Origin of the sequence: Marinilactibacillus sp. XAAS-LB27 (assembly GCF_036039175.1) — a bacterium.
Lineage (GTDB): Bacteria > Bacillota > Bacilli > Lactobacillales > Carnobacteriaceae_A > Marinilactibacillus.
In genome coordinates this window covers 57,672-288,357 of sequence record NZ_JAYXKP010000001.1, presented here as the reverse complement: position 1 = coordinate 288,357, position 230,686 = coordinate 57,672, and the positions used below count along the sequence as shown (strand labels likewise).

General features: G+C 36.3%; 207 protein-coding genes (2 of these 207 only partly in view). 15 read left to right on the top strand and 192 right to left on the bottom strand.

Annotated elements, in window-relative coordinates; all coding sequences use genetic code 11:
* Positions 1-175 carry the start of a methyltransferase domain-containing protein gene (locus VXN63_RS01300; protein ID WP_327756166.1) on the bottom strand. The gene continues 653 nt to the left of window position 1, outside the view, so 175 of the gene's 828 nt are visible here — the first part of the coding sequence; the start codon lies at positions 173-175; its stop codon lies off the left edge, out of view.
* Between the two features lie 115 nt (positions 176-290).
* Here VXN63_RS01300 and VXN63_RS01295 point away from each other — a divergent pair, with 115 nt between their 5' ends.
* A complete protein-coding gene (locus tag VXN63_RS01295) occupies positions 291-722 on the top strand; it encodes a DUF2188 domain-containing protein (protein ID WP_327756165.1) in 432 nt (143 codons plus the stop codon).
* 61 nt (positions 723-783) lie between these two features.
* Here the strand turns inward: VXN63_RS01295 and arcA are convergent, their stop codons facing one another.
* The 77 genes from arcA to VXN63_RS00910 all read right to left on the bottom strand — a co-directional run bounded on the left by arcA (position 784) and on the right by VXN63_RS00910 (position 75,552).
* Positions 784-2,013: an arginine deiminase gene (gene arcA, locus VXN63_RS01290; RefSeq protein ID WP_327756164.1), complete on the bottom strand. Its 1,230-nt coding sequence runs from the start codon at positions 2,011-2,013 to the stop codon at positions 784-786.
* Between the two features lie 230 nt (positions 2,014-2,243).
* Positions 2,244-2,564: a YtxH domain-containing protein gene (locus VXN63_RS01285; protein ID WP_327756163.1), complete on the bottom strand. Its 321-nt coding sequence runs from the start codon at positions 2,562-2,564 to the stop codon at positions 2,244-2,246.
* A 4-nt stretch (positions 2,565-2,568) separates the two neighbouring features.
* Positions 2,569-3,840, bottom strand: a complete 1,272-nt coding sequence (locus VXN63_RS01280; protein ID WP_327756162.1) for an aminotransferase class I/II-fold pyridoxal phosphate-dependent enzyme — start codon at positions 3,838-3,840, stop codon at positions 2,569-2,571.
* Between the two features lie 145 nt (positions 3,841-3,985).
* Complete coding sequence (gene nth / locus VXN63_RS01275; RefSeq protein ID WP_327756161.1) at positions 3,986-4,627, bottom strand: endonuclease III; 642 nt, start codon at positions 4,625-4,627, stop codon at positions 3,986-3,988.
* Between the two features lie 21 nt (positions 4,628-4,648).
* A complete protein-coding gene (locus VXN63_RS01270; protein ID WP_327756160.1) occupies positions 4,649-5,362 on the bottom strand; it encodes a DnaD domain-containing protein in 714 nt (237 codons plus the stop codon).
* Positions 5,363-5,385: 23 nt separating this feature from the next.
* Positions 5,386-6,681, bottom strand: coding sequence for an asparagine--tRNA ligase (gene asnS, locus VXN63_RS01265; RefSeq protein ID WP_327756159.1), 1,296 nt, complete (start codon positions 6,679-6,681; stop codon positions 5,386-5,388).
* A gap of 35 nt (positions 6,682-6,716) precedes the next feature.
* Entirely contained in the window at positions 6,717-7,190 is a 474-nt protein-coding gene (locus tag VXN63_RS01260) for a cell wall elongation regulator TseB-like domain-containing protein (protein ID WP_327756158.1), read from the bottom strand.
* 95 nt (positions 7,191-7,285) lie between these two features.
* Complete coding sequence (locus tag VXN63_RS01255) at positions 7,286-10,084, bottom strand: helicase C-terminal domain-containing protein (RefSeq protein ID WP_327756157.1); 2,799 nt, start codon at positions 10,082-10,084, stop codon at positions 7,286-7,288.
* Positions 10,085-10,123: 39 nt separating this feature from the next.
* The gene (locus VXN63_RS01250; protein WP_442915291.1) at positions 10,124-11,344 is read right to left on the bottom strand and encodes a CCA tRNA nucleotidyltransferase; all 1,221 of its coding nucleotides are present in this window, start codon (positions 11,342-11,344) and stop codon (positions 10,124-10,126) included.
* A gap of 62 nt (positions 11,345-11,406) precedes the next feature.
* Positions 11,407-11,736 carry a nucleotide pyrophosphohydrolase gene (locus VXN63_RS01245; protein ID WP_327756618.1) on the bottom strand — a complete coding sequence of 110 codons (330 nt, stop codon included), beginning with the start codon at positions 11,734-11,736 and terminating at the stop codon, positions 11,407-11,409.
* Positions 11,737-11,847: 111 nt separating this feature from the next.
* Complete coding sequence (locus VXN63_RS01240) at positions 11,848-12,414, bottom strand: ReoY family proteolytic degradation factor (protein ID WP_327756155.1); 567 nt, start codon at positions 12,412-12,414, stop codon at positions 11,848-11,850.
* Positions 12,415-12,485: 71 nt separating this feature from the next.
* Positions 12,486-13,751, bottom strand: a complete 1,266-nt coding sequence (locus tag VXN63_RS01235) for a tetratricopeptide repeat protein (protein ID WP_327756154.1) — start codon at positions 13,749-13,751, stop codon at positions 12,486-12,488.
* 157 nt (positions 13,752-13,908) lie between these two features.
* On the bottom strand, positions 13,909-14,457 hold the full coding sequence (locus tag VXN63_RS01230; protein ID WP_327756153.1) for a hypothetical protein: 549 nt from the start codon (positions 14,455-14,457) through the stop codon (positions 13,909-13,911).
* On the bottom strand, positions 14,438-14,995 hold the full coding sequence (locus tag VXN63_RS01225; RefSeq protein WP_327756152.1) for a PilN domain-containing protein: 558 nt from the start codon (positions 14,993-14,995) through the stop codon (positions 14,438-14,440). The genes VXN63_RS01230 and VXN63_RS01225 overlap by 20 nt, the downstream gene beginning before the upstream one ends.
* Positions 14,992-16,035, bottom strand: coding sequence for a type IV pilus biogenesis protein PilM (gene pilM, locus VXN63_RS01220; RefSeq protein WP_327756151.1), 1,044 nt, complete (start codon positions 16,033-16,035; stop codon positions 14,992-14,994). Before pilM ends, VXN63_RS01225 begins: the two co-directional genes overlap by 4 nt.
* Positions 16,036-16,080: 45 nt before the next feature.
* Positions 16,081-16,833 carry a prepilin peptidase gene (locus tag VXN63_RS01215; protein ID WP_327756150.1) on the bottom strand — a complete coding sequence of 251 codons (753 nt, stop codon included), beginning with the start codon at positions 16,831-16,833 and terminating at the stop codon, positions 16,081-16,083.
* Between the two features lie 55 nt (positions 16,834-16,888).
* Complete coding sequence (locus tag VXN63_RS01210) at positions 16,889-17,233, bottom strand: type II secretion system protein (RefSeq protein ID WP_327756149.1); 345 nt, start codon at positions 17,231-17,233, stop codon at positions 16,889-16,891.
* Between the two features lie 112 nt (positions 17,234-17,345).
* Positions 17,346-18,560 carry a type II secretion system F family protein gene (locus VXN63_RS01205; protein WP_327756148.1) on the bottom strand — a complete coding sequence of 405 codons (1,215 nt, stop codon included), beginning with the start codon at positions 18,558-18,560 and terminating at the stop codon, positions 17,346-17,348.
* 12 nt (positions 18,561-18,572) lie between these two features.
* Positions 18,573-19,604: a type IV pilus twitching motility protein PilT gene (locus VXN63_RS01200; RefSeq protein ID WP_327756147.1), complete on the bottom strand. Its 1,032-nt coding sequence runs from the start codon at positions 19,602-19,604 to the stop codon at positions 18,573-18,575.
* Between the two features lie 9 nt (positions 19,605-19,613).
* On the bottom strand, positions 19,614-21,233 hold the full coding sequence (locus VXN63_RS01195) for a GspE/PulE family protein (RefSeq protein WP_327756146.1): 1,620 nt from the start codon (positions 21,231-21,233) through the stop codon (positions 19,614-19,616).
* Positions 21,234-21,259: 26 nt separating this feature from the next.
* A complete protein-coding gene (locus tag VXN63_RS01190; RefSeq protein ID WP_327756145.1) occupies positions 21,260-22,774 on the bottom strand; it encodes a DUF7305 domain-containing protein in 1,515 nt (504 codons plus the stop codon).
* 4 nt (positions 22,775-22,778) lie between these two features.
* Entirely contained in the window at positions 22,779-23,210 is a 432-nt protein-coding gene (locus VXN63_RS01185) for a prepilin-type N-terminal cleavage/methylation domain-containing protein (protein WP_327756144.1), read from the bottom strand.
* Positions 23,203-23,676 (bottom strand): hypothetical protein, encoded by a 474-nt coding sequence (locus tag VXN63_RS01180; RefSeq protein WP_327756143.1) that lies wholly within the window; start codon positions 23,674-23,676, stop codon positions 23,203-23,205. Before VXN63_RS01180 ends, VXN63_RS01185 begins: the two co-directional genes overlap by 8 nt.
* Complete coding sequence (locus tag VXN63_RS01175; RefSeq protein WP_327756142.1) at positions 23,636-25,198, bottom strand: GGDEF domain-containing protein; 1,563 nt, start codon at positions 25,196-25,198, stop codon at positions 23,636-23,638. The genes VXN63_RS01180 and VXN63_RS01175 overlap by 41 nt, the downstream gene beginning before the upstream one ends.
* Positions 25,199-25,715: 517 nt before the next feature.
* Complete coding sequence (locus VXN63_RS01170) at positions 25,716-27,518, bottom strand: sensor domain-containing protein (protein ID WP_327756141.1); 1,803 nt, start codon at positions 27,516-27,518, stop codon at positions 25,716-25,718.
* A gap of 545 nt (positions 27,519-28,063) precedes the next feature.
* Positions 28,064-28,780, bottom strand: a complete 717-nt coding sequence (gene ftsE / locus VXN63_RS01165; protein ID WP_327756140.1) for a cell division ATP-binding protein FtsE — start codon at positions 28,778-28,780, stop codon at positions 28,064-28,066.
* A 36-nt stretch (positions 28,781-28,816) separates the two neighbouring features.
* On the bottom strand, positions 28,817-29,602 hold the full coding sequence (locus VXN63_RS01160) for a flagellar hook-basal body protein (protein WP_327756139.1): 786 nt from the start codon (positions 29,600-29,602) through the stop codon (positions 28,817-28,819).
* Between the two features lie 10 nt (positions 29,603-29,612).
* Positions 29,613-30,380, bottom strand: a complete 768-nt coding sequence (locus tag VXN63_RS01155) for a flagellar hook-basal body complex protein (RefSeq protein WP_327756138.1) — start codon at positions 30,378-30,380, stop codon at positions 29,613-29,615.
* A complete protein-coding gene (locus tag VXN63_RS01150) occupies positions 30,373-31,089 on the bottom strand; it encodes a sigma-70 family RNA polymerase sigma factor (protein ID WP_327756137.1) in 717 nt (238 codons plus the stop codon). Before VXN63_RS01150 ends, VXN63_RS01155 begins: the two co-directional genes overlap by 8 nt.
* A gap of 27 nt (positions 31,090-31,116) precedes the next feature.
* Positions 31,117-33,201 (bottom strand): flagellar biosynthesis protein FlhA, encoded by a 2,085-nt coding sequence (flhA, locus tag VXN63_RS01145; protein WP_327756136.1) that lies wholly within the window; start codon positions 33,199-33,201, stop codon positions 31,117-31,119.
* A gap of 23 nt (positions 33,202-33,224) precedes the next feature.
* Positions 33,225-34,292, bottom strand: coding sequence for a flagellar biosynthesis protein FlhB (gene flhB, locus VXN63_RS01140; protein WP_327756135.1), 1,068 nt, complete (start codon positions 34,290-34,292; stop codon positions 33,225-33,227).
* A 34-nt stretch (positions 34,293-34,326) separates the two neighbouring features.
* On the bottom strand, positions 34,327-35,085 hold the full coding sequence (gene fliR, locus VXN63_RS01135) for a flagellar biosynthetic protein FliR (protein WP_327756134.1): 759 nt from the start codon (positions 35,083-35,085) through the stop codon (positions 34,327-34,329).
* Positions 35,086-35,091: 6 nt separating this feature from the next.
* Positions 35,092-35,355, bottom strand: a complete 264-nt coding sequence (gene fliQ, locus VXN63_RS01130; protein ID WP_225743907.1) for a flagellar biosynthesis protein FliQ — start codon at positions 35,353-35,355, stop codon at positions 35,092-35,094.
* Between the two features lie 27 nt (positions 35,356-35,382).
* Positions 35,383-36,048: a flagellar type III secretion system pore protein FliP gene (gene fliP, locus VXN63_RS01125; RefSeq protein WP_327756133.1), complete on the bottom strand. Its 666-nt coding sequence runs from the start codon at positions 36,046-36,048 to the stop codon at positions 35,383-35,385.
* Between the two features lie 15 nt (positions 36,049-36,063).
* A complete protein-coding gene (locus VXN63_RS01120; protein ID WP_327756132.1) occupies positions 36,064-36,450 on the bottom strand; it encodes a FliO/MopB family protein in 387 nt (128 codons plus the stop codon).
* A 33-nt stretch (positions 36,451-36,483) separates the two neighbouring features.
* Complete coding sequence (locus VXN63_RS01115) at positions 36,484-36,975, bottom strand: flagellar basal body-associated FliL family protein (protein ID WP_327756131.1); 492 nt, start codon at positions 36,973-36,975, stop codon at positions 36,484-36,486.
* The gene (locus VXN63_RS01110; protein ID WP_327756130.1) at positions 36,941-37,753 is read right to left on the bottom strand and encodes an OmpA/MotB family protein; all 813 of its coding nucleotides are present in this window, start codon (positions 37,751-37,753) and stop codon (positions 36,941-36,943) included. Before VXN63_RS01110 ends, VXN63_RS01115 begins: the two co-directional genes overlap by 35 nt.
* A gap of 21 nt (positions 37,754-37,774) precedes the next feature.
* Entirely contained in the window at positions 37,775-38,575 is an 801-nt protein-coding gene (locus VXN63_RS01105; protein ID WP_327756129.1) for a motility protein A, read from the bottom strand.
* The gene (locus VXN63_RS01100) at positions 38,572-38,775 is read right to left on the bottom strand and encodes a flagellar FlbD family protein (protein ID WP_225743901.1); all 204 of its coding nucleotides are present in this window, start codon (positions 38,773-38,775) and stop codon (positions 38,572-38,574) included. The genes VXN63_RS01105 and VXN63_RS01100 overlap by 4 nt, the downstream gene beginning before the upstream one ends.
* 46 nt (positions 38,776-38,821) lie before the next feature.
* Positions 38,822-39,706 carry a flagellar hook-basal body complex protein gene (locus tag VXN63_RS01095; RefSeq protein ID WP_327756128.1) on the bottom strand — a complete coding sequence of 295 codons (885 nt, stop codon included), beginning with the start codon at positions 39,704-39,706 and terminating at the stop codon, positions 38,822-38,824.
* A gap of 117 nt (positions 39,707-39,823) precedes the next feature.
* Positions 39,824-40,216, bottom strand: coding sequence for a flagellar biosynthesis protein (locus VXN63_RS01090; RefSeq protein ID WP_327756127.1), 393 nt, complete (start codon positions 40,214-40,216; stop codon positions 39,824-39,826).
* Between the two features lies 1 nt (position 40,217).
* Positions 40,218-40,646, bottom strand: a complete 429-nt coding sequence (locus tag VXN63_RS01085; RefSeq protein WP_327756126.1) for an FLgD tudor-like domain-containing protein — start codon at positions 40,644-40,646, stop codon at positions 40,218-40,220.
* Between the two features lie 22 nt (positions 40,647-40,668).
* Entirely contained in the window at positions 40,669-42,177 is a 1,509-nt protein-coding gene (locus tag VXN63_RS01080) for a flagellar hook-length control protein FliK (protein ID WP_327756125.1), read from the bottom strand.
* Between the two features lie 48 nt (positions 42,178-42,225).
* Complete coding sequence (fliJ, locus tag VXN63_RS01075) at positions 42,226-42,681, bottom strand: flagellar export protein FliJ (protein ID WP_327756124.1); 456 nt, start codon at positions 42,679-42,681, stop codon at positions 42,226-42,228.
* Positions 42,682-42,692: 11 nt separating this feature from the next.
* Entirely contained in the window at positions 42,693-44,021 is a 1,329-nt protein-coding gene (fliI, locus tag VXN63_RS01070) for a flagellar protein export ATPase FliI (RefSeq protein WP_442915284.1), read from the bottom strand.
* On the bottom strand, positions 44,018-44,782 hold the full coding sequence (locus VXN63_RS01065; protein WP_327756123.1) for a FliH/SctL family protein: 765 nt from the start codon (positions 44,780-44,782) through the stop codon (positions 44,018-44,020). Before VXN63_RS01065 ends, fliI begins: the two co-directional genes overlap by 4 nt.
* A complete protein-coding gene (gene fliG / locus VXN63_RS01060) occupies positions 44,766-45,797 on the bottom strand; it encodes a flagellar motor switch protein FliG (RefSeq protein WP_327756122.1) in 1,032 nt (343 codons plus the stop codon). Before fliG ends, VXN63_RS01065 begins: the two co-directional genes overlap by 17 nt.
* Before the next feature lie 10 nt (positions 45,798-45,807).
* The gene (fliF, locus tag VXN63_RS01055; RefSeq protein ID WP_327756121.1) at positions 45,808-47,433 is read right to left on the bottom strand and encodes a flagellar basal-body MS-ring/collar protein FliF; all 1,626 of its coding nucleotides are present in this window, start codon (positions 47,431-47,433) and stop codon (positions 45,808-45,810) included.
* Positions 47,434-47,469: 36 nt separating this feature from the next.
* Positions 47,470-47,793, bottom strand: coding sequence for a flagellar hook-basal body complex protein FliE (gene fliE, locus VXN63_RS01050; protein WP_327756120.1), 324 nt, complete (start codon positions 47,791-47,793; stop codon positions 47,470-47,472).
* Between the two features lie 31 nt (positions 47,794-47,824).
* Positions 47,825-48,259 carry a flagellar basal body rod protein FlgC gene (gene flgC, locus VXN63_RS01045; RefSeq protein WP_327756119.1) on the bottom strand — a complete coding sequence of 145 codons (435 nt, stop codon included), beginning with the start codon at positions 48,257-48,259 and terminating at the stop codon, positions 47,825-47,827.
* A 21-nt stretch (positions 48,260-48,280) separates the two neighbouring features.
* A complete protein-coding gene (gene flgB / locus VXN63_RS01040; RefSeq protein WP_327756118.1) occupies positions 48,281-48,658 on the bottom strand; it encodes a flagellar basal body rod protein FlgB in 378 nt (125 codons plus the stop codon).
* Between the two features lie 538 nt (positions 48,659-49,196).
* Entirely contained in the window at positions 49,197-49,562 is a 366-nt protein-coding gene (fliS, locus tag VXN63_RS01035) for a flagellar export chaperone FliS (protein WP_327756117.1), read from the bottom strand.
* 21 nt (positions 49,563-49,583) lie between these two features.
* Complete coding sequence (locus VXN63_RS01030; protein WP_327756116.1) at positions 49,584-49,946, bottom strand: hypothetical protein; 363 nt, start codon at positions 49,944-49,946, stop codon at positions 49,584-49,586.
* A 20-nt stretch (positions 49,947-49,966) separates the two neighbouring features.
* Positions 49,967-51,421 (bottom strand): flagellar filament capping protein FliD, encoded by a 1,455-nt coding sequence (gene fliD / locus VXN63_RS01025; protein WP_327756115.1) that lies wholly within the window; start codon positions 51,419-51,421, stop codon positions 49,967-49,969.
* 4 nt (positions 51,422-51,425) lie between these two features.
* Positions 51,426-51,818: a flagellar protein FlaG gene (locus VXN63_RS01020; RefSeq protein WP_327756114.1), complete on the bottom strand. Its 393-nt coding sequence runs from the start codon at positions 51,816-51,818 to the stop codon at positions 51,426-51,428.
* 141 nt (positions 51,819-51,959) lie between these two features.
* A complete protein-coding gene (locus VXN63_RS01015) occupies positions 51,960-52,775 on the bottom strand; it encodes a flagellin N-terminal helical domain-containing protein (protein ID WP_327756113.1) in 816 nt (271 codons plus the stop codon).
* Between the two features lie 150 nt (positions 52,776-52,925).
* On the bottom strand, positions 52,926-53,840 hold the full coding sequence (gene flgL / locus VXN63_RS01010; RefSeq protein ID WP_327756112.1) for a flagellar hook-associated protein FlgL: 915 nt from the start codon (positions 53,838-53,840) through the stop codon (positions 52,926-52,928).
* A gap of 3 nt (positions 53,841-53,843) precedes the next feature.
* The gene (flgK, locus tag VXN63_RS01005) at positions 53,844-55,331 is read right to left on the bottom strand and encodes a flagellar hook-associated protein FlgK (RefSeq protein WP_327756111.1); all 1,488 of its coding nucleotides are present in this window, start codon (positions 55,329-55,331) and stop codon (positions 53,844-53,846) included.
* Positions 55,332-55,344: 13 nt separating this feature from the next.
* Positions 55,345-55,710 (bottom strand): hypothetical protein, encoded by a 366-nt coding sequence (locus VXN63_RS01000; RefSeq protein ID WP_327756110.1) that lies wholly within the window; start codon positions 55,708-55,710, stop codon positions 55,345-55,347.
* Positions 55,711-55,713: 3 nt separating this feature from the next.
* The gene (gene flgM / locus VXN63_RS00995; RefSeq protein WP_327756109.1) at positions 55,714-56,001 is read right to left on the bottom strand and encodes a flagellar biosynthesis anti-sigma factor FlgM; all 288 of its coding nucleotides are present in this window, start codon (positions 55,999-56,001) and stop codon (positions 55,714-55,716) included.
* A gap of 214 nt (positions 56,002-56,215) precedes the next feature.
* Entirely contained in the window at positions 56,216-57,331 is a 1,116-nt protein-coding gene (gene fliY / locus VXN63_RS00990) for a flagellar motor switch phosphatase FliY (RefSeq protein ID WP_327756108.1), read from the bottom strand.
* Positions 57,324-58,328: a flagellar motor switch protein FliM gene (gene fliM / locus VXN63_RS00985; protein WP_327756107.1), complete on the bottom strand. Its 1,005-nt coding sequence runs from the start codon at positions 58,326-58,328 to the stop codon at positions 57,324-57,326. The genes fliY and fliM overlap by 8 nt, the downstream gene beginning before the upstream one ends.
* Positions 58,328-58,741 (bottom strand): chemotaxis protein CheW, encoded by a 414-nt coding sequence (locus VXN63_RS00980; protein ID WP_225743875.1) that lies wholly within the window; start codon positions 58,739-58,741, stop codon positions 58,328-58,330. The genes fliM and VXN63_RS00980 overlap by 1 nt, the downstream gene beginning before the upstream one ends.
* Before the next feature lie 94 nt (positions 58,742-58,835).
* Complete coding sequence (locus tag VXN63_RS00975) at positions 58,836-59,198, bottom strand: response regulator (RefSeq protein ID WP_225743874.1); 363 nt, start codon at positions 59,196-59,198, stop codon at positions 58,836-58,838.
* Between the two features lie 22 nt (positions 59,199-59,220).
* Entirely contained in the window at positions 59,221-59,823 is a 603-nt protein-coding gene (locus tag VXN63_RS00970; protein ID WP_327756106.1) for a chemotaxis protein CheC, read from the bottom strand.
* On the bottom strand, positions 59,823-61,823 hold the full coding sequence (locus VXN63_RS00965) for a chemotaxis protein CheA (protein WP_327756105.1): 2,001 nt from the start codon (positions 61,821-61,823) through the stop codon (positions 59,823-59,825). Before VXN63_RS00965 ends, VXN63_RS00970 begins: the two co-directional genes overlap by 1 nt.
* Before the next feature lie 25 nt (positions 61,824-61,848).
* The gene (locus tag VXN63_RS00960; protein ID WP_327756104.1) at positions 61,849-62,628 is read right to left on the bottom strand and encodes a CheR family methyltransferase; all 780 of its coding nucleotides are present in this window, start codon (positions 62,626-62,628) and stop codon (positions 61,849-61,851) included.
* 9 nt (positions 62,629-62,637) lie between these two features.
* Positions 62,638-63,648, bottom strand: a complete 1,011-nt coding sequence (cheB, locus tag VXN63_RS00955; protein ID WP_327756103.1) for a chemotaxis-specific protein-glutamate methyltransferase CheB — start codon at positions 63,646-63,648, stop codon at positions 62,638-62,640.
* A 44-nt stretch (positions 63,649-63,692) separates the two neighbouring features.
* A complete protein-coding gene (locus VXN63_RS00950; protein ID WP_327756102.1) occupies positions 63,693-64,175 on the bottom strand; it encodes a chemotaxis protein CheD in 483 nt (160 codons plus the stop codon).
* Between the two features lie 35 nt (positions 64,176-64,210).
* Entirely contained in the window at positions 64,211-64,687 is a 477-nt protein-coding gene (locus tag VXN63_RS00945) for a chemotaxis protein CheW (protein WP_327756101.1), read from the bottom strand.
* A 27-nt stretch (positions 64,688-64,714) separates the two neighbouring features.
* The gene (locus VXN63_RS00940) at positions 64,715-66,961 is read right to left on the bottom strand and encodes a methyl-accepting chemotaxis protein (protein ID WP_327756100.1); all 2,247 of its coding nucleotides are present in this window, start codon (positions 66,959-66,961) and stop codon (positions 64,715-64,717) included.
* Between the two features lie 208 nt (positions 66,962-67,169).
* On the bottom strand, positions 67,170-67,928 hold the full coding sequence (locus VXN63_RS00935; RefSeq protein ID WP_327756099.1) for a methyl-accepting chemotaxis protein: 759 nt from the start codon (positions 67,926-67,928) through the stop codon (positions 67,170-67,172).
* 120 nt (positions 67,929-68,048) lie between these two features.
* Entirely contained in the window at positions 68,049-69,281 is a 1,233-nt protein-coding gene (locus tag VXN63_RS00930) for a cache domain-containing protein (protein WP_327756098.1), read from the bottom strand.
* A gap of 238 nt (positions 69,282-69,519) precedes the next feature.
* Positions 69,520-70,755: a GTPase HflX gene (gene hflX, locus VXN63_RS00925; protein WP_327756097.1), complete on the bottom strand. Its 1,236-nt coding sequence runs from the start codon at positions 70,753-70,755 to the stop codon at positions 69,520-69,522.
* A gap of 4 nt (positions 70,756-70,759) precedes the next feature.
* On the bottom strand, positions 70,760-71,698 hold the full coding sequence (gene miaA, locus VXN63_RS00920) for a tRNA (adenosine(37)-N6)-dimethylallyltransferase MiaA (protein ID WP_327756616.1): 939 nt from the start codon (positions 71,696-71,698) through the stop codon (positions 70,760-70,762).
* Positions 71,699-71,812: 114 nt separating this feature from the next.
* A complete protein-coding gene (locus tag VXN63_RS00915; RefSeq protein ID WP_327756096.1) occupies positions 71,813-72,160 on the bottom strand; it encodes a GRAM domain-containing protein in 348 nt (115 codons plus the stop codon).
* A 107-nt stretch (positions 72,161-72,267) separates the two neighbouring features.
* Positions 72,268-75,552, bottom strand: coding sequence for a DEAD/DEAH box helicase (locus tag VXN63_RS00910; protein ID WP_327756095.1), 3,285 nt, complete (start codon positions 75,550-75,552; stop codon positions 72,268-72,270).
* A gap of 166 nt (positions 75,553-75,718) precedes the next feature.
* Here VXN63_RS00910 and VXN63_RS00905 point away from each other — a divergent pair, with 166 nt between their 5' ends.
* Positions 75,719-76,357 carry a pentapeptide repeat-containing protein gene (locus tag VXN63_RS00905; protein WP_327756094.1) on the top strand — a complete coding sequence of 213 codons (639 nt, stop codon included), beginning with the start codon at positions 75,719-75,721 and terminating at the stop codon, positions 76,355-76,357.
* A gap of 77 nt (positions 76,358-76,434) precedes the next feature.
* Here the strand turns inward: VXN63_RS00905 and VXN63_RS00900 are convergent, their stop codons facing one another.
* From VXN63_RS00900 to xylB, 23 genes are all read right to left on the bottom strand, one after another.
* Complete coding sequence (locus tag VXN63_RS00900) at positions 76,435-77,715, bottom strand: glycoside hydrolase family 27 protein (protein WP_327756093.1); 1,281 nt, start codon at positions 77,713-77,715, stop codon at positions 76,435-76,437.
* A gap of 36 nt (positions 77,716-77,751) precedes the next feature.
* Entirely contained in the window at positions 77,752-79,701 is a 1,950-nt protein-coding gene (locus VXN63_RS00895; RefSeq protein ID WP_327756092.1) for a glycoside hydrolase family 127 protein, read from the bottom strand.
* A 246-nt stretch (positions 79,702-79,947) separates the two neighbouring features.
* Positions 79,948-80,178: a hypothetical protein gene (locus VXN63_RS00890; RefSeq protein ID WP_327756091.1), complete on the bottom strand. Its 231-nt coding sequence runs from the start codon at positions 80,176-80,178 to the stop codon at positions 79,948-79,950.
* Between the two features lie 15 nt (positions 80,179-80,193).
* A complete protein-coding gene (locus tag VXN63_RS00885) occupies positions 80,194-81,798 on the bottom strand; it encodes a xylulokinase (protein WP_327756090.1) in 1,605 nt (534 codons plus the stop codon).
* Between the two features lie 76 nt (positions 81,799-81,874).
* A complete protein-coding gene (araA, locus tag VXN63_RS00880; protein ID WP_327756089.1) occupies positions 81,875-83,299 on the bottom strand; it encodes an L-arabinose isomerase in 1,425 nt (474 codons plus the stop codon).
* 26 nt (positions 83,300-83,325) lie between these two features.
* A complete protein-coding gene (locus VXN63_RS00875; RefSeq protein WP_327756088.1) occupies positions 83,326-84,021 on the bottom strand; it encodes an L-ribulose-5-phosphate 4-epimerase in 696 nt (231 codons plus the stop codon).
* 175 nt (positions 84,022-84,196) lie between these two features.
* Positions 84,197-85,312, bottom strand: coding sequence for a GntR family transcriptional regulator (locus tag VXN63_RS00870; protein ID WP_327756087.1), 1,116 nt, complete (start codon positions 85,310-85,312; stop codon positions 84,197-84,199).
* A 174-nt stretch (positions 85,313-85,486) separates the two neighbouring features.
* Positions 85,487-85,723, bottom strand: coding sequence for a DUF6171 family protein (locus VXN63_RS00865; RefSeq protein ID WP_327756086.1), 237 nt, complete (start codon positions 85,721-85,723; stop codon positions 85,487-85,489).
* Between the two features lies 1 nt (position 85,724).
* Entirely contained in the window at positions 85,725-87,173 is a 1,449-nt protein-coding gene (locus VXN63_RS00860; protein WP_327756085.1) for an alpha-N-arabinofuranosidase, read from the bottom strand.
* 24 nt (positions 87,174-87,197) lie between these two features.
* Positions 87,198-88,826 carry a glycoside hydrolase family 43 protein gene (locus VXN63_RS00855; protein ID WP_327756084.1) on the bottom strand — a complete coding sequence of 543 codons (1,629 nt, stop codon included), beginning with the start codon at positions 88,824-88,826 and terminating at the stop codon, positions 87,198-87,200.
* A gap of 34 nt (positions 88,827-88,860) precedes the next feature.
* Positions 88,861-89,817, bottom strand: coding sequence for a glycoside hydrolase family 43 protein (locus VXN63_RS00850; protein WP_327756083.1), 957 nt, complete (start codon positions 89,815-89,817; stop codon positions 88,861-88,863).
* Entirely contained in the window at positions 89,814-90,260 is a 447-nt protein-coding gene (locus VXN63_RS00845) for a hypothetical protein (protein ID WP_327756082.1), read from the bottom strand. Before VXN63_RS00845 ends, VXN63_RS00850 begins: the two co-directional genes overlap by 4 nt.
* Before the next feature lie 21 nt (positions 90,261-90,281).
* Positions 90,282-91,133 (bottom strand): carbohydrate ABC transporter permease, encoded by an 852-nt coding sequence (locus VXN63_RS00840; protein WP_327756081.1) that lies wholly within the window; start codon positions 91,131-91,133, stop codon positions 90,282-90,284.
* A 15-nt stretch (positions 91,134-91,148) separates the two neighbouring features.
* Positions 91,149-92,066: a carbohydrate ABC transporter permease gene (locus tag VXN63_RS00835; protein WP_327756080.1), complete on the bottom strand. Its 918-nt coding sequence runs from the start codon at positions 92,064-92,066 to the stop codon at positions 91,149-91,151.
* An 86-nt stretch (positions 92,067-92,152) separates the two neighbouring features.
* Positions 92,153-93,409 (bottom strand): extracellular solute-binding protein, encoded by a 1,257-nt coding sequence (locus VXN63_RS00830; protein ID WP_327756079.1) that lies wholly within the window; start codon positions 93,407-93,409, stop codon positions 92,153-92,155.
* A 300-nt stretch (positions 93,410-93,709) separates the two neighbouring features.
* Entirely contained in the window at positions 93,710-94,330 is a 621-nt protein-coding gene (locus tag VXN63_RS00825; protein WP_327756078.1) for a YesL family protein, read from the bottom strand.
* Positions 94,331-95,143: a carbohydrate ABC transporter permease gene (locus VXN63_RS00820; protein WP_327756077.1), complete on the bottom strand. Its 813-nt coding sequence runs from the start codon at positions 95,141-95,143 to the stop codon at positions 94,331-94,333.
* Positions 95,144-95,160: 17 nt separating this feature from the next.
* Entirely contained in the window at positions 95,161-96,096 is a 936-nt protein-coding gene (locus tag VXN63_RS00815; protein WP_327756076.1) for a carbohydrate ABC transporter permease, read from the bottom strand.
* Between the two features lie 33 nt (positions 96,097-96,129).
* On the bottom strand, positions 96,130-97,467 hold the full coding sequence (locus VXN63_RS00810) for an ABC transporter substrate-binding protein (protein WP_327756075.1): 1,338 nt from the start codon (positions 97,465-97,467) through the stop codon (positions 96,130-96,132).
* Between the two features lie 299 nt (positions 97,468-97,766).
* The gene (gene arfA / locus VXN63_RS00805; RefSeq protein ID WP_327756074.1) at positions 97,767-99,263 is read right to left on the bottom strand and encodes an arabinosylfuranosidase ArfA; all 1,497 of its coding nucleotides are present in this window, start codon (positions 99,261-99,263) and stop codon (positions 97,767-97,769) included.
* Between the two features lie 88 nt (positions 99,264-99,351).
* Positions 99,352-100,581 (bottom strand): MFS transporter, encoded by a 1,230-nt coding sequence (locus tag VXN63_RS00800; RefSeq protein WP_327756073.1) that lies wholly within the window; start codon positions 100,579-100,581, stop codon positions 99,352-99,354.
* Positions 100,582-100,747: 166 nt separating this feature from the next.
* Positions 100,748-102,073 (bottom strand): xylose isomerase, encoded by a 1,326-nt coding sequence (gene xylA, locus VXN63_RS00795; RefSeq protein WP_327756072.1) that lies wholly within the window; start codon positions 102,071-102,073, stop codon positions 100,748-100,750.
* Positions 102,074-102,169: 96 nt separating this feature from the next.
* Entirely contained in the window at positions 102,170-103,669 is a 1,500-nt protein-coding gene (gene xylB, locus VXN63_RS00790; RefSeq protein ID WP_327756071.1) for a xylulokinase, read from the bottom strand.
* 177 nt (positions 103,670-103,846) lie between these two features.
* On the opposite strand from xylB, the gene VXN63_RS00785 reads away from it, so the two are divergent.
* The gene (locus VXN63_RS00785) at positions 103,847-105,034 is read left to right on the top strand and encodes an ROK family protein (RefSeq protein ID WP_327756070.1); all 1,188 of its coding nucleotides are present in this window, start codon (positions 103,847-103,849) and stop codon (positions 105,032-105,034) included.
* Positions 105,035-105,103: 69 nt separating this feature from the next.
* Here VXN63_RS00785 and VXN63_RS00780 read toward each other — a convergent pair whose 3' ends face one another.
* The gene (locus VXN63_RS00780) at positions 105,104-106,075 is read right to left on the bottom strand and encodes an aldo/keto reductase family protein (RefSeq protein WP_327756069.1); all 972 of its coding nucleotides are present in this window, start codon (positions 106,073-106,075) and stop codon (positions 105,104-105,106) included.
* A 188-nt stretch (positions 106,076-106,263) separates the two neighbouring features.
* Here VXN63_RS00780 and VXN63_RS00775 point away from each other — a divergent pair, with 188 nt between their 5' ends.
* Complete coding sequence (locus VXN63_RS00775) at positions 106,264-107,865, top strand: PTS transporter subunit EIIC (RefSeq protein WP_327756068.1); 1,602 nt, start codon at positions 106,264-106,266, stop codon at positions 107,863-107,865.
* Positions 107,855-109,183 (top strand): 6-phospho-alpha-glucosidase, encoded by a 1,329-nt coding sequence (locus tag VXN63_RS00770; RefSeq protein ID WP_327756067.1) that lies wholly within the window; start codon positions 107,855-107,857, stop codon positions 109,181-109,183. Before VXN63_RS00775 ends, VXN63_RS00770 begins: the two co-directional genes overlap by 11 nt.
* 57 nt (positions 109,184-109,240) lie before the next feature.
* On the opposite strand, the gene VXN63_RS00765 is transcribed toward VXN63_RS00770, so the two are convergent.
* Positions 109,241-109,981, bottom strand: a complete 741-nt coding sequence (locus VXN63_RS00765; protein ID WP_327756066.1) for a MurR/RpiR family transcriptional regulator — start codon at positions 109,979-109,981, stop codon at positions 109,241-109,243.
* Between the two features lie 153 nt (positions 109,982-110,134).
* Between VXN63_RS00765 and VXN63_RS00760 the strand changes: the two genes are divergently transcribed.
* The gene (locus tag VXN63_RS00760) at positions 110,135-110,977 is read left to right on the top strand and encodes a DUF72 domain-containing protein (protein WP_327756065.1); all 843 of its coding nucleotides are present in this window, start codon (positions 110,135-110,137) and stop codon (positions 110,975-110,977) included.
* A gap of 39 nt (positions 110,978-111,016) precedes the next feature.
* On the opposite strand, the gene VXN63_RS00755 is transcribed toward VXN63_RS00760, so the two are convergent.
* Positions 111,017-111,691 (bottom strand): VanZ family protein, encoded by a 675-nt coding sequence (locus VXN63_RS00755; protein ID WP_327756064.1) that lies wholly within the window; start codon positions 111,689-111,691, stop codon positions 111,017-111,019.
* Positions 111,692-111,769: 78 nt separating this feature from the next.
* Positions 111,770-112,711: an aminopeptidase gene (locus VXN63_RS00750; RefSeq protein WP_327756063.1), complete on the bottom strand. Its 942-nt coding sequence runs from the start codon at positions 112,709-112,711 to the stop codon at positions 111,770-111,772.
* 112 nt (positions 112,712-112,823) lie between these two features.
* On the opposite strand from VXN63_RS00750, the gene VXN63_RS00745 reads away from it, so the two are divergent.
* Positions 112,824-113,846: a zinc-binding alcohol dehydrogenase family protein gene (locus tag VXN63_RS00745; RefSeq protein ID WP_327756062.1), complete on the top strand. Its 1,023-nt coding sequence runs from the start codon at positions 112,824-112,826 to the stop codon at positions 113,844-113,846.
* 39 nt (positions 113,847-113,885) lie between these two features.
* Here the strand turns inward: VXN63_RS00745 and VXN63_RS00740 are convergent, their stop codons facing one another.
* The 18 genes from VXN63_RS00740 to VXN63_RS00655 form a co-directional block, all read right to left on the bottom strand.
* Positions 113,886-114,791 carry a sensor histidine kinase gene (locus VXN63_RS00740; protein ID WP_327756061.1) on the bottom strand — a complete coding sequence of 302 codons (906 nt, stop codon included), beginning with the start codon at positions 114,789-114,791 and terminating at the stop codon, positions 113,886-113,888.
* 37 nt (positions 114,792-114,828) lie between these two features.
* The gene (locus tag VXN63_RS00735) at positions 114,829-115,623 is read right to left on the bottom strand and encodes a hypothetical protein (protein ID WP_327756060.1); all 795 of its coding nucleotides are present in this window, start codon (positions 115,621-115,623) and stop codon (positions 114,829-114,831) included.
* A complete protein-coding gene (locus tag VXN63_RS00730; protein ID WP_327756059.1) occupies positions 115,616-116,536 on the bottom strand; it encodes an ABC transporter ATP-binding protein in 921 nt (306 codons plus the stop codon). Before VXN63_RS00730 ends, VXN63_RS00735 begins: the two co-directional genes overlap by 8 nt.
* A 94-nt stretch (positions 116,537-116,630) precedes the next feature.
* The gene (locus VXN63_RS00725) at positions 116,631-117,308 is read right to left on the bottom strand and encodes a response regulator transcription factor (protein WP_327756058.1); all 678 of its coding nucleotides are present in this window, start codon (positions 117,306-117,308) and stop codon (positions 116,631-116,633) included.
* Positions 117,309-117,467: 159 nt separating this feature from the next.
* Positions 117,468-118,091, bottom strand: coding sequence for a YesL family protein (locus tag VXN63_RS00720; protein WP_327756057.1), 624 nt, complete (start codon positions 118,089-118,091; stop codon positions 117,468-117,470).
* 3 nt (positions 118,092-118,094) lie between these two features.
* A complete protein-coding gene (locus VXN63_RS00715) occupies positions 118,095-118,841 on the bottom strand; it encodes a carbohydrate ABC transporter permease (RefSeq protein WP_370632565.1) in 747 nt (248 codons plus the stop codon).
* A gap of 210 nt (positions 118,842-119,051) precedes the next feature.
* A complete protein-coding gene (locus VXN63_RS00710; RefSeq protein WP_327756615.1) occupies positions 119,052-119,978 on the bottom strand; it encodes a carbohydrate ABC transporter permease in 927 nt (308 codons plus the stop codon).
* A 105-nt stretch (positions 119,979-120,083) separates the two neighbouring features.
* Positions 120,084-121,415, bottom strand: a complete 1,332-nt coding sequence (locus tag VXN63_RS00705) for an ABC transporter substrate-binding protein (protein ID WP_327756056.1) — start codon at positions 121,413-121,415, stop codon at positions 120,084-120,086.
* Positions 121,416-121,769: 354 nt separating this feature from the next.
* On the bottom strand, positions 121,770-122,741 hold the full coding sequence (locus VXN63_RS00700; protein ID WP_327756055.1) for a permease prefix domain 1-containing protein: 972 nt from the start codon (positions 122,739-122,741) through the stop codon (positions 121,770-121,772).
* The gene (locus VXN63_RS00695; protein WP_327756054.1) at positions 122,741-123,070 is read right to left on the bottom strand and encodes a PadR family transcriptional regulator; all 330 of its coding nucleotides are present in this window, start codon (positions 123,068-123,070) and stop codon (positions 122,741-122,743) included. The genes VXN63_RS00700 and VXN63_RS00695 overlap by 1 nt, the downstream gene beginning before the upstream one ends.
* A 152-nt stretch (positions 123,071-123,222) precedes the next feature.
* Positions 123,223-124,818: an ABC transporter permease gene (locus VXN63_RS00690; protein ID WP_327756053.1), complete on the bottom strand. Its 1,596-nt coding sequence runs from the start codon at positions 124,816-124,818 to the stop codon at positions 123,223-123,225.
* Positions 124,815-125,717: an ABC transporter ATP-binding protein gene (locus VXN63_RS00685; protein ID WP_327756052.1), complete on the bottom strand. Its 903-nt coding sequence runs from the start codon at positions 125,715-125,717 to the stop codon at positions 124,815-124,817. Before VXN63_RS00685 ends, VXN63_RS00690 begins: the two co-directional genes overlap by 4 nt.
* Before the next feature lie 16 nt (positions 125,718-125,733).
* On the bottom strand, positions 125,734-126,375 hold the full coding sequence (locus VXN63_RS00680) for a TetR/AcrR family transcriptional regulator (RefSeq protein ID WP_327756051.1): 642 nt from the start codon (positions 126,373-126,375) through the stop codon (positions 125,734-125,736).
* Between the two features lie 102 nt (positions 126,376-126,477).
* On the bottom strand, positions 126,478-127,560 hold the full coding sequence (locus tag VXN63_RS00675; RefSeq protein ID WP_327756050.1) for an ABC transporter permease: 1,083 nt from the start codon (positions 127,558-127,560) through the stop codon (positions 126,478-126,480).
* The gene (locus VXN63_RS00670) at positions 127,561-128,829 is read right to left on the bottom strand and encodes an ABC transporter permease (RefSeq protein ID WP_327756049.1); all 1,269 of its coding nucleotides are present in this window, start codon (positions 128,827-128,829) and stop codon (positions 127,561-127,563) included.
* A gap of 12 nt (positions 128,830-128,841) precedes the next feature.
* Positions 128,842-129,774: an ABC transporter ATP-binding protein gene (locus tag VXN63_RS00665; protein ID WP_327756048.1), complete on the bottom strand. Its 933-nt coding sequence runs from the start codon at positions 129,772-129,774 to the stop codon at positions 128,842-128,844.
* 99 nt (positions 129,775-129,873) lie between these two features.
* Positions 129,874-130,512, bottom strand: a complete 639-nt coding sequence (locus tag VXN63_RS00660; RefSeq protein WP_327756047.1) for a response regulator transcription factor — start codon at positions 130,510-130,512, stop codon at positions 129,874-129,876.
* The gene (locus VXN63_RS00655) at positions 130,505-131,617 is read right to left on the bottom strand and encodes a sensor histidine kinase (protein ID WP_327756046.1); all 1,113 of its coding nucleotides are present in this window, start codon (positions 131,615-131,617) and stop codon (positions 130,505-130,507) included. The genes VXN63_RS00660 and VXN63_RS00655 overlap by 8 nt, the downstream gene beginning before the upstream one ends.
* Before the next feature lie 283 nt (positions 131,618-131,900).
* Here VXN63_RS00655 and VXN63_RS00650 point away from each other — a divergent pair, with 283 nt between their 5' ends.
* Positions 131,901-132,428, top strand: coding sequence for a hypothetical protein (locus tag VXN63_RS00650; protein ID WP_327756045.1), 528 nt, complete (start codon positions 131,901-131,903; stop codon positions 132,426-132,428).
* Positions 132,429-132,476: 48 nt separating this feature from the next.
* Here the strand turns inward: VXN63_RS00650 and VXN63_RS00645 are convergent, their stop codons facing one another.
* From VXN63_RS00645 to VXN63_RS00575, 15 genes are all read right to left on the bottom strand, one after another.
* On the bottom strand, positions 132,477-133,889 hold the full coding sequence (locus VXN63_RS00645) for a glycoside hydrolase family 1 protein (RefSeq protein ID WP_327756044.1): 1,413 nt from the start codon (positions 133,887-133,889) through the stop codon (positions 132,477-132,479).
* 11 nt (positions 133,890-133,900) lie between these two features.
* Complete coding sequence (locus VXN63_RS00640) at positions 133,901-135,796, bottom strand: beta-glucoside-specific PTS transporter subunit IIABC (protein WP_327756043.1); 1,896 nt, start codon at positions 135,794-135,796, stop codon at positions 133,901-133,903.
* A gap of 113 nt (positions 135,797-135,909) precedes the next feature.
* The gene (gene licT, locus VXN63_RS00635) at positions 135,910-136,767 is read right to left on the bottom strand and encodes a BglG family transcription antiterminator LicT (protein ID WP_327756042.1); all 858 of its coding nucleotides are present in this window, start codon (positions 136,765-136,767) and stop codon (positions 135,910-135,912) included.
* Between the two features lie 220 nt (positions 136,768-136,987).
* Positions 136,988-138,091 (bottom strand): NADH-dependent flavin oxidoreductase, encoded by a 1,104-nt coding sequence (locus VXN63_RS00630; protein WP_327756041.1) that lies wholly within the window; start codon positions 138,089-138,091, stop codon positions 136,988-136,990.
* A 149-nt stretch (positions 138,092-138,240) separates the two neighbouring features.
* A complete protein-coding gene (locus VXN63_RS00625) occupies positions 138,241-138,717 on the bottom strand; it encodes a hypothetical protein (protein ID WP_327756040.1) in 477 nt (158 codons plus the stop codon).
* A gap of 176 nt (positions 138,718-138,893) precedes the next feature.
* Positions 138,894-139,631: an SDR family NAD(P)-dependent oxidoreductase gene (locus tag VXN63_RS00620; protein WP_327756039.1), complete on the bottom strand. Its 738-nt coding sequence runs from the start codon at positions 139,629-139,631 to the stop codon at positions 138,894-138,896.
* A 113-nt stretch (positions 139,632-139,744) separates the two neighbouring features.
* Positions 139,745-140,593, bottom strand: coding sequence for a PRD domain-containing protein (locus VXN63_RS00615; RefSeq protein ID WP_327756038.1), 849 nt, complete (start codon positions 140,591-140,593; stop codon positions 139,745-139,747).
* A 35-nt stretch (positions 140,594-140,628) separates the two neighbouring features.
* Positions 140,629-142,083: a glycoside hydrolase family 1 protein gene (locus tag VXN63_RS00610; RefSeq protein WP_442915283.1), complete on the bottom strand. Its 1,455-nt coding sequence runs from the start codon at positions 142,081-142,083 to the stop codon at positions 140,629-140,631.
* Positions 142,084-142,088: 5 nt separating this feature from the next.
* Positions 142,089-143,939 carry a beta-glucoside-specific PTS transporter subunit IIABC gene (locus VXN63_RS00605; protein ID WP_327756036.1) on the bottom strand — a complete coding sequence of 617 codons (1,851 nt, stop codon included), beginning with the start codon at positions 143,937-143,939 and terminating at the stop codon, positions 142,089-142,091.
* A gap of 233 nt (positions 143,940-144,172) precedes the next feature.
* Positions 144,173-145,261 carry a glycerol dehydrogenase gene (locus tag VXN63_RS00600; protein ID WP_327756035.1) on the bottom strand — a complete coding sequence of 363 codons (1,089 nt, stop codon included), beginning with the start codon at positions 145,259-145,261 and terminating at the stop codon, positions 144,173-144,175.
* Positions 145,262-145,425: 164 nt separating this feature from the next.
* On the bottom strand, positions 145,426-147,618 hold the full coding sequence (locus VXN63_RS00595; protein WP_327756034.1) for an alpha-galactosidase: 2,193 nt from the start codon (positions 147,616-147,618) through the stop codon (positions 145,426-145,428).
* Positions 147,619-147,634: 16 nt separating this feature from the next.
* A complete protein-coding gene (locus VXN63_RS00590; RefSeq protein WP_442915282.1) occupies positions 147,635-148,468 on the bottom strand; it encodes a carbohydrate ABC transporter permease in 834 nt (277 codons plus the stop codon).
* Positions 148,465-149,373 (bottom strand): carbohydrate ABC transporter permease, encoded by a 909-nt coding sequence (locus VXN63_RS00585; RefSeq protein ID WP_442915281.1) that lies wholly within the window; start codon positions 149,371-149,373, stop codon positions 148,465-148,467. The genes VXN63_RS00590 and VXN63_RS00585 overlap by 4 nt, the downstream gene beginning before the upstream one ends.
* A gap of 79 nt (positions 149,374-149,452) precedes the next feature.
* Positions 149,453-150,754, bottom strand: coding sequence for an ABC transporter substrate-binding protein (locus tag VXN63_RS00580; RefSeq protein WP_327756033.1), 1,302 nt, complete (start codon positions 150,752-150,754; stop codon positions 149,453-149,455).
* A 25-nt stretch (positions 150,755-150,779) separates the two neighbouring features.
* Positions 150,780-153,842: a glycoside hydrolase family 2 TIM barrel-domain containing protein gene (locus VXN63_RS00575; RefSeq protein ID WP_327756032.1), complete on the bottom strand. Its 3,063-nt coding sequence runs from the start codon at positions 153,840-153,842 to the stop codon at positions 150,780-150,782.
* A 273-nt stretch (positions 153,843-154,115) separates the two neighbouring features.
* Between VXN63_RS00575 and VXN63_RS00570 the strand changes: the two genes are divergently transcribed.
* On the top strand, positions 154,116-155,918 hold the full coding sequence (locus tag VXN63_RS00570; protein WP_327756031.1) for a DUF4153 domain-containing protein: 1,803 nt from the start codon (positions 154,116-154,118) through the stop codon (positions 155,916-155,918).
* 49 nt (positions 155,919-155,967) lie between these two features.
* On the opposite strand, the gene VXN63_RS00565 is transcribed toward VXN63_RS00570, so the two are convergent.
* Genes VXN63_RS00565 through VXN63_RS00555 form a run of 3 tightly spaced genes read right to left on the bottom strand, consistent with a single transcriptional unit; the run spans position 155,968 to position 159,868 of the window.
* A complete protein-coding gene (locus VXN63_RS00565; RefSeq protein WP_327756030.1) occupies positions 155,968-156,960 on the bottom strand; it encodes a DUF916 and DUF3324 domain-containing protein in 993 nt (330 codons plus the stop codon).
* A 49-nt stretch (positions 156,961-157,009) separates the two neighbouring features.
* Positions 157,010-157,609 (bottom strand): WxL domain-containing protein, encoded by a 600-nt coding sequence (locus VXN63_RS00560; RefSeq protein WP_327756029.1) that lies wholly within the window; start codon positions 157,607-157,609, stop codon positions 157,010-157,012.
* Positions 157,610-157,657: 48 nt separating this feature from the next.
* Positions 157,658-159,868 carry an Ig-like domain-containing protein gene (locus VXN63_RS00555; protein WP_327756028.1) on the bottom strand — a complete coding sequence of 737 codons (2,211 nt, stop codon included), beginning with the start codon at positions 159,866-159,868 and terminating at the stop codon, positions 157,658-157,660.
* 543 nt (positions 159,869-160,411) lie between these two features.
* On the opposite strand from VXN63_RS00555, the gene VXN63_RS00550 reads away from it, so the two are divergent.
* On the top strand, positions 160,412-161,302 hold the full coding sequence (locus tag VXN63_RS00550; RefSeq protein ID WP_327756027.1) for an SDR family oxidoreductase: 891 nt from the start codon (positions 160,412-160,414) through the stop codon (positions 161,300-161,302).
* 85 nt (positions 161,303-161,387) lie between these two features.
* Here VXN63_RS00550 and VXN63_RS00545 read toward each other — a convergent pair whose 3' ends face one another.
* A complete protein-coding gene (locus tag VXN63_RS00545; RefSeq protein ID WP_327756026.1) occupies positions 161,388-161,732 on the bottom strand; it encodes a hypothetical protein in 345 nt (114 codons plus the stop codon).
* Between the two features lie 119 nt (positions 161,733-161,851).
* Between VXN63_RS00545 and VXN63_RS00540 the strand changes: the two genes are divergently transcribed.
* Positions 161,852-162,664 carry an aldo/keto reductase gene (locus tag VXN63_RS00540; protein WP_327756025.1) on the top strand — a complete coding sequence of 271 codons (813 nt, stop codon included), beginning with the start codon at positions 161,852-161,854 and terminating at the stop codon, positions 162,662-162,664.
* A 128-nt stretch (positions 162,665-162,792) separates the two neighbouring features.
* The gene (locus tag VXN63_RS00535) at positions 162,793-163,923 is read left to right on the top strand and encodes a bifunctional glycosyltransferase family 2/GtrA family protein (protein ID WP_327756024.1); all 1,131 of its coding nucleotides are present in this window, start codon (positions 162,793-162,795) and stop codon (positions 163,921-163,923) included.
* Between the two features lie 262 nt (positions 163,924-164,185).
* Here the strand turns inward: VXN63_RS00535 and VXN63_RS00530 are convergent, their stop codons facing one another.
* The 16 genes from VXN63_RS00530 to VXN63_RS00455 form a co-directional block, all read right to left on the bottom strand.
* Positions 164,186-165,592 carry a glycoside hydrolase family 1 protein gene (locus tag VXN63_RS00530; RefSeq protein WP_327756023.1) on the bottom strand — a complete coding sequence of 469 codons (1,407 nt, stop codon included), beginning with the start codon at positions 165,590-165,592 and terminating at the stop codon, positions 164,186-164,188.
* Positions 165,585-167,507, bottom strand: coding sequence for a beta-glucoside-specific PTS transporter subunit IIABC (locus tag VXN63_RS00525; RefSeq protein WP_327756022.1), 1,923 nt, complete (start codon positions 167,505-167,507; stop codon positions 165,585-165,587). Before VXN63_RS00525 ends, VXN63_RS00530 begins: the two co-directional genes overlap by 8 nt.
* 234 nt (positions 167,508-167,741) lie before the next feature.
* Positions 167,742-168,590, bottom strand: a complete 849-nt coding sequence (locus VXN63_RS00520; protein WP_327756021.1) for an aldo/keto reductase — start codon at positions 168,588-168,590, stop codon at positions 167,742-167,744.
* A gap of 204 nt (positions 168,591-168,794) precedes the next feature.
* Positions 168,795-169,580 carry a glucose-1-dehydrogenase gene (locus VXN63_RS00515; RefSeq protein WP_327756612.1) on the bottom strand — a complete coding sequence of 262 codons (786 nt, stop codon included), beginning with the start codon at positions 169,578-169,580 and terminating at the stop codon, positions 168,795-168,797.
* A 148-nt stretch (positions 169,581-169,728) separates the two neighbouring features.
* Positions 169,729-170,415, bottom strand: coding sequence for an N-acetylmannosamine-6-phosphate 2-epimerase (locus VXN63_RS00510; RefSeq protein WP_327756020.1), 687 nt, complete (start codon positions 170,413-170,415; stop codon positions 169,729-169,731).
* A gap of 29 nt (positions 170,416-170,444) precedes the next feature.
* The gene (locus tag VXN63_RS00505) at positions 170,445-171,839 is read right to left on the bottom strand and encodes a M24 family metallopeptidase (protein WP_327756019.1); all 1,395 of its coding nucleotides are present in this window, start codon (positions 171,837-171,839) and stop codon (positions 170,445-170,447) included.
* Between the two features lie 134 nt (positions 171,840-171,973).
* Positions 171,974-173,104 (bottom strand): glycoside hydrolase family 88 protein, encoded by a 1,131-nt coding sequence (locus VXN63_RS00500; protein WP_327756018.1) that lies wholly within the window; start codon positions 173,102-173,104, stop codon positions 171,974-171,976.
* 11 nt (positions 173,105-173,115) lie between these two features.
* A complete protein-coding gene (locus VXN63_RS00495) occupies positions 173,116-174,936 on the bottom strand; it encodes a DUF2264 domain-containing protein (protein ID WP_327756017.1) in 1,821 nt (606 codons plus the stop codon).
* Positions 174,929-176,665, bottom strand: a complete 1,737-nt coding sequence (locus tag VXN63_RS00490; RefSeq protein WP_327756016.1) for a heparinase II/III domain-containing protein — start codon at positions 176,663-176,665, stop codon at positions 174,929-174,931. The genes VXN63_RS00495 and VXN63_RS00490 overlap by 8 nt, the downstream gene beginning before the upstream one ends.
* A gap of 95 nt (positions 176,666-176,760) precedes the next feature.
* Positions 176,761-177,603 carry a hypothetical protein gene (locus VXN63_RS00485; RefSeq protein ID WP_327756015.1) on the bottom strand — a complete coding sequence of 281 codons (843 nt, stop codon included), beginning with the start codon at positions 177,601-177,603 and terminating at the stop codon, positions 176,761-176,763.
* 77 nt (positions 177,604-177,680) lie between these two features.
* Positions 177,681-177,905: a hypothetical protein gene (locus VXN63_RS00480; RefSeq protein ID WP_327756014.1), complete on the bottom strand. Its 225-nt coding sequence runs from the start codon at positions 177,903-177,905 to the stop codon at positions 177,681-177,683.
* Between the two features lie 12 nt (positions 177,906-177,917).
* Positions 177,918-179,126 carry a glycoside hydrolase family 88 protein gene (locus VXN63_RS00475; protein WP_327756013.1) on the bottom strand — a complete coding sequence of 403 codons (1,209 nt, stop codon included), beginning with the start codon at positions 179,124-179,126 and terminating at the stop codon, positions 177,918-177,920.
* A 12-nt stretch (positions 179,127-179,138) separates the two neighbouring features.
* Complete coding sequence (locus VXN63_RS00470; RefSeq protein ID WP_327756012.1) at positions 179,139-179,765, bottom strand: DUF624 domain-containing protein; 627 nt, start codon at positions 179,763-179,765, stop codon at positions 179,139-179,141.
* Between the two features lie 16 nt (positions 179,766-179,781).
* A complete protein-coding gene (locus tag VXN63_RS00465) occupies positions 179,782-180,687 on the bottom strand; it encodes a carbohydrate ABC transporter permease (protein WP_327756011.1) in 906 nt (301 codons plus the stop codon).
* A gap of 22 nt (positions 180,688-180,709) precedes the next feature.
* Positions 180,710-181,672, bottom strand: coding sequence for an ABC transporter permease (locus VXN63_RS00460; RefSeq protein WP_327756010.1), 963 nt, complete (start codon positions 181,670-181,672; stop codon positions 180,710-180,712).
* A gap of 88 nt (positions 181,673-181,760) precedes the next feature.
* Positions 181,761-183,335, bottom strand: a complete 1,575-nt coding sequence (locus VXN63_RS00455; protein ID WP_327756009.1) for a hypothetical protein — start codon at positions 183,333-183,335, stop codon at positions 181,761-181,763.
* Positions 183,336-183,483: 148 nt separating this feature from the next.
* Here VXN63_RS00455 and VXN63_RS00450 point away from each other — a divergent pair, with 148 nt between their 5' ends.
* The gene (locus VXN63_RS00450; RefSeq protein WP_327756008.1) at positions 183,484-184,293 is read left to right on the top strand and encodes an AraC family transcriptional regulator; all 810 of its coding nucleotides are present in this window, start codon (positions 183,484-183,486) and stop codon (positions 184,291-184,293) included.
* Positions 184,294-184,317: 24 nt separating this feature from the next.
* Here the strand turns inward: VXN63_RS00450 and aldA are convergent, their stop codons facing one another.
* Genes aldA through VXN63_RS00410 form a run of 8 tightly spaced genes read right to left on the bottom strand, consistent with a single transcriptional unit; the run spans position 184,318 to position 192,503 of the window.
* Positions 184,318-185,772 carry an aldehyde dehydrogenase gene (gene aldA / locus VXN63_RS00445; RefSeq protein ID WP_327756007.1) on the bottom strand — a complete coding sequence of 485 codons (1,455 nt, stop codon included), beginning with the start codon at positions 185,770-185,772 and terminating at the stop codon, positions 184,318-184,320.
* A gap of 35 nt (positions 185,773-185,807) precedes the next feature.
* Entirely contained in the window at positions 185,808-186,119 is a 312-nt protein-coding gene (rhaM, locus tag VXN63_RS00440) for an L-rhamnose mutarotase (protein WP_327756006.1), read from the bottom strand.
* Positions 186,120-186,147: 28 nt separating this feature from the next.
* Positions 186,148-186,969 (bottom strand): rhamnulose-1-phosphate aldolase, encoded by an 822-nt coding sequence (rhaD, locus tag VXN63_RS00435; RefSeq protein ID WP_327756005.1) that lies wholly within the window; start codon positions 186,967-186,969, stop codon positions 186,148-186,150.
* A gap of 28 nt (positions 186,970-186,997) precedes the next feature.
* Entirely contained in the window at positions 186,998-188,257 is a 1,260-nt protein-coding gene (gene rhaA, locus VXN63_RS00430) for an L-rhamnose isomerase (protein WP_327756004.1), read from the bottom strand.
* 2 nt (positions 188,258-188,259) lie between these two features.
* Positions 188,260-189,675 (bottom strand): rhamnulokinase, encoded by a 1,416-nt coding sequence (gene rhaB, locus VXN63_RS00425; protein ID WP_327756003.1) that lies wholly within the window; start codon positions 189,673-189,675, stop codon positions 188,260-188,262.
* 45 nt (positions 189,676-189,720) lie between these two features.
* Positions 189,721-191,010, bottom strand: a complete 1,290-nt coding sequence (locus VXN63_RS00420) for a TRAP transporter large permease (RefSeq protein ID WP_327756002.1) — start codon at positions 191,008-191,010, stop codon at positions 189,721-189,723.
* A complete protein-coding gene (locus VXN63_RS00415) occupies positions 191,000-191,527 on the bottom strand; it encodes a TRAP transporter small permease (protein ID WP_327756001.1) in 528 nt (175 codons plus the stop codon). The genes VXN63_RS00420 and VXN63_RS00415 overlap by 11 nt, the downstream gene beginning before the upstream one ends.
* Before the next feature lie 16 nt (positions 191,528-191,543).
* A complete protein-coding gene (locus tag VXN63_RS00410) occupies positions 191,544-192,503 on the bottom strand; it encodes a TRAP transporter substrate-binding protein (protein ID WP_327756611.1) in 960 nt (319 codons plus the stop codon).
* Between the two features lie 298 nt (positions 192,504-192,801).
* Between VXN63_RS00410 and VXN63_RS00405 the strand changes: the two genes are divergently transcribed.
* On the top strand, positions 192,802-193,788 hold the full coding sequence (locus tag VXN63_RS00405) for an AraC family transcriptional regulator (RefSeq protein WP_327756000.1): 987 nt from the start codon (positions 192,802-192,804) through the stop codon (positions 193,786-193,788).
* 99 nt (positions 193,789-193,887) lie between these two features.
* On the opposite strand, the gene VXN63_RS00400 is transcribed toward VXN63_RS00405, so the two are convergent.
* From VXN63_RS00400 to VXN63_RS00345, 12 genes are all read right to left on the bottom strand, one after another.
* Positions 193,888-194,781: a carbohydrate ABC transporter permease gene (locus VXN63_RS00400; RefSeq protein ID WP_327755999.1), complete on the bottom strand. Its 894-nt coding sequence runs from the start codon at positions 194,779-194,781 to the stop codon at positions 193,888-193,890.
* 17 nt (positions 194,782-194,798) lie between these two features.
* Positions 194,799-195,767 carry an ABC transporter permease gene (locus tag VXN63_RS00395; RefSeq protein WP_327755998.1) on the bottom strand — a complete coding sequence of 323 codons (969 nt, stop codon included), beginning with the start codon at positions 195,765-195,767 and terminating at the stop codon, positions 194,799-194,801.
* Between the two features lie 70 nt (positions 195,768-195,837).
* The gene (locus VXN63_RS00390) at positions 195,838-197,346 is read right to left on the bottom strand and encodes an extracellular solute-binding protein (protein ID WP_327755997.1); all 1,509 of its coding nucleotides are present in this window, start codon (positions 197,344-197,346) and stop codon (positions 195,838-195,840) included.
* Between the two features lie 290 nt (positions 197,347-197,636).
* Entirely contained in the window at positions 197,637-200,153 is a 2,517-nt protein-coding gene (locus VXN63_RS00385) for an exo-rhamnogalacturonan lyase family protein (RefSeq protein ID WP_327755996.1), read from the bottom strand.
* Complete coding sequence (locus VXN63_RS00380) at positions 200,150-200,836, bottom strand: YesL family protein (RefSeq protein WP_327755995.1); 687 nt, start codon at positions 200,834-200,836, stop codon at positions 200,150-200,152. The genes VXN63_RS00385 and VXN63_RS00380 overlap by 4 nt, the downstream gene beginning before the upstream one ends.
* Positions 200,829-201,542, bottom strand: a complete 714-nt coding sequence (locus VXN63_RS00375; protein WP_327755994.1) for a DUF1961 family protein — start codon at positions 201,540-201,542, stop codon at positions 200,829-200,831. The genes VXN63_RS00380 and VXN63_RS00375 overlap by 8 nt, the downstream gene beginning before the upstream one ends.
* Before the next feature lie 18 nt (positions 201,543-201,560).
* A complete protein-coding gene (locus VXN63_RS00370; RefSeq protein ID WP_327755993.1) occupies positions 201,561-203,849 on the bottom strand; it encodes a helix-turn-helix domain-containing protein in 2,289 nt (762 codons plus the stop codon).
* 177 nt (positions 203,850-204,026) lie between these two features.
* Positions 204,027-205,871, bottom strand: a complete 1,845-nt coding sequence (locus VXN63_RS00365; RefSeq protein ID WP_327756610.1) for a rhamnogalacturonan lyase — start codon at positions 205,869-205,871, stop codon at positions 204,027-204,029.
* Between the two features lie 29 nt (positions 205,872-205,900).
* Complete coding sequence (locus VXN63_RS00360) at positions 205,901-207,688, bottom strand: glycoside hydrolase family 35 protein (RefSeq protein WP_327755992.1); 1,788 nt, start codon at positions 207,686-207,688, stop codon at positions 205,901-205,903.
* A 45-nt stretch (positions 207,689-207,733) separates the two neighbouring features.
* On the bottom strand, positions 207,734-208,366 hold the full coding sequence (locus tag VXN63_RS00355) for a YesL family protein (protein ID WP_327755991.1): 633 nt from the start codon (positions 208,364-208,366) through the stop codon (positions 207,734-207,736).
* Between the two features lie 115 nt (positions 208,367-208,481).
* On the bottom strand, positions 208,482-209,588 hold the full coding sequence (bglB, locus tag VXN63_RS00350; RefSeq protein WP_327755990.1) for a beta-galactosidase BglB: 1,107 nt from the start codon (positions 209,586-209,588) through the stop codon (positions 208,482-208,484).
* 18 nt (positions 209,589-209,606) lie between these two features.
* Positions 209,607-210,452: a sugar phosphate isomerase/epimerase family protein gene (locus VXN63_RS00345; RefSeq protein ID WP_327755989.1), complete on the bottom strand. Its 846-nt coding sequence runs from the start codon at positions 210,450-210,452 to the stop codon at positions 209,607-209,609.
* A gap of 241 nt (positions 210,453-210,693) precedes the next feature.
* On the opposite strand from VXN63_RS00345, the gene VXN63_RS00340 reads away from it, so the two are divergent.
* Entirely contained in the window at positions 210,694-211,452 is a 759-nt protein-coding gene (locus VXN63_RS00340; protein ID WP_327755988.1) for an IclR family transcriptional regulator, read from the top strand.
* Positions 211,453-211,505: 53 nt separating this feature from the next.
* Here the strand turns inward: VXN63_RS00340 and kduD are convergent, their stop codons facing one another.
* From kduD to VXN63_RS00270, 14 genes are all read right to left on the bottom strand, one after another.
* Positions 211,506-212,288, bottom strand: coding sequence for a 2-dehydro-3-deoxy-D-gluconate 5-dehydrogenase KduD (kduD, locus tag VXN63_RS00335; RefSeq protein WP_327755987.1), 783 nt, complete (start codon positions 212,286-212,288; stop codon positions 211,506-211,508).
* Between the two features lie 25 nt (positions 212,289-212,313).
* Positions 212,314-213,144, bottom strand: coding sequence for a 5-dehydro-4-deoxy-D-glucuronate isomerase (kduI, locus tag VXN63_RS00330; protein WP_327755986.1), 831 nt, complete (start codon positions 213,142-213,144; stop codon positions 212,314-212,316).
* A gap of 211 nt (positions 213,145-213,355) precedes the next feature.
* Positions 213,356-214,234 carry an ROK family protein gene (locus VXN63_RS00325; RefSeq protein ID WP_327755985.1) on the bottom strand — a complete coding sequence of 293 codons (879 nt, stop codon included), beginning with the start codon at positions 214,232-214,234 and terminating at the stop codon, positions 213,356-213,358.
* A 63-nt stretch (positions 214,235-214,297) separates the two neighbouring features.
* Positions 214,298-216,037 (bottom strand): glycoside hydrolase family 35 protein, encoded by a 1,740-nt coding sequence (locus VXN63_RS00320; protein WP_327755984.1) that lies wholly within the window; start codon positions 216,035-216,037, stop codon positions 214,298-214,300.
* Positions 216,038-216,087: 50 nt separating this feature from the next.
* Entirely contained in the window at positions 216,088-218,286 is a 2,199-nt protein-coding gene (locus VXN63_RS00315; RefSeq protein ID WP_327755983.1) for a GH92 family glycosyl hydrolase, read from the bottom strand.
* 4 nt (positions 218,287-218,290) lie between these two features.
* On the bottom strand, positions 218,291-220,981 hold the full coding sequence (locus VXN63_RS00310) for an alpha-mannosidase (RefSeq protein ID WP_327755982.1): 2,691 nt from the start codon (positions 220,979-220,981) through the stop codon (positions 218,291-218,293).
* A 1-nt stretch (position 220,982) separates the two neighbouring features.
* Positions 220,983-222,392 (bottom strand): glycoside hydrolase family 1 protein, encoded by a 1,410-nt coding sequence (locus tag VXN63_RS00305; RefSeq protein WP_327755981.1) that lies wholly within the window; start codon positions 222,390-222,392, stop codon positions 220,983-220,985.
* Positions 222,392-223,687, bottom strand: a complete 1,296-nt coding sequence (locus VXN63_RS00300) for a glycoside hydrolase family 125 protein (protein ID WP_327755980.1) — start codon at positions 223,685-223,687, stop codon at positions 222,392-222,394. Before VXN63_RS00300 ends, VXN63_RS00305 begins: the two co-directional genes overlap by 1 nt.
* A 106-nt stretch (positions 223,688-223,793) precedes the next feature.
* Complete coding sequence (locus VXN63_RS00295; protein ID WP_327755979.1) at positions 223,794-225,404, bottom strand: extracellular solute-binding protein; 1,611 nt, start codon at positions 225,402-225,404, stop codon at positions 223,794-223,796.
* Positions 225,405-225,434: 30 nt separating this feature from the next.
* Complete coding sequence (locus VXN63_RS00290; protein ID WP_327755978.1) at positions 225,435-226,376, bottom strand: carbohydrate ABC transporter permease; 942 nt, start codon at positions 226,374-226,376, stop codon at positions 225,435-225,437.
* Between the two features lie 23 nt (positions 226,377-226,399).
* On the bottom strand, positions 226,400-227,371 hold the full coding sequence (locus tag VXN63_RS00285; RefSeq protein WP_442915290.1) for an ABC transporter permease: 972 nt from the start codon (positions 227,369-227,371) through the stop codon (positions 226,400-226,402).
* A gap of 257 nt (positions 227,372-227,628) precedes the next feature.
* Positions 227,629-229,008 (bottom strand): alpha-L-fucosidase, encoded by a 1,380-nt coding sequence (locus VXN63_RS00280; RefSeq protein ID WP_327755977.1) that lies wholly within the window; start codon positions 229,006-229,008, stop codon positions 227,629-227,631.
* A 1-nt stretch (position 229,009) separates the two neighbouring features.
* The gene (locus VXN63_RS00275) at positions 229,010-230,347 is read right to left on the bottom strand and encodes an alpha-L-fucosidase (protein WP_327755976.1); all 1,338 of its coding nucleotides are present in this window, start codon (positions 230,345-230,347) and stop codon (positions 229,010-229,012) included.
* A gap of 18 nt (positions 230,348-230,365) precedes the next feature.
* On the bottom strand, positions 230,366-230,686 hold the 3' end of the coding sequence (locus VXN63_RS00270; RefSeq protein WP_327755975.1) for a glycoside hydrolase family 3 N-terminal domain-containing protein. It continues 1,983 nt past the right edge of the window; only the last 321 of its 2,304 coding nucleotides appear in the window; its start codon lies off the right edge, out of view; it ends in the stop codon at positions 230,366-230,368.

The following is a 230,686-nucleotide window of genomic DNA, read 5'->3' as shown; positions in this document are numbered from 1 at the left end:
GAGGCTGTTTCAAAAGGAAATGAACCGTTCCTTTTTTGGAAAGGTTGAATGAATGGCCTTGAACGCAAATCATTTGATGGCTATTCACTTCTAGGAAATCATTCTGACATACCGGACATTGGAATAACGCACTATTTTCTCTTAGGAAATGAGCTGATTTTTCTATCTTTTTCATAGTAACCTCTTTTACTTATTTTCCTTCATATTACTCTAAACATGAAGTCTAAATATTCGTCTTAATTCTATATTCATGATATAACGAAAACAGAAAATATGAAAGGATGATTTGTATGCCATGGGATACTAAAGACTATCCAGATGCTATGAAGAATTTGAAAAAAGTCGTACGCAAAAAGGCAATTGACATTGCTAATGCCTTATTGGACAATGATTATCCAGAAGATCGTGCCATACCAATCGCTATAAGCCAAGCAGAAGACTGGTTTGAGAAGTCAGATCATGATGAAATACAAGCTTTTGATTCAAAACCGAAACCGAGAAAAAATGACGACCATGAACATGCTGGTAACGCCGATTTGCTAGACAATGATGTACTGATATACTTCGAAGATGATAAATGGAAAGTTCAGACAAAAGAAGCACAAAGACCAGATTCCACGTTTGACACAAAAAAGGATGCTACAGACCGCGCCAAAGAAATTGCGGATAACAAAGAATCTAATGTTATTTCATACACTAAAGACGGAAAAAAACAATCTTAAAATTGCAAAAGAAAACCATCTTGGCATTACCATACAAGGTAATCTAAGATGGTTTTTTTAATTAGTCTCTATTCAAAGGCATACTCATACATCTGGGTCCGCCACGACCTCTTGATAGCTCACTTGAAGGGATTTCCAATACTTTAACACCGTGTTCTCTCATAAGATCATTTGATACGTAATTACGATTGTATGTGACGACTACACCAGGTTCAATGGCTAAAGTGTTTGATCCATCGTTCCATTGTTCTCGAGGCGCAGCGATAGCATCGCCACCCCCACAAGGAATCAAAGCAATCTCAGATAGGTTTAACACTTGTTTAAGCACTTCAGTCAAATCTGAATGCAGAGTTAAGTGGATCTCACTGTCTGACTTGCCGGGTTCTAAGATATAAACAGACATTTTACCATCAAGTCCCTGAATTCCTGGATGAATTGTAAATTTATCTTTATCAATCATTGTAAAGACCGTGTCCAGATGCATCATTGCACGAACTCTGGGGATTTCAATCGCAACAACTTTTGAGAAGGTCGCATGCTTTTCGAATAAGGTTCGCGCCAGTTCTTCAATGGCAAGACCCGAAGTTCTCTGGGAAATACCAATTGCTAATACATCGTCACTCAATACGAGTACATCTCCTCCTTCAATCGAAGTAGAAACGGTTCTGTCTCTCCAGACTTCCAAGTTAGACTGCTTAAATTCAGGATGATATTTAACAATAATATCTATGAATAAAGATTCACGTTTTCTGGCCTTATATGTCATATTATTAATAGAAATTCCATTATCCAGTATATTTGCCGGATCCCTCGTATAATACAAATTAGGCATTGGTTGCATTAAAAATAAAGAACTCTTCTCATGATCAGCTATCCAAGATAATGAGTTCGAATCAATATCAATTTCATCATTACGTACGCCACCCATAATTTTATCAACTAGGTCTTGCGTAGAAAATGTCATCAGATAATTTTTTAATTCCTTTGTTATATCTGACTCGTAAACTCCAGACTCAGTCATGAATTTATCAATGACCATTTCTCTAATTCCAGCAGCGTCAATTGCTTCTGCGACAAGATTTTCAAGATACAAAACTTCTGAACCATTGTCTCTTAAAAGCTGTGCAAAGGCATCATGTTCTTGTTGTATAATTGGTAAATAGGGAATATCATCAAACAAAAGATCATGCATTGTATTAGGGGTCAGATTCTCTACTTCTTTACCAGGTCGTTTTAATAAAACAGAATTTAATTTAGTAATTTCAGATTTCACGTTGAAGATCATACTCATTTTTGTCCTCCTGTAGCAAGTAGTTATAATTATTATAATAAAGACTTTTACTTGGAAAAACAATCAAAAGGAACAAATGGTAAAAGATTCACTCTGAAGCTATTTATTTGAATTTTTATACATAACGATGGAAATTTAAACAAAAAAAGAACCTTGATTTAGTATCTTCGAGCTAAAATATGTCGAAAATACGTTCATCAAAGTTCTATATTTTATCTAAACCAAAATATTTATAGTTTAACGTCGGGTACAACGATAGGATCGTCTACTAGTGCTGTGTTTTCTGGAGGTGCAGCGACCGTCTCTGGTGTAACCTCATATTGAACAGGTGGATTGTAAGAGTCCGTATCTGTCAATTTTTCAGATAAGGTAATTTCTGCTTCATCTAACATTTCATCTAGCTTGATCACCATCTTATTTTTGGAATCATTTGCTTTATCTTTGATATCTTCTTGAAGAGCCTCTCCAGACTTCTGAGCTAATAAGTAAGCTGAAGCTACCCCTATCGTACTTCCTAAAATAACGCCTAATCCAAAACTTCCTTTTGACATATTGTTATTCGCCTCCTATAAAATTTTCTCCATATTTCTCAAGTGTCACGAGCTCAACGCAAGTACACAAAGCCTCTAAAGCAACTTCCAGTTTATCTAATCCGATATAACTTGGTGCCAGTCTGATACTATTATCAAGAGGATTGATACCGTATGGATAAGTTGCATTCGCTGGAGTTAATTGTATTCCAATTTGCTTCATTTTGTCCACTATTTCGGTTGCACAACCATTTGCAGTTGTAAGGTGAACAAAGTATCCACCTTTGGGTTCTGTCCATTTCAGAAATTGACTTCTCTCTCCTCCGAAGTATGCTTCGAAAATCGCTTGTATCCATTCAAATTTAGGGCGCAAGATGTCTGCATGTTTCTCCATCAACGCTGCTATCGTTTCTTGACCTTTCAAAAAGTCCACGTGTCTCTTCTGATTCAGCTTATCAAAACTAATAATTTGTTTGCTAAGCTCTTCAGCGAATCTTAGGATATTTGTCTCTGAAGCGCCTACTGCAGCAACACCAGCACCTGGAAAAGTCATTTTAGAAGTGGACACGAACATAAAGGGACGATCGGGCACGCCAGCTTCTTTGCAGGCTTCTAATATGTTGATTGCTTGTTCTTTTTCATCAAACAAATGGTGAACAGTATAAGCATTATCCCACATGATCAGAAAGTCATCCGCTGCCGTGTGCATATCCGCTAAGCGTTCAACGACTTCATCAGAATACGTTTCGCCAGTAGGATTGCTATACGTAGGAACACAGAAAATACCCTTAATGGAAGAATCTTGTGAAACGATTTTTTCTACTACTTCCATATCAGGTCCTGAACCAGTCAGTTCTACTGGGATCATCTCAATGCCTAACCTTTCGAGCATAGAAAAATGTCTATCGTATCCAGGACTTGGACAAAGGAACTTGACTTTTTCTTCATTACTCCATTTTGACTTGCCAGTGAACATTTGCATGACGAGCACACTATACATTAATTGAAGACTGGAATTTCCTGCTACAATGGTTTCTTCAATCGACGTACCTAATAAATCACCAAAAAGTGATCTAGCTTCCTTGATTCCCATCAATCCACCGTAGTTACGAATATCTTGTTCATCTTCACTAAGCCAATCGGAACCTTCCATTTTTTCTAACAAAGGTTTTGCTAACTCTAATTGCTTAGTAGATGGAATACCCCTTGCTATCGTAATTTCAAATGGTTTATTTTGATAAGCCTTGTATTGTTCTTGAACTTGCTCTAATCTCGAAGTCTGTTGATGATTATCCATACGGATCCCCCTTTAATGATCTTAATAAGTAAAATGATGGAAAGATTTATGCTATTAGTATAACGTATTTGAAAGAATTAGAGAAATTCTTCAGTTGAGTTTCATTCTAAAAAAAAGACAGAGTACATCATACTCTGCCTTTTGGTTATAAATTTTCTTTGATTCGCTGAATACATTGATTATGATCATGCGTTCTTGCAGGACATTGATAGCGCCCGAAAAAGATCATACGATGATGGGCAATACTCCACAAATCTTCTGGTATTTTTTCCATTAAGCTATCTTCTACTTGTCGAACGGTTGCCTGCTGCGAACAAATATTGAATTTTTTACTAATTCTTTCTACATGTGTATCAACAGCAATAGCTGGTTTATCGAAAGCAACACTCATCACTACATTAGCTGTTTTTCGTCCAACGCCTGGCAAACTTTCCAACTCTTTATGGGTAGACGGTACAATCCCATCAAAGCGTTCGATCAATTCACGAGAACAGTTTTTAACGAATTTTGCCTTATTACGGTAAAGTCCAATGGTTTTGATCTTATTCATGATGTCATCTAGTGGAGCCTCCATCATCAATTCAGGGGTAGGATAAGCTTCGAAGAGTGCTGGCGTCACTTTGTTTACAGCGATATCTGTTGTCTGCGCACTCATTATGACAGAGATAAGCAGTTCAAAGGAATTCTTGTGGTTCAACTCAGCTTTAGCATTCGGAAATAACTTTCCCATAGCTTCAATTAACTTAGTCGTCTCTGTACTAGTCAGTAAAACGTCACTTTCAGACATGAAAAGCTCCTTTTCAACTCTTTAATCTTTGTATTCTTTGAGCCAGTCATACATGGGAACAGGCTTAGAAGAGGCTTGTTCTTGACCAGAATCATTTGTTTTATTTTGATTATTTCTGTGATTTTGAGATTCTTTAAGCACCTGATCTTTATTCTTAATATTTTTCTTTTCCCAGCTCAGTAAGATACGATCAATATATTTAAGACTATAAACTTGACTCAATACCGCTTCTCTCAAAGCCATTTGAATCAGTTCAGGATCGTAATGGTCTTCATCGATCCACATATTTAACGTTTGGATTTCAATTGGAGATAATGGTCTGCCGAATTCTTGCTCAAATAAATTATATAAATCCTTTGAAGTCAGCCCAGATGTTTCTTGTGCCTGACGCTCCTGATCCTGTTTCATAAGCAAGATCAGTTTTTCCCAAAGGAGATCAAATGAAAGCTCATCTTGACTCTTACCATCTTGTCCAGTTTTAGTATCAATTGATAAGACACTCTTATTGATCAAGTTGTGAATTTCCTTGAATGCAGCTTCTCGTGTCAGCTCCATCCGTTCTGCAATTAAAGAGACGTCAGGAAACCCTTCTCCTTGATCAACGAAAGATTTTAATTGTATCAGGAAAACGAGCTGGTCATTAGTTAATCCAATTTTTTTGTAATTTTCAAGTAAAAGGGTAGAAATCGAAACGTTTTTAGACTTTAACCACTTTTTCATTAATGCTTCGTTCAACGTTTTCACCCTTCCAAGTCACTTTACGGGTAGATTCTATTCAATAAACGTGGGAATGGAATCGATTCTCTAATGTGCTCTGTTCCTGATAACCAAGTAATCACACGTTCAAGACCTAATCCGAATCCTGAATGCGGTACACTACCGTATTTACGCAAATCAAGGTACCATTCGTAATCTTTAATGGCTAAATTATGCTTCTCAAGTTCTTTTTCTAATGCCTCATAGTTATCTTCACGTTGACTACCACCAATGATTTCTCCGTAACCTTCTGGAGCAATCATATCCGCACAAAGAACGATATCTTCGCGATCTGGATGTGGTTTCATATAAAAAGGTTTAATTGCTTTTGGATAATTTAAAATGAATACGGGTTGATCGTACTGGTTTGCAATGAACGTTTCTTCTGGTGATCCAAAATCTTCACCCCAAGTCGTATTAAAATCATTTTTCTGAAGTAATTCAACGGCTTCATCATATGAAATACGAGGATAAGGTAAACGAGTATATTTTTTCAATAAGTCTTTATCGCGGTCTAATACGTCAAGTGCCATATCACAGTTATCTAGAACACTTTGTACTAGGTAAGCAACATATTGTTCTTGAATTTCTAAAGACTGATCTTGATCCATAAAAGCCATCTCAGGTTCAATCATCCAAAATTCAATTAAATGGCGTCTCGTTTTAGACTTTTCAGCTCTGAACGTTGGTCCAAATGAAAATACTTTTCCTAATGCCATCGCAGCTGCTTCCATGTAAAGTTGACCACTTTGTGACAAGTAAGCATCATATTCAAAATATTTCGTATGGAATAACTCAGTCGTATCTTCTGCTGCATTACCCGTTAAGATAGGCGGATCAACTTTTAAGAAACCTTCTTTGTTGAAGAATTCGTAAGTAGCACGAATCACTTCATTACGAATTTGCATGATCGCATGCTGTTTAGAAGAACGTAACCATAAGTGACGATGATCCATTAAGAATTCTGTTCCATGTTCTTTTGGTGTAATAGGATAGTCTTTAGATTCACTAATGACTTCAATACCCTCGACATGAATTTCATAACCAAATTTAGAACGTGTATCTTCTTGAATCGTACCTGTGATCCAAACCGAAGTTTCTTGTGTTAAGTTTTTAGCCTGTTCAAAAACCGTTTCTTCTACATCACTTTTGATGACAACACCTTGAAAATAAGCAGATCCATCTCTTAATTGCAGGAAGGCAATTTTCCCACTTGATCTTTTATTTGCGATCCAAGCTCCTATGGTTACTTTTTCACCGATATGCTTAGATGCTTCTATGATTCTGATTTTTTTCAATGTTCAATCTCCTTATCCTAATTCAATTTTTAAATTTAAATATTATCGATTGTGCGGATCCATTCGCCATCTTGCAGCGAAAGGATATAATAGCCTAATCGTCCATTTTGATTACGGTAACTAATTTCCCATACGGGCCTTTGATTATCTATACCCATTCGAGCGTTTAGTATTTTTTTAGGCTGTCTAGCTTCACGAGTCAATTGGACGGCTTGCTGTTTAGGAATTGTATCTGAGATATTCAGAGTTGTTGTTTCCTGAGTTTCCTGGTTTGTAAAAACGACAAGAGACTCGCCTTCTTCCGTTTCACCTACGACAGTAAAGGTAGTTTCTGTATCGTTATACCAGTAAAAGTCTGTTGCTGAAACGATTTCAGAGTTAGCTATGGCGTATTCAATAGCTTGTTCTTCGGTATCGTTGTATAGCGCAACGGATCGTCTGTATATAACAACTGAACCAATGATTAGTACAATTAGAAAAACAGAAAGTCCTATAAAGAATTTTTTCACAGTAATTTCCTCGCAGTCCAAATTTTCAACTATCTAAGTATAGCAAAATAATGAATGGAAATAAATATCCGGTAACACATTCTGTTTCACATTCACTATTTCCCTAAAAAGTCTTCTACTTTCTCGGCCATCTGAGATAAGTCTATTTTTTCGACCTCAACTTCTTTTGGTAACGCTTGTCTTAAGACATTCGCATAACTTGAATGAAGAAAGCGGTAGTCCAAGACAATCAATACTCCTTTATCACTCTCAGATCGAATGAGACGTCCAAAACCTTGTTTTAACCTCATAACAGCTCGAGGTAACATGTCTTGAACAAAAGCATTTTGGTTCTGATCCGTTAATTTTTTCAGCCTTAATTTAACAGATGGTTGGTCTGGTGAATCAAAAGGAAGCTTTGTAACAATTACAATTTTTAAAGTTTCACCAGGAAGATCAACACCTTCCCAGAACGTATCTGCACCAAGTAAAATGGCGTTTTTACTTTTCTTGAATTGCTTGATTAGCTTTGACTTCGTTCCAGATAAATTTTGAGCTAATATCAATTTCTTTTCGAGAGATTTTTTGCTTTGTAATCCTCTATAAACCTGTTGCAAAGAATCATTTGATTTAAAAAGGATTAAAGCATTCTCTGAAGTTCGTTTAACAGATTGATCGATCGAATCGATCAGATACTTTAAAAAGTCTTCTTTTGTATAATCAGAAAAGGATTTCGCCTGTTCTGGTACGTAGACTCTGACCTGTTCGTCATAATGATACGGAGAAGAAAGTTCGATAAATTCTAAATTTTCTGAAGCAATTTGTTTTCTAAAGAAATCAATGGAACCATCATAAGACAGCGAACTACTTGTATAGATTGCATGGGTGTAACGCTCCAATTGGTTTTGGAGTTCTTCTTCTACTTCAAAACTCGCTCGATGAAATCTCAATGTTTTTTCCGGATGTTTAGAGTAATAGGAAATCCAAGAATAATCTGCATGATCATTCTGGTTGAATACTGTTTTTAAACGATGAGCATCCTCAGAAATTGTATCAAGAATCTCTTTAAAAATACCTAAATTAAATTTTTCAGTAGCGGTTAGACTCTTAGCCTCTAATTCACTGCTTTGATAAATATGATTTCCTACATAAACGATTTCGTATATCAGTCTCGTCAGTTCTTTTAGTTGGCGCTTCAAAGAAATCGTTAAGTTCGATAGCTGAATAGATTGTTCTTTCCATTTAACGATAGATTGTGCCGGTTCAATCGGTATTGATAACTGACTGATCCACTGATCAATAAAGTCATTCCATTCAGATTCAAATAACTGTCGATTAGATTCAATCGCCCGTACTTGATAATCTTTAATCACATCTCTAGCCGCTAAATTATACAGCATAGCTATAATCGTTTGCTCTCTATCTTGACTACCCAATTTCTTTAAATGCGTAGCGAAGGATCCAGCTGATATGGAGGTATTAGCAGCGTCTTGAATAATGTCTGGAAAGAAATGCGCTTCATCTATAATCAGCTTTTTGACATTAGAAAATAACTGCTGCTCTTTTTTCCAGTCCTGAACGAGAAAAGCATGATTCGTAACGATAATAGAAGCTTGTTTGAGTCTTTTTTCTGCACGCAAGAAAAAGTCATAAGCTGCCCATTTCTCCATTCGATCTTTTGAAAGTTCAGATCTACCTATACGGACCTCAGACCAAAAATCATGGCTACTATGTCCACCTGCACCGATTTCGTCGATATCTCCAGTGACTGTTTCAGTCAACCAGACCAGAACACGCATACTGAAAAGCGTTTCAATATCCTCTTTATTAATTACACTCAATTTATAATCAAAATTGGCTAAGGAAAGATAATTGTATTTTCCTTTTACTGAAGCAATGGCTAGTTCAAAAGGTACGAGTCTTTCTAGGTAAGCAAGACTCTCTTCAATCATTTGACGCTGTAACACTGTTGTTTTAGTACTAATCAAAATTGGTTCTTCTGGACTCGCTTCAAAGCTAGCCGGTAATAGGTATCCAAGAGATTTTCCTGTACCCGGAGGGGCTTCAATCGCCAGGCCAGATTTTGGAGAAGAATCTTTTAAATAATGGTAAACACTATCCATCATTTCTTCTTGAACGTCTCTTTTAGAATACTGCTCATCCAATAAATTGATTTTGTCTAGTGAGGAAGCCGGATACTGTTTATCTATTCTATAGTTATACGCATTAATTGAAATTGAAGGATCTTGAATCGCAATACCTTCAACAACAATCAATCGCTGATTTAAATCTGTCGGTTGTGACTTCATTTCTTCTAGAGCCTCTTCAAAAAACAAACGCGTTTCTGCAATACAGTATACGGAAAGTTCTGCTAATTTCTCCACCGTTGTCAGAGGGAGCGTTCGAAGTTTTGAGTCTATCTGGTTCAACAAGAACCCTGTTGCTTCTGCATCAAAAAGCGCATTGTGCGGACGATCCAGATCATATCCAAGCCACTCAACAATTTCTTGAAGTGCGTAACTATTTGATGTCGGAAAAACGACTTGGGAAAGTTGCACCGTATCTATAGCAGGAATCGTTAGTTCAGGCACACCGACTCTTTTAAATTCTTCATTTAAAAATTGAAAGTCAAACCCTACATTATGTGCAACAAATATTGTTTCTTCCAACATATTACGTAATAAAAAGGCGATATCTTCAAAATAAGGCGCTGTTTTCAACTCTCTAGGATGAATGCCTGTCAATTCCTGAATACGCTTAGGGACACTTTTAAGAGGATTTACGAAGGTATCAAAAGTTTCAATGATTTCTCCATTTTTCATCAGTACACAAGCAAATTGAATCATCCGATCTTTACCAATACTTCCACCAGTTGATTCAATATCTACAATTGCATAAATTTGATCTTTCTTCATATTCCCCTCCTTCCCAATAACCTCAAAGTTATTCTCAGTTTAGTTGTTGTCTGTTTCTGGAATCAGCGCTTGCTGTTTTGTCCAAGTAATAATCTCTTGTTTCGAATTATTGAGTTTTCCAAGTACGACCGCTTCTTCGATATGTTTCAAAGCATCTCCTAGCCATTTACCAGCTTTTGAATTCGTTAGCTTAAGTAGATCCTTTCCTGTTACTGCCAGATCCTGCTTAGAGTGAATCGGTAAAGTCTCATAGATAAAGAGGACAGCTTCTGGATCAGATGGATACTGCAAGTAGTGAAGTATGTTCTCAGTTTCAAGGGCTAATTCTTTTCCCAGACGATAGATATAGAGCAAGTCTGCAGAAGACTCTATTCTATAGTTTACCGATTGGAACAAAGACGCTACTTGCTGGATAAGTTTGTTCGACAATTTCCATGATTTCATAAAAGCATTAATTTGATTCGGAACATATTCGTCTAGCAATAGATACGTAGCCCAGATTTGTCTCTCGTTATCTAAAGAATGCTCAATTGCAGAAAATTTCTTTAAAGCTTCTTTATTAAGACCAGGACAAAATTCATACAAGTCTGACTTAACAAAATATGTCAGTCCTTTATATTTGAATTGGCCAAGGCACATTTTAATAAATTCTATTTGGATCCGTTCTATAGCAATATGTTCAAGTAAAGAAGTATTTTTTTTCAATGCTAGAACGGTCTCTTCTTCAATATCAAATCCAAGTTGAGCCGAGAATCTTGTAGCTCTCATCATTCTCAGCGCATCTTCACCGAAACGTTCATCAGGTACGCCTACTGCTCGAATGACTTGATGATTCAAGTCATCAATGCCATCAAACAAATCAGTTATACATCCGTCTTTATCCATTGCCAAAGCGTTAATGGTAAAATCTCTTCTTTTCAAGTCTTCTGCTAATGAACGCACAAAAGTAACCGAATCTGGACGTCTAAAGTCTTGGTAAGTCGATTCGGTTCTAAATGTCGTGATTTCATAAGTCTCTTTTTCCCATAGTACCATGACCGTACCGTGCTCTATCCCAACATCTATTGTTTTTTTGAATAAAGCTTGGATTTCGTTAGGAAATGCACTTGTAGCAATGTCGACATCGTTGACGTCTTTACCGAGCATAGCATCTCGCACACTACCGCCAACAAAATAAGCTTCAAATCCAGCTTGCTCGAGAACTTCCAAAACGGGTAATGCATTTGTGAAAACTTCTGTTAAAACTAGTTTATTTTGCATGATAGTACGGTTGTATCTAGAACATGGACTAGCGCACAACCATTCTCTCCTTTTTAAACACACTAAATTGATTCGTCATCGATTCGTTCAAAACGATCACGATCTCGGGTGTTGAATTTATTCATCGTTAGCTCGAAAGCTTTTGAAAGATCAATCTCAAGAGAATTTGCCAGGGTGATGATGACAAACAAAACATCACCGAGTTCTTCTTCCAGCTTTTTCTCTGTCTCTTCTGGCTTTTTCTGCTTTTCTCCATAGTTATGACTGATCTCTCTAGCTAATTCTCCTACTTCCTCTGTAAGTCTTGCTAGCTGTCCAAGCGGTGAAAAGTATCCCGTCTTGAATTGATTTATGTAATCATCTACTTCTTTTTGCATGTCTCTTGTATCCATCACACATCATACCACCTTTCAATTTGAAAGAATAGAAAAGTCAAAGAGTACAATCATTTGAAAATGGTTGATGAATGTACTCTATTGAATTTTCTTAAACCAACAAATTTATCAATACGGTAATTCATTGCTTAATTTCTCTTCAATTTCTTTAAGTTCTCGTGTTAAATTCAAGAATCGTTCTTTTTCATCGTTTTCAAGTGCGATATCAATCTGATGAACGAGATCATTTCGCTTCTCACTTAACTGAAAATGATCGATTGCTTCGTTAACTTCAAGACTAAGATCGTTTGAAATGGAATCATTCCAGCTAGAAAAAGGATTGTCTTCTAATACCGCTAGATACTCAGCAGACATCCATGCATCTGAAAACAACAATTCGATATAAAGGTCTGTATGCCAGTTCAATCTCACCTCGTGAAACGCTTGTTCTGGGTTATCAAATGAATGACCGTCTTTATAGAATTTAAAAGCTTCGTTTTCTGATCCAACAGCAGCCATTTTTATGCCACGCGGTGTCTTTTCAGCACGTTCGACAAACTTAGCTTTGTTCAATACGATATCATGATTCAGTAAATAGTTTAATATCCACATAGATTCTCTGCGCTTCATTTGGTATCTCTGTAAGAACCATTTTAGAAATTGTTTTTTATCATTTAACTGTACTCGATTATTCAATTTGACTTCCCTCCTTTTAGATTAGACACATTAAATATTCAAGCATTTCTTCTATTATAGTATAACAAAAATCACTCAGTATCTGTCTGTTCATTGTTTAAGATTTCTTGAATTTCTAGATCGTCACTTTGGAGTTCAAGATACTTTCTACCTACGTTGCGGGATTCTGCTAACCGTCCTTCTTCTCTTAAAAAGAAGAAATACTGCTTCATAAATTCAGCATTTGTATCGAAATAAGGATACGCTTTTTCAAACGCTCTTCCAGCAGCTTCAAATTCTTCTAGTGCATCTTGAGCCGTTGCTAGATTCCAATAGAATTGAGGATCCGCATCTAATTCTGTTAAGGCTTGTTGAATCCACTCAACCGTTTCATCATATCTTTCCTGATGATTCAAGAAATTCGTATATTGTAAAGAAATAGCTTCATTTTCTGGATCTAATTCCATCGCTAGTTTATAGTATTCTTCAGCTTTATCACTATTGTTTCGCTTGATCTCGATATCAGCACCAATTAGATACAGTTGGTAGTTGGTTTTATCTTGAAGTAATCCTTCGCTCACAACATCAGCCGCTTTTTCGATTTGATTCTCTTCATCCAATCCTTTAGCAAGGTATGGATAAACCGACGTATAAGAATGATCCATTTCTTTCACTTTATGGAATGTTTCATTGGAACGCTGAAATTCTTTGATCTGGAAATAGGTGAATCCTAATTGAAACAACGTATCAATTTGATCATCGACTTCAACAGCTTCCTCAAGATATCCAATCGCGTTTTCCCAGTCACCTAACGCACTGTAGGCACTCCCTAGTCGTGTTACTAGATGCACACCAGCAAAGGTGTCTTCACCATCTGTCAGTAATTGCTCGTATTCTCTAATTGCTTGTGCATGTTTCCCCATTGTGAAATGCAGTTCTGCTAAAGCAAATAGAATAACGGGTTCGTTTTCTAGAATAGACTGAGCTTCTAATAATTTTTGCTCAGAAACTTCTGGCAAATCGAGTACTTGATAGTAATCAGCAGATACAAGTAAAGCTTGAGGATAAACATCGCTTGTTTTCTCTACAGCCTGCAACCATTCAATCGCTTCAAGTTCCTTGCCTTCCTCGATTGCAATTTCTGCTAGATTCACTTTGATTTCATCATCATTTGACTGATCAAGTAGAAAATGTAAGACTCTTTTTGTTTCTTCTAAGAAGCCTAATTGATAAAGAGAATCTGCCAGTTGATAAAGATCATCAATCGAGTCACTCTTAAGTGCTTGTTCAAGGTGTTGATTCGCTTTCTCTAGTTGTTCACTCTGTAAAGCATCAACCATTTTTTGAGAGTAAGACATGCTTTCTCCTCCTGAAAATACAAATTTATGTTCAATAGTATAAAGTCTGTTCTTTAAAAATACTCTTCCTATCTTATCATATCCAGTACTAAACGTCATGCACTCTTCGCTTATGGGTAAAACAAAAACGCCTAAGATAATAGACGTTTGTTAGAAACTATTCCAGATTACTAGATTGCGTGTATGTTGTTAAAAATATCGAAGCTTTTTTACCTTCTTCTTGTTCATAACTGATTGCAGTGATGTCTGTCTTTTGAGTCAGTTGATAGATTGCGTCAATAAACGACGATAATTGACCTAAATTTTCGTAACCAACAGTAAGCTGATAGGGAGTCGCCTCAATCATTTCATTTGGCTCTTCTACTTCACTTTCTAAAGAACCTTCCATACTATTTAAAGACTCAACCATTAATTGATTGTTGTCTGCGGCAATTTTAATGCTTTCCATCCATCGGCTAGGATCAGCACTACTTGGGATAACCGCATTAAGTGACTCAAGTTGTTCCAGTAAAGTGTCTTCAGAAACTTCTATTTCATTCACATCATTTAATAGCACTTGCTGATCACTTAAAATTCTATTTGAACTTTCATAAGATTGTTTAGCTGCTTCAATAACGGATTGATTTCCATAATAGAACAGTAATCCTAAAACGATTGTCAATAAACCGATCAAGAAAAAACTTTGTTTATTCCAACTCACTTTCATCCGTACCTTCCTCTCTCAGTAGCGTCTGTTCCAGAGAAATGCTGATTTCAGAGTCGAATAAAGCTGTATTCGATTCGTCCACTGTCAGAGTTAGCAGTTCTGCTGTATTTATATAATCACCTGTATTCAAATTTTCAATCAAATTTGTGACTTCTTCGTAATCCATTCCGTTTAATGCGATCACCAATGTGAAATTTTCCAAAAGTGTGAAAGATGTAATACGAGACTCATCTTCAGGCAGGTACGTGTTTAAATCTTCAAACAAATAAGGTATTTTATATTGATTACCCTCTATAGTGCTGATTGTTTCTTCTAATTGAACAGTTTGTAAATTTAATTGCTCGATTATTCGAGCTTGCTGAACTTCACTTACTTGATTTTCAATCGTTCTCATATTTTGTTTATCTTGCAAAGTATAATAACGATTCATAATAAATAAGTAGAGAAACAAGATTGATAACAAAGTAAGAAATACTGTAATGATGATATATGGTAGACGATTAATTTGTTTTTTCTCAAATAGGTTGATATTAATCATCCTGCATCAACCTCCTCTACCGTTTTCTTAAATGGTCTCTTCAAGAAGCTATTTTCTCGTACTAGTTTTCGCTTTTTCTTATGCTGTACTAATGGTTTCTTGCTAATCAACCCTAATAGTGGCGCAAATTCTCTTGAATATTCTGAGGGTAAATTTAATCTAGAAAGTGGTATATCGATTCGACTCGTAATCTTCTCAAAAAGATATTCAAAGTCTGGAAAGTCTCCAGTAAGCAATATGCTCGTAATCATCTTTTCTCCATTCATGATGGAGTACTTATAGAAGTCTAAATATCTTTCAATCGAGTTGATCTGATCTTCAATAACAATATCCAATTCTTCAGACGAACCTATCCAATCCCAACTTCCATTGGCTTTTTGTTCCCAATTTTGAACGACTCTTTGAAAGTTCGTTTGTCGATTAAATTGAGGAATATCCTTGTGGAAAACTGTTAGAGAACTATCAAATGGATGCCACTGAATGAGTAGCAAATGATCTTCCTCTGAAATGTCAGCAGTATTAAACTGTTTGAAAGCACGATAGACAGAGAGATATGAAAAGTCAGCGACTTCAGGATAAAGTTGTACGGATTCAAATAATTTTTGAAAAGACTGAACCAGATCATCAGGATACGCAACCAAAAATATTTCTTGTGAATCATTTAATTGATTGATTACCTGGAAATCGATTTTTGGCTTATCAATAGGTAGTCGTATTTTACTGTTCAAGTGTAAATACACATAATCTTTAATTTCAGATTCTTCTAATTGAATAGGCACTTCTTCTTTTCGAATAATTGTAAATTGATCTGGAAGAATAAGATGAACTTTAGTATTTCTCAGTTTTTTCTCGCGTACAAATAATTCTAATCTTTTTTGTACTAAGGATTCATTCGTTAATTTCCCTTCTATTAAGACGGGTACATCCATTAATAGAAAATCGTGCTCTATGATATCTTTTTTTTGAGCATCCACAATCATGTATTGAATACTTTTATCCTTAAATAGTAGGAAAAGAGTGGTTTTTTTCTTGAATAACATATTGTTCCTCCATAAGTGTTCTTATCTACATACAGGTCTTGTTTTCTATAGTAAGGATAAATATAAATCGAGTAATTGATTCCCAAAAAATAGTACGGTTAGTGCGGCTGCACCAATATAAGGTCCGAAAGGCACTTTTGTTTTTCTCGTTACTTTGTTTGTGGCTAGTAATACACCGTTGACTAAAGCGCCATAGATTGTTGATAGTAAAAAGAGTAACAAGAATAATTTCCATCCAAAAATAAAACCAAATAACGTGAAATACTTCAAGTCTCCCATACCCATCCCACCTTTTGAGAGGATGATAATAGCTAATAATAGAGTGAAAGCCATTATTGTTCCGATTAACGCAGACTGGAATGTTACAACTGGTAAAAATATTTGAATTAATATAAAAATAGGTAAGAAAAAAAGTAAAATCTTATTGGGAATCTTTTGATAAGCTACGTCGGATACAGTTACGATTACAATCATTGATACCATAATTAAACTAACCATCGTCATTAAAGTCCATCCAAAAAGGATATAGGATAAAGCAAATAATAAACCTGTGATGAACTCGATGATCGGATATATTGGAGAGATAGGATTTCCACACCCTTTGCATTTACCCTTTTGAAACAGATAAGAGAGCACAGGAATTAATTCTGACCATCCTAGTGTTCGTTTACACGTATAACAGTAGGAATGCTTTTCTTTGAAGAACGTTCCTTCTGGAATTCTTAGTCCTACAACATTGTAAAAAGAACCTAAAACAAGACCGTATATGAAAAATAGTGTGATTATGAAGATATTCATTATGTTTCTCCTATGTAGAGAGAAAGAATCTTACTTATCTTTCTCTAGTTACTTTCTATTTAATTGAATAAGTTTTTTCTTTCTCTTTTGTAGTTACCACAACGGTAACCGAATCTGCTATAGATTCACCATCTTTAGTATCAAGATAGCCAGATTTTCTCAGTTCAGCCACACTGACACCCTCTGAACTAATGTCGTTTTCGATGTCGTACAGTCTTGCAGCATCAATAACTAATGCTTGTTCTGCCTCAGCAGCTTTAGTTTCAGCATTATCTACTACATTCCCAATTGCTGGAATAGCGATTGCTACAATAATTCCTAAAATGACTAATACTGCAAGTAATTCTACTAGCGTAAAGCCATTTTCTTTTTTGATCATTTTCTTGATTTGGTTTCTCATTCTTGTTCTTCCTCCTTATAATCTTATATCTTATTCAATCTCAGTATATATACTGCCCGTATCTAGCAAGCAACTAATGACTTATAGTCATTCCCCCTCTCAATAATAGTCATTAAAATGTCTCAAATAATGAAAACATTGGAATAATAATCGAAAGAACGATTGCTCCAACGATTGCAGATAAGAAAACGATTAGTATTGGTTCTATGAGTGACTGCAACTTGTCAGATGCCTCTTCCAATTCTCGATCATAAACTTCTGCTACTTTATGCAGCATCTCATCTAATGCCCCACTTGATTCGCCCACCGTAATCATCTGTGTGATCAAGTTTGGAAACATCCAATGTTGTTTCATGGGTATTGACAATGATTCTCCTCTTTCAAGAGACTGTTTACTTTCCAGTAATACCTTTTTCACTACTCGATTACTCATAACATTTGAAGTAATGTCGACAGCTTCTAAAATCGGAACCGAGCTATTCAAGAGAGAACTTAATGTTTGTGTCATCCTAGCCAGAATCGATTTCTGAACAAACATTCCAACAACTGGGACTTTGAGCAAAATACCATCAATAATAAAAGCAGTTGATTCTCGCTTAGTCAATTCTTTAAAGATATAAACGACTAAGATTCCTGACAAGATAATGATCCACCAGTAACGTTGCGTAGTTTCACTAAGATTCAAAACAAATTGAGTGTAGGCAGGTAATTCTTCTCCAAAACTCAAAAATAAGTCAGCGAAAATTGGAACGATAAATACAAGCAAGAATATTGTAATCATAATAGCCATCGCACCAACAACCGCTGGATATGTTAAAGCTGTTGATACTTTCTGTTTTAATCTATGTTGTTTCTCATAGTAATCAGCCATTCTTTTCAGTACATCATCCAAACGGCCACTAGCTTCTCCAGACTGGATCATATTTACAAGCAAGTTAGGAAATAATTTGGGATATTTTCTCATGGCTTCAGATAAAGAAATGCCTTCTTTAATTTGAAGAGCAATTTGTTCAAGAGCTTCACGAAGGGGTTTGTTATCAATTTGCTTTGATAAGATTTCTAAAGCATCCAGTAAAAGAATACCTGAATCGATCAACGTAGAAAACTGTCTAAGAAATAAGACAAAATCTTTTGATTTGATTGGTTTACCTATATAAATATCTTTATAGAGTGCAGAATTTAGCTCTTTGATACTATAGACAATTAAATTAAGCTGTTCGAGTTCAATTAAAGCCTCTTTTTTATCTTGAGACTCTAACTTTCCTTTGACAAGTGTCCCGTCATTTCTTTTCGCCTTGTAAGCATACATTGTCATAAAATAATTCACCCATAATCTTTCTTAAACGTTCGAATAAGGAAGGAGTTCAACTGAATTGATTAGCCCTTCTTGCGACTTTAATTTCATATCCATTTCCATTGTATGCATCCCTTGATCTCTTGAGGTCTGCAAGGTGTTTGGTATTTGATGCATCTTTTCGCTTCTAATCAAATTCTTGATTGCTGCGTTGTTAATTAGCATTTCTGTGCAAGCAATCCTACCGGTGCTTCTCGCTTTAGGAAATAATCTTTGTGATAAAATACCGACTAGTATATTGGCTAGTAACGTACGCACCTGGTCTCTTTGATGTGCTGGAAAAACGTCAATCATGCGGTCGATCGTACTGGAAGCGTCTTGCGTGTGTAATGTACCTAAAACTAAATGGCCCGTTTCAGCTGCCGTAATGGCTGTTGAAATGGTCTCTAAATCTCTGAGTTCCCCAACAAGAATAACATCCGGATCTTGTCTTAGACTGGCTCTCAACCCATCTTTGAACGATAAAGCATCAAACCCGATTTCTCGTTGAACAATGATGGACTGATTATGAGAATGCAAATATTCAATCGGGTCTTCTAAGGTAATAATATGCCGATTCATATTTTGATTCATGTAGTCAATCATAGCCGCGAGGGAAGTACTTTTTCCACTCCCAGTTGGACCCGTTACCAATATAAGTCCGTGAGGTTTTTTTGCTAGTTCTTTCAATATATTTGGTAGTCCTAAATCGTCCAGTGATGGAATCTCTTTAGATATGATTCTAAAGGCTATAGAGAGCGCATTTCTTTGGTAAAAGACATTCACCCGAAATCTTGAGATGCCATTAATTCCATAAGAAAGATCTACTTCTCTATTTCTCTGGAGATCTTCCCATAATTTTTCAGTGAGCATTTCTTTGACAATCACTTCTAAATCATCTGGCATTAATTTTTTTTCTGTTTTCTGCGGAATCAATCTACCGTCTATACGATAAACCGGCTCAGAACCTGCGGTTAAGTGAATATCTGAGGCTTCTTTGTAATAAGCTGCTGTCAGTAGTTGATGTAAATATTCCATTGTATCCCTCTAATCTAATGTTGCGACTCTTAACACTTCTTCAATCGTTGTAAATCCTTTTTGAACTTTATCTAATCCATCATCAATTAAAAATGGAATTTGTTTGTTTTCTACATATTGCTTAATTTTTTGAAGAGATGCATGATTCATCATCATTTCTTTCATATGGTCGTCGATAATGATCAATTCGTGAATAGCCATTCGGCCTCTATAACCAGTAAACCTGCATCGATTGCATCCTTTACCTAAGCAAATTTCTTCAATTTCACTACCTCTTTTTTGAAAAATTTCTTTCTCTATTTGAGTAGCCGCTCTTTTGTACTGACAATCTTTACAAACCTTCTTGACCAATCGTTGCGCCATGATTCCAGATAGCGAAGAAACAACCAGATAAGGTTCTACACCCATATCAAAAAGTCTTGGAATAGCTTCAATTGCACTATTCGTGTGTAACGTACTGAATACAAGGTGACCTGTCAGAGAAGCGCGAATACTAATATCTGCCGTTTCTCTATCTCGTATTTCACCGACCATGATGATATTCGGATCTTGTCTCAAAATAGACCTGAGTCCGGTCGCAAAATTCAGCCCAATACTTGAGTTCACTTGTACTTGATTAATGCCATCGAGTTGATACTCGACTGGATCTTCAATCGTCAAGATATTGACATGAGCGTTGTTCAATTCATTGATTGATCCGTAAAGTGTGGTCGACTTTCCAGAACCGGTAGGACCGGTAATCAGTACTAAACCAGAAGGTTCTTGAATGATTTTTCTATATTCTTCGAGCGTACCATCAGTCAAATCCAAATCATTCAATTTCTTGAGGACATTTGTTAAATCAAGGATTCGGATCACAATTTTCTCACCATATACCGTAGGCAATGTAGAAATCCGTAAGTTGATTGATTTCTCCATAATCGTCAAGCTGATTCGACCATCTTGAGGCAGTCTACTCTCTGTAATGTTCAAACCAGCAAGTATCTTGATTCGAGCTATTAAAGATTTTATAGCAGACTTTGGTAAAGTTCTTTCGTTTCTTAATACTCCATCTACTCGGTATCGTACGTTGACTAAGGTTTCGGTCTGGTCGAGGTGAATATCAGAAGCATGCATCGTTACACCAGCTTCAAGAATCTGATCAAATATATTAACTGCAGAAGCGTTAAATTCGTCTTCTATCAATTCAGAGCTTTCATCGTAATCATATAAATGATTGACAGTTTGTAAAATATCATCTTTAGTCGCAATAACAGGCTGTACACTGAATCCAGTTGAAAGTTCTAGATCTTCAATCGCATAGAAATCTAGCGGATCATGCATTGCTACAATCAAGCGATGTGCTTCTTGTTTAATTGGGAGTAAAACATTTTCTCGAGCAAACTCTTTAGAAATCAAATCAATCAGACTAGTGTCAATTGGATACTGGTAAAGAGAAATACTTTCTAGCTTTAGCTGAATTTCTAAAACATCCAGCAACTCTTTTTCAGTGATATACTCTTGTTCTACTAGTGCATCTCCAAGCTTTTGATTCTTTTTCTTCAATTCAAGAACTTTGACGATATCTTCCTCGGTGATTAAATTTGCTTCTTTTAAAAGATCGCCAAGTTTTTTTCTTTGAGTAGCCATATAGTATCTTCCTCTACTTATTAATTCTATTTTTCTATTGGAGCATTACCTTTAATAAGATCGCTTTTTATATTATCGGACTGTTTATTAGAACCATTATCAAAAATATTTAAATCGACAATTGGTCTCCCATACTTTATTTCTCCTGCTCCAGATAATACAACCCGATTACCAATGACAGTTCCTTCTATACTTCCACTTCCCGAAAAATCAAAGTCAGCTAAGGGAGCAATTACAGTAGCTTTTGTAGATGTACCGCCATTATGAATCACCTTTGGTCCACCGCTTATCAGTAAACCATTAATTCCATTAGCGGAGTTAACGTTTACGACCGCACTTTTTACAAATATGGAGCCATTTACAATGCCCCCGTTCATTAGAAACTCATCTGTACCTGCATATAAAATTTTGAGTTGCTCAGTTTTGCCGTTTTTATTAAGATTGCTATCACCACTAGAATTTAGATTAAACTTATTCTTTACATAAAAAGTAATTGAGCCTCCACCGGTTATCTCTAAACTTCCTCTATTGAGATTCAAATAATCTACTACAATCGTAATATCTTTCCCCATAGTATTTATCTTAAGTGGCACATCGCTATCAACTTTGAACTCTTTAAAAGAACTATTTCTAGCTACTTCAAAGATATAATTCTTATTGTTAAAAATCCAACTATTATAATAGAAAGAACCTTGATTTATAAACTGATGTTGATTACTTCCATCGGAAGATGATATTATTTCGTTCGGCAATGATTCATATGATGGGACATTGGGAAATGTTTTAGCAAACTCATAGTACGATTTCCATGGTATATCAATGTTATTTTGCTTCAAAAAGGGACCGTTTTTTTCTTGAAATCCAGTATTTTTGTGAGGAATGTCTAATAGCTTATTTTCTTTTTCAATATTTTTTACGAACGTGAATCCTTTGTTTATAGAAGAGCCGCCGTTCATTACAATCGATTTAGCTTCTAAAGAATCAAAATATACATCTCCTATGATCTTCCCGCTACCAGTCAATTCAATTTTGTTCTTCACTATCGCTGCTGCATTCTCAGGTAATGCCGGCAATCCGCCGCCTTGATTCTTTTCTGTATAACCAACGGTAAAATCTTTAGCAACTGTTCTTTTAGAATTTCCAATCTCCCCTTCTGAAGTCAATGTGTATGTTCTCGGGTTTCCTGAAGACACTTTTTGAATAGAGACTTTTGAAGAAGGGGTTTCTCCAAACTGAGTAGCATACCCATTTGAATTTTGACCTTCTAATTCTTTAAAAGACTGTTCAATTAAAGCATAAAAAGTGTCTTGATTTGTATTCAAGTCATATGTAGTTTTGACAACAGACTCAACACCTTCATATTTTTCATTTAAATCAGCTTCTGCAATATAATATGCTGAGACTGAATCTCTATTATTAGCGGTCAATCGATAACTCCCAAGGGTGACAGTGGCCAGTGCTGCTGCTAAAACAGCTAGTACCATTAAGACCATCAATGTCAAAACTAAACCTGATCCTTGTTCATCTTTTAATTTAGACACTGAGTCACCTCCTGAAATAGATTGTAGTAGAGATTTCTTCAATTGGACGATTTTTTTCTGAAAGGCTTTCTATTTTTAGTTCAATACTCTCTTCTGTTAAAGAAACATCGAAACTGGCAATTTGATCACTAATCATTCCACCGTTTTTTCTCAAAGTAGTTCCTTCTATTGAATAAGTATTTTTACCAATTCGTAACTGATCGCCATAAGATATTTCAGAAGGAACTGTTTGACGAACATCTTTTTCAATAGATGAAAGTGCAAATCGGATATCACTAATTTGAGATATTTGGTCCGTTTGGTCAGAAAATTGCTTCTGACCAAACAAATGAATTGATCCCGCAAGTACAATCACCAAAGACAATAGTGCGAGCGTTGCGAGTAATTCAACTAAAGTAAACCCCTCTTGAGAACATACTTTTTTTAGTTTATTCATCTAGCTGACCTACTTTAAAAGGTATTTTATTTTCAAGCTGGATGACTGTTTTACCATCTTTTGATCCCTCTAAGAAAAAGTTTATTATATTCGGTTGTTTTGAAGTTTTTGAATCAGGAAGCGTTATATTTAATACATAAGAAATTCCATCTTCTTGATAAGTATAGGATCTTTTCAAGCCTTTACTAGTTGAAGATTGAGCTCTGCTTTCTAATTCTAGAATAGTTTTCTCGATGGTCAAAGTCTCGGATAGATGATAGAGATATTCCATTTGATTCTGTCCAGAGTAAGTCGCTGCAGTGACCTGTTCAGAAGATTGAGTCGCTTTCGCAGACTGAATAAAGAACGTTAAAAAAGAGGTGACGACTAAAGCTAGAATAGCGATTGAGGCTATTAATTCAACTAAAGTAGCACCTGTTTGATCTTTATAAAACCATTTCAGGCTCCAGTATTTTCTCAGGATCATCTTGTACTCCTCTAAATAATGATGCGACTCTGTTTCTACCTCTTTGTTTTGAACCGACATACATTGCTCTATCTGCAAGTGTAACCAAGTCCTTCACCCTACTGCATTGATCCGGATAAGTAGCTAAGCCGATGCTGGCAGTAATGTTTACAGTAACCAGTTCTCTTTTAGATAAATAGTTATGCGTATTAAAGTTCGATTCTTCAATCTTTTCTCTAATTTTTTCAGCGAGGACAAGCGTTTCAGCAACTGTCTTATCTGGTATGAAGAAAATAAATTCTTCTCCACCGTATCGAGCTAGTCGTTCATCTTCATACACAAAAGTACTTAATAAAATAGAAACTTGCTTGAGCAATTCATTACCTGCCTGGTGGCCATAAGTATCATTTACTTTCTTAAAATGATCCAAATCAATTATGATAATTGAAAATCGGCGCTCTGTATTGATTGTCGTAAACTGCTTCAATTCATTCTCAAAAGCTCTGAGATTTGTCAGTCCAGTCAAATGATCTGTTCGACTATTAAATTGCAGTTTTTCAAAGTTAAAGGCGTTCTCTAAAGCAATATTTAAGTAACTATGAAGGACTCTAATCGATGAAACGACATCTGAATCTTTGTAGGCGTCTCTTTTAGGATCAACCATCATTAAAAAACCGACAATTTTTTCTGCTCTTGTCACAGGTAAAACTAGAACACTTTCAGGCTTATAGCTTAAAGGGAAATCCATGGCCCATTCATCTGAAGAATTAAAGACCATCATTCTGTTACTTGACCAGGATGCTTTGATGATATCTGGACAAATTAAATATTCAGAATGTACTTGATGGATCTCTTTCGTGTCCACTTCATAATCGTAAATTTTAGTAATCTTCATGTTTTCTGATGCTTCAAAATAGCTTATTTTCTGTGCAGTAAAAATAACTGCCCAAGACTTGATGTAGTTACTTATTATTTCTTTTTGAGAATATTTTCCGGTTAACTCCAATGCCAAGTTATTGATTTCAGACAAGTGTTTGTTTTTTGCTTTAATATTAAAATAAAATTTAAATATTAAAGCAAGTGTAATCAACGGTAAAGAGGCTAAATAAATTCCAACGTAAGCATATAATTCTTCCAAATAAACTAACATAATAGCAATCGGTATAACATAAAAAATCGATAGTAACGAAAATTTTAATTCACTATCGATAATAGTAATTTCCTCTTTACAATACCAATATTTTTCCAGGAAATAGATCAATATTCTATTCATAAGTATATAAAATACTAGATAAATCGTTAAAGATAATAAGTTGAACCTTAAATTAAGGACTGAAGGTAATACTGGGTCTACAATGTAATAAACTATTCCAGAGGAGACCGATACGATCTGAAATAGTAAAAGATTCAAAGGGATTTTAAAAATATTTTGTTTATTGAGCCCGATTTTTGCTAGTACAACCATTAAAGCACTTGATGTCAATAACATTTCAGCTAAAATTCCGTAAGAGAGAAACATGGCCATTCCTACTGTATTGATCATAAAACTTGTTGTCCCTTTAATATTCATAGGAAATAATGAGATAATGATACCTAATAATAAGTATAAATAAAACGAACTTTCTGAAAATTCATTAATATTAGTTAGATTATAAGTAATGACAAATAGAGTCGGATATAGAATAAACCATATCATCCATGTGAATATTTGTTTTTTTTCCGACAACATTTCATTACCTCGTTTCTATGTTAGGAATTTATTAGCAGTATCTTTTTCTTAATAATCTTATCTTTATTAAATTATCATGTCAATAAGATAAATTTGAGTTTAAATTCACATTTAGTAAGTTTACAGTGACGGGGAATGCAAGTGTGGTGTTAATATACTAACATTGCGATATATTACGCTCGAACAGTTAATGTAGTGCTAAAATAGTTCTATCACATGATTGAGTCTATTTTGTGAATTTCCCACTATTTATTGTCATAAAAATTTATAGTCAAAAAAACTCTTCCGTAATTCCAAGATTAAAAATCTGTGGTATTACGGAGGAGCTCATTTAAGCAATATTAGCTGGTACTTCTTCAGGGTGTAATGGTTTGCTGAACAAATATCCTTGTCCATAAGAGCAATCATTTTCTTTCAAAAATTCGGCTTGATCTTCTGATTCAATGCCTTCTGCTACGATATGAAATTTGAGACTTTTACCCATTTGAATCATTGTTTTTACAAGTGAGGCAGTACTTACTGTCGTCATAATACCGTCAATAAATGATTTATCGATCTTGACGATGTCTATAAATACATTATTTAGAACACTCAAGGATGAGTAACCTGTTCCAAAATCATCAATGGCAACTTTCACACCTAAATCATGTAGTTCTTTGATGACTTTGTTTGAATGTTCTACATCTTGCATGACACTCTCTGTAATCTCAACGACCAAGTAATTAGGATCTAAATCATGGTGTAGTAAGGTCTGCCTTACCCTTTCCACAAAGAATGGATCTTCGTATTGTAGTGCAGAAACATTGACAGCTACTTCTATAAAAATACCTTTGTTATGCCAAATTTTATTTTGTCTAATCGCTTCAAAAACTACCCAGTAACCAATTTCATTGATGATACCCGACTCTTCAGCGATTGGAATGAACTCACTGGGTGGGACATTACCCAATAGCGGATGTTTCCAGCGAATCAAAGCTTCTGTACCATAGGTCTCACCGGTACTTAAACTAACCTTAGGCTGATAGACTAGATAGAGTTCATTACGAGCCAGTGCCTCTTTTAAACCAAATTCAATTCTTCTTTTTCTTTCAATTAATGCTGCATCATCCGTCATAAATACATGATAGTTATTTTTTCCATTATCTTTCACTTTATACATCGCAATCTCTGCTTGTTGGTATAACGCGAGCACATCTTGTGCAGTTTCTGGATAGCGGCTGATACCCATACTGATGGAAATATAGAACAATTGATCTTGTATAACGATTGGTTTTTTAAGCATATTAATAATTTTTTCTGCTACAAGTTTTGTTTTCTTCTCGCTAGCTTCTTCCAGTAAAAGAATGAATTCATCTTCGCTCTCTCTCGCGATAAATGTGCCTTCACCCAGTAATTCTCGCAACTTTTCTGCTATAACTACGAGTACTTGATCTCCGAGTTCTCGACCATGGAGTTCGTTAATGATTTTGAACCGATCAATATCGAGTAACATTACCGACATTTCGTTCTCAGATGATTGAAGGTTCGCTTTTTCATTAAAAGTTTTATAAAACATTTTTCTATTAGGAAGTTCAGTCAAACGATCATAATAACTTGTTTCGCGTAACCGTTCTTCTTCTAGTTTTCTTTCCGTTACATTTATTGCCGTTCCGATAAATTTCTTTATTTCACCTGAATCATCGTAAACGACATTCACAAATGTCTCAAGCCACATGATATTTTCTTCGCCATTATAAATACGGAAAACATGGGGCTTTCCTTTTTTCTCTTCCAAATGACTAATATAATTTAGGAACTCTGGAAGATCTTCTTTGTGTATTCTTTCTTTCCAGGTTTTCAACAACCTTGGATAGTCTGTTTCACTAAAATTGATGACTTTACAAACGATTCTAGAAGCCTGCAAATTTTGTTTGTTTTTATCAATTTCCCAAACGAACGCAACATCATTATTGAATACTTCTTCAAAATCTGTTTTTTCTTTTGTTAGATCAACAATTTCTTGTTTCTTTTCATTCAGTTTTTCTCTGAAATGCCATAATATGCTCAATGATAGTATCCCTAAAATGATGAGCACACTATAATAGGCTGCCCCGCCAGAGAAGAAATCTGCGAAACCCATGAATAATATATACATTATACTTCATACTCCCCTACAACTTTCTAACTGTTCAAAAAGCATATTCACTCATCTTACAATCATGAGCTCTAAGATTAACTAATTAATCGTTAAAAGTATTAAGATATTTGATTCCATTAATAATTATAAAGAATCGTGTAGTCATCGTTATTTTAGTTTAGCCATTTAATTCAGGAAGATGACTCTTAAATTAAATGGCAACAAAATTAAGGCAATTAAGCCACTATGTATACGATAAACTAGGTTTACCTATAAATGATGGTTGATACTAAAGATTACACTTATAAACGATCTTTTAGTGGACTGTTTTACTGTCTTTGACATATCACCCTCCTATAGTCTATTACACCTTATACTATCGGTCATATCATCATAAATATTAATAGAATAGTTTTATAATTATCCGCTTAACCTTCTTAAAATTTCCACTCAAGAAAGAAAGTATAACATTTTTAGGTTGAAAGAAAATACAGTTATCATACAAAATTGTGTCTGTTATATGCAAAAAGAGCGTAAAGATTAAAGCATCTTTACGCTCTTCATCAAATCACATATTGTTCACCCATACGGCTACTGAGTAATAACATCGTATGGTTTTTACTTCTATCCTTTGATACAAACCCATTATCTAATTCAACAATTCTAGAAGGTATCTTATCAAGAAACGATTGATCATGGGTTGCCATTATGACAGTAGTCCCACTCTGATTGACTTTATGTAGCAATTTAAGTATCCCGTATGCAGTGTATGGATCTAAATTACCGGTTGGTTCATCTGCTAGTAAAATTATAGGATTATGAACGATTGCTCTTGCTATGGCAATTCTTTGTTGTTCTCCACCTGAGCAGTCGCTAGGATAGTCAAATACTTTATGTTTCAACCCAACTGTTTCGAGCGCCTCAACCACTCTATCTTTTATTTCATCAACTGGATGGTCGGTGACTTCAAGGACATAAGCAATATTTTCGTAGACGGTTTTGTATTGAAGTAATTGATAATCCTGAAAGACAAATCCCATTTTCCGTCTTAGTTCATGCATTCGATTATTTTTCAGCAAAGTGACATTATAATTAGAAACAGCGACTCGCCCTTTGCTAACTTTCTCTTGTCCAAAAAGAATCTTAAGTAACGTACTTTTACCTGAACCACTCTTACCTTTCAGATAAATAAACTCTCCCGTTTCCACTTCTAAGGAAACGTTTTGTAGAGCTTTAGTACCGTCCTTATACTGTTTTGAAATATTATCCAATAAAATCATTCTCTCACCATGACCTTTATCTCATCCATAACGACATCAACTGAACTGGTTAATCAACGAAAACATTTCGTCTGTACTTCTGGTGACTTGAGCATTTAATGAATAGGCTCTTTGAGTCATCATCATATCTGTAAAAGATTGCGCTAAATCTACATTTGATCCCTCAATGAATCCGGATTGAATTGATCCAAACGCTGCCGGATTTTCTATCGAATTAAACACAGAGCCTTCTAAATCAGGCGCAATTGTAAAGCCATTACCACCATCTGGTATCAAAGCTTGAGGATTGTCTACGTTATATAGTGGAATTGCTCCGACAGATGTTAGTCCTTCATTGCCATCTTGTATCAGGATTTCGCCCGTACTACTAATTTGAAAAGTTCCTTCTGGCCAAGCTTCTGGAGGAACCGTTAAGTTAACTTCGACAATTTGACCTCTACTATTCACAATTGCTTTATTTTCATCTAATGTGAATTGTCCATCTCTAGTTAAAATTCTTTCTCCGTTTTCTCCTTCAACACTAAAGAAGCCGTCTCCATTGATTGACATAGATAAGTTACTCCCTGTTTCAACTAAAGAACCTCTAGTGAAATCTGTTCCAGTAGCGGAACTTTGTACGCCTCTATTCAAACCCATGTTCTGAACATTTCCAGAAGTGGGGACATCTACGGCTGTAATATCGTTGACGAGCAATTCTCTGAAGCTAACGGTCTTTTGTTTATATCCGACTGTATCTGAGTTCGCTATATTATGGGCAACTGTATCTAATTTAGTTTGCTGAGCTTTAAGCCCGCTTTTACTAATGCTATACGGAATATTCATACTTTCCTCCTTATGCTTTTCCGACTTCTTGAGTCGCTCGTCTAAGTGTTTCATCCATTGTTCTCAAGATTTTCTGATTTGCTTCAAATTCTCTTGAAATTTGCATCATATCACTCATTACATCAACCATATCAACATTTGACTGTTCAACATATCCTTGCATGGTCGTGAATCCAGTTCCCATAGGGACTCCGTTTTCTCCCTGGAATAAGGTATCTCCTACAGTCGTAAGATCCGACTGGTCCTGAAAATTCGTAATATAAAGAAATTGAGGTGCATTTTGTCCAGAAATTACAAACCCATCTTGGTCGATAGTAAAGTTTTCATCATTAACCGTGATTGGTTCTGTTCCGCCACCATTTTGAATGCCTAATACAGCGTACCCTTCCTGTGTAACCAGTTGGTTCTGATCATTCACAGAAAAATTACCATTTCGAGTATAGAACGTCTCTCCACCAGGACCTTGAACAGTGAAATAGCCGTCTCCAGACAAAGCAACGTCCGTTTGATTGTTTGTACCTTGAAGCGCGCCACTATCCAAATTGCGGTAAGCTTCATCTAATTGGTTACCAAAAACGATTTGTCCTGTTTCTCTTCTTAGGTTTAATTCAGGTCCTCTAGTATAATTATGTACATCAACAGCTTCAGTTGTACTTGTCACAAGGTTTTGAGACTTAAAGCCAGGTGTTGTTACATTCGCTGTATTTGTTGCAAGATTTTTTTGTTTTTCTGATAACACGTTAAAATTCTTTGATAAAGTATCAATGCCTCTAATCATTAGCGTAATCACTCTCCAGATTTTCTCTTAACTTAAGTAACGTCTTACCGTGAATCTGAGATACTCTTGGTATACTAATATCGAAAATATAAGCAACTTCTTTCATAGACAACCGTTCTACATAAATCATTTGTAACATTTGCTTTTCTCGTTCAGTTAACCGCTCTACGGCTTTAGTTAGATAAACAGACTGCTCTTTTTTCAGAATGGATTCATCTAATGAAGGGGCGCTGTGATCATCTAGTGCATCTAAAATAGTCACTTCGTTATCTGAATCTACGTTAATGACTTCATCTAATGATACATAAGCTAGCTGATGTACCGTGTCATGAATGCCTTCAAGTTCTTTCTTTGTCAAACCTAGTTTCTCACAGACCTCTATTTCAGTCGCATTTCTTTTCAGTTCCAATTCAAGTTCATCTTTAGCCTTATAATACGTATTTAATTTAGACATCCTTGAACGAGGAACTCTAGAAGTTTTTCTAATCTCATCAATTATAGCACCTTTGATTCGAATATATGCATAATTTTCAAAAGGAACTTTCTGGGTTTCATCGTAGCGATCCAGAGCATCCATTAGGCCAATTACGCCAATGTTGACCATATCTTCATGATCATAATCTCGATTTTTAATATTGATGGTATGAACGACCTTATGAACAAGTGGCATATACTGGATAACTGTCTGATTACGATCTTCTACTTTCAACTGACTTCTTCCTTTCGTCTTCATGCTTTAATTTTGAATCTCAACCATTCCAACGGTTTCTAATGCACAGTCATTTGGAACTTCGTTCAATGAAATGACAGATAATTCCGGGAAATTAAATGCGATCAGGTTCTTTATAGCTGGTCTGATTTTAGGTGCAGTCAGCAGAACGTGTGGAACGCCTTGAGCATTCAAAACGGTATGTTGTTGGTTGATACTATCGAATAGCTTGGTCACCATCTGCGGTTGAAGAACAGGTATTGAACCCGCAGATGACTTTTGAACGCTTGTACTTAAGATTTCTTCCGTTTCAGGATGAACTGTTAAAATATTTAATGTTCCTTGTTCATCAAGATGAGGTTTGATAACTGTTCTTCTTAGGGACTGTCTGACGTATTCTGTTAACGTTTCATGATCTTTAGTTGTCTGACCGTAGTCCGCTAAGGTTTCTAATATCGTTACTAGGTCGGTAATCGCGACGTCTTCTTGAAGAAGATTTTGCAAGACTTTCTGTACATCTCCTAGCTGGAGGATATCAGGTATCAATTCGTCAATAACAACATTGTATTGATCTTTGATCCCTTCAAGTAACTCTTTAACTTCTTGTCTACCGAGTAACTCATGTGCATTCTTTTTAATGACTTCTTTTAAATGCGTAATTAGAACTGTTAATGGATCTACAACGGTGAAGTCATGAAGTTCTGCCAGTTCTTTGTTTTTATCTGTTACCCAGAGCGCATCCAAACCAAATGCTGGTTCAATCGCTGGAATACCTTCAAAATCGAACGTTTCATCAGCACCACCTGGTTCTACAACTAGGAATCGATCTGTATATAATTCACCTGAAGCAATCTCGTTTCCTTTAATTTTAATGACATATTCGTTTTGACCCATTTGTAGGTTGTCACGGATTCTTATAGGATTCAGTAAGATTCCTTTTTCAAAAGATAATTGTTTCCGAACAGCTGCAATTTGATTCGTCAGATTTGATTCTTGATCTTCATTCGCTAAAGGAATCAAGCCATATCCGATTTCAATTGAAATTCTATCCACCTGGAAACTCGATACGGAGTCTTCCTCACGGATTACTGGCTGTTCGCTCTCTGTCATCTGCTGCTGCTTATCAAGATCTTCTGCATCATGTTTCTGTCCTTCATTAACTAAGTATCCTGTTACACCCAAGGCTACTGAAAGCACAAGAAATGGGAATACTGGAAATCCAGGAATAATCGCAAATGCCACCATTAATGCCGAAACAATAAACATAACTTGAGGGACATTGAAAAGCTCTCTACCAATTGTATCTCCGAAACCCTTTTGGTTGGACGTTCTGGTCACAAGAATACCGGAAGCGACGGAGATTAATAAAGAGGGGATCTGACTGACTAAACCATCACCGATCGTTAACTTACCAAACTGTTCTATCGCTTCAATAATTGTATAATTCCCTTGCATGGAGTGGATTAAAATCCCACCGATCAAGTTAATGATTGTAATGACGATACCTGCAATGGCATCCCCTTTAACAAATTTACTCGCACCGTCCATTGCACCATAGAAATTTGCTTCTCTTTCTAAATTCGTTCTTCTTGTCTTTGCTTGACCCTCATCAATAAGTCCGGAGTTTAAATCGGCGTCAATCGCCATTTGCTTACCCGGCATAGCATCTAAAGTAAATCGTGCAGATACTTCAGCCACTCGACTTGCACCATTAGTCACGACTAAGACTTGCACAAGAACAATAATAATGAAAAGTACTGCTCCAACAATATAGTTGTTACCCGCAACGAAATTGGCAAAGGTATCAATGACTTGTCCTGCATCCCCTTCACTTAAGATCAGTCGAGTTGAACTAATATTAAGCCCAAGCCTGAACATAGTTGTAACTAACAACAACGTTGGGAAACTCAAGAAATCTAAGACTGAATGGGTGAACAAGGTCAAAACGAGTATGGTAATTGCCAACGAAATATTCACTACTAATAGCAGATCCAATATAAAGGTTGGCATAGGAATCATGATGATCCCTATGATAGAAACAACAACGAATGCTATAAAGATATTCAAATAATTGCCTATACCATTCTTTCTCGTTGTTGACGCTTGATTCATCACAATTCTCCTATTCTTTACGGTTAAATTTTATTTTTTTTAAGTTTTTCTGCTTGGAATATTAAAGCAAGTATTTCTGCTATTGCCTGATATAACTCCATTGGAACGGGATCTCCCGGCTCAACATCTTTGTATAATGCTCGAGCAAGAGGTCTGTTTTCAATCATAGGTACATCATGTTCTTTAGCCCGTTCCTTCATACGTTGAGCCATAATGTCTTGCCCTTTCGCTAATACAACAGGTACGTCATCTTTTGTTTGATCATAACGAATAGCAATGGCAAAGTGAGTCGGGTTTGTGATTACAACAGTTGCTTCGTCAACATCACTAATTTTTCCACTCAACAGTTCACGATACCTCGCCTTACGTTGAGCTTTGACCTGCGGATCGCCTTCCATATCTTTGAATTCATCTTTGATTTCCTGCATAGACATCATCAATTCTTTTTTATGCGTGTACCTCTGGAAAAGATAATCTCCCACACCTAATACGGCCAAAAATATAGCGAGTACAAAGGCCAGTCTAGAAACTGTACTGATCATAAACATAAAAATTCTTGGCGTGCCTATTCTACCAGCATTCATGATCATATTTGCTGAGTCCTGAAGCGTTAATAAAGTGAATCCAATGACGATAAACAATTTGAGTAAGTTTTTGATCAATCCAAAAGCTGCTTTTTTTCCAAAGATATTTTTGAATCCAGAAATAGGGTTCAATTTCTTAAGACTGGGCTTCATAGGTTCAGCTGTAAACATAAACCCTACTTGGACTAGATTACCAATTACCGCGGTAAGAAAGGCAATAATTAGAAAGGGTGCTGACAGTACTAGAAAATAAAGCATGGCTTGTAATCCAATATTCCCTAATTCATTCTGAATGTTATCTACGTTGAATCCAATATGAAGCATATTATGTAAAAATACAAAAGAACGTTGAAATACGTAGGTAGATAAAGCTGTAAAAGCTAATGCAAAACTACCAAAGGATAAAGCTGAGGACAAATCCTGACTTTTAGGTACTTGACCTTTTTTTTTAGCGTCTCTCAGCTTCTTTGCGGTGGGTTTTTCTGTTTTACCATCTTTTTCTGACACAGCACTTCACCTCTTTTGTATGTTGGATCGGTTATTAATTTGATAAAGATTGCATAAATTCATTCATGTATTGAATCATTTCGGGAAATACGCCAGAGATATTCTCCATTAGCATAGGTAAGAAGAAAAACATAAACACCAGGCTCAAAAGAATTTTCATAGGTATACCTAAAACCAGTACGTTGACTTGAGGAACCGTTCTTGAAATCAGAGCAAGGGTTAACTCAGATAGTAGTGCCACAATGACGAACGGAATGGCTAAATTGATTGCCACTTCAAAGACGTGGCCAAATATTTTAACCATTCCTTCTACTCCAAACTGAGTAAAGGAAGTCTGATCAAGCGGTACATAGTCAAATGATTGTACAAGACTTCTTATTACATAGTGATGGATGTTTGAGATAAAGAATATCCCAATTGAGATCCAGTAATAGATTCTTCCAAAGTTTGATGCACTCACACCTAGTGAAGGATCATAGAGTTGCCCCATCGAAAACCCGACTTGAAAATCTACAAGCGTTCCAGCGATATCGACAGCTGTGAAAAATAAGATGGTTATATATCCTAAAGCCATTCCAATAAAGAGTTCTTTTATACCAATGAGTAAAAACATCCCTAATGTAAAAGGCACTGTAATAGGATCAATGATACTCATTACTGTAAAGGTTAAGGCAAAAGATAGTCCTAACTTTGAAACGTTCGGGAAAGCTGAATTTGAGAATCCTGGGCTCAAGGTCATAAAAGTAGATATTCGTATTAGAATTAGTAGAAAATGCTGAACTTCTTCTATCATGATCGATCACAATCCTGCAATGATATCAAACATACGCTCAGTAAAAGCCATCAATGTATTTAGCATAAATGTTCCTAAAAGAACTAAAGTCAATAAAATAGCGAATAATTTGGGAACAAAACTTAAAGTCTGTTCCTGAATTTGAGTCGTAGCCTGAAGTATACTGACAACCAGACCGATAACAAGTGCAATCATCAATACTGGTGCGCCCACTCGCAGCATGACCAGAAAAGCATCCTGCAATACATCCAAAACATTTTGTGTTGTCATTTAATCGGTCCTTTCCTTGCCAGATATCTAATAGAAACTGCTTATCAATGATTCAACCACTAGATACCATCCATCTACCATCACAAATAGTAACAATTTAAATGGCAGTGATATCATTACCGGAGAAAGCATGAACATCCCCATCGACATTAAAATACTCGCTACAACGACATCAATCACTAGAAACGGAATGAATATTAGAAATCCAATCGTGAAAGCTGTTCTTAATTCACTAATGGAAAACGCAGGGATAACCGTTGTTAATGGAAGATCTTGGGGTGTATCTGGATATTCATCACCCGACAATTCTACAAACAATTCCAGATCGCTGGTTCTAGTCTGATCAAGCATAAAGTTTTTAATTGGAATCTCAGCCTCATAAAAAGCTTCTTCCCTACTTAGCTCGCCTTCCATCATAGGAGTTAAAGCAACTTCGTTAACTTCTTGATAAACGGGTCTCATTACGAACAAGGACAAAAACAAGGCTAATCCGACTAAGACTTGGTTCGGTGGAGTTTGTTGTGTCCCTAATGCATTTCTTGTAAAAGATAAGACAATGATCATTCTCGTAAAACTCGTCGTTAGGACTAAAAAGGAAGGAATTAATGCTACGATTACTAGAAGCAGGTACAAATCGATGACTTCTGAAGAATCACCCGTACTTGAAACTACATCTACTAAATTATCAATCATCTATTCAATCCTTCCTTAATCCTTGTTAAAAGAATCATTATACTTTGATTTAAGCTGTTGTAATAATTCTTTCAAATTTCCAGAAACTTTTTTTGTGTCAGATACTTGTGTAATGGCAGTACTTTGTTGGAAAAGTCTTTGCTGTATATCTTCTTTTTCTTCTTGCGTAAATTCTTTAATGACTTCGCTACTTTGATCACTGAAACTCATTAAGAAATATTGAGAACCAACTTGAACGATACAGAGTGAGGAATTCTTTGACACAGGCACACGTTCAATAATCTTAATTGCCTTACTATTACCCTGATTGATTCTATTCAGTTTTTTCAGCAAGTAATTTGCAAGTACAATGATAAAAATTAAAGCGGCAACCATTTGTAAAAACTGACTAGCTTCTGGCATCTCATTCCCCTTCTCTGTTTCTCAGAACTCTTCTTAATTTTGAGTCAATATATTAGTGATGTAAACGTCATCGATTAAGTCAGTACCAAACGACTGATTGATCCGGTCTTTGATATCTCTTTTTAAAACAAACGATTCATCTTCTCTTTCTAAAAGAGAATCAATATTTTCGTTTGAAACGACGTGGATAACTGCATCACGTACTTTAGCGATATCTTGATTAATGAGTACTTCCGCATCATCCGCGTAACTACTAACAGATACTTCTAGTTTAACCATAGCCGTATTTCGACCACTATCATCCCCGACATTAATCAAGAACTCTTCAAGTGGTACCTGTACCTCTACTGGTTCAGGCTCTTTCGTCAAGTTACTGATGATCGGAATATTTTCTGAATCTTTCAATAATATGAAGCCTACTACTCCTACTAATGCTAAAACAACAGTGACCAGCAAAATTATGATAAGTTTACTTTTACCACCTTTATTTTTACTGTTCGTTTGTGTCGCTTGATTCTCTGCCACTGTCTACTTCCTTCCTGTCTTGATGCATAATTGTAATATTAACTCTTCGATTTAGCGCTCTATTTTCAGCTGAGTCATTTGGAACTAAGGGTGAATACTCACCGTAGCCTTTAGCTGAAAGACGTTCTGGTGATAATCCACTTTCTTCACTTAAGTATCTCAATACGGAGATGGCTCTTCCAGTTGATAATTCCCAGTTACTCGGAAACTGAGCGCTATTCATTGGAACATCATCTGTAAATCCTTCAACTATCATACTATTGTCAAAAAGGTCGAATAGTCCTGACAATTTACCAAGTGTTTCTTCACCAGAATTTGTAATATCAGCACTACCTGATGTAAATAAAATGGATTCTTGAATATCTATATACACACCATCTGCATCTCTTGAGATGGTTAATTCTGAGTCTATTCCTTTTTCTAACATATATTCATTAGCTGTCTCATAAAGTTCCTGAACTTCTTGCGGTATTGCACCAGAATCAGGTAGGGGTTCAACATCAGGTATATGCAAATCAGCTGCTGTAGCCTGATCGATATCTACCGCATTTAAATCTGCAATCGAACTACCATCACTTGTAAGAAGAGAATCATTTGCCCCTCCGTCCAAGGCCATCCTCAATGAATCTGCTACGTTACGAAATTTCTCTTCGCTAACTGCAGACATTGAGAACAGGATTACAAAAAAGGTCAGTAACAAAGACATTAAATCAGAATAAGTTGTCATCCAAGCAGGAGCGCCTCCTCCTCCACTTGGTTTTTTTGATTTTCTAGCCATTTGATCCCTCTTTTAAACTCATTATCTTTCTGGAACTACTACAGGTGCTTCAACCTCTTCAACTTTTTTAAGGTCTTTCATTGAGATAAAGCTTTGTAGTTTTTGTTCGATGACCCTAGGGTTTTCACCTTTTTGAAGAGACATAATACCCTCAAGAATCATCTCATTTGTTTTAAGCTCAATGTCCGTCTGCATCTGCAAGTTCTTAGCTATAGGTAAGAAGACAATGTTGGCTAAGAAACTACCGTAAAATGTGGTTAATAAGGCAGTAGCCATTCCGGCACCGATCATTGAAGGATCCTGAAGATCTCCAAGCATCGCAATTAATCCAACTAAGGTTCCGATCATTCCAAAAGCGGGTGCATATTCTCCCCACTTAAGAAAAACCTCGTGACCGACTGAATGTCTTTCTTCAGTTTGTTCCAGTTGAACCGTTAACAGTTCTTTGATCGTTTCTTCGTCAGAACCATCTACAACCATTTCTAATCCGTACTTAAGAAGTGGGTATTGAATTTCTTTGATATCTGCTTCAATTGCTAAAATACCTTCTACTCGAGATTTTTTTGTGATTTCAATGATTTTATCAATTAAAGCTACTCGATCGTTATCGGGTGTCATTAGTAACTTTTTCATTAATCCTGGAACTTTCTTCATTGTGTCGATTGGAAAGCTGATCAATAATGCACAGAAAGATCCAAAAAATGTAATAATTAACGAAGGAACATCGAAAAATCTCATTAAAGATCCGCTAGAAGACATGGCGTATAAGATCAATCCTATACCTACGATCATTCCTAAAATTGGTACTAAACTTCTTTTCATTCTTGTACCTCCAGTGATTGAATATAAATCTGTCTTTTGTACTCAACAATTTTATTCTTAACTAGCTCTGGAGTTTCTTGAACCCATAAGGTTTTTTGATCTGTTAATGTAATGAGTGTGTCGTATTCGCGTTCAATCTTGTATATCAGATCAGGATTAAGATAAAACTCTTTGCCGATCAAAGACTTCAATAAAATCATAAAGCACCTTCTTTCTACAGGCTTAGTTAAGTGTTACGAATTAAAATTAACGTTTAAGGTTGATTAACTCTTGAAGCATTTCATCAGAAGTTGTAATACTACGAGAGTTAGCTTGATAAGCTCTACTAGTAACAATCATTTCTGTGAATTCACTTGCTAAATCAACGTTAGACATTTCATTGAATCCTGAACGGACAAGACCGTATCCGTCTTCTCCTGGAGCACCTGCCGTAGCTGGTCCGGAGTTACTTGTAGCGTTATACATATTATTTCCTGTCTTTTCAAGACCATCTGGGTTAGTGAAATTTGTTAAGGCTAGTCTTCCTAATACATAGGTATTACCATCGCTGTATGTAGCTTTGATTGTTCCTGTGTTATCGATATTATAGTCTTGTAACGTCAACCCGTTCATTGTCTGATTAATTGTAATAGGACTTTTAGCAGCATCCTCAAAGTTCCCGATTTGGTTATAATTTTCTTCAGTTGTATTGGCTGGTGCAACATACCCCATTACTTTGTAACCATTAGCTGTCGTTAAGTTTCCACCATTATCTAAATAGAAGTTCCCATCACGTGTGTAACTTACATTTTCTTCTCCACCGTTTTCACTAACCATAAAGAATGAATTGTCTCCATTTTGAATCGCAAAGTCTAAGCTTCGTCCTGAATACTGTAATGAACCACCTTGCATTAACATTCCTGTTGAAGCAACTTGTGTACCTAAACCAACTTGTTGCGCATTGATACCACCACGACCGTTAGCATTTGGACCTTGTGCAGACGCGTTTGTTTGTGAAATCATATCTTGGAAAGTAACTTTCTGTGATTTGAATCCCATAGTATTTACGTTAGCAATGTTATTAGAGATAACATCCATTTTAGTTTGTTGCCCTTTCATTCCTGTAATACCTGAATACAATGACTTTAACATTTGAATTCCTCCTGTTGTTTCGTATGTTGTTACTTTGATTATATGTCCGTTAGAAGTCTCCATATCAATCGGTCAATGGAGCGCAGCCTCTTTTCAGTCCAGCTACTATATCTTCTTTTAAGAATCTTTCTTAACTTGAATAGCACTATCTATGTTTGTGACCTCATGCATTTCATTCGACTTTAGTGCTGTGATGACTTTACGATTTTGAATACTTGCAATGAGAGCCATATCATCATATAAAATTAATGACTGTTTGGAACCTTTATCAGCTAAAGTTTGAACGGCTTCATCCAGCCTAGTCATATCTTGTTCGTTCAAAGTGAAACCATGTTGATCTAGTCTTTTTTGCGCATGATTGGAAAAGGTTACTCGTGTATTTTCATCTGCTTTTTTTAGCGCATCATCGATGAAAGAACCAAATTTTCGATCGACTACCTGATTTTTGTGGTTCACATTCTTCTCTGATAAATTACTTTGAATAGAATGATTTGGTATTTTCCCAACCACCTTATGCACCTACTTCAATGATGCTATTAAGTGAATACTGTGCGCCGTCGACTTGAATCGTTGCATAACCATTGTCGAATCGAACCTTTTCTACTGCTCCAGATACAAGCTGATCTGCATCCGTTTTTAACGTTACCTGTTTTCCAACCATACTTAAAGCTTGTTGCTGCTGGGTCATTAACATCGTTGTTTGCATTGTTTCAGTAAGTTCTTGCATCTGATTCAACATACCGAATTGAACCATTTGTCCGATATAGTCTGTTTCGTTACCACCACCGCTACCACTGCCACCATCAAGTGAAGGCATACTCATTGCTTTAGAGATAATCATCAAAAATTGTTCCATATCTAAATCTGAGTTCTGTTTTGTATCGGCTTCTGGTGTAATCTGGTTCAATGAACCAATCGTCATTTGAGGAGGGACAATCATGTTTTTCGCTCCTTTCTATATGTTAGGCCATTACGTTTAGTCGACCTGAAACATTTCGTTCTAAATCCAAAGATTCTGTTCCTTCTAGTTCCTGTTCTTCTTTAGCTGTATACCCTTTTTTATTTTTCATAGGCTGCGCAAAATGAGAGCTTTGTTGCTGATCTGAGAAGTTGAAAGCTGCATCAAATGCATTTTGGACAGGCATTACAGATACTTCTATTTTATCTAGTTGTAGAGCTTGACTAGGTTGGTTCAGCGTTTGAGATTTCAATTGCTGTTCAACTAATACTTTTGCTTCACTAGTAGCTACGATTAGTCGACCGACCAACTTGTTATTGACCAAATCGATTTCAACCATGACTTTTCCAAGTGTTTCCGGAGTTAGTTTGATCGTTGATCTGAGTGTTTCAGGTTTACCAGGATTTTGAATTTTTTCCGTTATCATACTTTTAATAACGTCCAGATCTTTCTTTTCGATCACCTGATTAGTTGTGGTCGTCTCATCAAATTGTTCGGCTGTTAAACGTGAATAAGAAATAAAATGCTTTGATGTATCGACTATCGTCGTCTTCACTTCAGTCGATGTTTCAATTTCATCTGTACGTTCCGAAAGCATATTAGAAGATAAACTTGAACTAGTTATATTTTTCTCTACCCTATCTGTGACTAAAGTGTTTATTTCAATCGATTGGTCACTTTCATTTAAGCGCTCAATTGGTTGACTAATCTGTGATAGTGATTTTTCTTTTGCCACTATTTCAGGGATGCGCTTTGGAAGCATCTTTTCTAAAGATGAAGTCATAGAATCACTCAGGATTGATTGAGTTTTATCCAACTTAACTTTAGGCACCTCATTAGATAATTCAACTGGTATTTCTGTTCTAAGCAACTTAGAATTCTCAACCAATTGCTTAGAATCTTTAAAGGTATTTCTATTTAGTTGGTTTAAATATCTCTCTAAATCTCTAGGTTCTTGCTCTGGCTCAATCTGTTCTAAAAGCACTTCTGGATTTACAAGTTTGTTCTCTAAAACTTGTTTCTGATAGAAAACAGGATTTTGAAGCTTTAAGTCACTATCCCTATTGGGTCTAGAGGTTAAAGTTTGAGCTTGTTCATCAGTATCTTGAGCTTTGAAGTGGTCGATTAACTTATCTATCACTTTCTGCTCTTTTGGAGACAAATCTTTGCTTTCGTTAAGTACTTTGTTCATTGTGGCGTCTAACTCTTCAGTCGATAGACCAAGTTGTGTAGCAATTTCTGTTTCTTGGCTAATCATTTCTATAAGAAATGGTCCTAGATTAATAGGGGGTTCTTCAACTTTATCTTTATCAGTAGACTGTTTAATTTCTGAATAAGTTGAATCCTTTTTATCTGTTTTCTGTTTATCAGAAACTTCTTCAGCATTCTGTTGGCTATCAGGTTGTTGCTGATTCAACATAGATTCAAATAACTGACTATCGACTTCAACTTTTTGAGTGGATTGAGTCAATTCACTACTTTGAATCGGTTGAACTTGAATTTGACCGTTCATGTGTTCACCTCCTCTCAATAAGTAATCTTAAATCCAATTTTTCCAAATTTAAATGCTTAGATTCGGATTAAGAGCAAGGTTTCGACCAAATTGTAAGGTGGAAATTTCGTCCAATTGTTTCTGTTCTTCTTTTTTCTCGGCTTCTGTATGTACGAGACGTTCTTTTTCTTCCAGTTTGATCATCATTCTTTTATCTTTGTTTGCTGATTTCAATTTCTCTCTGACCGCTTCAAGTTCTATTTCAACTTGATGAATTCTATTTTTTTGTTGTATGATTTTATCATCCAACAAATCTTTATATAAACTATGTCTTTTAACAGAATCAATATCAGATTTGAAAAGATTATCACTTTTAATCTTACGACTATCTTTTAGTAAAAATTCAAGCTGTTGTTGTTCTCTCATCAATTTTAATTCGATAGTCTTGACTTCTTTTTGTGCTACCTCTTCTAGATCTTCACGCCAGTCTAAAATCTTACTCATTGAAAATTGGTACGCTTGCATCTTCATTCTCCTTATCGTATCGAGTGAGCTGAGAATACTGAGCTAAGCTCAGATAATGTTTCATCAAATGTATAAGACTCTTTTGTTTTCTGTTTTAAAAATTCTTTGATCGGTCTATTCAAACGAACGGCTTGATCGACTAAAGGATTTGAGCCTTTTTGATAAGCTCCAACATCGATTAAATCTTTGGTGTCAGTATATCGAGTCAAATTCTCTCGTAACTTACCTGCTAGTTCGTCTTGTTCTGGACTGACAAGTTCTTTCATTAAACGGCTTAAACTATTGGGAATATCAATTGCTGGATAATGATTTTCAGAAGCAATTTTTCTTGAGAGAATAATATGACCGTCAAGAATACCTCGTACGGAATCGGCAATAGGCTCGTTCATATCGTCTCCTTCAACTAAAACTGTATAGAAAGCTGTTATCGAACCGTTTTGAGAAGTTCCGCTACGTTCGAGAAGTTTTGGTAATGTTGTAAATACAGAAGGAGTATACCCCTTGCTCGTAGGCGGTTCACCAGTTGCTAACCCAATCTCTCGTTGTGCCATAGCTACACGCGTAACGGAGTCCATCATCAAGACGACTTTCTTACCTTGATCTCTGAAGTATTCAGCAATTGCAGTAGCCACGTAAGCGCCTTTTAGCCTAACAAGTGGGGGCATATCAGAAGTGGCACAAACAACAACAGACTTAGCATATCCTTCTTCACCAAGTTCATTTTCAATAAATTCCATTACCTCACGGCCACGCTCACCAATCAGACCAATAACAATGACATCGGCATCAGAATACTTTGCCATCATTCCGAGCAGGGTTGATTTACCAACACCGGATCCTGCAAAGATACCCATACGCTGGCCTTCGCCAACTGTTAATAATCCATCGATTGCTTTAACACCAGTCGTCATAATATTTTTGATTTTCTTCCGTTTAAAAGGATCTGGAGAAGACCGATTAACTTGATACATTTTACCTTCTGTTAAACGTGCTTCTGTTAGCGGGCGTCCCAAACCATCTAAGGTAGTTCCCAGCATATCATCAGACACCTCTACTTTAAGTGTCTTTCTAGTAGGCCGGACAAGACATCCAGGTCCAATACCTTCTAGTTCATCAAGCGGCATTAGTAGAACCGTTTCATCAACGAATCCAACCACTTCACTTAAAACAATTTTGTCAGTAGATTTGATATTGATTTCGCAGACTTCACCGATAAAAGCATCTAGTCCATCTACTTTGATAATCAAACCAATAACTTGACTCACTTTACCTTGCTTTAAGGTGTGCAAATTCTTATCGATAGACTCATGATACTGTTTGAAAGGAATATCGATCATCAAACATTACGCTCCGTTTCTTTCATTTCTTTAAGCATAGATTCTAATTGAGCCGTTACTTGCAGGTCGATTACTTTGTGTGCACTCTCGACAATACAACCCATTGGTTCAATACTACTGTCTTGCAAAACGGCAAAACGCACGCCCGTATACTGATTCTTCAAACTCGATAAATTTGCTTGAATTCGATTTCTCGCAGCCGGATTGACTGTGATAGAAATAAAGTCTTCTTCACGGTCTAGCTGATGTAGTATGGGGTGAATTAAGGACAAAATGCCTTCATCATTTTGATTGATCTGTTCATAAACGATTTTCTCTGCCATATGAACGGATAGTGCCAGTAAATCTTCTTTTTTGTCTTGACTGTATTGCTCGACTTCAAGTTGCGCTTGAACAATCAACTCTCGACCTTCTTGCTTCAACGCTTCACTTTCTTGCTTTCCTTGTTCAAAGCCCTCTTTCATTCCTAAGGTGTAGCCTTCTTGATACCCTGCTTCTTGACCTTGCTGGAATGCTGTTTGGTAGGCTTGTTGCTTAATGGCTTCCGCTTCTTGCTTCGCTTGTTCAAGCAATTCTTCTTTTTTTGAGTAGGCATGATTTAAAATTCGTTTCTTTTCTAAAAGCGCTTCTTGTGTCTCTTCTGAGCCATCTGTTTCTTCGTCCGTATACTCATCAGTATCGGTTAAAACTGTATCAATGACCCAGGCGTCTTCCGCTTGTTGTATATTATGTTTAGATTTAATGATTCTACTCGACGATAGCATCTTGTTCGCCCCTCATGATGTAAACTTCTCCTTGTTCGTCTAAGCGACGAATAACGGTAACGATTTTCTGCTGAGCTTCCTCAACTGCAGACAATCTTGCGGGTCCAAGGAACTGCATATCTTCTTTGAGTGTATCCACTGCTCTAGCGGATAGATTATCAAAGATAAAGTCACGCAACTCGTCCGAAACACCTTTGAGTGCAAGAATAAGATCGTCTTGATTGACTTCTCGTAATACTTTTTGAACATCGCTCTTTTGAAGTGAAACAATATCTTCGAACGTGAATAGGCTGGCTTTGACTTCCTCGGCCAAAGAAGGTTGTCTTTCTTCTAGTTCCGCTACAATCGTCTTCTCGGTCGTACGTCCAACTTGGTTTAGGATATCTACCAAAGTATTGACGCCACCCACATTCTCTGTTTCATTTTCAACATAAGAAGAAAACTTACTTTCGATAACTTTTTCAATTTTCTCAATAATTGCCGGTGAAGTATTACTAATCGTACCAATTCGTTCGGCAATTTCTGTTTGTTTTTCTTGAGGAAATTGGACTAAAATTTGAGCTGCTTTATCGGGTTGCATATAACAAAGGATCAAAGCAACTGTCTGGGACTGCTCACCTAACAGTAAATTCGTCAACTGTTGGGGATCAGCTTTTCTAGCAATATTAAATGGTCGTTCTCTTAATTGAATCTGGTTCAACATATCAATGACTTCTTTTGCACGTTGTGTTCCTAACGCTTTATTCAATAAAGTTTTAGCGTAATCAATACCGCCATCTAGTATATATTCTCTTGCTTGAGACATCTCGAGAAACTCATCAACGATAGTTTCTCGATCTTCTCTACTTACGTGGTCAATATTAGCTATTTCATAACTGACTTTTTGAATGTAAGCATCAGGTAGTTGTTTCATAATTTGTGCAGATGTTTCGGGGCCTAAAGCGATCATGAAAATAGCCGCTTTCTTAATACCATCTAGTTTAACGGTCTTTTTATCATCAATAATCTCTGTCATTCTACCCCTCCTATTCTTTCAACCATATTTTCATTAATTCTGCAGCTAGTTCAGGATTTTGTTTCGCTTCTTCCCTTACTAGATCTTCTTTATCGCTCATGACCTTATTCTGTTGTTTTTTACGTTCCATATTCAAGTCAATCGGTTCTGGTTCCACTGGTAATGGTTGCGCCGGTTGTGTTGGAGCCATTGGCTGAGGTTCGAAACTCGTTTCAAACTCATCAAACTCATCTTTTCGACCCTTACGTAAAATAGATAAAATCGCAATTCCTAACACTAGCAGTACAATACTTCCGACCATAAACGGCCAGTACCTTCTAAAGAAAATCATAGTATCTTCCATAATGTCTGTGGTGATTGTAGGCACTTCTTCATTACCCGTAAAAGCCATTGACTCTACAGTTACGTCTCCACGGATTTCACTGTCTTGCGTGTCTAATCCTAAAGCACGTCTGACGATCGGAACGATTTGATTCTGCGCAATAACCGCATCACCAGTTTGGTTAATGATAATTGAAGCATCTACAGTTTCAATGACACCAGGAGCTCTTACGTAACGTTCAGAATTTTGATCTAGCTCATAATTGATCGTACGATCTAGAGAAGCGTTCTGTTGATTTTCTCCATCCTCGTCTTCTGCAACAGGAAGCTCTCCTTCTTCTATAAGACCTTGTAGCATCTCACTCGCACCGTTATAGTTTTCCGTCTGACTTCGGATCAACCCTTCTCGGTCTGGCGCTTCTTCACTTTCCGGATCAATCATAGGCGCTGTATAAGTTACCGTTTCGCCTTCAACCGCGTCAAAGTTCATTGAAGCATTCACAACGATACGAATATTATTTGGACCATAAACAGGTGCTAACAATTCATTGATTCGTTTTTCCAAATCTTGTTCATAGCTTTTTTTAACTGATAACTGTTGGTTGGAAATATCTGTTGCACCAATTGCGTTTTCTCCATCTTGTAAAAATCCACTTAATAGATTCCCATTTGAGTCTACAATCTGTATGTTGCTTACTGGTAGTCCATCAACTGCTCCAGCAACTAAGGAAGCAATTCCTTGAATATTTTGAGTGGTTAATTGATTCGCTCCTCTAGTCTGTAAAACTATAGAAGCAGAAGCTTCACTCTTGTACTCCGGGTTTTGGAAAATACTATCTTCTGGTATCGACAGCATCACTTTAGCCGCTTCTACTTGCTGTAGAGAAGAAATAGAACGTTCTAACTCTCCTGTTACAGCTCTTTGATACATAATCTCACGATCTTGATCTGTTGCCATCATGCTCGTGTCATCGAATATTTCAAAGCCAGTAGAACTTTTAGGCATCAATCCGTTTGTCGCAATTTCAATACGGTATTGATCAACCTGTTTTTCATCTATTAAGATCGTTGTGCCACCGTTTTCCAGTTTATAAAGAATGCCTTGTGTTTCAAGATCCTCAACGATAGCCCCAGCGTCCGCTTCTTCCATATTAGAGAATAGAACAGTGTATTGCTTTCTTTGAGACATATAAGCAACACCAGCAAGTACAATCACTGCAACTACGACCAACATGATCAGTCGTTTTCTTTTTGTAGCTTCAAGATTCATCCAGCCACTTTTTAAGTTATTCCATATATCTTTTACCTTGTCCATAAATGCATACTCCCTTTAACAGCTGCTGGTTCTAACTTAGAACTGCATATTTTTGATTTCGTTATATGCTTCAAGTGCTCTATTTCTAAATTGAACAGCAACTTCTAGAGATAGCTGTGCTTCTGTTGTTTTAATCATGACAGTATGCAAATCGTCCGCTGTACCATCAACGAGCGCTTCTACAGCTTGAGTAGATTCAACTTGTTTGTTTTCTAGGGACTGTAAGGCATTAGAAAAGACGTTTGAAAAAGGATCGTTTTCTCCTTTTACCACGCCTGTTTTTTGATTAGCACCCGTTGTTCCATTTATTTCACTTAATGCATTTGAGTATAACTGATTGATTCCATTCATTCCTGACATTCTATGCTTCCTTTCAATTTGAATTATTTAATTATTTTCCAATTTCTAGTGCACGTTTCAGTAACTCTTTATTATTATTCATAGCCGTAACATTCGCATCATAAGTTCTCATAGCTGTCATCATCTCGACCATCTCATCCGCCATATCAACGTTAGGATAGGCAACATAACCAAATTCATCCGCATCAGGATGTTCTGGCTCGAATACCATTTTGATATTTTCTTCGTCTGCAGTTACCCCCGTGACTCGGACACCGGCGCTACTTGTATTAACATCACCAGTGAAACCCGATGTCTGAGTTCTGAGACTTTCTTCAAATTCTACTTGCTGTTTTATGTAAGGTCCTTCGCCATTTTCTGTTCTTGTGGTATTTACGTTGGCGATATTGGTTGAGATTGTATCTAACTTGAATCGTTCAAGTGTTAAGCCGCTTGCATTTATACGCATTCCATCAAAAATTGACATCGATAACTCAAACTCCTTCTATTATCTTAATACAGATCTAAGCATATTGTATTGTGCACTTGTTTGAGATACGAGAGCCTGATAGTGAATCGAGTTTGCAGCTAATTCAGCCATCTCTGTATCGATGGCTACATTATTGCCATTCTCTGCTACTCGGTTACCTTCTTGTGCTTTAACTTTTGCAGTAACATCATTATGACTCGTTATCCCAAAGTGACGTTCATTGGTTTTTCTGAGCCCGGTACCGTTCATTGCTTGTTGAAGAACAGATTCAAATTCTACGCGCTTCGCTTTATAACCAGGAGTGTTAACATTTGCTATATTACTAGACACCGTTTCTTGTCTAAGATTTGTAGCATCCAACGCTCTGTTTAATAAAGAAATATTTTTATAGTCCACTAGGATTCCCCCATTACCTATTGCTGTATTTGATTTATGTATAAAATTAATATTTTGTTTAAATATTCATCTAACATAAGTGTAATTTAGTCATGAAAAAGTTTCAATCTTAATTTTTTTGAGATATTTTTATTTGATTCGTAATTGTGAACATTTGACTGAAACCTTTAATTCGAGATAACACTTTTCTCAACAGTGTCAAAACCCGAATGTTGGCTAATCCCTATTGTATCAATGAATACTTCAAACCAGATACACTGGTTAAGTGTTCAAGTAGTTAACTTGATTACAATGTCAACCACTTATAGAACATAAAATTTGTCATTAAGTAAACAAATGACAGTTTTGTGAACAGATATATACAATCGGTTTCATTGGCTTTAGATTGATATTGTTATCTTATAAACGGTTTTTTACATATATTTTATATTGTCAGTAATGTAAAATATTCATTTATAATAGGTAATATTTTTGTTAATTTTTATACATTTTTCTAAAATCAGAGGTAAGGCGGTTACACAAAGAAAAAGACCAGCATTTAAATGCTGGCCCACGCTTCTAGTAATTCACTTAATATTGATCTAGCTCCACTCATTTTATCAGAATCTTTTTTCAGATTCGCCTGGAGCAATTCATTCAGTAAATACTCATAAAGAGTTTCAAGTTCACTAGCTATGTGGTTTTCTCCGCCTTGATGATTCAAGGAATTTAATAATTCTGCTATAATATCTTGTGCTTTGATCAGATGACGATTGATCTTTTCATTATCTTTGTTTTCTAGAGCTAGTTCAGCTAGTCGAATATTTTTGATCGCACCTTCATAAAGCAAAACAACTAATTGCTTTGGAGAGGCTGTTTGAATTTGATTTGTTTTGTAAACGTTTGATGCATTACCGTACCCCATGTTCATACCCCTTGTCTACTATTAAGCCTGTCTATCCAGAAACATTGACTGATTCTGATCCATATATCCATCAATCATCTGATTTTTCTTATTCATTTGGCTCATCTGGCCTTTAACTGATTGACTCTCATTTTCAATTAATTGAATGAGTTCCTTATGTTTAAGAATCACTTCTTTCCAGACATCCTGATAGCTATCAGAAAAAGACTGGATTTCTGATGGAGAAAGTTGTTTATCCACTGTATTCATTTCTTGAATCAACTCTTCTACTTCGGAGAGAACAGAAGTTGCAGAATCAACGGTTTCATTAAACGATTCATAAGCATTATACATATTTAAAAGTATTGCTTTTTTCTTTTGCAATAATTGACTTTGTATTACCATGTCATTTCCTTTCACTGTTACTACTCATTACTGCCCATTTGTCCCATCATAAACTGAAGCTGAGATTCAGCTTGCATCATTGCCGTATCTAAAGCTGTAAATTGTTTAATATACTGCTCACGCTTAGTTGCAATACGTGCATTAAAAGTCTCTATACGCTGATTCACATCTTTAATCAAACGATCATACGTATCATTTTTTGTTTTGATGATTCCTGATGAGCTTGAAATATATTCATTTACTAAAGAACGTGTAGAGTTAGCGAATCCACTTAATTTCGTTTCAGTTTTCGTGGTTTCTAGGCCTTCAGCATCTAAACCTGTAGTAGTGATCATTTCTGAATCATGGAAGAATTTCTCAACATCATTAGGATTTTTTTCAAGAGTTTCAACAAATTTTTCTTTGTTAAAAGATGCTTTTCCATAACGATCGATTTCTACACCTAAGTCTTGTAGATTGTTGATTGATTCTGAAGAAGTGTCCATATTTCTAGTGAACATATTTCTTAGACTAGATTGCAGTCTCGTTAAAGAACTGTCTCCAACTAAAGTACCTGTCTTGTTGTTATCGGCAGAAGGGTCACCAACAGAAGTCTGCTGGTCAATAAACGAATTCAACGAATTATATTGATCGACTAGTTCCTGCATCGTTTCCGCAGCTTTATCTGTATTATTCGTGATTGAAATTTTATCTGACTCATCAACACCGTGAACTTTTTGGAGATTCAGCGTAACACCATCTAATACATCAGTGATGGTGTTGCTGTCTTTCTCAATAGAAAGACCATCTATTTCAAATAATGCTTTTTTCCCTTCTGTAAAAGTGAATTTCCCATCTTCAAGACCTAAAGAAGAAGCTGCTCCACCACTAACGGACAAAGACTTCTCACCCGAATCAACATGCGTTAAAATTAATCGATTATCTACTATACTAGCTTTTACTTTTGATTTGTCTGTTTCAGCATTAATTTTATCACGTATATCTTTCAGGGTATCTTCAGCATTGATCTCGACTTCGAACTGAACAGTAGTTAAAGGTTTTCCATCTACACTATATTCAGTACCTTCAACAGGTATGCCAGAATCAATGACTAGATTACTTTCAATATTCATTTCATCATTAAGTGAGTTAATGCTGAGCTCCCCACCAGTTATACGTGTACTAGTAGCCAACTGTAAGACTTTTAACTCATATTCCCCAGTAGTTGCTGTACTCTTGGCAGTGGCTGAAATGTTTTTATCACTAGAAACTGAAACCATTTTGGAATTAAAAGTATCTGGTTTCTTCAAATTATCTAATTTTGTATAGAGATTATCTAGACGACCATTGACATCTTTCCAGGCAGTTTGTTGTTTCTGATAAGTATCTTTTTGATTCGTAAAACGAACGCCTCGAGAGGATTCTGCTTGAATCAATTGTTCGACTGTAGCCATATCAATACCAGAGTATGTACCCATAATATTCATTGCACTCATTTGATCACTCCATTCTATCTACAATAAGTCCAGACCATTCCCAAATACCCGCAATAATATCCAACATTTTTTCAGGTGGAATTTCACGCAGAACTTCTTTCGTATTAATATCAACTAGTTCAACTAAAGTACGACCAGTACCATCATGCTTTCTAAACGAAAGTTGTGTATTAACCCGCTGCATCACATCTTCAGCTTCGAGAATCCATTGATTAATTTCTCTCTCAGTAGGTGGCTTTTTGACGATATTTTCTTGCTGATCAGTTCTTCTAACTTCTCTAACGGGTTGAATGGGTTCTACATAAGAATCCCCGTATAAGGATATCGTACTTTTACTATGTTGTAAAACTCTATCGATAGTTTTAATCGTATTTTGTGAATGGATACGCTGATTCATCATCACAGCTCCTATAGTCAATTAAGAAAGCTTTATTCTAATTCATAAGAATTAGGATAAGTTTACTACAATATGTAAAAACAAAACCGAAGCTGGAAAACCAGCTCCGGTTCCATATTAAATCTAGCTGTTCTATTAAGATTAACCCAATAGTTGTAGAACGCCTTGAGGCATTTGGTTAGCTTGAGCAAGCATCGCAGTTGAAGCTTGAGAAAGGATGTTAGATTTAGTAAAGCTCATCATTTCTTCAGCCATATCAACGTCACGGATACGTGAGTTAGCTTCTGATAAGTTTTCTTTAGTAGTAGTCAAGTTGTTGATTGTGTGATCTAAACGGTTTTGTTGAGCTCCAAAAGTTGCACGTGCATCAGATACTGTTTGAATAGCTGCATCTAAAGAAGTTGTAGCTAATTTAGCATTCTCTGCTGAATCAACTGCTAATGCATCAATCCCTAGTGCAGACGCTGAAGCATCAATCGTTGAAACTGTAAGAGCTGTGTCATCACTGTTCGCACCAATCTGAATGTTAAGATCAGTAACTGCTCCACCTAATAATTGTTGACCATTGAATTTTGTGTCGCTTGAGATACGTCCGATTTCTTCTGTTAATTGTGTGATTTCTAAATCAATAGCTTCTCTGTCTTTTACTGAGTTAGTATCATTTGCAGCTTGTACTGTCAAATCACGCATACGGTTTAGGATAGAGTGAGTTTCATTTAATCCACCTTCTGCAGTTTGGATAAGTGAAATCCCATCTTGAGCGTTACGAGTAGCTTGAGATAAACCAGAAATTTGATTTTTCATTTTTTCTGAGATTGAAAGTCCAGCAGCATCGTCACCGGCTTTGTTGATTCTAAGACCTGAAGATAGTTTAGCTAAAGAGTTAGCTTTTGATCCGTTTGCTTGAGTTAAGCGAGAGTATGTATTCATCGCTGCAGTGTTAGTATTAATACGCATGTTAATTTCCTCCAATGTTTTGTGTGTTTGTTTTGTAAGACGTTATCGCCTTCTAATTATAGTATCGGAAGGTTGTAAATAATGTTAACCCTAAAAAGTAAAATAAAATAAAAAAACTACTCAACTTTTCGTTGAGTAGTTTTATCGAGTCTATCTAATATAATCAAGTAGATTATTTTGTAGAATTTTCGTACCCATCTGTAAAGAAGCTTCATAAGAAACCATCTCCATGGAGTATTTCATATATGTTTCTGCCAAGTCAATATCTTGAGTATTAGAATACGTCGTTTTTAAATTAATATACTCAGATTCGTTTCGGTCTTTTGCTGCAACCAAACGGTTTTGAGTCGCACCAATATTAGTACGGAGGTTGACGATATTATTCATTTGTTCATCGACACTGTTCAGTAATTTTCCACCTAATTTATCTGTATCATTCTCATCAAGCGCAACTAATAACTCATTAAAGAAAGATCCTAAATCTGTTCCATCTTCTTGCTGATTCATTAAAGTCGTTCCATCCGTTTTCAATTCGACTGTAACACCACGAGCGATTTCTTTTGTAGTATTGTCTGATGTGCCTTGATAGCTTACATTCAAGAAATTTCCTTCTTCATCTAATTCTTTTGCGAATGGCTTTGTTGTTGTATTATTTCCAGCGAAAATATATTTTCCACCGAAACTTGTATTCAAAGAATCCAGTAAAGTATCTACTTCACTTTCTACTTCGGATTTTATGGCCTGGCGGTCTTGTTCATTATAAGTTCCATTAGCTGCTTGTTGTGTTAAGGTATAGATTCTCTGAATAGAAGTCGTAGCATTAGCTAATGCTGAATCTTGAACATTAGTAAAATCAATAGAATCATTGATGGTTGTCTTATACTCATCATTTTGTTTGATTTCATTGTTCAGGTCCAATACTTTTGAAACCTTCAATGGATCATCACTTGGTCGACTAACTTGTTGCATTGTTGATAGCTGTTCCTGATATTTATAAACATTTGACATATTATTGTTTAAGTTACGCATAAAGTTTTTGGACATTAAAGAATTGGTTATTCTCATTTATTACACCCCAGTTCGGTTAATCAAAGTATCCAGCATATCTGATAAGGTCTGTAGAACTCTTGAATTCGCTTGGAAAGCACTTGAATATTTGATCATATCAACCACTTCATCATTGATATCAACACCAGATACAGAATCACGTCGCTGTTCAAGCAAAGCCATCAAACCTTCTTGAGTATCCAACATATTATCTGATTGCTGCTTAATGATTCCCATGTTGGTGACCATACCGTTATATTTACTGAAGAGAGTTGATCCTTTTCCACCGTTGTCAATCGTCATCGTATCTGATTTATACCAATCAGAACCACTAGGAATTGGTGTGTTTTTAAGACTGGAAATCAATTGAGCCCTTGAACCGTCTCCAGCAATTCTATTATCCATATCTTTACCAGTTACAACTAGATTATTATCGTTTCTAAGTTCTTGATTAACTTGAATACTTGAAGAAGCATTTTCTGCAGAAACAGTAAAGAATGCTCTACCTTCTCCACCATTGCTATGAATCGTATTCACGGCTGATGCAAAACTAAAGACAAATTCATCCAAATCTTTTTGCATATCACCGATAACTGCTAATGCTTCTTGCGTTCCTTTTACTGCACCAGATTCTAAATTAATCGGTGTATAAGTCGTTGAATTATCTGCGCCTGCTTTGACTACAAATTGTCCAACTTCAGCTGCACCATCAAGTACGGATCCATCCGATAATACCGACTGTCCATCTTCATTCAAACTTGTAACCGCCATAATCTCTTTACGAGAATTTGCATCTAATACATTCTGACCGTCCATTGAAACAGCTACACGGTTATACTTATCTCTTTCAATGGTAACGTTCCCTTGACTAGCCAATTTATTAACCAATTGATCTTGAGTATCTAGTAAATCATTAGGCGCGTATCCTCTAACGGAAGCTTGCCAGATTTGCTGATTCAAGTCTTCCAATTGTTTCAAGGTCGAATTTGCATCAACTGCTGACTTGTCTAAACCTTGAATCGTATCTCTTTTTAAAGCATCCATAGCGTTAGACATATGCTTCACTGTATCAACAAAAGTTTCACTAGTTTGAACTAACATCGTTTTCGAAGCAGCTTGTTCTGGGTTTGACCCTAAATAAGTCCAAGCGTTAAAGACTTCTGAAATCTGGTTCGCAAGTCCTGTAGAAGAAGGTTCATTAAAAGTCGCTTCTAATTGACCGATTGTGTCAGAAAGTGACTGATGTTTTGCTGTTGTAGAATAACCATTCATTAATTGATTATTAATAAATTGATCTTGCATGCGTGAAATACTACCAACTTGAACCCCTGTACCAACTTGACCAATGCCAGGTAGCTGTTGAGCAATATTTGTTTGTAAATTTACACGCTGCCTTGAATAACCAGGTGTATTGATGTTAGATACGTTATGTCCAATTGTCTGTAAGGCATTTTGCTGAGCTTTTAATCCACTTGTTGCGGTATTTAATGTACCGAATAATCCTGACATCTGTATGTACTCCTTATAAAGACTGGTCTAGAAATGCAGTCTGTCCTGATTTCTCGAATGTCCCTGTTTTTGAATAAGTATTTTTCTTTGTCACATTTTTTTGAATACTTGAAATTAATTGTTCCGTAAAACTCATTGATTGTTCTGTTAACATCAAGTTCGTTTCTTGTAACTCTTTAATTTCACCAGTGACTACCGCTAGCTGATCAACATCGATTTCGTCTTCGTTGAAATCCGCCAAGCTAAGCATGATTTCTTCTTTGGTTGAAATAAGTTCAAGCAGTTTTTCACCATCGTTCTGAATCAAAACTGCTCGTTCTTCAACTAACACTTCTTTTAGTTTAAACATCTTAGCTAAAACTTGTTCTGTTTTAGACATTGTTTATTGCTCCTTTTGTGACTGAATCGTGCGAACAAGTTCTGAAGAAATTTTGCTAGCATCTACTTCGTAATCTCCATTTTGAATAGCTGCTTTAATAGACTCTACTCTTTCAGAAAAAACTGTTTTGTCAGCATCATGCAGTGCTTGCGCTTCTTTTGAGATATTCACTTGAACGGGTGACTGGTTTTTAGATGTCTCTTCAGTTTTTGTTTGTTTTGAAGTTTGCCCTGATTTTGTTTGATTCACAGCGTTTAAATAGCTTTTATGTTGGTTATTAATTTTCATCATGATCGCCTCTTTTAAGATTATTTTAGTTAGGTTTTTAATTTCTAGTTAATAAACTCCTATAAGAGTTTTATACATTACTTATTATCGGTAGGCATTTAAGATTATTAAGTCTATTTATTTAACTATTCAACTTAAATAGTATAGCTTAAAAGTCTACAGGTTTAAAGTGGACAAAAAAAGACACGAAACGAGTTCGTGTCCTCTAGCCAAATGATTAATTTAAATGTGTAATGCGTTGTTCTTTACTTAAAATGTTTGTAATTCTGATACCAAAGCTTTCGTTGATAACAACAACTTCGCCTTCTGCAATCAGTTTACCATTCACATAAATCTCAAGTGGTTCATCTGTCATCTTATCTAACTCAACAACTGAACCTGTACCTAGTGACAAAATGTCTTTGATCGTTTTCTTACTTTTACCTAAGACAACACTGAAATCTAGCGGTACATCCATAATTAAATCAAGATTCCTCGGAGAAGATTTTGCTCCAGTTTGTTCTAGATCTTGGAATTTCGGTTTTTGTACATTGACAGATTCCTGAGGTTTGGGCGCTTCAGGAGCGGGTGCAACAGGTGCACTAGCTGGCGCTGGTGTTTCATTAACCATTTCTTCTTGCTCACGACCTTGAACAACCTCTGCTTCATCACCAAGCATGATTTCAACGATTTCATTGGCCGTTTCCAAAGGAAGAATCTGCATAATTTCGCTATCCAATAGACCTTCTACACTTAGCTGGAAAGAAATTTTACAAATCGTACTTTCGTCCGTGATATTCTCAAGAGTTGCTTCTTCTGGACTTTGCCATACTTCAACACTTGGTGGTAAGATATCGATCTTTTTACTAAACATCGTTGCCATTGCAGTAGACGCCGAACCCATCATCTGGTTCATCGCTTCTGCAACTGCACTTAATTCCAATTCAGTGAATTCTTTACCTTCGACATTTTTACCATCATTGCCCATCATAAGATCCGCAATAATGACCGCATCTTCAACGTCAATCATTAAGACGTTGTTTCCAACTAAACCTTCTTTAAATCCAATTGTTGTAACGACTTTTGGTACTTCACATTCATCAATAATCTGTTTTAACGTAACACCAGAAACAACGGGTGTCGTGATTTTAATCGTACGATTTAATAATTGAGAAAGTGTCGTAGCAGCTTGAGACATAGAGATATTTCCAACTTCTCCTAATATGTCTTTTGTTTCTTGTGGAATACTATGGTCAACAGGGGCTGTTTCTTCTTCCGCTACAGCCGTATCAACTGGACCTGTGCCATTTAACAATGCATCAATTTCTTCTTGTGACATTTGACCGCTACTCATCGGTACTCTCTCCTCCCATAAACTTCATAACTTCTACTGCCAGTTGATCCTCGATCATTCCTGGTTTCACTTTGTAATAAGGCTTGTCTTCAACATACATCGTCAATGGTTTTGAAGTCTTCTCATTCAACTGTATAATGTCGCCTTCTTCCATTTCAAGGAAATCAGAAATTGTCATCTGAGACTCACCAAGTAGGACTTCCAGATTCAATGGAACCTGTTCAAGGTTTTTAGAAATCTGACCTCTTTCAGAAGAATCGAATTCTTTACCTGAATGGAACCAGTTGCGGAAACTCAATTTGTCCAGCATGTCCTCAAAGAATATGTAAGGTACACACATATTGATAAAAGTCTTCTGTTCATCAAGTGTAACCGAGAATGTAACAAGTAAGACAGGTTCATTGGGAGACATTGTCTGTAGTAATTGCGGATTCGTTTCCGTATATTCTAATTCAACCTTTAGTTCTGTAATTTCTTTCCAAGCCGTTTCAAAAGAACGTAAGAATGAATTCGTAACATCTTCTAAAATAGCTCTTTCGATATCTGTGAAACTATCTTTATCTGATGGTAAAATTTCATCTGATAATTCGCTGAATCCACAAAGCAGTTCGACCATTTGTAAACTAAACTGAGGATTGATTTCTATAATCTGCATACCACTAAGTGGTTTACTTTGAAAAATACCCATTAAGGTAAAACTTGGAACTGAATGAACGAATTCATCGAACGATACTTGCTCAATTGCCGCAATTTTAATATCTACGGGCTTTCTCAGTTGGGTAGACAACAAATTGACTGCAATTTTGGAAAAGTCTTCGAATACCATCGTGATTGTTGATAGATATTCTTTTGACAAACGAACAGGTCGACGAAAATCATACGGTTTTACTTTAGGGGAATCCAGTTCCTCTACCATTTGTTCTGTATCAATTTCGCCACTGTCCATTGCATCCAACAATGCATCAATTTCTTGTTGTGACAGGACTTGTTGGCTCATTATACTTCCTCTTTCTCCTTAAAGATCTGATCCAATTCAATAACGCTTACGATACTGTCGTAAACAGATAGATATCCAGAAATGACAGATTCTTCTTCCCCACTTAATTGAAATTCGTTTTCTTCGACGTCGGTTACACCAATCACTGGACCTACTTTTAATGCGATAGGGTTCTCTTCAGTATGTATAATGATAGTGTTTTTGTACCAGTCTTCTTCAGTAGAACTTGTCTCATTCAAAAGTTTATCGAGATCAACTAATGTCATGACCTGTCCTCTTAAGTTCACTAGACCCACAGTCCACTCTGGAGCATGTGGCACTTTAGTCGTTGAAAGAATTGTCGTAATTTCTTCTACTCTATCAGTGGAAAAGCCGTAAGTTCTTTCTCCTAGACGAAATACAATTACCTGCATGACTTCGTCCCTCCTTATTATACTTATTCTAGATACAATAAAACGGTGTAGGTGTGACAATTTTTTGAATGCACATCTTCACCGTTTTATGTGTTTACTGGCTAGCTTTATCTAAAGCTTTGATAACGCGTTCTGTATCAAAAGGTTTTACGATGAAATCAATAGCTCCGGCACGAATCGCATCCATAACCATAGACTGCTGACCCATTGCTGAACACATTAAAACAACTGCATTTGGATCAAGTTGTTTGATTTCTTTAAGTGCTTCAACGCCATCTTTTTCTGGCATAGTAATATCCATAGTCACTAAATCAGGTTGCGTTTCTTTGAATTTCTCAACAGCCTCAACACCATTTTGAGCTTCTGCTGCTACCTCATATCCATTTTTTTCTAAAATATCTTTTAGTTTGATACGCATGAATGCTGCGTCATCAACAATTAATACACGTTTAGCCATTTTTAAATTTCTCCCTTCAATCCTATACGCCTAATCGACGCAATAATAATTCTAACACACCAGGCTTGGGTACAAAATACAAACTTCCTTCAATTTTGTGTCCAAGACTATAAAATTCATTTTTAATGATAAAAATGTTGTCATCATATTGCTGTTGTTCCATATAGACACTACTTACAATCGAACCAAACATATCTTCCACCATAATCGGTACTGTAGAAATAATCATCGTGTCGATTATCTTCATGACAGCCGTTATAAAAGAGTGCACTAATATGTTAACTAGCTCTGAAATGGAAGAATCGATTAATTCGTCCGTTAGTTCGATTCCTTCTGGCATGATCATTTTAGCTAACTGGTCAGCATCTTCAGGATCGACTACAAATAGGAAAATGCCATATTCATCTTCGTCCCCGAGTGCGTTCATCAGTACCGCTTTAACCACTTCTTCTTCACCACGGATTTTCTGATAAACGTCATCATAATTCATGACTTCAAGTGTTGGAACATCCATTTCAACTTTTCGGTCAATCAGTTTGGATAAACTTGTTGCTGCATTTCCTCCACCGATATTAACCATTTCCTGTAAAGCATCTAATCGAAGTAGTGATTCGTTAAGGCCCATTATCTAACTTCCCTTCTTTCTTTACAGATTGAAGTGATATCAAGAATCAGACTAATACTCCCGTCTCCCATGATGGTTGCTCCGAGAAATTGCTTCATTTCACCGAGTTCTTTTCCGAGTTTTTTGATCACAATCTCTTTTTGCTGAACTAACTCATCAACAACCAATCCATGTTTTTCATCACCAATAGATACGATAATAATGTGCGCATTACGATCATCTGTTTCTTCAAGATTTAAGGCTCTTGTAAGGCGAGTAATCGGTATCGTTGTATCATTGTAGCGATAGACTTCGTTTTGATGGACTTGAATCGCTTCTTCTTCCTCAAAACGATTGACCTTGTCAATAATGGCTTGAGGCATTGCAAAGGTTTCACCACCTGAGCGAACAAGAAGAGACTGAATGATTGAAAGTGTCAGTGGAAGAACGATTTTAAAGGTTGTTCCTTTACCCACTTCACTGATCGTTTCAATCGTTCCATTCAGGCTAGAAATTTTCTCTTTAACAGCATCCATTCCTACTCCACGTCCAGAAATACCCGTTACTTTCGCAGCAGTAGAAAAACCAGGGTGGAATATTAGTTGCTGAAGTTCTTCATCAGAAAGTCCAGTTGTATCAATCCCTTTTCTTTCTGCACTTTCTTTGATCATTTGAGGGTTCAAACCTTTACCGTCGTCTGAAAGGGTAACAACCACTCTATTTCCTTCTGGATAAGCAGCTAGTTTAACCGTTCCAAGTCTTGGTTTACCAAGTCTTTCTCTTTCATCTGGCATTTCAATACCGTGGTCAGCTGAATTTCTAAGAAGATGAATAATCGGCTCGCCAATTTCAGAGATAACCGTTCTGTCTAGTTCAGTATCTTCCCCTTCAGTAACCAGTTGAATCTCTTTACCCAGTTCATTCGCCAAATCTCTAAGCATTCTTGGAAAACGCTGCAAGACGACATTGAACGGCTGCATACGTAACTGCAAAACAAGTTCTTGAAGCTCTGTCGTAATCCGTCCAACTTCTGTTAGGGGTTCTGTTAATTCTTGAAGTTTTTCTTTTTCCGTCAGATCTTCTAGTCTCGTTCTATGGATAACCAGTTCAGATACTAGGTTCATAAACTGATCTAGTCTGGATAGATCTACTCTAATCGTTTGTTTAGAGATAGATTTTTTCGGTGCAGCGGTTTTCACTTCTGCTTCAGAAGGAACGCCTGCTTCTATGCCAACTGGTTGAGCCTCTTCTTCAATGCTAGGTGCTTTCTCAAACGGTTTGATTAAAACTTCTTCAATTTCACTCGTTTCAAGAATCTGTTCTTTTAAAGTTGATTCCTCTTGTTTGCTTAAGAGTAGGAGTTTGAAGTGTTCTTCAAACTCGCCTTCTTCGATTTTATCTGCTGAAGGCTCTGTGTGAATAATATCGCCTTCTTGCTCCAATTTATTGATGACCAGAAAGGCTCTGGCAGCTTTCATAAAGCTATCTTTATCCACTTTGACCGCAATTACGAATGCTTTGTAATCTGCTTGTTCTGCTTGCTCGATCACGGTTAGATCAGACGGATCTAATTTTTCTAATGTTAAATCCATTTTATCTGACTGAGATTCTTCAGTGATCGGCTCGCTAGAAACTTCTGTTCCATTCGAGACAGCTTCAAGTCTTGCGACAAGTGCTGAGATATCTAACTCATCACTTTCACCAGCTCTTAATGCTTCAACAATGTCTGTAAGCGTATCTAGACAATCGAAGATCAACGAAACGGTTCCTGTATCGACTTTAGCTGTTTTTGATTTAAATAGTTCAAATACATTCTCAACAGAGTGAGTCAGTTTTGCCATTGTATTGTAGCCCATCGTCGCGGCCATACCCTTTAATGTATGGGCAGCGCGGAAGATTGAGTCAATGATTTCCGTATCTTCTGGGTTTTGTTCTAGTCTCAGGACTTCTTCGTTTAATATTTCTAAATTCGTATCTGTTTCTTCAAAGAACAGATCGCGGTAGGCGCTGTTATCTTCCATACTCATCTCCTCCTTCTTTCGTAAATTATTCTATTTTCTCATAGATAAATGATGCGATTTTTCTTAACTGATACTTTTCAGGCTGATAAATGGTTTCTGTTGCACCGGTAAAGAGTAATCCACCAGTAACAAGAGAGTCTGCCATTCGCATATAGATATCATCTTTGACGTCTGATTTAAAATAAATAGTCACATTTCTACAGACGATTGCATGGAACCCTTTTTCATATTTATCTTGAACGAGATCATGCTGCTTGAACTGAACTTTTTGTTTGATCGCGTTCTGTATGCAGTAGTAACCATCTTTTAAATCAAAGTACGTATTCTTGTCTACTAATGAAACATTTTTTAATTCGTTATCTCTGTAATACCCTTTTGCAGCACGATCTAGTATTGTACGGTCAATATCTGTAGCAATAATTTTTTGTTTTAATTTGATATTATTCTTTTGTGCGATCATCGCTAGTGAATATGGTTCCGCTCCAATAGAACAAGCAGCGCTCCAGATTTTCAGTTCTTTAAATTTAGGTGATAAGTGCGTATTGATCATTAATTCAAAATTATCAAATAAATCTTTATTTCTAAAAAATTCTGTAACGTTAATCGTTATATAATCCAGAAATTGTTTTTTAAGTATTTCATCTTTAGAGATATTCTTTGCATATTCTTCAAGAGTCGTTGCACCCGACTGTTTCATAATAGTACCGATTCTTCTTTGCAGTTGTTTCTCTTTATAAGCATTCAAGTTTATATTCAAATTGCTCAAGACCCACTCATAGAAAAAATCAAAATTTAATGTCGCCATATTTTATTGTCATCCAATCATATTTTTTAGGATATCGCCGATATCATACAGGCTTGCTACCTTATCAGAGTAGCCTTTTTCCTCAACATTTCTAGGCATACCGTAGATAACCGATGTCTCCTGATTCTGTGTAATCATATATCCGCCGTTTTCTTTGATCACTTTGCTTCCTTGTGCACCATCATTACCCATCCCGGTCAGAACGACTCCGACTAAGTGATGGCTATATTTTATGGCCGCTGTTTCAAAAAGATAGTCAACTGCAGGCCTAACGCCATGTATTTTATCTTCTTCAGTCAACAATATTCTGTCACCATCTAACAACATATGTTTACCTCCTGGTGCTAGATAAACTGTATCTTTTTGTATTTTCTGTCCATCTTCTGCCTCTAAAACTGTCAAAGCAGCAATTGAATCTAATCGATTGGCGAAAGAAGTTGTGAAGCCTTTCGGCATATGCTGGACAATAAAAACTGGAATACCAATTTTAGGCGGTAACATCTTTATGACTTCTACCAGTGCCTTGGGCCCACCAGTTGAAGCGCCTATAACAATGGCTTCTACAGGTAAAGTAAAGTTACTGGTTTTTGGTATTTTCTTTTTATTAGGTAGTTTATTTGGGTTATTTTTTGATTTCGTAAATAACTTAATTTTCTTTTCTAGATTTTCTTGAAAAATTCCCCAGTCTCTATTTAGTTCCTGCGGTCTTTGAAGATAATCAACCGCGCCCATCTCAAGCGCTTTAAGGGTTGTTTCTTTTTTACTATCCGATGAACTGATCATAACTGCTGGGATAGTGTGATCTTGAATGAGTTTTTTGAGCTCTTTTGTTTCATTTAAATCAGGAACTTGTGCATCAATTGTAATCAGATCTGGAAAAGGTTGTTTCAGTTTTCCAATTGCTTCTTTACCACAACTGATGAGGCTGTGTACTTCTACACCTTCAATTTCCTGAAGGGTATGACTCATTATCCTACGCATGAATGCCGAGTCATCAATGACCATTATTTTTATCGACATTTTCTAGCATCCTTTACTTGTTAACTCTTGCGGTATTCGCAGGATTATAATATATGCAGTTCACGATTGACCATTCGCACAGTCACTTCGAATGTTTCTAGATCAACAAACATTGAACGACCCATTTTACCGCCCGTATGATCTCCTAAAATAGGAATCTTCAGTTCATTCAAGGCCTTTTCAACTGCTAAAGCATTTCTTTTTCCGATCTGCATTGTATCGTTTTGATTATTGAATTTAAACATACTAGCGCCACCAGCAATTTTAGCAATTAATTTCTTTTTACCAGTTTCTTTTTGTATTTGTTCTACAACTCTTGGTATCGCCAAGTCTGCGAATTTTTCCCACTTTGTCGTATCTTTGAATCCTTCACTTTCAGGTAGCATGATATGGATCAATGCGCCTTTTTTCGTAATCGGTTCGTGTAAAGCAATCCCTATGCATGAACCGAGTCCAATAGTGACTAAATGATTAGGTGGCTCAGAAATTTTATAATCTGAAATCCCTACCTTCACTTGTTCAGACATGGCCTTTTCCTCCGTTATTCTACTAAGCAGTTACTTTAGCTTTGTATATGGTTAATGGCAAGTAACGCCTGCATTTCCTCTGCCTGTTCAGCACTAAATAATGCGTGAGGATCTAAAATTGGTACGATCCCATCTTTAGTTTGAACGAAAGCAGAAATATAGGAGGTTGAAACTCCGTCTTTCTTTTCTCCTGAAGCTTCTTTTTTTGAAATTTGATCTTCATTGAAATCTTCAACAGCAAGCACTTCATTTACTGTTAAGCCAATCTTTTCTTCTTTCCATTTCACGACCACTGTATCTGTTTGATCAAAATTCTCTAATTTTTGTTTAAAGAATCGTTCAGATAAATCAATCATGGGCACGATTGTCCCTTCAATATCTTGCATACCAATAATGTAAGAAGATACATCCGGTACAATTGTGTAATTCTCAATGTGGACGACTCTATCCGTTTCAGCTATAGAGATTGCATAGTTTTGTTCGCCAACTCTAAATAATATGTGTTTATTCATTACAGTTCCTCATTCCTCTTTTTCATGTTAAACGAGCTGCGGATTCAGATCTGTTTCATCTTCTTCCAAATTAACTGGTGCTTGTGATGATTTAATTTCAAAGCGTTTAGCTGATTCTTTCAAATTATCTGCAACACTTTCTAAATTACTAATGTGTGCGGAAAAGTCTTCCATCGTTGCAAGGATTTCTTCAGCATTCGCTGAAACCTCTTGTGTTCCAGCAGAATTTTCTTCTGCGGAAGCAGCAATATTCTCTAATTGTGAGACAACTTCATCTTTGCGTTGATTGATAACAGAAGATGACTGCATGACGACAATCATACTCGCAACAAGTTGTTCAAGTGAGCTGGCAACATTTTCTGAAGCCGTCAACGCTTCGCCAATTTTCTCAGTTTGAACAGCACTTTCTTGATTCGTTTCTTCCAAGTGTTCAACCATGTTCGTAGATTTGCTTTGAACACTATGAATAATATTTTGAATATCTTTAGAAGATTGTGCGCTCTGTTCAGCAAGATTTCTAATTTCTTCAGCTACTACAGCGAATCCTCTACCGGCTTCACCAGCACGCGCTGCTTCTATGGAAGCATTCAGTGCAAGCAAGTTTGTTTTCTTAGCAATATTGGTAATGGCATTGACGATTCCTTCTATATTTTGAATATCTCCATCTACTTCTTCAATCTGAACTTTCAATCCATTGATCGTAGATAAGGTGGATTTCCAGTTAGTATCAACATCTTGTGTTGCAAATGTATTGCTTCCATTCAAGACCATTGTAGTGTCTGCATGCTCACCCATTTTTCCAACAGCATCATTGATATCATTTAAAGCAACTGACAGTTCATTCATTTGATTCGCTGTTTCTTCAGTGTCTTGAGTCTGCGAACTTGTTGCTTCAGCAACACCAGAAATGGTTTGTGCAACTTCAGCAGTTGCTCGACTTGTTTGATCAGATAATTCGGTTAAAGAAGTCGCCATTTCAGAAACATTCAAGCTGTTTCCTTGTATCGTCGCAATAGTGCCTTCAAATGTCTCCATCGTTTCATTGAATACAATCGCAATTTGGTGCAATTCATTTCCTTTTGGATCAAGGTCTGATTCTGCAATATTCACTTGATCAGATTTGTTTTTCGAATCTTTATTGATTAGATTTGTAAAAGGATTTTGAATATGAACAAGTTCTTTATATTTTAAACGGTGTGTCAATTTCCCATCACGAATCTGACTAAATGAATTCATGAGTGAACGTGCGATAGACATCAATACACTTGAGAATAGATAAGAAATGACTGCTGCAAGAATGATCGTAAAAATAGTAATGAAGATCATCATTTTATTTAACGCAGTAATCTCATATTGCATTTCATCAGCAGTTACCATACCAAAGATATTTAATCCTAATGAATTCAAGCTTTCATAATAAATGCCGAACTTTTCATTGTTGACTGTTTTATCTTTGATAAAACCTGTTGGGTTCTCTGTACTTGCGGTTTTTGCTGAAACAAAGAACGGGTCATTTCCATAATTTTGACCAATAATTGATTCATCAGGTGAAGCAATGGCTACTCCTTCGTCAGTGAAAATTTGAATAGAACCTGTGTCAGCAATTTCTGCATTTTTAACGTCCATTTTGATAGTCTCTAGATCTAAGTCGACTGCTAATACACCGATTACTTCTCTTCCAGCTACTAAAGGTCTCGAAACGGTCATGCGCGTTTTGTTATTCAATTCATATGGCGCTGACCACATTAAACCGGCTGATTCTGTTGCTCCTTTAAGCCAAGGTAAGGTTTGCGATAAATCACCACTTAGTGAAGCGGTCGAAACATAATCAGAATCCGCTCCTGTAGCGATATAGTAAGCATCGGCAATATATCTATTCCCTGAAGTTATGTACTGAAGGCGTGAGCTAAGATCTGAACTAGCCCCTTCTACACCGGAAGATACTTGATTCAAAATAGAATCCATTGCGAGTCTTTCAACAGTTGACTCTGCTGCAATTGCTGCACTATTAATCGTACTAACAATATTGGTCGTAATTTGTCTTTCTTGCTCTTCAATGCGCTCTGTTAAAATATTTGTTGTCTGTATGTATGTAAATAATAATGTTAATAATACGGGAATCAACATCACGATGGTCAGGATAAAAGTAATAGGCCATCGAACACTTTTATGGTCTGTTTTACTTCTATTTTGTTTGGATACCTTAAACTTTGACCAATCAAGTTTACGGATATTCTGCTTTAATCTATTCCATTGTCCATTCATTTTTTCCATTAATTCAACAAACTCCTTTAAATACGCTGTGCGTAAAGATTTTATACTACTTTAAAGAATACTTAACTGACTTTAATTACTATCGGTAAGTATTCTTAAAAGTTTATATTCAATTAGATAAAATAACATACATTTTAGAGAACTGTCACATTTGACTACACAATCGTGTGTTAGTCGATTTTAGTAATTGTTTAAATACCCTGATCTATTACTTGATTATGAATTGGCTGGTAGAACTTTTTAAATCTACTGATAAATTCTTCAAATGATGAATAGTCGATAGGAATTCATCCATAGTGGCTAGGATTTCCTCAGTATTAGCAGAGACTTCTTCCGTACTAGAAGAGGTTTCCTCAGCTGTCTCAGCGATTTCAGAAATTGCCGAAACCACGGTATCTTTCTTTTCCTCGATAATATCGGTAGATTCTATTGTTTTGTTTATGGACGTGACTAGCTCTTTGATATGTTTAGAAATGTTTTGATTGGTGCTCGTAACGTCTTTCATTGAATTTGTCTGATTATCGCTTTCTTTAAATACCTTCTCAAGAATGTTCACCATCCCTGTTGATTTATTTTGAACGGATCTTATGATAGAAGAAATGGTATCTGAAGAAGTATGACTTTGATCAGCTAGTTTTCTGATTTCAGCAGCTACTACTGCAAAACCTTTTCCAGCTTCTCCAGCTCTAGCTGCTTCTATAGAAGCATTTAATGACAAGAGATTTGTCTTTTCAGCTATTTCTAAAATGACTTCTAAAATGGTTTCAATATTTTGAATGTCCTGATCGACTGTGGAAATATTGTTTTTTAGCTGTTCAAGGGTTTTCAAGGTAGAAACCCAGTTAGAATGAACTTGGTCTAAACTTTGATCATTTCGAATAATGGCATTATTCGTTGCATCCGATTGCTCTGAAATAATATTGATATGCTTGGAAACACGATCAACCGATTTCGAGAGTTCTTTCATCTGAACAGTCGTTTCTTCGGTGTCTTTAGTTTGAACACTTGTCGCCTCAGCGATTTCAACAATTGTTTTTGAAACTTCTTCTGTTGAAGACTGAGTTTGCCCAGCAATACCTTGTAAATCTTAAGATAAGGTTGAAACTTCGTCAGCTTTATTGATCACAATTTCTATCATTCGATTAAAGGATCTCGCTGCTTGATTAAAACTAATGGCAATTTGTTGAAGCTCGTGACCGTTAGGATCGAGAGTAGGTTTCTTTTCACTTCTGTTTACTCGTTTATTTTTATTCTTTTTATTGAAATTTTTGAAAGGGTAAAAGTTAAAACTATATATCCTAGCCGTCATATCTCCATTTTCTAGTCTAAATAAGGCTTCTTGTATTGTTTTAGCGATGGTTACGATATATTCAGAGACTAGGTATCCTATCCCTACTGCTATGATTAATGCACTAATAAGGATAATGGTAAGTTTTTGTAAAAACATATTATTTTCTGTCTTCATTTCATCCGAACCAATTACCCCATAAACAATCATGTTTAGATTGTTTACGCGCTCATAATATATGGGATAGGTCTGGTTATTCAGGTTGCTAAGCAATTCACCCGAATTTTCTGTTGCATCTGTGAATAGGGTATCTTCTGATAAATCTGTGTCCTCTTGTGATAACTGCGAGAAACCAGTCTCTGAAATCACAAGCGGGTAGCCTGTTTGACCTATTTTTTTGTCCGAAACATAAGTAGAAATTTTTTCAAGATTTAAAGTCACGCCTATGACTTGATCTTGACCAGGAACTTGCATAATGACTGCCATCGTTTCGTTACCCGTTTCATTATCTTCATAGGTATCCGACAAGTAAAAGTCTTCATTCGAGTTTCTTGCTCCTTCATACCAAGCATTAGCAGATAAATAAAGATTTTCTTCTGACAATGTACCGATATTATTCGTGCCTGGACTATATATAAACACATCTGAAACATATTTTAGAGACTGTTTCAACAAACTAAAGGATTGATTCAATTGTTCTACAGCTTCGCTTTGATCAAGATTATTGATTTCCTCTGTTTCAGAGATTGATAGTAACGTTGTTTTTGCTTCATTTCCTGCGTCATAAAGCAAATCAACAATTTTTGTAGTGGCTTCTTTTTGTTCTCTTTTCACCCTATATTCAACAGCTCCACGCATATCTGCATACAATACAAAAGAACTCAACACGACTGGAACGATGACCAGTAAACTGAAAAGAATAATCAGTCGACTGCGGATAGATTTTTTTCTTTTCTCCTTAGTTTTATGTACTTTTTTGCTTTTAGTTAATAAAGTCTTTTTCTCGCTTTGAAGATTATGTTTGAACATCATAACTGGCCCACTCTTTCTAAGTATGATTTGATAACCTTCTTCATAATCGTATGAAGTTGAATCAAATTAAGCTTGTTATTTAAAATGAAACATTAAAATCACCTGTAATTTACATTATTTACATAAATCAAATAATGCAATTTCTTTTGTACGCTTACATCTGAAAATAAGTGTAGATGCGCGCAAAAAAGCTTAGAGAGTTGGATGATATCTCCTAGCTCTCTAAGCTTAATTTGTTTTATCTTCTGTGCCATAGCGAATCCGGACGTGCAAATCCCTCTACATGATACTTTTGTTTTTCCTCATCATAATGTTGTTCATTTATTATGGTTTCATTTCTAAGCTGAACAAGTAAGTCGCCTCGTGCATTAGATATCTCGACTGAATAAGGTAGCATTTGTTCTTTGATACTCTTTTCAATCTGTTCAAACAAAATTTCGATATCATCGGGATCTTTCGCTGAAATAACGACATTGGGATAAAGACTCGGTTGGAAGTTTTCATCTGCTAAGTCTTTTTTATTGTAGACCGTTAGACGTGGAATGTTATCCATTCCCAGTTCTTTAAGGAGGTCCAGTACAGTTTGCTCGTGACCTAAGATGTTCTCTTCAGAAGCATCCACTACATGAAGGAGCAAATCCACTTCTTTTGATTCTTCTAGTGTAGATTGAAAAGATTCAATGAGTTGAGTGGGCAAGTCTTGAATAAAGCCAACAGTATCGGTCATGGTTGATTTAAGACCTGAAGGTAATTCTACTTGTCTCGTTAAAGGATCCAAAGTAGCAAACAACTGATCTTTCTCATAGGTTCCAGTATCCGTGGTCATATTCAAAATCGTCGATTTACCAGCATTTGTATAACCGATTAGACCAATTTGAAAGACATTACTTTGTTTTCTCTGTTCCCTACTACGTTCACGGTGAGACTCGATTTTTTTCAGTTCTTGTTTAATATCCGTCACTTGATTCTGGATATGACGTCTGTCTGTCTCCAATTTCGTTTCTCCTGGACCACGTGTCCCGATACCGGCTCCTAGACGAGACATATTTACACCTTGTCCAGCTAATCTGGGTAACAGATACGAGAGTTGCGCCAGTTGTACTTGCAATCTACCTTCTTTACTTTGTGCTCTTAAAGCAAAGATATCCAAAATCACTTGTATCCTATCAATAACTTTTGCTTCAACTTCTTCTTGGATATTTCTGACATTTCTAGGAGATAATTCTTGGTTGAAAACAATCGTAGAAGCTTCAACTTCTTCACTTAAGTGTTTTAACTCATTCAATTTCCCTTTACCGATAACAGTCTTTGCGTCTTGACGATCTCTTTTTTGAGTCAATTCTCCAACAACTTTACCACCAGCATTTTCTACGAGTTGTTTCAATTCATCTAGAGAATATCTAAATTGATCATCTGTTTCTTTTATCTGAATACCGACTACAACGACTTTTTCATAATCTTCTTCCTGTTTCATCTACTCACATCCTCAAAAATAGTTTAAGTTCACTTTTTATTTGGTCCATTTTTTCTGGTTCTTCTACTAGATTCCACCAGCTATCAATTTTCGTACGATTTCTAAACCATGTTAACTGACGTTTTGCATATCTTCTGGAGTTTTGCTTGATTGAGTCTGTAACTTGTTCTAAACTACACCTCTTCTGGAAGTAGGGTATCCATTCTTTGTAGCCAATCCCTTTCACACTTTGAGCATCTTCAGGAACCGTTTGAATCAATTGTTCAGCTTCTTCCATCAAACCATTTTCTACCATTTCTTCCACTCTCTGATTGATTCTTTTATATAAGATTTCCCGATCTGTCGTTAATCCGATAATGAAAGCATCAAAAAGAGGCTCTTTGTCTGTTTTTTCTTTTTGCAATGTGGAGAACAATACGCCTGTAGTTTGGAAAACCTCAAGCGCTCGTATCACTCTCCTTAAATTATTTGGATGAATCATTTCTGCAGCTTCTGGATCAACTGATTCTAACTTCTCCCAAACCGCTAGATTTCCGTCATCTAAAGCAAGCTGTTCCATTTTTTCTCGATAAGCAAGGTCCGGTGCTGCTTCTCCACCGTGAGAAACATCATATAAAAGTGATTCTATATATAAACCTGTTCCACCGACAATAATGGGTACTTTGTTTTTTCCTAAAATGTCCTGAATGTCTTTCGTAGCTTTCTCTTTGAAATCAGAAACTGTATAAGGTTCATTAGGTTCTACTTCATCAATGAGATAGTGTTTCACTCTGTTTCTTTCTTCTTGTGTAGCTTTAGCTGTCCCGATATCTAGTGTTTTATAAACTTGCATAGAGTCCCCACTGATGATTTCTCCATTAATGGTTTCAGCAAGCTCCAAACTTAAACTTGTCTTTCCAACTGCTGTAGGTCCAACAATGATGATGATTTTTTCTTTCACAATTTGCCTCCAGTACGATTATCCTTACTTGTCAGTATACCACAGGATTAATTGTGAATTAACTGAATTGATTAAATCAAAGAAGCAGTAACCTCATATGAAGTTACTGCTTCTGTATTAGTCTTTTGAAACTTTATGGCTTAATTGCGTTTCTATTGCTTCGTAAAATTGATTTCGATTCGTCACAACAAAAACATGTTCCGTTCCCTGATTATCTCCAACGATGATTCTGTTTGGAATCATACCCATTGAAACACCCTTTTTCAAAACATGAACATCTGTCAACGGAATGCGCGTGATATCATAGGAAGACGTATTTTTTTGTGGATTAAAATAAAGCGCGCCATTTGTAAGGACAATTGTACCACCAAGATAGCTGAGTCCATTTTTCTTCTTGTTTGCTTTTTTTTCAAGTATGATCGACTCTTCAGGCGGTAGCTCTAAAGCTATTGGTTCGTTTTTCACTTAACACACCTTCTTTTTGAGATCATTCTTAATGATTTGTATGCTTATCTTATGCCGAATGAAATGGTTATACAACCAAAGACACTCTTAATGGCACAAAACATTTTTTAATCGTTCAACAAATTCAACACTTCATCTTTCGAGAGACTCGTAATCGTTTTTTCGTTTCCAGTTTCAATGACATCATCAATCAGCTCACGTTTTTTCGCTTGTAATTCATTAATTCTTTCTTCAATTGTACCCGTAGCAATTAAACGAATAACTTGAACAGCATTTTTCTGTCCATATCGATGTACACGGTCAGCTGCTTGATCTTCAATAGCTGGATTCCACCATGAATCATACAAGATAACCGTATCTCCACCAGTAAGGTTCAATCCAGTCCCACCTGCTTTAAGTGAAATCAGGAATAAATCTTTTTCACCCATATTAAATCGGGTTGTCAGTTTTAATCGGTCTTCATTTTTAGTCTGACCATCAAGATAATGATAATCCACTTCTTGCTTGTCCAGTCGCTCTTTTATGATACTTAACATCGATGTGAATTGAGAGAACAAGACCACACGTTTTCCATTGAGTCTTGCTTCTTCAAGGTATTCTAGTAAACGCTCAAGCTTAGAACTATCTCCTTCAAAATCTGAAGAAATCAGTGATGGATCACAACAGATTTGTCTTAACCTTGTCATCCCAGCGAGCACTCGGATACGATTTCTTTCAAACGTATTTTCTTGAATCATCCCTTTGACTTCTTCACGGATCATCGTTAATTGTGACTGATAGATGCGTTTTTGTTCAGGTGATAATTCAATATATTCCGTTGTCTCTGTTTTAGCAGGCAAATCGCTTAATACATCGCGCTTCAGTCGTCTTAGAACGAAAGGACGAATTTTAGCTGCAATGCGATTCTGAGTTGTCTGTTTATAAGCTTTTCTGTTTTTAAACAGTCCAGGTTGAACAATTGAAAATAGGGACCATAACTCCCCAAGATTATTCTCGATCGGTGTTCCAGATAAAGCGAATTTTGTATCAGCTTTCAAATGCATCACAGCTTGAGTCGTCTTAGCTGAACTGTTCTTCACATTTTGAGATTCATCCAATATAATTGTTTTAAAATCATGATCTTTATACAAGATGAAATCTCTTTGAATCAAAGGATAACTGGTGATGAGCACTGGGATTTCTTCTTCAATTGATTGACGAATAGCGGTTTCTCGTTCTTCTATAGAACCTGCCACTAGAATCGTTTTGATACCTGGAGCGAATTTCTGAAACTCGTGCTGCCAGTTATATAAAACACTTGAAGGACAAATGATCAGATACTGTCCGCCAACTTCTTGTACTTTAGAAAGCAAGAATGTAATGGTTTGAAGTGTTTTCCCAAGTCCCATATCATCCGCTAGAACCCCACCAAAGCCATAATGGTCAAGTGATTTAAGCCAGTTAAATCCAGTTTTTTGGTACGGTCTAAGATCCGCTTGAAGATCATCAGGCAACTCGAAGTTCAAATTCTGTGGTTCCAGCAGTTGCTGTGTTAACTTCCTGAATTGATTCCCTTGATTGATAATAGAATCTTCAAGTACGGTTAACCCTTGGAACAATGGTACGGTCATTTCCTCTTTAATATCTTCTGTATTAATATCCATCTTCTGAACAGTTTCGTTCAATTGTCTGAACTTCTCTTCTTTTAAATTCAGAATCTTACCGTTCGATAAACGGTAGTAGTGTTTGTTGTTGTTAAGTTGTCTAATCAATTCTTTTAAATCATCCGCTTCAATGTCTTCTGCTTCAAAATTGATGTCCAGAAGATTAGAGTTTCGATTTAATTCGATTGAGATAGAAGGAGCCGTTCTTGGCTCATAGACTAATTGTTTCGCATTCGTAGACATAAAGATTTCAAATTGTTCAGCTATGATTGGCAAACTTTCATAGAGAAATTCACTTAATTCATCTAATGAATCCAGCACCCAGCGGCCGTCTCTAACAACTGCGGTACTTAAACATTCATGTGCTAGTCTAAGCAGTCCGTCTTCTTTAATTAATTGTCTGATAACGACTTTTTCCATTGCTTCATCAATCGGCTGATCTTTGAGCGGGAAAATCGTTAGTTCTCCGTATTTGAATACTGGACTGATCAGTAACTGGTCATCTAATGTATCGATATAACATTGTGCGACTAACTCTTCTCGGAAAACCGTTTGCTGCACTTCTTGGTTGACTTCGATATCTAAAAACGAAGATAACTGTGATAGCACAGTAGAGGCAAATTCCGTTAAATCTCTAGAACGCATCACTAAAGGAGCGTGCTGATTTTTACTGAATACTTCCATTAAGTTGCTCAGTAATTTATACTGCTCCGAAGTCAGGAAGAAAAACTCATGATTCCATTCGACAATGTTTGCACCTCTATGGAAGTTCATTTCGAGTTCATCTGCATCTTCTTCCATAATGGAGAAGTGGTACAGTTGTTCTTTCTTCTCTAACTGAAATTTAAGTGGGAACCGCTCAAAAGAATCCGTGATTAGTACTTTATCCAAATCACTTAGTTTCATCAGATGTTTTGGTGGTCGGCCGAATCTCACAAAGCCTCCATCCGTTCTTTCCAGAGCTTTCAGGACCATTTTGAGACTTCTTGAAGGTACTTCAATGTCGCTCTTGTTCTGGTAAGAATTGGCATAGCCAACAGGTGTCGCAGATCTCACTAAATGATAGACGTCATACAGAATCTCAAGCATTTTTCTATCTGCCGGATTCAAACCATGCTTATAGGGATCATAGGTAAAGTTTTTACCAAATTCATACGAACGGCCTTCCAATATCTCTGAAATGACGTGTGGAATATTTTTAACGACATACAACCTATCCAGACCGACTTTCATATATAAGTCGTAAGCATAAGAATAACCCGTTCCACTTACATTTAAAATAAATTCAAATTTCAAAGATTGGTTTTTATAGTCATTTGTTTGTCTGGAAATTTCTTGTTTTGAAACTTGAATCAGCTGCTTGAGTGCTTCTTCACTTTTTTTGTAGGAAAACATCGGTTCCTTAAGGGCAGCTCCCGGAGCAGACTTCAATACTTTTTTCAAGTCGTCTTGTTGTACTAAATTGGCTTGAAGCATACTTGCTACTACGTGCTTACAAGCTCCAGAATTTTTTTCAAAAGGAACACAGGTACAGTGGTACTTCTTAGCCACTCCATTTGGATAGAATCTAAGATTGACCTGCTCGCTTTTAGCATCTTCAACTGAAAATACCAAAGTGCTTTCTTTATCATTTACTGAAGTAAGCTTTACCACTTGATCACCAGATAGTTTTAATCCTTCAGCAAATACATTCGTATTCGACGCTAAGCTTTTTATCGTACTCTCAGGGAAAAATTGCTTTTTGAACATGCATGTCATCCTTTAATCAGTTTTAAACGTTACTTGTCGTCTTTTGTTGAACGATCAGTCAAAGCATTCATTATCTTATCATTATACCAAATATTATCCTTACTTGTAACAGATTAAAGAAAGAGATACACTAATTTTAATTAAATGACATAAGGAGTTCATTATAATGAAAAAAATTCTTCCTCCAAAACTTCCTCTGAATTTACCAGAAGCTGACTTTGAAGCGGTTCTTGATTACGAAGATCCAGTATTAGAACATGTACTGATTCAGGATTGTACAATTCATCTAGATGCATTGCGCAATGTAGAATTCAAGAATATGATATTTAAAAACGTGTTTTTTGAACAATTCAGTGTACCGAATGCTTATTTTAAAGATGTCCTTTTTGATCACTGTCAATGTATTAACGCTCAAATTGATGAATCTGCTCTGAAGAGAGTCGAATTCAGACAATGTAGAATGAACGGTATATCCTTCGGAGATAGCTTTCTCGAAGATGTTCATTTTAATCAAAGTATGTTAGATTTGTCTGGATTTGCTTATGCGAAACACAAAAATGTTCGGTTTACTTCTTGTCAGATGAAAGAAAGTGACTTCTACGAGAACCAACTGAAAAATATTCAATTTGATGAATGCGATATGTCCGGTATTCGTTTTTCCAACACTTCTTTGAACGGCGTCGATTTAAGAACATCTACTTTTGAAAAAATCGTTGTGAATACTCAAGACATTAAAGGTGCTATTGTGAACAGAGAACAAGCCCTTGGATTTATGCAGTTATTAGGTCTTGTAATCGAAGACTAGTTTTTTAGAGATAGACAACGCAAAAGGCGTAACACTCCAAGTCTCTCACTTGGATCTGTTACGCCTTTTACTATAAATTATTTATAGATTTTATAAAGTTTTACGTCGTGCGGTTGGATGTCTAATTTAGTGATTTCTTGATAGTCTTTCGATTCGTCTGACCAAACATCAATAACCGAACCTTTTGCTTCAAGAAGGATTTCACCAAAATCGATTTCTACATTTTTTGAATGATCATTCAGATTAAACACAGCTAACCATTCACAATCCAGACCCTGACTGTGCCAGATCGCAATATCATCTTTTCTAGAAACTTCGAATCCACCATGACTATGTTCGTTTAATTCCTGAAGATAGCGATTTTGAAGTAATTTCAAAGTCCACTCATCATTATCAGGCAAGTGTCCTCCAAACATCAACGGTGATCTAAAGATAGACCAAAGAGACATCATCGATTTCTGCTCTCCTTTTGTAAACCTGGACATTCGGTCGCCACCACCACCATCGACGGATCTTACTCCAATATGGCCTAGAGGGAGCATATCACAATCTGGCCAGTTTCCTTCTCTTACAAACGGAGACCATTTTGCGCTTTTCTCAAACATCTCATATAATTGCCACCAATTATCCCAGTAATCATCTGTCAGTCTCCACATATTTGCACTGTTCTGTAAGAAACTACCATGCTCCAAAGAAGCTGGACCAGGAGATAAACTTAACACAATTTCTCTTCCTGACTCATCAATCACTTCTCGAATCAGTTCAATTTCCTCAACATGTCCTCCATATAACTTTGAATCAGCTATATCATCGATTTTTAGAAAATCCACACCCCAAGAAGCATACAATTCTATTAAGGAAGTATAGTAGGCTTTCGCTCCTGGATGAGACGGATCTACTCCGTACATGTCCGTATTCCAAGGGCATATTGAATTCGGCTTAGCAATATCTCTTGCAGTATAGTCAGAATTTTTGATCTTAGCATTTTGATGAACGGCTTGTCTTGGAACGCCTCTCATAATATGTATTCCAAATTTAAGCCCTAGTGAATGAATATACTCACCCAGTGGTTTGAATCCATTTCCATTTTCAGATGACGGAAATCGCTTTTCGGACGGCATCAATCTTGAATACTCATCCATAATTAGATCTGTGAAGGGATGGTAGACCGAAGAATCTGCTTCTGGTTCGTACCATTGAATATCAACGACCACGTATTCCCAACCATAATCTTTCAGATGTTCTGATATATATTGGGCATTTTCATGTACATCTATTTCTGTTACTGCTGCACCGAAACAATCCCAGCTGTTCCATCCTTTTGGTGGTGTTTTGGCCCAGGTTCTAAATTCGTTCATTCAAACTGACTCCTTCCAATTCTTGTATTCAGATTTTTATTTTTTAGCTACCCAGACCATCATTTCACCCACTGAACGGTTAGCCCAAAGATGATAAGGTATAAAGGTTAAATCTTTTTCTTCATAAACGGGTTCTTTGTATGTTCTATACAATACGTTTTCCCACTCTTCATCAATGACTCTTTTTTCACCTTGTGCTTTAAGTGCAACATGGGATCCCAAAACCGAGTCACTAACTTTTTCTGAGCAAATATGATTTTTCAATCTCATTAAATGTAGGTCTGACTCGTTGTCCGTTTCTTCCATACAATAAACAAATGGACCTCTTTGTAGCGCTACTTTTCCTAAATCATCTCTAACTTTAGGATGCGCCTGATGCATAAGTACTGAAACATCAAAACTAAGCGTTAAAACGATTTTTTCATTTACCGGAATCATTGCGTATCCATAAGCGACTTCAAAATCTACTTCTGATCCATCTTGTTTTATTGAAAGATTACTTGCCCATGTTGGTATTCTGATACCGAGCGTAAAGGCCTTTGGAGCATCTACTGATAGCTCAAGCGAACCTTCATCTTCAAACGAAACCATTTGTTCCAATTCAACTTCTTGATTGTTGAAAGAAATCTTTCCTGAATGATCCATGAAAAGATTCACGTAAAGGGTATCTTCTTTTTCACTATATAAGTACTTTTCAAGTGAAGTCAGCGTTCTTGCAATGTTCGGTGGACAACAAGCACATCCAAACCATGAAGGTCTTGTTGATTTCACATGACTTTTTCCGGGATCTTTTTGGCTGGCTTCTGGGTTAACTTCCAGTGGATTAACATAAAAGAAATGTTTCCCATCGAGTGCCATTCCACTGATGACAGAGTTATGTAGAGCCCGTTCCATGACGTGTGCATATTCTGCATCAACTTCGTTTTTCATCATAGCCTTCGCGAAGAACATTAGGCCGATAGCGGCACACGTTTCACAGTACATCGTATCGTTCGGTAGGTCGAAATCAAATGTAAATGCTTCACCGTGAACGGTAGAGCCGACTCCACCCGTAATATACATTCTCTTTTTCACAATATTTTTCCAGATTCGCTTCGCCGCTTTGAAAAGTTTGTCATTTTTTGTGTAATAAGCAACATCTGCCATAGCTGCCGCCATGTAAACGAGTCTTACTGCATGACCTACTGCTTCTGTTTGTTCAGTCACTGGCTTATGGGATTGATGATAGACATTGTTGATCATAATCGGCGCACGATTGTCTAAGCCCAGTTCAATATTCTCTTCCATCTGTTTTCTGTAAAAGTTAGGATCTTGACCACGAACCTCAAGAAACCACTCACTTAATTTCAAGTAAGACTCATCATTTGTCACTTCATATAGTTTAACGAGCGCCAGTTCGATTTCTTGATGACCGTCAGCCCCGTTGATTTTGACTTCCTCAGGTCCAAAGTGAGCTTGAATACAGTCTACGTATTTTTTTACAACTTCAATTAAGCGATCATCATCTGTTGCTCTGTAATGCGCAACGGCTGCTTCAATCAAATGACCTGCACAGTAGAGCTCATGACTTTCAAATAGCTTTCGAAACTTTAATTGAGGTGCATCAATTTGGTAAAAAGTACTAAGATAACCGTCATCTTCTTGAGCATCTTGAATCAGTTCAATCACTTCATCCATCATTTGTTTTAACTGATCGTCTTTCGTAATTTTATAAACATTAGCCGCTGACTCTAACCACTTGTAAACATCAGAATCTTGGAATAACCAACCGTAGTGGTGCCCTTCTGAGCGACCTGCTGCAATTCTAAAGTTTTCTATAGCGTGACTTTTTTCAGAAGGAATGTTAGCGTCATCGCGTTCTTTATCAATTTTGATGTCTTCTTGATCATGTAATACGTTCCACTGAAAAGGAATCATTTCAGTCTTTATTAAATCAATATATCGCTTCCAAAATTCATCTTTAATTGTAATGTTTGAATCTATCATGCTTGATTTCCTCCACATACTGCAATTTGTCAGTCGAAATTAGTAATGTACGTATAACTTAAGAAAGCACATGATTTAAATGAAATGAACTGTCCTATTTGTACGTACCTTTTAATCAATAGTATAATACACCACCTATTTAAGCAAGCGTTTTCTTAAATCTTTTATACAAAAAAAGTCCTCGTTAGAAGAGTGAATACTCTATCTTACGAGGACAAATATTGCCTGTTGCATCATTCCATCTTTTTATTTATGATCTACATCTTCTTCTTTTACCTTATTTAAATCATCGACCTTGTCGATATTGAAATTTTCAAAATCTTCAGGCTTGGTATCTTGTTCTTTTTCATCCTCATTCTTAACTTCACTATCTGGATCAGCTTTCGTGTAACGATCAGCTTCTTCTGCAGCCACTAAATGAGCTGGATGATTCATACTATTTGGATTTGCATTGCCTTGTAATGGATCATTTTGCATACTCACAACCTCCAATTATTTTAAAGATTGAACGGCTTGCTTCTCTACGTCCAATATCATTGTATACCTTTTCATGAATTCATTAAAGTCATTTGATCCAGTTTTAGATGGTTTTAAAGTGTTTGGAACTTCTATAGAAAATACTTGTTCTCCTAAGAATGATTCGAGCGTTTGTCCTTCTTCTTTTTTTACCAAATAAGAAGCTAATAGAGCCATTCCCCAAGGCCCTCCTTCACCTGCTGTTTCCATTACAGTAACGGGCACATTCAAGGCGTCCGCCATCATCTTTTGGCCAACATACTTCGTTCTAAAGAAGCCGCCGTGCCCTAGTAACTGTTCAACTTGGACATCTTCTTTTGAAATCAAAATATCCATACCCATTTTTAAAGTAGCTAATGCTGAATAAATTTGTGTTCTCATAAAATTAGGAAGTGAAAGAATGCTGTCCGGCATTTGTACAAATAAAGGACGTCCTTCTTCTAGCCCTGTAATAGGTTCTCCAGAGTAATAGTTACAACTGACCAATTTGCCCCCATCGGAATCTGCTTCAAGTGATTTTTCAAAAAGTGTTGTAAATAATTGATCTTTATCAACCGATAGCCCTAGAGCTTCAATTAATTCTCCAAACAATTTTGCCCAAGCATTAATATCCGTTGTGAAATTATTACAATGCACCATCGCAGTTGGTTTACCTGTTGGTGTAGTGACCATATCAATCTCTTCATAGTAATTAGACAAAGGCTCTTCTAGCACGATCATTGAAAAAACAGAGGTTCCTGCAGAGACGTTTCCTGTTCGTTCCGCCACTGAATTTGTCGCGACCATCCCCGTTCCAGCATCTCCTTCTGGAGGACAAAATGGAATACCAGCCATTAAATGACCTGTTGGATCTATTAATTTAGCCCCTTCCAAAGTAAGACTACCCGCCACGCTTCCAGCGGCTAAAACTTTTGGAAAAATTTCAGTCAGGGTCCAGTCCAAAGCTTTTATCTCTGAAAGTGCGTTAAATTGATCTATTCTATTTTTATCAAAATCAATGGTTTCGCTGTCGATTGGAAACATACCTGCCGCTTCTCCTACACCAACAACTTTTTCACCTGTCAATTTCCAATGAACATACCCTGCAAGTGTCGTAACAAAATCAATTTCTTGAACATGGGGTTCGTCATTTAAAATGGCTTGATATAGATGTGAAATACTCCAACGATGCGGAATATTGAACGAGAATAACTTAGTCAGCTTTCTAGAAGCTGCATCCGTTGTTGTGTTTCTCCAGGTTCTAAAAGGCACTAGTAACTCTTCATTCTTATTAAAGGATAAGTAACCATGCATCATACCCGAAAATCCTATTGAAGAGACTCTGGTAAGATTAACACCGTACTTTTGTTTAACTTCTTCAAAAAGATTTTTATACGCAGACTGCAAGCCTGACCATACTTCTTCTAAATCATAAGTCCAGTATCCATCTATAAGCCTATTTTCCCAGTCGTATGCACCACTTGCGATTGGTGCAAATGTATCGTCTATTAAGACTGCCTTTACTCGAGTAGAGCCAAATTCGATACCTAGTGATAAGGTATTTTGATCAAGTGATAGAGTATTTTTCGATTCAGCTGACATTATAAACCCTCATTTCAATCATCTATTTTATAAAAGAAAAGCTAACAAACGTAAACGTTTATTAGCTCACTTGGTTTTAATCAATTACAACAGTCTCAATATCTACTAGTTTTGCCCAGTCAAGTATAACGTCTAGGCTAAGCGCTAATGTAGCTACTGTATGGTGGCCTCCACCCGCTTGAATCCATTTTTTAATACCTGTTTTAAAATCAGGATTTGGTTTCCAGATCACTCTTGCTACTGGCAACTTCGGTGCTTCTTCAGTAGGTGTTTCAGCTGTGAATGTGTTCACCATCAGACGGTAATGAGAACCCATATCTAACATAGATACTGTCAAGCCTTCTCCAGCTTTACCATCAAATACTAGACGTGCTGGATCTTCTTTATCGCCAATACCTAGTGGGTTTACGACTACTCGTGGTTTCGTTTCAGCAAAAGTAGGATCAACTTCTAACATGTGAGATTGAACGATATATTCATTACCTTTAGTCATGTTATAGGTGTAGTCTTCCATAAAGCCAGTAGAGATATTATTCGCCATAACTTTCATCAAGCGGTCAAGCGCTGCTGTCTTCCAGTCACCTTCGCCAGCAAATCCATATCCTTCTGCATTAAGCCTTTGAACAGCCATACCCGGAAGTTGTTTCATTCCATGAAGGTCTTCAAAATTCGTTGTGAATGCTGTATAGCCTCCACGTTCAAGGAATCTTCTTAAACCAATTTCGATTCTAACTTGTTCTTTAACATGTTCGTCAAAAAAGTCTTGATCATTATCGCGATATTCCATATCGTATAGTTCGCCACACTCTTCGAAAGTTTCTTGGATCTCTTCATCAGTAACCTGATTCATTTCTTCTACAAGATCACCAATTCCGTAATAATCAACAGTCCATCCAAATTGAATGGCAGCTTCAACTTTGTCTCCTTCAGTTACGCCAACGTTTCTCATGTTATCTCCAAAACGAGCAACTTTAATATTTTGAGATTCTACAAATCCAATCGCAGATAACATCCAGTCAGACATTTCTTTATGAACGTCTGGATCTTGATAATGGCCTACAACGATTTTGTTGTTTAAGCGCAAGCGAGCATTAATAAAGCCATATTCTCTATCACCGTGAGCACTTTGATTCAAGTTCATAAAGTCCATATCGATTGAATCCCAAGGAATCTCTTTATGATATTGAGTAGCTAAGTGTAATAAAGGCTTTTGCAGTAATTTTGTACCGGGAATCCATAATTTTGCTGGTGAGAATGTATGCATCCAAGTAACGACACCAGCTACTTTATCCTGATAGTTAACTTCTTTCATAACATTTTTAATTTCATCAGCAGTTGTGACTAATGCTTTGTATTCTAATGGATAAGGAAAAGAAGCTTCTTTGTTTAGTACTTCTACCATTTCTTTAGCATGATCTTCGACTTGTTTAAGTGTTTCTGGACCATATAGATGTTGACTACCTACAACTAACCAAAATACTTTTTCTTCTGTTTTTAACATGTAAAGCACATCCTCATTTTATATTTTTATCTTTGACCGTAATAAGCGTTATCCCCATGTTTTCTCAAATAGTGCTTATCGAGAAGGTTTTGGTTCATCTCTATTTTTTCAGGATTCAGCTGCAAACTGTGGTAAGTCATTTCAGCAACTTGTTCTAATACAACTGAGTTATGAACAGCCTCTTCTGGAGACTTACCCCAAGTGAAAGGGCCGTGATCGTTAACCAAGACACCAGGCACTTTGTCTGGATCAATACTTCTTGTTTGGAAAGTCTCAATAATTACAGAACCTGTTTTCAACTCGTAGTCGTTTGAAATTTCTTCTACAGTCATCTCTCTCGTAACTGGGATTGATCCATAAAAATAATCAGCTTGAGTCGTTCCCGCTGCCGGAATGTCTCTTCCTGCTTGAGCATAACTAACAGCCCACGGAGAATGTGTATGCACGATTCCTCCTATATGCTGAAAATTTTTATATAGTTCTAAGTGAGTTGCTGTATCACTAGATGGATTCAGTTCTCCTTCAATAATATTGCCATCTAAGTCTACAATCACCATGTTCTCTGGTGAGAGATCTTCATAAGCGACTCCACTAGGTTTAATGACAACTAAATTCGAATCTCTATCGATTCCGCTCACGTTTCCCCATGTAAACGTAATCAATTTATATTTCGGTAATGCCATATTTGCTTTGTAGACTTGATCTCTTAATGCTTCAAGCAAATTCTATCATTCCTTTCATTTATACAACGTATTGGGTTCCATTAAAGGGTCCATCTTTAAATCTAAGTATTGTGTAACGCTTACATCCCTATTGTAAATTAAAGGTACGTACGTGTCAACTGTATAATAGAAAAAATTCTATTATTTTACGTTACACACGAACGTACCTTGTGAACTATGAATGAGCTGTCTCAGCTTTTGTATTTTCACTCAACCGCTTAGTAGAATTTCGGACAATTAACTCTGGATCAAATATATAAGATTCAATCTTTGTTTCTTCTTCTATTGACTTAACGAGCATCATCGCTGCCTGTTTACCCAAGTTTTCTTTTGGATGTTCCACTGAAGTTAGCTTTACAGATGGCAAAGTGGTACTGTAAAAGCTATTGTCGTGGGAAACAACTGAAAAATCATCTGGACATGTTTTACCAATTGCATTAATCTCTTTAATTAACATAACCGCTACTTCGTCGTTATAGCAAACGAAGCTAGTCGGTACGTTTTCAGACAATAACAGATCGCGAATCATTTGAGGTAGCGTTTGTTTTGTCTCCGTATCATAACGTATAATGTAATTGTTATCGAATGAAAGTTTCGCATCATATAGCGCTCTAATATACCCTTTCAGGCGATTCTTCCCTTGTAAATCGTCTGCCTTAGTGATGATACCGATATTCGTATGATTCAATTCAATCAAATGTTCTGTTGCTATCCGGCCCGCTTTGACATCATCTATTGCAACAACTGGAAAGTCTAGTTCTTCATACGTAGCATTAAGCATGATCATTGGTACTGGTCTCTCTGATAGATTGAGATAGTAATTTAAGTTGGGATTCATCAAATTACTTTTTGTTGGCTCAACAATCAATCCATCTACATTTTGATCGATCATGCTTTCTAAAGAGGAGCGCTCATTGTCTACATTGTTACGTGTACTTGATAACATTAAAGAGTAATCATGTTTAGAAAGCTCTTCTTCAATACCCCTAATGATTGAAGGGAAGATATAATCCGATAAATAAGTAGTGATCACACCTATCGTTCTTTTTGAAGACGTTACGATTTCTTTTTTGTATATGTCACTCACAAAAGTTCCTGACCCTTGCTGTTTCACTAAAAAGCCTTCATTTACTAATTCAGATACGGCTTGTCTAATGGTATGTCTACTGACGTCAAACTGTTTTCGCAATTCTGCTTCAGAAGGAATTTTGCTTCCTAATAAATAACTATTACTTTTAATTTTTTGTTGCAACTCTTTTTTTATCGTTATATACTTCGGCTCATTCAACATTGATTTCACTCCTTACGATTTGTCCGTACGTAAATTGTACTATAAACGAGGGGTATAATTAAAGACATAATAATATTTGTATAGACAAATATTATATTTATATTATCTTCAATTATACTTATGTATTAAGAAAAGGATGCATCAGCATCCTTTTCGACTTAGTTCACTCATCTTCTACCATTTACCAACAGGACAGCTTTTGTAGTTCAGACTTGCTCTAAACATTGCATAACATCCACATTTTGTACATGTATGATTTTGAAAAAATGGGCAAGATTCACAAACAGACAATCTCTTTTCTTTTAATTCTTCTGAAGCTAGATCAACTTCCAAACTTAATTGCTCATCTATTGATGCTAATACATCCTGTCCCGCCAACGCTTCAAGGCGTTCACATGTTTTACAAGACATATTATTTCTCTTTAATTAAAAGAGTTGTAACGCTCATAGCTGGAAGTGTTAAGGACACTGTACTGCCTTCGATTTTAAAATCTTCAAACGATTTCTTAGAGACAACTTCCGGATTTTCAAATGTATTATGAGCATCCATTTCATCAGCGGCTACAATCCATGCTTCAGCTGAATCAAAAGCGTAATCCGCTAAGTTAAATGACATTGTTTCTTCACCTTTCAGACCGTAGTTACACACAGAAATGGCTACTTTTCCATCTTTTTTAGAAATTGTATAATCGATAGATTCCTGACTTTCGCCATATGTGTCAATTAATTCTGCATCTTGATGATGCGTGTAAAGATCAAAAACGTGATAAGTCGGTGTTTTGATCATTTTATCGCCTTCAGTGAATAGCATCGCTTGAAGGACGTTAACCATTTGAGCAATATTAGCCATCCGAACACGGTCAGCGTGTTTATGGAAAATATTTAAAGTAAGGCTGGCAACCATTGCATCACGTATTGTGTTTTGTTGATACAAAAATCCTGGATTAGTGCCGTTTTCTACAGATAACCACGAACCCCACTCATCAACAATTAATCCCACACGTTTTTCAGGATCATATTTATCCATAATAGTAGAATGTTTTGTAATCAGTTCATCCATTTTCTTAGCGCTATCAATTAATGAGTGCCATTGTGCTTCAGGGAAGTTAGTTGCTGTACCTTTATCTTCCCAAGCACCAGTCAATGCATAGTGATGTAAACTGATTCCATCCATGAACGGTGCAGCAATTTTCATTACTTGTTCCATCCAGTTGTAATCATCAATGTTTGGACCACACGCTATTTTATAAACATGTTTGTCTGTATAATTTCTAACATAGGTCTGATAGCGGCGGTAGAGATCTGCATAGTACTCTGGACGCATATTTCCACCACATCCCCAGCTTTCATTTCCTACTCCGAAAAATTTCATTTCCCAAGCAGATTCACTACCATTATCTTTACGCAGGTTCGACATTGGTGACTCGCCTTCAAAGGTGATGTACTCTACCCATTCCTGCATTTCTTGAACAGTACCACTACCTACGTTACCATTGACATAAGCCTCTGCACCAAGAAGATCTAATAAATGGAAAAATTCATGTGTACCAAAATGGTTATTTTCAACCACTCCACCCCAGTGCGTGTTTACGATCGTTTTACGTTCAGCAGGTGTCCCAATCCCATCTTTCCAGTGGTATTCATCAGCGAAACAGCCTCCTGGCCATCTTACGACAGGTACCTTGATTGCTTTAAGTGCTTCTACTACATCTAAACGGATACCTTCATTATTGGGAATGTCTGAGTCTTTTCCTACCCAAACGCCTTCATAGATACATCTACCCAAGTGCTCTGCAAATTGTCCGTAAATATATTTACTAATTGTAGGTCCTTTTTTATTTGTCAATACTTCAACTGTCATTATGTTTACTCCCTTTAATTCAAATTATGGTCTAATGCCCCAAATCATTTCATTGTTATCCCCAAATGCAGAGAAAACAATTCTTTCTTCTCCGAATTCATCTTGTTGTTTAGCTGCGATACCTTTATAAACTGCTTGTTCAGTAGTGATTGTTAACAAGTTCTCTTCAGATAAGTTCCAACTACCCTCAAGATCTCCTGATATCTCGCCTTCCTCAGTAAGATCAATTAAAAGTGTCTCAATCATTTCTGTAGAATTTTCTGTTCCATGATTGATAAATTCAAAACTGCCGCTTAATTCTTCCGAAGTTAGTGGAGTAGTATCAGCATACTCCCCTTTGTAAGCATAAGGCATCGGAACAAGCCAGTTATCTTCATTATGAAGCATTTGTTGTGCTCTGATTTCATGAGCTTCAGTACCTTGATTAAACCTAGAATGGAAAACTAGCAACCATTCTCCATCTTGCTTTTTAACTACAGAATTGTGGCCTGGAGCACGATATCCTTGTTTTAATCCAGTGAACTGATAATTACCTAAAAGTTTAATACCGTAATCTGAATTGGTGCTAGCTGGTTCAAATATAGCCGATTGTCCCTTAGCGTCAATATACGGTCCTTCTACGGTTTCGGATCTAAACACACGCATATTGTATCCACCATTTGCAGCTAGACCACCATAGGTCAACCATAAATTATAGTATCCCGTCTCATTATCGTAAACAATGTACGGTCCTTCACCAGATTGATGATACCCACCAAAGATTTTTGTGCCAAAGTACCGATCAATTGTCCGACCGTCCTCTGTCATGCCATCTTCACTTGGGTAAATTGGTTTCCCGGTTTCATCTTCTAGTTCAAGTAAGTGAATTCCTCCCGACCATGAACCATATACAAGCCAGAATTTTCCGTTTTCATCATAAAAAGGTGCTGGATCCAGAGCATTTGGTGCATAATCCGTATTATATTCTCTCCCGCCTAGCCTTACCCATTTCTCATTGAACTCAGATATCTTCCCTTCACTGATTAGTTCAGGTAAGTGAGTCCCTTCATATTGAATGTTCCGGTCACTACCATCTGTAGAATCTTCAGAAGTAAAACCAGAATAGACAACTGTATCAACATAAGTGTATGGTCCTTCAATACTTGGAGATGCCATTAAAACAATTGCGGATCTTCTCCATGTAGAGCTGGCAGAATAGTACATCAGATAAGCACCCTTTGAGCCTGAAGACCATTCGAACTGATCGTTCCAGATGACGTCTGGGGCCCATAAGTTGTACCCATCTTTCGAATCTGCATCATCATAACCTGCCCACTCAAATGTTTCTTCTAAGTTTTCGTTTGTATTCCCAAACAAAATGTTGTCTTCCATATTTTCATACTCAGTCATATGAGGTACTTCCCAAGTGGAAAAATCCTTAGTTTTTGCTTGTGCAACATGCGTTCCAAAAGCATAGAAAGTTTCTTCGCCGTTTTCATCTATGACCGACCGCACTGCCGGATCATGGATAGAAACGTTATTTCTTGTTTGCGTAGTCCAATCATTCGTTTTGGGTCTCTTGATCCCGCTTGAATAAACCATAAATCCACTCACTCCAATTAGTAAAATCACTACGAAAAAAAGACTGATGAGCATCTTTCTCTTTTTAGTCATTTATTATTCCTTTCTTGATAAGGATTGATTTGGATTAATATTCTCCCGGCACTCCAAAATTAGGGAAACCTGATTCATCCCAATTAAATCTTTGTGCATTAGCATGACGATTAGGATTGTCTAAAGGATCACCGTTCTTATTTTTTTCTGGTCTGGCATGATATATCAAAACATCATCTTGATCATCTTCAGATCTGGTAAATGAATTGTGTCCCGGTCCAAAAAGACTATTTTCTTCTGAAGATTCAAATACAGGTTTTTGAGATTTCTTCCACGAATATCCATCCAGTAAATCGCTATCTTCATCCGCTGAAAGCATCCCCATCAGATAGTTTTCATCAGTAGCATTTGCAGAATAAGTAATAAATATTTTCCCATTACGTTTTAAAACAGCAGGACCTTCATTAACTAAGAACCCAATTCTTTCCCAATCATATTCAGGGATTGTCAATAAAGTCGTATGACCTTTTAGTGTCCATGGGTTTTCCATTTTAGATAAGTAAAGATTTGAGTTTCCTGGTATAGCAGGATCTTTTTGTCCCCAAACATAATATAGCTCATTTTCATGAGTGAATGTTGTTGCATCTAGGCAGAAACTGTTTATATGTGTTTTAACTTGTCCTTTTTCTACCCAATCTCCAGTAAGCGGGTTATCATCTTTGCATTCGATTACAAACATTCGATGCTGATGAATATTGTTTTTAGGTTCATTCGAACTCGAAGCAGCAAAATAGATATACCATGCACCATCGATAAAATGAATCTCAGGTGCCCAGATCAATCTGCTCATTTCGCCTTCTTCATGAGCATGCCAAACACTGGCTTTTTCACCAGTTTCTAGTTCGTTCAATGTTTTCGCTCTTCTAACTTCTATTTCTTGATAACCTGGAACGGATCCTGTGAAATAATAGTACCCGTCTGTATGTTTATAAACCCAAGGATCTGCTCTTTCCAATACAATAGGATTATTATAAAGTGTTTTGTTTGTCATATAATGACCTCCTGATTTACGTTATGATTAGATTTGTGTTTCCCATGTCTTAATCGAATGGCTTTGTTTTTTGAACTATAAGTTACTAAAACAACCATATAAAGTAATGAACTGATCACATCGATTGTCATAAATGAAGCCAGACACATGACCACCATCCATACTTGCCACTTTTTGTTGATTTCATTGTCTTTCATGAATTTCAGACAATAAATGTTGATCATGCCTACTAATACAATGATCAATCCATAACTAGACATGACAGTGTAGAGTATATCTACAAAACTCCCACTACCTCCTGCCATTTCAGGATAAATTTCCATTATGGATAGGTCCCCACTGTTTTTGAACCATAATCCGAATACAAAAATTGTTAAAATCGCGTTGATAAAATGCCATAGCGATGCTGCAAAGATTAATTTTCTTTCTGCTTTTCTATCCATAATAGAAATCCTCCTTATACGTTATCCTTTAATACCAGTATTTAAGTTAAGCGATTCAATAAAGTATTTCTGAGCGAAAATAAATAGTAATGAAGTCGGAATCATCGCTAGGAATGCAGATGCCATTAATTGGCCAATTACCATGTAATTACCGTAAATATCTTGTAACAACTGTAGACCTGCTGTTATGGTTAATTGATTAACATTATTCAATACAATCGTTGGCCATAAGAAATCGTTCCATGATCCAGTGAACGAGAAGATTGATGTTACGATGAGCACTGGTTTGATGAGTGGCAAAATAATTTTAAAGTAGATTGTAAAGTCATTTGCACCATCCATTCGTGCAGATTCGTCATAGGATTTTGGTAACCCTTGCATGAATTGGCGAACTAAGAATACATTACCAACCCCACCAAGGCCGGGCATGATAACTGCTAAAGGTGTATTAACCCACCCTAATTTATGAACAATCATATAATTAGGAATGATATTCACTACTGCTGGAAACATTGAGATTGCCAGTATCGTGAAGAATAGTGCATCTCTATATTTGAAGTCCATACGAGCATAACCGAAAGCTGCTAACGACACGAAGACCATCATCAAGAGAGTATGAGAAGTAGAGATAAACAAAGAATTAAAGAACCATCTTACGATTGGAGCGCTAGAAGTATTAGATAATACTCTTACATAGTTATCCATAATCCAAGATGCAGGTAGCAAACGGAATCCAGTCTGCATAACATCTGACTGAGATTTAAAAGAAGTTGTTAGCGCATAAATCGCTGGCAATAACCAGATAACCGCTGTTATCGTAAGTAAGCCGTAACAGATCCATTTTGTAATTTGAAAAGATTTTGAATGTGCCATTTTATATGCCCCTTTCTATTTTGAGCTTCGATACATTATTCTAAATTGGAAGGCCGCAATAATTACAATCACTAAACCTAATAATATTGACATCGCGGCAGCCATACCTGCTACAGACTGCCCTTGACCAAATGCGAGGTTTCTTATATACATCATTAATACAAATGTGGATTGCTCAGGTCCTCCTCCAGTAACCATCAAGGGTTGAGCATAAACGTTAAAAGCACCTGCAGTAGACATTACAATAGTATACAATAATGGGAATTTAATAGTTGGTAATGTTATTTTAAAGAACTTAACAAAACTTGTAGCTCCATCAATCTCAGCTGCTTCATACAAATCATTAGATATACCACTCATTGCAGACCGATATATAACCATATTCCCACCTATAGCACCCCACAGTGACATCATGAATATGACAATCCAAGCATAAGGTTGGTTAACAGCCCACGTCACATTTGATCCTAGTAAATTATTAACAGGTCCTAGTCTAGGATTAAATATTAACAACCAAACTAACGCAGCTGCTGTTACAGAAATTAATCCAGGAATGTAAAAAATTGCTTGGAATAGTCCTTTACCTTTAACACCTTTGTGTTGGAGCATCACTGCTAATACAAGTGGAATAATCACTTGTAAAGGAACAGTACCTGCCACAAAGATTAATGTATTCACTAAACCATTTCTGAATTGACTATAAAACGATGATGTAGGATCCATTAAGATAGCTTCATAGTTTTCTAGTCCAACCCATCTTGGTGCTCCAATTAAATTCCATCTTGTGAAAGATGCATATAAACCATAGAACATTGGAAAAAGAATGAACACTACAAAGAATAGAAAATGTGGACCTATAAATATCCATTGTTTAAAATTGATGCCTTTTTTACCATTATATTTAACCTTCTCATTTGAGATTGTATTTTCCATCATTATGCCCCTTTCAAATTCAAAAAAGAAAAAGCAAGTTCATTTACAGAAGAACTTGCTTTAATACTTTTTGATTAACCTACTCCTTATTCAGCATCATCTTCAATATTAATATCGGCTCCGTGTCCTTGAGCAACTAAATCCTCAACTTCATTTTGAGCAGAAGCTAAACCATCTTCAATGGTTATATTCCCATATAACATGTCATTGATTACAGTGTTAATAGCTGCTTCAACGTATCCGTAGTATTCGTAATCAAAGATTAGTAACGAATCTAATTGTTCTTGAGACTTAGTAAAGAATGATTGTTCAAAATCTTGGAATTCTGGTGATTCATAGACATCTCTACTAGCAACAATCTGTCCTGCTTCAGCCCAAGTTACAGAATTTTGGTTAACCCATGCCAAGAACTCAGCTATCCCCTGTTCCTTTTCATCCGTTCTATTTTCGCTAGTTAACATTGAAAACAAGTGAGAAGAACCACGGTTATGGAAGGTTTCGTTGTCAAAAGCATAGATGTTTGTTACGCCATAATTCAAATCTTCGACCATATCGTGAGCTAATGATGACCAAGTTCCATCAGAAGAGAATAGTACAGATTGACCTTGGAACATTGCATATCCATCTTCGCCATTTGGCGTCATTAGTCCTGCTTCTTCAATTTCGACCAGTTTTTGCATTGCTTCTTGCATTTCGGGTGTATTAATTGTAGGGTTGCCTTCTTCGTCGCTAATATCCCCACCTAGATTTACAGTCTCTGCTAGCAAGACCCAAGATATTAAAGAGTTGTTAACTGCGTAAACGCCTTCATCTAGTTGCCCTTCAAGTGACATAATTTCATCGAACGTTAACACATCATCATCTAGGAAATCTTCAACACCATATTGAGCCATCAAATCTTTGTTGTAATAAAGTACGTTTGAATGTATATCTAATGGAATTGTGTATTGTGTTCCTTCTACGTTACCAGCTTCCCAAGCTTGATCAATATAGTTATCTGCTTGCAATACATCTTGCGAACTCATAAGTTCATCGAAAGGTTCTAACATATCTAACTCGACAAAACCTTGAACTCTATCAGCATGTATAATAGAAAGATCCGGAGTACCTTCTCCTGTATTCATAACTGTATATATCTGAGTATACAAATCAGGTGTAATAACTTGTGAAACTGGGAATTCTGGATCTGTATCATTATATTCTTGAATCATTTCATCCATTACTTGCCCATCTTCACCCGTAAGTGGCGTCCATAGAACTATTTCATTATCATTACCACACCCTGCTAGTAAAGCTAAAGACATTGTAGCTGTTCCTAAAAGCAATTTCTTGTTTAAATTCATAATGACTCCTCCTAGTTTCCTTTAATAGTCGAATTTAAGTGATCTTATTGGCAATCATACGTACTATTTAACTTTACAATTTTTCTTATATAGAAATTTATACTGACAAACTAAAATGATTTCGCTTACATTAAGTATTAAAAAAAATTTCCTAGTATTAACCTAGTTTTTAAAGAACAAAGCTTTTAAGTAGTACGTACGTATCGCTTGAAAATAATATACCACGTTCGACACGTACGTGCAATAGTTTTTTAGGAAATTTTAAATATCTTTTATTTATTTGAACGCTTATAGAAAAAATCAGTTAAATTTGATTGATAGTATCCCTTTTAGTGTCCACTTCATCCATAGAGTCGATATGATTGCAAAAGTGAAAAAAAGAAACATTGTCGGTAATGCTAAAGAAATATAGAGCAATAAAAATAACGAAACACACTGTAACATTGTGATGGGTACTTTCAAAATTCCTATTACAAAGGCATTTTTTAATTGTTTGAAAAACTTGTTATCCCTATGAACATATAATGGAAAGAACCATATCAAAGTAGTGATGAAGAAAAATAAAAGAATATAAAACGCAATAGGCACAATGATCGGCACGCTAACTGTCAACTGTGATAACAGAATAAAATTTAGGAGAAGAATCCCTCCAGCTACTGAAAACATTAATCCAAATAGATTTGATTGCTTAAATTCTTTCTTAAACAATGATGAAAATTCTTTAGTTGTAACTGAATAATCTTTAGTCAACAACCATTTTCTAGAAATAGTGAGTGCAGAGATTGTAGCGGGATAAATTCCCGCTACAATAGTCCCTAATAATGTAAACGCGATCCATAATACATTCAACTTAAATAAGTTAACGATTAGTGTCAATGTCAGATTAAATTTTGTTTTTTTCGTTTGTTGACTAACTTTCATTTATCCCTTCACTCCTCCTGAAGTTAAGCCTGCTACAAAGTATTTCTGGAAGAATATAAACAAGATGACGATTGGTATAATTGTTATTACTGATCCTGCTATCAAAACATCATAATTATTTCCATAAGGTGTTAATAAAGTAGCTAACCCAATAGGCAGAGTAAACATATCGTTCGATCTCAAAACAAGTAATGGCCACAAGAAATTATTCCATGCTGCGAGACCTTGTAGAATGGCCATTGCTGCTAATGAAGGGCCCATTAGAGGAAACATAATCTTAAAAAATATGCCGTATTCATTACTTCCATCAATTCTAGCTGCATCCATTAATTCTAAAGGTAATCCTTGGGCATATTGTCTAAAGAAGAAAACAGCTACCGGCGCAACGACTAAAGGAAGTACTACAGCTATATAGGTATCTGTCAGTCTAAGTGCAGCCATCAATTCATACAACGGTAACATCAAAATTTCAAAAGGAATCAACATGATAAGCAATACGCATACAAAAAATAAATTTTTGCCCTTGAATTCATATACCGCTAGTGCGTAACCTACCATGGCTGAGAAGAATACTGATGTTACAATTGTAATTGCAGAAATAATCATACTGTTAGCATACCAAGTCCAGTAATTATCAGCTTCTGTAAAAATAAATTTATAGTTATCAAAACTTAACTGACTAAAATCAATTGAAAAACTCAGACCTTGTCTCATTAATACTGAAGATGGTTGAAATGAAGAAATGAGTAAAGCAATTATTGGAAATAAAGCAGTCAAGGCAATGACCCCAAAAGCTATATTAGCTAATATCATTAGCTATTTTTTCTTGGTCATTTTCCATCCCCCTTTCCAAACGTTCCTGTAAGCCCTAGATAAATAGAACTTATAATGAAGATGATAATCATCAAAACAACACCTATTGCAGCTCCAAATCCAAGATCATTTTGTCCTACACCCTGCTGATAAATATAACCTACGATAGTCAGACCTATATTTCCCGGTGATGTAGCTTCCCAATATACAAAACTTTCTTCAAACATTCTAAATCCATTGATAATGGTAATTGTACTGACAAAAACCGTAATCGGTTTCAAATGAGGAATCGTGATCAATCTTAGTTTATCCCAAGCTGAGGCACCATCTATATCTGCTTGTTCATATAAGGACTCAGATATATTCTGAAGGGCTGCAAGGTAATAAAGTAAATTTACACCCGTCCATCGCCAGAATGCTAAAATCACCATCAAGAACATAGCTGTTACAGCTGAATATCTCCACTCTAATGGTCCTAAACCGATGAGTGAAATGAGCTGATTTCCAATAGAGGTACTAGACTCACTGAACATCAGTCTGAAAATCATCCCTCCTACTATTGTAGAGGTCAATGCTGGTAAGAATAGCGATGCTCTAAATATCGTCTTAAGTTTAATTGTCTCCGAATTCAAGAATATCGCTAAAAGCATCGGTACGATTGTTAAAAGTACAGTTGTACAGAGCACATATATAACCGTGTTCCATAAAGCATCATAAAAATTCAAATTGAATACTCTAGCATAATTATCGAATCCAACATTTTCTACAACACCAGGAAGAATCTGTCTGAAACTCATGATGATCCCATTAATAGCTGGATACAGAGTTAAGACACTAAATGATAAGAAAAATGGTAGTACAAAGATATATGGTACAACTTTTTTTGAAGTTAGAAACTTACCAATTCTACTACTTTTTTTAGTGTTAAGAGCGACTTGCGTGTTTTCAGCCATGTTATTTCCATCCTTTCTTTTTTAATAATTATTTTATTTTCTCTGTAGACTTTTTACAACTTCCGCAGAACGATCGAGTGCTTCTTGTGGTGTCTCTGTTCTATTTCTCAAAACATTAAAGGTCACGTGTGTATGGTATTCATTAATAACATTCGGGGTGTCCGTTGTAACGTGCAATGTATTGATTTCATCTCTGACATCTAGCAGTACATCAAAAATATTATCTCCAAAGTACTCATAATAATCATTGTCTGTATTTCTAACTTCTTCACTTTCCCAAGTGTCAAACCTTGGTGGATCAAAACCTAGTATCGTCCATAGGTTGATATTCCCTTCTTCAGACATTTTAGCGTACGCTAAAAATTCTTTAGAGAGTTCAACGTTTTCTGCAGCTTGAGTGACAACTGTTCCAGTTCCCCCCATACCAGCTGAGCGATTTCCGCCTTCTTCCCATGCTGGCATTGGTCTAATAGCAATTTTCCCTTCAAGATCTGGCATATTGTCTACAAATCTTCCCATGTACCAAAGCGGGGCCAAAATAGCAGCTGATCCTTCATCTAAGAAATAACCGTAAAACTCCTCTGACTGATTCATACCACCTGGTGTTAATTCAGCAATCTCATCTTCGTAGAGCGCATCATAAAGAAATTGTAAAGTGTCTACATTTTCTTCATTATTAAAGATGACTTCTCCGTTTTCATCAATTGCATCAGAATCTCTTTGAGAAATCATTGGCCACATATCCATCAACCAATCTTCTGTCCCAACGTTCCACATTGTTGAATCTGTATTTTCAACAACTTGCTTACCGGCTTCCACGAAATCATCCCAAGTAACGATTTCGTCAATATCTACTCCAGCTTCGTCCATTATATCGGTGTTATAGTACATAACAGTAGCGCCAACATGGGTAGGGATACCATAGTAATTACCGTCTCGAGCATAAAGTTCATATCTAGATTCGACAACACTATCCAATATGGGTTCAACATACTCGTTCATTGGTTCAAATTGTATAATCCCCTCCATAAAATTCGGATACTGTCCTAACTCTATATCCACGATATCTGGCAAACCAGTCCCAGATTGAACCGCTAATAGTAAGTTATTGTGCATCTGTTCAAACGGATAGGTTTCTGCAATTAAATCAATAGGTCTATCAGGAAATTCCTCGTTCCATCTTTCTGCTGCATCACCATAAAGATCAATATGTTGTGGTGCAAATGTCCAAAGGGTAATCTCTTCAGCATTTTCAGCGTTTGAACCAATCGTTTGAACTTCATCTGTTGAAGTTCCTGTATCTCCTTCGTCTGCACAAGCGCTTACAAAAAAAGCGGACGACATAAGTAATAAAAGCGTTTTTCGATTCATTCCATTCCCTCCTGTTTTTTTTGAGGTAGTCCTATTACGAGCCTTAACGAGACCGTTAACAATATATCGTAATTGTCTGTACCTATTTAGAAAAATAGTACTAAATACTCGAATATCATAGATAAACTCATCATTAGTACGTACCACTTGGATTAACTATACCAATTATTAATATGAGAAGCAAACAATTACGCAATAAATGAATGATTTAGTTTATATAGTCCTGTTTCAAGTATTATTTTGCTCTTTCAAAGTAAAAAGGTGCTGTCTCTTTACATGAGCGTCAGCACCTAGTTGTATTAGTATGAAAGTCTAATCATATTCCATGATAATGGTTTTAATTCCCCGTTTACTACTGAGTCATTTATAGAAAATGTTTCATTCGCTTTAATTTCCATCCCATCATGATCATTTTCGGTTGTCTTCTTGATGTCATAATCTGCAAGTTCAGTAGCTTCTATAACTTCAAGTTTATCAAATCCCTCAAGAATAGTTTCAAATGTCATCTTCTGATCTTGCGAACGGTTGACTGCAAAGATCACAACTTCATTGTTTTCTTCATTTAAAATCGCAGTCGTTTCAATAAATGGAACATTTTTGTATTCACTCGAATCATACGTGTCACTCTTCACATCAAGTTTCAACACTTTCCCGCGACCGTAGTTTGACGCCTGCATAAATGGGTAAAATATTGGCTGCTTCCATACTTCTCCATCTTTAATCGTCATAACCGGTGCAATTACATTAACTAATTGAGCTAAACAAGCAATTTTTACTCTATCAGCATTATTTAATAATGTAATCATGCCACACCCTACAAGCAGTGCATCTTCAAAATTATAGATATCTTCTAGTAATGGCGGTGCGATATCCCATGGATCGCGCTTAGAGTCTGCATCTTTGGAGTGATACCATACATTCCATTCGTCCAGTGCAAGATTGATCTGCTTGTCAGATTCTTTTTTTGCTTTGACAGCATCACAGATAATCACTACATTTTTTATGAATTTATCCAATTCCATAGATTTTGCTAAATAATTTGCAGTATCATTTTCGTAGTTTTCCCAATATAAATGTAAAGACAAGTAATCAACGTGTTCATAGGCATGTTCAAGAACTGTATATTCCCATTCTCCGAATGTTGGCATCTTGCTTGATGAACTTCCACAAAGAACCAACTCAATCGTGTCATCAACCAGTTTCATGGCTTTAGCCGTTTCTGCTGCTAATCTACCATATTCATCAGCCGTCTTAGCCGCAATCTGCCAAGGACCGTCCATCTCATTTCCTAGACACCATGTTTTGATGTTGAATGGTTCTTCAGCACCATTTTGCTTACGAAGATCACTGTAGTATGTACCTTCTGGATAATTACAATATTCAAGTAGGTTTCTAGCTGCATCGATGCCTCTCGTTCCGAGATTGACGGCCATGTTGACTTCAGTTTTCGCTAGTTCAGCCCATTTCATGAATTCGTGTAAACCGACTTCATTGGTTTCAATAGATCTCCAAGCTAGTTCTAAGCGTTTAGGTCTGTCTTCGACCGGTCCGATACCGTCTTCCCAATTGTATCCGGATACAAAATTACCGCCAGGATAACGAACCAAAGGAACGTTTAGCTCATTGATAACTTCGATAACATCTTCTCTGAATCCAAGCTCATTAGCTGATGAATGATTTGGTTCATAAATCCCATCATAAACGGCTCTTCCTAAGTGTTCTACAAAAGACCCATATATTCTAGAGTCAATATCTGCCAAAATTGTATCTTTACTAAGTTTAGCTGTTGCCTTCATGCAATTCCTCCTAGTGATTTGTACGTACCTTTAAAAATAATATACCATCACTCGATTCAGTATGCAAGCGTTCTCTTTATAATGATGATTACTCTTTTTGTAAAGAAAATTTTGATCGGCTATGAAGGATCAACATCACAATCATACTTAATGATAAGAAAATCAATATAAAAGCAGACATAAACACAGACGTATAGCTTTTCGTGAAGTCATACGCATATCCAACTAACGTTACACCAAAAGCCCCACCAATCCCAGTCATCAATGAAAAGAACGGATAAACTTTCATATAATGCGCTCTTCCATAAAAATATATGGTTAACATAGGTAATATAACGATTGGGAAGCACATAATCGCTCCAAAGAAAAAGGAAGAAAGAATCATGACTCCTGGAACGTGAATCGTAAATAGTACCAAAAGTGAGATAAGATTTATACTAATAACTATAAAAGCTGTTTTAATTGATCCAATTCTATCCCCGAGTGTACCTGCCAGTAATTTAAACCCGATATTACCAAACATAGATGCTGAAAGCATCCAAGCACCTATTGTAGCGCTAAAGCCAAAAGTTTCTGCATAGCCTGGTAAGTGGTGTGGAAGTCCTGTTATCAGTGACAAGAGCAGTCCTATACTTGCTAAAACGATAAATCTCATATCATTGGCTTTTGGTTTATCCATTTTTAGTCGAATATCTGCAGTTTTGATTTTATCTTGCTGTTCTTTTCCATATGGCTGAAGATTCTCATCATTTGGATGTAAGGCAAAGTCGTAAAAAAGAGCAGGTAAACATAGTAGTAAAGAAGCGAATCCCATTACTAAAAAGCCAATCTGCCAGGAATAATTATGAATTACTAAAGTAAACACTGGTGAAAATAAAGCACCTGCTACGCCACTTGAACCAAATCCCAAACTCATTGCTAGTCCATTCTTCTTTTCGAACCAGTTATTTACAAGTATGGTTAGAGGTACTGGTGAGTAGAAAGAAGCTCCAATGCCTCTAATTGCCGCCAATAGATAAAAAAGCCATAAAGATTCAGTTACTGCCATAAGTAATGTTGTAATGACCGATAGTCCAACCCCAATTTGAATACCTTTTTTAATATCAATTTTGGTCAATAGTCTAGGTATGTTCAAGGCCATAAAAGACATTACTAGAGACATGATGGTGGTGTGTAAAGCAAAACTCCCCCTGAGAAATCCAAGACTTTCTGATACAGGTGTATAGAAAACACCTATTGTATTCAAATTAATCCCAATTGAACTTGCAGCCAACCCACTTACGCATGCTAGAACTTTCCAATGTTTCGATAGCTTCATAATGACTCCCCTAATAGTCAGATATTAAAATTGTTTGTTCATATTAGACTGTTTATACTTTAAATCATATAGAAAATAATAAAAATTAGAAAGGCTTTTGTAGTAGAGTTGAAAATGAATCGACAAAAAGAACCAAGTATTTTCACTTGGTTCTTTTCAGTACTATTTATTTAGCGATTGTCGTTACTAAATACTGGTTTAATATGGATTTAATTTCTTCTAATTGTCCTGATTCATTCTGTATATCATCTAGAGTTAAAGCGTAATCTTGAAGTTTTTTGAAATCTGTCTTACCTTCTCTGATTTCTTTACCGATTCCTTGGTTGAATGAACGGTATCGGTTATCGACAATTGACTCAAGAGCTTTATCTTCGATTAATCTATGGGCTACTTTCAAACCAAGTGCAAAACTGTCCATTCCCACAACATGGGCTTTGAATAAATCATCTGCATGGAATGAAGTTCTTCTGACTTTCGCATCAAAGTTCAGACCTCCAGAACCCAATCCGCCGTTTTTAAGAATTTCATACATGGCTAATGTCGTAGCATACAGATCCGTTGGAAATTCATCCGTATCCCAACCAAGATGAGGATGTCCCTGGTTAGCATCAACAGATCCTAACATCCCATTAATTCTTGCGTATCTAAGTTCATGATCGAAACTATGTCCTGCCAAAGTCGCGTGATTGGCTTCAATATTGAATTTGAATTTATCTGCAAGATCGTATTTCTGTAAAAAGGCAAATCCATGTGCTACGTCATAATCATATTGGTGAGAAGTTGGTTCCATTGGTTTTGGTTCAATCAAGAATTGAGCATCAAATCCAATTTCTTTTGAATAGTCTACAGCCATATGGAAGAATTTTGCTAAGTTATCTAATTCAAGTTCCATATTGGTATTTAAAAGACTTTCATATCCTTCTCGACCACCCCAGAATACGTAGTTTTCGGCTCCTAATCGCTTACCAACCTCAAGCCCTTTTTTCACTTTTGCAGCTGCGTAGGCAAAAACGTCTGCATTATTTGATGTCGCTGCTCCATGAACGAATCTCGGATGTGAAAAATTATTCACTGTATTCCATAATAGTTTAACTTTGCTATCTTTCATATAGTCTTCGAACATATCCACGATAATATCTTGATTCTCAAGTGTTTCTTTTAAGGAACTTCCTTCGGGAGCGATATCGAAATCATGGAAGCAGAAGTAAGGTACGCCTAATTTTTCAAATAACTCAAAAGCAGCCTCTACTCGGGCTTTCGCTTTATCCATTGGATCTGAGTATTTATCCCAAGGTCTAAGTGCTGTTCCAGCACCAAATGGATCTGATAAATCTTCTGTAAACGTATGCCAGTATGCAACACCAAATCTTAAAATTTCTTCCATTGTTTGATCTCCTACTTTTTCAGTAGGGTTATAGAATTTAAATGCTAACGGGTCTTTTGAAGTAGCACCTTCATATTGAATTTTATTGATGTTATCAAAATATGTCATGAAATCAATCACTCCTAATTAATTAATTTTAGTTGGTTAGTTTATTATACAAACTAACTATATATAAAAATGTATGCGGTGTCAATTAAACTTTTCCTATTTATTAAGTTTAGATAATTGACTGTTTAAATTTGCTGTAGCTGCGTAAATTTGTCCATAGACTGTGTACAGATTCTCATACTTTAAAACATTTTCTTCTATTGGATGATAAACATCTTTGTAGTGAACAAAGGCATTTGCACAAGTTTTGAAGTTATCAAACCAACCTGTACCAACTGCTGCAATCATAGCACTACCCATTGCAGGCCCCTGCTCAGTCTCAAGGGTACGAATCGGTGTGTCAAAAATATCAGCTTGCATCTGTAGCCATACTTTATTTTTTGCGCCCCCTCCCACCGAAACAATTGTCTTAAATGGATAGGCTGCGTGTGTGCGCATAATTTCATATGAATCCTTTAATGAGAAAGTTATCCCTTCTAGTACTGCTCTCGTAAAATGATCTCTAGTATGTCCAATATCCATTCCGATGAACGACCCACGAATTGTACTATCTGTGTATGGTGTGCGTTCTCCTGATATATAAGGTGTAAACAGCAGCCCTTCTGAACCTGGTTCAATCGTATCTATAGATTTTAGTAGTGTTTCGAATGATTCATGCTCAGCGAATGTTTTTTTGAACCAGCTTAAGCTATTTCCTGCAGCTAATGTAACGCCCATCGTATAAAATTGATCGGCAATAGCATGATTAAAATAGTGCAGATCTCCATTAAACGATTTATCTCCACGTGTTTCATTGGAGAGAAAAACGCCTGACGTTCCGATACTAGCCATGGCCTGATCTGACTCAACAATACCTGCTCCAATTGCGGCACATGCATTGTCTGCTCCACCTGAAAAGACTTTTACTACTTTTTCAATACCTAATACTTTGGAAATTTCTGAATCTAAAAATCCAATACAGTCATCCGAGCGAACAAGTTTTGGGCAGATTTCTGGATCAATTGAAAAAGTATTGAGAATTGTTTCACTCCAACTTCTATTTTCAACATCCAACAGTAAAGTACCTGCCGCGTCTGAGAATTCCATTTGTTTATGACCCGTCAAACGGAATCCTAAGTAGTCTTTTGGTAATAGAAATGTACTGATTTTATCATAAATATCTGGTTCATATTCTTTAACCCAAAGGAGTTTAGGAAGTGTAAAACCTTCAAGCGCTTTATTTTTAGTAATCTCCAACAGACTTCCTTTTAATGTTTCAGTGATCATCTCACATTGTTCTGTGGTCCTAACATCGTTCCAGAGGATTGCATTCCTTAAAACCTTATCCTCTTGGTCAAGTAAGACTAACGTATGCATCTGTCCAGAAAAACTAATACCCTCTATTTTCTGGCTCATATCAGGTACTGATTCTCTAATACTTTGAAATACTTTGAGTGCGGCTAGATACCATTCTTCAGGATCTTGCTCACTATGCCCTCTTTGAGGGGTTAACAGTGGATAATCACTTTCTGCTGAAGCTACGATTCGACCTGTTCGATCAACCAGTATCCCTTTTAACCCGCTCGTTCCTAAATCCATTCCCAACACGTAACTCATTTCTCACGCTCCTATTCACTTTTGCTTCACCTAACGAATAAAATTATTCAATTGTGGATCAGATTATGGTACAGTGTAGTCAGTTAGTTTATATAATAAACAAACTATAATTTAAAAGAACAAAAAAGTCAACCGCTTTCATTTAAATTAAATCTATTATTCAAATAGGAGAACTCCATGGATCTTAAAAAAACATCTACAAGAAATAGTAATACCATACTCGTCATTTCAAATATTATGAATGGCTATCAGATGTCTCGAGCAAAAATTTCAGAACTAACTGGTTTAAATAAGGCAACCATCTCGGAAATCGTCAGAAATTTGATTGAAGACCAATATGTCGTTGAAATTGGAGCTGGAGAAAGCTCATCTGCTGGTGGTAGAAAACCGATTTATCTGGAAATCAATAAAAAGGCAGGTATTTCTTTTAGCATTGACCTACGTTCTGATCAAATTAGCTCATTAGCCACCTACCTTAACGGCGAAGTCATCGAAAAGTATACTGAGCATTGCAAAATTAGTAAAGAAAATGTAATTGAACGGCTGGTTAATCACGTTCAAGAATTTAACACTAAATATACGGCTAAGCCTTTTGGAATGATTGGAATAGCAATTTCTATTCATGGGGTTGTAGATGAAAACCAAATTAGTTTCACCCCTTATTTTGATATTGATGAGATTGATTTAGTGAAGGAACTTGAAGATAGATTAAACATTCCAGTTTATATTGAAAATGAAGCCAATCTCTCTGCTTTAGCAGAAGCTGCATACGACCACGAACATACTCATTTAATTTCATTCAGTGTTCATACAGGTATAGGTGCTGGAATTATCTTAGATCGACAATTGTTTCGAGGATTTAAAGGGCGTAGCGGCGAAATCGGTCATACGATTTTGTATCCTGATGGCATTCAGTGTGCTTGTGGTAATAAGGGGTGCTTTGAACAATACGGATCTTTCACATCCTTGATTCGAAGATTCCAAACTTTAAAAAAAGACGATCAATGTACTTTTGATGATTTAATAGAAGCAGTTGAGCAAGAAGATGCTGAAACCACCCTGCTGATTGATCATTTCGCTAAAGATTTATCCATCGGTTTAATGAATATCATGGGCACGTATGATCCAGAAGTCATTTATGTGAATTCTGAGATATTTGATAAGTTACCAAACATCCTTTCTATCATCGAAAAACATCTAGACCGATCTATTTATAAGAGTATCCAATTGTCTAAATCCAAATTAGGGAGTCAATCTAGTCTTTACGGCGCTACCGTCTTAAATCTAAAAAACTTTTTGAGTCTTGATGAGGTTAAATTTGATATAGGTTATACTTCTACAGCCGCTGTACGATCGAATAAATAAAATTTAAAATAATCAAAAAACGGACCCACACTCTAGAGATAGAATGTGGGTCCGTTTTATATTGTCTCGTTATCTTGTTCTGATATGTGCAATACTTTCCAGTACTGTATCGATTTCATCTAAAACATCTGTAGATAATTTTATTCCAGATGCCTTAACGTTTTCTTCAATTTGAGAAGGTCTACTTGCTCCAATGATGGCTGCAGAAACACCCGGTTTACGTAGGATCCAGGCTAATGAAAGTTGAACAAGACTTAAATCTAATTGATCAGCAATTGCATCTAATTTCTGAACAGCTTCCAAAGTTTCATCGTCCATATAACGATTTACAAAACTTCCGATTTCTTTGTTTGCCGCTCTAGAATCTTTTGGTATTTCAGCATTTGGTTTATATTTTCCAGTTAGAACGCCTTGAGCTAATGGAGAGAATACGATTTGACCCATTCCATAAGATTCCGAAACAGGTAAAACTTCAGATTCAATGTATCGTTGCAATAAATTATAGACCGGTTGATTGGAAATCATTTTGTGATGCCCTCTGTGGTCTATAATTCCCTGAGCCTTCTCAATTTGAGCTGCAGACCATTCGCTGACTCCCGTGTACAAGACTTTGCCTTGTTTCACTAAGTCATCTAATGCCATTAGGGTTTCTTCCAATGGCACTGTTGGGTCGAATCGGTGACATTGATATAAATCTACATAATCCATTCCTAGACGTTGAAGACTCTTATCACATTGTTCGATGATATGTTTTCTAGAAAGGCCCCTATCATTTGGTCCATCTCCCATAGGGAAGTAAACTTTGGTCGCTACAACAACTTGATCTCTTTGATAGTCTTTTAATACTTTACCAAGCACTTTTTCAGCTTGCCCTTGTTCATAAACGTTTGCTGTATCGAAGAAGTTAATGCCTTTTTCATAAGCTAGTCGAATACAGTCTTCTGCAGTAGTATCTTCTACTGTCTTTCCGTATGTAAGCCAACTACCTAGTGCAATTTCTGAAACTTTAAGTCCACTATTACCTAACTGTCTATACTCCATGATATCGCCTCCATAGTAAGTTCTTTCTATATTTTCGCAGAGTTGACAATCAAAAGCAACTGATAATAGAAATATGTACACGGTTTCGTGAACAAGTTTAAACCTTGTGTACAGACGTGTTCCTTCTTGTAAACTATTTATAAAAACCCTTACAATATACTTATAAAAGAATAAAGGAGGAAGTTATTATGTCTAAAGATTTTTGGCAACGCCTTGGTAAAGCACTTATGACCCCCATCTCTTTAATTGCCGCTGCAGGTATTTTTTTAGGGATTAGTTCCGTCCTTCAAAATCCCGACATTGTGGGAGACACCTTCGTGTCCTTCACAATTGTACAACACGTTATCGGAATCGTACGTGCACTTGCAGGAGCGATTTTTGGTAATTTACCAATTTTATTCGCTGTCGCAATATCCTTCGGGTTAGCGAAAAAAGAAAAAACGACAGCAGCTTTTTCAGGTGTCATTGGATTTATACTTTTCCATATAACCATACAATATCTCTTAAGCATAAATGACATAACTGCAGCTACCTATTCAGTGGAAGCACTTATGGAATCTGGGTTATCTGAACTAGCGGCTACCCAAACTGCTTCGCAATATGAATCCGTATTAGGAATATTCACTCTAAGGATGAACGTATTCGGTGGTATAATAACTGGTTTACTTGTCTCATTCTTACACAATCGCTTCCATACTATAGACCTACCTATTGCGATAAGCTTTTTTGGAGGTAAACGATTTGTCCCTATCATAACGACGGTTGTAGTCCCTTTTCTTGCAATCTTGATGTATTTTATCTGGCCCTATTTTGGTGCAGCTATAGAAAGTGTCGGTAGTTTAATAGCGGACGCTGGATTATTCGGAACATTCCTATTTGGATTTTTAGAGAGACTTTTAGTGCCAACGGGTTTACATCATATATTAAATCAGATTGTACGGTTTACGCCCATTGGTGGAATTGCAGAAATAGATGGTCAGCAAGTGGTTGGTGCACTGAATATTTTTAATGCTTCACTTGCTCAAGATTCACCAGATCTTACAGTTATGTCAGAAGCTACAAGATTCTTAGCTCAAGGTAAAATCCCCTTCATGGTATTTGGATTACCCGCTGCAGCTTTTGCTATGGTGCAAGCTGCATTAAAAGAGAAAAAACATGAAGTTAAAGGATTAATGTCAGCATCAGGATTAGCGAGTTTTACGACTGGAATTACTGAACCAATTGAATTTTCTTTTATTTTTGTTTCGCCAATACTCTATATTTTCCACTCGTTTATGGCAGGATTAAGCTTTATGCTAATGGATGCCTTTAATGTCGTCATTGGGAATGTTCAAGGTGGCGTGATCGACTTAACCGTATTCGGTATCCTACAAGGTACTCAAACAAATTGGTATTGGCCCGTTTTAGTTGGATTATTGTATGCCCCCATTTATTACTTTGTATTCAAACTAGTTATTGAGAAAAGAAATGTTCTTACTCCTGGTCGTGAAATTGAAGAAGATGTTGCTTTAAGCGAAGATACTAAGACGAGTCTATCTGACGATGAACTAGGTATGAACATTGTAGAAGCTCTAGGGGGTAGTCAAAATATTAAAAGTATCGATAACTGTTTCACTAGACTTCGCCTAGTATTAAGTGATACCTCATTAGTAGATGAAGCTAAACTCAAGAAAACTGGCGCAGCAGGAACGGTAAAAATTGATGAAACAAATTATCAAGTCATTTATGGACCAAAGGTAGAAAATATTGCACCCAAATTGAAAGGAGCAGCAAATTATCATGATGAATAAGAAAAGTAAAATTGTATTAGTAGGTGGAGGATCAACGTGGACTCCTGGAATTCTAAAAGCTATGACCACTCATTTAAGTACATTCCCTATTGAAAAAATCACATTGTATGACATTAATGCAGATCGTCAAAGTGTGATTGGAGAGTTTGCTAAGATTCTTTTCAAAGAAGAAGCACCTGATGTAAAAGTCACATACACTACAGATGCAAATGAAGCTTATAGTGATGTAGATTTTGTATTCTGTCAAATGAGAACTGGTGGATTCGAGATGCGTGAAAAAGACGAAAAAATCCCACTTAAACATGGCGTTATTGGTCAAGAAACTTGTGGACCAGGTGGTTTTGCTTATGGCCTCAGATCAATAGTAGATATGCAAAAAATGGTCAATAAAGTTAGAAGTATTTCTCCAGATGCTTGGATTCTAAATTATACGAACCCTGCAGCTATTGTTGCGCTAGCTTTGGACAAATTATTTCCTGAAGAAGATAAGATCTTAAATATTTGTGATCAACCAGTCAACTTATTAAGATCTTTCGCAAGTTTGATTGATTTTGATGCCAACAAATTTGAGCCTGTTTACTTCGGTTTAAACCACTATGGCTGGTTTAAACATCTCTATGATGAGAATGGCAAAGACCGTATGCCAGAAATTAAAGAAATTATACTCGATGGTGGTTTTAGACCAGTGGATGCAGAGCAAAGAGATCAATCATGGCTAGATACGTATGCAATGGTCGAAGATATGTTAAGAGATTTTCCGGATTATTTACCAAACACTTATCTTCAATACTATTTATACCCTGATTACAAATTATCCAAAATGGATCCACACCGTACTAGGACAGATGAAGTTAGAGAAGGTCGTGAAAAGAAAGTATTTGAAGAATGCAGACGAATTGTAAAAAATGGTACGGCTAGAGATTCTTCTGTAGTTCATAACGATGCTCATGGTGATATGATGGTTGAAGTTGCCGCTTCTATTGCCCATAATTTAAGAAAAACCTATGTAGTGATGGTCCGTAACAACGGAATCGTAGCTAACCTTCCAGACGATAGTATGATTGAAGTTGCTGCATCTTTAGGCGCTAACGGTCCCCAACCATATGCAGTTGGTAAAATTGATACTTTTTACAAAGGTTTGATAGAATCTCAACACGCTTATGAAAAACTAACGGTTGAAGCTTTTATGGAAAATTCCTATACAAAAGCATTACAAGCATTGACAATGAATAGAACTGTTGTAGATGCTAAAAAAGCTCGTCTTTTACTAGATGATCTTATTCTAGCAAATCAAAAATACTGGCCAGAATTAAACTAACCTAAATGAGTTCAAGACCTCTACCTTACATTGAAAAGTAAAGTAGAGGTCTCTCTTTTATATTGAATATCGGTCTACATAATCCTTGAATAATCTATTCAGTAAATAGTGCATGCCAAATCGATCCGCTGCGTCTAAGCCCTCAATTTTGATTTCAGTACTATACACATATAGCTGTAAGTCGGTTATTTTAGAAAGTTCATTAGTTGAAAAACCTGTCAAACTAATTGTTTTTGCACCGGCTATATTGGCACGGCTCGTGGCCGAGAACACATTAGATTTTTCTGAACCACTTAAACTAAGTGCAATTCCTAAGTCTTTGTCTGACATTTGTTTTGCATTATGCTTCATAAGATGAGGATCAATAAAGGTTTGACTCCTCTTTCCTAATATTTTAAGTCGTTCACTAAACTCTTCTGCTGGAAACCTAGATAATCCAACTGCAAAGAACAAAATTTGATCTGCCTCATTTATAGCCTGCAACACGTGTTCCATAATCTCATCATTTAGAAATTGCTTTGTTTTTACAATCTTACTATCTAAATCGGTCATTTCTAAAACAGATCGTTCTTCTACTAACGTGTCTTTTAAGGAATTTTTGAAATGAACATAACCCTGAAATCCAAGCTTTTGACACATTCGTACAATTGTATTGGGAACAGTGTAAAACTGTTGAGCAACTTCCCGTATCGTCCATTTTTCAACTTGCTTTTTTTCTTTTATTAAGTACGTCAAAATCTTTTCTTCCGTCTGATTTAACTGGTTACGATTTTCTTCTAGAAATTTATAAAAGGACAATTAAAAGACTCCTTTGATATCATTATAACGAGATTTTTAGTACAATAGTCTTTTCTAATCTATCTAATTCCAGTTTGAATAAAAATAAATATACATCTTTTATCTAACAATTATATCATGTTAAACTAAATAGATAAAAGTAGAATTGAGGCAATGATTATGATAACAATCGGACTGACTGGTTGGAGCGATCACCCACTGATCACTTTGGATCAATCAAAAAAACTGGAAAACTACTCTAGTCATTTTCCAGTTGTAGAATTAGATACTAGTTTTTACGCCATTCCTCCTGAAAAAAATATCAAAAGTTGGATTGAGAAAACACCAGCTGCATTTACTTTCATTCCAAAGGCTTATAAAGCTATGACGATGCATAAGGAATGGATTGAAGAGTTTACAAGTATTGAATCCATGTTCAAAGTTTATAAACAAACCTTTTCTCCCATGGTTGAAGCAGGAAAAGTTAAAGCGTTTCTTTTTCAGTTCCCGCCATACTTTGATTGTACCAAACAAAATGTCCAATATCTCAGACTCGTTCGAAAACTAATGGGGGATTGGCCTTTAGCTATAGAATTTAGAAGTCAAAGCTGGTTCAGCGAAAATAATCAATCTAAAACCATTCAATTTTTGAAAGAGTTAAAGTTGATTAATGTTATTGTTGATCAGCCTCAAACACCCAATAATAGTGTCCCAACAGTTTCCGTGTCAACTAACCCTTCATTATCCATATATCGCCTTCACGGTCGTAATTACGAAGGTTGGTTAGGAGAAAACATACAGGACTGGCGTGCTGAAAGAACATTATATGAATATAAAGAAAAAGAATTAGAATCTTTTGCAGAAACGGCTAGAACGTTAGAAAAGGATTCAAGTGAAGTATGTATCATCTTTAATAACAACTCAGGTGGTCATGCGGCCCCTAATGCGAAAACCTTACAGAAGCTACTGGGATTAGATTTTGAAAATCTTTCCCCTCGTCAACTGGATCTATTTTAAAAAGCACAATCGATTAATAATTAATCGATCGTGCTTTTTTTATTGTGCTTTTAAATTCCAGAAAGCTTGCCAGATGCTTCTTTTACCCGAAATCCAGTCTAAAATTGAATAAAGAAAGATACCGATAAATGATCCAGTAGAATCAATGAGAACATCTGAAACTAGTGCCGTTCTTCCAGGAACAAAACTTTGATGAAATTCATCTGTCGATGCATAAACCGCGCAAATAACGAGTGCAATTAAAACAGCTTTGATTCCCTTAACATCTGAAGTCGATAGTGCATTTTTCACTAATATTCCAAGGAACATGTAGATAAAGAAATGAGCATTTTTTCTGATGAAATTATGCAAGGTATAATAATTCATACCTCTTATTTCATTAATACCTAGTCTTGGTCTAACAATCGTCAAAAGAAAATAGATAGTTGCACTACAAAATACGATAAATAAAATAAAGATCAGTACTTTGCCCCACAAAGGTGTACTTCTTCTTTTTAACCAAATGAGAAATAAATTGAAAAACAGTAAAAAGCCTACTGCTGCAACAACTCTCCAATGGTTGACAACTTTACTTCCGACTTCCATGGCACCAAAACTTAATTGCGCTGATTCACTTGCAGGCTGAGAAGAAAACCAGAAAATGATCGCCATCCAGACTAATACCGTTAGCCAAGCAAAAAATAAAGGGTATTTTGATTTTGACGCTCTCTTCATAGACTTTCCTTCTTTCTTTTTCTAACGAATCTTTTCTTCTAATAACTATTCATTCTAAAGACTAGTCCTTAAATTTTCTTAAACAATCTGTCCTTTTTCCATAATCTTTTCTCCATCTAACCAAACAGTTGGACTTTGTACAACGCAGTCAATATGAACTCCTGCTTCTGTTTGACCACCGAAAGGTTTGTTGCTTCCAAAGGCAATATGAATGGTTCCGAAAACTTTCTCGTCTTCAAGAACTACACCCGTTATACGAGCAGTTGGATTAGTACCAATACCAAACTCCGCTATTATTCTTCCTTTGTCTTCTCCTAAGAGGTTCAATAATGCAGCACCTTGCTCTCCAGTAGCTTCCGTTAATCTCCCTTTTACAAGCGTTAACTTTATGGGCTTTTCTACTTTACCTAACTGAGCTATTGAACCATCCACTATTAATGAGCCATTTGCAGAATCTTCGATTGGAGCAATGTAAGCTTCCCCAGAAGGGATGTTCCCTGCTTCTCCCTTATTCCAAAAGATACCTGTACTCGGAACGCCTTTTCTGCCAGAAATCTTAAATTCAAGAACTTCTCCGTCTTTTTCAATTTTGACTTCTGAACCTGTTTCTAGCTTTTCTGTGAACTGAGCTGTAAGATTTTTGATAGTATCTGGATCAGCTTCTATCGCACCTTTTTCTAACATATCTAATGTAATCCCAGGCATCGTCCCAATTCTTGTGCCAATAGCTGCCGCATCTTTTTTAGCATGAGTATGCGTCAAGCTTGCTGAAGTCACGCATAAAGCAACATCTGCATGCTTCAGTGCCTCAGCAATTGCTTTGGGTGGTTCTTCTCCACTTTTATAAGTTGCTGGAAACTGGGTAAGCACCGCTTCGTTTCCATTGAGTTTAGCCGCTTCATAGAAGAAGTGAGCAATTTCACTCATCTTATCGTCTGTTACGATTAAAACTGTTTCTTCTTTTTGTAAATTGAAATTATTATCAAATACTTTTTGTGCATTTTCCAAATATTGACTCATGTTCAACCATCCCTCGTTTAATCAGTATTTTTTCATTCTATCACATATCGTTTGTTCTTGCTTTTTTTAAGGTGTAGACTGTACCTATTAATGAGTAGAAAGGAAGTTAAATTTGACAGAGCAAATGACTGCATATGGATTCGAACAATCTAAAGATCACAATGGTTCGATTCAATTTGAAAAAAGAGAGATTGATAAGCCGAAACCTATTGATAGACAAATATTAGTAGAAGTTAAAGCCGTAGCGTTGAATCCTACAGATGTCATGACTTGGAAAATGAAGAAATCAGATGATACGAGTTTCACCGTTTTAGGACGTGATGTTTCTGGTACTATAGTCGAGGTTGGAGATGATGTTACACTATTCAAAGTTGGAGATGACGTCTTTTATCCTGGAACCAGTAATGTTCAAGGTGCTCAAGCTGATTACCACTTAATTGATGAAAGAATGGTTGCTATGAAACCGAACAATTTAGACTTTGCAGAGGCAGCGGCACTCCCTCTTACCGCGCTAACAGCTTATGAAACCTTTTATGATCAACTTAACCTTCCTAAAAACAGTACGGAATCACCCACCCTTTTAATTATTGGAGCTGCTGGAGGTGTGGGGTCAATCGCTACCCAAATTGCTTTAAACGATGGAATTGATGTCATTGGAACAGCTTCTCGGGATGAATCCAGAGATCATTTGAAATCTCTTGGCGTGAATAAAATCATCGATCACAAAAAACCTTACGAACCGCAACTGAAAGAATTTGGTATCGAATCTGTAGATTATATCTTTTTAGCAGCTAACGCTGACGATAATATTAAGGAAGTTAGTAAGATTGTCAGCGCTAGAGGTCATGTTTGTTCTATTCTTCCATTAAGTGAACCTCTCCCGATGGCCTTCTTTTCTAAAAGTGTTTCGTTCAATTATGAGTTGATGTATACGAGATCTGTTTATAAAACAGAGGACTGGATACAACAGCATCATTATCTTGATGAATTGAGAAAAGAAGTTGAAGCAGGAAACGTGCACTCAACGATTAACCACAGATTTGAAGAAATAACTGAACAGACATTGAGCGAAGCTTATGACCAACTGATGACTGGTCATACTAGTGGGAAAATTGTCCTTGAACATACTGTATAAACGAAAAACGAGTTGACTCTTTCTCAGAGTCACTCGTTTTTATTTACGTTCATTTAAGGGAATCGATAGCTTAAATTGTAAAATTTCTCCTTCGATTGCGGCTTCAAGTGTATACCCTAATGATTCAGCAATTTTCTTAGCGATAGATAAACCTAGACCTGTAGAACTAGATGTTCTTGGTTTGTCCCCTTTGTAGGTTCTGTCAAAAAGTTTGTTTACGTCAAGAGCATCTGTTTTTTCTACTTTGTTTTCAATATAAATCATCAAACTATCCTTTGATAATTCATTATAAACACAAAACCGTTCCGTTCCATGAGAAAAGGCATTTTTAATGAGGTTTCCTAAAAGTCTATTGAATTCCAATACACTTGTTTCAATACTAATTGTCTCTTCCATTAGTTGAACGGATACCGTACTGAAAGATTGTGATAATTCTTGATGATATAGCGCCAGTTGTTCTTGTAGCAAAAGGATTGGATAAGCTTGTTCCATTTCAAAAGAAAGATCTTTAGATTCAAGTAGACTTAATCGATAGAATTCTTCTACCAACTCACTTAAGACTTTTGTTCTTTCTTCAACTATTTTTAAATATTTGATTTCTTTTTCACTTTCAGCAGATGCTTGAAGAATTTGAACATATCCTAGCATCGATGTAAGAGGTGTTCTAAAGTCGTGTGAAATCGAAGAAATCATCTCTTTATTTTGATTATCAATCGTATTGAATTCAATTTGAATTTGTTTATGCCGTTTGATTAAATCGTTAATTTCTTCAATCAATAAATCTTGAGAAACAGAAGAATGATGTTTTCTCAATTCAGCTAAAGCATCTCCTTGTTTAATCCATTTCAGTTGGTTTGTGATACGCTGATTAAATTTTTTGTTTTGGTAAAATTTAATCATGAATAGTGCATTTAGAATTAAACTGAGCAGCACAATGAAGACCATAAAACACCTCCTACTTCCCTATTTATGAATGAATAACCTACTTGCCTTCTTTGATTTCAATTCGACTCAGAATCAAAATCCCAACAATACTTGCAACGACAATGTATAGTACCGTTACACCCCAAGTGACTAAAGGCTCTGCATTTGATGACATTTCAGGTAAAAATCCAGCTATGACGGACTGGTTGGTATGGTTTATATAGTAAGATAAAGTTAGTTTTCTTAAAAATTCTAGTTTATCTGTTGCTAGACTAATTAAATCTAATGCAGTTAAACTAATATTTGAGATTAGAACTCCAAAAGTAATTAAAGACACTGTAGTATTTTGACTGATAAAAGAAACCATATTTGCTACCGCTGCATAACCGATCATCCCTAAAAATATCGTTACTCCCACTACTGCAAGGTTGCTTAAGTTTCCGGTATCAAACTGTGCACCTGTACTTAGTGTTAGGAAAAAGAATAGCGCAAAGAATACAATGGCACCTATAAGGAAAGTTGTAAATAGATAGATTACAAAAGTGATGAATTTACCGATCACAAACTCGGTTTTAGATAATCCACTACTGAAGATATTTTGGTGTGAGCTCGAAGATATATCGTTTATATATACAGTAGAGTACGCTTGTAAACCAAAAAATAAAGGAAAGGCTTGAGATAATAGAAATACTCCCAGTTCTATATAAGCGTTAGAAATTCCTTCGCTCTCTGGAGAACTCGTCTGTAGTAGGATAACCGCTACAACAAAAAGAGAAAATAAGATACCATAAAAGGCGTAATTCGATTTTTTATGCGCTAGTCTATATAAATCTGCCTGAATAAAATTAAACATGTTGTTCTCCTCCTTTAGCGAGCAAGTTCAGATAATAATCTTGAATAGAAATTTCTTGTGAGATTAGCTTATAGAGTTTCAGTTCATTTTTGACAATTAATTGAGCAATTTCATCCACTCTATCTGTCATTTTCGAGATCACAATTTCTTGTCCGCTATTCACAGTGTAATCAATATTGTCAAAATGTTGTTCCAGAAGATAAGCTGTTTTTTCAACGTCATTAGTTCTGACTACCACTTTTTCTTCTGTTTTATTGCGTATGGTTTCTCTATCCAATTCTTCAATTAGTACGCCATCATGAATAAAGCCAAATCGAGTAGCCATCAGTTCCAATTCTCCTAAAATATGCGAAGAGATCAAAAAAGTGATTTTTTGCTCTTTGTTCAACTTTTGAACAATTTTTCTAAAGTCCGCTATCCCTTGTGGATCTAGTCCATTGATTGGCTCATCAAGAACAATAATATCTGGTGACCCCATCAATGCATTCGCGATACTTACACGCTGCTTCATACCCATTGAAAACGCCTTGAACTTTTTATTGACTTGATCCATTTCCACTAATTTAAGTACCCGGTCAACTTCCGAAGCGTCGCTGATCCCTTTCAATTTTCGGTAGTATTCTAAATTTTCTCTAGCTGTTAAGTAAGGGAAAAAGTTTGCACCCATCATAAATCCCATACGCTGGCGGGCATCATTCAACTCCGCACTCGAGCGCTCTCCAAACAATAAAATTTCACCTGAATACTCCGGTGCCAAACCCATTAGTGTTTTAAAAAACGTAGATTTACCGGCACCGTTTTTACCTATTAACCCGTAAATTTCTCCTTGTCTTACATGAATCGAAACATCATTTAAAGCTAATTGTTTTTTGTAACGTTTTGTTAACCCAATAGTTTCAATCAGATTTTCCAATTTGAACACTCCTTTTTGTCTTTCTTACAAAACCAATATTAAAGCAGAAAGGTTTCAATAATCTGAAGTAAACCTTACAAAAGTCTTAATTCTACTATTCACTATCCTTAAGTTTAAAGCCGACTCCCCAAACCGTTTCAATAAGATCTTCACCACTGTGCTCGGATAACTTTTTTCTCAATCTTGATATATGTACAGAGATCGTATTATCGTCACCAAAATAGGCTTCTTTCCAAACAGTTTCGAAAAGATTCGCCTTAGTGAATACTTTTCTAGGATGTTCTACGAAGCATTTAAGTAATTCATATTCTTTTTGAGTAAGAGATACAACTGACTCTGATACTTTAACTTCTCTCGTCGTTTCGTCCATCTCTAAAGATCCGACTTTATGGATAGAATTACTATCCCGGTCATTTTGATGATCTCTCAATTGAGCTTTTACTCTAGAAAGAACTTCTACCGTATTAATTGGTTTAGCTATGTAATCATTCGCACCTATTTCTAGTACATTTGCTAGAACATTCATTTCTGCTTTTGCAGTAATCACTATAATCGGCACACTAGATTGTTCACGAAAGTGCGAAATGAATTCTTCTCCTGTTATACCAGGTAGCATCAAATCTAACAAAATTAAATCTAATTTTTCTGTTTCAATTATTCTCAATGCTTCAGAACCAGCGAAAGCCTGGATCACTTCATACTGTTCACTTAACAAATCCGCTAGTAGTTCGTTAATTGTGTTATCATCTTCGACAATCATAATTTTATTCATTTGAACGCTCATCTCCAGTCAATGTATTGAGTACTCTTGATTTAGTTTACAGAAATATCCCCTAGTTTTCTAGCCCTCTTAACAGAGTCAGACTCTAGCTAATGTAAAAAAAGACTTTATAAGAGCACTCGCTCTTGTAAAGTCTTTGAAATGATATCACTATCTTTGCTTATTAAATTTGTGAAAATTTCTTTCAACTACTATTATGCTAATCAAAGCTGGCAAACTCATACTAAAAAATATGGCTAATGTTGGCCATAAAAATAATAGCCCAAATATTAAAGCAATTGCTAGGCTCAATCCTAGGTTACTCAGTATATATTTAAATATAAGATAGAAAGATAACAGCCATCTTTTTTCTGGTTTCATCTCAATCATAGTTTTCAAAGAAAGATAGTAGATTGAAAGTAATACGGCTAGCACGAATAAGACTGATATCGCTACAGTAAATAAATACATCCAGTCTGGAAGATCAGTTCTGTTTCTGATTATCATAAAATTAAATAGAAATAGTACGTAAATAACCACTAAATACCCATCCTGTTTGAAATTTCTCCACCCATTTTCTTTGAAATGAGAAAGAAACAATTTTATCGGATGCTTTTCTTTTGCCTTATACAATTTATTGACCACATAAAATAAACTTTCAGAAGCCGGTATAATGGTTACGACTGGAATACAAAAAAGTAACCATATCATATTCAAAAGCGATAAATTCGCAAACCATTCTGTGAAGCGCACAATAACCGAGGTCTGTTTAGGTAGGTTTTTTTCTATTGCCATAAGTTATCCTTTCGTGCCACCAGTAAGATCCATTCCTTCGATAAAGTATTTTTGAGCAAAGAAGAAGAGTAATATACTAGGTATTAAAACTAAAGTTGCTCCTGCCATTAAATAATTCCATTGAGTCGTTGACTGGTTAGAAAATGACTGAAGACCTATTTGGAGCGTGTACATCTCTTCTTTAGTAATATACAGCAAGGGTCCTAAGAAATCATTCCAGGCTCCATTAAAGGACATAATCCCAACCGTAATGAGTGCCGGTTTCGTTAATGGCACCATTAAACGGCTCCATATATATAGGTGGTTAGCCCCATCGATTTGTGCCGCTTCAATTAATTCATTGTTGATAGACATATAAAACTGTCTCAATAAAAAGATATTAAAGGCACTACCAAAAAATGCAGGAACAATGAGTGGTAAATACGTTCCTACCCAATTGATTCTCGTGAAAAGAATATATTGAGGAATCATTGTAACAAATCCTGGAACCATCATTGTAGCGAGCACAAGTGCAAATAAGATCTTTTTACCTGGAAAATCTATTTTAGCAAATCCGTAAGCTATAAATGAATTGGAAAAAACATTTCCGAGTACAACGAATGCAGTTATGAACAAAGTATTACCCATATATTTAAAAAACGGGAATGCCTGAATCGTATCCATATAGTTTTGCCACACAAATGTTTCTGGAAGAATTGTTGGTGGAAATCTAACAATCTCTGCCATAGGTTTCAACGAAGTACTTAACATCCAAACTAATGGCGCAAGTAAGACAAGACTAACAACTACCAGCAATAGATAGATGAGTATTTTCCCAGTTCGTTCTTGTCTCTTTTTACTTTTAAAATATTTTGACTGAGCTTTTGATGCACTCGAAGCATCGTCTTCCACGTATTTTGTTTCAGAAGATTCTATCATAGCCTCTCCTCACTCTCTAATTATTCAGTTATTTTGATTTATTTAGTAATGTACCCATCTAGGAGCCAGTTTCAAATTGATAAATGTTAATACAATAACGATTGCAAATAACACAAGTGACATCGCCATCGCATACCCCATATCAAAAGCAACAAAGGCTTTATTCCACATATGAAGGTTGTAAAAAAGAAGCGAATTGGCTGGTCCGCCTGTACCATTCTCTGTCATTACATAGGCTTCTTGGAATATTTGAAAAGCACCAATGGTTGATGTAATCACATCATAAAAAATAATAGGTGTAATCAGTGGTAAGGTGATGTGTCTTAACTTTCTAAAAGGTCCAGCTCCGTCAACTTCAGCTGATTCATACAACTGATTGGGTACGTTTTGCAGAGTAGCCAAATACAGAAGCATTGCTCCGCCGACACTCCACAAACGCATAAGAATCAATGCAGGTTTTGTCCAATTTGGATCAAACAACCATGAAGGTCCGGCAATACCTACCCAAGATAATACTGTGTTTATCAGACCACTTGAGGGAGAAAGTAGCTGCATCCATAAGACGTATACGGCAACCCCCGATAGAATAGCTGGTAGATAAAAAATCGTTCTGAAAATTGTAATTCCTCTGATATTTCGATTCAATAGTACAGCAAGAAAAACCCCGCCCGCTGTCGTTAATGGAACATTTAATATAACATAGAATACAGTATTATAAAGGGAGGTCAGGAATAACTGGTCATTCGTAAACATTCTTCTAAAATTGTCAAATCCAATGAAATCCATTCTAGATGTAATATTATAGTTTGTAAAACTACCGATAAAAGAAAAAACCATCGGTAAGAACATAAAGCCGATAAAGCCAATAATAAATGGAGAAACAAACAATAATCCCCACAAAGCTTCATTTCTTTTGCGTTTATTCCACTTAGGCTTATGAGTTTTTTTCTGGTTGTTAGTAGCATGCATTGCTTTCATTTATACACCGCCTTAAAAAATAGTGAGAAGGGAAATGATCTGCCCCTTCTCACTTACTATTGACCATTTATAATGAACGACTATTCAGTTCTTCAATTACTGAGCAAGATTCTCAACGGATTCTTGTGCATCATCCAGAGCTTCTTGAGCTGTTTTCTGACCTAGAAAGGCTGCATCGATTTCTGTATTTACAAGAGATGAAAAGTCCGGTGCATTAAGCGGTACCGGAGTGATCGTAGTCACTTCTAAATTGGAATCGGCAAGTTCGTAGATCATCTGACCCATTTCATCAAGATCTGGATGTTCTTTTAAGTTTTCATTGGCTTCAGCATTCGCCATAATGTCAAAACTGTTCATTCCAAACTCTTCTTGTACTTCTGTTGAAGAAAGATACTTCATGAAGTCATAAGACTCTTCAGGATGGTCCGTATTAGCTGGAACTTCTAAAACAAATCCACCGCCCCATGACCAGTTTCCACTACCTTCTTCTTTTTCAGGTAAAGGCGCTACACCGAATTCAAAATCGTCTGGAGCATTTTCCACTAAGTTGGTGTAATAGTTAATATTTTGTCCTCGCATAGATACTAAACCGGAAATGAAGGGATCAGATACACCTGAACCGAATTCCGCTTCATATTGATTGATGGTATCTCTACCATAATAATCTTGCCACTCAAGCATCCATTCTAGTGCTTCTACCTTTTCAGGAGTATTGATCGCAACTTCTCCGCTGTTATCAAACCAAGCATTCCCTCCATCTGCATTTAGTGCCCAAACATCAGCCCCAATATTCCAGCGTGGATAAAATCCGATTTGTTCCCAGCTATCTCCACTTCCTTGATCTAATACTCTAGCCATTTCTTCCAGTTCGTCCCAAGTTGCTGGTGGTGTTTCTGGATCTAGCCCTGCTTCTTCAAAAGCGGTTTTATTGTAAAACAATACTTGTGTATCTGTGTTAAATGGTAATGCATAGGCTTCATCTTCATAAAGCACTGTGTCCCATAGCTGCGGATAAAAGTCTCCTGAAATATCATCTGCATCTAAGTATTCCTGTATATTTGTTGCTTGATTTGCTTCTGCTCTTTGTTTAACACTATTAATATCTTGAACAATCACATCTGGTGCATTACCCCCGGCAATAGCTGCTAAAGACTTAGTCCAGATATCTCCCCAAGGCTGATAGACATGTTCAACTGTGACTGCATCTTGAGACGCATTATAATCTTCAATGATGGCTTCAATCGTTTCTCTTCTAGCTCCAGATCCCCAGAAAGACCAAAATTCCAGTGTTGTTCTGCCGTCATTCCCATCAGAAGCAGACTCACTACTTGAATTATCGTCTCCGTTACCACATGCAGCTAAAAGTAAAACTGTACTACCTAATAGTAAACTATGTTTGATTAATTGATTTGAGCGTTTAGATTTCAATCGAAATCCCCCTTAAAATAATTAATATGAAAGAGTTTTAGGTAATCCACTGATCCACAAACCATTTCTACTTTAAACAATAAATGATGGCATTAGAAGAAGCAAATATAAAGACTTCTCAGTGCTAAAATAATCAAAGGGAGGTGACTATTGTTATCGTATAAGCAACCTCACCAATATAAAAAATATTAATTTTATAACTATATTAATATTTAAATTTCGTTATTCACCTAAAAATCACTATTACTTATCGGTAGAAGCACCAATATAAGAATACGCTTAAATTACTTTAATACAAAAAAATACTAAAGGTATAATCCAGATTGGACTATACCTTTAGTATTGGGTCATTTATCAATCTTCAATATCAAATATAGATTCAATCGTACTTTGTAATATTCCGCCTATTGGAAAAATAATCCAAGACCATGCCCATGAACCTGAGAAATAACTTAATGAAAAGTAAACGACCAATAAGATTGGCCAGTAAACATTCTCTAGTATATTGGTTATTTTAGTGTTTCGCTTGTACTTTTCACGTGCTTCATAGACTTCCTCAACGGATTTACCTTTATTTAATAAATTTTGATATCCTGTCCAAATCATTCCAGTATAGATAAACAACAAGACACCGACTCCAGCTATCACGAACATCGCCCCGATACCAATGACTATAAATTCATCTATGGACGATAAAGCTGTAAACAAAACTGGGATTAGAGATAATATACATAAAGCTACTCCGATTACTATGCTAAATATGAAAGATTTTTTATAAGCATCCATCATCTCTTGAATCCTTATTTTAGCTTCAGGTACAAGGATGAAAGGAAGCTCATACTCTTTATAGTTCGTCAATCGGTAACCTTGGATAATAAATAGTGAGATACCAACGACTGCAAGTAGGAACATCCATATTAAGCCTAGAATAATACCGTAGGATTCTAATGAGAATAATCCGAATAGACCAAGAAAACCACCAAGGGCAATACAACAAGCAAGAACACCTAATCCGATACCTAAGCCCGCTTTTCTTCGACCTTCTATATACTCATAAGCATCTTCAGTCTCTACTACCATTACATCATCTAAATCATTATTTGATTTTTGATGCTTATTAACGCCCATCTCATCAAGCACTTCTTCAATATTACCAAACTCCACAATGACTGTTCCAATCGCTTCGTTCTCAGAGGCTCCTTCTTCTTTTAATGCGATGTATCGGTCCTCCATATTTGCTAGAATATCCACTTTCAATTGCTCAGTCTCCTGTGTTTTCACAACATGTTTAAACATTTTATCTACATACTCTTTTATTGTATTCATTATATTTCCCCTCCAAAAAATATGTCTACAACAGATTTTGTCAATTGCCATTCTTTTTGCTTTTCTAATAACAAGCCTTTTCCAGCCACCGTGATTTTATAATACGTTCGTTTCCTACCTTGCGTTTCTTTCCCAGGGTAAGATGTGATATATCCTTTAGCCTTTAAACGAGTAAAGGCTGAATAAAGCGTCGTTTCTTTCATTACATACTGACCATTTGTTATTTCCCTAATCTGTTTAGAGATCTCGTATCCGTAGGAATCGCCTTCATTTAAAATAGATAATATAAATGAATCATTATATCCTCTACTTACGTCACTACTGATCACTCATCCCACCCCTTTATGTAAAGCTGAACAGATAGTGATTACTGCATCTGTCGTTGTAATGATTATACCAAAGCTTCTAGATAATTACTACATCAGATGCAGTAAATATAAAAAAATCAGACTTTAGTCCTAGTAGACTGCAGTCTGATTGATTAATGAATCGTGTCTCTATTTTTGAAACCGATTATTCCTACTAAAGATAAAGCTACAGAAACAAGGGTTAAATATAAAAGAACGGTTAAGTTGTATTCTCCATCTAATCTTTCTGGGATGTGGTAAAACGGGGAAAGTCCTTTTATCCATTCAGGCATATCAAATAAATTAGAGAAATAGAGTATAAAAAAGCAATAACCTAAAACTATCCATATTAAGGATAGTTTTTTTGGAAGCCATCCGAATAGACAGATAGCTACACTCAACATTACGGCCATAGCTGGCAAATAAACAAGACCACTTTCAAAAATTTCTCTAAAACTGAGAATATTCTGACTTAAACTAGCCGTAACACCAAACGCAGCAATTTGTACTCCTTGAATCATTACCAAAGAAATCAAACTAACCTCTATAAAAGTCAGTAAAATCTGACTTCGGCTTTTCGTTCCAACAAGTAAATGCTGTAAGCGTCCATGTTTTTCTTCGGAAGACAATCTAACGATGACTTGAATAGATGGTATAACAGCTGCTATAGCCAATACGCCCATAATAATGGAAATAAACTGTGTGACAATGGATTGAGAAGCATCACTACTGATCACTTGCTCAATCAATTCATTACCAGCTAGCAGACTTTCCACGTCTCCCACAACCGAACCGTAAGTAATCCCAAGTAGAACCAACCCTATAGTCCAAGCGATTAAAGGTGTTTTCATCAATCGGAAAACAAAGCCTATCGGTTGTTTCAAAAAAGAAGACGCTAAGTGTTTACCCGTTTTATCTGGCAATAGTCCAGCACCTAAATCTCTTTTTGTCTGGAAATAAAAGGCAAGTCCCAAAACAACAAAGGTTACAAGTAAGACTATTCCTACAGGCCACCAGTAATTGGAGACAAACGGTTCTGATTTGTATAGCAAACCTAGTGGAGAAAGAACATTCAAATATTCCTGGCCGGTATCCCCGATGATTCTAATAATATAGGCAGCTCCTAACAGTGAAAAACAGGTCATCGTAGCACTTCTACTATTGCTGGATAATTGAGCTGCGAGTAAGGCGAGACTTCCGAAAAACAATCCGATTGCGCCATACATTGCTCCAGTAAGAAATGATCCGTTCAAATCCATACTCGAATCCCCCATCAATAAGAGGAGCAATCCAGTCAGTAGTGCTAATGATATGTTGTAACCTATTAACAGTAATGAAGCAGACGTCGAATGCGCGAGTCTTCCTATAGGAAATGATTGAATTAATTCCATCATACCGTGTTCTTCTTCAACTCTGGTATTTCTAATCATCATTAATATCGAAGCTACTGAAAAAAGTGACAATGTGAGGATAGTCATTGTATGTGAATACATTGCACCAATGGTATAGTTATCTCCTCCAATCAGTTTTCCGAAAAGGGCTTCCATAGCCGGATTAGACATTGCAACTGCCATAGCTGTGCGGTCAGTCGCAGAAGGATAAATGGTTACAAATGCAAAAACACCCACAAAAACAAACATCAAGCAGCCAAGCGCCCAAAGTAACAAACCTTTCCATTCTTTTTTTAAGACAAAGCGAGTTAACAATTCAAATCCGGTTATAGATTTCATGATTCCCTCGCCTCTCCAGTCGTTTCATAATGGCGCATGAATAGATCTTCTAACTTAGGCGGAACACTTTCCAGTGATTGAACGTCCATTCCTTGTAAGGCCTGGATCAATTGATCCATTTTATTGGAGTCTATTTGAAAAACGGCTTGGTTTCCTTTTTGGACAAAGTGGTGAATCCAACTAACATCACTGAAATGGTTCAAAGATTTTTGTGTTTGTAACCTGATTTCTGTTCTGGTAAGGTGTCTAAGATCATTAAGTGTTCTTGCTTCCACAATGCTTCCGTTACGGATAATCGCAATCGTATCACATAGTTGTTCAACTTCAGATAAGATATGGCTAGATAACAAAACGCTAGCCCCTCGCTTTTTAACGATTGCTACTTGTTGTTGAAAAACACGTTCTTGTAGTGGATCTAAACCAGAAGTGGGTTCATCCAATATGTATAGGTCTGCATCAGAAGCAAATGCAGCGATCAACGCCACTTTTTGACGATTTCCTTTAGAATAACTTCTACATTGCTTTGTAGGATCAAAATCAAATGCTTTGATTAAAGAGGCTTTCTTATCATGATCTACCTGTTGTCCTCTCATACTTAAGAAAAGGTCAATAACTTCTCCACCAGTTAGATTGGGCCAGAGATTGACATCTCCAGGAACATAAGCAACACGTTTGTGTATCTCCACAGAATCAGACCATACATCCTGATCAAATATACGCACTTTTCCACTATCTGCTTTTAATAGTCCTAAAAGTACTCGAATGGTTGTCGATTTGCCTGAACCATTTGGTCCAATAAAGCCTAAAACTTCCCCTTTTTCCATGCTAAAGTTAACTTCTTTTAAAGCCTCTGTTTTACCAAAAGATTTAGATAACCCCTGTACTGAAACTAAACTCATATAACTCACTCCCTGACTATGATTTATAGTATGTTCTTTTTAATAAATCGATATAATCATTGTATTCTTGATAGTAATACTTGATCTCTTCTTCTGAAAAGACAGTTGAATTTCCTAGGGAGTTTGCTTTCTGCTCCAGTTCTTTACGGTATCCTTCAAGTCCCCATTTGATTAAGTTCAGCACCTTTTCCCTTGGCAAATCTTCTCTAAATTTACTGAAGTCGATATTTTCAGTCAAAACCTTTTCCCATACTTTTTCTGATTCTTCACGTTTCTCCTGTATAACATCCGACCATTCCGTATCATCCGGAGTTAAAAGAAGTTTAGATAAGAAGCTCAATTCATTGGGATAAAGATTGCTTACTTTTTGTTTGAGATCAGTTATACTTTCTAAACGATCAAAATAATCTGTTTTATCGAAATTGATCTGCATTAAATATTCATCATAAGCAATGTTGAAAGAAGTCGTAATCAGATACTGATATAGTTTTTTCTTGTTTCCAAAATAATAAAACAAAGTCCCTTTGCCAATTCCAGCTTTAGCAGCTATTTTATTTGTAGAAGCCCTTTTAAAGCCATGTTCCTCAAACTCATTATAAGCCGCTTTAAGAATAGCAGACCTTTTTTCATCTGGTAATTTATTAAATGCTTCGTTCAATTCTTACTCACCTCGATCATCCTGTATAAAAACTGACCGACCTGGTCATGGTGAAAGTTTACCACTACTGACCAGGTCGGTCAATGTTTTGTAGTTTTTATTTTATAATTGAGAATCACTCACTCTTTCCATCATATTGATGCCTATACTCATAAAGAATAAGCTCATCAATAGCAAAATTCCGACAGGCTGCATTGCTTCAAGGAAACTTTTATTTTGAACAGTTGCTTCAATGATTCCGTATATAGCTTGTTTGATAGGCATCCATTCTGCTACAAATAATAAAAAACGATTATCAATCACTTGTAGCGGCCAAAAAGCCCCACCTAACATGGCTGTAGAAGTTGCGACAATGGGAATCAAGACCATTAATCCTGAAGAAGTTTTTGCCATGGCGATGAGTAATATCCCTAGAGATACAATACAAAGAATAAACGATAATGTGATTAGAATTGCTACGAGATAGTTGATATTTAAATCAAGTAAAAGCATCTGACTCAATAACGTTAATAGTACTGTGATTTGCAAAACTCCTAGGCTGAAATAAAAGAAAAGATGTCCAAGATAGATTTTAGCTTTTGAAATTGGAGAAAAGATCAGTCGGTTCCAAATACCATTTCTTTTGTCTTCAAATAAATCTGTCATAAGAAAAAGAATTGAAAATATCGTGAAGTAGAAGGTCATACCTAACATGACCGATAAATTCACAATGCTATTACCAGTATCAGACAACGAGCTTACGTTTAACAATAGGTGGTCCTTAACTTCGATGACTTGTTCTGGGTTTTGCTCTTGAATGCTTCTGAGCCGATTTTCTTCACTATAAACTCTACGAAGATATTGATCCACGACAGGTAACTGCTCCGTTTCTCTTCCTACAAGAATCTGATAATTATCTTCTTCAAGTACTAATGCAAACCCATACTTATCCATTTTGATATCTTCTTCTACTTGATCTTTTTCTTTTAAATGAATACTAATCGTATCACTTTGATTCAATCTATCTAATTTATATTGTATTTGATTCTCTGATAGATTATGACTATAAGCTGCTACTTCCAACTTTTGACCACCTTGGGTGCCAGCCACTACATTGACCATCAGTATGGTCAATCCAAAAAACAATATGAGCAATAACGGGCTCTTAAGGGTTCTTTTCCATTGCATAAGAAATACAGTTATCATCTAATCTAACCTCCTTTTCGGAAACAATAGAACAGCCACGGTCAAACTGACGATACTCATGCCGATCACTCTCGCTAAAAGAGGTAAAATTTCTTGTATTTCGAACCCCATTAGTAGTTGCAAGTATGAAGTCAATGTTGCACCATTAGGCGTCCAATCCCCTATCGTCTTAATCAGATCAGAAAAGTTTTCTGTCGGTGTAAAGCTACCTCCAAGAAAAGCTAGTACAGCAGTGAAAGATCCAAAGAAGTTTACAATTTTAATTTCGTTTCCATATAGTGATATAGAGGTAAGCAAGCTAGTTATACTTCCTATCAATAAAGAATAAATGGCTGTTATTAATGCAATATCTAACCAAAAGGAACTGGGTCGTCCTGAAAAAATTCCGAAAACTAAATTGGAAAGGCCAAATAACAAACTTAACTGCATAAAAGCAATAAGTGAACTGGAAACCATCTTACTCATCAGGTAACTTAAAGGTGATTGATTCGAAATCATAATTCTTGCAAATACATGTGTTTCTTTTTCCCTAAAGCTACGGTTTGCTATGATTGTACTAATGCTTAAAGCGTAAAACACACCCATTCCTAGCGTATAGTATTGAAAAGCGCTGATAGGCTCTTCAGTAGAAACTGTCAGAGTTCCACCATATCGTGAGGTATCATCAATTGTTGTATCTCCAGCGAATGGAACTATGGATGTCTGAAAATTATATTCGTTAATAAAACTATCTAAAACACTAGTCAGTGTAATGGATCTAATTTGATTCGGATCTTGTGTCATCACATTAAGTTCTGTTTTTAATTCTTCCCCAAATAAAGTCGAATTCAATACAGATAAACTGAATTGGTCTGGAACATGTATAATACCGCCAATTTCGTCATTTTCTAACGCTTTCTGAGCAGAATCGATTGATTCAAAAGCTTTTAAATGAAAGAGCTCTTTTATCTCTTCTTGTTCAAACAACTGTTTCAAATGAAAGACTGGGTCTAATTCAGACGATGCTTCTAATAACTGCTGGTACTCTAAATCAGTCACATTTTCCTCATCCAGTTTTGCTTCAAAATCCGCCTTAACTGTTTCATCGTTTTGATCGTTCACAAAACCAACGATAGTTGTCTCAATAGTGTTTTCAGCACTGTTGTTCATCAGATTACCAAGAGCAAATCCTAAAATACAAATCAATAGAAAAGGTGTGAGTAGTAGTTCGATCAATTCACTTTTATTTTTTGAAAGTAAAAGAAAATCTTTTTTTATCAACTCTTTCATCGAGAACACCTCCTAATCTCTAAGTTTCCTACCTGTTAAATGTAAAAACACGTCTTCAAGAGTGGGTTCTTTGACTTGGATTCCAGTTACTGTTACTTCGTGAAGAGCGGCTTGACGAAAGATGTCTACAAGGAGTTCGTCCCTTTTAGACACTATCAATCTATAACCTTTAGTTGTTTCATATAGTTGATTGACATCAGGGTGTTTTTTCAATACCTCTGCAAATTCTACTTTTTTAGTTTTCACTTCAATTTCCACGGTCTCTTCATTTGATAACAAACTCTTCAACTCTTCATTTGTACCGGAAGCCACAATTTTTCCGTTGTCCATAATATAGATTCGGTCACATAATTTTTCAACTTCATCCATATAATGACTGGTATAGAGTATGGTCAAGTTATGCTCAACGTTCAGTTTACGAATCGTATCCAATATATGATTTCTAGATTGCGGATCAATCCCTACAGTAGGTTCATCCATAATCAGAACTTCAGGATCGTGAAGAAGCGCTACTGCCAAATTGATTCGTCTTTTCATGCCACCAGAATAATTTTTCACAGGCTCTTTTCGCCGCTCTGTTAAACCAACGAGCTTTAATACCTCATCCACCTTTCTGTTTAAAGCAGTTCCTTTTAGCCCATATATCTTCCCAAAAAATCGCATATTCTCGTAAGCTGACAATTCTTCATATAATGCAATCTCTTGCGGGACGACACCTAGTACAGGTCTGATCGTGCTTGCATTTTTTAAAATATTAATATTTTTGTATTCAATCGTTCCATTATCTGGAGGTAATAGTGTTGAAATCATAGAAATAGTCGTTGATTTACCTGCTCCATTAGGACCCAACAAACCAACAGATTCGCCTTTTTCTATATACATACTTAAATGATCGACTGCGACTGTTTTTTTAAATGATTTAGATATCTCTCGTACTTCTAGCATCTTGTTCTCTCCTTTCTTTATTTGTCTTTAGTATAAATAAAAAGAGACAGCAAGGTTACTGTCTCTGGTCATTAGTTTATATGACTTTAGTCACTATATTCAGTTTGTTAACTGGTGTTTTATAGCGTAAATCGCTATCTGCGTTCGATCTCTCAATTCTAATTTCAATAAAATAGTCGATATATGATTTTTGATTGTCCCAACTGAAAGAAAAAGCGATTCTGCTATTTCATGATTGTTCATACCTTCGCCGATTCTTTTTATAATGGCTATTTCCCGTTCAGTTAACGCTTCGTCTACTTCTAACCGTTCACTCTGATGCTTCAATAAGGAGGGGACTAATTTCGCAGCTACTTGATCTTCAATGGCCATTCCTCCATTCAAAGCACTTCTAACCGACTTGATCAGCTCATCCGCATCTCCATCTTTTAATAAATAACCATTGGCACCATTTTTCAAAGCTTCCAATGCATAGTCCTGATCATTAAATGTGGTCAGCATTAATATGGTAACATCTGGCCATTTATCACGAATTCTTTTCCCTGCTTCGAGCCCGGTCATTTTCGGCATTCGAATGTCAAGTAAGATTAAATCATATCGATTTTGATCACAAAGTTCTACTGCCCGAAGACCATTTTCTGCTTGTCCAGTCACTCTGAATTCTTTGTCCGTCTCGAGCATGATTTTTAACCCTTGTCTCACTATGGTTTGGTCTTCAGCTATCAAAATATCAATCATTTTGCTTCACCTCCAGTGGGAATTGGCCAATCACAATGAAGTGATTATCATTATTTTGAATAGACAACTTCCCATCGATTCTTTCCAGACGTTCTTTCATATTGGATAAACCAAAGCCTTCTTTTACGATCACTTTTTCAGATTGAATATGTTTTACTGAAAATTTCAATTCTCTTTCCGCGATGATTTCAAAAACGATTTCAGCGCGTTTTCGGTCACTATGTTTCATCATATTGGTGAGGGCCTCCTGAATCGCTCGGTAAAGTGTAACCGATTGTTCATTGTTTAACCTACTGTTCAAAACACCGGACTTCAAGGTCATTGTAAGTCTCAAATGACTTTCAGTCTCTAATTTACGAATCAGAAAAATTACAGCTTGGAGACCAGATTGTTCTTGCGACTTTAATGTACTAACAGCCTTTCGCGTATCCGAAAGGCTCATCTGAGCTAATTTCTTGAGAGCATTGAATTGTTCAGCACTTTCTTTGTTTTTAGCTTGCAAACGAGCGACTTCTAGTTGCATCAGTAAAGCAGTTAATCTATGCCCCACTGCATCATGAATTTCTCTAGCAATCTGACTTCTTTCTTCCAGGCGGATACTCTCGTCATTGCGGAATTGCTGTCGCTTGATAGAAGATAATTCATTATACATTCTAGTATTATCCAAAGATATTTTAAATCGCTGTTTCTTTTGGTTATTTAGCTGACCAATCAATAGGATAGATAAACCTACGAGTATAAGTTGATACACGATCATCTTTGAATTTAGCGCGTTGAAAGCTGGAAAGAGTATGATCAAGAAACTGAGAACGATCAGACAATAGAGTATGTAAGGTTTTAAAAGCTCATAGAATTGTGCCGCAAGAATAACCAAAATCAACCAGACAAAAGGATTCAACTCCACTGAAATAAAAGTTAAGACGGTACATAAAAGTAATCCGATAAAAAACACTTTTTTCAAAAAAAGAGAAACTAATGGTATAAGATTATATCCCGCAAAAAAAAGTACTGAATAAAATAATCCTAAAACTGAACTATCTTGAAAGAAAAGTGCAGATATCCAAGTCACAGTCAAAAGTATGAAGTAGATCCAATAATTGATCAATACAACTCCTCCTAACAATTATCATAAATTCTACTATTCAAAGTATAAATCATTTTCACAAAAGACAGCAAGTGACTTTTTTCCATAAAGAATCAAATATCATTCATTAGATGAAAAATCGTTACAAAACGATAATGTTTAGAATTTATTCCCTTAAAATAAGGCTTAAATCTTGAAGATAGTTCCTATTTTAGTTAATATAAAAATATGAAATGTTATTTAAAGATAACATTCCCTTTTATACCATGAATTTCATTTCACTTGATTGAGAGGAGGATTTAATATGGGATTCATGAATGCTATAAAAAAGTTTTGGAAGAAACAGTCTAATCAGTCACAGCAATTCATTAAAGAAATGCCCATACTGAGAGAAAAGGCTCGTCTTCCATTATCGATTGAATATAAAATCCACTTAACCGCAAAAGAGTTAACTTCTAATCAAGATACTATAAATACGATTACATCTAAAATTATAGAAAACGATCCTAATAAAAGAAAGTATGCTGGTAAAAGCGCTCAAGAATTTAAAAAGTCTGCTAATAAAATCTTTAAATATGAGAGTTATCGCACTCAAAACGTTAAAATAGTGCCCAGCAACGCCGACAGATTAGATATCTATATAGATGATATATTTTTGGGTAAACTACCTAATGAATATACTAAAAATACGTTATCTTATTTGCAATCAACGATTGTTGCTAATTTTGCTTATATCAAAGGTGGACCCTATAAGTACTATAATAGTGAAACTGAACAAATCATTAAAGACTATGAACCCTTTGATTTAACTATCTATATTCAATTTAGTTAATTATCTTTATACAAAAAGCCGACCATATAGGTCGGCTTTTTGTATGAATTATCGTTCTAAAGAATCTCCATTTGATTCAATCAATTCTTTATACCAATAAAACGATTTTTTTCTTGTTCGTTTTAGAGTGCCACTTCCATCTGGTTGTCGATCAACATAAATCATACCGTATCGTTTTTCAATTTGAGCTGATGCAGCACTGACTAAATCGATACAACCCCATGCAGTATAACCAAATACATCTACCCCATCTTCGATTGCTTTTTCAATTTGTAAAATATGGTTATTAAAAAAGTTAATTCGGTACTCATCGTTAATTGTTAATGAACCATCTTCATTTTCTATTGGATCATCATAACTACCCATACCATTCTCTGCTACAAAAAGAGGTAGTTGGTAGCGTTCATAATAAAAGTTTAACATGTAACGTAGTCCTTGAGGGTCTATTGGATAATTCCAATCACTATATTGAACATACGGGTTTTTTAGTCCTCTATATATATTTCCTGCAGCTGTTTGATAAGGCGATGGATCTTTTGCCATCGTACGACTATTATAGTAACTAAAAGTGATGTAATCTACAGTGTGACTCAAATATTCTCTATCTTCTTCAGTAATTTCTATTTCAACATTCTCTTCATTAAATAATCGTTTAGTATAGTATGGATATTCTCCAGTAGCGTGAACGTGCACAAAAAATGTTGTCTCCTGTTGTTGCTCCATCGCATAAAGAATATCATCAGGGTTACACGTCATAGCATATCTCGGCTGAGAAGCGACCATACATCCAATCTTAAAATTAGAATTGATATTTCTTGCCATTTTAGTAACCAATCCGCTCGCAACTAGTTGATGATGTGCAGCTTGATATCTTTGACTCATTGTTAATTCTTCTTTTGGAGTTAAAATACCTCCTCCTAAAAGCGGAGAGAATACAGTGACGTTAATTTCATTAAATGTAATCCAGTGGCTAACTTTATCCTTATATCGATTCATGACTGTCTCGGCATATTTAGCAAAGAAATCAATCATTCTTCTATCTAACCAAGACCCGTATTTTTTTGCTAAATTTAACGGCGGCTCATAGTGCGATAAAGTAACCAATGGCATGATTCCGTATTGTTTACATGTGTCAAAAACTTTATCATAAAATGCTAATCCTGCTTCGTTAGGTTCAGTCTCCTCACCTGTTGGGAAAATTCTTGTCCAAGCAATTGACATTCTATAAACTTTAAATCCCATTTCAGCAAAGAGTTTAATATCCTCTTCATATTTATGGTAAAAATCTATTCCTTTCAGTTTTAAATTATCTTCCGTAGGTCCGTCTGAAATGGGTCCTAAAACACCTTTAGGCATAATATCTTGAACGGATAAACCTTTGCCATCAATATTATAAGCACCTTCTAATTGATTAGCAGCTGTAGCACCGCCCCACAAAAAATCTTCTGGAAACTGACTCATTTTCTTCCTCCTTATTTGACGACTGTCATAATTTTATTTAAATTAGAAACGTTTATTTCTTCAGATTCGATAACATCAAGATATTCATTTGTATTCGTTACAATAACAGGCGTAGTCAAATCAAAACCTGCATCTAAAATAGCCTCTCTGTCAAATTTCATCAATAAATCACCTTTAACAAAAGAGTCTCCATCATGGATTTTTGCTAAGAAATGCTTACCTTCTAACTTCACAGTATCAATACCAATGTGAATCAATAGTTCTACACCTGTGTGACTTCTTAATCCAATGGCATGTTTAGTCTTAAATATCATAGCTACTTGACCGTCGAATGGTGCATATATGCTTCCATTCGATGGAATGATCGCAACACCCTTGCCCATGGCTTCAGTTGCAAAAGCGTCGTCATCAACTTCTGTCAGCGAAATCATTTCCCCATCTAATGGACTAAAAATTTCATTTTTTTCACCTAAATTAGATCCCAACGAAACTGAATCATTACTTAAGTTTGTCGTGTTTTCTTTCTTTTTATGATCAATTGAAGATGTATCAGACTCCATATTTTCTTTGTATAAAAATAGACAAGCAGTAAATCCTACTGTGGCACCTATGATTACAGTAATGATTGCATGATAAAAATTCCACATTGAATCCCCACCCATATAAATTGGGGTAGAAAAAATATTTGATGTTCCAGAAGACCATGCTTTCAATCCTACAATACCTGCATAAAGACCAGCACTCGCCCCACCTAGTACAGTAGATATTAGGACACGCTTATTTTGTAGTGTAACACCGTACAGTGCTGGTTCAGTAACTCCCATAAAACAAGAAATACCCGTTGAAGTTGCTAGTGATTTCACTTTTTTATTTTTAGTTCTAAAAGCTACAGCCATGACTGCTCCACCTTGTGCCATATTAGCTGACAGTAGCCCTGGAGTAAGAATACTACCATAACCAGTTATAGACCTTTGAACTGCCTGAGCTGCTCCTAAACTGTAGTGCATACCCGTCATAACCAAGAATGGTGCAAGACCACCTACTAGTAACGGAACAACAAAACTAGCTTCATCTTCTAAGAATGTAAAGAATACTGCTAAATATTCTCCAACGATAGATCCTAATGGTCCTAGGACGATTAAACCAATAGGTGCTACGATTAATATTGTAACCATTGGTACGACAAAGACTTTGACAACATCAGGAGTATACTTTCTCGCAAACTTCTCTATATAAGATTGTAATAATACAATCAAAATAATCGGAATTACGGACGAAGAGTAAGTTGCTAATCTAATTGGAATACCCAAGAAAGCTGCCTCAACACCTTCGGTTCTCATCATTGTCAAGTCAGGATGTAATAAAATACCTGCAAATACTAATGCTAAAAATTGACTTGTTTTGAATTTCTTAGCCGCAGTAGTAGCAATAAGGAACGGTAAGAAGTAAAATACTGCATCTCCCATTATATTAAGTATACTATAAGTCTGAGATTCCGTAGATAACCATCCCATTGCAGTGGACAAAGCTAGAATCGCTTTAACCATACCCGATCCTGCTAAAGCTCCAACAATTGGGGTGAAAATACCTGCAATTGTATCAAAAAATAGTGCAAATCCTTTTGGTTTTTCTTCTGATTCTGACTGCTTTCCATTTGTTTCTCCACCTACCATTTGAATGGCTTCATCGTAGACACTTTGAACATGAGGGCCAATAATGACCTGATACTGACCACCTTTGTATACCGCACCGACTATGCCATCCATTTCTTTTATAGCATCTGTATCAGCTAGGTCTGCATTTCTAAGATTAAATCTTAACCTAGTTATGCAATGGGTTAAGTCACTGACGTTATCAGCTCCACCGACTTTCTCAACAATTACTTTAGCTAATTCTTTGTTGTTCATATTATTACCTCCAATTTATAAGTACAAAAAAACACCTAAAAGTCTACACAAAAAATCACAGATACTTTGTGTAGATCAATTCAGGTGTTGCCTGCCAATACAGTTACAATCCATTAATTTGATCGAATTTGATTTTCTCTATTTGTTAATCGATTAATGTGTAAAATAAAGTATAATTGCTCATCAACCGTCATTTCAGTATCTAATTTTTTAATTAGATAACTGTTTATTTTCAAAACACATTGATATGCTTTCTTATACTTTATACTTACCTGATCGAAGAGTTGATTCTCACCCGATCCGTATCTTTCCTTACGTGTTATTCGTTGTAGAAAGTACCTTAGATGCGTAACAAACCGACTATAATTTAAAGTATCTTCCTCTATATCAATTGAATAATGAAATTTTATAATATTGAAAATATCTTGAATGATAATCGTCTCATTGATCCCTTTAAGATTGACATCATAATCCATATTTTGACCATTGACAAAATGAAGCGCAATAAAACTGGCTTCATCTTCTGAAAGTTTTACTTTTTCATAATAGTAAATCGTTTCGAGCATATCTAAAGCTACTTGATACTCTCTAGGGTAAAATTTCTTGATTTCCCATAAAAATGCATTTTGAATTTGTTCACCTTTTTTAAAGCGGAATAAAGCATAATTTATATGATCAGCTAAACCAATATAAATACTATCACTAAATTTCACTTCAAGACGCTCTTCAGCTTCCTTGACTATTTTGTCCGTAAGCTCTAAATGATTTGTTGGTATCTCACCAACTAAATGTACAAATTTATCTACTAACTCTTGAGATTCAAGAATAAAAATCTTATCGATTTTAGATTCATCAACTTCATCATTTTCTTTTTTCCCGAAGGCAATTCCTCTACCGAGTAAAACGCGTTCAGACATTTTCTCATCCTGAGCAAGAATAATATTATTGTTGAATATCTTTTTAATCCACACAGACAACCTCCTCCCATAAAAAAAAATACACCTTAATAACTTTTAGAAACAGAATAAAATTATCCTGTCAAAAGTAATTAGGTGTTGCCTGCCAATACAGTTACAATCCTTTTGCTATTCAATTAACTGTTCTACTATATTGTAAGCACTATCAATATAAATGTCAATGAATTTTTTAAAAAAAGTAACCTCGAGTAAAGCTACCCGAGGTTACTTATTATTACTTAATTCTATCTGACATCATAGCTTTCATAAACATCCAGACACCGCTATTTAATTTCAATTCTTCTCGTTCTTCTTCTGTAACGTTTAATCTTATTTGTTCATCTCTTCCACTTAAAGCCTTGCTTGCCCAATGTGGATCAGATAACAATACTCTACCTAATGCGACAAATTCACTATGCTCCAAAGCTTCTTTAGCGTCAGCGCTGTTTCGAATATCTCCTACACTAATTAGAGGCACTCTTCCAGCGATTTTGTCATGCATTTGTTGTAAAATTGTTTTTTCTCTAGCTTCGTCAAATTTAGAAAATTGTCTGAAGTCACCGAGTGAGATGTGAAGATAATCCAATTTTTTATCAGCTAAATGATCCACCAAATACAATGTATCTTCAATACGAATACCAGGATTTTCATATTCTTCCGGAGAAAATCTATATCCGACAATAAACGGTTCAGTTGTTTCGTTATCAACCGTTTCAATAATCTCATCTACAAGTCTATCTACAAAGTGAAATCTATTCTCAAGACTTCCGCCCCATTTATCATCACGTCTATTTGAATGCGGAGAAAAGAATTGTTGAATCAAATAAGTATTCGCTCCGTGAATCTCGATTCCGTCAAATCCGGCTCTAATTGCTCTAATAGCAGCTGCTTTGAAGTCTTCAATAACTTGAACAACCTCTTCGTCAGACAGTGATCTTGGTTCAATAGCCTCGGGTCTTTCTGCTTTAACAGCACTTGCAGAAACGGGCTGTTCTCCTCTTAATGCAGAACTAGGAGACATTCTACCCCCGTGGAAAATTTGCAAGATAGCTTTTGTACCAGATTTCTTTATAGAAGAAGCTAATTTGGCTAGTCCAGGTATGTGCTGATCATCATGAACACCCAATTCGCCTTCCCAACCTTTTCCAATAGCTTGAACATTTGCTGCCGCTGTAATTACAGCACCTAATTCTCCACTTCGAAGTGCATAATAAGCTAGTTCATTATCCGTTATTGTACCGTCAAAGAAGCTCATCATATTTGTCATAGGAGCCATGATTGCTCTATTTTTCAATGTAACTCCACGCTTAAGTTGTACTGAATCGCCTAAATTATTCATCAAAACTTCCTCTCACTTTTTATTCTACTTACTTATTGTAACTGCTTGTACAAGTAAACACAATAGTAGCGACTCATTAAACTATTTTCATCAAAAAAAGTTTGCTCCAAATTTCCAGAACAAACTTTTTGTTTAATATATATTTGTAGTTAAACTTTTTCAGGATAGACTTCTTGTACAGTCTTTTCAGGGTCGATAACGATGTATAAGTGATCATTACTAGATACTAGACTGGACTGATATTCGTTATCGTGTCCATCACTATCAATCGCTTTGTACGGGAAGTAGATACGATCTTTTTCAGTACACAGTTCCTTTTGTCCATTGTTATTGTCTCTATATAGAATATCCATCATTTCAATATCTTGATATTGTTTAACACGATCAAACATCCCTGCTTCTAGTCCTCCTAAATTAATATCGGAAGAATTTACCGCATCAGCTTCTCTGTCAATTTCTATTTTAAGAGATTCACAAGGGTGAATTTCTTGAAAATCGTCTTCGCCTATTCTTCCAAAACTTGTTGTGACTTGCTTAATCCATAGATCGCCAATGTGTTTTCTTTCAATTGTCCAAGTTTCACCATTTCTAAATACAAATTTCAACGCTGACATCATTTTTTTCATTTTATTTCCTCCTCTTCTACTTGTGAATAGTTTAACAAATATAAAAAGAAAAATAAAGCCTAATTTACAATTAATTTATAAATAATTATGAATATTAAGGATATATTGTATTTTCGTTCACAATTAGAGCGAAATAAAAAGACTGAAAACCGTTTCAGCCTTTTCTGTCTGTATTTTTAACGCCCAACATTCCATCCACCGTCTATAACTAACGATGTACCTTGCATGTAATTTGACTCATCTGAGGCTAGGAAAGCAGCTGCAGACGCAATTTCTTCTGGCTTACCCGCTCTTTGGTCAGGAATATCTTTGAGTCTTTCGTCATCGATACCTTCTGTCATTGGTGTCACAACAAATCCTGGTGCTAACAAGTTAATTTTAACACCTTTGCGACCAAAGTCATAGGCCAACTGTTTAGTAAATCCTTCTAAAGCATGTTTAGATGTTACGTATGTTGATCCCCCAGGGCCTGCTACAAAGGTTGCTTGTGAGCCTACATTGATAATGGTACCTTGCCCTTTTTCAATAAAGATTGGTAGAACGGCTTTTGAAGCTAAATAAGGTCCTTTAACATTCACATCCATGATTTTATCATAATCAGATTCATCAGTATCCAGAATAGTTTTGTAGCTATCGTGGATTCCAGCGCCATTATAAAGAACATCAATTGTTCCGTAAACATCTAAAATTTCTTGAACAACTTTATTAATTTCGTCAAAATCTGTTGTATCTGTATGCTTGTAGATCGCTTCATTGTTCTGTTCTTTTATTTCATTTACGATACGGTTTCCTTCATCCTCGTTTCTACCTCCGACGACTACTTTAGCCCCTTCTTTAGCAAATTTCTTTGCTGTGGCTTCACCGATTCCAGAAGTTCCTCCGATTACAAAAGCTACTTTATTTTCTAATTTCATTTTTTAGGTCTCCTTTGTTTTATTCTGAAATTAGCTTAACGATAATATTCTATAAAATCAAAGAAAACACTCTGCATGAAAAAGCACATACCTATAGTGATATGTGCTTTTTCCTATTCATTTATTTCTGAATATTTCAATAATCTATTGATATGAACAGCAAGATACGTTAGTTCATCTTTTGGGATTGGTTTATGATGGACTTCTTGCATATATTCTTTGATTTTAAAAGAAATATTCATAGATTCCGGATACAACGTCGAAATTTGCTCAAATAACTCTTCATCTGTCTCTTCCATCAATTTATCTGACAAATAGCGTTCTACGAAGAATTTTACGTGCGTGATAAATCGATTATAATGAATGGAATCTGTCTGAAGATTGGCTTTTAGATTGTAGCGAACTAGATTCACAATGCTTCCTAGCATTTTAGCCACTTTCATACTATCTGCATTTTCATTATCAGAACTTTGTGCATTAATAAGATGGAAAGCAATATTGGCTGATTCTTCTTTAGGCAAATCAACTTCAAGTTTTTCATTAATCAGTTTTCTAGCGTATTCACCAACCAGAAATTCTTTAGGATAGTAACTTTTAACTTCCCAATAAACACGATTTGATATATTCATACCTTTTTGAGCACGTTCCACTGCAAAATGCATATGATCCATTAATGTAAAGTAAATACTTTGTTGTAATTCTGTATCTAAGTGAATTTTGGAATACTCAATGATCTCTTGAACCATATTCAAATAAATTTCAGGAATATTACTGAGCAATTCAAGCACTTGCTGCATACGAATATTTTCGGCTGAAAAGAATACTTGATCTACTTTTGATTGATCAACAGAGTCTCCCGGCTTCGCTCCAAATCCAATGCCTTTTCCAAATACAACAATTTCTTTTCCATCTTTTTCAATGAGTACGACACTCGTGTTCAACACCTTTTTTATTAATGCCAATCTAATCCCCCTTCCTCAGACAACTTCATTTTATATTATAGTTGGCTACCATTTGTTTCGATAATATCTTTATACCAGTAGAAAGAATCTTTTTTAATTCTATCATACGTCCCATTTCCTTCATCATCTGCATCAACATAAATGAAACCGTAACGTTTAGACATTTGAGAAGTACTTGCACTTACAATGTCGATTGCACCCCAACTTGTATAGGCAATAAGGTCAACACCTTCATTAATAGCATCTTTCATTGCTTTGAAGTGACTTTCAAAGTAAGCGATTCTATATGGATCATGGATTTCTCCATCTACTAATTCATCTTTTGCGCCCATACCGTTTTCTACAATCATCAATGGAACGTTGTAGCGATCATATAATTCTAGTAATGAAATTTTCAGTCCTTGTGGATCAATTTGCCATCCCCAGTCAGTTGCCTCTAGGTATGGATTTTTAACTCCAAGAATGGTATTTCCTGGCGTACGTTCTGCGTTTTCGTCGTGGGATTCTGTTAATGACATGTAATAGCTGAACGATACAAAATCAACAGTGTGATTTTTCATTACTTCTAAATCGCCATCTTCAAAGTGTAATTCGATCCCTCTTAATTCAAGATCTCTCAAAATCAACTTAGGATATTCTCCGAAAACATGTACGTCAGCGTAAAAATTATTTTCAAGGTTCTTTTTCAAGGTTAACTCAACATCTGTTGGATGACAAGTTCTTGGATATGTCGTTAGTTTCGTGATCATACATCCCACTTGGCTACCTTCAATAATTTCATGACAATCCTTTGTTACCATTGCGGAAGCTACGAACTGGTGGTGTAAAGCTTGATACGTTTCTTGCTCTGCTTTTCCGGGAGCACATTGGTCCACTAGAATTCCAGCTGTAGTGAATGGGTGTCTGTGGATACTGTCCACTTCGTTAAAGGTTAACCAGTATTTTACTAGATTTTTAAATCTTTTGAAACAAACTTTTGAAAATCTAACGAAATCATCGACTACACGTCTATCAACCCAACCATTATACTTCAAGCTTAATGATAAAGGCATCTCATAGTGAGACAATGTGACGATTGGTTCGATATTCATTCTCTTCATTTCAGTAAATAAATCTTCATAGAATTGTAAACCTTTTTCGTTTGGCTCCAATTCTTCTCCTGTTGGGAAAATTCTTGACCACGCGATTGAAACTCTTAAAGTTTTGAAGCCCATTTCTGCAAACAACGCTAAGTCCTCTTTATAGCGGTGATAAAAATCGATTCCTCTTCTTTTAGGATAAATATCATCCGATTTATCTGCAGCAGCTTTCTCTACTGTTTCAAGATTAATACTCATGTGTGTTGCGTAATCTTTAACGTCTACTTTAGGTTTATAAGTAGCAATATCCGCTACAGATAATCCTTTACCATCCACGTTCCAAGCACCTTCAGCTTGATTGGCTGCAATTGCGCCACCCCACATAAATCCTTCTGGAAATCCTTTATTCATTATCATTATCCTCCTATTGGTGATACTGTCATTACTGATTGTTGTGTTGATACTGATTCATTCGTAACATCTTGCGATACAGAAAAATCATCTTGATTTGTTACAACAGAGATAACCGTTGTATCGAATCCTGCTGCTTCTATAGCTTGAATATCAAAAGTAACTAGCAAGTCTCCTGCTGATACATTATCTCCTTTATTAACATGCGCTTCGAAATGGTTTCCTTCTAGCTGAACTGTATCAATACCGATATGGAATAAGACTTCTGCACCATTAGTCATTTCCATTCCAACTGCATGTTTTGTTTCAAAGACCATACTAATTATGCCATCTGCTGGTGCTCTTAGCTCACCGATCAATGGTTTAACACCAAAACCTGCTCCGACCATTCCTTTAGAAAATACTTCATCCTTAACTTCTGATAACGGAATAATTGTACCTTCTACAGGACTATTCATCGTTTCTGGTTTACGTTGACCTGAGTTAAATGTTTCTTTTTCTTCTTCAACTTGTATAACTTCGTCTTTCCATAAAATCAATACTGATACAAATGAAAGACATAGTGATAATCCAAAAGTTACAAATGCCCAGGTAAGATTCATTGGATTATCTGGACTAGCAAACATTGTAATACTTGCTAAACCAGGTCCCACTAATGCGAATGCCTCAACGGCCATGATTCCGATAAACGAACCACTGATCAAACTACTAATGATGACACTATATAAGACGCGTTTATGAAGGATCGTTACACCGTATAATGCCGGTTCAGTAATTCCGAAGAACGCTGAAATCCCAGCAGAGATCGCAGTCGCTCTCAACTTTTCGTCTTTTGTTTTAATTGCTACTGCAAAGCAAGCGCCTGATTCTGAGATGTTATGAGCTAGAGAAGCTGGTAAATATAAGACTTCTCGCCCAATCCCACTCATTGAAGATACCGCATAAGGAATCATAGCTTTGTGCATTCCTGTAACAACCATGAAAGGTAATACTGCAGCTAATATACCTGTTGCTACCCAACCTACATTACCGTAAATAAACAGAATTAAAGCTGATAATTGTTCACCAACTAAGTAACCTATCGGTCCTAGGAATAATAGCGTTACACTTACTGAAATCGCTAAAGACATTAATGGAACAAAGAAGATTCGAATCGCTTTAGGTGAGATTTTTGTAAAGAATTTTTCTAGAACTGCATAGAATAGTACTAGTAAAAGTGCTGGAAATACTTGAGAAGAATACGCAATTTCTTGAATTGGTAATCCAAACAAACTTGTACCTTCACTAAGTAAGGTTGTCATACCTGGTAATAATAACGCCCCTACCGCAGAAGCAGCGACTACTGGGTTAACTTTCAGCTTATTTGCTGCAGTTATCGCAACGATAACTGGTAAAAAGTAAAGAGGTGCTGAGCCGATTAAATCTAGTACTTGATAGGTTTGTGATTCTGGGTTCATCCAGCCAAACATGTTAAATAAAAGTAATAATGACTTGAGAACGCCCCCTCCGGCTACGGCTGGTATAGTTGGCTGAAAAACTCCAATAATAAAATCAAGAACTATTGCACTCCATTTTTGTTTTGGACCACCTTGCTTTTCTCCAGAGCTCGCTAAATCTCCAACAATTTCTTTAACCTTGTCGTAAACTTCTACTACTTCGTTACCAATAATGACTTGCATTTGAACATTTTTACGAACACCCATTACACCGTCAATCAATTCAAGTTTGTCCATATTCGCTTTACTGTCATCTTTCAAAGTAAATCTCAATCTTGTCGAACAATGCTCTAAGTGAGCTATATTGTCTTTCCCACCAATATTCTCAACAATTTCACTAGCGGTTTTTTGATAATCCATGCTGACATCTCCCTTATTTGTTTTTTTGATCACCTGGCCTAGATAATCAAAAAGGCAGGACATAATGATAGAATCCCCCTAAAGATAAACTTTGGGTATCTAGATCATTAGGTCCTGCCTGCATTACCAGTCACATGCCTGTTATTTAAACTTACTATATCATCAACTTTTGGAAACGTCAACATTAATTTCAAATTTTATTTTAAGTGGACACTTCATATATTCCTAATTACTTATTTGCTTAAAGCATCGACTGCTAATATAGCGTTAGCTACTTGTTCCGCAGTGATTTGTGGATCAAGGTTTTCCATCGTTTCACCATCGGCTGTTGCTAGCTTTCCAACCTCAATCAAATCTTCAAATGATGCATCCGTTAGATGCATGTTTTCTAGTGTCGTTGGCATATCAATCTGATTATAAAAATCAATGTACTTTTTAATTTCCGTTTCTGTTTTTCTTTCAAGAACGAGTTGAACAAGTGTGCCATAAGCAATTTTTTCACCATGTGTCAAATCATGAATGTCTCCATGCAAGGCAGTAAAACCATTATGAATAGCATGGGCTCCTGCTAATCCACCATTTTCAAATCCTAGACCCGAAAGAAGTGTGTTTGCTTCTACAATTGCTTCTACTGCTGGCGTAACAATACCTTCTTTAGCAGCTTTGTAAGCACTCAACCCATGCTCGAACAAGGTTTTTTCTGCCATTTCCGCAATCGCTTGAGAAGCTAATGTCGGTTTTCCACCGGCCATCGTATCTCCATTTCGTTTAAGTGTTGCTTTAACTTCTACTAGTGTTGCCATTGCGTCACAAATTCCTGAAGCAAATAGACGGATGGGTGCATTGACAACAATGGCCGTATCAACAAGTACGAGTTCAGGGTTTTTGTCGTAAAATTTATACCCTTCAAACACGCCGTCATCAGAATAAATAACTGAAAGTGCACTTGTCGGTGCATCTGTTGAGGCGGTTGTAGGTACAATAACTACAGGTACCCCTAGTTGATCTGAAACAGCTTTAGCTGTATCAAGTGTCTTACCGCCACCTACTCCAATGACAACATCCGCAGATTGTTCTTTACCTTTATCAGAGATTCGGTCAATTTCTTTTGTAGAAGCTTCTCCGTTAAATTGCTCAAAGTGATATTCAGACTTAGAACCTTCAAAACTAGCTTCTATTGCTTCTTTCGTAATATCCCAGACGACTTCGTCTGCGATCAATAAGGGTTGTTGACCAATTGCTTCTGTTTCCTTAGCCAGTTCTTCTATAACGCCAGCGCCTTGGATATATCTGCTTGGTGATCTAAATACATATTTTGTCATATGATTACCCCTTTCAATTTTTACTGCAGTTTCACTTTAACAGAACAGAAATCGTATTCAAAGTAATAGCCCTACGATCTTTTATCTTTAAATATTACGAACATGAACATGTATATTTACAAAAAAGACTTACCTCAATTTAACTAAAGGTAAGTCTTTCATAGTCAATCTACTGCTGTAATTTCAACCATTTTACTTTGATAATCCCCATGTAAATCGTGATTAATATAGATCCCTCTATACATTAACTCATCACCATAATAGGTTTCTCCGTTATGACTCAGAAGGTATTTCTGGTCCGGTTTCAAACCCACTACTCTAATCTGATCAAATGAATCATTTGCTCTAGCCATCGTTTGATAGAAAAACAAAACTGCTTGTGTCTGTTCTTCATTTGTAAACATCCATGCAGCTTTATGATTTTTATCAAATGGACTAATCAGTCTAGAAAAGCGACCATACTGAATCAATTTTCTATGTTTCTTGTACCACTCAATCTGATCTTTTACTTCAGATTTTTCATCAGAAGAAAGCTCTGTAAGGTCCAATTCATAACCTAAATTTCCAGCCATAGCAGCATGCCCTCTCATTTCCATCGAGATTGAGCGACCTACTTGATGATTTGGTGTAGCAGAAACGTGAGCACCCATACTACTGATTGGCATGACTAAGCTTGTACCATATTGAATATCCAGTCTAGAAGCAGCATCGGTGTTATCGCTCGTCCAAGTTTGTGGCATATAGTAAAGCATGCCTGGATCGTATCTTCCACCGCCTCCAGAACAACTTTCCCATAAAATGTCAGGATACTCAGTGGTTAAAATTTCAAGAACCTCGTACAATCCTAGGATGTAGCGATGTAGAATCTCACCATCTCTTACAGAAGAATTTCTAGAACCAATCTCTGACATATTTCGATTGAAATCCCATTTAATATAATCGATCGGTACGTCATTTAATACGGCTCTAATCTGATTCAGTATATTTTCTCTGACTTCTGGTCGACTATAATCAAGTACGTACTGATTTCTACTAACAGAAGATCTTCTGTTTTTAGCGCCGAGTATCCAATCAGGATGTTCTCGGTATAAGTCACTATCTTCAGAAACCATTTCCGGTTCAAACCAGAGTCCAAATTTCAGCCCTTTATCATGAGTGTAATCAGATAAACCTTTCAGGCCATTTGGAAGTTTTTTTCCATACTCTTTCCAGTCACCAAGCGATGTTGTATCGTCGTCTCTTTTACCGAACCAACCATCATCTAATACAAATAATTCAACTCCTGATAAGGCAGCTTCATCAATTAAAGCATGTAACTTTTCTTCATTGAAATCAAAATAAGTGGCTTCCCAGTTGTTAATAAGTACGGGTCTTTCTTCTTTATTGTACTTTGAGCGAATCAGTTGATTCTGATAAAAGCGGTGATACTCTTGACTCATTCCATTTAACCCATCTGCGCTATAAACCATTACTGTTTCAGGCGTTTGAAAAGCTTCTCCTGCCTTCACTTCCCAGTTAAAATGCTCAGGGTTAATGCCCATTTGAACACGAGTCTGGTTGTACTCATCTACTTCAACATTACTGACGAATTCTCCAGTGTAAACGAGATGAACGCCGAATACTTCCCCAGTATGTTCCGTAGTATCCGGATCCACTAACGCCACAAATGGTTGATAATTATGGCTGGTCGTTCCTCTCTTAGAGTCTACCTTTGTTACGCCTCTATTTAGTTTGTGACGAATTAATTCTCTTTCTCTAGCCCAAGATCCAGATAACTGAATTAAATCAAACTTTGAATGTGAAAAGTCCATCGACATACTGAGTGCTTTATCTAAGAATATGCTTTCTTTATTTAGATTAACGAATTCAGTTGATCTGACAATAACGCCATAATTAGAGAAAATCGTATAAATCAAAATAATCTGAACTTTATTAGCAGCATCTTCTAATGTGATTTTGAGTGTTTGAGCTTGATCATCAGTCTCTGTGAAAGATTGTGGTAGTCCATTCAAGTCTGGTTTACCATCGATAATTTCATGTCCTTTATAGTTAAATTGACTGACATAAGAACCATCCGAAAAGTTTATCTGATAACTAGATTCTCTGAAGTCTCCATTATCATTTCCAGAGTATTCTAGTAATTGATGATTCAAAGAAAATGCACGCTGCTCTGCATCTATCGGATTTGTACCAAAAGCTCGAGCGATGATTGGGTAATCTCCTTTAAATGAATCCCCTCTTAGTTTCTTCCCAAAATAACGATGAGCCAAAAATCTCTGTTCTTCGATTGATATTTGATAACTAATATTTGCATTCGATAAATTAAATACTCGAGTTTTCTCATTAAATTGAATCATTAATTATATCGCTCCTTTACTTGATAGATCCAATCATTCCAGCTACAAAGTATTTCTGTAGTAAGAAGAAGATCAGAGCCGTTGGGATAGTTGTAATTAAAATCGCTAGCATGATTGCGCCATAATCTGGCGTATATCCTGATCCAAGAGCCGAAATAACTAAAGGAACCGTATAGTTTTTAGGATTCTGTAAGATGACCAGTGGCCACAGGTAATTGTTCCAAGAGTTCATAAAGGTAACAATACCAGCAGCTGCATAAGTGGTTTTCATTGTTGGCATAAAGACTCTAAGGAAAAGTCCTAGTTCAGATAGTCCATCAATTCTTCCCGCTTCTAAAAGCTCTTTTGAAAACATCTTTGCGTTTTGTCTAAAGAAGAAAATTAGAAAAGCTGTTGAGAAGTACGGGAGCATAACCCCAGCCAGTGTATCGATACCGATACTTGGTGCTACGCTAGAAATCATTCCAAAAAGTCTAAATAACGGAACCATCAAAGCTGCAAAAGGAATCATCATAGATCCCAAAATCAACGTATAGACAATTTCTTTCCCTTTAGATGGGTGCACTTCAAATCCATAACCTGCTAGTGAAGATATGAAGATTGCGATAAAAGTTTGACCAATAGCTACGAGAGAAGAATTCCCGATCGCATTCACAATATCCGTTGTTTCAAATACTGTTCTTAAGTTCTCCATAAAATGTGTTCCTGGGAGCAACTGACCTCTTGTTACATCAATAGAAGGATTGGTAACACTGACTATTAGGAAGTAGAATGGAAAGAAAAACATAATACATGTGACGATAATAAATGCATACATTAGAATTTTTTTCATTAAGATTTGATTTTTCATTTTTTCTCTCTCCCCAATCTGAATTGAATAATCGTTAAGACAATAACGAAGAATACGATACTATATGAAACAGCTGCTGCGTATCCAAAGTTTGGAGTGTATTGGAAAGACAGATTATAAATGTATTGAGAAATCGTTGTTGTGGCATTACCTGGTCCACCGCCGGTTAAGTTCATTGGCTCATCGAACAATTGTAATGTACCAATTGTTGACGTAATAGAAGTAAACAGGATAACTGGACGTAACATTGGGATAGTGATTTTGAAGAACTGTTGGAATGAAGACGCACCATCGATTCTTGCTGCTTCATAAATACTAGGGTCTACATTCTGTAAAGCAGATAAGTAGAAAATCATATTATATCCAGTCCATCTCCAAGTAATCGCAATGACAATCAAAACTTTTGCCCAGAACGGATCTCCTAACCATAAAATCGGATCATTCGTTAGGTTCAAAAACATCAACACTTGATTGACAATACCATTGTTTGCGAATAGATATTTGAAAATCAATGAATAAGCAACAAGAGAAGTGATTGAAGGCAAGAAGACCAGTGTTCTAAATAGCCCTTTGAATCGCAACGCCTTATTGTTCAATACAACTGAGAAGATTAACGCCAAGAAAATCATTACTGGAATTTGGAAAATAAAGAAGATAAAGGTATTCTTCACTGCTGTTAGGAAGGCTTGATCGTTAAATAATCTCTTATAGTTCTCTATACCAACAAACTCTAGACCAATACCCGCACCAGAATGAAGAGATAACCAGAGTGATTGTATCATTGGGTAGAAATAAAATACGACAATAAAAAAAGTAGGGATAATTACAAATGCCCAACTCATGATTTTACGTTTCTTTTCTAATTTACCTAATTTTTTCTTTTTAACTGTTGGTTGTTTCGTCATCGTTGTTCCTCCTCTAAAAAGATTCAGACCCCTTTCGTATCATGCATTGAAAGGAGTCTGTCTCTTAATAATCCTTGTACTACAGTGAAGATTCAGCTTGTTGCTGCGCACTCTCCAACACGTCGTTCAGATCTGCTCCATTAAGATAATCTTGTAACGCAACTGCTAGAATATCTTCAATCGCATAAGTGTTTTCACCAAATTCTACTTCTGGAATTTCTTGAGTCCATTCAGCAAAGTTACTATTAACCATTTGTCCACCGAAAAATTCGCTTTCCACTTGATAAGCTTCACCTTCAGCAGCTGGTTCGTATGCACCAATAGCATTGATTTGAGTAGCCAATTCTTGATAGAAATCTACGTCTGATCCAAATGTAGAACCAAGGAATTCTCCCGCTAGTTCGTTGTTGTCAATATTCAATACATAAATGGATGATCCACCTAAGTTTGAAGCATTAACTGAACCTTCGATTGTTTGACGAGGAATTGGTGCAATCGCCCAGTCTCCTGATTGAGAGTCTTCAGCCGTGATAGAAGGTGTAATCCAGTTACCTGTTGGAACTGTTGCAACTTCACCATTGTTGAAAGCTTGTAAAAACTGATCCCAGTCATTGTGTACATTCATAGCCCCTGAGTCGAAGAGCTCTTTATAAGTTTCAAATCCTAATCTCAATGATTCATTTTCAGTAATGTATGGCGTTTGTCCATCTTCTTCTGTTAACCATACGCCACTAGATTGCATCATGACACGAATGATTCCTAAGTCATTGTGGTCGTTTGTCATCCATTTGATTCCGGTTTTTTCTGTGACATCTTTACCGATTTCAACATATTCATCCCACGTAATGTCTGTGACATCTTCTAATGTGTATCCTGCTTCTTCTAAGATATCTGTTCTAACGTATAAGCCAGTTACACCACTGTCAAAAGGAACGTTATATACTTCATCTTCATACGTACCAGCTTTTGTTTTGTAATCCGCAAAATCTTCTACGTTATAATATTCTTCTAGAGGTACAAATGAACCTGGATAAGAATTAAGGAAACTTTGTGCACGATAATCTTCTATAAATACAATATTCGGTAAGCCAGTTTCAACGCCAGAACTCAAGCTTGTATTCAAACGTTGAATAACGTCATCTTGTGAATTCTCAACGATATTTAACTCAAATTCCGGATTGTCTTCTTTATAAGTCTCTTCAGCGATTTCAAGTGCACGAACGTTAAAGTTCGGATCCCAGGTCCATACAGTTAATTGGTCTGGTTCTCCAGTAGCGCCTTCTAATCCTTCGCCTTCTTCTGTATCATTTCCGCCACCACAAGCTGTCAAGACAAGTAATGCTGAAGCACTTAATGTCAAAGCTGTTTTTTTATTAAACATGTGTATTCCTCCATTATTCTATTTTTTAAATTGGACTAATCCTATAATTATATTGGTAAGACTGATTGAATAATTGATATTGGCTTAGGACTCCTGGACCACAACTTGCAGATCCAATTCCATTTAGCTGATGATCAATATTGAATTCCAATAGGGATTCTTTTTCAAGTTCTACGTTATGGCGTTTTTCATCCAATTGTTCAGTTGAATAATTTCTCAAACTGAAATTGAATCGTTCTCCAGTAACTTTGATTCCATTTCCTCTATTATTTTTAATTTCTACCCATCTAGTTTCTGATCGGTTTCCATTTTCTTGAGGCATGATATAAGGAGTGAATAATTCATCTACTGATTTTTTGTAGATGCCAACTTTTGAAGCCAACTGCGCGTCTGGATAAGATTCACATGGTCCATTCCCAAGCCATTTCACCTTGTCAAATTGATTTGAAAGCTTCATTTGCATGCCGACTTTAGGCAATGTTTCACTTCCCTCACCATATTTTGTAGACTGGACTGAAACTTCAAAAGAACCATCATTGAAAATACTGTACGTCGTTAACACATTGAAACCCCAGTTATAAACAGCTGGTGCTATATTAGACTGAACTTCTATGATTACTGGTAACTGATTTTCATCACTAACCACTTTCACTTTAGTAACCCGTTCTTGAATCAAGTCCACGCCAGCTTCTTTCCAAGTGTCAGCAACTGGAGATGTTCCAAATTCTTCGAGACCTAAACGATCATTATCTGTAAGTGCTCTCCAATAATTATGTTTCGGTCCATCTTGGATAATGACTTCTCCAGAAACTTCATATTGACTGATTCTCCCCGTATATCTATTGAGGATCCACGAGAATTGATTTCCAGTCACTGAAATTTTGTTTTCTTCATCGGATAAAGTGACTGATTCTGTGTTATTAAAAGTTATCTCTTTCACTTCACGATTGCCAACTTCAAATTGCTCCCAAGCGATTTCGTGTCCTGCTTCAGCCCAATTCGTCGGATGTTTTTGTAGAAACCTTATTGTGAGGTGGCTATCTTTATCAATTTCTTCTATAGAGAAAGGAATGTCTACTGTTCTACTTGAAGATGCAGTAATAGTAGAAATATCCAGTTCTCCTTTTATAATAGTTTCACCTTGCGTTTGAATTTCCCAAACTCCACTAACTGCGGAAAGATCAATAAAATCGTATCGATTCTCAATTTCGAATTGGCCTTTTTCAAGATCAATAGCTCGAACATGAATGGGTTCAATAGCCTTTTTATAGTCTAAGAGCGCTGGTGATGGTGTTCTATTCGGCATGACTAATCCGTCGATCACAAAATTCGAATCGTGTGGCTTTTCGCCAAAGTCTCCACCATATGCATAAGCTTCTTTCCCATCAGGTCTATCAATCTTAATTCCGTGATCAATCCACTCCCATACAAATCCACCTTGAAGTCTTGGATACTTGTAAAACAGCTCAACATATTCTTTGAATGCTCCCGGACCATTTCCCATCGCGTGTGCATATTCGCATAGAATGTGCGGTTGAGCTAAGTCAGTCCGCTTCCCTAATTTCTCCATCGTATCTACATCGGTATACATTGTGGAAAACATATCTGCAGTTCTGTTCACTTCCTGAGGTTCATTGTTCGTTCGTTCAAGTAGGTCCCTTGTTTCCCCCTCATAGTGTAATAATCTGGTAGGGTCATTTTCTCTAACCCAGTCAGCCATCGCTTGATGATTGGGGCCGAATCCTGACTCATTACCTAATGACCAAATCACTACGGAAGCATGATTCTTGTCTCTTTCAACCATTCTTCTAATTCTATCTACATAAGCTGCCTCCCAAGAAGCATCTTTACTTAACTGACTCCAGTCATCTATAAAAACAAAGCCATGCGTTTCGATATCGGTCTCATCAATTACATAAAATCCATATTGATCACAGAGATCATAAAAAACTGGATGGCTGGGATAATGAGATGTGCGAATAGCATTAATATTATGCGCTTTCATCATATTTAAATCTTCAATCATCGTTTCAACTGAAACAACTCTTCCATGCTCAGGATGAAACTCATGACGATTAACACCTTTAAAAATAATGTGCTGTCCATTGATTAAAATCAAACCATCTTTTAGCTCTATTTTTCTAAAGCCTACTCGATTGGGAATCAAATCAATTACATTTCCCTGATTGTCTATTAACTCAATGAGCAAGTTATACAAGTAAGGATCTTCAGCTGACCACTTAGAGGGTTCTTTAATTTGTAAACTCTTTTTAAATTCTTTGGTAGCTTTCTCACTATCTGAAACGATTACATTATTTTGTTGATCAAGCAATGTGTAACGAATTGTATAGTTTTTAGGTGAACTCGTTAATTGAATATCGATTGATAAGGTTGAGTCTTTATATTTGTCATCAAAATCTGTTTGAATTTTGATGTCTTCTATAGAAAGAACTGGTTTGCGAATTAAAACCACATCACGGAAAATTCCGCTTAACCACCACATATCCTGATCTTCAAGATACGTTTGAGCACTATATTTGTAAACTTTAACCGCTAAAGTATTTTGACCTTCTACAAGATAACGTGAAATATCGAATTCAGAAGCCGTTCTACTTCCAGTTCCGTATCCTATAAATTCCCCGTTTACCCATACATGAAAAGCACTTTCCACTCCTTCGAAGCGAAGGATCGTTCTTTCACTAAGTTCATCCTTTGAAAGGGTAAACATTTTTCTGTAAGCGCCTGTTGGATTTATTGAAGGTATCTCTGGTGGTGCTACAGGAAACGGATACTGTACATTTGTGTAGTGTGGATGACCATAACCTTCCATTTGCCAATGTGACGGAACCGTAATACGATCCCAGTTTGAATCATCAAAGTTTTTTTCGTGAAAGGATGATTGAATCCCATCTGGATATTCTGAATAACTGAACTTCCATTTTCCATTCAGCATTTTGACTTTTGATGTATACTTCTTCTGGTAAGTTAGTGCAGATTCAGTATTGTCATATGAGAAAAAATAAGCATGTTCCGGTTCCCGATTGATTTCAATCGTTTCTTGACTCTTAAAATGTTCATATTTATTCATTCATTACGCCTCAATTCTTTACTAAAATTTACTACTAGCACTCAAGGTGTACGATTGCTGATAAATAAAGATTTTGCACAACTTCTTAAGAACACTTTATAACAATCAAAGAATAATTGCAAGCGCTTTAGGAAAACTTTTTACTTATTTACTAAAAATTTACTTCACCATTAATATGTTTATTCATGAAAACGATTGTCTATCAAGGGCTTTTACATTATGATAACAGTATTCTCAGTTGTACTAAACTAAGTGTGTAAAGGGGTAATTAATATGAACTTCATGGAAAAAACTTTTTCTAGATTGAGCGTTCTTAATCGTTCGATTTTGCGTTATCCAGTATCCTTTTTATTTTTTCTTCTTTCAACCATTTTTATCATTAGAATGAATCATTTAAATTTCTCCGAGTTGAATCAAAATCCAATTTTAGCATGTGCAATTGGAGGACTGCTCGCAGCAGTTAGCCAATCTTTTTATGAACGATTTTTCAGCGGAAAGCCATTTATCCGAATAGGGTTATATATCATTTCTATCATCGTCACAACGATTTATTATATTTTCTTTCTTCGAAGCTATCCATATTACAGCGCTATCGTAGCCATAAGGTCTAGCGCGCTTGTAGCAGCTGCCTTAACAGCTTATGTATGGGCACCTACATTAAAGTCTACAGTCCCTTTTGACTTAGCCTTCACAGTGGCATTCAAAGCCTTTTTCACCAGTTTCCTCTATTCTATCGTCTTGGTCATTGGCTCGTTTGCCATCGTTGGAACTTATGGGTTTTTAATATCTGAAGTGAATTTCGAGATATTTGCGGACTTAGCTGCAATCATATTTGCTCTGTTTGCGCCGATGTGTTTCCTATCCTATATCCCTAATTATCATCTTGTGAATGGCTTGGAGTCAGATAAAGATCAAACTTTCTTATCTATTCCAAAGCTATTGAGTTTCTTAATTTCGTACATGATAATCCCTTTACTTACTGCTTATACATTGATTTTAGTGTTATACATTGTTCCTAACCTTGCTGGTGAATTCTGGTTTGATAATTTATTAGAGCCTTTATTAATCAGTTATGCAATCATTGGATTTATCACTTTGTTTATCTCACACACTATAGATAACAATAGTACACATTACTTTAAATTAATTTTCCCTAAAGTGCTTTTAATCATAGTAATTTTTCAAACAGCCGCTTCATTAATCAAAGTTCAGCAACTTGGATTAACTCACGGACGATATTACGTCATATTATTCGGCGTGTTTTCGATTATTTCCAGTATTCTTTATAGTTTTTCTAAAAGCAAAAGGCACTATGTACCTGCATTGTTCATCATTTTGACGACCTTATCAATTGTTCCACCAGTAGATGCTATGACTTTTGGGATTAATGCACAGATATCAAAATTAAAGTCATTATTGGAAAAGAACAATATGTTGGAAGATAACCGTATCATTAGCAATGCCGAAGTAAGTCTTGAAGACCGTGAAATCATTGTAGGTAGTCTTCAATATTTATATGATTACGATGCTTTAGATCGCATTGAATGGTTACCTAATAACTTCGAATTTTATGGAGAAAACTTCGAAACTGTTTTCGGTTTTGACCAGTATCCATCTGAATATGATGCTGACCCGACGATTGATGAAGTTTACGATCCTGCCTATACGAGCTTACAATTAGATAAAAATCGACCTGTATCTTTAAATACAATTGATAACGATCAATTATTAATCGTTCCGTTTTCATATGATCAATATGTACAGCCAAGTGCTCAAGAAACATCGTTTCAAATTGAAAGCGATGAGTACAATTTGGTCGTAACTTCAGAAGAGGATGCTTTCGAACTTAACTTGAACACCTCAGATAATGAAACAATGTTGAACTTTGACTTATCTTTTTTGTTAGAAGATGAGTTTGAATTTTATGATACGATTCAAGATCTTTCAGTATCAGAATTAACTTTTAGTGAAGAAAATGACCTGGTTACTTTGACTGTTATTTTGGATAACCTTGAGCATTTAGACAATGAGTCCTATTCCGGTAGTCTGTATCTATTAGTGAATTTAAAGGATTAAAAAACAGCCTGTTACAGTAAGAGTTGTTTCTACTGTAACAGGCTTATTTTTATTGTGTTTCATGTTTTAATTTTATTCTTGTTTTAATGATATAAACGAGCATGATACTGACTACAACAAACAATCCAACAATTATAAAGTATAGTGGCATCATATTAGATGGGTTTTGATTTGAAGTATTTTCCACTATCACAACTGCTTGTTCGTTCACTTCTTCTTCCTCTTCTTCAGTAATCGTGAAATCTTCACTGAATGTCCATTCACCTTGCTCACTTGAGGCCGTTAGTTCAACTCTATAGTCACCAGCTTCAATCGCATAATTCTCCCAATTGATTACGAAATCCATTGAAGATTCAGGCGCAAGCCTTACTTCTTCCATTGAAGCTGTTCTTACTAGCGTATCCCCTTCATAAACATCAGCAGTAATCGCAAGGTTTCTCATTATCATAGGCTGCATATTTTGTAACGTTGCGATAACTGCAGTTCTACTATTAGATAAACCCGGTTCAACATCAGTTAAATCAATCAGCGGTTCCAGCTCTGAGTCATTTTGAGAAAGCTGTAAGCCAATAACATAGGCATATTCATTTAGAATAGCTACGCCTTCACTTTCTTCATCATTAACACTTTTTCTTTCCTGAAAACGGAGCCCTCCAATAACGACTCCGTCAAACGTTTCTTCGGGTACTGATATAGTCGCAAACACTGACTCTGTTTCTCCAGGCTGAACCGTCACTTCAGTTTGTTCCAACATTGTGAAATCGGTTAATGCGTCTTCACGATGAACAACTGCTTCTGGGTTATCGTATACAATGACGCCGTTTCTATTTGTTGATGCATCGTTTAGTGCGACATCAACAATGATTTCTTTATCGCTCCTATTCAATATCATCGTTTCTACTTCTTGAACTTGTCCTGGTTCTACTCGTAAATCAAAGTAAGATTGATTCAAATCGTGCTGGTTTTCGGGTATCACTGCTTTTACAGAAAAAGCAACGCCATCTTCTGCATGAGCTATACTTGGAGGCCAAAATAGCAACATAAGCCCAAGTACAAATACCCATTTGAATCTTCTTACAAGGTTTATATTTTTAAGACGGTGTATCATCTAATGACCAAGTTATTGTTGCAGTGTGAGTACCAGCTTCTCCAGCACCAGCAGGTACAAATAGCTCTACGTCCCCTTCAGTCGTCCAATCGTAGAATGAACGTCCCATACCTGTTCCAGCTAACGCATTAATTGGTATAGCAGTAGCATCTGCACTGATAGTCATCCCACTTAATACTGGCGCAGTATCAGCAATTGTACTTGTAGTATCAAAGTCTGGCGTATCAAAAGTAAGAGTACTTCCTGGTAGTGAAGGTTCTCCGTCCTGTGTGAAACCTGTCATAGAAGCGATGATATGCCATCCTTCTTGATTTCCTCTTGAATCAGCTACTTCGAGTAATCCATTGTCATCCGCTGTAGCAACACTAGCACCTAGATATGTTTCTTCGTCAGCTGATAAATCAACTGTACCGAAAGTGATTGCCGTTGGAGCATCAACCAAGTCCAAAGCTCCACCTTCGAATGTTACAGTTGCCTCAGTCGTATCCGTGTCTACAACCGCAGCTTGAGCTACGATTGGTGAGATAGCTCCTAGTAATAATCCTAATCCTAATCCGCCAATAATTTTTTTCTTTAAATTCATTATTTTTCCTCCTTAAGGAATGTAGTTTTTTTATAGTTGAATCACAAGTTAAGGGACATCTGATAGTGTCCAGGTAATAGTTGTACTGTAAGTGTCTGCCATAGCTTCCGGTACTATTTGAAGCATCGGCCCTCTATTTGTAGTCCATGATATATTCACTGGCTCCCTAGAAGTGGTTGTTCCTGAAAAAACCGTTAATGCAGAACTTGATAATGGAGTCATTTGATTGTTTTGATCAACGAAGACTAACGCTTCAGGTAATTCACTCCGCATCGTTCTTGCTCTTAAGGGATGCGCTAATGTAGCATCCAAACGCCAACGACTGCCTGTTGCACGGGTGTCTTGAACGCGAATGGCCCAATTAGAATCAGCCAACGGCATTAACGAATCAACATTTTCTAAACTATGAGTACCAAAAGGCATTGTTTCAGGGACAGATACTAAAGATAGTCCACTTCCGAGTACAACTGTTTCTCCAGGTAAACTAGTATGTTGCTGAGCGTTAATCGTTACAGCAGAGATTTGAGTACCTTCTGCTCGAGCGGATTGAATATTGATGGCAAAACTTCCATCGTTACCAACAGGACCTGAATAAGTTTGCGTTCCAATAGTGAGTCGAACTGTAGTATTAGGTGGCGCTGTCCCTCTGACCACTGTATCTTGATAATAAATCTCTAGCAGATTGGGAGGATTTGGTCTTTGAATGACTGTAGTAGTGATTTCTGAACTCAACAAAACATTTTCTCTTACTTGCACTCCTCGGATAATCGTACCTGCGGTTCGAGCTCCAATATTTACTGCGAATGTTCCATTGCTAGCTACTACTGAAGTGAAGCTCTGTCCTCCAACAGTTATTCTAGCAGTGTATCCCGGTACTCCAGTTCCCCGAATCGTACTCTCCGTCGAAAATACTGGTGTAGTAAAGGTTAGAGGGGGTACCGTCGGATTCGTTTCTTGTAAAGTTGTAGTAGCTCTATTTTGATTGATCAAATCAAGGTCTAGAAGGGAGCCTCCTGTAATTAAAGCTGCACTAAAGTTATAAGTTCCATTACTAACAAATGGTAATCTATCATAGAATAGATTAACTGAATAAGTGTAATTCCCTCCTAAACTAAGATTAAGCAATGAAGTAGACATCGTTATAAAGACCTGATCGTTAGCTGTATCTAAGCCAATTTGGTTCGCATTATAATTCGTAATCTGTGATCCTAAATTAAGAAGTCTAGGAATCTCTGTTCTACCTGTTCTATTTACAATACCATTCATAAGTTCTGGTGGAAGATTAAAAATGACTGTAGATGTTCTTAAAAGCGCAAGATCTACTACACCCGTACCTCTTAAAGTGAGCGTAATTCTATCTTGATTGTTCACTCTAGTATTCGTCACTGATAGTATAGAATTATTTAATATTCCAGCGTCAACCGCTGCTGCCCGGAATAGTGAAATATTTTCTTCAATAGCTTCTTGCTCCGATTCCGGATCTGGTTTTTGCTCTGGTTCTGGTTCTGGTTCTAGTTCTTGCTCTGGTTCTTGCTCTGGTTCTTGTTCTTGTTCCGGTTCTTGCTCTGGTTCTTGTTCTTGTTCTTGTTCTTGTTCCGGTTCTTGCTCTGGTTCTTGCTCTTGCTCTGGTTCTTGTTCTGGTTCTTGTTCTTGTTCTGGTTCTTGCTCTGGTTCTTGTTCTGGTTCTTGTTCTTGTTCTTGTTCTTGTTCTTGTTCTTGTTCTTGTTCCGGTTCTTGCTCTGGTTCTTGCTCTTGCTCTGGTTCTTGTTCTGGTTCTTGTTCTTGTTCTGGTTCTTGCTCTGGTTCTTGTTCTGGTTCTTGTTCTTGTTCTTGTTCTTGTTCTTGTTCTTGTTCTTGTTCCGGTTCTTGCTCTGGTTCTTGCTCTTGCTCTGGTTCTTGTTCTGGTTCTTGTTCTTGTTCTGGTTCTTGCTCTGGTTCTTGTTCTGGTTCTTGTTCTTGTTCTTGTTCTTGTTCTTGTTCTTGTTCTTGTTCCGGTTCTTGCTCTGGTTCTTGTTCTGCGATCTCATTATTCAACTGTTCAATTTCTTCTACTTCGCTGTCAACGTCTTTGTTTGCATCTTCTAATCCCTCAGACTCCATTAAAAGTTCCAATTCATCATCCTGAATTTCTTCCGTTTCAGCATCACTTCGATTAAGCGTCTCCGCAATAACAGGAGAAACATATTGGATAAGTAGTGCCAAAATAATTATGAAATTAAAAATAATAATGATTTTTTTAAATTTAACTATTCTAACCACCCCCTGACTATCAGTATGTTTTAGTTTAATTAAATAGGACAATAAAGTTTTGTAGGAAAAAGCCCTAGTCAAATCTATTTATTATTTCCATCATACTATCACTAATATAACTATTCAAACAACTTAACTTGTGGACATTTCGTGACATCTATTGATTAAATAGATATAAAAACTTATTTTAAAAGCTTTTTACCTATATATAACATTCTAAATTTTTATTTATTCAAATAAAAAATGTTAAATATGTACTGTTAAAATCGTTTGACTTTTAATGATTGATTACAATTTCACTAACAATTGTAAATGTCATATTTAGAATACCAATCTACTATTAATCGCTTTTATAGGCTATTTAAATTGATTTTGTCATAAATAGATAATTTTGATTTTTAATGTATGTTTAACCCATTTGTTAGATTAGTTATAAACACTCCCAATTCTATTTATATTATTTTATATTTAGTACTTGAGCGTTTCATTTGGAGACTATGCCCCCTGGGTTTATGATAGGTACATATTAAATTTAAGGGAGAGATTTTTAGAATGAGTAATGAACAAAATGTCAATCCATTAGATCAATATTTCAACGGAGAATTTCCTAAGCAACCTCAGACACCTCCAGGTCTTCAAAAAGATATGAATCCAGTGCCTGACTGTGGAGAAACATCTTATGTAGGAAATGGACAATTAAAAGGCAAGCGTGTTTTAGTTACCGGAGGAGATTCTGGTATCGGTCGTGCCGCAGCAATTGCCTATGCACGTGAAGGTGCTGACGTCGCTATCAACTATCTTCCAGAAGAACAACCAGATGCAGACGATGTTAAACAATTAATTGAAGCTGAAGGTAAAAAAGCTGTTCTTATCCCAGGAGATTTAAGAAGCGAAGAATTTTCTAAAGGAATGGTTGAAAAAGCTGTTTCCGAATTAGGTGGACTTGATGTACTAGCTTTAGTTGCTGGTAAACAGCAAGCTGTCTCAAATATTGAGGATATTACAACAGAACAATTAACAAGCACTTTTGAAACAAATATTTACTCTATGTTCTGGTCAATTCAAGCGGCTATTCCTCACCTTTCTGCAGGAGCTTCTATTATTACAACTTCTTCTGTACAAGGATACGATCCATCTGAAAACTTATTAGATTATGCTTCTACTAAGTATGCTATTAGAGGATTCACAATTGGTTTAGGAAAACAACTTGCACCAAAAGGTATCCGCGTGAACTCAATTGCTCCAGGTCCAGTATGGACTGCATTGCAAGTATCTGGTGGGCAACCAGAAGATGCTATCCCAGAATTTGGTAAACAAGTTCCACTTAAAAGAGCGGGACAACCAGCTGAATTAGCTGACATGTATGTTTATCTTGCTTCTGAAAAAGCAAATTATGTTACTGGTCAGATTTTCGGTATTACAGGTGGTACACCACTTTCATAAGCTAATTTAAAGTATTGCTTCAAGAATAATAAAAGTCCGCTAGTATCTAAATCAGATGCTAGCGGACTTTTATTTAGCTTTCTATTTACTTGCCATTATTTTTATTCAAGATCCATGCCACTAAAGGTTGAAAACAGAGAATGACTATCATACCTGCTAGACTCCAGAAAAAAAGATTATTCGTCCCAGTAAACAGATTAATCAACGCTGTCCAACTCAATAGTATAAATAAAACTGTACTGGAGACAATCAGAACTCTTAAACGTTTGTGTAGCAACCCTGTACTTTCCGAATAACTTCTCACTACATACTGATTCACTGCGTATATCCTAACTATTCTATTATTTATGCGTCCTTTTAAGATCAATATCATTGCATAGAGAATTAAACTCGATCCAATCGTAAAGCATGCAAACGCAAACCATTCCATTGTACTTTCTCCTTTTTAGTAAATATTTTGCTGACTGAGTTAAATGTAAAGACTTACATTTAATTTTACTGTAAAATAATAACCGTAGTCAAAAATTGTAATGGAGGATTGTTTAATTTATGAATAATGCAAACTTTAAGTTCCATAATGATGTTGAAATACCAAAAATCGGTTTCGGTACTTGGCAAATCCCGAATGACGAAGCTTACGATTCAGTCACGATGGCATTGAAAAATGGCTATACACACATCGATACTGCACTAGCTTACCAAAATGAGAAAAATGTTGGAAAAGCAATCAAGGACTTCGATCTACCAAGAGAAGAAGTGTTTATTACAAGTAAACTACCAGCTCAAATCAAAGGATTCGAAGAAACTTTAAAAGCATTTGATGAAACTATTACAAATCTTGATGTTGATTATTTAGACTTATATTTAATCCATGCCCCATGGCCTTGGGATGAAATCGGAAAAGACTGTACTGAAGGTAATATTCAATCTTGGAAAGCAATGGAACAGTTATACAATGAAGGTAAAATTAAAGCAATCGGCGTTTCAAACTTTGAGATCAAGGATATCCAAGCATTATTAGACAATTGTGATATTGTGCCGATGGCAAATCAAATTCCTTTTTATGTAGGACGAGACCAAGAAGATCTACTAGCATTTTGTAAAGAGCACAATATTGTAGTTGAGGCTTATTCTCCACTAGCAACTGGCGAGCTTTTGAAAAATGATGACATCAAAGCATTAGCTGATAAATATGATGTTACTCCAGCTCAATTATTGATTAGATACTGTCTAGAAAGAGATACGTTACCTTTACCAAAATCTACTCACGAAGAACGTATCGTTCAAAACAAGGAAGTCGACTTTGAAATTTCAGAAGAAGATATGAAACAACTAATGCAAATGGACGACGTAAGAAAATAAAATGAATGATGAATGCTTTAAGGAGTTGCCTAATAATGGGTAACTCCTTTTTTGATGAGTCGTTTCAAGATATAACATTTTGAAGAATGGCTAAACTTTACTATACTGATAGTAAAGGAGGTCTCTTTTTGAGTAAGCAAACAAAAGACTGCCTAAAGTCTTATTCTAAAAATCAAGATTTCATTATAGCAATTCCCTCGTTAAATCCAGACGAAAAATTAATTAAGCTTGTTCAGGACCTTCGAAATGAGGTTAGTGAGTGCTCACCAATCATATTAGTAAATGACGGAAGTGACGCTAATACTTTAGCTATCTTTAATCAGCTAGCAGTTGATCCAAATATTCATTTACTTACTCATGACGAAAATCTAGGAAAAGGTCAGGCATTGAGAACAGCCTTTGACTATGTAAGAAAAGAATTTCCTGAAATGTCAGCTGTTGTTACAGTTGACGGAGACGGTCAACATACACCATTAGATATTTCGAATTGCCTTCAAGAATACTATTCGACTAGTTATTCTGTCATACTGGGTTGCAGAAATTTTGACAAAGAATCTGTCCCATTTAGAAGTCGTTTTGGAAACCTATTTTCAAGAGGAACACTTAGACTCTTTCATGGGATCAACATAAGTGATACCCAAACTGGCTTGAGAGTTATACCATTAAGAGTTCTTGGAGATCTATTAAAAGTTGAAGGAAATAGATACGAATATGAAATGAATATGCTTTTATTTTTCAAAGATCAGGACATTTCAATCGTAGAAACACCAATCTCTACCGTGTATTTAGACAACAACGAATCTTCTCATTTTAATCCCCTGATCGATTCAATAAAAATCTATAAAACATTTTTTAAGTACAGTCTTTCAGCAATCTTTTCTTTTTTAATTGATATACTTTTATTTGCTATATTTGTTTTCTTATTATCTAATTGGATACAGAACTACTATATTATTGCAGCCACCATTTTTGCTCGTTTTGGATCCGCTTGTTTTAATTTTCTGGCAAACAAATATTTAGTCTTCAAAAATAAGCAATCCTCTCGTTCAGTATATCGTTACACAGTTTTATTTGTTGCTGAGATGATGACTTCAGCATTTCTGGTTCAAACAATGGTGTCTGTTCTTTCTTTTGATTTAGAGTGGGTTATCAAAATTCCTGTAGATGCGCTAATATTTTGTATAGGATTTTATATTCAAAAGAACTGGGTGTTCAAAAAACGCTCTTCGCAAAGACCGAACTATTTAAAAAACTCCTAGTATTGATTATGAATTTTATCTCTCGCAAACACATATATTAAATTCACTACACTCTTAGGTTTTCAGCTTAAGAGGCCAATTGTTTATCCACTTCACTTTATTATTTAATACACTCTTTGATTTAAAACTTGTTAACTCTTCTCTAAATTAAACAGATCTAAAAAAGAAAGCCGTCAAAATAAGGATGCTAAATCCATTATTTGAAGGCTTTCTTCTTTTAAATTTTAAATATTGTTAATTAAGACTTATTCCAGTCTTTTTGCTATTCAGTTAATCCATTATTCTTAATCACTTCTTGATAGAAATAGAAACTATCTTTTTTGATTCTTGCTAGATCTTTTAAGTCATGATCTTCTCTATTTACATAAACGAAACCATAACGTTTTTTGAAACCTTGATGAGAACTGAGGATATCGATTGCTGCCCACGGACAATAACCGATCAATTCTACCCCATCAGCTATTGCATCGTTACAAGCAGCGATATGTTCTCTGATGTAATCGATTCTATAATCATCATGTATTTTTCCATCTTCAGTCAATGTGTCCGGTGTTCCTAATCCATTCTCCGTAATGATCAAAGGCAGTCTGTAGCGATCATAATAATCATTTAAGACTAATCTCAAGCCCATAGGATCTATTTGAGCGCCATATTGACTGGATTCCAAATGAGGGTTCTTCTCAATTTTGAAATATCCGTATAGATCATAATCTATCTCATTAAATTTAGTTCCAAAAGGATTATCTTCTGTTTCTGGTAAATAAGAAGCCACCAATGTACGGTAATAATTCAAAGCAATCAAATCTGGTTTGGCAGCTTTTAAAATCGCATCATCTTCTGGCTGTCTTAAAGGCTCAATACCAGTTTTTGTAAGGTATTCTTTGTAATAACCAGGATAATCTCCATAGCAATACATATCTAAAGCATAGTTTGTTTTGAAGTTGTCATTCATTTTTGCTGCCCAAATATCCATTGGCTTGTTTGAAGCTGGATAAGTGACTGTTGAAGAAACTGCTGGCCCAATTTTCCCACCTTCAATTAACTCATGGCAAGCATTTGTTGATAAGGCATGTGCTACAAACATATGATAATCCATTTGGGCACGAACACGTTCTGCATCTTCAGGAGCGACATCATACATATTCATTCTCTCATTGACTCGAATCATCAAATTCTGTTCATTATTCACTTGCCAGTTTTTAACTCTATCTCCAAATTCTGTGAAACAAATTTTAGAGAATTTTTCAAAAGCATAGATACTTTTTCTATCTTCCCAGCCATTATATTTTTCTACTAATGCATATGGTAGGTCAAAATGATAAAGTGTGATAAAGGGCATAATATCTTGTGCAAGAAGAAAATTAATGACATCGTTATAAAAATCGATTCCTTTTTGATTGATCTCTCCATCTCCATCAGGCAATATTCTAGCCCATGAGATAGAAAAACGATAGGTCTTTAAACCTAATTCTTTCATCAAAAGGATATCTTCTTTGTAGTGATGATAAAAGTCACTTGCTACTCTAGTATCTGCTTGCTTATCTGATTTTTTGAATGAATTGAAATCAGCAACGGTCATTCCTTTGCCGTCTTCATCCCAAGCACCTTCTATTTGAAACGCTGAAGATGAGGCACCCCACCAGAAATCTTTTTGAAAATGATTACGCATAACTTGTCTCCTTGTCTTTAATCAATAAAATGTCTTCCAGTATTGAAATGTTGGTCTTCGATACACTCTGAATCTCTTTGTATTCAGTTGTATTCGTTACAACAATTGGAGTAATCGTGTCATAACCTTTGGCTCTTATAGCGTCCAAGTCAAAAGAAAGCACCTTGTCTCCTTTTTTCAATCTATCTCCTATTGTAACAAAACTTTCGAAAAACTGACCATTTAATTTTACTGTATCTATTCCAACATGAATCAAGACTTCTAGTCCATTATCAAGTGTTAATCCAATAGCATGTAAAGTGGGAGCTAAAGCCGTAACCGTACAATTATCTGGTGCTACAACCTCTCCAGTCTCAGGAAGGATTGCAAATCCTTTCCCCATTGCTCCAGAGGCAAAAACTTCATCATTAACTTTACTTAAAGAAACCAACGTACCTTTAACTGGCGTAGCAAGTACCTTATCTGCTTGTGAAGCCATAATAGTTGGACTATTTTCTACGCTTGTAGAAGTCTTGAAATGATCGGTTACTGTTGCTACTTCCTCATTATCATTGGGTATGTCTTTAAATCCTATGAATACGGTCATGGCACACGCCCCGAAGAACGCTACAGATATACCAACAAGATACGCTAGAAAAGCGGTCGTTCCTGCTTCTGCATAAACTGGGATCGTCAATATACCCTGATTAGCGAATGCATTCCCATAAGAACCACCCCAGCCCATAATAGCTCCACCTAAAGCACCACTGATAACCGCGTAAATCATCGGTGTTTTAAGTCTTAAGTTGGTTCCATAAATAGCTGGCTCTGTGATGCCGAATAGCGCAGTTACACATGCAGACAACGCCACTGTTTTAAGGGCTTTATTTTTCGTTCTAAAAAATACGCCTAGCGCAGCGCCTGCTTGAGAAAAGTTCGCCGCTCCTGCAAAGGCTAATAAGTTCTGGCGTCCATTTTGAGCCACGTCTTGTATCCCTATTGGGATAATGGCTCTATGTGCACCAAAAACAACTAACACACACCACATACCACCAATAAAGGCTCCCAGTAATATTGAACTAAAGTCCATAATATAGTAATATAACCAGTTCACTGCGTTCCCCATATAAATTCCGATTGGACCAAAAAGCAATAAGGTCGCCGGAATCATTACAAGTAAAGAAAAGGTAGGTACTACAATAATCTTGAGTACTTCCGGTATGATACGTTCAAAGAATCTCTGAACGTAGGACAAAATAAAGACAGCAATAATAATTGGGATAACAGAAGAAGCGTAATTTGCTTGCGTTACTCCCACTCCAAAGAACGTTACGGACAGATCTCCTGTCATTAATTCAATCAAAGTTGGATATACTAATGTCCCACCAATAACCATGGCAATAAACTCATTAGCTTTAAACACTTTTGCAGATGTATAGGCTAAAATAAGTGGCATAAAATAAAAGATAGCATCCGAAGCAGCACTCAAAATAACATACGTATTGAATTCTTTAATATCTAAATCATAGAAACGCATAGCGAACATAACCGCAATTGCAAGCAATCCTTTAATCATTCCAGAAGCTGCAATTGCTGGTATGATTGGTGTGAAAATGGCTGCGACTGTATTCAAAATCTTATTTCCTAAAGATTCATTTTTATCTAGCTCTACATTATGATCTTTTTGATTATGATCAAGTAGCGGTTCTATTTGTTCATAAACTTTAGCCACTTCATTCCCAATAACCACTTGCGTCTGCCCACCATTAAATACCACAGACAAAATTTCATCCATATTATCTAGAGTAGCTTTATCTACTTTATTTTCATCTTTAAGCACAAATCTTAATCTTGTAAAACAATGTGTCAATTCTTTAACGTTTGATTCTCCACCGACATTTTCAAGAATTTTTTTTGCAATTTTATCATGATTCATCTTTTTCCCTCGCTTAAATTACCCATCGATTTCATATATTACTAAAACGAGGGATACTTATTTAAAATTAGTGTTATTTTAAGTCAGAACTTAATAATAGACAAATCCCTAAAAAATATCAATTGGTTTGACCGTACTTTTAGAAAAAATTATGATGAATTGAACAATATAAGCTTTTTATCCATTAAAAAAGACAGTTTGCTGCTAACAGCAAACTGTCTGTAAATTTAAATTCTATCCAAATTCTTCATATTTATTCGGATGCTGTCCTTCTACACGGCCAGGCTCTCCTTTATCCAATCCATCAATAGTGTCAATATCTTCTTGTGACAATTCAAAATCGAATACATTAAGATTTGCTTTTTGATGCTTGTACGAAGAAGATTTCACAATAGGCATAACACCATTTTGTAAATTCCATCTTAAAATCACTTGAGTAGGTGATTTATCGTATTTTTTAGCAATCTCAGCAATCGTTTCGTGCTCGATTACATCGTTAATTTCTCTACCAAATGGACTCCAAGCTTCAGTTAAGATACCAAGCTTTTTGTTCGTTTCAACCAGTTCATTGTTATTGAAGTAAGGATGTCTCTCGATTTGGTTCGTAGCTGGTTTAACACCTGTTTTATCGATAATAGAATTTAGGTGTTCTTCTAAGAAGTTTGAAACACCAATGGTTTTAATCAAACCAAATTTCTGTGCATCAACTAATGCTTGCCAAGCTTGATCATACTTACCTTGTTTTGGAAGTGGCCAGTGGATAAGGTATTTATCAAAATAATCAATCCCTAGTCTATATAGGGATTCTTGAATCATTTTGATGGCTTTGTCGTAGTCATGTGCCATTCCAGGAAGTTTAGAGCTAATAATCAATTCTTCTCTAGGTACAGAAGAACGTCGAATCGCTTCCCCAACCATCCCTTCGTTCATATAGTTAGTTGAAGTATCAATAACTCGGTAGCCTGCTTCAATAGCCGTTAAAATACTGTTCACTCCAGTTGCACCTTGAATATTTACTGTACCTAATCCAATTTTCGGAATACTTGATCCGTCGTTCAATTCGTACGCTTCAATTTTCTTCATCTTAGAACATCCTTTCAATACTTTTGACAAAATTATTGTAACGCACATACTTTTGTCGTTTCTAACGATACGCTCAAAGAAGATACTTTATACTCTAACAGTCACTAAATAAACCTTAGTAAGTATTTCTCATGGTAACACTTCCGTTAGAGTTTTTATAGAAACTGGTAGAGGTCAAAATGTTTAATGACAACCTAATCTATGTTAACCGTCACCTTTTTCAAATGATGGATACAAAGTCATACCGCCATCAACATGAAGTGTAGTACCAGTGACGTAACTAGATTCACTAGATGCCAACCAAGCCGCTGCGGCCGCTACTTCTTCTGGTTTACCAATATAATTCATTGGAATCATACTGATTGTTTTCTGTTTCGCTTCTTCATCTTCAAACTTCTCTGCGTTGATATCTGTATTGATAGCACCTGGAGAAAGATTATTCACTCTAATCCCTTTATGTGCATACTCTAAAGCGATGGTTTCGGTAAACATCTTCACACCGCCTTTGCTTGCAGCGTAGTGTGCAAAAGTCGGCCATGGAATTTTATCATGTACAGAAGACATATTGATGATGGAACCTTTGATATTGTTTTTTACAAAATAATTCAAAGCCGCTTTTGAACCTAGAAATACGCCATCAAGATTCACACTCATGACTTTAGACCAATCATCAAAACTTAATTCGTGTGTTGGCGATTGATTCTCCATACCCGCGTTATTGACCCATAGATCAAGTTTTCCAAAATGGTCAACTGCTGTGTCCAATAACGTTTGTATACCTTCTTCAGATCCAACATCAGCTTGAACAGCGACTGCCTCTCCACCATGACTTTCAATCGCTTCAACAGACTCATTGGCACCTTCTTCATCGCTATGGTAGTTAATCACAACCGCCATTTTTTCCTTGCCAAATCGAATGGCTACTTCTTGACCAATTCCTTTTGATCCTCCGGTTACGACTGCCACTTTACCTTCTAAATCTTTATACATCATAAGCTCCTCCTCAGACTATTTAGTAAAAGATTACTTTTCTTTTTAAATGTACCGTAGCCATAATTTTTTCTCAAAAGATTCAACTTAAAAGCTAAGGATATTTAGAAAACAAAAAGTCGATAGAATTTTCTACCGACTTTAAGATCTACAAATTAATTTTATTTACAAATTGTTCAGTAATCAATTGCGGACGTGTAATGGCACTCCCAACGACTACAGCGTGTACGCCTAATTCCAGACATCTTTTTGCTTTTTCCGGTGTATCAATATGTCCTTCAGCTATAACGGGCGTATTAACAGCTTCTAAAATTATTTTTAATTTCTCAAAATCTTGATCCGCAATATTTAATCCTTTTGACTTTTCTGTATACCCCATTAAAGTAGTCGAAAGAAGATCAAACCCTAGTTTCTCTGCGCTCAAGACTTCTTCGATAGTTGAACTATCGGCCATCAAAAGAACATTAGGATACTTTTCTCGAATTTGTTTTACAAAGTCCTCAAGTGACTGTCCTTCTGGTCTTTTTTGATCAGTGGCATCGAGTGCAATAATCTCACAGCCTACTTCCATAAGCTCATCAATTTCTTTCATCGTTGCCGTAATATAGACAGAAGAATCATCGTAATCTCTTTTGACTATCCCAATCAGAGGAAGTTTTGTTTGTTTCTTGATTTCCGCGATATCTTCTTTTGAATTGGCTCTAATACCTATAGCACCACCTTGTTCTGCTGCAATCGCCATTCTCCCCATAATGAAAGAACTATGAAGAGGCTCATCTGGTAAGGCTTGGCAAGATACAATGAGTCCACCTTTAATTTTCTCAAGAACTGACATCTGTTCATCTCCTTTACAATTATTTTAAGCTATTTTGAAATCGTCACTGCTTGTTCTTTATCTAATAAAAAGGGTCTTAAGTAAGGCATCGCATTTCCTAAAGGCAATATATCTTCGTGAAGATCAATCCCCAGTTGATTGATGATAAATGCTCTCCTTTTGACCATTCTATCCCACATTTCTGAGTAATTAAGCTTGATTTGTTCTTTAAGCATCTCATCTGCAAGGACAACGCCACCTTCTGCACTCGTTCCAGAGAATCCTGCAACTGATGGAATAATGTCAACTTGAAACAACATACCACTTTTCAGTTTAACAGAAGAATCCTTGTATATAGGAGAAGCCATCCATTCTTCGTCTGCAACATAATGGCCTGGATTCAAGTGCCATCCATACTGTTTCTTAGGAAGAGCGGTTTCAATTAAACCATAAACATCTTTTCCTTCCATACCTATGTGAACGTTCTCCAACCAAGTAGATATCGCTTTGAAATAAGGATAAACAACTTTCTCTAAATATTGCTCTTGTCCTTCAGGTAATTCTGTTGCGTCGTGAATTGCAAATGCACTTCTGCTTTGAAGGCCACCTTTATATCCAACGGTTAAAGATACAGGATCTCCTAAAGTGATTTTCTTATTGCCTGGGTACAATCGAGCATTTTCAAATCGCTGACCGGTCGCAGCAATTGTGACCACGCTATTGGGTTGTCCGTTAGCATTCAAAACTTGTCCTAATTCCATTTCAGTTTTTCCTATTTCAACCGTATCCAATGTTTTAAGTATACTGGCTGACGCTAATGCAGCTCCAAATTCATAATGCGCAATCTCATTGGCATTATTTGTAGTTCTTACTCCGTGGTCTCCAATAAATAAATCTGTAGCGTTGAATAGTTTTTCTGAATCTATCTGTTTTGTGATTGTCTCTACAATATAATGAGGAAGATCAAAAATCTTTTTAGATTCCGCATGAGTTCCTGTAAATAGTTTCCAACCAACTAAACCAACTTGACCATCCACTTTAAATAAAGATTGATCTAAGATTTCAGTAAGTGGCTTATCTTCAAATCTAGGCTGATTCGGTAGTGAGAATTGAGGCGCATGTATTACTTTCCCTTGTAAACGAGCATGTTTTTCAAGTTTCAAATTTTCATTTCCTAATACATAATAGACTGTTCCATCATCATGTACGATTAATAGTGCTTCTTCGAATCTTGTCAAAAAACCGGTAAGATATTCAAAATTTGAGCCATGTTCTAAATCTTCGTAGATAACTAGCGTGGAATAGCCTTCTGCTTTCATTTTCTCTAGCACTTGTTCAAATCGAACTTTCATGGTCTCTTCTGTTAGTGTAACTGGTACTAGATTGGACTCGGGTAAAGGGGTCTCAACTTTTGCAAGCTGAATGTTTTTAAGTTGTAAGGGCATATCTATTCTCCTAACGTATACGTTCTTACCTTTATTGTATCATATCTTTAAACTATGGGTGAGCCACTCATGTGTAAAGTCTATACAACAAAAAACGACCTTAGGAGAATTTATCCACTAAGGTCATTTGTTTTTTATACGACTTCATACCAGAATCCATGGAAACCTTTTTCTAGCCTAAGCAGTGCTTCCAAATAAAAATAGTCTCCCCAGATAACATAATCGTCTGGTGACTTACCTTCTCGAACACTGTACGATCCGTGATCTAATAATCCTTGTGATTCAAAGTCAGTAGTATATTCATTAATTAAGTGATCCATCGTTTGTTCCAAAACTGTTTTTATCTTCTTGTATTCCTCAGATTCTTGCTCAATCAACTGCAGCAATTCATGCAGCCCACAAACTAAAATAGCGGAAGCCGAACTATCCGGTTTGATATCTTTATCCTGAGGTGCGTCGAAATCCCAATCTACAATAACCTTTTCAGGTAAGTGCTTAATAAAGTAATTCGCTGTCCTTAATGCTGTTTCTAAATAGTTTTCATCCTTTGTATATCTATAAGCTAAAGCAAATCCGTATACTGCCCAGGCTTGACCGCGAGTCCATGTAGAACCATCCGAATAGCCTTGTTGAGTAGCACCTCTGATAGGCTGCCCAGATTTCTGATCAAAATAAAATGTATGGTAGGTTGAATCATCTCCCCTAACAAGATATCTTCTTGCCATATCTACAAAATTGGTGGCAGCTTCTTTATATTTTATATCACCTGTCACTTCACTTGCCCAAAACAATAAAGGCATATTCATCATACAATCAATAATGATTCGCCCACCCTGTTCTGGATCATTTGGCGGTCCCCAAGCTTGAAAAACGCCGATAGTTTCACGGTATCGCTCCATCAATCGATCTGCAGCTTTTACGGTATCTTCTCTAGCTGTTTCATCTTTCTCTATCTGCCATTTAGCGCCTGTTGAGGGTGTGTATAAAAAACCGATATCATGCGTGTCTAAATTTGCATTGTTTGATAATCTTTCTTGCATCTGGCTCGTTTTTTCTCGAGCAGCTGATAAGAATTGTTCATCTTTATCATATTGATAAGCTTGCCATAGCATTCCTACCCAAAATCCACTTGTCCAATTGTCATTATCGTTTAATTCATAGACTTCCTGATCACTTGTATGTGGAAATTGAGCTCCAAATCGATCGATATTTTTTTTAATTTTATTTAAAGACGCTTCTATAGCTTCCTTGTATTGGTTAGACATTGACTGTTCTCCTATTCTGATAAAGTTAAGGGTATTTTTTGTCCATTGATTTGTATCGTGTGCGTATTTTCATCGTACTGAATATTCATAGAATTTTTTAAAGAACAATCCAATTGGTTGGATCCAAAGAAACCATGAATAAGTGTATGATCTCCTGGCTCCAGCATTTGACGAATAGACGGAATGACCGTATTCGAATAGATTAAATTGGTATTACTATTTGGATGAACGACTTCTATCATTCCATTTCCAGACAAATCTATAGCTCCAACCGTTCCGTTTAAGTTCTTTATGAGCGCGGCATCAGCTCGCTCCACTTTTTCCAACTGATCTGCCGGCTCAACACCTAAAGCAAATCCTCCATCTGCTGTCATGAGAGGTCTTTGTGTCTGAATTTTATGAACTCTTACGTGCCAAGGCAAACCCGGTATAATCCATGATTTGATCGTTACGTCTTGCCATGGCATCCATTCCATGAAGAGGTATTCGTCGGTATAAACTTTGCGTACGACTTGTCTTTTGACTCTGTAATCTTCGCCATCTTCACTGATTGCAAGCATGGAATCGAAAGCACCTTCTGATAGTGTCAGGTTAGACCTTGGAATACTGAACCCAAAATGCGTAGAATAAGCAAATTTTTCATATTTGGCAGCTGTATGATTATGAGCATCTCTATGTCTGTATCCATTAGGAAACAAAACAACATGCCCTTTATCTCGTAATATGGTTTGCTCTACTTGAGAATCGTGATAACTGGCCTCGACTTGCGGAAAAGGCTCTTCTTCAACTTTCCAAAAAGCGTGATCTTCAGGAAAGGCTAAGATTAGGAAGCTTTTTAATGACCAGTAAGGTGAACCTGGCGCATTATAATTTTCACTCATGTGCAGGTTAGGATAAGTGTATCCAACTGACAGAGTTCCGTCTCCATTGAATATAGATTGCTTGAACCAATATCTGAAATGTCTCAGAATCATTCCTTTCATCCAACCTGTATCCTTAACGTCCACATCAGCATAAAGATATGCACAGAAGAATGCGATTTGACTGAAACGATACGTCATACTTCTTCCATAAGGAATACCTTGCCCTTCCTCAGAAAACCAGTGAACAAACTTCTTAGAGAATAGATGGGCTCTTTCTTTGTAAACACTACATCGTTTTGGATCCTTATCTTTCATAGCGACAGAATAAATAAGACTGTAAAAATGAATTGCAAAAGGCACATAGTAATCAGCATGTGCGTCTAAACCGTCTTTATACCACCCATTACCGACATAATAAGTTTCGATTCTCTCAAGATTACGATTGATCACATCTGCATTAAACGTTTCACCAACATTTTGAAGTCCCAGATTCACTAATACTGCAAAGAATAACCAGTTACAGTCATGTGCATCAACAGTATTTACTTGAAGGAGATACTGAACGAGATGTTTTCTTTCTTGTTCATTCAATGGGTCCCAAAATTTTTCTGGGGCTAGTAGCAACATATATCCAATCGCAGACATTTCTACAATAAGCTGGTCATAATGGTGAATAGGTCCCCAATATCCTTCATGCTCTGGATCTGTTCCATTTATAATTCCCTTTAAGACTTTTTCAGATAGCGGATGACTAGTTCCTCCGGCTTCTAAAGGTACAAGACCCCAAAGGAGCCTTAGTAAAGACTCAACGCTAGCCGTCTTTCTACCATACCCCACTCCAGTAGTACTCAGCTCGAGTCCTGATGAATCTTCTTCAAAGTACTTATCAAGCGGACCTAGTAGATGATTGAATGAGTCAATTACAGCTTCTCGATTGTTGAATAAGTCTGCTTCTTTATTGTTATACATCTGCTTCCTCCTCTTTTCTAAAACAACGGAATTCAATATCAACCAACTCTTCAAGTTCTTTTGAATCAAAAGAGATATCCAATACTATAGCTTTCTGCTTTTGACCAAAATGATCTCTGTATATCAAAGGTTCCGTATAAAATGTGCCTTTTCCACTTAAAATAGTTGCTTTAAAATAAAATGAATCTTTTTCAAAGATAAGTTCGAAGCCATTTGTAGTTAGAAACTTCATATCTGAAAGTATAAATCGTTGTTTGACTAAATTTTGAGTTGCATTAAACTTAAAGTAATCTCTAATTCTTAGAGCATTTTTTTTTGGATGAACCTTTATCTCTCTGTGATAGGTTAATAGATGTTCATCACTATAAGCACGTGTCAAATCATAAACCACTTTTAAATCATTTGGATTGATATCTTTAACGAGACTAATTTGCACTTTCCCGCTTTCTTGTATGTGCCCATTAATGATTGGTACTGAGTGTCCTAACGAAGAAGCCTGTATCGTTTCGTAACGTTTATCCTCAAAATAATCTTTAGTATACTCTGGAGCACCTAAATCGATACAAAAAGGAGTTTCCTTGTAAAATAGTATAAAGTGCCCAAGATCGTTATGGTTGTGGGGTTCGTCATTGTGCCCCCCTTTAGTCACGACTTGAAACTCTTGATTTTTGTAAATAAACATCTGAGCATCGTTCAACCACTCGATTCTTTGACTCTCCTCTGTTTTTGGTTCCTCAACTTCAGACCATTGCAGCGTTCTGATCATGGGTGCCCATCGTCCACAGTGATCAACTAATTTGTCTACTTCTAGTGGTGTATCTGGAATCTTTATATCATCAGGAAATAGAGACCTATAATATCTGGCTAGATCGTGTGCTGGTTCTATCTCTAGTGGAGAATCTGAAACATTAATTACTGTGCGGTCAAAAAGATACATTTTCTGCTGATACATGGCAATATTTTTGATTTTTTCCTGATTTAACGTTTCAAAGTAAGGATTCGTTGTCTCCCTGTTCAAGCAGTCAATATAATATGTAAAGTACCTGAAGCCATACTGCCAGTAATTTAGCCCTTCAAGGCAAGCCCCATCATCACCAAACCCTTTTAGAAATACGTCCATTGTTGCATTTACTCTAGTTAAAATTTCTTCTAAATTTGAATCGTCTTCTTCTAATAAATAGAGTGCGGCGATTCCAATCGAGCCAGTACAGACTGCAGACCAGTTATTCTCCAAATTTTCAAAGTTCCAATTTTTATTTAGAAATGGTGATAGAATTCTTACTTGAATAGAGTGTTCAATAAGAAGTTCTAAATCTTCTGGCAGTAACCCTTTCAATAAGAAACTTAATTCTGCCAAAGTAAAAGCTGTCTCGCAGGCAAATAAATCTAATGTATACTGTTTAAATTGAGGATCGAACTCTCGCTGTTTATCAAGATGAGCTGGTAAGCACCAAGTAAATTCATTACAAATTGAGTAAATCAATTTTTCTAATTTGTTTTTGTATAGAGCATTTTCAGGTTGATTTTTAACGAGTATACCTAAATAAGTTAGTTGTTTTCTTCTCTCAAAATAGAGTTTTTCGTAAACTGAACGATTTCCATTTTCCCAAAACAAATTAAATAGTTCATAAGAAGGCACTTCTGGGAAGTCATTGTAGACTCTGTTTTCGAAATAATGGATGGCTTTACTGTAATCTTTATGCTTCTTTATTTTTGAAAAATCTATCATCTTCATCAACCTCCAATAAAAAGAGATGCACAACTGATGTTGTACATCCCAATTTTCAAAAACCTGAACTTTACAACTTTATCTCATTATTTTATTTAAGGTAAAAGAATCGTTTTACCATAGACACTCATTTGGGTTAATGCAGGAAATGGTGAAGATAGTGTTGAGTCTTTAAGTAAATCTTTTAATACAATCCAATTCGCTTTAACTGAATCCATTTGAAACGATTGGATTTTACCCGTCTTTTTTAGTTGAATCGTTTTTTCGGTACCATCAGAAAAAACAAGTGTGCCTTGAGTCCAATAATTGTCATGAGGGAAATCAGCTCGCAGAGTCAGTTCCACCTCACTAATCAAAACTTCCCTCCCAAAATCAATCTTTAACTCAGCATCTTTTTTCTGATTGATTCCCCAAGACTGATAAGGATAAGATCCATGACTGTTATTAGCGTATACTCCATCAATTGCATTTAGTGCAAAAAATGTTGCATCATTTCTTGTTTCAACGTTTGCACTTGCGTGAGGATAGGCTCCCGTAAAGTAATTTAAATCGTGAGTATTGATCGATAGATCTTGATACTGATCCATTTCAAACTGTTTAGCTACTCTAACAGAACAATAAGTTCTTTTCACATTAAAAACAGACTCATGTGTAGCTTCTCTCCACTCATCCCCTAATCTAATATCGTACCGCCATTTTTTATTAGGAATGTAAATCAAAGATGGTGCTAATGAAGGATCTAATTGAACAACTAGGTATTGGTGATTTTCAGAAAGCTCAATTTCAAAATAATCTCCTTCATGTAACCTTACCGTTTGAGTTGAAAGATAAACAAAGTCTTCATCTTTTTTAGTTAGTAGCTGCTTTTCTTCTTCGTAATCATTTTTTCCGAACTTGATCGTTCCGTTCTGATTATAAAGTGTGCATTTAATCTCCATAAAATTGTCCTTCCTTACTAAAAGCTAAGCTCGTTATAGAATTGCAAAAATATTAGTTTAATCTTTATAAACTTACTTTATATCAATGAATCATCAATTTTATCTAAATCAAATGGCTCAAAGTCTACTTCTATAGCTTCCTCTTTTTGTTCGGTATGTTCATTTTCTTTTACAACTTCTTCATCTATAAATCCTTTTTTCACTTCATCTGGAACATCACCCGCTGGTATGTCGACTCTTTGAGGGTGTGCATTTGGAAATCCTTGAGAAGGTTGATTAGGATTATTTGGTCCGTTTTGCATGTTTTCTCCTTTCTATTCTGCTTGATATTTGATCATCTCAGTAGCAGCCATTAGGCTAGCCCCAACACCAAAATCTTGCGTATTCTCTATGTCAGCGGCTTTTCCGGCTTCGCCTCCAACAGGTTGAACGTATCCAATTTTCCCTGATTCATGCAAAGCTATTTTAGAAAGATATTTCCAGCTGCTGTTTATAGCATTTTCAACACTCGATTTTTTAATAAATCCTTCGTTAACGCCTACTAGTAATCCAAATAGAAAAAATGCTGTTCCACTTGTCTCGTATCCTTCAGGATTTAGGTCATTCGAGCTATACTTATGTGCTAGCATAGATTGTGTCCAAAACCCATTTCCATTTTGGTCTAATTTTTGAGAACGAGTAATCGCGACAGCCATATCTCTATAAATTTTCAGGTAAAATTCATAATGTTCCCAACTAGAAGGGAGTTCTTTAAGTATCCTAGCTAATGAAGCAAAAACCCATCCGTTTGCCCTAGCCCAGAAATTCTTCACTCCACTTAATTCATCTGGTAAAGGTTTTGCAGGATATACATAACTAGCATCTCTGTAAAATAAGTGACTGTAATTTTCTGGATTACTAAATTCTGATTTTACAGAAGATTTACCTCCATAAGGTCCTCCAGAATAAGCAGTAGACTTGTACTGAGAAATAGATACAGGAATTCCATGTTCTCCATCGTACATTAACTCCATTGAAAATTTGAAATATTGATGTAGTTTATCTAAATAAATTTTATCTCCTGTAAGATTGTATAGTTTTACCATAACCGGCATACCCATGAATAACCCATCAGCCCACCACCAGAAACTATCTTCATCTTTACTCATTTGATAATCTATAATTTTTTTAGCATACTCAATGTATTTAGGATTATTTTTATTTTTTAAAAAATAGATATCTAGATAAACCTGAAAACAGGTATGCCAATCCGCAAAAAGTACGCTCCTACTCTCTTCTTCGCCATATCCCCATGTCCACGAATCAGGATCAGCTTCATAAGGATGACTTTTCCAGTTATTTGCTTCGCACCATTCAAGCGTAAAATTAAGGTATTCATCATTACCAGTACTTTTGTAAGCTTCCATATTCCCTACATGATAGGCTGATCTTTCCCAAAAAGCTCTCTCATGATCTTCTTTAATTAAAGAAATCCAAAATTTATTTACCTTACGAATAAATTCTTCAGCTGATAAATTTTCCATTTGATCTCCTATCTATGATTCAGTATATTGATTAAAAACTTTCAATGTAATCGTTGCGTTGAGTAAACTTGAAAATGAAAATCCTATAAAGAAAAAGAAAAAGGATATTAAACTTGCCCAAAATATATTAAGTGATCCTAAAGAGATAACCGTCAAAATAACCAGTATCATAGTAAAACTTTCTTTAAGGTGTGACATGGACAATTGAAAAGCAACCTTTAAACTTCCCTTGAAACTATTTTCATATCTGGCTGAATATGAAAAAATATATAGACACAAGAATGAGTAGATAATGACACCTAGTATCAATCCTGTTCCAACCAAAACGAATGATATAGTTGGAAGGATAAAGAGCAATCTTGAAGATGAAAATAAAATAATCAAAATACTCATGAGGAAAAATTGAATTAAAATTCCTCGTGTCAAATTATGTTTAAAGTGACTGATATAAGATTTAGAAGGCGAGTTCACTCTTCCTTCAATCATTTCTATCGAAACACTTGATAAACTAATCAGCCCTGATCCAATAGTCATAATAGGTAGAGAAGTAATAATGAACAACATATTCAATAGAAATAAATCCATTAAAAGATTAGCATATCGATTTAACTTACTATTCACATCCGTAAAAGCTTTCATCGCTATCCTCCTAATCCTATCCTTTAATAGATCCAATCATGATTCCTTTAACAAAATACTTTTGTAAAAATGGATAGATGCATAATATTGGTATCGTTGAAATACAGATAGCAGCATATTTAATTGTTTCTGCATACTGATTAACTAAATCAGCGCTTCCTGCACCTTGATTCAATGTTTGATTATTCGCCAACAATACTCCACGTAATATATTTTGAATAGGAAGCAATTCATTGTCTTGAATAAAGATCGCAGCATTGAACCAGTTATTCCATAGCCCAACCCCATAATATAAGAGTAATACAGCAAGAGTTGGTTTAATTACAGGTACGATGATTTTTGCTAATATTGTAATGTCTCCAGCTCCATCCATATGAGCGGATTCAGTTAAACTATCAGGTATGACCTCTATAGCAGTTTTGCAGATAATCGCATTGAAAAGACTTAGTGCTCCAGGAATAACTAATGCCCAGATGTTGTTGTATAAACCCAATTGTCTTTGGTTCATGTACATTGGAATCAATCCACCACTGAAGAACATCGTAAACATAAAAAATGAAACAATTATATTTTTGAACATGACATTTTTTGCGGCCATAAAATATCCACAAAGAATGGTCATGAACATTTGTAAAGGTAAAGACAAGACTAAAATCAGAAATATGTTTCTAAACCCTGAAAGAATCAACGGATGTCTTAAAGCCATTGAGTACGCACCTAAACTGAAATCTTGTGGCCATAATAACTTACCTAAATTTGCATTTATGGCACCAGTGCTAGAAAAAGATGCCACTAGCACATACCATATCGGATAAAGACACGCTAAAGAAATTAAAAACATAAATATACCGTTAAAGTAAGAAAATATCTGATCACCGCGTGATTCTTTTACTTTCTTTTTTAAAATATTTGATTGAAACATATAAACCCTTCCCTTCTTTGATTTAGAATAATCCTGAACCTGCGACTTTTTTGGATATATGATTTGTGATCAATAATAAAGTGAGATTCACTAAGGTATTGAGTAAACCAATCGCAGCAGCATAACTATAATCAGCATTCAACAATCCCATTCTGTATACATATGTTGAGATAACATCCGCAACTGAAAATGTAGACGGTGAATAAAGAAGTAAGATTTTTTCGAAACCAACACTTAGTAAAGAACCCATTCTAAGAATCAATAAGATAATGATTGTCGGTTTTAGGCCAGGAATTGTAATATTCCACATCTGTTGAAATTTATTGGCTCCATCAATTTTTGCTGCTTCATATTGTTCCTGATCAATACCTGACAACGCTGCTAAATAGATAATCGAATCCCACCCAACAGTTTGCCATATTCCTGAAATAACATAAATAGGAACAAAGTATCTGGGGTTGGCTAAAATATTTTGTCTTTGTAAACCAAAGAAATCCATTATACTAGGAATCAATCCGTTTGATTGAGTGAAGAAAATTATCAAACTACAGACAACTACAATGGAAACAAAATAGGGCATATACGATACTGTTTGAACAATTCTCTTAACATATTTATTTTTTATTTCATTAATAAGTAACGCTAAAATTATTGGCGCTGGAAATCCAAATAATAAACTCCAGATACTGATATTGAATGTATTTCTTATAATTCTAAATGCGTTTGGATCATTAAAAAATCTTTGAAAATGATAAAGTCCGACCCACTCGCTACCTTCAATACCTAAACGAGGACTGAAATTTTGAAAAACCATTAGTAACCCGTACATTGGTCGATAAGCAAATACTAGAAAAAATATAATCACAGGTAAAGCCATTAGGTATTTGATTTTATTGTGGTGAAAATCTTTTTTTACTCTATCAAGATAAGATGGATTATTTTTTACTGTTCTGTCGTATTTTCTATCTATTGAACTATCTTCCATTTTAAGACTCCTTTCAGATGTAGAAGTTCATTTGTTGAAAGATTATAAAGAGATAGTTTTTTTACTACCCATTTATAGTCTGATTAACTTATCTAGATAAGTATCTTTGATAAGCGTCATTTCGAATTTCTAACATTCTATCTAATCCCATATCATTTAACTCCTGTACAAAAGTATCAAACTCATCTAAACTTCTACCACCAGTAGTGAATTTAATCGATTCTTCTAAGACATAGGTATTGAGAGTATTTAAAAGATTGGCATCTTCTCTACTTTCTTCAGCAGTCATAGTGACAGAAGCAGGTATGTTTGCCATAATTGCATCTTCTTGATCTTCTGACCAGTTAAACGCCGCTTCATATGAGGCTTCGTCCGTTCTAAGTTCAATAAATCTCGCTGCTTGTACCCCTAATCCATATCCAATATTTCCAGTGTATAAAGCAAGTGCAGCGTCTTTATCTAGATCATGCTCCTCAATAACATCGGTAAAAGTAGGCTCTCCGTCAACCATTTCCCACGTTTCTCCTTCAGTGCCAAAGTTCCAGTAGTTGTATCCTTCTTCAGAAAATGCCCAATCCAAATATTCGTATGCATTATCCAACCTTTCTTCATCTATACTAGTAGATATAGCGTATCCCTGAGATACATACATATCCTCCGCAAAAATAGCCGCTGATTTAGATCCGTCTGCTTGATCAGGGTAAGGAATACCAATCCATTCAGCACCAGTATCATTAGCTCGTGCATCGTTATTGAATGTAAGTAATGAACCTCCATTCATAAATGTAATACCAAATTGATCTTGCGCAGCCTTAGTCTGCATATTCTGATCATCAAGTGTGACAAAGTCTGGATCTAATAACCCTCTTGAATTTAAATCGTTCAACCATGCCATATAATCTTTCCATTCGGTTTGAGACTGTGCAAATTTGATCTCATCGTTGTCTAAATAAAATCTTGGTTCAAATGACCCATATGCACCAAAGGCACCCGCTAGTCCTGGACTCATTCTCCAGTTAGTCAAGAAAGAAAATTGCGCACCATAATTCTCATTGAAATTTTCAATAACATTTGTCCAGTCTTCGATATTTTCTGGGACTTCCAAGTTCTGTTCATCGAGCCAATCTTGTCTAACTAGCGGTCCTTGATAGACTGACTGAAATGGTTCTTCTCGGTAAAAACTAAACATGTAATAGCTACCGTCATCCGTTCTCATTGCTCTGTCAATCTCAGGGTTATCTTGAAGGTATTGCCAATAATTTGGAGCTTTTTCTTGTAAATCATCTGTTAAATCTCTAATAATACCTTCATCTATTGCTCTACTTGCTTCGCCCATCCAGTTATGCCAAATCAAGTCTGGTAATACATCTTGAGTAATCATCAAGTTATATGCCTGATTTCCATCCGTACCTTCAGGGGCAAATTGCCATTCAATATCAAGTCCTGTATTTTCAATTAACCCTTGATGGAAAGGCGAATCTTCAACAGTTCCTACTGAAGAATGAGGTGCTACGCCTCCCCAAATCCATAAAGAATCATTATCTAGTTCTGGAATCTCTGTTGCGGAGTTCCCATTCTCTTGAGATGCATTTCCGCAACCTGCAATAAATAGTGAGCTAGCAATTGATAGGAAAGTAATACTATTTAATCTTTTTTTGAACATTTTATTTCCTCCTCAAATTTTAAATTTATTGTGTATCATCTGTTAAAATAATGATACAATAACGTTGTAAGCGCTACAATTTCTTTTTGGATTTTATTCTAACCTTTTTGACTATCGATCAATTCAATCTTGCAATGGAGGTTTTCAAATGTCAGAGAACTTTACATATTTAACTGGTGGTTTAAATGTCAAACATACTCCAGAATTTAAGATGCATCGCCCCAACGGTGTCCCTAATTATGTTTTGTTATATACGAAAACATCTGCTTCTTTTACCATAAAAGATGAAACTACTCTCGTTGAGTCAAATTCCATAGTCATTATTGAGCCTGATTCTCCTTACAGTTATCACAATGCTTCGGGACAATATATCGATGACTGGTTTCACTTTGAATGTGAAACTTTTATATTTGATAAATCAGGATTACCTTGTAATACTTTTATACCTGTTGTTGAATCAACCAATATCAATTTATTATTGCAAGAATTAATTTGGGAATATAATTATGCACCTGAAATTGTTAGAGATCAGAACCTCTCAATGTTAATTCAACTAATTTTGAATAACGTTTACGTATCCTATTCGGTTGAGCCGACTAAATATGCGTATAGTCCATTTAACCGTAAATTAAAAAAGTTGAGGTTAGATATTCAATCTAGTATTACACTTAACTATGATCCTACAGAAATAGCTGCTAGTATGGATATCAGCACTTCTTATTTTCAGCACTTATACAAACAATTGTTCGGTATATCATTTCGTAAAGATATAATCCAGATAAAAATCGTTCATGCCAAACATCTTATGTCGACCACTAAATTATCCATAAGTCAAATAGCAAACCAATGTGGATATGCAACCGAGGTACACTTCTATCGACAATTTAAAAAAGTTACTGGAATGACTCCATCGACCTATAAAAAAATAAATAAAAGAAACACGTCATTCTTAAATTGAGTTTAAGAATGAAGTGTTTTTCTTTTATGCTTTATCGTCGTAATCTATATAGGCTACCGTTGTTGCAAGGAATTCTTCTAGTCCGTGACGGCCATCAGCTCCACCGATACCGGATTTCTTCCATCCTGCATGGAATCCTTGGATGGATTCAAAACTTTCTCTGTTGACGTATACTTCTCCAGCATCCATGTTATTGATGAATTTCATCATCACATTTGTATCATTTGTGAAAATCGCTGAAGTCAATCCGAATTCAGAATCGTTCGCCAGTTCAAGCGCTTCGTCTAAGGTACTGAATGTTCCGATTGGTAGCACAGGTCCAAAGACTTCTTCTTGCATAATTTGCATATCATTTTTAGTATCCACGATAACAGTCGGTTCAAAGAAAAATCCATCTTTGCTAGTATCTCTATTTCCACCTGTTAATACACGTGCGCCATCTTTTTTCGCTTGTTCTACTTTGTCTGCTACAGATTGTAAGCCAGATTCAGTGATTAGTGGTCCCATACCCACTGAACGATCTTCGATAGGATCACCGAACGTGACAGCGCTCATTGCTTCAGTAATTTTTTCATAGAAGGCTTCTTTAATATCTTCATGAACATAAACACGTTCCGTACAGTTACATACTTGACCGGTGTTAATCACTCTAGAATCCACGATTGATTCAACCGTTAAATCCAAATCAGCATCTTTCCATACAACCGAAGGCGCTTTTCCACCTAGTTCCAGACTTACTTTAGTAATGTTTTTAGCTGCAGCTTCCATAACGGATTGGCCTGCACCTACAGAACCTGTGATGGAAACAAGATCTACTTTTGGACTTTCTGCCAGTTTACTTCCTAAGCTGCGGTCTCCCGTCAAAATGTTGACGACCCCTTTAGGAAGATCAATTTGCTCTAATAACTGAGCAAAAATCAAAGCATTGTTTGGTGAACTAGTTGAAGGCTTAATAACTGTTGTGTTCCCAGTTAACAATGCCGGTGCAACTTTACGTGCAATTAGGAAGAATGGATAATTCCATGGAAGAATACCTGCAACGACACCTAATGGTTTTTTGAAAATCAGGATATTCTCATTCGGACGATCACTTGGAATGATTTCTCCTTCATATTTTCTAGCCCATCCAGCATAGTATTTAAAGTATTCAGCTGTTGCTTCAACTTCTCCAATTGCTTGAGCATTCACTTTACCGACTTCAGCGGAAATAATCTTTGCAAAGGTTTCTTTGTTTTCTAAGATCAAATCAGAGATTTTAAATAAGTATTCTGCTCTTTCTGCAGAAGGAACATGCTTCCATTCTTTTTGAGCACAATTCGCTGCATCTAAAGCACGTTCCAGATCTTCTTCTGTGGCTTTCGGTATCTGGTTCAGCACTTTTGCAGTTGAAGGATTGATGTTATCAAAAGTCTCTCCACTGCTCGCGTCTACGAATGCTCCGTCTATATACATTTTGTACTGTTCTAATTTTAAGCTCATTTGATTCTCTCCTTTTAGGTCATCCTGGATGGATGTTAGATGTTAAATACATTGTTAAGCGAAAGCGTTACTGGTGAATCATCCTCATTCGTTTCCATAACGTCTTTCATATACATCCACCACTTTTGATTAATGGCTGTTTTTGAAAGTTGGCCCCATCGATCTTCATCTTCAATTTCTAGATAAGCAAACAATAGATTGTTCTCTTCATCTAGCCAGATACTGTAACTTTTGCAACCATGTTCTTTGATTGATTGCTCTAATTCTGGCCATATTTCATCATGTCTCTTTTTATACTCTTCGTGTTTATCGGCATACACTTTCATGCGAATGGCTTTTTTGATCAATCAGACACCTCCTTTCAGTTAGCGTTTTTTAATCCAAATACCCAGGTCTAGGTTCAACACCAAATCTATCGGCCAATTGCTGGAGTTGTTCGTCTGAAATCTCAGCCTTCATTCCACCTTGTGCTTGGACGTGAGTGTAGACTTCCGCAGCTTTTTCAACGGTTTCGATCAATCCAAATGTCTCATCCATTGTTTGACCAGCACCGTATATACCGTGATATGGCCATACAACAAGTCTGGTTTCTTTCATTTTCTCTGAAGTTGCTTCTCCAATTTCATTCGTACCGGGTACGATCCAAGGAATAGTAGAAACACCTTCTGGGAATACGACGATACATTCTGTACACAATTTCCATAACTTACGCGTGAGTTCTTTTTCATCTAGAGAGTGTGTGAACGTCATCGCTAAAAGGTGTGTTGCATGACAATGCATAATCACTCTATTTTCTGGATCAACGCTTAGACGTGCAATATGACTTTGAAAATGACTTGGTAGTTCACTTGTAGGAACGGAACCATCTGCTAACCCCCACAAGAGTTCAACACCATTTCCTTGTTCTGATACACGAATCAATCCAAGATTATGCTCAGGATCTTTTTCAACGTTCTTGAAATATTTACCAGAACCCGTAACTAAGAAATATTTACCCGCAAGTGCTTTTGCGTCGAAATCAACCGGGATCGTTCTTTTGATATCAGTTAGATCAGTGTAGGGAGCAACCTCTTTTTCGGTTAACAAAAGTGTAATATTCCCACCATTTCTCTCGTCCCAATTTCTTCTGTACATAACTTGTGTGATTTCGCACATTTCTTTAACAAACTGACTTTCAACGATGTTTTGCATACTCATTATTCCTGCTCCTTCAATTCACTCATTTTTATCGGTTCATCAAAACGTTTCTTTCATATTCTTTCACTTCTTCATACCATTCGATTCCAACAGGCACATCGTTGATCAGGCAGAAGTAATTCCAAATATCACTATAAGGTAAGTCTTTCATTTCTTCCGTGTAGACTAGTCTTTTCGTGAAATCAAAGTTAGATTCTGCTTCTTTTAATTCTGAAACTGGATCCAGTAAGGCTTTGAGTAACGCTTTTTGAGTATTTCTAACCCCTACAACCCATGCAGCGATTCGGTTGATTGTCGCATCAAAGAAATCTAATCCAATAGCTGTACGATTTAACAAATCATTTCGAACAATTTCTCTCATAATTTCTTGTAATTCATCATCCATAATAACAACATGATCACTATCCCAACGAACTGGTCTGCTAACGTGTAGCATCAAGTGTTCACTAAACAAAGCTAAAGCTGATATTTTGTTTGAAATGACTTCAGTAGGATGATAGTGTCCTGCATCCATCAGAATCGTTTTATTTCTTGACAAGCCATATCCCATGTAAAATTCATGCGAGCCCACTGTATACGCCTCTGCACCAATACCGAAGAGTTTAGACTCAACCGTATCAATAGTGTATTCCGGATTCACTTCTTCTTCAAATATCTCGTCATAGGCTTCCATTAATCTTTTTCTAGGAGAAAGTCGATCGATTGGATTATCTTTCATGCCATCAGGTACCCAAAAATTATTGAAACTAACTTCGCCTAGTTCTTTACCTATATACTCCGCAATTTTTCTTGAACGTTTACCGTGTTCTATCCAAAAATCTCTGACCTCTTTATCTGGATGTGCTAATGTAAATCCATCTTTGAACATATCATGATTAAAGAACGAAGGATTGAAATCTAATCCGATTTGATTCTCTTTAGCCCAATCCACCCATTTTTCAAAGTGCTTTGGTTCGATTTCATTTAAATCTATTTTTTCTTCTGTGTCCGCGTACATGGCATGTAAGTTCAATTTATGCTTACCTGGTATCAATGAGAAGGCTTTGTCTATATCTTGTCTTAATTCTTTAGGGTTCCGCGCTCTTCCTGGATAGTCTCCAGTAGACATGATTCCTCCTGATAATGCTCCGCCTTCGTTCATAAATCCAAGAACATCATCTCCTTGCCAGCAGTGCATAGAGATTTTGGTTTGTGATAATTTTTCTAAAGCTTGTTCTACGTCAACGCCCATTTCTTCGTAGCGCCTACTCGCTTCTTGATAACGACTTTTGACTTTTTCAGTATCCATATCTATACTCCTTTAGTTTTATTCGAATGGAATCGCTCAATTTCAAAAGAGTCTCTAATGACTTTCCTAGCTTCTGTAATATCTGCTAATTCCTTCGCGGCTATCATCTGAACGACAATATTGCCAATCGCTGTTGCTTCACTTGGACCGGCATACACTTCCTTACCTGTTAAATCTGCGGTAAGCTGATTCAGTTTCCTTACATTTGATCCTCCACCTACAATGTGTAACTGCTGGAAGTTATTTCCTGTAATTTGTTCTAGATTTTTCAATTCCAGATCATAATTTTTAGCCAAACTAGAATACACGCAGTTGACCAGCTCTCCTGTAGTTTCAGGAATCGGCTGTTTGCTTTCCGTGCATGCGAGTTGAATTTCTTCAATCATATTATCTGGATTGGTGAACCTTGAATCATTCACATCAATAATAGATTGAAAGTCAGGTACTTGATCAGCTAGCTCCGCCATTTCCTTGAAACTTAAATCCTCTTCACTTAATCTTTTAACTTCTTGAACGATCCAAAGCCCCATAATGTTTTTCAAAAAACGATACGTTCCATAAGCTCCCCATTCATTCGTGAAGTTGTGCTCGAAAGCTTCATGAGAGTTGATTGGAACGGGTGACTCTATTCCAATCAAGGACCAGGTACCACTTGAAAGATAAGCCCAGTTTTTATCGGTAACTGCAGGAACACCAACAACTGCGCTGGCTGTATCGTGCGAAGCAACAGTCACCACCGTAATTTCAGGTAAATCAAACTGATCTTTCCATCTTTCCTGGATAAGGCCAAGCACTTGACCTGGATCTGTTAGAGGTGCAAACAGGTCGTTTGTCACCTCAACAATTTCCATCAACTCATCATCAAACAAAGCACTTCTCAAATTCAGCATCTGCGTAGTAGAGGCATTCGTGATCTCAGTAACTTGTTTTCCAGTGAGCACAAAACCTATATAATCTGGTATAAATAATAATTTATCTGCTTTTTTGAGTAGTTTCTTGTTTTCCGCAAATAATTGATAGAGTGTATTCAATTCTAAAAACTGAATACCTGTCTTCTCATAAATAGATTCTTTGGAAACTTTACTAGTTAATTGATCGATACTATTTTGAGTCCGTTGATCTCTGTAACTAATTGGGTCCGCAATTTTTTGTCTCTCTTTATTCACCATGACATAATCAACAGCCCATGTGTCCACGCCAAGATACGCTTTATCAATCCCCATTGCTTTAACTTTTTCAAGACCGATAAAAATTTCACGAATCAAAGCATCAATGTTCCATCGATCATGGTGATTAATTTTTTGAAATCCATTTTCAAATCGGTGGACTTCTTCTATATTTAGTTTTCCTTTTTCTATATGACTTAAGATTAAACGCCCACTACTTGCGCCAATATCTACCGCAATATACTGATTCACTTTCATCACCTCTTTTACAACTTGGATTTCAAGATTTCGACTATTCTATCCTAATAAATTCGGGAACCACATTATTAGATCTGGGAAATAAGTGATGGCTAATAGTAATCCTAAAATCCCAATATAGAATGGAATGAGCGGTTTAATGACTTTCTCAAATTTCACTTGAGCGACACTTGCTCCGACATATAAGCCTGTTCCTACTGGTGGTGTAATGGAACCTACCGAAAAATTCATAATGGCAAACAATCCGAAATGCACTGGATCGATTCCAATTTCTTGTACAATTGGTAAGAATATTGGTGTAAAAATCAAGATAGCTGGTCCAACATCCATGAAACATCCAACTAACAAGAAGATCACATTGATAATCAATAGTGTGAAGAATGCATTAGCAGAAACGCCAAGTACAAGTTCACTAACAGCTGCTGGAATACCATTTAACGCCATACCAAATGACATTAATGAAGATGTTGCAAGGAGTAACATAATCGTTCCAGATGTTTCAATGGTTTGTCTGAATAAATTTGGGAAATCTTTAATACTAATTGTTCTATAAATCATAGACAATAGTAATGAATACGCCACACATACTGCAGATGCTTCAATGGCTGTGAAAAATCCAGTTAGAATTCCGCCAATGACAATAAAGATCAGGAGTAAACTAGGTATAGCATCCATAATGATTTTTAATTTACTTTCGGTTACTTCGATTTCAACGATTGGGTACTTGTTTTTCTTCGCTATGATGTAGCAGATCAGTGAAACAATTAAAATCCAAAGAGCACCAACAATGTAACCCCCTAAAAACAGCGCAGAGATTGAAGCTCCACTTACAAGAGAGTACATGATGAAAGCTGTACTTGGCGGAATGATCATACCTGATGGTGCAGAAGCGATATTCGCTGCAGCTGCAAAGCCTCGATCATAACCTGAATCAATCTGTTGAGGAACCAGTACCCCACCAATGGCTGTAGAGGCAGCAATGGCTGAACTCGACATTGAACCAAATAGTCCATTACCAATCGTATTCGTAATGGCAAGAGCCCCTGGAATACGTCCTACCAATAACATGGAGAATTTGATTAGCCGCTTCGCGATTCCCCCATTGTTCATGATAATCCCCGACATAATAAACAACGGGATAGAAATGAGGGTAAAACTATTTAAACTTGTAACGATTTTCTGTGCTGCTGTAAACATCGTAATATCTAGTGGTAAATTGAGTACAATGATTGAAATAGAAGATACGGCTATTGCGATTGCAATTGGAACACCGATGATTAGTAAAGCCATAAATATTACGATTAGAATTAGCCCTGCTTCAAACGCCACGATTGTTCACATCCTTTTCAAGTTCATTTCGTGTATTTTCATCTACCAATTCTCCTACGCTTCTCAAGTCAATTAGATTGATTAGACTATAAAGAAAGAAGAAAACACCCGATACCGGTACTGCCAAAAATACAACGGCCATAGAAAGGCCTAGAGAAGGTGATGTTTGTGCTACAGAAATCATGACACCTCTTATTCCTCCGTAAATTAAAACAGATGCAGAAAACAACATGAAAAACACATGGATTCCTTGAGCAATCCAAAATCGAAATTTTCGACTAAATTTATCTTGAATAAAGGTAACGACCACGTGTGCGTTTCTACCAACAGAATACGCACCAGCTAGCATGGATAACCAAACAAGTGAAAATCGAACGATTTCTTCTGTTACGGTACTTGGATTGTTCAAAACTGTTCTCGTAAAAACTTGCCATAGTACGAGTAACAACATGACAGAAAGTAGAACACTACATATTGTTTCTAGAAATTTATTTAAGTACTTTTTAAAGGTCTGCATACTTTATCTCCTTAAGTTATTGTTGAGCATCAATGATAGCTTGATAGAGCTCAGAAAAGTTTTCGTCATTCGCAAAATCTTCTGCGATTGGTTTGACCAATTCTCTGAACGGCTCATTATCTACTTCATTGAATTCCACGTTATATTGTGCTTGAGCTTCTTGCTTTTCATTTTCAATCGCTTCATTGAAAACTTCTTTTTGGTACTCAGTTGATTCTTTTGCGGATTCTAAAATGATATCTTGCTCTTCTTGCGTAAGACTATCCATCTTTTCATCATTCATGATAATAATGTCTGGAATACGTGTATGTTGATCATAGCTATAATAGTTCGCTACATTCCCATGACCTGCCGTAACCAGTACAAATTCATTATTTTCAGAACCATCGATCAAACCTGACTGAAGTGAAGCATAAACTTCATCACTACCCATAGGAACAGCTGATCCACCTAATAAACTCATCATTCTAACAGCTGTTTCACTTTCCATTGTACGAATTCTTTTTCCAACCAAATCATCTGGTGATTCTACAGGGCCACCTGCCATATAAAAGCTTCGTTGTCCCCCATCATAATAAGTGATGCCTCTAAATCCTAAATCACTTGTTGATTCATAAATTTCTTGAGTAATGGTCTCATCTTCCATAACTTTAAAGAAACTTTCTTCATCATCAAACAAATAAGGAATACCAAAAATCGAATAAGTCTCTGAAAAACCTTCCAGTGCTGCACCACTGACTTTCGTGAAATCAATTGCGCCTGTTTGTGTTAATTGAATGAGGTCGGTTTCTCCTCCTAACTGACTATCTGGATAGTACTCTACACGCATGCCACCGTTAGACTTTTCTTCTACCATCTCTCCGAAACGAGCCATAGAATCTTTGACCGGTTGACTATTACTTGCGTACGCAAATCTGAATACGGTTACATCTTCAGCGGAACTTGTTGTTCCACATCCAGTTAAAACTGGAACCATTAAAAATAAAACACTTAATCCAATTTTCTTTAACACTGTTTTCCCTCCATTTGATGATCACTCCATTTTTTAGTAGTAGAGTGATCTCGTTCAGTTTTAAATTACAATATAAATAAAGCGCTTTTATATAATTCAATCTTATCGATATAACCCCGTATCATAAATGACGAATTCTATGTAAAACAGTAACCATTTCTCCGATGAAGGTGAAATTTAAAGAAGGTAGATTAGAATTAGGTTACAAAAGTTGAAATCGGATTCATTTAAGCTATAATTTTAACTAGAGGAGGTTAAACATATGCAGGAAATTGTTTATCAATACTTATATAATTATAATTCGATTGAAAAGAGACAACGATTAAATGGTGATTTTATCATTGATTTACCCGAGGAATCTTTCGATTACTCTGATGGTAAGATGGTGTTAACAGACCAATACTTTCTTAAGAATGACCGAATCTACATAAGCAAACATAATAGATTTGCAAGATATCCCGAACATACCCACCAGTTCTTAGAATTAAATTATATGCTGAAAGGAGAATGTCACCAGACAATTAATGGAGAAAAAAAGACTTTAAAAGAAGGCGAATTATTGCTTCTGGATCATGGATCAACCCACTCTATTGAACCATTGAGGAATGAAGATATTTTAATTAATATTATCTTCCCTCAGACTAAATTTGATCATAAACTTTTAAGTCAAGTTAATACTCAAGACAATAGTCTTTTCCAATTTCTAGTTCGAACGGTATCAGAGAAATCTAAAGGTCAGTACATCATTTTTGAAAGCAGTCAGAATCAGTCAATCAAATCAATTTTGATACAAATGTTGAATAAATACTTCACTGAATCGACTTTTTCCAATGAGATACTAAGTTATTACCTTCCTATCTTGTTTATGGAACTCGTTGGTAATACAAAGTATAAATTAGATACGAATCCAAAAGACTCCCATACGAATAAGATTATTATCCAAGTTTTAAAAGAAATTGAAGCAAAATATCAGACCATTAGCTTAGAACATCTTTCAAAACAATTAAGCTACAGTACAAACTACTTATCTGAAATCATTAAAGAAAAAACCGGTAAAACATTTGTGACGCTGGTTACTGAAGAACGCTTAAAAAGAGCCAAGTTTTTAATTGAAAGTACAAGTATCCCCATAGAAGAAGTTTGTAGAGCAATCGGTTTACAGAATAAGTCTTACTTTTATAAAAAATTCAGAGAAATGTACAAGTTAAACCCAGGCGCATATAGAAAATTAAAAGCACAAGACCAATAAACCGGTCTTGTGCTTTTCTATGGGTTGACCCATTCATAAATAATGCGTCAGATAAAACGAATATGTTAGTATTTTTTATAAACTCTTAAAGTAATGGTTTTATCCTTTTACAGAACCAATCATAATACCTTTCGCAAAGTGTTTTTGTAGGAATGGATAAATACACATAATCGGAAACGTTGCGATAACGATAATCGCTAACTTTAATCCTTCTTCAGGTGGGACAAAATCTGGGTCCATCTGTCCAAGTGCGTTAGGGTCTGAAGAGATCGTTACTTGACGCAAGAGTAACTGCAAAGTCCATTTTGAAGTATCATGCATATAGAGCAATGGCCCCATAAAGTCATTCCAGATCGCTACTGCGTAGAACAAGGCAAAAGTTGCAATAATGGGCTTAGAAAGCGGTAGTACGATTCTCCAGAATATTTGTAATTCTGTGGCTCCATCAATTTTTGCAGATTCTTCTAGTTCTGCAGAAAAATGCTGGAAAAAGTTTTTAATGATAATCAAGTTAAATGGATTGATGGCTCCTGGCAGAATAAGTGCCCAGTAAGAATTAATCAATCCTAGTTGTTCTACAATCAGATAAGTTGGGATCATTCCCCCACTGAATAGCATTGCGAATATAACAATATTCATCAGTAATTTGTTTCCTTTTAAATTTCTCTTAGACAATGGATACGCCATTGTAAAGGTGAAAAACAATTGAGTTAATGTACCAACGACTGTAACCCCAATCGTAATGATAATACTTCTGATGAATGCTTGTGATGTAAAGATATGTCTATAGGCATTCAAAGTGAATGTTTCTGGCCAGATGAAAAAGGCTCTTCGAGCAATTTCAGCTTCTGTAGCAAAAGATCCTGCTACTACATATAAAAACGGTAAGACTGTGGTTAATGCAAAGATTAGTAAAAATATAATATTGAATTTATCAAAAATTCTACCACCTTTTGTATTATGCAGTTCGTGTAATGAAGCATTTGTACTCATACTCATCTCTCTCCTTTCTAGAATAGTCCACTGTCTGGATCTACTTTTTTAGCAATAAAGTCCGTTGATACAATCAATATGATTCCGACAACTGACTTGAATAGCCCCACAGCTGCACTATAAGAATAAGCCGCTTGAGTGATTCCCATCTGATACACATAAGTATCAAATACATCTGCCACGGATCGATTCAGTGAGTTCGTCATCAAGAATAACTGATCAAATCCAGTACTTAACACAGACCCCATTGTTAAAATCAACATAATAACGATTGTCGGTCTGATTGCTGGCAATGTAACATGCCAAATTCTTCTAAACCGGCCGGCTCCATCTACAATCGCGGCTTCATATTGTTCAGGAGAGACTCTAGATAACGCAGCTAAGAATATAATGGTTCCCCATCCCGCCCCTTTCCAAACTTGTTGAAGAATAATCATCGGTCTAAACCAGTTTGGATTGGCTAGAAAATCAACCCTTTCACCAAATATTGATGCTAAAATTTCAGTGACTGCTCCTCCATTAATGGAGAAAAGTACATGAGTCAATCCAACAACGATTGTCCATGATAAGAAATGTGGAATATAAATAAAGGTTTGTATCAACTTTTTATAAACCGCGTGTCTTAATTCATTTAATAGTATCGCCAATAATACTGGGATTGGAAAAGATACTGCTACACTTAAGAACGAAATAAACAACGTATTAAACATAATCCTTCCAAAATCTGGACTAGTAAAGAACTGTCTGAATTGCTCCAATCCAACCCACTCACTACCATGCATTCCTAAGAATGGTACATAATTTCTGAAAGCAATTTGAATGCCATACATAGGTGCGTATCTAAATACTGCAAAATAAATTAAGCCAGGTAATAACATTAAATAAAGGTATTTGTATTGCCAAAAATATTTCTGCTTACTTTTCTTTTTCACGTTTTTAGAAGAGATTGGTTTCTCTAAGACTTCTGTTGATACTTCCTGTCCCATATTTACACCCTTTCTATGAGAAAGATAAAGGAGACTGATCAATCTAGTCTCCTTTAACTCCATCAAAGTCTTATTCTTGAGTTTCCATTAATTCTTGATATTTTTCAGTCAATTCATCAATAACACTTTGTCCACCACTTGAATACCATCTTTCGATTTCAGCATCGAATTCTTCTCTCGAAATTTGACCAGCAATGTAACGGACACGTGCATCTTCAATAATGTCATCTAATTGAGATCCTTGACGAGCATAAATGTCAGATACTAATGGGGCAGCTGCATTGTATACCACATTTTCTTCATTTTCTTCCATCAGACGGTAACGCGTTTCAGCTAACTCTCCTTCAGGTCTCATCGAATAAACTTCTCCGTACATGCCTAATTGTTCCAAGCTATAAGGTGTTAAATCATTTTCAATTGGTAAAACATATCCGTCTTCGTCCAAATCATATGTGACGCCTTCGATTCCGTGATTCAGTAAGTTAGCGCCTTCAGTTGAAGCCAGTTTATCTAGAAACGTCAATACTTCTTCTAGTTGTTCTTCTGTTGTAACGGTTTGTTTAGAGATAGCTAAGAACCCAGAGTATCCATCAGTTGATTGTCCATACTCATTGCCATCTGGAGCAGTCAATGTTCCAGTAATATCGACATACGTTTCACTCTCAGTTCCATTTTCATCATTGAATAGATTGTTAATTCTCATAGCTCTAGAGTAAACATCAATGATGACACCACCGTCGCCATTAAACATTGCTGAATCCCAGTCATCTGGACTTAAAGTAGTGAAATCAGTATTAATCAGTCCCTCATCTACCATTTTTCTTACCATTTCAAGTGAGTCAATATATCCTTCAGTAGCAAAGGTTGGCACAATTTCTCCGTCCTCAAATCCCCAAATATTTGGAGCACCTGTCCAGACTGATAAAGTATCTAAAGACCCGTACCATGTAGGAATAATCATTCCTACCGTATCATCCGCACCAGATTGATTTGGATCATCGTTCTTAAAGGCTTTTAAAACATCGTATAACTCATCTACTGAAGTCGGTACTTCTAATCCAAGATTTTCAAGCCAGTCTCGTCTGATCATAGCAGTGGATCTCATAATATCTCTTTCTCTAGGTATACCAAATACTTGCCCATTTATAGAAGAATTTAACAAAATGTCTTCATTATATTGACTGAGGTTTTCGTAATCATCTAAGTAATCTGTCAATTCCCAAAAAGCACCAGCTTCAGCAGAATTTAAAAATCCAGGATCTTTACCTTGGACAACCATGACGTGAGGAATATTACTTGAAGCTAAGGTAACATTCATTCTATCTGTATAATTTACATTGGGAACCCAATCAATATTAACGTCTTGATCTGTAAATTCTACCAGCGCTTCTTCCCATTCATTTCCAGATGGTGGAGCAGTTGTTTCAAAAGTCGGCGCCATGATATTGAGGGTTTCAATTCCAGCACTTTCTCCATCAGCTGACCCTCCTTCGGCATTTCCTCCGTCTCCACAAGCTACTAACAACGTAGCTGATAGAAGTGATGCGGACAACGTTAAGTTCTTTTTCCAAGAATTCATCTTTTCAATCCCCTTTTCTATTTTTTGTAAATGAATAATTTCCTTTGCCACTTAATGATAAAACGCTTACATATTTTCTACAATATCTTCTTCTTGTAATACTGTTATCTATATAGTCCTATATAAATCAAGGTTCTTTTGCCCTCTACCTTTACAAATTTAACTATCTTGCACAAATATCACTTTGTTGTAAACGCTTTATACCGTAACTTTTATATCACTGTCCTCTGAATTACACGAAAAAGAGCAACAAGAGAAGTATGCTTCCTGTTGCTCCATCAGTTTAATCATTAAGACCTATATTTCAAATACATCAAAACATTCAAGCTCCATTGGGCTGCGACATTTGTCGTTATCCAAGGGATTTCTTTCAGCTCTTTCCATGTGTCGACCATTTCAATCTGAATCGGTAATAAAACGCCCGAGATCTCTTCATCAAATAAATAACGTTCAGAGGTTTTCAATAATTCAGGATTTTTTAATCGTTTTGCAGCATACGCAACAAGTCCCGCTGAAAACATAGGCCAGGCAAATTTCTGATGTCTAATCTCTGAATCAACTTGCTCGATCATCTGCTGGTCTTCCATCGCGTAAACGTTCCCGAATTCAGCAATCATATCTTTAAATTGATCGTCTTCCAACAATTCAGCTAGTTCTATCCATACTTGTGGAGCACCAAAGGCTATTTCCATATGATACGCGCCTTCTTCCGGCGTTCCAATATAAATTAATTCTTTTGTACTTGTATCATACTCAAAAGTTGGTCCTGAAAGTAATCGATGTGGACTGGATTTTATAGCATCGAGTCCAGTCTGTATACTTTTAAGTGCCGTGGGATCCTTATCTCTTTCCCATTTTGACAACCAGTTTGATGTAAAGGCAGCCCAATCTGGTCCAAGTCTAGCATGTGTAACACCTTTTTTCTCTGGTTCCTCATAAAACTCTCTCATCGGATCAAGCATTTCAAGCGTCTCATCTGCATGATTCGTTTCCTCGAGCAGGTCTTTCATTCTTTCATCACCTGTCAGATAATAAAAATATTTATATAAACAAGCCATGCTGATTCTCGCTTCTTTGCAGCCACATCCCCAGTGACTGACATTATGTCTGGAGCCAAGTCCAGCATATTCTCCAAAATGGTAACGATCGACTTCACTGTTATGTCTGGACATCGCTTCAACCATCCGAAAAATATCTGCACTTCCTGTTCGGAAGAAACTGTACCACAACCAAAGATTAGGCACTAGTTCAGTATTCTGCCAAGCATAACCGCCTGTATCGTAAAACCACTGGTGTCTGTCTTTATCATAGGAATGCATAATATCTCCAAAGTTCCAGTAGCCCTTCCAGCTTCTTTGTTCAATTTCTTGAATGTAGAAATCTAGTAATAACTGCAATTGTTCTTCGATAAATTGATCTGCTTCGGAAACTTTACTTACTGGACTCCATTCTCCAGTTGCTTTAGTTCCGAAATAATACTCCGGCTGAGCGATAAGTAAAGGTGGTTGATTTAACTGACTAGCATATTCTATTAACTCTGCATCCTTTGGAACATGATCAAATAGCACAATCACCGCTTCGTCTGTATTTGAGATTCCAACCGGTGTTGCTCTCATCTCAGGAAACCCTTCGTAAGCAGCGTCAACATGCGTTTTTTTGTCATAATGTCTCAAGTCCATCGGTTCATGTTCAGCAGACCAGAACCAAATTGTTGCTTTAGAAACGTCTTCATTCAAATGATTAATAGACAGTTGACTTGGAAACTTTTCAGCCAGACTTCTTAAACCAATGGCCAAACCGCCTGCTTCTCCACCTGAATAAAGTAAACCATCTGACTGTTCAATGGCCGGTACCGTTAACCAGGCATTTTCTTGATGGGTCCTCTTTCGATAAACTCCACTTGTCGCCGTATTCTGATAGAAGGTGTAATCATTCCAGATTGCATTACTTTCGGCTTCAGAAAGAATCGCCTCAGTCTCCGCATTTTTCTGGATCATTTGTCCGTCTAATTGTTCTCTATAAGGCGAAGATGAACGGTAACGCCTAGTCGCAAGGTTTTGTGCAGCTTCATTATAAACTTTTTGACCGCTCGCTAACCTTACTTGCCGATTATAAGCTTCTCCTTTAGGTACTGTCTCAAGCTCAAAACCCAAGCTACTAACAAAATCTTTATCTGAGTCTCCATTGTAAAAGTGAGTGGAAACAATCGATAAAACAGGAGAATCTTTATAAAGTTTCACTCTGAATTCAAAAGGTAACAGTCGATTTTCTCCCATGTAACCACTTATCTTTATTGTTGCTTGAAGAGATCCGATTCTTTCAAGTAAGACAGATACTATTGTCGTTTCCTGAACGTGATCCTTGCGAATGGTTGCTTGTTCTGTTTGCTCAATTGTCTGGACTGTACTGATTAAGCGTCCATTTTTGGCAATCGTCTCCGACTCCCGGTTCGTGATCTCATTGATTAAAATCGTGCCTGTTTTATTGAATGTCACACTCATTAAACCGTTGTTTATCTTTAGTTGCTTATCATCTTCTTCAAAATAAAGATCCGGAATTGTTTGATTTTGCTCTTTACATACAGATAATTCAAGGTTTTGATCGTCTACGCTGATAATAACAGAATGAGCGGTCCATTTGATTGTTCCATCTGGCCAATAAGCTGTCGGCCAACTTTGTATGGGCTCTTGGTTCAATTCAAATCCTTTCAACAATTGATCTTCTGTTATTTTCCCCTTAACCCAAGGTAGTCCAAAAGTTATGCCAGTAGGAATCTTAGGCGCTTTATCTAACCAGGATAGTTTCATTTCTTTTCTCCTTTATAATCAGAATAATAGTGCGTACTTTTTTGTTTTTCTTTATCTTCAAGTAAAAACTCATTTCTCATAAAAGATGAATAACAAATACCCATTAAACCGTAGGCAAGTCCACTCATACTAACTAGTAGAGAAAAGGGAAATAGACGCCATGTCAAAAAAGCAACAAGAGCTAACCAGGCAATGATGAGTATGGTTGGCAAAGGTTGGATAAAAGACAGAACTAAAGCTTTAGTCAAATAATCGCTCCACTTTAACCGATAATGAACATACAACGGGATAAGGTAAGCTAATAAAACACATAACACTCCGGCCATCACAATCGTCCCGGCATTTATAAAAGCAAAAACTGAACCTGGTCTGAGATTCGTAAATCGATAATTCACAAGAAGCATATAAAAGACAATTAGTGTGCTCCAACCGATGATATTACCTGCTATAAATTCTTTTTTAAATGTAGTCCAGTAAGTCAGAAAGATATCTTTATCCGTCCCAATCTCTTTCTGTATCCATTTTCTTGTAACAGCATATAGCGCAACTGTACTCGGACCAAATCCTAGAACGATCCCCCCTAATAAAGTGAACGCAAGCCAGAGTACATTTAAAAAAAGCAAATGATAGAGAAACTCTACTCCTTGATATAATTTCCCCATAAATCCATTTGGGTTATTCATTTTGTTCACCTCGATTCTTTTTATGGATCAAATGCGCTTCACTGATTATCAATTGACTGTATGCTGCCTTCATTGGTGCCATCTGTCTAAAACCTATTTTCCCTTCTTGAAGTACTGGTCCCATTGAAGAATCTGTATCTTTCCATTCTAGAACCACAAGGTCGTTAATTGAGAATTGAGCAATCCCTTTAAAATAGATCAATTTCATCTGATAGTTCTGATTTACATCTGCAACCGAAGGAATAGGATCCGCTCCTTGAGCAACCAAATGGAATCCAGCGCTTTTCCTCAAGTTACATGTATGAAACCTTCTCTCTTCTGACCATTTTCTTCTAAAGTAAGATAAGTGTAGTGCATTGATTTCTCCAGAATGATACTCTGGGTACTCACCGGTTCTAACAGGTAGGCTTGCATCGAACAAGTCTTTTTGTCCTTTTCCACTTGCCGCAAAAAATAGCATACATAAACCTGGCTCAGCTAATGGTCTAAAGTTCCACTCGATAACAATGTTGTCAGAAAATTGGTTTTTGTTCCAATAAACAAAGTGTGCATCATCAGGCTTCTGTTCGTGTTCCAATAGGAGTTCATCGTTTTTTATTGAAGCAATAACGGTTCCTTCAGAAACGAAGTCTTTTAAGTCGTTTTCTGTTTTTAATTCGTTTTTATAAAGAGGTTTTCCTATTTTAAATAAATATTCTGGTTCCACTTACCATCGCCCTCTCTTTTAAGATTTGAATCGAGTTTCAAGCTGGTCTGGTTTTTGATGCTGTTTTCTATATTGACCTGGTGTCATGGAAAACAATTTCTTGAACGATCGGTTGAAATAACTATTTTGATAGCCAACACTTTCGGCTATTTCTCCAATCTTTTTATCCGTATCGGCTAAGAGCCTTTTGGCTTTTTCCATACGGAAATGGGTAACGTATTCTGAAAAGTTTTCTTTTACAGCGTGTTTAAACCATCTGCTTAAATTATAAGTATTGACTTCGAGTTCTTCAGCACATTCTTCTAGTGAAAGGTCATACATATAATTAGCTTGAATATATCTAATGGCTTCTTTTACGATATATTCCTGCGTGGTTAAGTCTTCCGATTTTTTGGCCGTGATGTAAGGTTGAATCACGCGTTCGATAAGCAATTGTTTTAAATCCATTACATCATAGTTGTGCATGATTTCTTTCATAATGTTCCTACCTTCAAACACTTTATAAGGACTCAACCCGTCTCTAAGAATTTGAGACTGAATACCGCTATACAATTGAATGAAGCCATACTGAATACTTCTCTCATCTTGTTCAACAAGTAATAAGATAAATTGATCCAATAACTGAACTGCTCGGTCAAAATTAAGAAAATCGATTGCCTGTATCATGTCGCTTTCAATGGAAAAAGGATAATCTAAAGGAATATGTTTCTTTTGACCTTCTTCAAGATCAGATAACCAGATTAAAACTGTATGTTCATAGCTATTTCCTTTGTATTTTCTTTGATAAACTTGTTCCACAGCTTGATAGATATCCGATAACTGCTCTACTGAATGACTGAGCAGCATGACCACTTTATCCATACCTGCATCTGCACTAATGGATTGATAAAGCTCTTCTACTTGTGGCTTCAACTCGTCTTCGTTTTCTACAATCCACACGATTCCCATAAACCGATCGTTGAATTGTATTGGATAGTAGATACTTTCGATACACTCTTCCATCTTTTTTTGAAGTAATCCTTTTTTCTTCTTACCTGTCAGTTCAATGTCCATAAAATAATAGTGTTTGTTTAAGACATCGATATGATACTTTTCTGCACGTTCGCGAAGGTTCTCTTCTGAGTAACTTGTTAATTGCCCTCTTACCAACTGTGTCATGAAGTGTTCAATCAGCTTTTGATTTAACTGCTCTACTTCTACCTCTAAAAATTCTTTCTCTTGATTGATTGCTTTCCAATTTCGATTTAATGAGTCAATCGTATTTTCAGAATCGTCACCTTCTGTCTTGATAGCATCCATAAACTTGGAAAATGGCTGATAGACAGATTTCAATGCAAAATTCCCAATAATGTAAGAAATAACCATACCCATGATACTTGTGAGTATCAGTATCTGTGATAACCGTTCGATTGGTGCTGTAATGTAAGAGATTGGGACAACGGACATATAAGTCCAATCTGTGTTTACTCGGTTGATAGAACCTGAGGAAACCGAATAACTTTGTCCATCCCAGCTCGTTGTAAAAGAAGGCTCAGCGTGTTCTTCATTAAGTAAATTCTCTATGAGGAAACGAGATCGATTATGATTAGAGGAGACAATCATCCCGGTTTTCTCGTCAATTAGAAATGCTGTACCCTCGCTATTCATACTTAATCCATCAATCATCTGTAGCATCGCTTCTTGGTTCAGTTCAACGACAAACGATACAGAAGCATGATCGTTAAATGTCTGATAGGAAGAAAGATTTCTTACGAGTACGAGCGGGAATTTATGAGTATCCTCTTCCGCTTGTATAAAATTCCTTTCCCAAAAAAAGGATTCTTCATTTCCAAGGTATCTTTGATATTCTGATGTAATCTGTTCATTTGTCCAGTGAAACTGCGGATTGAATACGGAAGGTCTATCAGAATTAATGAAAAGATGTACCTGTTCTATTAGAGTATTGCTATTTTGCATTGAAAATAACGTACTGGAAAGTTGCTCTGTCATTTCAAAATCCTCTTGAAAATTAACATCTGCTAACGATCTTCTAAAGGGGCGTTCATGACTGAGGTAATTCAAATTCACTTCAAGACTTCTAATTTGCGCATCCATGTACTCGACTTGATTCTCAATCTGTTCTTCATGATTCTCAATTAATTCTGCTTTGAGATGCGCAATCCCAAAAACATACATCATTAAACCAATCAACAGACTAGGTATGCTGATGGTCAGTAAGATCAATATCCATTTTTTCTTTTCAATATGTTTTGAATAAGTAGCCGCTTTTACGAAGCGTCTCCAGTTTAATTTGATTGATGGTTTCAAATCATTATCCCTCCCGATGTCATACCTTTTAAACTGAGTCTGAGAGTAAGGATGTCTTTATTCAACACCTAAGTAAATTAGAAAAGATGAACAAGACGCTTCTTGTCAGCAATCTGTTCATCTTTTCTAACGATTTAATCAAACTTATAGGGTACGTCATTTCATGAAAATGACGATCTATTGGTCTTTCTTCACTAGATGAACCTCTGGTAAAGGTATTTGAATCTCTTCTTCATCATATCCAATATAAAAACTCGGATGTGGTGGCTGGTTGTAAGCAACATTTTGCCAAGCGATTGCTACGCGGTACATAGAGTCATGCATTAAAGTGTATAATCTATGCGGACTGTAATAAGGAGTAGTGTAGACTCTAAGAAACGTTGAATCATCTGATCTCCAAATCACTTCTTCACGCCAGTCGCCAAACAAATCGGCCTGAATATTTGGATTCCCTTTTGTTCCGTTGTTTGATTTTGTACCTTCTGCTTTCAATAATAATTCTGTTTCGCCTTTTTCCCAGTTCCACTTCATGATTGTTCCGATACCCTCTTCTGTATCTGGATCAAAATCATGATCTAATATCTCCCTACCTAAATCTCCTGTCCACCAAATCACGAAATTAGCTGGTAAAACCGGACCGTCAATCACTTCTCCTTTAACGGTATAGTAACTTTCCGTTCCTTTAACTCTAAGTGGTCCTTCAGGTGCATACCCCCACAGTTGAACCCCTTTGTATCTTGGGTCGATGTCTGCAGCGATACCCCGTCCGATATCTTCATCAGGAGAAGGAATACTGAATAAGATTTCTCCTGTTTTACCATCGTGAATTTCAAACCCATGCTCATTTGGTGTCTCTTCATGCGTCATAAATATTTGAAGGCCATCTCGGTCCAAATCAAATTTTCCGACATGAAGTGCATCTCCATGTCCAATACCTGTGGAATAAAGTAGAGAACCATCATGATCAATCACGGCCGCGCCATAGATAACTTCATCAAAACCGTCTCCATCGACATCAGCAACACTCAGCGAATGAGCCCCCTGACCCATCAGTTCTGGGACTCCATCATCAGAATCCATCGTCCAACGTTCAACCAGCTTTTTATCTTTCACATCATAAGCGACTATGACTGCTCTAGTGTAATACCCTCTACAAACAAGTGCACTCGGTGTTTTTCCGTTCAAATAAGCCACTCCGCCCAAGAAGCGGTCCTCGCGATTCCATTCGTGATCCCCCCAACTTCCAGGAATTCCTCGGTCTGGTTTATAAGGTATCGTATCCAGAGCCTTTCCGGTCTCACCATCAAATAGTGTCAAAAATTCCGCGCCTTCTCCTACAAATCCTTGTTCATTTCTATGGTCTAAAGTCTCATTTCCAATGACCGTGCCTTCTCCATCAATTGTTCCATCAGCCGTTTTGCATAGGAGTTCGGCGATTCCATCCCCGTCATAGTCAAAGACTAGAAATTGTGTATAATGTGCGCCTGATCTAATATTTACACCTAGATCGATCCGCCACAGTTGTTCTCCTTCAAGCGTATAGCAATCCAGATAAGTATTTCCGGTAAATCCTTCATGAGCATTATCTTTTGCATTGCTCGGATACCATTTCACGAAGATTTCATAACGGCCGTCTCCGTTTACATCTCCAACGGAAAGATCATTCGCTGAATACGTATAGTTTTTTCCATCGGGCGTTACGCCGTCTTTAGGTTTTTGCATGGGAATATCGAAATATGGATGTTCATGGACACTTACCGTTTCTGACCAAATAGCTTCTTTTCCCGGTATAAGCGTCTTAACGCTGTACTTAGAATCTAATCGACCTTCTGTATCTAAGACATTACTGTTTTCAGACTCTTTAATCTCGGCAATCTTTTCTTCATTTCGATACAGTTCAAAACGTGCTTGTTTGTATTCTGTGATTTGAATCCGCCACCGAACTAAAATCCCTTTATCCGTTTGTACTGCAATTAATCCTCTATCAAGGTATTCTAACTGCTTACCAACTTTTTCTATCATTTGCGTCACTTTACGTCTCCTCCAATGGATTAGCTGATCAGATTTTTTATAAACGTTACTTTATCCGTTACTTTACCTTCTGTTTCAAAAATAATAACTTCGTTTTCTCCTTCTTGTAATAAAGGGCTAGGTATATAATAGCTTTCTTGAGGTCCTTTTTCCCAGAACCGACCAATATTGAAACCGTTTATAAAAATGACACCTTTACCCCAACCAGGTAAGGTGATGTAGGTATCCGCTACATCCTCTATCAACAAACTAGATTTGTAAAAGGCTGGAACCTGCTCTTTATAGTCCTTCTTGAAATCTACTTTTTCAATTTCTTTTAATGAGAGCGTATAATGATACCAACCTGTATGTTGATATTCATCAAGCATCACGGCTTTAGTGATTCCCTTACGCTGATCATCTAAATAAGGACCAAAGTTCACTCGTCCCATATTTTCAACGAGAATATCTAGTGTATTTTCTGTGCCTTTTTCCAGTTGAATCGATTGTTTTTTATAAAAAGTTTTCAAATAGGCTGAGAATTGTAATTGATCGTTCAAAAATACCTGGGCTCTATCTTTCGTACCAAGCAATTTAATTGTCTGGGACCAATCTTTATCTCCAAGTTTGCTTCTGTACAAAACGTAACCAAAATCTTGATCCAACTCTTCCATTGTCATTGGATAATGTGAAAATACGGGATTTGCTAAATCTTCTAGCGTTTCAGATAGTGCTACTTTTTCTTGAACTTGAAGATCTCCATAAGCCATTTTTTTTGTTTTTTTCAATTCTTCAGGTAAAACGGTCTCTACACCTGTAATATTTTGTATCGTTTGTTTATAGGTCCAGTATCGATCTTTTAACTCTCCGTTTTCTGATATTGGTGCACCGTAATCATAAGAAGTCGTCGCAGGAGCATACTCTTCAACAAAGTTTCCTTCTTCGTCTACTTTTTCATAATAATTTGCACCATTCATAAAGCCAAAATTTGTGCCTCCATGAGCCATGTATAAATTGACATGACCAATTTCCAACATTTCTTTGAGATCTTTATTGATCTGATTCACATCTCTTCCTTCTTGAGAAGGACTACCCCAAATATTGAACCAGCCTGACCAGAACTCCATTGCAATTCTTGGTTTACCTGGATTCACTTTATCTAGTATCTGAGAGCGCTCCTTAAGATCGAACCCACAATTGATCGTTGGCATCGCTACATCAGAAATTTCCCCAGACATCATAATGCTTTCCCTCGTACTATCAGAAGTTACAAGAGGCACTTCAATCCCGTACCGCTTGTAAATATCCGCTAACTTTCTTGTATAGGTTTTTTCGTTACTGAAATACCCATATTCATTTTCTACTTGAACCAAAATAATGGGTCCACCTTTATGAATCTGGTATTCTGAAACTTTAGGGATCAGTACTTCGAAAAATGCTTCAAGATGATTCATGTAGGGCTGATACAAACTACGTACTCTCATATTGCGGTCTTTCAAGAGCCAGTAAGGCAATCCACCAAATTCCCATTCAGCACATATGTATGGAGAAGCTCTTAAAATCAAATACAAATCTAGCTCATGAATTAATTCAATAAATCGAATCAAATCGTACTGTCCTTCAAACTGAAAGGTACCTTTTTCTGGTTCATGAATATTCCAGGGAACGTAAGTCTCAATGGTATTGCAACCCATCGCTTTAATTTTCTCTAGTCTATCTCTCCAATAACTAGGATGAATCCGCCCGTAATGTACAGCCCCAGAAATAATTTTAACGGGTTCGTTTCCAATTGTAATTTGATCATCGATACGAATATGTCTTTGAGCCATTTTTTCATCTCCTTTAATATTAACCGCTTACAAATTGAACGGTAGCTAATAGTCCTTTGTTTGTTCTAGTGTTTCTTTTCTTTCAATCTGAGCATTTATCAGACTAATCATTGCAGCAGGCAAACTTACCGAAAGCCCAATCAATAAATAAGAAAAGAAGAAAAAAAGAGAAGTCATTGCAATCAAAGACGCTATGACGCTGACTGAATATGGGATAAAACGTAATCCTTTATCCAGACTAATTTTGATGACTTCAGTGTACCCATTCTTCTCTTCTAATAAGACAGGAATACAAAATAAAGCTGCAACTACAATCAAACTCATTAAAGCACCAAGTATTAATGCAATAATGAAAAACAGTGCTTCATTCAATTGAGAACTCTTGGAAAGGATATACCAGCAGCTACTAAAGCTGATAAGAAATAGATAGCCTATCAAGTTACTTTTGATGAAGTACGTTTTATAATTGTTCAGAAAAATTTTGAATACAGGTAAATAAAAAGTTTGTTTTTCGAGCAATTTTTTTAATACCCCAAACACTGAAACCAATGCGGGTGCCCACCCTAGAATACCTAGTCCTGCGACAGTAAATCCTATCCACAACAGGTTTAACCAAATGAGAATCTTCAGCCAGTTGAGTAACTTATAGAGTTTATCCAAAAAAACAGCACTTGTCATGGTACACCTACCTTAATTGGAATGGAGATATGTAATGAAAATGGAAGACAGTCAAAGTAACTTCTCCTGCCTTCCATCTATCAATGTCATTCTAAATAACTGATTTTTTCAATCTTTATGCGTATGTGTATAGATATTCTGAGAAAGCTAAGATTGCCAGAGATTGTCCATAAGGCATGGTCGTAATTTTGACATTGCGGTAATAATCCAATTCTCCTCTAAGCGCTGTTCCGATAGAAACTTTTTCAAGTTCTCCTTCTTCATTGATATTATTTAATAAGCCTTTGATCGCTTTTTCAGCCATTGGTAAGTGTTCTTTTGATAAATAGCGTTTACGGATACCTTTCAAAATACCGAAAACAAATCCGGCAGTAGCTGACGCTTCTAGGTATGAGTCTGATTCATTGATCAATGTTGGCCATAAGCCACTTTCATCCTGATACTCACCTAGTGCTTCTACTTGTCTTTTAAGCGTTTCTACTAAAAATTCATAAAAATTGTCGCCTTCTTTTAAGTTCAAAATGTCTATGATCTCTGGAATGGCAATGGTGGCCCAGCAGTTTCCACGACCCCATAGTGCATCAGCGAAATGGTGATGTCCTTCAAAGGTCCAACCGTGGTACCAAAGTCCTGTTTTGCGGTCAGACAAGTATTTGATGTGTAGTAAAAATTGTCTTTTAGCTTCTTCTACATATTCCGGTTTGTCTAGTAAAAGACCAATTTTCGCTAACGGTAATACGGTCATCATTAAAGTATCCGCCCATAATTGATTGGTATTTGGCGGACCATATGTCATATGTTGTAGTCCATTTTCGTCCGTTCTAGGCATATCGTGCATAACCCATTCGGCCCATTGTTCTAAATAAGGTTTGAACTCTGTCTTATTTTCTTCCTCGTAGATAAAAGCCATCGTAAGTAGCGGCGCCATCGTGTTGACGTTTTTAGGCGGAGAACCTTCTAGTAAACGCTGCTCGAACCATTCGTCTAGGATTCTTTTAGCTTCGACATTTTTCGTCAGTTTATAATAAGAGTGTAGTCCATAAAGCCCAACTCCTTGTGGCCAGTTCCATACATGCCAGCTTTTATCATCAATCATCATGCCATCAAGTTCGAACAAGAATTCACCATTCACATCATTGATGTTTGAAAGATTTTCAGCTAGTAAATCTATTTTCTCAACAATTAACTCTTTGTTTAATTCAGTGCTTACTGTTGTGCTCATTTTTTACCCATCCTTTGTTTATTCATAATTGAGTTGATTTAAAAATTCTATACTTTTTCCAATATGTGGTTCTTGTGTTTCTTCTAGAAGAATTGGAATCCAAGGTTTTGTTTGACTGATTTTATCTATCAGATAGGCATAATCCATATCTCCTGTCCCCACTGGAACAATTTCTAATGCTCCCTCTTTCACTTTGAAATCTTTAGCATGGATGACTGTAATTCGATCACCGAAGCGTTCAAAGGCTTGTTCAATCACTTCGTGTTGGGCTTTTATACTCGTATCTTCAGGATACAAGTAATTTACAGGGTCAAGTATGACCTGAAGATTGTTAGAATCAACATCGTTTAATAACCGTTCCATCATCTCAGGTGAATAGATTGGATGATTAATTCCACCCTCCACTGTCATAATTACTCCAAATTTTTCAGCTTCGCCTACCAGCTCTTTCATGCTTTTCAGTACTTCTTGATAGGCTTCTTCTGTGTAATTATCTCTAGTGAACTGGATTTCAGGATATACACCGCCCGTTTCAGAAGCAACTGTTGCTGCTTTAAAATCACTCGCATAACGAATATGCGTTTTGAAGAAATCGAGTGCTTTTTTTCGTTCGTCTGCATCTGGATGAATCATATTAATGTAACATCCAAGTACAATAATATCGATTTGATTCTGATCGAATAGTCTTCCAACCTTTCTCGCAAGACCGACATTAAAATTCTCATTGGTCAAAGAGACTTCCTTGACAGATTTTAATAGGGCAAGTTGAATCGAATGAATCGATTTTTCTCGAAGTTTCTGGACCAAATCTTCAAGTGTTGTATTTACAATATCATGTGCTCTTATTCCTATATTCAAATTCATTTCTAACAGCATCCTTTAATTTAATTTGATAAATGTAAGCCTTACCACAATTATATAGAACTTCCTCTTACGTTTCTACCTAGACAATAGAATTTCCATATAAGCAATCATGTTGTATCCTAATATCTATTCGTTAACCTATTGTGCCTATGACTGACGTTTGATATAATGATAAAAATTTCTTATAAGGAAAACAACTTTATAATAAAGAAATAAATTGTCTAGAAAGGATTATTAAATTATGGTACAAAAACAGGCTTATGGTAGTGTTTTATTGAAAGCTGATGATATCTTGGAATTTCTGTCCAGCGACGATAGTCAGCACAGACTTAGTGAAATCGCAAGACACACAGGCTTAACCCCACCGACAGCCTCAAAAATTCTCAATACATTACTCTTGATTGGTTATGTTCAAAAAGATCCAGATACAAAATTATTTAGTCTAGGACCAAGACTTTTAAAATATGCCAACAAAAGTTTGCATCAATTAAGCATCAAACGTATTGCACAACCCTTTTTAGAGGATTTACAGAAAGCAACTGACGAGACCGTTCATTTAGGTATTCACGAATTTGGTTACATCAAATATATTACTAAGATTGCTAGCAAAAAGCCGGTTTCCCTTTATAGTGAAATTGGGAAGTCAATCCCTCTTTATTGTTCTGCGATGGGAAAGGCCGTGCTTGCCGATTTAGAGGACGATGATATCGCTTATTATATCGAGAAAAATGAACTGATTGGTAAAACCAAAAACACCATCGTAACTCCTGAACGATTATTTGATGAAGTCAATCAAGCTAGAACAGATGGATTTGCATTCGATAATGGTGAGCATGATCTTGATGTGTTTTGTATCGGTTCAAGTATTACAGTTGGGAAAACAAATTATGGTGCAATCAGTATCAGTTTGCCAAAATATCGACTATCAGACGAGGTGCTCGAGTCACTCCAAAGCAATATTCTCTTATACAGAAAAAAACTAATTAAAGCTTTAAGTTAAGTAAGTGTAGCTACCCAATCAAATGACTGGGTAGCTACTTTTATTTACGCTAATTATCTTGTTAACCATCCACCATCGACAGCTAGAACATGTCCATTTACATAATCTGAAGCCGGACTAGCTAAGAACACGACAGTTCCCATAAGTTCTGATGGATCTCCCCATCTCGCTGCTGGAATACGGTCAACGATTTCTTTGTTACGTTTCTCATCTGCTCGAATAGGTGCAGTATTTGCAGAAATGAAGTAACCTGGAGCAATTGCATTGACGGTTACATTGTGTTCAGCTAGCTCATTGGCGAAGGCTCTTGTTAATCCTTGTACAGCATGTTTACTTGCAGTGTACGAAGGAACAAATTTCCCACCTTGGAAAGAAAGCATTGAAGCAATGTTGATAATTTTACCGTAACCCTGTGCAACCATATGTTTAGCTACACGCTGACTTAAGTAATAAACAGAGTTTTGATTAATATCAACGACAGCTTGCCAGTCTTCGTCTTTGTATTCAAGTAATGGCGCACGTCTAATGGCCCCTGCATTGTTTACTAGGATATCAATTTTGCCGAAAAGTTCTACAGTTTTTTCGACCATTGCTTCCATCTGATCGATTTTAGTTAAGTCTGCTTGATAAAATTCCAGTCTGACTCCAGTGGGTTCTACTAGAGAAGTTACTTCTTCAACATTATTGTCGAAAGTTGCAACCATTACATCTGCTCCAGCTTTAGCCAGTGCAACGACGTATGCCATTCCTAAACCTGTATTTCCACCTGTAACTAATGCTGTTTTACCTTTTAATGAAAACATATCTAGTGAAAAATCTTTTAATTGATCTGACATTTGTTTTTCCTCCTGTAATTTGAAATTATTTTAAGTCGCCCATATCTACATGATCCATATCGTCATAAGTGATGTTTTCTCCACACATTGCCCAGATAAATGTATAATCTGCTGTAGCAACACCACAGTGAATAGACCAGCTTGGTGAAATGGCCGCTTGTTCATTCGCCATAACTAAGTGACGTGTTTCATCCGGTTCGCCCATAAAGTGGAAAGCTCGTGTATTTTGTTCCATATTGAAGTATAGATAAACCTCCATACGACGGTCATGGGTATGTGCTGGCATTGTGTTCCAAGTACTACCAGGTTCTAAAATGGTGTATCCCATCTGTAATTGGCAACTCTCGCAATTATTTGGATGGATATATTGATAAATTTTACGCTCATTTAATGTACTTTGCTCCCCTTTTTCTAGCGGATTCATTTTGTTGATATCCAATTTAACGGTTGGATATTTTTTGTGTGCAGGTGTAGAAACCACATAGAATTTTGCTGGTTTATTTGGATCAACTGAATCAAAGATCAGTTCTTTTGTTTCTTTACCAACGTAGAATCCATCACGGTTATTCACTTCATGCTTTTCACCATCTAATACAATGGTTCCGTCTCCACCAATATTGATTAAGCCAAGTTCACGACGTTCCAGGAAATAGTCAACACCTAGTTCTTTATCTAATTTGATTGAAAGTTCTTTTCCAGTAGGAACAACGCCACCAAAAATCATACGATCGTGATGAGTATACGTTAATGTAATTTCACCCGGTACGAAGATTTTCTCTACCATAAACTGCTTACGCAATTCATCAGTTGTGAGTCTCTTAACGTCATTCGGTCCTGTAGCATATCTTGTTTCCATGAATAATTCCTCCTGATTAATTTAATTATTTCTTATTTGGAAATATTATTATCGTATAAGAAACTATATACATAGTATAGTAAAGCGATTTCTTTTATGCAAGTGATTTCTAGCATTTAAAATAGTTTCCATATAGGAAACTATTTCGCTAAAAAAGCGTAGACCTGTCAGAACATTCTCTGATCAGTCTACGCTTTTCAATTATCATGATTTAATTTGTATGCTTGCTTTTAAAATTATAAACAGCCCCAATTAAATTGGCATCATTTTTATACGCACAAACATCTAGAACTGGCCTAAAAATGTCTAGTTCCAGTTCTTTCATTAAGATTTCGATTTCTGCATTCAGTTTTTCTAATAAGTCCGGTCTACTGGATACGCCGCCACCGATTAAGATCACTTCTGGATCAAACGCATAAGTGAGATTAAATAGTCCCATCGACAGATACCTATAGAATTTTTCAACTTCTTCTGCGGCGGCTTCATCCCCTCGTTCAGCTAAGTCAAAAACCGTTCTCCCGTCGACTGGCATAGCGGTCATATCCATTCTTTCGTTATATCTTCTAGCCAACGCTACCGTCGTGCCTAATTGGCTGAACGTTTCTTTTTCGTTCAGTAGCATGATTCCAAACTCACCACCAAATAAATGCGCGCCATGTTGAACTTCTTTGTCTACTATCACAGAACCCCCGATACCTGTTCCGATCACAACAAACAATACATTTTTATTGTCTTTTGCTGCGCCTTTCCAGACTTCAGCTAATGCTGCACAATTCGCATCATTTTCCAAAGCTACAGGTAAACCAAAAAGTTCTTCAAGCTCATCATAAATTGGAAAATGGTGAATGTAAGGTATTGCACTGATCCCTTCAATTCTTCTATCAATCTGATTTACAGCTCCCGGAGCTGAAAGAGCAACCCCTTCTAAATCAAATTGATTCTCAAACTGACTTTTCACTTTATTCAGTTCCGCTTTCATCTCATCCCAATTATCAGGGACAGGAAAAGACTGTTTTTCAGATAACTGATCGTCAGACCAGATGCCATACTTCACAGAGGTTCCTCCAATATCAAACGTTAGTAGACTCATGTTTTCCTCCTCTTAGGCCTTCTCGGGTAAATAACTGAAGAAGCATCTAGTCAAATTTTCACCTTAATAAGGTGCTTGATCTGTCAGTTCAATGGACTCTTTAACCGTACCTTCTGTCTCAAACACAACCATTTCATTGGTACCTTGTTTTAGTAGTGGACCAGGTATATAGAGTTTGAACTGTGGTCCCACTTCCCAGAATCTACCTAGGTTGAATCCATTGATAAAGACAACGCCTTTACCCCAGCCGGTCATATCTACGAATGTATCTTGTGCTTCATCAACAGTGAATTCAAATTGACTAAAAGAAGGCTCTCCTTCAATAGCTGGTTGATCATAGTCGACTTGCTCGATATTATCCAGCGGCAAACTAAAGTGTGTCCACCCATTTCGGAAGGCTCCATTAACTAATACGCCATCAGCAATGCCTTTTTGTTGGTGAATCATATTTTTACCATAATTTACACGACCCATATTCTCAACTAAGATACTCATTTCATTTTCTTCCTCTTTTAAATCAAAGGAAACTTTCTGACCAAGTTCTCTATCGTATTGAGTCAGTTCGTGTTGACGATTAATAAAGACTTTTGCTCTATCATTCGCTTTGACGAGTTCGAACTCTTCGATTTTACGCTTTTTACCCAAATTATTTTGATACAAAACATATCCAAAATTCTGATTTAAGTCTTCCATTGATAATGTCGACATGTCTTCAATCGGTTCAGATAAGTTATTCAAATTTTCAAATAAAGACGTTCTAGCTTTCAGAGAAACTTCTCCGTATGCTTTCTTCTCTACCGGTTCAGGCATTTCTGGAAGCTCATAATCAACGTGTTTTTCGATTACTGCTCTAAAAGCTTTGAACTTTTCAGTAATATCTCCCCATTCGGTGATTGGTGCATCATAGTCATATGACGTAATGTCTGGCGTCAACTGATCGTAATAATTCGATCCATTTGTGAACCCGAAATTCGTTCCCCCATGAATCATGTAGAAATTAATGTGTCCTTCTGAAAGAATAGCATCGATTTCATCTACTTGTTCCTCATAAGAAGTATGCTTATAGGCTACATCACCCCAGGCAGTGAACCAACCGTTCCAGAATTCCATAACCATCAAGGGAGAGTCACTCTTGTGGAACGCTTTCAATTTATCGAAATGTTCTTTGCTTCCAGATCCGAAGTTTGCAGTTGGTAAAGCTGTTTCAGGAATTGTTCCATTTTCTAGCATATCCATCCATGTCCCGTCACTTGTTACCAAAGGTACTTCTACTCCATATTTTTTCATCATATCGACTAGTGCATTCAAATATTTTTTATCGTTACCGTAACTACCATACTCATTTTCAACTTGCATCATGATGATCGGTCCAGATTTAGTCGCTTGTAGTGAGTCAATTTCTTTAAGTAGATGACTATAATAACGGTCTACTTTCTCAATAAACGGTTTATAATAAGTTCTGAATTTCATATTGCGGTCTTTTAAGAGCCACGCGGGTAATCCACCAAATTCCCATTCAGCACAAATATAAGGAGCTGGTCTGACAATCACATATAAGTCCAGTGATTGCGCAATTTCTATATACTTTTTGATATTGTATTGGCCTTCAAAGTTATACTGTCCTTCTTTAGGTTCGTGCATATTCCAAGGGACATACGTTTCAACAGTGTTGCATCCCATGGCTTTAAGTTTAGACAAACGATCTTCCCAATATTCTGGTACGATCCTAAAATAATGTAACGCTCCGGATACAATTTTTATCGGACTTCCATTCATATAAAAGGTTTCTTTAATTTCAAACATTTATCCACCGCCTCAATAATTAAGTAAAAGAAAGGCCTTTCAAGCCTTTCTTAAATTATGTCATGACTGAGTGAATAAGGCAAATGTTCTTTAGTAAATTTCCTAATATTTGGTAAAATCCCTAATTGAATTTTCATATTTCCACCTTCTAATATAGTTTTATGGCTGATATGAAAGGCATCGTGCTGAATATTATTTACTAAAACTTTCTGAACAAAAGAATTTTGAGGATAATTACCATCTACTGATATCTTTAACTCTTTACCTTCTTGGAGTTTAATTATCATTTCGTCAAACTGAGGGATTCCCAAAACATATTCGGCTCTGCCTGGAGTAACTGGATAAAATCCTAAATGGCTAAAAATATACCAACCGCTCATACTTCCATTGTCTTCATCTCCTGGGAAGCCTTCGAAACCATCAGAAAAAGCATGCATACAGAGTTGTTTAACCAGATGCTGTGTATACTCAGGTTTGCCAGCGTAACTGTATAGATAAGGAATATGAAAACTTGGCTGATTGGAGATGGCTATCTGACCAAAATTATTTGTAGCTAATTCACTAATTTCGTGTATTTCCATACCATAATTACCAATTTCAAATATGGGTTTGGTATTCGCCAAATTAGTAAGATGTTTTAGAAATTGTTCATTCCCACCTAGTAGATCGATATACCCTTGGTTGTCATGATAAAAAGCTAATGCGTTCTGCCATGCGCTTCCCTCAGTATAGTTGAATCCCCAATCTTCTGGAATGAACGCCTTTGAAAAGTTTCCTGAAGTATTTTTGCCTCTTAAAAACCCAGTCTCAGAATCAAATAAATTTCTATAATTTAAAGCTTCCTTTTTAAACTCTTCAGCGATTTTGTGATTTCCAATGTTCTCAGCTACCTGAAAAATGCAAAAATCACTATAAGCATTATCTTGCGTTTGATTGACATTTTCAATCTCGTCATCGGTTACATAGCCAAATTGTTTCATATCTGTAACGCCTGCTCTTCCAAACCTAGGGTCATTCGAGGAAACCGTTGCTTCTTTTACCATAGCTTCTAAAAAAAACTTGGATGTTTCCTCATCCAATAAATGCTTCGAGCTAGCATCCGCAATAACTGCATTGATCAATGTGCCTGGCATCAGCCCACGTTCATCAGGGCTAAGCCACTTCGGTAAATGGCCCGATTCATTATAAAAATGTCTAATTCCTTCCAAAATCTCTTTATATTTCTCCGGTGCAATAAGAGAATAAAGAGGATAAACGGTTCTGTAAGTATCCCAGAACCCGTTATTCGTAAAGAATTTTCCTTTTTTTATAGTCTCGCTATAGGAATCGAAGTGAACAGACTCTCCCAGATGATTTCTTTCATAATAGGTTTGTGGGAATAAAAACATTCGATACATATAAAGATCAAAATTACGCTCTTTTGCTTTATTTCTATCTTTAACTTTTATCCGATCGAGATATTGAGACCACTCATTAGATGATTGCTCAATTAATTGAGCAGTCGAATATTGTGCGGCTTCTCTATCTAAATTTAAAATCGCTTGTTCTTCACTAATAAAGGAGGTGCCAATTGAGCATTCAACTGTTTCCTTCTCAGTAGCTATTGACAGCCATATAGTTTTTGAATTTGCAGTTGTTTCAGTATTCCATTGATTGCTTTTGAAAATGTTTATAGATAAGTCTGTATGATTGATATTTTCAAACTCTATTGCAAAGAATAATTGGAGGTTGTTTTGACCATTGTTTACTTTTTGGGGCAATATTCCTATGACCCTGTTTGATTTCTGATCAATTTTATACTGAACTTCTTCTCCTGATGAGAGAACTAGCCCAAGAGTTTTATCCGAACCTCTTTCTATTTTAAACCGAGCGCCTCTTTTGGTAGGCACTACAGTTGTTTTCAGTCGATATCTTAAACTTTCAATTTCCATTTTATGGGGTTGAAAAACTGCTTCGTCTAATTTATAAGAAGATTGTAAATGAGTCAATTCAGTGTCTCTAGGTTCTCCAGAAATAGGAGAAAAAACCATCCAACTATAATCCCCCATCCACGGGCTAGGCTGATGAGTTAGTCTGAATCCTTGAATGAGTGGATAAGTCGGGTCAAAGAACCAATTAGAGTCATTTTGACTTTGTAGGACAAAATAGTTCATTCCAAAAGGGGTTCCGGTGTACGGCAGCGTGTTGCCATTTGAATATCCGACTTTATTTAATGTTCCATGCCTTGTATCAATTGAATCTAAGCGCATAGTTTCACTCCTTTTTCCATTTGAGTGTAATAATTTCTTTTGGTAAAGCAGTCATCAAATCTTTCTTAACTTCATCTTCTTCTAAAATATTTGACTTAATCGCTTTATAACCTTTAATCCCTAGATGGTATTCGATTGGTTCGTCTGATAAATTATAATGTCTAGTGATGATTTCGTCTGTACTTTTTTGTCTCTTGACAGCAGTGACGGCTATTTCACTTCCATTTACAGATAGGAACTGTCCGGAAGAAGAACGTAGTCCTGTATGTTGATTGGTTTGGATGGCTAAAAGTGAAACATGATCATATATTGCTGATTGAATGGTTTTTTCATCTTGGCTACCATGAGTGAATAGTGAAAATTCAAATTTAAAAGTTCTATCCAAACATTGTGCTCCAGGTGTAGGGAAATAGCCCCAATCCCCCATTTCACCGACTGCACGGAACAATGTCAATGCCATAGTTAATTGGTTATCTTGATCAAGTATTTCATATTCATTTAATCCTTCTGGTGCTAGTATTACACCATGATTTTGATCTTTCACTTGTACAAAATGATGGGTTCTTTGAGGGTTCTCTGGGTTTGTCCATGACTGACTGACTTGATTTGGCCTTTTAACTGTTTCAAAAATCGCATCCGCAAAGTGGTGCTCAGATGAAAGTCCAGTCGGAAAAAGAACACGTAACCTATGATCTTTCATTTTATTCACTAACTCGATTTTAAAACGTAAACTTTTCGCATTTTTAATTAATGTAATTGTTGAAATGATTTTTAGTTTTTCTGTTTCTTCACTTCTCTGTGCTTTACGGTTTCTAAATTCAACTACTTTTTTCTGTTCTATAAGTAATTGTTCATCTGCAGAAATAGGTACATTCAGTTCATGGAAAAGACGAATTGTTTTTTTAATATCTGTATCTTCAATTACTTCTGCTTTCACTAATCTATTTTGTGAAAAGATAGGTGATTCGTTTTCAGGAGATTTATATACATACTCATTCCCAATGTCTCCAGTATCTTCGAAAACAAAGAGTTGATCGTAATTTTTTTGGTTTGTTTTGTCGATTAGTTTCAGCGTTCCATTTTCATTGATTGTCAGTTTCAAGTATTGATTTTCTAATGATAAATCTTTAGCTTCGAGCTTTACTTCCCGATTAATGTTATGTTTGCTTTCAACCAAAAATAAGGTTCTCCAGGAGAATGATTCCATACTTTCTAAAAAGAGCTCTACTTCTACTTTGCGAGTCATGTAAGGCTTTCTAAACCCATTTTTAGGTAGTTCATAATTAAATTCAGGTTCAAGCTCCCTAATAACTGAGGTTACCTCTTCACCATCTTCTGTCAACACTTTGTAGTTAGTCACGTTTTGAGAGTCCAACAATTCCTCATAGCTTTGGGTCGGAAATTTTTCCGAAAAGTAAATTTTTTCTGTTTCAAGTTCGATTTTACAAAGCTCTGACTTAACATGACCTGAGCTATTGAATACAATTAACGGTATAGCATCTCCATCACCTGAGTACAAGGTTTCGGTCGCGTCCGCTAAAGCGTTCAATGAAGAATCAATTACATAATCTGCTACATTTTCAGCTTTTTGAAATCTAGTCATCATCTCTTCGTGAACTTCATCTACACTACACCCACATATACTATCATGAGGATGATTTTGCATATACGTTTTCCAGGCATAATCCAAAATATCATGGGGATAGCTCCCTGTTTCTTCAAAAGCCATCGAAGCTAACGGTTCAGCGACTTTTTCTAGTAATCTGCTAATACGAGCATTCTCTTGCTTAAGATAAACACGAGAAGAAGCAGTATTTGTCAAGGTATACCAACCTTCTGTTTCTTGTGACGTCAACTCCCCCTTTACAGTGTCAAGGTCAGTTGGCAAGGTCGGAAGCACTTCGCTGATATAATTTGGAAAATCAGAATGGATAAATTGATAATCTGGATATAACTCATTGGCTAATTCAATCGCCTTTGATAAATCTTTTTGAACTGGCTGGTGATCACAACCATTCATGAAAAGTAATTGATCTGTAGATGCATACTTTTCAGCATCTTCTAGTTTTTGGTCCCAATAGACTTTAGCCAATTTTTTATCTGTAGGGACTTCATTGCCATTGCTGTACCAGTTAGCAAAGAGTAGCCCAGTAATAACGGAGTCATCCACGCCCTGCCAATTCATTTCTGAATAGGATGAGATGAAATTATCCTGTTCACTAGACTGATTAGCAAATCCGGTTGGTTTAACCCCCCTACCGTAGGCTGCTAAGTCAAAGCCTAATTGTTTCATTAATTGAGGCGTTTGACCAACATTACCGAATGTATCAGGGTAGTAACCAATGTCTGTTTTCTCTCCCCACTTTTTACTTTCCTGATGACCAATTAGCATATTTCTCACATTTGATTCACTTGAAGTCAAAAAGGCGTCCTGAAGAATATAAAATGGTCCAATTTTTAATTTACCCTCGTTAATATACTTCCTAACAAGTGATTCTTTTTCTGGACGAACTTCTAAATAATCGTCTAAAATGATGGTTTGACCATCAAGATAAAAACTCTTGAACTCTGGGTCTGTTTCAAAAAGTTCAAGTACATCATCTAATAGTTCAACTAGAAGCATATGATGACGCTCATAAGGCATATACCATTCTCTATCCCAGTGACTATGCGAAATAATATGGACTGTTTTCATATTACTCTCCTTTATCGTACTGATTTAATTTAATCAATTGGTTCTGTTGAATGACATCTTTGATCCAAAACGCACTTTTCTTTGGAATTCTTTCTCCAGTTTCTAAGATAAGTCGATAAAATCCGTAACGATTTCGATACCCATTTAGCCAAGACCAGCAATCTATAAATGTCCAAAGGTGATATCCAAAACAGTTTGCGCCAGCATCAATCGCTTTTTGGACATTGGCAAGATGATCGTAAATAAATTCAATGCGGTAATCGTCTTGTATTATCCCCTTATCATCAGCAAACCTTTCTTCTTCAGATACACCCATTCCATTTTCTGAAATGTAGAACGGAATATTTCCATAGTCTTCTTTTATCATCATAGCTATATCATAAATACCTTCTGGGTAAATCTCCCATCCTCTATAAGGATTCATTTTCTTTTCTGGCCAATTATAATGTCTTGAAAAATCCCCCAGTGACGTAGCAGGGTGGTTAACTTCATCAGTTGGCACGGCTTCCACTCGTATTGGCTGATAATAATTTACTCCAAGAAAATCCACTTTTCCTTTACTAATCAACTCTTTATCTCCATCTAAAGTATGTGGGAGTAAATCGTTATCTTTTAATAGAGTAATGAGGTGTTCCGGGTACTCACCATTCACAGTAGGCTCCAAAAAGCTTTTAACATGTAAGGTTTCAGCATTCAACTTAGCTTGAAGATCTTCTGCTTGATTAGATTTTGCATATACAGGCGATAAATTCAAGATATTCCCAATCTTTCCTTCAATACCTAACTTTCTGAATTCAACTACAGCTGCAGCGTGTGCCAGATTCGTATGATGCGCAACTTGAACCGCTCGCTTGAGATTATTCACTTTTGGCCAATGATACTCTCCTAAATAACCACAAGTTACATGAACGATTGGCTCATTGAATGTTGTCCAGTAGTGAACAAGATCACCAAACTGCTCGAAAGCTATCCTTGCATAAAATGCAAAATGGTCAATTGATTCGCGATTTTCCCATCCGCCTTTTTCCATTAGCCACCAGGGCATATCAAAATGAAAGAGATTTATAATTGGCTCAACACCTTGATCTCTTAAGCGTTTAAAATAATCTCTATAATATTGAACAGCTTGTGGATTCAGTGTCTTTCCATCCGGCAAAAGCCTATTCCAAGAAATGGAAGTTCTGTACGAATTTAGGTTAATATCGCTCATTAGTTTTGTATCTTCTTTGTAGCGGTCAAATACGTTTGTCGTATTTTTTGGACCTTGATTCGAGTTGAAGTTTTCAGGTTCTAGCTCAAACCACTTGTCCCAAGTGCTAGCAGAACGGCCCCCCTCATATTGTCCACCTTCAGATTGAGGGGCACTCGTTGCTGCACCCCAAAAAAAATGTTCAGGAAATGGATTCGCCATTAAATTTCAGCTCCTTTTAACTTAAAATCAAAGTAATCAAGCATCAATTCGCAAAAAAGCATGTTTGGCCATGAAAACCATTCTCGAGTATATTCTTCTGGATTGTCTTTATGAAATCCTTCGTGAAGAGTCTTCTTATTTGCATCTGTTTCAACCATTAGGTCAAGCATTTGTGCTTTTTCTTCTTTTGTCTTACTTGTCAGTCCAATCATAGCTAAACTCATGTGCCAAATATACTCTTCAGGTGTATGTGAACTTCCTACTCCTGATGCATATTCTCCTTCATAATAATAGGGATTTTCTGAACTAAGAATCGTTTTCCTGGTCGTTTGATAGATATCGTCTTTAATATTTCCATAACCTAAATAAGGGGCAGATAGTAAATTAGGAATATTGGCATCATCCATGATCAATGCATTGCCTTTTCCATCTACTTCATAAGCGAAAACTGATTCTCCTTGTTTGTTTTCAATAATCGCATGTTCTTTGAGCGCTTGATCTATTTGAGATTTCAATAACTTTATATTATGACTCTTTGAATCATCTTCCAGATAAGATTCGTAAATTTCTTCTAGATATCCCAATACTACGACAGCAAACATGTTGGAAGGAACCAAATAATGGTAGATACAACGGTCGTCACTTGGACGGAAGCCAGACCAAGTTAAACCAGTCTCTTTTATTGGACTTCCTTTTCCATCATTTACCAGAGTGTCTTCTTCTCTCCAAGTATCTCTTTGGAAATGATAAGAAGAATGTTCATGATTTTGCTCTGTTTTCCAGACTTTAAGAATCTGTTCAACTCCTTCGTCGAATGTTTTATTGAAAATTGAATGATCGCCTGTTTCTTTAAAATACAAATAAGCAAGCTGAACGGCATAACACAAAGAATCAATTTCATATTTACGTTCCCATATTATAGCTTGCATCTCAGTATCATCATCTTGATGTCCTGCTCCATTAGCACTTTCATTAAATGCATTTGCATATGGATCTAGCTTAATTAGCAGAAAATGTCTTTCAATTAATCCTTTTATCAGTTGTTTGATTTCAGGACTTTTATTGGCTAGAAATAAATAAGGTCTGATTTGTGCAGTCGAATCTCTTAACCACATAGCCGGTATATCACCTGTAAGTACGAATGTTGTATTATCGGTTAAGGGTTTGACCGTATTTTGTAATGTATCTAAAAAACTATTATTAAAAATTTCGAGCCACTCCGGTTTCTCTTCAGCTAGTTCATTTATTTCTTCCATAAAATCTACTATAGTCCGCGGTAATGTTTCATTAAACATATTAATTGCTCCTTTGATAGTTAAAATAAAAGCAGCTCGCATCCATCCCCTGTTGAACAGAGAGGATACGAGCATGCGTTAAAAATCATTTATAAAGTTAACTCTTTTATTCTGCTGCTTGTTGGTTACGATCATATGCTGCTTGATAAATTTCAACATAGCGTTCAATTCCCATGTTTTCTAATGTAGACAGATAGTTGTCCCATACAGCGTCATCTGAAACATCCATTTGTCCAGTAATAAACTGTGCTTCTTGTTCTTCAATATAAGTAGCTACGTCACCTTGAATAGATTGTAATTCATCAATTTCATCTTGCTCTAGATAAACGAGTGGGAAAGCAACTTCAGCGTACGGTTCTAAATTATTTTGAGTAGATTCTCTTATAAATACAGTAAAGTCAGACTCTTCCCCACCAATCGGAGGTAATTGTGCACCTAGACCTGGTGTATTGATACCATAAAATGGTGTGATTGTTCCTCGGTAATCTTCACCCTCAGCTTCAGCCTCTTCTGTATAAATTTTTGTACTACCTTCTCCATCTTCCCACTCCCAATAATACCCTTCAGGTCCGCGGTCAAAGTATTCCGCTCCTTCTTCAGAGTACATTTGGTCTACCCAACGCATTGTAGCTTCAGGATATTGATTGGCAGATGTAATGGCAAAAGTTCCTCTAGCTATTCTTGGGCTACCCGCAACTGAACGCTCTGGTGACCATTCACTTGTAAGTGGCATAAACATAGGATCATTCAAAGCTTCATCTTCACTACGACCCGTGGTAAAGAATGAGAAATAATCTGTAAAGAGTCCAATTACATTTTGTTGTCCTTTGGCTTTTTTCATTTCATCAGATTGAGAGAAGATTTCTTGATCTACTATTCCTTCTGAGTATAATTTAGTGAAGTATTCATAGTAAGCTCTAGCATTATCTGTAGTTGGATTATAGCGAACTTCTCCATCCACTGCTTCTACGTCCCAAGAATTTAAATCGAATGCAGATAAGAACCAAATTCTAGCATTTTCTAAACCGCCGTTACTAATTGGAATCGTATCATTTTGACCAGTTCCATTAGGATCGTCATCTCTGAATCTAACCATCAAATCATAGAACTCATCTAGTGTCTCTGGAACATCCTCGTCTAGTGCATCTAACCATGAACCGTTATACCAAAGTGGTCCGATAGGCCAAATCGCTGTATCTCCTTCGTTCACTCTTGGCAAGGCATAGATGTTTCCATCGGGGGTAGTAATTGAACTTCTTAGTTCTGGATTTTCATCTAACAAAGCATTAAGATTTGGCGCATAATCTTCTATTAAGTCATTTAAAGGCACCAATAACCCCTGTTGACCGTAATCAACTTCTAATGCTGGAGTCAATACATCTGAACCCGGTGCAAAGATGATATCTGGTAAATCACCACTTGCAAAAGTTAAATTGAACCTTGTACCAAAATCATCCATAGGTGGCGTTGTATATTCAAGGTTAATGCCAGTTAATTCTTCATATTCTGTCATTGTAGGCATGGACTCCCATTGATTTCCCGTACCTGGAGCCATAAGATTTAAGGTGATTTCTTCATCAACAATCGGGAACCCTTCAGTGGCAACTTCAACATCTTGAGCATCATCTGATCCAGAATTTCCATTTCCTCCACCGCAAGCACTCAATACCAATACTGAGCTGAGTACTAAACTTTTAACAATTGTTTTCTTTTGCATCTTTATTCCTCCTATTACTTTTTTATATTTTTATCCCTTAATTGAACCGATCATAACGCCTTTAACAAAATATTTTTGCAAGAACGGATAAACAAGAATGATTGGTAAAGTTGCTACAATCATGACGCCGTATCTCAAAATAGCAGACAATTGTTGTTGAGAATGTAGAAACTCTGCCTGTCCTTGCGATAATGAGCCAATACTTGGTGTACTGGACATATCTTGTTGAACCAAAATCTCTCTTAAAAACATCTGTAAAGGATATTTTGATCGATCATCAATGTATAGTAATGCTGAAAAGAAATTATTCCAGTGATTAACGCCATAGAACAAAGCCATTACAGCTATAATGGGTTTTGATAGTGGTAAAACTACTTTGAAGAAAATCTTAAAGTCGTTAGCACCGTCTATTACAGCTGCTTCCGTTAATTCATCAGGAACAGTTGATTCAAAGAATACTCTAGTTACAACAATATTGTAAACGGAAGCTGCACTAGGTAAAATCAATGCCCACATAGAATTTCCTAAACCAAGATCCGTTACAAGCAAGTAAGTAGGTATCAACCCACCTGAGACAAACATTGTGAAGACCATTAATTTGGTTACGAAACCTCTAAATTGGAAATCTTTTCTTGATAATACGTAACCAGCCGGAAGTGTGAATGCTAGATTAACAAGAGTCCCAACCGTCGTATATAGAATCGTATTATAGTATCCTTGCCAGATATCGGAGTTTGCAAAAATCAATCTGTAACCTTCCCAAGTTACATCTATTGGAAATAAAAACATCTCACCTGAATTTACAGTATCCGGATTGCTAATTGAAGCACTTACAATATAAATCAAAGGATAAAGGGTTACGAGTAAAGCTAATGTAAGTAGTATATAGATTGATATCAAAAATATTCGATCCGCAAAAGACTCTTTAATCAGATTATTCTTCTTTCTAGAAGCTCCAATGTTCGTTGCCACATGCTTTCCTCCTCTCTATATTTTTAAATAAGTGATGTCTCACTATATTTACGTGCAATCCAGTTAACTGTCAACAACATGACTGAATTTATCAATGAATTAAATAGCCCGATTGCAGCGGCATAACTGTACTGCCCTTCTAGTAAACCAGTTCGATAAGTGAAGGTAGCAATGACGTCAGAAGTTCCCATATTTAAAGAATTCTGCATTAGAAAAACTTTTTCAAAGCCTACAGCCATAATACCGCCAAAGTTCATGATTAATAAGATGATCATGGTAGGCACCAATACTGGAACATTGATATACCATAATCTTTGAAGTCTAGTCGCTCCGTCAATCGTAGCTGCCTCATGCAATTGAGTATCAACACCAGATAAGGCTGCTAAATAAATGACTGTTCCCCATCCCGTTGTTTGCCAGATACCTGAAAGGACATAAATATGTCTAAACCATCTAGGATTTTGCATAAAATGTTGTCTTTCCATTCCTAGAAAATCTAGTAGATGATTAATTACTCCAGTCGAAGGGGATAAGAATGTGATAATCATCCCAACAATAACAACGACAGAGATAAAATTAGGCGCGTAAGTTACAGTCTGAATAAACTTTTTGAATCGACCATCTTTAATTTCGTTTATGGCTAGTGCTAATAATATCGGCATTGGAAAACCTGCAGCAAGCGAGTATAAACTCAGACTCAACGTGTTCCAGATCAATCTGCCTGCGTAATGCATATTAAAGAATCTTGTGAAATGATCTAACCCTACCCAAGGGCTTCCCCAAATACCGTGTACAGGCATAAATCTTCTGAAAGCAATCTGAACGCCATACATAGGCACATAATGAAACACAATGAAGAAAATAATAACTGGCATAATCATGATAAGTAGTTGCCAATTTTTACCTGCTAGTCTAAATCGATCCATTAGTGATAGCCGTTTAGTCTTAGGTTTAGATTTTAAAGACTCATTTGACTGATTGATCGATCGATTCATTTCCGATACATCTTGCGAATGCTTTTCCATAAATTTTCCTCCTTAATATTAGGACTTAGATACAACATGACGAAAGTTAAGCGTTTACAACATTATCGTACTGGCCTTCTATGCATTTATATTACTCTACAAAAACAGTCGAGACAATATGTCATATTTTAGCGCTTACATTTATTGTTTTCCCTTTAATATCAATGTTTATCAGATTATAAATAGATGGTAAATATTTTAAACACATTTATTCTTTTAATAATTATCTATTCATAAAGTTGAACGGATCTGATTAGAGGCTCTTCTCTACTCTCAAGAATAGATAATCGAAAGGATTGACCAGTTACTTTTTCAAATCTACATATCGTTTTATAACCTATAACGGATCCTTGGTATATTGACTCATAATTGCCCTCTTTGAATACTTCGAATTTAAATGATTCTACTCTCTGGCCTTTTGATATTTCTTCTTGTAAAATTAACCGACTAATCGATTGTTCTCTATCAAAATGAATCAAGAATTCATTTTGACAATTCAGGTATTTTACTGTTGTACTTTGACTATTAAGATTCTTAGCTTCCTTTAACAGATCGAATTGGAAATCAGTCCTTAATTCTTTGCCCAATTTAGTTAAGACAGCTTTATCATTCTCGTGTATTCGACCACGTTTATCTGGGGGAATATTTAATAGCAACGTTGTATTTCCTCCAACAGTTCGATAGTACAACTCTAATAATTCATGAACTGATTTCACTTGATTGTCTTCAGCTTTCGAGTAAAACCAACTTGGTCTAATCGATAAATTGACTTCACAAGGGTACCATACCCAATTCTCGAATCTTTTCAGCGTTTTTCGATCTCCAAGTAATTCAGATGAACTTGTTTCTTTATGAATAAAATCGGCGTGTTGATCGTTTGTTTGAGACTGTTCCATTGTTTTTTCAGCATCCCTCAATATTTCAGGCACTATACTCCACTCTTGATCTCTAGTAGCGCCCGATTCGTTTCCGCACCATCTTACGTCAGGACCACAGACTGAAATACAGGCATTAGGCTGGTTTAGTCGAATAATATCGTAATATCTCTCCCAATCATATCTCTGAACCCTGCCATTCTCTCCTTCTCCACATGCACCGTCAAACCATATTGAAAACAATTCTCCATATTGAGTGACTAACTCTGTTAACTGGGAACAAAAGTAATCATTATAAGACTGTCCTTGTCCGTATCGTTTATCGTGTCTGTCCCACGGAGACAAGTAAACGCCAAATTTTATGCCATGTTTCAAGCAAGCTTCTGAGACTTCTTTAACAATATCTCCCGAACCATTTAAGTAGGGACTGTTTTTCACCGAATATTCAGTAAATAAACTCGGCCACAGACAAAAGCCGTCATGGTGTTTGCATGTCAGAATTAGCCCTTTCATACCTGCGCTTTTAATGACCTTTATCCATTCTTCTACATCTAAATCTGATGGATCAAAAAGGAGTGGCGATTCTCTGCCATCTCCCCATTGTTTTTCTGTAAAGGTATTGATTGAAAAATGAATAAACCCATAAAATTCTGTTTCTTGCCAGAGCAACTGTCTTTTTGAAGGTCGGATGTTTATCGCTTTTTCCTCAAAAGAACTGTAGGTTTTTCCCATCTTACTGAGACACCGTTGTTAAGTTTTTTGTTAGTCTATAGCCTTTTATTTCTTTAGAATGGTGAATCAAGTGATCATCTTCAACTTTTGCTTTTTCTCCTGTACTTAAATCAATGATTTCTTCTTCAAACTGAGTATCTAATTTAGTTAAATCTAATGTGTACTGTTCTTGATCACGTTCAGGTATACAAAATGCATATACCGATTGGTCCTTTTCAGTCAGATACCATTGATTTATACTATTTTGTTTAAAAGGTCGGGTATGATAAATCCCTTCACCATAAGTTTTAGTCCAATGAGCGAGTGTTTTCAATAAATAAACAGATTTTTCAGGAAGTGTTCCGTCCGGTTTAGGTCCAATTCCAATGATTAAGTTTCCACCCTTTGCTACAACTTGGATAATAGAAGCTATCATTTCTTTATCGCTTTTGTATATATCATTTGGGACATAGCCCCAGTTTTTTGCATGTGGTATATTACTTTCCCAAACTTTGACTGGAGGTGTATCAGGTATTTTCCGCTCAGGTGTAACATAATTTTCGTGGTCCCCTCCTACTGAACGATCAACAATCAGCATTTCAGGATTATAAACCCTCATATCTTTAGCAAGTCCGTCCATATCCAAGTCTTCATGGGTTCTTTCTTTTCTGACCCACCCAGCATCCAACCAAGTAATATCTAATGGTCCATAATTTTTAGCCAATTCAATCAGTTGATCATGCACGAATCCTTTGAATTTTTTCCACATTTCAGGTTGTTCTAAAGGATCATAACTAGCGGTTCTACCTTTTGCGTGTTGTCCTGGAACCCAATAGTAAGGAGAATACCAGTCTGCTTTAGAATAATATGCTCCAATTCCTAACCCTTTGCTTCTGAAAGCATCTACAACTTCTTTAAAAACATCCGCTTTAGGATTATCATAAAAGGCACTATCAGAAGAGGTGATTTTATAATCAGAGTACTGTGTGTCATACATATTGAAACCATCATGGTGTTTCGTTGTAAAAATCATATATTTAAATCCCGCATCCTTACATAAATCAGCCCAAGTAATGGGATCGAAATGTTTTGGATTAAAAGTTTTGTTCAGTTTCCAGTAATCTTCACGAAGTTTACTGACTGAGTTTCGCCAAGGTTTCTTAGCTCTTGCCCATTCATCCTCTTCTGATAGTTGCCAAGATTCTACGATACCGGCTTCAGCGTATAATCCCCAATGGAAAATCACCCCTAATTTCTGATCTTGAAACCACTCTAACTTATCTTTTATTTCTTTTGGTAAATTGGTGTACGCTTCTGTTTCAGATGCTTCTCTAGTTTCTATATCCAATCTATTTGTCATAAACTCACTCCCTTAATTTTAAGTTAAATGAATCATACTTGATTCTGAACCTATTTGAATCTGAATATCACAAGGAAAAATTTTCGGTTTATAGTGCTGATCTAGTTGTAACAAATCAGCATAATCTAATTCCATTTCCAGAGTAATCTTTTGATTTTTGTTAATTGTAACTTTCCGTATACGTTTCAGCTCTTTTTTTCTAGATAAAAGAGGAGTATTTAATTTTGCTATAAAGCATAAAACAGATTCTTTCTGGTCATATTCTCCATGATTACTAATCGTCAAACTCATTTCGATTTTCTCTCCGGCTTTTAATGATTGAACTGAATAACGAGATTT

What these genes read in the sequence shown, in the direction of transcription:
- VXN63_RS01295 (WP_327756165.1), top strand. Translation starts at nt 291, where the DNA reads ATGCCATGGGATACTAAAGACTATCCAGATGCTATGAAGAATTTGAAA.
- arcA (WP_327756164.1), bottom strand. Translation starts at nt 2,013, where the DNA reads ATGAGTATGATCTTCAACGTGAAATCTGAAATTACTAAATTAAATTCT.
- VXN63_RS01285 (WP_327756163.1), bottom strand. Translation starts at nt 2,564, where the DNA reads ATGTCAAAAGGAAGTTTTGGATTAGGCGTTATTTTAGGAAGTACGATA.
- VXN63_RS01280 (WP_327756162.1), bottom strand. Translation starts at nt 3,840, where the DNA reads ATGGATAATCATCAACAGACTTCGAGATTAGAGCAAGTTCAAGAACAA.
- nth (WP_327756161.1), bottom strand. Translation starts at nt 4,627, where the DNA reads ATGTCTGAAAGTGACGTTTTACTGACTAGTACAGAGACGACTAAGTTA.
- VXN63_RS01255 (WP_327756157.1), bottom strand. Translation starts at nt 10,084, where the DNA reads ATGAAGAAAGATCAAATTTATGCAATTGTAGATATTGAATCAACTGGT.
- VXN63_RS01250 (WP_442915291.1), bottom strand. Translation starts at nt 11,344, where the DNA reads ATGCAAAATAAACTAGTTTTAACAGAAGTTTTCACAAATGCATTACCC.
- VXN63_RS01245 (WP_327756618.1), bottom strand. Translation starts at nt 11,736, where the DNA reads ATGGATACAAGAGACATGCAAAAAGAAGTAGATGATTACATAAATCAA.
- VXN63_RS01235 (WP_327756154.1), bottom strand. Translation starts at nt 13,751, where the DNA reads ATGTCTTACTCTCAAAAAATGGTTGATGCTTTACAGAGTGAACAACTA.
- VXN63_RS01230 (WP_327756153.1), bottom strand. Translation starts at nt 14,457, where the DNA reads ATGAAAGTGAGTTGGAATAAACAAAGTTTTTTCTTGATCGGTTTATTG.
- VXN63_RS01225 (WP_327756152.1), bottom strand. Translation starts at nt 14,995, where the DNA reads ATGATTAATATCAACCTATTTGAGAAAAAACAAATTAATCGTCTACCA.
- pilM (WP_327756151.1), bottom strand. Translation starts at nt 16,035, where the DNA reads ATGTTATTCAAGAAAAAAACCACTCTTTTCCTACTATTTAAGGATAAA.
- VXN63_RS01215 (WP_327756150.1), bottom strand. Translation starts at nt 16,833, where the DNA reads ATGAATATCTTCATAATCACACTATTTTTCATATACGGTCTTGTTTTA.
- VXN63_RS01210 (WP_327756149.1), bottom strand. Translation starts at nt 17,233, where the DNA reads ATGAGAAACCAAATCAAGAAAATGATCAAAAAAGAAAATGGCTTTACG.
- VXN63_RS01200 (WP_327756147.1), bottom strand. Translation starts at nt 19,604, where the DNA reads ATGGAATATTTACATCAACTACTGACAGCAGCTTATTACAAAGAAGCC.
- VXN63_RS01195 (WP_327756146.1), bottom strand. Translation starts at nt 21,233, where the DNA reads ATGGCTACTCAAAGAAAAAAACTTGGCGATCTTTTAAAAGAAGCAAAT.
- VXN63_RS01185 (WP_327756144.1), bottom strand. Translation starts at nt 23,210, where the DNA reads ATGAATAAACTAAAAAAAGTATGTTCTCAAGAGGGGTTTACTTTAGTT.
- VXN63_RS01180 (WP_327756143.1), bottom strand. Translation starts at nt 23,676, where the DNA reads ATGATCCTGAGAAAATACTGGAGCCTGAAATGGTTTTATAAAGATCAA.
- VXN63_RS01175 (WP_327756142.1), bottom strand. Translation starts at nt 25,198, where the DNA reads ATGATCAATACAGTAGGAATGGCCATGTTTCTCTCTTACGGAATTTTA.
- VXN63_RS01170 (WP_327756141.1), bottom strand. Translation starts at nt 27,518, where the DNA reads ATGTATATATTATTCATGGGTTTCGCAGATTTCTTCTCTGGCGGGGCA.
- ftsE (WP_327756140.1), bottom strand. Translation starts at nt 28,780, where the DNA reads ATGATTTTATTGGATAATATTTCAAAACAGTATAAGGACGGTACTAAA.
- VXN63_RS01160 (WP_327756139.1), bottom strand. Translation starts at nt 29,602, where the DNA reads ATGAATATTCCGTATAGCATTAGTAAAAGCGGGCTTAAAGCTCAGCAA.
- VXN63_RS01155 (WP_327756138.1), bottom strand. Translation starts at nt 30,380, where the DNA reads ATGATTAGAGGCATTGATACTTTATCAAAGAATTTTAACGTGTTATCA.
- flhA (WP_327756136.1), bottom strand. Translation starts at nt 33,201, where the DNA reads ATGAATCAAGCGTCAACAACGAGAAAGAATGGTATAGGCAATTATTTG.
- fliR (WP_327756134.1), bottom strand. Translation starts at nt 35,085, where the DNA reads ATGATAGAAGAAGTTCAGCATTTTCTACTAATTCTAATACGAATATCT.
- fliQ (WP_225743907.1), bottom strand. Translation starts at nt 35,355, where the DNA reads ATGACAACACAAAATGTTTTGGATGTATTGCAGGATGCTTTTCTGGTC.
- fliP (WP_327756133.1), bottom strand. Translation starts at nt 36,048, where the DNA reads ATGATTGATAATTTAGTAGATGTAGTTTCAAGTACGGGTGATTCTTCA.
- VXN63_RS01120 (WP_327756132.1), bottom strand. Translation starts at nt 36,450, where the DNA reads ATGCCAGAAGCTAGTCAGTTTTTACAAATGGTTGCCGCTTTAATTTTT.
- VXN63_RS01110 (WP_327756130.1), bottom strand. Translation starts at nt 37,753, where the DNA reads ATGGCTAGAAAATCAAAAAAACCAAGTGGAGGAGGAGGCGCTCCTGCT.
- VXN63_RS01105 (WP_327756129.1), bottom strand. Translation starts at nt 38,575, where the DNA reads ATGAAAAGAAGTTTAGTACCAATTTTAGGAATGATCGTAGGTATAGGA.
- VXN63_RS01100 (WP_225743901.1), bottom strand. Translation starts at nt 38,775, where the DNA reads ATGATTTTATTGAAGTCTTTGATCGGCAAAGAGTTTTATCTTAATCCT.
- VXN63_RS01095 (WP_327756128.1), bottom strand. Translation starts at nt 39,706, where the DNA reads ATGTTAAAGTCATTGTATTCAGGTATTACAGGAATGAAAGGGCAACAA.
- VXN63_RS01085 (WP_327756126.1), bottom strand. Translation starts at nt 40,646, where the DNA reads ATGATTGTCCCTCCTCAAATGACGATTGGTTCATTGAACCAGATTACA.
- VXN63_RS01080 (WP_327756125.1), bottom strand. Translation starts at nt 42,177, where the DNA reads ATGAACGGTCAAATTCAAGTTCAACCGATTCAAAGTAGTGAATTGACT.
- fliJ (WP_327756124.1), bottom strand. Translation starts at nt 42,681, where the DNA reads ATGCAAGCGTACCAATTTTCAATGAGTAAGATTTTAGACTGGCGTGAA.
- VXN63_RS01065 (WP_327756123.1), bottom strand. Translation starts at nt 44,782, where the DNA reads ATGCTATCGTCGAGTAGAATCATTAAATCTAAACATAATATACAACAA.
- fliG (WP_327756122.1), bottom strand. Translation starts at nt 45,797, where the DNA reads ATGACAGAGATTATTGATGATAAAAAGACCGTTAAACTAGATGGTATT.
- fliF (WP_327756121.1), bottom strand. Translation starts at nt 47,433, where the DNA reads ATGGACAAGGTAAAAGATATATGGAATAACTTAAAAAGTGGCTGGATG.
- fliE (WP_327756120.1), bottom strand. Translation starts at nt 47,793, where the DNA reads ATGTCAGGAATGAATGGAATCAATCAGTTATACTCAAATGCATTAAGT.
- flgC (WP_327756119.1), bottom strand. Translation starts at nt 48,259, where the DNA reads ATGTCAATTTTTGATGGAATGCGTATAAATGCAAGCGGCTTAACACTT.
- fliS (WP_327756117.1), bottom strand. Translation starts at nt 49,562, where the DNA reads ATGGGGTACGGTAATGCATCAAACGTTTACAAAACAAATCAAATTCAA.
- VXN63_RS01030 (WP_327756116.1), bottom strand. Translation starts at nt 49,946, where the DNA reads ATGGTAATACAAAGTCAATTATTGCAAAAGAAAAAAGCAATACTTTTA.
- fliD (WP_327756115.1), bottom strand. Translation starts at nt 51,421, where the DNA reads ATGAGTGCAATGAATATTATGGGTACATACTCTGGTATTGATATGGCT.
- VXN63_RS01020 (WP_327756114.1), bottom strand. Translation starts at nt 51,818, where the DNA reads ATGAATCAGCGTATCCATTCACAAAATACGATTAAAACTATCGATAGA.
- VXN63_RS01015 (WP_327756113.1), bottom strand. Translation starts at nt 52,775, where the DNA reads ATGCGTATTAATACTAACACTGCAGCGATGAATACATACTCTCGCTTA.
- flgL (WP_327756112.1), bottom strand. Translation starts at nt 53,840, where the DNA reads ATGAGAATAACCAATTCTTTAATGTCCAAAAACTTTATGCGTAACTTA.
- flgK (WP_327756111.1), bottom strand. Translation starts at nt 55,331, where the DNA reads ATGTCAGGATTATTCGGTACATTAAATACCGCAACAAGTGGATTAAAA.
- VXN63_RS01000 (WP_327756110.1), bottom strand. Translation starts at nt 55,710, where the DNA reads ATGTCTAAAACAGAACAAGTTTTAGCTAAGATGTTTAAACTAAAAGAA.
- flgM (WP_327756109.1), bottom strand. Translation starts at nt 56,001, where the DNA reads ATGATGAAAATTAATAACCAACATAAAAGCTATTTAAACGCTGTGAAT.
- fliY (WP_327756108.1), bottom strand. Translation starts at nt 57,331, where the DNA reads ATGAGTAGCGGTCAAATGTCACAAGAAGAAATTGATGCATTGTTAAAT.
- fliM (WP_327756107.1), bottom strand. Translation starts at nt 58,328, where the DNA reads ATGAGCCAACAAGTCCTGTCACAACAAGAAATTGATGCATTGTTGGAT.
- VXN63_RS00980 (WP_225743875.1), bottom strand. Translation starts at nt 58,741, where the DNA reads ATGCAGGTAATTGTATTTCGTCTAGGAGAAAGAACTTACGGCTTTTCC.
- VXN63_RS00975 (WP_225743874.1), bottom strand. Translation starts at nt 59,198, where the DNA reads ATGGCTAAACGTGTATTAATTGTTGATGACGCAGCATTCATGCGTATC.
- VXN63_RS00970 (WP_327756106.1), bottom strand. Translation starts at nt 59,823, where the DNA reads ATGGGCCTTAACGAATCACTACTTCGATTAGATGCTTTACAGGAAATG.
- VXN63_RS00965 (WP_327756105.1), bottom strand. Translation starts at nt 61,823, where the DNA reads ATGGAAGATAACAGCGCCTACCGCGATCTGTTCTTTGAAGAAACAGAT.
- VXN63_RS00960 (WP_327756104.1), bottom strand. Translation starts at nt 62,628, where the DNA reads ATGGCGACATTAAATTTTGATTTTTTCTATGAGTGGGTCTTGAGCAAT.
- cheB (WP_327756103.1), bottom strand. Translation starts at nt 63,648, where the DNA reads ATGTCGATAAAAATAATGGTCATTGATGACTCGGCATTCATGCGTAGG.
- VXN63_RS00950 (WP_327756102.1), bottom strand. Translation starts at nt 64,175, where the DNA reads ATGTCTGAACAAGTGAAGGTAGGGATTTCAGATTATAAAATTTCTGAG.
- VXN63_RS00945 (WP_327756101.1), bottom strand. Translation starts at nt 64,687, where the DNA reads ATGAATAAACACATATTATTTAGAGTTGGCGAACAAAACTATGCAATC.
- VXN63_RS00940 (WP_327756100.1), bottom strand. Translation starts at nt 66,961, where the DNA reads ATGGAAAAAATGAATGGACAATGGAATAGATTAAAGCAGAATATCCGT.
- VXN63_RS00935 (WP_327756099.1), bottom strand. Translation starts at nt 67,928, where the DNA reads ATGAAAGAACTCTCGAAATCGGTTGATCGTGTTTCCAAGCATATCAAT.
- VXN63_RS00930 (WP_327756098.1), bottom strand. Translation starts at nt 69,281, where the DNA reads ATGATGTTCAAACATAATCTTCAAAGCGAGAAAAAGACTTTATTAACT.
- hflX (WP_327756097.1), bottom strand. Translation starts at nt 70,755, where the DNA reads ATGAAACAGGAAGAAGATTATGAAAAAGTCGTTGTAGTCGGTATTCAG.
- VXN63_RS00910 (WP_327756095.1), bottom strand. Translation starts at nt 75,552, where the DNA reads ATGTTCAAAAAGCAATTTTTCCCTGAGAGTACGATAAAAAGCTTAGCG.
- VXN63_RS00905 (WP_327756094.1), top strand. Translation starts at nt 75,719, where the DNA reads ATGAAAAAAATTCTTCCTCCAAAACTTCCTCTGAATTTACCAGAAGCT.
- VXN63_RS00900 (WP_327756093.1), bottom strand. Translation starts at nt 77,715, where the DNA reads ATGAACGAATTTAGAACCTGGGCCAAAACACCACCAAAAGGATGGAAC.
- VXN63_RS00895 (WP_327756092.1), bottom strand. Translation starts at nt 79,701, where the DNA reads ATGATAGATTCAAACATTACAATTAAAGATGAATTTTGGAAGCGATAT.
- VXN63_RS00890 (WP_327756091.1), bottom strand. Translation starts at nt 80,178, where the DNA reads ATGCAAAATGATCCATTACAAGGCAATGCAAATCCAAATAGTATGAAT.
- VXN63_RS00885 (WP_327756090.1), bottom strand. Translation starts at nt 81,798, where the DNA reads ATGTCAGCTGAATCGAAAAATACTCTATCACTTGATCAAAATACCTTA.
- araA (WP_327756089.1), bottom strand. Translation starts at nt 83,299, where the DNA reads ATGTTAAAAACAGAAGAAAAAGTATTTTGGTTAGTTGTAGGTAGTCAA.
- VXN63_RS00870 (WP_327756087.1), bottom strand. Translation starts at nt 85,312, where the DNA reads ATGTTGAATGAGCCGAAGTATATAACGATAAAAAAAGAGTTGCAACAA.
- VXN63_RS00865 (WP_327756086.1), bottom strand. Translation starts at nt 85,723, where the DNA reads ATGTCTTGTAAAACATGTGAACGCCTTGAAGCGTTGGCGGGACAGGAT.
- VXN63_RS00860 (WP_327756085.1), bottom strand. Translation starts at nt 87,173, where the DNA reads ATGACAGTTGAAGTATTGACAAATAAAAAAGGACCTACAATTAGTAAA.
- VXN63_RS00855 (WP_327756084.1), bottom strand. Translation starts at nt 88,826, where the DNA reads ATGACTAAAAAGAGAAAGATGCTCATCAGTCTTTTTTTCGTAGTGATT.
- VXN63_RS00850 (WP_327756083.1), bottom strand. Translation starts at nt 89,817, where the DNA reads ATGACAAACAAAACACTTTATAATAATCCTATTGTATTGGAAAGAGCA.
- VXN63_RS00845 (WP_327756082.1), bottom strand. Translation starts at nt 90,260, where the DNA reads ATGGATAGAAAAGCAGAAAGAAAATTAATCTTTGCAGCATCGCTATGG.
- VXN63_RS00840 (WP_327756081.1), bottom strand. Translation starts at nt 91,133, where the DNA reads ATGGCACATTCAAAATCTTTTCAAATTACAAAATGGATCTGTTACGGC.
- VXN63_RS00835 (WP_327756080.1), bottom strand. Translation starts at nt 92,066, where the DNA reads ATGGAAAATACAATCTCAAATGAGAAGGTTAAATATAATGGTAAAAAA.
- VXN63_RS00830 (WP_327756079.1), bottom strand. Translation starts at nt 93,409, where the DNA reads ATGAATTTAAACAAGAAATTGCTTTTAGGAACAGCTACAATGTCTTTA.
- VXN63_RS00825 (WP_327756078.1), bottom strand. Translation starts at nt 94,330, where the DNA reads ATGAAAGTTAGTCAACAAACGAAAAAAACAAAATTTAATCTGACATTG.
- VXN63_RS00820 (WP_327756077.1), bottom strand. Translation starts at nt 95,143, where the DNA reads ATGATATTAGCTAATATAGCTTTTGGGGTCATTGCCTTGACTGCTTTA.
- VXN63_RS00815 (WP_327756076.1), bottom strand. Translation starts at nt 96,096, where the DNA reads ATGGCTGAAAACACGCAAGTCGCTCTTAACACTAAAAAAAGTAGTAGA.
- VXN63_RS00810 (WP_327756075.1), bottom strand. Translation starts at nt 97,467, where the DNA reads ATGAATCGAAAAACGCTTTTATTACTTATGTCGTCCGCTTTTTTTGTA.
- arfA (WP_327756074.1), bottom strand. Translation starts at nt 99,263, where the DNA reads ATGAAGGCAACAGCTAAACTTAGTAAAGATACAATTTTGGCAGATATT.
- VXN63_RS00800 (WP_327756073.1), bottom strand. Translation starts at nt 100,581, where the DNA reads ATGAAGCTATCGAAACATTGGAAAGTTCTAGCATGCGTAAGTGGGTTG.
- xylA (WP_327756072.1), bottom strand. Translation starts at nt 102,073, where the DNA reads ATGACATATTTTGATAACATCAATAAAATTCAATATGAAGGTGCTACT.
- xylB (WP_327756071.1), bottom strand. Translation starts at nt 103,669, where the DNA reads ATGAGTTACGTGTTGGGAATGGATTTAGGAACGAGCGGGTTAAAAGGG.
- VXN63_RS00785 (WP_327756070.1), top strand. Translation starts at nt 103,847, where the DNA reads ATGGATCTTAAAAAAACATCTACAAGAAATAGTAATACCATACTCGTC.
- VXN63_RS00780 (WP_327756069.1), bottom strand. Translation starts at nt 106,075, where the DNA reads ATGGAGTATAGACAGTTAGGTAATAGTGGACTTAAAGTTTCAGAAATT.
- VXN63_RS00775 (WP_327756068.1), top strand. Translation starts at nt 106,264, where the DNA reads ATGTCTAAAGATTTTTGGCAACGCCTTGGTAAAGCACTTATGACCCCC.
- VXN63_RS00770 (WP_327756067.1), top strand. Translation starts at nt 107,855, where the DNA reads ATGATGAATAAGAAAAGTAAAATTGTATTAGTAGGTGGAGGATCAACG.
- VXN63_RS00760 (WP_327756065.1), top strand. Translation starts at nt 110,135, where the DNA reads ATGATTATGATAACAATCGGACTGACTGGTTGGAGCGATCACCCACTG.
- VXN63_RS00755 (WP_327756064.1), bottom strand. Translation starts at nt 111,691, where the DNA reads ATGAAGAGAGCGTCAAAATCAAAATACCCTTTATTTTTTGCTTGGCTA.
- VXN63_RS00750 (WP_327756063.1), bottom strand. Translation starts at nt 112,711, where the DNA reads ATGAGTCAATATTTGGAAAATGCACAAAAAGTATTTGATAATAATTTC.
- VXN63_RS00740 (WP_327756061.1), bottom strand. Translation starts at nt 114,791, where the DNA reads ATGGTCTTCATTGTGCTGCTCAGTTTAATTCTAAATGCACTATTCATG.
- VXN63_RS00735 (WP_327756060.1), bottom strand. Translation starts at nt 115,623, where the DNA reads ATGTTTAATTTTATTCAGGCAGATTTATATAGACTAGCGCATAAAAAA.
- VXN63_RS00725 (WP_327756058.1), bottom strand. Translation starts at nt 117,308, where the DNA reads ATGAATAAAATTATGATTGTCGAAGATGATAACACAATTAACGAACTA.
- VXN63_RS00720 (WP_327756057.1), bottom strand. Translation starts at nt 118,091, where the DNA reads ATGGCAATAGAAAAAAACCTACCTAAACAGACCTCGGTTATTGTGCGC.
- VXN63_RS00715 (WP_370632565.1), bottom strand. Translation starts at nt 118,841, where the DNA reads ATGTTAAGTACTTCGTTGAAACCTATGGCAGAGATTGTTAGATTTCCA.
- VXN63_RS00710 (WP_327756615.1), bottom strand. Translation starts at nt 119,978, where the DNA reads ATGCATGCTACTAACAACCAGAAAAAAACTCATAAGCCTAAGTGGAAT.
- VXN63_RS00700 (WP_327756055.1), bottom strand. Translation starts at nt 122,741, where the DNA reads ATGAATACAATAAAAGAGTATGTAGATAAAATGTTTAAACATGTTGTG.
- VXN63_RS00690 (WP_327756053.1), bottom strand. Translation starts at nt 124,818, where the DNA reads ATGAAATCTATAACCGGATTTGAATTGTTAACTCGCTTTGTCTTAAAA.
- VXN63_RS00685 (WP_327756052.1), bottom strand. Translation starts at nt 125,717, where the DNA reads ATGAGTTTAGTTTCAGTACAGGGGTTATCTAAATCTTTTGGTAAAACA.
- VXN63_RS00675 (WP_327756050.1), bottom strand. Translation starts at nt 127,560, where the DNA reads ATGATAACTGTATTTCTTATGCAATGGAAAAGAACCCTTAAGAGCCCG.
- VXN63_RS00670 (WP_327756049.1), bottom strand. Translation starts at nt 128,829, where the DNA reads ATGAAAGAGTTGATAAAAAAAGATTTTCTTTTACTTTCAAAAAATAAA.
- VXN63_RS00665 (WP_327756048.1), bottom strand. Translation starts at nt 129,774, where the DNA reads ATGCTAGAAGTACGAGAGATATCTAAATCATTTAAAAAAACAGTCGCA.
- VXN63_RS00660 (WP_327756047.1), bottom strand. Translation starts at nt 130,512, where the DNA reads ATGATTGATATTTTGATAGCTGAAGACCAAACCATAGTGAGACAAGGG.
- VXN63_RS00650 (WP_327756045.1), top strand. Translation starts at nt 131,901, where the DNA reads ATGGGATTCATGAATGCTATAAAAAAGTTTTGGAAGAAACAGTCTAAT.
- VXN63_RS00645 (WP_327756044.1), bottom strand. Translation starts at nt 133,889, where the DNA reads ATGAGTCAGTTTCCAGAAGATTTTTTGTGGGGCGGTGCTACAGCTGCT.
- VXN63_RS00640 (WP_327756043.1), bottom strand. Translation starts at nt 135,796, where the DNA reads ATGAACAACAAAGAATTAGCTAAAGTAATTGTTGAGAAAGTCGGTGGA.
- VXN63_RS00630 (WP_327756041.1), bottom strand. Translation starts at nt 138,091, where the DNA reads ATGAATAATTTAGGCGATTCAGTACAACTTAAGCGTGGAGTTACATTG.
- VXN63_RS00625 (WP_327756040.1), bottom strand. Translation starts at nt 138,717, where the DNA reads ATGAAAAAAATGATGTCAGCGTTGAAATTTGTATTTAGAAATGGTGAA.
- VXN63_RS00620 (WP_327756039.1), bottom strand. Translation starts at nt 139,631, where the DNA reads ATGAAATTAGAAAATAAAGTAGCTTTTGTAATCGGAGGAACTTCTGGA.
- VXN63_RS00610 (WP_442915283.1), bottom strand. Translation starts at nt 142,083, where the DNA reads ATGAATAAAGGATTTCCAGAAGGATTTATGTGGGGTGGCGCAATTGCA.
- VXN63_RS00605 (WP_327756036.1), bottom strand. Translation starts at nt 143,939, where the DNA reads ATGGATTATCAAAAAACCGCTAGTGAAATTGTTGAGAATATTGGTGGG.
- VXN63_RS00600 (WP_327756035.1), bottom strand. Translation starts at nt 145,261, where the DNA reads ATGACAAAATATGTATTTAGATCACCAAGCAGATATATCCAAGGCGCT.
- VXN63_RS00595 (WP_327756034.1), bottom strand. Translation starts at nt 147,618, where the DNA reads ATGATTCAATTTAATGAGAAAACTCGAGTATTTAATTTATCGAATGCA.
- VXN63_RS00590 (WP_442915282.1), bottom strand. Translation starts at nt 148,468, where the DNA reads ATGAAAAATCAAATCTTAATGAAAAAAATTCTAATGTATGCATTTATT.
- VXN63_RS00585 (WP_442915281.1), bottom strand. Translation starts at nt 149,373, where the DNA reads ATGACGAAACAACCAACAGTTAAAAAGAAAAAATTAGGTAAATTAGAA.
- VXN63_RS00580 (WP_327756033.1), bottom strand. Translation starts at nt 150,754, where the DNA reads ATGTTTAATAAAAAAACAGCTTTGACATTAAGTGCTTCAGCATTACTT.
- VXN63_RS00575 (WP_327756032.1), bottom strand. Translation starts at nt 153,842, where the DNA reads ATGAATAAATATGAACATTTTAAGAGTCAAGAAACGATTGAAATCAAT.
- VXN63_RS00570 (WP_327756031.1), top strand. Translation starts at nt 154,116, where the DNA reads ATGAACTTCATGGAAAAAACTTTTTCTAGATTGAGCGTTCTTAATCGT.
- VXN63_RS00565 (WP_327756030.1), bottom strand. Translation starts at nt 156,960, where the DNA reads ATGTTGCTATTTTGGCCTCCAAGTATAGCTCATGCAGAAGATGGCGTT.
- VXN63_RS00560 (WP_327756029.1), bottom strand. Translation starts at nt 157,609, where the DNA reads ATGAATTTAAAGAAAAAAATTATTGGCGGATTAGGATTAGGATTATTA.
- VXN63_RS00550 (WP_327756027.1), top strand. Translation starts at nt 160,412, where the DNA reads ATGAGTAATGAACAAAATGTCAATCCATTAGATCAATATTTCAACGGA.
- VXN63_RS00545 (WP_327756026.1), bottom strand. Translation starts at nt 161,732, where the DNA reads ATGGAATGGTTTGCGTTTGCATGCTTTACGATTGGATCGAGTTTAATT.
- VXN63_RS00540 (WP_327756025.1), top strand. Translation starts at nt 161,852, where the DNA reads ATGAATAATGCAAACTTTAAGTTCCATAATGATGTTGAAATACCAAAA.
- VXN63_RS00530 (WP_327756023.1), bottom strand. Translation starts at nt 165,592, where the DNA reads ATGCGTAATCATTTTCAAAAAGATTTCTGGTGGGGTGCCTCATCTTCA.
- VXN63_RS00525 (WP_327756022.1), bottom strand. Translation starts at nt 167,507, where the DNA reads ATGAATCATGATAAAATTGCAAAAAAAATTCTTGAAAATGTCGGTGGA.
- VXN63_RS00520 (WP_327756021.1), bottom strand. Translation starts at nt 168,590, where the DNA reads ATGAAGAAAATTGAAGCGTACGAATTGAACGACGGATCAAGTATTCCG.
- VXN63_RS00515 (WP_327756612.1), bottom strand. Translation starts at nt 169,580, where the DNA reads ATGTATAAAGATTTAGAAGGTAAAGTGGCAGTCGTAACCGGAGGATCA.
- VXN63_RS00510 (WP_327756020.1), bottom strand. Translation starts at nt 170,415, where the DNA reads ATGTCAGTTCTTGAGAAAATTAAAGGTGGACTCATTGTATCTTGCCAA.
- VXN63_RS00505 (WP_327756019.1), bottom strand. Translation starts at nt 171,839, where the DNA reads ATGCCCTTACAACTTAAAAACATTCAGCTTGCAAAAGTTGAGACCCCT.
- VXN63_RS00500 (WP_327756018.1), bottom strand. Translation starts at nt 173,104, where the DNA reads ATGTCTAACCAATACAAGGAAGCTATAGAAGCGTCTTTAAATAAAATT.
- VXN63_RS00495 (WP_327756017.1), bottom strand. Translation starts at nt 174,936, where the DNA reads ATGTATAACAATAAAGAAGCAGACTTATTCAACAATCGAGAAGCTGTA.
- VXN63_RS00490 (WP_327756016.1), bottom strand. Translation starts at nt 176,665, where the DNA reads ATGATAGATTTTTCAAAAATAAAGAAGCATAAAGATTACAGTAAAGCC.
- VXN63_RS00485 (WP_327756015.1), bottom strand. Translation starts at nt 177,603, where the DNA reads ATGGAGATTAAATGCACACTTTATAATCAGAACGGAACGATCAAGTTC.
- VXN63_RS00480 (WP_327756014.1), bottom strand. Translation starts at nt 177,905, where the DNA reads ATGCAAAACGGACCAAATAATCCTAATCAACCTTCTCAAGGATTTCCA.
- VXN63_RS00475 (WP_327756013.1), bottom strand. Translation starts at nt 179,126, where the DNA reads ATGGAAAATTTATCAGCTGAAGAATTTATTCGTAAGGTAAATAAATTT.
- VXN63_RS00470 (WP_327756012.1), bottom strand. Translation starts at nt 179,765, where the DNA reads ATGAAAGCTTTTACGGATGTGAATAGTAAGTTAAATCGATATGCTAAT.
- VXN63_RS00465 (WP_327756011.1), bottom strand. Translation starts at nt 180,687, where the DNA reads ATGTTTCAATCAAATATTTTAAAAAAGAAAGTAAAAGAATCACGCGGT.
- VXN63_RS00460 (WP_327756010.1), bottom strand. Translation starts at nt 181,672, where the DNA reads ATGGAAGATAGTTCAATAGATAGAAAATACGACAGAACAGTAAAAAAT.
- VXN63_RS00455 (WP_327756009.1), bottom strand. Translation starts at nt 183,335, where the DNA reads ATGTTCAAAAAAAGATTAAATAGTATTACTTTCCTATCAATTGCTAGC.
- VXN63_RS00450 (WP_327756008.1), top strand. Translation starts at nt 183,484, where the DNA reads ATGTCAGAGAACTTTACATATTTAACTGGTGGTTTAAATGTCAAACAT.
- aldA (WP_327756007.1), bottom strand. Translation starts at nt 185,772, where the DNA reads ATGAGCTTAAAATTAGAACAGTACAAAATGTATATAGACGGAGCATTC.
- rhaD (WP_327756005.1), bottom strand. Translation starts at nt 186,969, where the DNA reads ATGAGTATGCAAAACATCGTTGAAAGTCAGTTTGTTAAAGAAATGTGC.
- rhaA (WP_327756004.1), bottom strand. Translation starts at nt 188,257, where the DNA reads ATGGATACTGAAAAAGTCAAAAGTCGTTATCAAGAAGCGAGTAGGCGC.
- VXN63_RS00415 (WP_327756001.1), bottom strand. Translation starts at nt 191,527, where the DNA reads ATGCAGACCTTTAAAAAGTACTTAAATAAATTTCTAGAAACAATATGT.
- VXN63_RS00410 (WP_327756611.1), bottom strand. Translation starts at nt 192,503, where the DNA reads ATGGTTCCAGTTTTAACTGGATGTGGAACAACAAGTTCCGCTGAAGAT.
- VXN63_RS00405 (WP_327756000.1), top strand. Translation starts at nt 192,802, where the DNA reads ATGCAGGAAATTGTTTATCAATACTTATATAATTATAATTCGATTGAA.
- VXN63_RS00400 (WP_327755999.1), bottom strand. Translation starts at nt 194,781, where the DNA reads ATGAGTACAAATGCTTCATTACACGAACTGCATAATACAAAAGGTGGT.
- VXN63_RS00395 (WP_327755998.1), bottom strand. Translation starts at nt 195,767, where the DNA reads ATGGGACAGGAAGTATCAACAGAAGTCTTAGAGAAACCAATCTCTTCT.
- VXN63_RS00390 (WP_327755997.1), bottom strand. Translation starts at nt 197,346, where the DNA reads ATGAATTCTTGGAAAAAGAACTTAACGTTGTCCGCATCACTTCTATCA.
- VXN63_RS00385 (WP_327755996.1), bottom strand. Translation starts at nt 200,153, where the DNA reads ATGAAACTATCCTGGTTAGATAAAGCGCCTAAGATTCCTACTGGCATA.
- VXN63_RS00380 (WP_327755995.1), bottom strand. Translation starts at nt 200,836, where the DNA reads ATGAATAACCCAAATGGATTTATGGGGAAATTATATCAAGGAGTAGAG.
- VXN63_RS00365 (WP_327756610.1), bottom strand. Translation starts at nt 205,871, where the DNA reads ATGATAGAAAAAGTTGGTAAGCAGTTAGAATACCTTGATAGAGGATTA.
- VXN63_RS00360 (WP_327755992.1), bottom strand. Translation starts at nt 207,688, where the DNA reads ATGGCTCAAAGACATATTCGTATCGATGATCAAATTACAATTGGAAAC.
- VXN63_RS00355 (WP_327755991.1), bottom strand. Translation starts at nt 208,366, where the DNA reads ATGACAAGTGCTGTTTTTTTGGATAAACTCTATAAGTTACTCAACTGG.
- bglB (WP_327755990.1), bottom strand. Translation starts at nt 209,588, where the DNA reads ATGAGCACAACAGTAAGCACTGAATTAAACAAAGAGTTAATTGTTGAG.
- VXN63_RS00345 (WP_327755989.1), bottom strand. Translation starts at nt 210,452, where the DNA reads ATGAATTTGAATATAGGAATAAGAGCACATGATATTGTAAATACAACA.
- VXN63_RS00340 (WP_327755988.1), top strand. Translation starts at nt 210,694, where the DNA reads ATGGTACAAAAACAGGCTTATGGTAGTGTTTTATTGAAAGCTGATGAT.
- kduD (WP_327755987.1), bottom strand. Translation starts at nt 212,288, where the DNA reads ATGTCAGATCAATTAAAAGATTTTTCACTAGATATGTTTTCATTAAAA.
- kduI (WP_327755986.1), bottom strand. Translation starts at nt 213,144, where the DNA reads ATGGAAACAAGATATGCTACAGGACCGAATGACGTTAAGAGACTCACA.
- VXN63_RS00325 (WP_327755985.1), bottom strand. Translation starts at nt 214,234, where the DNA reads ATGAGTCTACTAACGTTTGATATTGGAGGAACCTCTGTGAAGTATGGC.
- VXN63_RS00320 (WP_327755984.1), bottom strand. Translation starts at nt 216,037, where the DNA reads ATGTTTGAAATTAAAGAAACCTTTTATATGAATGGAAGTCCGATAAAA.
- VXN63_RS00315 (WP_327755983.1), bottom strand. Translation starts at nt 218,286, where the DNA reads ATGCGCTTAGATTCAATTGATACAAGGCATGGAACATTAAATAAAGTC.
- VXN63_RS00310 (WP_327755982.1), bottom strand. Translation starts at nt 220,981, where the DNA reads ATGAAAACAGTCCATATTATTTCGCATAGTCACTGGGATAGAGAATGG.
- VXN63_RS00305 (WP_327755981.1), bottom strand. Translation starts at nt 222,392, where the DNA reads ATGGCGAATCCATTTCCTGAACATTTTTTTTGGGGTGCAGCAACGAGT.
- VXN63_RS00300 (WP_327755980.1), bottom strand. Translation starts at nt 223,687, where the DNA reads ATGTTTAATGAAACATTACCGCGGACTATAGTAGATTTTATGGAAGAA.
- VXN63_RS00295 (WP_327755979.1), bottom strand. Translation starts at nt 225,404, where the DNA reads ATGCAAAAGAAAACAATTGTTAAAAGTTTAGTACTCAGCTCAGTATTG.
- VXN63_RS00285 (WP_442915290.1), bottom strand. Translation starts at nt 227,371, where the DNA reads ATGAATCGATCGATCAATCAGTCAAATGAGTCTTTAAAATCTAAACCT.
- VXN63_RS00280 (WP_327755977.1), bottom strand. Translation starts at nt 229,008, where the DNA reads ATGGGAAAAACCTACAGTTCTTTTGAGGAAAAAGCGATAAACATCCGA.
- VXN63_RS00275 (WP_327755976.1), bottom strand. Translation starts at nt 230,347, where the DNA reads ATGACAAATAGATTGGATATAGAAACTAGAGAAGCATCTGAAACAGAA.